Annotated in this window: 181 protein-coding genes and 1 tRNA gene; 106 read left to right on the plus strand and 76 right to left on the minus strand. The window is 37.0% G+C overall.

The window, feature by feature from the left end; translation table 11 throughout:
- Positions 1 to 17: 17 nt before the first annotated feature.
- Together KO521_RS14090 and KO521_RS14095 are read right to left on the minus strand one after the other, a co-directional pair.
- Positions 18 to 1,001, minus strand: a complete 984-nt coding sequence (locus KO521_RS14090; protein WP_215940523.1) for a hypothetical protein — start codon at positions 999 to 1,001, stop codon at positions 18 to 20.
- Between the two features lie 10 nt (positions 1,002 to 1,011).
- Positions 1,012 to 2,472, minus strand: a complete 1,461-nt coding sequence (locus tag KO521_RS14095) for an MBOAT family O-acyltransferase (protein ID WP_215940524.1) — start codon at positions 2,470 to 2,472, stop codon at positions 1,012 to 1,014.
- A 650-nt stretch (positions 2,473 to 3,122) separates the two neighbouring features.
- On the opposite strand from KO521_RS14095, the gene KO521_RS14100 reads away from it, so the two are divergent.
- The 3 genes from KO521_RS14100 to KO521_RS14110 all read left to right on the plus strand — a co-directional run bounded on the left by KO521_RS14100 (position 3,123) and on the right by KO521_RS14110 (position 7,620).
- Positions 3,123 to 3,857, plus strand: coding sequence for a WecB/TagA/CpsF family glycosyltransferase (locus KO521_RS14100; protein ID WP_215940525.1), 735 nt, complete (start codon positions 3,123 to 3,125; stop codon positions 3,855 to 3,857).
- Between the two features lie 1,749 nt (positions 3,858 to 5,606).
- Positions 5,607 to 6,836, plus strand: coding sequence for a glycosyltransferase (locus KO521_RS14105; protein ID WP_215940526.1), 1,230 nt, complete (start codon positions 5,607 to 5,609; stop codon positions 6,834 to 6,836).
- A 538-nt stretch (positions 6,837 to 7,374) separates the two neighbouring features.
- Positions 7,375 to 7,620 (plus strand): hypothetical protein, encoded by a 246-nt coding sequence (locus tag KO521_RS14110; protein ID WP_215940527.1) that lies wholly within the window; start codon positions 7,375 to 7,377, stop codon positions 7,618 to 7,620.
- Between the two features lie 121 nt (positions 7,621 to 7,741).
- Here KO521_RS14110 and KO521_RS14115 read toward each other — a convergent pair whose 3' ends face one another.
- The 3 genes from KO521_RS14115 to KO521_RS14125 form a co-directional block, all read right to left on the minus strand.
- Positions 7,742 to 11,176 (minus strand): malectin domain-containing carbohydrate-binding protein, encoded by a 3,435-nt coding sequence (locus KO521_RS14115; RefSeq protein WP_215940528.1) that lies wholly within the window; start codon positions 11,174 to 11,176, stop codon positions 7,742 to 7,744.
- A 525-nt stretch (positions 11,177 to 11,701) separates the two neighbouring features.
- Positions 11,702 to 12,367, minus strand: a complete 666-nt coding sequence (locus KO521_RS14120; RefSeq protein WP_215940529.1) for a DNA-binding response regulator — start codon at positions 12,365 to 12,367, stop codon at positions 11,702 to 11,704.
- A 12-nt stretch (positions 12,368 to 12,379) separates the two neighbouring features.
- Positions 12,380 to 14,314 (minus strand): tetratricopeptide repeat-containing sensor histidine kinase, encoded by a 1,935-nt coding sequence (locus KO521_RS14125; protein WP_215940530.1) that lies wholly within the window; start codon positions 14,312 to 14,314, stop codon positions 12,380 to 12,382.
- A gap of 350 nt (positions 14,315 to 14,664) precedes the next feature.
- Between KO521_RS14125 and KO521_RS14130 the strand changes: the two genes are divergently transcribed.
- Together KO521_RS14130 and KO521_RS14135 are read left to right on the plus strand one after the other, a co-directional pair.
- Positions 14,665 to 14,973 (plus strand): T9SS type A sorting domain-containing protein, encoded by a 309-nt coding sequence (locus KO521_RS14130; RefSeq protein WP_215940531.1) that lies wholly within the window; start codon positions 14,665 to 14,667, stop codon positions 14,971 to 14,973.
- 231 nt (positions 14,974 to 15,204) lie between these two features.
- Positions 15,205 to 15,528, plus strand: coding sequence for a T9SS type A sorting domain-containing protein (locus tag KO521_RS14135; protein WP_215940532.1), 324 nt, complete (start codon positions 15,205 to 15,207; stop codon positions 15,526 to 15,528).
- Between the two features lie 114 nt (positions 15,529 to 15,642).
- Here KO521_RS14135 and KO521_RS14140 read toward each other — a convergent pair whose 3' ends face one another.
- Complete coding sequence (locus KO521_RS14140; RefSeq protein ID WP_215940533.1) at positions 15,643 to 16,074, minus strand: FKBP-type peptidyl-prolyl cis-trans isomerase; 432 nt, start codon at positions 16,072 to 16,074, stop codon at positions 15,643 to 15,645.
- Between the two features lie 267 nt (positions 16,075 to 16,341).
- Here KO521_RS14140 and KO521_RS14145 point away from each other — a divergent pair, with 267 nt between their 5' ends.
- Entirely contained in the window at positions 16,342 to 17,319 is a 978-nt protein-coding gene (locus tag KO521_RS14145) for an acyl transferase (RefSeq protein ID WP_215940534.1), read from the plus strand.
- Here the strand turns inward: KO521_RS14145 and KO521_RS14150 are convergent.
- Both KO521_RS14150 and tyrS read right to left on the minus strand, forming a co-directional pair.
- Complete coding sequence (locus tag KO521_RS14150) at positions 17,316 to 17,846, minus strand: hypothetical protein (protein ID WP_215940535.1); 531 nt, start codon at positions 17,844 to 17,846, stop codon at positions 17,316 to 17,318. The genes KO521_RS14145 and KO521_RS14150 overlap by 4 nt on opposite strands.
- A gap of 98 nt (positions 17,847 to 17,944) precedes the next feature.
- Positions 17,945 to 19,240, minus strand: coding sequence for a tyrosine--tRNA ligase (gene tyrS / locus KO521_RS14155; RefSeq protein WP_215940536.1), 1,296 nt, complete (start codon positions 19,238 to 19,240; stop codon positions 17,945 to 17,947).
- Between the two features lie 102 nt (positions 19,241 to 19,342).
- Between tyrS and KO521_RS14160 the strand changes: the two genes are divergently transcribed.
- On the plus strand, positions 19,343 to 20,347 hold the full coding sequence (locus KO521_RS14160) for an NAD-dependent epimerase/dehydratase family protein (protein ID WP_215940537.1): 1,005 nt from the start codon (positions 19,343 to 19,345) through the stop codon (positions 20,345 to 20,347).
- Here the strand turns inward: KO521_RS14160 and KO521_RS14165 are convergent.
- Genes KO521_RS14165 through KO521_RS14175 form a run of 3 tightly spaced genes read right to left on the minus strand, consistent with a single transcriptional unit; the run spans position 20,328 to position 22,816 of the window.
- On the minus strand, positions 20,328 to 20,750 hold the full coding sequence (locus KO521_RS14165; RefSeq protein ID WP_215940538.1) for a DUF4296 domain-containing protein: 423 nt from the start codon (positions 20,748 to 20,750) through the stop codon (positions 20,328 to 20,330). The genes KO521_RS14160 and KO521_RS14165 overlap by 20 nt on opposite strands.
- 1 nt (position 20,751) lies before the next feature.
- Positions 20,752 to 22,086 carry a dihydroorotase gene (locus KO521_RS14170; protein WP_215940539.1) on the minus strand — a complete coding sequence of 445 codons (1,335 nt, stop codon included), beginning with the start codon at positions 22,084 to 22,086 and terminating at the stop codon, positions 20,752 to 20,754.
- Between the two features lies 1 nt (position 22,087).
- Entirely contained in the window at positions 22,088 to 22,816 is a 729-nt protein-coding gene (locus KO521_RS14175; protein ID WP_215940540.1) for a polyprenol monophosphomannose synthase, read from the minus strand.
- A 162-nt stretch (positions 22,817 to 22,978) separates the two neighbouring features.
- On the opposite strand from KO521_RS14175, the gene KO521_RS14180 reads away from it, so the two are divergent.
- From KO521_RS14180 to KO521_RS14190, 3 genes are read left to right on the plus strand one after another with little or no spacing between them, the layout of a single operon-like run.
- Positions 22,979 to 24,646 carry an ArnT family glycosyltransferase gene (locus KO521_RS14180; protein ID WP_215940541.1) on the plus strand — a complete coding sequence of 556 codons (1,668 nt, stop codon included), beginning with the start codon at positions 22,979 to 22,981 and terminating at the stop codon, positions 24,644 to 24,646.
- Positions 24,646 to 25,302 carry a DUF4271 domain-containing protein gene (locus KO521_RS14185; RefSeq protein WP_215940542.1) on the plus strand — a complete coding sequence of 219 codons (657 nt, stop codon included), beginning with the start codon at positions 24,646 to 24,648 and terminating at the stop codon, positions 25,300 to 25,302. Before KO521_RS14180 ends, KO521_RS14185 begins: the two co-directional genes overlap by 1 nt.
- 6 nt (positions 25,303 to 25,308) lie before the next feature.
- A complete protein-coding gene (locus KO521_RS14190; RefSeq protein WP_215940543.1) occupies positions 25,309 to 26,055 on the plus strand; it encodes a uroporphyrinogen-III synthase in 747 nt (248 codons plus the stop codon).
- 84 nt (positions 26,056 to 26,139) lie between these two features.
- Here the strand turns inward: KO521_RS14190 and pckA are convergent, their stop codons facing one another.
- Together pckA and KO521_RS14200 are read right to left on the minus strand one after the other, a co-directional pair.
- Positions 26,140 to 27,738, minus strand: coding sequence for a phosphoenolpyruvate carboxykinase (ATP) (gene pckA / locus KO521_RS14195; protein ID WP_215940544.1), 1,599 nt, complete (start codon positions 27,736 to 27,738; stop codon positions 26,140 to 26,142).
- An 86-nt stretch (positions 27,739 to 27,824) separates the two neighbouring features.
- Entirely contained in the window at positions 27,825 to 28,211 is a 387-nt protein-coding gene (locus tag KO521_RS14200) for a DUF423 domain-containing protein (protein WP_215940545.1), read from the minus strand.
- Between the two features lie 81 nt (positions 28,212 to 28,292).
- Between KO521_RS14200 and KO521_RS14205 the strand changes: the two genes are divergently transcribed.
- The 4 genes from KO521_RS14205 to KO521_RS14220 all read left to right on the plus strand — a co-directional run bounded on the left by KO521_RS14205 (position 28,293) and on the right by KO521_RS14220 (position 31,222).
- Positions 28,293 to 29,672, plus strand: a complete 1,380-nt coding sequence (locus KO521_RS14205; protein WP_215940546.1) for a saccharopine dehydrogenase family protein — start codon at positions 28,293 to 28,295, stop codon at positions 29,670 to 29,672.
- 93 nt (positions 29,673 to 29,765) lie between these two features.
- Complete coding sequence (locus KO521_RS14210) at positions 29,766 to 30,236, plus strand: Lrp/AsnC ligand binding domain-containing protein (RefSeq protein ID WP_215940547.1); 471 nt, start codon at positions 29,766 to 29,768, stop codon at positions 30,234 to 30,236.
- 40 nt (positions 30,237 to 30,276) lie between these two features.
- Positions 30,277 to 30,603, plus strand: coding sequence for a hypothetical protein (locus tag KO521_RS14215; RefSeq protein ID WP_215940548.1), 327 nt, complete (start codon positions 30,277 to 30,279; stop codon positions 30,601 to 30,603).
- Between the two features lie 103 nt (positions 30,604 to 30,706).
- Entirely contained in the window at positions 30,707 to 31,222 is a 516-nt protein-coding gene (locus KO521_RS14220; RefSeq protein ID WP_215940549.1) for a ferritin, read from the plus strand.
- 82 nt (positions 31,223 to 31,304) lie between these two features.
- On the opposite strand, the gene KO521_RS14225 is transcribed toward KO521_RS14220, so the two are convergent.
- The 3 genes from KO521_RS14225 to KO521_RS14235 all read right to left on the minus strand — a co-directional run bounded on the left by KO521_RS14225 (position 31,305) and on the right by KO521_RS14235 (position 35,568).
- On the minus strand, positions 31,305 to 32,000 hold the full coding sequence (locus tag KO521_RS14225) for a zinc metallopeptidase (protein WP_215940550.1): 696 nt from the start codon (positions 31,998 to 32,000) through the stop codon (positions 31,305 to 31,307).
- Between the two features lie 217 nt (positions 32,001 to 32,217).
- Entirely contained in the window at positions 32,218 to 32,472 is a 255-nt protein-coding gene (locus KO521_RS14230; protein WP_215940551.1) for a SemiSWEET family sugar transporter, read from the minus strand.
- A 36-nt stretch (positions 32,473 to 32,508) separates the two neighbouring features.
- Entirely contained in the window at positions 32,509 to 35,568 is a 3,060-nt protein-coding gene (locus tag KO521_RS14235) for a leucine--tRNA ligase (protein ID WP_215940719.1), read from the minus strand.
- Positions 35,569 to 35,649: 81 nt separating this feature from the next.
- On the opposite strand from KO521_RS14235, the gene KO521_RS14240 reads away from it, so the two are divergent.
- The 5 genes from KO521_RS14240 (at position 35,650) to KO521_RS14260 (ending at position 39,240) form a co-directional block, all read left to right on the plus strand.
- Entirely contained in the window at positions 35,650 to 36,528 is an 879-nt protein-coding gene (locus tag KO521_RS14240) for a cell division protein FtsX (protein WP_215940552.1), read from the plus strand.
- A gap of 88 nt (positions 36,529 to 36,616) precedes the next feature.
- Entirely contained in the window at positions 36,617 to 36,883 is a 267-nt protein-coding gene (locus KO521_RS14245; RefSeq protein ID WP_215940553.1) for a DUF3098 domain-containing protein, read from the plus strand.
- Positions 36,884 to 36,885: 2 nt separating this feature from the next.
- Positions 36,886 to 37,680: an undecaprenyl-diphosphate phosphatase gene (locus KO521_RS14250; protein ID WP_215940554.1), complete on the plus strand. Its 795-nt coding sequence runs from the start codon at positions 36,886 to 36,888 to the stop codon at positions 37,678 to 37,680.
- A 42-nt stretch (positions 37,681 to 37,722) separates the two neighbouring features.
- Positions 37,723 to 38,436 carry a tRNA pseudouridine(55) synthase TruB gene (gene truB, locus KO521_RS14255; protein WP_215940555.1) on the plus strand — a complete coding sequence of 238 codons (714 nt, stop codon included), beginning with the start codon at positions 37,723 to 37,725 and terminating at the stop codon, positions 38,434 to 38,436.
- A 117-nt stretch (positions 38,437 to 38,553) separates the two neighbouring features.
- Complete coding sequence (locus KO521_RS14260; RefSeq protein WP_354668208.1) at positions 38,554 to 39,240, plus strand: hypothetical protein; 687 nt, start codon at positions 38,554 to 38,556, stop codon at positions 39,238 to 39,240.
- On the opposite strand, the gene KO521_RS14265 is transcribed toward KO521_RS14260, so the two are convergent.
- Entirely contained in the window at positions 39,217 to 39,843 is a 627-nt protein-coding gene (locus KO521_RS14265) for a thioredoxin family protein (protein WP_215940557.1), read from the minus strand. The two genes, KO521_RS14260 and KO521_RS14265, sit on opposite strands and share 24 nt — an antisense overlap.
- Positions 39,844 to 40,027: 184 nt before the next feature.
- Positions 40,028 to 41,158, minus strand: coding sequence for an esterase-like activity of phytase family protein (locus tag KO521_RS14270; RefSeq protein WP_215940558.1), 1,131 nt, complete (start codon positions 41,156 to 41,158; stop codon positions 40,028 to 40,030).
- Between the two features lie 157 nt (positions 41,159 to 41,315).
- Between KO521_RS14270 and KO521_RS14275 the strand changes: the two genes are divergently transcribed.
- The 3 genes from KO521_RS14275 to KO521_RS14285 are packed head-to-tail and all read left to right on the plus strand — an operon-like array spanning position 41,316 to position 43,148.
- Positions 41,316 to 41,879 (plus strand): DNA-3-methyladenine glycosylase I, encoded by a 564-nt coding sequence (locus KO521_RS14275; protein ID WP_215940559.1) that lies wholly within the window; start codon positions 41,316 to 41,318, stop codon positions 41,877 to 41,879.
- A 14-nt stretch (positions 41,880 to 41,893) separates the two neighbouring features.
- Positions 41,894 to 42,481, plus strand: a complete 588-nt coding sequence (locus KO521_RS14280) for a hypothetical protein (RefSeq protein WP_215940560.1) — start codon at positions 41,894 to 41,896, stop codon at positions 42,479 to 42,481.
- Complete coding sequence (locus KO521_RS14285; protein WP_215940561.1) at positions 42,468 to 43,148, plus strand: DUF2490 domain-containing protein; 681 nt, start codon at positions 42,468 to 42,470, stop codon at positions 43,146 to 43,148. The genes KO521_RS14280 and KO521_RS14285 overlap by 14 nt, the downstream gene beginning before the upstream one ends.
- Here KO521_RS14285 and aat read toward each other — a convergent pair.
- From aat to KO521_RS14310, 5 genes are all read right to left on the minus strand, one after another.
- Entirely contained in the window at positions 43,128 to 43,799 is a 672-nt protein-coding gene (gene aat / locus KO521_RS14290; RefSeq protein WP_354668209.1) for a leucyl/phenylalanyl-tRNA--protein transferase, read from the minus strand. The two genes, KO521_RS14285 and aat, sit on opposite strands and share 21 nt — an antisense overlap.
- Before the next feature lie 90 nt (positions 43,800 to 43,889).
- Entirely contained in the window at positions 43,890 to 44,267 is a 378-nt protein-coding gene (locus tag KO521_RS14295; protein WP_215940562.1) for a DUF3127 domain-containing protein, read from the minus strand.
- 197 nt (positions 44,268 to 44,464) lie between these two features.
- Positions 44,465 to 45,133 carry a hypothetical protein gene (locus KO521_RS14300; RefSeq protein ID WP_215940563.1) on the minus strand — a complete coding sequence of 223 codons (669 nt, stop codon included), beginning with the start codon at positions 45,131 to 45,133 and terminating at the stop codon, positions 44,465 to 44,467.
- Positions 45,134 to 45,222: 89 nt separating this feature from the next.
- Positions 45,223 to 46,107, minus strand: coding sequence for a flavin reductase family protein (locus tag KO521_RS14305; protein WP_436801490.1), 885 nt, complete (start codon positions 46,105 to 46,107; stop codon positions 45,223 to 45,225).
- 39 nt (positions 46,108 to 46,146) lie between these two features.
- Positions 46,147 to 46,713, minus strand: a complete 567-nt coding sequence (locus KO521_RS14310; protein ID WP_215940564.1) for a hypothetical protein — start codon at positions 46,711 to 46,713, stop codon at positions 46,147 to 46,149.
- A gap of 226 nt (positions 46,714 to 46,939) precedes the next feature.
- Between KO521_RS14310 and KO521_RS14315 the strand changes: the two genes are divergently transcribed.
- Both KO521_RS14315 and KO521_RS14320 read left to right on the plus strand, forming a co-directional pair.
- The gene (locus tag KO521_RS14315; RefSeq protein ID WP_215940565.1) at positions 46,940 to 48,088 is read left to right on the plus strand and encodes a sensor histidine kinase; all 1,149 of its coding nucleotides are present in this window, start codon (positions 46,940 to 46,942) and stop codon (positions 48,086 to 48,088) included.
- Between the two features lie 49 nt (positions 48,089 to 48,137).
- A complete protein-coding gene (locus KO521_RS14320; protein WP_215940566.1) occupies positions 48,138 to 48,479 on the plus strand; it encodes a hypothetical protein in 342 nt (113 codons plus the stop codon).
- Between the two features lie 6 nt (positions 48,480 to 48,485).
- Here KO521_RS14320 and KO521_RS14325 read toward each other — a convergent pair whose 3' ends face one another.
- A complete protein-coding gene (locus tag KO521_RS14325; RefSeq protein ID WP_215940567.1) occupies positions 48,486 to 48,875 on the minus strand; it encodes an HIT family protein in 390 nt (129 codons plus the stop codon).
- A gap of 12 nt (positions 48,876 to 48,887) precedes the next feature.
- Positions 48,888 to 49,364: a transcription elongation factor GreA gene (gene greA / locus KO521_RS14330; protein ID WP_215940568.1), complete on the minus strand. Its 477-nt coding sequence runs from the start codon at positions 49,362 to 49,364 to the stop codon at positions 48,888 to 48,890.
- A gap of 145 nt (positions 49,365 to 49,509) precedes the next feature.
- Between greA and KO521_RS14335 the strand changes: the two genes are divergently transcribed.
- Entirely contained in the window at positions 49,510 to 49,947 is a 438-nt protein-coding gene (locus KO521_RS14335) for a hypothetical protein (RefSeq protein ID WP_215940569.1), read from the plus strand.
- Between the two features lie 3 nt (positions 49,948 to 49,950).
- Here the strand turns inward: KO521_RS14335 and KO521_RS20675 are convergent, their stop codons facing one another.
- The 3 genes from KO521_RS20675 to KO521_RS14350 all read right to left on the minus strand — a co-directional run bounded on the left by KO521_RS20675 (position 49,951) and on the right by KO521_RS14350 (position 53,992).
- Positions 49,951 to 50,610: a hydrolase gene (locus tag KO521_RS20675; protein ID WP_215940570.1), complete on the minus strand. Its 660-nt coding sequence runs from the start codon at positions 50,608 to 50,610 to the stop codon at positions 49,951 to 49,953.
- 52 nt (positions 50,611 to 50,662) lie between these two features.
- On the minus strand, positions 50,663 to 51,652 hold the full coding sequence (locus KO521_RS14345; protein WP_215940571.1) for a Gfo/Idh/MocA family protein: 990 nt from the start codon (positions 51,650 to 51,652) through the stop codon (positions 50,663 to 50,665).
- Between the two features lie 111 nt (positions 51,653 to 51,763).
- On the minus strand, positions 51,764 to 53,992 hold the full coding sequence (locus KO521_RS14350; RefSeq protein ID WP_215940572.1) for a TonB-dependent receptor: 2,229 nt from the start codon (positions 53,990 to 53,992) through the stop codon (positions 51,764 to 51,766).
- 385 nt (positions 53,993 to 54,377) lie between these two features.
- Here KO521_RS14350 and KO521_RS14355 point away from each other — a divergent pair, with 385 nt between their 5' ends.
- On the plus strand, positions 54,378 to 56,858 hold the full coding sequence (locus tag KO521_RS14355) for a hybrid sensor histidine kinase/response regulator (protein WP_215940573.1): 2,481 nt from the start codon (positions 54,378 to 54,380) through the stop codon (positions 56,856 to 56,858).
- On the opposite strand, the gene KO521_RS14360 is transcribed toward KO521_RS14355, so the two are convergent.
- The 12 genes from KO521_RS14360 to KO521_RS14415 form a co-directional block, all read right to left on the minus strand.
- Positions 56,833 to 58,215 (minus strand): sigma-54-dependent transcriptional regulator, encoded by a 1,383-nt coding sequence (locus KO521_RS14360; RefSeq protein WP_215940574.1) that lies wholly within the window; start codon positions 58,213 to 58,215, stop codon positions 56,833 to 56,835. The two genes, KO521_RS14355 and KO521_RS14360, sit on opposite strands and share 26 nt — an antisense overlap.
- Before the next feature lie 179 nt (positions 58,216 to 58,394).
- Positions 58,395 to 58,706 carry a hypothetical protein gene (locus tag KO521_RS14365; protein ID WP_215940575.1) on the minus strand — a complete coding sequence of 104 codons (312 nt, stop codon included), beginning with the start codon at positions 58,704 to 58,706 and terminating at the stop codon, positions 58,395 to 58,397.
- A 76-nt stretch (positions 58,707 to 58,782) separates the two neighbouring features.
- Positions 58,783 to 59,094, minus strand: a complete 312-nt coding sequence (locus tag KO521_RS14370; protein WP_215940576.1) for a hypothetical protein — start codon at positions 59,092 to 59,094, stop codon at positions 58,783 to 58,785.
- A gap of 65 nt (positions 59,095 to 59,159) precedes the next feature.
- Positions 59,160 to 59,471 (minus strand): hypothetical protein, encoded by a 312-nt coding sequence (locus KO521_RS14375; protein WP_215940577.1) that lies wholly within the window; start codon positions 59,469 to 59,471, stop codon positions 59,160 to 59,162.
- Between the two features lie 283 nt (positions 59,472 to 59,754).
- Entirely contained in the window at positions 59,755 to 60,303 is a 549-nt protein-coding gene (locus KO521_RS14380; RefSeq protein WP_215940578.1) for a hypothetical protein, read from the minus strand.
- A gap of 106 nt (positions 60,304 to 60,409) precedes the next feature.
- Entirely contained in the window at positions 60,410 to 60,724 is a 315-nt protein-coding gene (locus tag KO521_RS14385; RefSeq protein ID WP_215940579.1) for a PepSY-like domain-containing protein, read from the minus strand.
- 338 nt (positions 60,725 to 61,062) lie between these two features.
- The gene (locus KO521_RS14390; RefSeq protein ID WP_215940580.1) at positions 61,063 to 61,377 is read right to left on the minus strand and encodes a hypothetical protein; all 315 of its coding nucleotides are present in this window, start codon (positions 61,375 to 61,377) and stop codon (positions 61,063 to 61,065) included.
- Positions 61,378 to 61,601: 224 nt separating this feature from the next.
- Positions 61,602 to 63,137 (minus strand): DUF4301 family protein, encoded by a 1,536-nt coding sequence (locus KO521_RS14395; RefSeq protein ID WP_215940581.1) that lies wholly within the window; start codon positions 63,135 to 63,137, stop codon positions 61,602 to 61,604.
- A complete protein-coding gene (locus KO521_RS14400) occupies positions 63,118 to 63,705 on the minus strand; it encodes an AAA family ATPase (RefSeq protein WP_215940582.1) in 588 nt (195 codons plus the stop codon). Before KO521_RS14400 ends, KO521_RS14395 begins: the two co-directional genes overlap by 20 nt.
- Positions 63,660 to 64,298: a nicotinamide riboside transporter PnuC gene (gene pnuC / locus KO521_RS14405; protein WP_215940583.1), complete on the minus strand. Its 639-nt coding sequence runs from the start codon at positions 64,296 to 64,298 to the stop codon at positions 63,660 to 63,662. The genes KO521_RS14400 and pnuC overlap by 46 nt, the downstream gene beginning before the upstream one ends.
- Positions 64,282 to 64,542: a hypothetical protein gene (locus KO521_RS14410; protein WP_215940584.1), complete on the minus strand. Its 261-nt coding sequence runs from the start codon at positions 64,540 to 64,542 to the stop codon at positions 64,282 to 64,284. The genes pnuC and KO521_RS14410 overlap by 17 nt, the downstream gene beginning before the upstream one ends.
- 62 nt (positions 64,543 to 64,604) lie before the next feature.
- A complete protein-coding gene (locus KO521_RS14415; protein WP_215940585.1) occupies positions 64,605 to 65,237 on the minus strand; it encodes a 4'-phosphopantetheinyl transferase family protein in 633 nt (210 codons plus the stop codon).
- An 83-nt stretch (positions 65,238 to 65,320) separates the two neighbouring features.
- On the opposite strand from KO521_RS14415, the gene ahcY reads away from it, so the two are divergent.
- The 3 genes from ahcY to KO521_RS14430 all read left to right on the plus strand — a co-directional run bounded on the left by ahcY (position 65,321) and on the right by KO521_RS14430 (position 69,263).
- Positions 65,321 to 66,637 carry an adenosylhomocysteinase gene (gene ahcY / locus KO521_RS14420; protein WP_215940586.1) on the plus strand — a complete coding sequence of 439 codons (1,317 nt, stop codon included), beginning with the start codon at positions 65,321 to 65,323 and terminating at the stop codon, positions 66,635 to 66,637.
- A 170-nt stretch (positions 66,638 to 66,807) separates the two neighbouring features.
- On the plus strand, positions 66,808 to 68,256 hold the full coding sequence (locus tag KO521_RS14425) for an MBOAT family O-acyltransferase (protein ID WP_215940587.1): 1,449 nt from the start codon (positions 66,808 to 66,810) through the stop codon (positions 68,254 to 68,256).
- 11 nt (positions 68,257 to 68,267) lie between these two features.
- The gene (locus KO521_RS14430; protein ID WP_215940588.1) at positions 68,268 to 69,263 is read left to right on the plus strand and encodes a hypothetical protein; all 996 of its coding nucleotides are present in this window, start codon (positions 68,268 to 68,270) and stop codon (positions 69,261 to 69,263) included.
- A 332-nt stretch (positions 69,264 to 69,595) separates the two neighbouring features.
- Here the strand turns inward: KO521_RS14430 and rpmA are convergent, their stop codons facing one another.
- From rpmA to KO521_RS14445, 3 genes are all read right to left on the minus strand, one after another.
- Positions 69,596 to 69,856: a 50S ribosomal protein L27 gene (gene rpmA, locus KO521_RS14435; protein ID WP_013992723.1), complete on the minus strand. Its 261-nt coding sequence runs from the start codon at positions 69,854 to 69,856 to the stop codon at positions 69,596 to 69,598.
- Positions 69,857 to 69,934: 78 nt separating this feature from the next.
- Positions 69,935 to 70,579: a 50S ribosomal protein L21 gene (rplU, locus tag KO521_RS14440; RefSeq protein ID WP_215940589.1), complete on the minus strand. Its 645-nt coding sequence runs from the start codon at positions 70,577 to 70,579 to the stop codon at positions 69,935 to 69,937.
- A 185-nt stretch (positions 70,580 to 70,764) separates the two neighbouring features.
- The gene (locus tag KO521_RS14445) at positions 70,765 to 71,229 is read right to left on the minus strand and encodes a DUF4199 domain-containing protein (RefSeq protein WP_215940590.1); all 465 of its coding nucleotides are present in this window, start codon (positions 71,227 to 71,229) and stop codon (positions 70,765 to 70,767) included.
- 167 nt (positions 71,230 to 71,396) lie between these two features.
- On the opposite strand from KO521_RS14445, the gene KO521_RS14450 reads away from it, so the two are divergent.
- Positions 71,397 to 72,719, plus strand: coding sequence for a M16 family metallopeptidase (locus KO521_RS14450; RefSeq protein ID WP_215940591.1), 1,323 nt, complete (start codon positions 71,397 to 71,399; stop codon positions 72,717 to 72,719).
- A gap of 41 nt (positions 72,720 to 72,760) precedes the next feature.
- A complete protein-coding gene (locus KO521_RS14455) occupies positions 72,761 to 74,830 on the plus strand; it encodes a M16 family metallopeptidase (RefSeq protein WP_215940592.1) in 2,070 nt (689 codons plus the stop codon).
- Between the two features lie 89 nt (positions 74,831 to 74,919).
- Here KO521_RS14455 and KO521_RS14460 read toward each other — a convergent pair whose 3' ends face one another.
- Positions 74,920 to 75,795 (minus strand): DMT family transporter, encoded by an 876-nt coding sequence (locus KO521_RS14460; protein WP_215940593.1) that lies wholly within the window; start codon positions 75,793 to 75,795, stop codon positions 74,920 to 74,922.
- Positions 75,796 to 75,981: 186 nt separating this feature from the next.
- Here KO521_RS14460 and KO521_RS14465 point away from each other — a divergent pair, with 186 nt between their 5' ends.
- Both KO521_RS14465 and KO521_RS14470 read left to right on the plus strand, forming a co-directional pair.
- Positions 75,982 to 76,392, plus strand: coding sequence for a hypothetical protein (locus KO521_RS14465; RefSeq protein ID WP_215940594.1), 411 nt, complete (start codon positions 75,982 to 75,984; stop codon positions 76,390 to 76,392).
- Positions 76,393 to 76,505: 113 nt separating this feature from the next.
- Positions 76,506 to 76,919 (plus strand): hypothetical protein, encoded by a 414-nt coding sequence (locus KO521_RS14470; protein WP_215940595.1) that lies wholly within the window; start codon positions 76,506 to 76,508, stop codon positions 76,917 to 76,919.
- Positions 76,920 to 76,957: 38 nt separating this feature from the next.
- Here the strand turns inward: KO521_RS14470 and KO521_RS14475 are convergent, their stop codons facing one another.
- The gene (locus KO521_RS14475) at positions 76,958 to 78,211 is read right to left on the minus strand and encodes an NAD(P)/FAD-dependent oxidoreductase (protein ID WP_215940596.1); all 1,254 of its coding nucleotides are present in this window, start codon (positions 78,209 to 78,211) and stop codon (positions 76,958 to 76,960) included.
- A 207-nt stretch (positions 78,212 to 78,418) separates the two neighbouring features.
- Between KO521_RS14475 and KO521_RS14480 the strand changes: the two genes are divergently transcribed.
- The 32 genes from KO521_RS14480 (at position 78,419) to KO521_RS14635 (ending at position 109,528) form a co-directional block, all read left to right on the plus strand.
- Entirely contained in the window at positions 78,419 to 79,957 is a 1,539-nt protein-coding gene (locus tag KO521_RS14480) for an HAL/PAL/TAL family ammonia-lyase (protein WP_215940597.1), read from the plus strand.
- On the plus strand, positions 79,954 to 81,081 hold the full coding sequence (locus tag KO521_RS14485; protein ID WP_215940598.1) for a WG repeat-containing protein: 1,128 nt from the start codon (positions 79,954 to 79,956) through the stop codon (positions 81,079 to 81,081). Before KO521_RS14480 ends, KO521_RS14485 begins: the two co-directional genes overlap by 4 nt.
- A 107-nt stretch (positions 81,082 to 81,188) precedes the next feature.
- Complete coding sequence (fabG, locus tag KO521_RS14490; protein WP_215940599.1) at positions 81,189 to 81,944, plus strand: 3-oxoacyl-ACP reductase FabG; 756 nt, start codon at positions 81,189 to 81,191, stop codon at positions 81,942 to 81,944.
- Between the two features lie 15 nt (positions 81,945 to 81,959).
- Positions 81,960 to 83,177: a beta-ketoacyl-[acyl-carrier-protein] synthase family protein gene (locus KO521_RS14495; RefSeq protein WP_215940600.1), complete on the plus strand. Its 1,218-nt coding sequence runs from the start codon at positions 81,960 to 81,962 to the stop codon at positions 83,175 to 83,177.
- A 12-nt stretch (positions 83,178 to 83,189) separates the two neighbouring features.
- On the plus strand, positions 83,190 to 83,432 hold the full coding sequence (locus KO521_RS14500) for an acyl carrier protein (protein ID WP_215940722.1): 243 nt from the start codon (positions 83,190 to 83,192) through the stop codon (positions 83,430 to 83,432).
- Positions 83,433 to 83,455: 23 nt separating this feature from the next.
- Positions 83,456 to 84,343, plus strand: coding sequence for an LpxL/LpxP family acyltransferase (locus KO521_RS14505; protein WP_215940601.1), 888 nt, complete (start codon positions 83,456 to 83,458; stop codon positions 84,341 to 84,343).
- 68 nt (positions 84,344 to 84,411) lie between these two features.
- Positions 84,412 to 85,335, plus strand: a complete 924-nt coding sequence (locus KO521_RS14510) for a dialkylrecorsinol condensing enzyme DarA (RefSeq protein ID WP_215940602.1) — start codon at positions 84,412 to 84,414, stop codon at positions 85,333 to 85,335.
- 9 nt (positions 85,336 to 85,344) lie between these two features.
- Complete coding sequence (locus KO521_RS14515; protein WP_215940603.1) at positions 85,345 to 86,478, plus strand: beta-ketoacyl-ACP synthase III; 1,134 nt, start codon at positions 85,345 to 85,347, stop codon at positions 86,476 to 86,478.
- A 1-nt stretch (position 86,479) separates the two neighbouring features.
- Complete coding sequence (locus KO521_RS14520; RefSeq protein WP_215940604.1) at positions 86,480 to 86,917, plus strand: hypothetical protein; 438 nt, start codon at positions 86,480 to 86,482, stop codon at positions 86,915 to 86,917.
- A 1-nt stretch (position 86,918) separates the two neighbouring features.
- Positions 86,919 to 87,371 carry an ABC transporter permease gene (locus tag KO521_RS14525; protein ID WP_252730071.1) on the plus strand — a complete coding sequence of 151 codons (453 nt, stop codon included), beginning with the start codon at positions 86,919 to 86,921 and terminating at the stop codon, positions 87,369 to 87,371.
- 36 nt (positions 87,372 to 87,407) lie between these two features.
- Entirely contained in the window at positions 87,408 to 87,806 is a 399-nt protein-coding gene (locus KO521_RS14530; RefSeq protein WP_215940605.1) for a hypothetical protein, read from the plus strand.
- Between the two features lie 8 nt (positions 87,807 to 87,814).
- Positions 87,815 to 88,810 (plus strand): BtrH N-terminal domain-containing protein, encoded by a 996-nt coding sequence (locus KO521_RS14535; protein WP_215940606.1) that lies wholly within the window; start codon positions 87,815 to 87,817, stop codon positions 88,808 to 88,810.
- A gap of 75 nt (positions 88,811 to 88,885) precedes the next feature.
- A complete protein-coding gene (locus KO521_RS14540; RefSeq protein ID WP_215940607.1) occupies positions 88,886 to 89,629 on the plus strand; it encodes an ABC transporter ATP-binding protein in 744 nt (247 codons plus the stop codon).
- Positions 89,622 to 90,890 (plus strand): ABC transporter permease, encoded by a 1,269-nt coding sequence (locus KO521_RS14545; RefSeq protein ID WP_215940608.1) that lies wholly within the window; start codon positions 89,622 to 89,624, stop codon positions 90,888 to 90,890. Before KO521_RS14540 ends, KO521_RS14545 begins: the two co-directional genes overlap by 8 nt.
- Positions 90,880 to 91,317 (plus strand): acyl-CoA thioesterase, encoded by a 438-nt coding sequence (locus KO521_RS14550; RefSeq protein WP_215940609.1) that lies wholly within the window; start codon positions 90,880 to 90,882, stop codon positions 91,315 to 91,317. Before KO521_RS14545 ends, KO521_RS14550 begins: the two co-directional genes overlap by 11 nt.
- Complete coding sequence (locus tag KO521_RS14555) at positions 91,310 to 92,458, plus strand: beta-ketoacyl-[acyl-carrier-protein] synthase family protein (RefSeq protein ID WP_215940610.1); 1,149 nt, start codon at positions 91,310 to 91,312, stop codon at positions 92,456 to 92,458. Before KO521_RS14550 ends, KO521_RS14555 begins: the two co-directional genes overlap by 8 nt.
- Positions 92,455 to 93,063, plus strand: coding sequence for a 3-oxoacyl-ACP synthase (locus KO521_RS14560; protein WP_215940611.1), 609 nt, complete (start codon positions 92,455 to 92,457; stop codon positions 93,061 to 93,063). Before KO521_RS14555 ends, KO521_RS14560 begins: the two co-directional genes overlap by 4 nt.
- Entirely contained in the window at positions 93,060 to 93,317 is a 258-nt protein-coding gene (locus KO521_RS14565) for a phosphopantetheine-binding protein (protein WP_215940612.1), read from the plus strand. The genes KO521_RS14560 and KO521_RS14565 overlap by 4 nt, the downstream gene beginning before the upstream one ends.
- 122 nt (positions 93,318 to 93,439) lie before the next feature.
- A complete protein-coding gene (locus KO521_RS14570) occupies positions 93,440 to 94,642 on the plus strand; it encodes a beta-ketoacyl-[acyl-carrier-protein] synthase family protein (protein WP_215940613.1) in 1,203 nt (400 codons plus the stop codon).
- Positions 94,642 to 95,706: a beta-ketoacyl synthase N-terminal-like domain-containing protein gene (locus KO521_RS14575; protein WP_215940614.1), complete on the plus strand. Its 1,065-nt coding sequence runs from the start codon at positions 94,642 to 94,644 to the stop codon at positions 95,704 to 95,706. The genes KO521_RS14570 and KO521_RS14575 overlap by 1 nt, the downstream gene beginning before the upstream one ends.
- The gene (locus tag KO521_RS14580; RefSeq protein WP_215940615.1) at positions 95,700 to 96,476 is read left to right on the plus strand and encodes a polysaccharide deacetylase family protein; all 777 of its coding nucleotides are present in this window, start codon (positions 95,700 to 95,702) and stop codon (positions 96,474 to 96,476) included. The genes KO521_RS14575 and KO521_RS14580 overlap by 7 nt, the downstream gene beginning before the upstream one ends.
- Complete coding sequence (locus tag KO521_RS14585; RefSeq protein WP_215940616.1) at positions 96,469 to 97,086, plus strand: LolA family protein; 618 nt, start codon at positions 96,469 to 96,471, stop codon at positions 97,084 to 97,086. Before KO521_RS14580 ends, KO521_RS14585 begins: the two co-directional genes overlap by 8 nt.
- Positions 97,067 to 97,678, plus strand: a complete 612-nt coding sequence (locus tag KO521_RS14590; RefSeq protein ID WP_215940617.1) for a hypothetical protein — start codon at positions 97,067 to 97,069, stop codon at positions 97,676 to 97,678. The genes KO521_RS14585 and KO521_RS14590 overlap by 20 nt, the downstream gene beginning before the upstream one ends.
- Positions 97,675 to 98,262, plus strand: a complete 588-nt coding sequence (locus KO521_RS14595) for a porin family protein (RefSeq protein ID WP_215940618.1) — start codon at positions 97,675 to 97,677, stop codon at positions 98,260 to 98,262. The genes KO521_RS14590 and KO521_RS14595 overlap by 4 nt, the downstream gene beginning before the upstream one ends.
- Positions 98,263 to 98,267: 5 nt before the next feature.
- Positions 98,268 to 98,636 carry a 3-hydroxyacyl-ACP dehydratase gene (locus tag KO521_RS14600; protein WP_215940619.1) on the plus strand — a complete coding sequence of 123 codons (369 nt, stop codon included), beginning with the start codon at positions 98,268 to 98,270 and terminating at the stop codon, positions 98,634 to 98,636.
- Between the two features lie 5 nt (positions 98,637 to 98,641).
- Complete coding sequence (locus KO521_RS14605) at positions 98,642 to 99,145, plus strand: hypothetical protein (RefSeq protein ID WP_215940620.1); 504 nt, start codon at positions 98,642 to 98,644, stop codon at positions 99,143 to 99,145.
- Between the two features lie 90 nt (positions 99,146 to 99,235).
- Positions 99,236 to 100,405, plus strand: a complete 1,170-nt coding sequence (locus tag KO521_RS14610; protein WP_215940621.1) for a DUF2062 domain-containing protein — start codon at positions 99,236 to 99,238, stop codon at positions 100,403 to 100,405.
- Complete coding sequence (locus KO521_RS14615; RefSeq protein ID WP_215940622.1) at positions 100,398 to 104,084, plus strand: MMPL family transporter; 3,687 nt, start codon at positions 100,398 to 100,400, stop codon at positions 104,082 to 104,084. The genes KO521_RS14610 and KO521_RS14615 overlap by 8 nt, the downstream gene beginning before the upstream one ends.
- Complete coding sequence (locus tag KO521_RS14620) at positions 104,084 to 105,631, plus strand: phytoene desaturase family protein (RefSeq protein WP_215940623.1); 1,548 nt, start codon at positions 104,084 to 104,086, stop codon at positions 105,629 to 105,631. The genes KO521_RS14615 and KO521_RS14620 overlap by 1 nt, the downstream gene beginning before the upstream one ends.
- Positions 105,631 to 106,512 (plus strand): cupin-like domain-containing protein, encoded by an 882-nt coding sequence (locus KO521_RS14625; RefSeq protein WP_215940624.1) that lies wholly within the window; start codon positions 105,631 to 105,633, stop codon positions 106,510 to 106,512. The genes KO521_RS14620 and KO521_RS14625 overlap by 1 nt, the downstream gene beginning before the upstream one ends.
- A 50-nt stretch (positions 106,513 to 106,562) precedes the next feature.
- The gene (locus tag KO521_RS14630) at positions 106,563 to 108,239 is read left to right on the plus strand and encodes a C45 family peptidase (protein ID WP_215940625.1); all 1,677 of its coding nucleotides are present in this window, start codon (positions 106,563 to 106,565) and stop codon (positions 108,237 to 108,239) included.
- Positions 108,239 to 109,528 carry a phenylacetate--CoA ligase family protein gene (locus KO521_RS14635; RefSeq protein ID WP_215940626.1) on the plus strand — a complete coding sequence of 430 codons (1,290 nt, stop codon included), beginning with the start codon at positions 108,239 to 108,241 and terminating at the stop codon, positions 109,526 to 109,528. Before KO521_RS14630 ends, KO521_RS14635 begins: the two co-directional genes overlap by 1 nt.
- Positions 109,529 to 109,692: 164 nt before the next feature.
- On the opposite strand, the gene KO521_RS14640 is transcribed toward KO521_RS14635, so the two are convergent.
- From KO521_RS14640 to KO521_RS14650, 3 genes are all read right to left on the minus strand, one after another.
- The gene (locus KO521_RS14640; RefSeq protein WP_215940627.1) at positions 109,693 to 110,016 is read right to left on the minus strand and encodes a GIY-YIG nuclease family protein; all 324 of its coding nucleotides are present in this window, start codon (positions 110,014 to 110,016) and stop codon (positions 109,693 to 109,695) included.
- 62 nt (positions 110,017 to 110,078) lie between these two features.
- Positions 110,079 to 112,199 (minus strand): DNA helicase RecQ, encoded by a 2,121-nt coding sequence (gene recQ / locus KO521_RS14645; RefSeq protein WP_354668210.1) that lies wholly within the window; start codon positions 112,197 to 112,199, stop codon positions 110,079 to 110,081.
- Positions 112,200 to 112,284: 85 nt separating this feature from the next.
- The gene (locus KO521_RS14650; RefSeq protein ID WP_038237398.1) at positions 112,285 to 112,617 is read right to left on the minus strand and encodes a single-stranded DNA-binding protein; all 333 of its coding nucleotides are present in this window, start codon (positions 112,615 to 112,617) and stop codon (positions 112,285 to 112,287) included.
- A 262-nt stretch (positions 112,618 to 112,879) separates the two neighbouring features.
- Here KO521_RS14650 and KO521_RS14655 point away from each other — a divergent pair, with 262 nt between their 5' ends.
- From KO521_RS14655 to KO521_RS14735, 17 genes are all read left to right on the plus strand, one after another.
- The gene (locus KO521_RS14655) at positions 112,880 to 113,197 is read left to right on the plus strand and encodes a hypothetical protein (protein ID WP_215940628.1); all 318 of its coding nucleotides are present in this window, start codon (positions 112,880 to 112,882) and stop codon (positions 113,195 to 113,197) included.
- A gap of 2 nt (positions 113,198 to 113,199) precedes the next feature.
- Positions 113,200 to 113,892 (plus strand): hypothetical protein, encoded by a 693-nt coding sequence (locus tag KO521_RS14660; RefSeq protein ID WP_215940629.1) that lies wholly within the window; start codon positions 113,200 to 113,202, stop codon positions 113,890 to 113,892.
- Positions 113,893 to 114,160: 268 nt separating this feature from the next.
- Positions 114,161 to 114,622 carry a hypothetical protein gene (locus KO521_RS14665; RefSeq protein WP_194552035.1) on the plus strand — a complete coding sequence of 154 codons (462 nt, stop codon included), beginning with the start codon at positions 114,161 to 114,163 and terminating at the stop codon, positions 114,620 to 114,622.
- A gap of 239 nt (positions 114,623 to 114,861) precedes the next feature.
- Positions 114,862 to 115,569, plus strand: a complete 708-nt coding sequence (locus KO521_RS14670; RefSeq protein WP_215940630.1) for a hypothetical protein — start codon at positions 114,862 to 114,864, stop codon at positions 115,567 to 115,569.
- Between the two features lie 182 nt (positions 115,570 to 115,751).
- Positions 115,752 to 116,291: a hypothetical protein gene (locus KO521_RS14675; RefSeq protein WP_215940631.1), complete on the plus strand. Its 540-nt coding sequence runs from the start codon at positions 115,752 to 115,754 to the stop codon at positions 116,289 to 116,291.
- Between the two features lie 250 nt (positions 116,292 to 116,541).
- A complete protein-coding gene (locus KO521_RS14680; RefSeq protein WP_215940632.1) occupies positions 116,542 to 117,105 on the plus strand; it encodes a Crp/Fnr family transcriptional regulator in 564 nt (187 codons plus the stop codon).
- A 68-nt stretch (positions 117,106 to 117,173) separates the two neighbouring features.
- Complete coding sequence (locus KO521_RS14685) at positions 117,174 to 117,500, plus strand: DMT family transporter (protein ID WP_215940633.1); 327 nt, start codon at positions 117,174 to 117,176, stop codon at positions 117,498 to 117,500.
- A 217-nt stretch (positions 117,501 to 117,717) separates the two neighbouring features.
- On the plus strand, positions 117,718 to 119,178 hold the full coding sequence (locus KO521_RS14690) for a sulfatase (protein ID WP_215940634.1): 1,461 nt from the start codon (positions 117,718 to 117,720) through the stop codon (positions 119,176 to 119,178).
- Positions 119,179 to 119,386: 208 nt separating this feature from the next.
- Positions 119,387 to 119,641 (plus strand): DUF2007-related protein, encoded by a 255-nt coding sequence (locus tag KO521_RS14695; RefSeq protein WP_215940635.1) that lies wholly within the window; start codon positions 119,387 to 119,389, stop codon positions 119,639 to 119,641.
- A 120-nt stretch (positions 119,642 to 119,761) separates the two neighbouring features.
- Positions 119,762 to 120,139 (plus strand): hypothetical protein, encoded by a 378-nt coding sequence (locus KO521_RS14700; RefSeq protein ID WP_215940636.1) that lies wholly within the window; start codon positions 119,762 to 119,764, stop codon positions 120,137 to 120,139.
- 384 nt (positions 120,140 to 120,523) lie between these two features.
- Complete coding sequence (locus tag KO521_RS14705; protein WP_215940637.1) at positions 120,524 to 120,946, plus strand: DsrE family protein; 423 nt, start codon at positions 120,524 to 120,526, stop codon at positions 120,944 to 120,946.
- Between the two features lie 6 nt (positions 120,947 to 120,952).
- Positions 120,953 to 121,972, plus strand: coding sequence for a TQO small subunit DoxD (locus KO521_RS14710; protein WP_215940638.1), 1,020 nt, complete (start codon positions 120,953 to 120,955; stop codon positions 121,970 to 121,972).
- Positions 121,973 to 122,133: 161 nt separating this feature from the next.
- A complete protein-coding gene (locus tag KO521_RS14715) occupies positions 122,134 to 123,285 on the plus strand; it encodes an epoxide hydrolase family protein (RefSeq protein ID WP_215940639.1) in 1,152 nt (383 codons plus the stop codon).
- A gap of 246 nt (positions 123,286 to 123,531) precedes the next feature.
- Positions 123,532 to 124,104: a Crp/Fnr family transcriptional regulator gene (locus KO521_RS14720; RefSeq protein WP_215940640.1), complete on the plus strand. Its 573-nt coding sequence runs from the start codon at positions 123,532 to 123,534 to the stop codon at positions 124,102 to 124,104.
- Between the two features lie 91 nt (positions 124,105 to 124,195).
- Entirely contained in the window at positions 124,196 to 124,684 is a 489-nt protein-coding gene (locus tag KO521_RS14725) for a GlcG/HbpS family heme-binding protein (protein WP_215940641.1), read from the plus strand.
- Between the two features lie 29 nt (positions 124,685 to 124,713).
- The gene (locus KO521_RS14730; RefSeq protein WP_215940642.1) at positions 124,714 to 126,243 is read left to right on the plus strand and encodes a Dabb family protein; all 1,530 of its coding nucleotides are present in this window, start codon (positions 124,714 to 124,716) and stop codon (positions 126,241 to 126,243) included.
- Positions 126,244 to 126,257: 14 nt separating this feature from the next.
- Positions 126,258 to 126,977: a 3-ketoacyl-ACP reductase gene (locus KO521_RS14735; RefSeq protein WP_215940643.1), complete on the plus strand. Its 720-nt coding sequence runs from the start codon at positions 126,258 to 126,260 to the stop codon at positions 126,975 to 126,977.
- 84 nt (positions 126,978 to 127,061) lie between these two features.
- Here KO521_RS14735 and KO521_RS14740 read toward each other — a convergent pair whose 3' ends face one another.
- Both KO521_RS14740 and KO521_RS14745 read right to left on the minus strand, forming a co-directional pair.
- On the minus strand, positions 127,062 to 127,787 hold the full coding sequence (locus tag KO521_RS14740; RefSeq protein WP_215940644.1) for an energy transducer TonB: 726 nt from the start codon (positions 127,785 to 127,787) through the stop codon (positions 127,062 to 127,064).
- A 140-nt stretch (positions 127,788 to 127,927) separates the two neighbouring features.
- Complete coding sequence (locus KO521_RS14745; RefSeq protein WP_215940645.1) at positions 127,928 to 128,404, minus strand: Dps family protein; 477 nt, start codon at positions 128,402 to 128,404, stop codon at positions 127,928 to 127,930.
- A 408-nt stretch (positions 128,405 to 128,812) separates the two neighbouring features.
- Between KO521_RS14745 and KO521_RS14750 the strand changes: the two genes are divergently transcribed.
- The 6 genes from KO521_RS14750 to KO521_RS14775 all read left to right on the plus strand — a co-directional run bounded on the left by KO521_RS14750 (position 128,813) and on the right by KO521_RS14775 (position 132,700).
- The gene (locus KO521_RS14750) at positions 128,813 to 130,075 is read left to right on the plus strand and encodes an aminotransferase class V-fold PLP-dependent enzyme (protein ID WP_215940646.1); all 1,263 of its coding nucleotides are present in this window, start codon (positions 128,813 to 128,815) and stop codon (positions 130,073 to 130,075) included.
- 103 nt (positions 130,076 to 130,178) lie between these two features.
- Positions 130,179 to 130,796 (plus strand): chloramphenicol acetyltransferase, encoded by a 618-nt coding sequence (locus tag KO521_RS14755; RefSeq protein ID WP_215940647.1) that lies wholly within the window; start codon positions 130,179 to 130,181, stop codon positions 130,794 to 130,796.
- A gap of 120 nt (positions 130,797 to 130,916) precedes the next feature.
- Entirely contained in the window at positions 130,917 to 131,129 is a 213-nt protein-coding gene (locus KO521_RS14760; RefSeq protein WP_215940648.1) for a DUF2945 domain-containing protein, read from the plus strand.
- Positions 131,130 to 131,217: 88 nt separating this feature from the next.
- Positions 131,218 to 131,793 (plus strand): pentapeptide repeat-containing protein, encoded by a 576-nt coding sequence (locus KO521_RS14765; RefSeq protein WP_215940649.1) that lies wholly within the window; start codon positions 131,218 to 131,220, stop codon positions 131,791 to 131,793.
- Between the two features lie 60 nt (positions 131,794 to 131,853).
- Positions 131,854 to 132,342, plus strand: coding sequence for a DUF6265 family protein (locus tag KO521_RS14770; RefSeq protein ID WP_215940650.1), 489 nt, complete (start codon positions 131,854 to 131,856; stop codon positions 132,340 to 132,342).
- A gap of 4 nt (positions 132,343 to 132,346) precedes the next feature.
- On the plus strand, positions 132,347 to 132,700 hold the full coding sequence (locus KO521_RS14775; protein WP_215940651.1) for a hypothetical protein: 354 nt from the start codon (positions 132,347 to 132,349) through the stop codon (positions 132,698 to 132,700).
- Between the two features lie 85 nt (positions 132,701 to 132,785).
- Here the strand turns inward: KO521_RS14775 and KO521_RS14780 are convergent, their stop codons facing one another.
- Positions 132,786 to 133,253 carry a CBS domain-containing protein gene (locus KO521_RS14780; protein WP_215940652.1) on the minus strand — a complete coding sequence of 156 codons (468 nt, stop codon included), beginning with the start codon at positions 133,251 to 133,253 and terminating at the stop codon, positions 132,786 to 132,788.
- A 205-nt stretch (positions 133,254 to 133,458) separates the two neighbouring features.
- Between KO521_RS14780 and KO521_RS14785 the strand changes: the two genes are divergently transcribed.
- From KO521_RS14785 to KO521_RS14805, 5 genes are all read left to right on the plus strand, one after another.
- Positions 133,459 to 135,744 (plus strand): M28 family peptidase, encoded by a 2,286-nt coding sequence (locus KO521_RS14785; RefSeq protein ID WP_215940653.1) that lies wholly within the window; start codon positions 133,459 to 133,461, stop codon positions 135,742 to 135,744.
- Positions 135,737 to 136,540, plus strand: a complete 804-nt coding sequence (locus tag KO521_RS14790) for an NAD(P)H-binding protein (protein ID WP_215940654.1) — start codon at positions 135,737 to 135,739, stop codon at positions 136,538 to 136,540. Before KO521_RS14785 ends, KO521_RS14790 begins: the two co-directional genes overlap by 8 nt.
- Positions 136,541 to 136,658: 118 nt before the next feature.
- Entirely contained in the window at positions 136,659 to 137,030 is a 372-nt protein-coding gene (locus tag KO521_RS14795; protein ID WP_215940655.1) for a hypothetical protein, read from the plus strand.
- A 154-nt stretch (positions 137,031 to 137,184) separates the two neighbouring features.
- On the plus strand, positions 137,185 to 137,892 hold the full coding sequence (locus tag KO521_RS14800) for a hypothetical protein (protein ID WP_215940656.1): 708 nt from the start codon (positions 137,185 to 137,187) through the stop codon (positions 137,890 to 137,892).
- Positions 137,893 to 138,049: 157 nt separating this feature from the next.
- Positions 138,050 to 139,351, plus strand: coding sequence for an esterase-like activity of phytase family protein (locus KO521_RS14805; protein ID WP_215940657.1), 1,302 nt, complete (start codon positions 138,050 to 138,052; stop codon positions 139,349 to 139,351).
- 64 nt (positions 139,352 to 139,415) lie between these two features.
- On the opposite strand, the gene KO521_RS14810 is transcribed toward KO521_RS14805, so the two are convergent.
- Entirely contained in the window at positions 139,416 to 139,910 is a 495-nt protein-coding gene (locus KO521_RS14810; RefSeq protein WP_215940658.1) for a hypothetical protein, read from the minus strand.
- A 64-nt stretch (positions 139,911 to 139,974) separates the two neighbouring features.
- Here KO521_RS14810 and KO521_RS14815 point away from each other — a divergent pair, with 64 nt between their 5' ends.
- Positions 139,975 to 140,916, plus strand: coding sequence for an NAD-dependent epimerase/dehydratase family protein (locus KO521_RS14815; RefSeq protein ID WP_215940659.1), 942 nt, complete (start codon positions 139,975 to 139,977; stop codon positions 140,914 to 140,916).
- 135 nt (positions 140,917 to 141,051) lie between these two features.
- On the opposite strand, the gene KO521_RS14820 is transcribed toward KO521_RS14815, so the two are convergent.
- The 10 genes from KO521_RS14820 to KO521_RS14865 form a co-directional block, all read right to left on the minus strand.
- Positions 141,052 to 143,004: an OmpA family protein gene (locus KO521_RS14820; RefSeq protein ID WP_215940660.1), complete on the minus strand. Its 1,953-nt coding sequence runs from the start codon at positions 143,002 to 143,004 to the stop codon at positions 141,052 to 141,054.
- Positions 143,005 to 143,015: 11 nt separating this feature from the next.
- Positions 143,016 to 143,939 (minus strand): PorP/SprF family type IX secretion system membrane protein, encoded by a 924-nt coding sequence (locus tag KO521_RS14825; RefSeq protein WP_215940661.1) that lies wholly within the window; start codon positions 143,937 to 143,939, stop codon positions 143,016 to 143,018.
- A 39-nt stretch (positions 143,940 to 143,978) separates the two neighbouring features.
- Positions 143,979 to 147,008, minus strand: coding sequence for a gliding motility-associated C-terminal domain-containing protein (locus tag KO521_RS14830; RefSeq protein WP_215940662.1), 3,030 nt, complete (start codon positions 147,006 to 147,008; stop codon positions 143,979 to 143,981).
- Between the two features lie 316 nt (positions 147,009 to 147,324).
- Positions 147,325 to 147,819, minus strand: a complete 495-nt coding sequence (locus KO521_RS14835; RefSeq protein WP_215940663.1) for a CAP domain-containing protein — start codon at positions 147,817 to 147,819, stop codon at positions 147,325 to 147,327.
- A 469-nt stretch (positions 147,820 to 148,288) separates the two neighbouring features.
- Positions 148,289 to 149,659, minus strand: a complete 1,371-nt coding sequence (gene rimK, locus KO521_RS14840) for a 30S ribosomal protein S6--L-glutamate ligase (protein WP_215940664.1) — start codon at positions 149,657 to 149,659, stop codon at positions 148,289 to 148,291.
- A gap of 1 nt (position 149,660) precedes the next feature.
- Positions 149,661 to 151,190 (minus strand): bifunctional GNAT family N-acetyltransferase/carbon-nitrogen hydrolase family protein, encoded by a 1,530-nt coding sequence (locus tag KO521_RS14845; protein ID WP_215940665.1) that lies wholly within the window; start codon positions 151,188 to 151,190, stop codon positions 149,661 to 149,663.
- Positions 151,191 to 151,304: 114 nt separating this feature from the next.
- Positions 151,305 to 151,634 (minus strand): hypothetical protein, encoded by a 330-nt coding sequence (locus KO521_RS14850; RefSeq protein ID WP_215940666.1) that lies wholly within the window; start codon positions 151,632 to 151,634, stop codon positions 151,305 to 151,307.
- Entirely contained in the window at positions 151,631 to 152,605 is a 975-nt protein-coding gene (locus KO521_RS14855; RefSeq protein WP_215940725.1) for a deoxyhypusine synthase family protein, read from the minus strand. The genes KO521_RS14850 and KO521_RS14855 overlap by 4 nt, the downstream gene beginning before the upstream one ends.
- Positions 152,595 to 153,536 carry an agmatinase gene (gene speB, locus KO521_RS14860; protein WP_215940667.1) on the minus strand — a complete coding sequence of 314 codons (942 nt, stop codon included), beginning with the start codon at positions 153,534 to 153,536 and terminating at the stop codon, positions 152,595 to 152,597. Before speB ends, KO521_RS14855 begins: the two co-directional genes overlap by 11 nt.
- Before the next feature lie 15 nt (positions 153,537 to 153,551).
- Positions 153,552 to 155,009 carry an arginine decarboxylase gene (locus KO521_RS14865; protein ID WP_215940668.1) on the minus strand — a complete coding sequence of 486 codons (1,458 nt, stop codon included), beginning with the start codon at positions 155,007 to 155,009 and terminating at the stop codon, positions 153,552 to 153,554.
- Between the two features lie 453 nt (positions 155,010 to 155,462).
- Here KO521_RS14865 and KO521_RS14870 point away from each other — a divergent pair, with 453 nt between their 5' ends.
- A complete protein-coding gene (locus KO521_RS14870) occupies positions 155,463 to 156,194 on the plus strand; it encodes a hypothetical protein (protein ID WP_215940669.1) in 732 nt (243 codons plus the stop codon).
- A gap of 260 nt (positions 156,195 to 156,454) precedes the next feature.
- Here the strand turns inward: KO521_RS14870 and KO521_RS14875 are convergent.
- The 8 genes from KO521_RS14875 to KO521_RS14910 form a co-directional block, all read right to left on the minus strand.
- Positions 156,455 to 156,526 (minus strand) — tRNA-Arg (locus tag KO521_RS14875).
- 93 nt (positions 156,527 to 156,619) lie between these two features.
- Positions 156,620 to 157,894, minus strand: coding sequence for a TRAP transporter large permease (locus KO521_RS14880; protein ID WP_215940670.1), 1,275 nt, complete (start codon positions 157,892 to 157,894; stop codon positions 156,620 to 156,622).
- Positions 157,891 to 158,355, minus strand: coding sequence for a TRAP transporter small permease (locus KO521_RS14885; RefSeq protein WP_215940671.1), 465 nt, complete (start codon positions 158,353 to 158,355; stop codon positions 157,891 to 157,893). Before KO521_RS14885 ends, KO521_RS14880 begins: the two co-directional genes overlap by 4 nt.
- Positions 158,345 to 159,355: a TRAP transporter substrate-binding protein gene (locus KO521_RS14890; protein ID WP_215940672.1), complete on the minus strand. Its 1,011-nt coding sequence runs from the start codon at positions 159,353 to 159,355 to the stop codon at positions 158,345 to 158,347. The genes KO521_RS14885 and KO521_RS14890 overlap by 11 nt, the downstream gene beginning before the upstream one ends.
- Before the next feature lie 3 nt (positions 159,356 to 159,358).
- Positions 159,359 to 159,895, minus strand: a complete 537-nt coding sequence (locus tag KO521_RS14895) for a RidA family protein (protein ID WP_215940673.1) — start codon at positions 159,893 to 159,895, stop codon at positions 159,359 to 159,361.
- Between the two features lie 118 nt (positions 159,896 to 160,013).
- Positions 160,014 to 161,060, minus strand: a complete 1,047-nt coding sequence (locus KO521_RS14900) for a 6-bladed beta-propeller (RefSeq protein ID WP_252730072.1) — start codon at positions 161,058 to 161,060, stop codon at positions 160,014 to 160,016.
- Positions 161,061 to 161,086: 26 nt separating this feature from the next.
- The gene (locus KO521_RS14905; RefSeq protein ID WP_215940675.1) at positions 161,087 to 162,565 is read right to left on the minus strand and encodes a DUF1501 domain-containing protein; all 1,479 of its coding nucleotides are present in this window, start codon (positions 162,563 to 162,565) and stop codon (positions 161,087 to 161,089) included.
- A gap of 10 nt (positions 162,566 to 162,575) precedes the next feature.
- Positions 162,576 to 165,770, minus strand: a complete 3,195-nt coding sequence (locus KO521_RS14910; RefSeq protein WP_215940676.1) for a DUF1553 domain-containing protein — start codon at positions 165,768 to 165,770, stop codon at positions 162,576 to 162,578.
- Positions 165,771 to 165,925: 155 nt separating this feature from the next.
- Between KO521_RS14910 and KO521_RS14915 the strand changes: the two genes are divergently transcribed.
- Both KO521_RS14915 and KO521_RS14920 read left to right on the plus strand, forming a co-directional pair.
- Entirely contained in the window at positions 165,926 to 166,633 is a 708-nt protein-coding gene (locus KO521_RS14915; RefSeq protein ID WP_215940677.1) for a hypothetical protein, read from the plus strand.
- A gap of 18 nt (positions 166,634 to 166,651) precedes the next feature.
- Positions 166,652 to 167,110, plus strand: a complete 459-nt coding sequence (locus KO521_RS14920; RefSeq protein WP_215940678.1) for a hypothetical protein — start codon at positions 166,652 to 166,654, stop codon at positions 167,108 to 167,110.
- On the opposite strand, the gene araA is transcribed toward KO521_RS14920, so the two are convergent.
- The 5 genes from araA to KO521_RS14945 form a co-directional block, all read right to left on the minus strand.
- Positions 167,107 to 168,609, minus strand: a complete 1,503-nt coding sequence (araA, locus tag KO521_RS14925; protein WP_215940726.1) for an L-arabinose isomerase — start codon at positions 168,607 to 168,609, stop codon at positions 167,107 to 167,109. The two genes, KO521_RS14920 and araA, sit on opposite strands and share 4 nt — an antisense overlap.
- 22 nt (positions 168,610 to 168,631) lie before the next feature.
- Positions 168,632 to 170,197, minus strand: coding sequence for a solute:sodium symporter family transporter (locus KO521_RS14930; protein WP_215940679.1), 1,566 nt, complete (start codon positions 170,195 to 170,197; stop codon positions 168,632 to 168,634).
- Positions 170,198 to 170,218: 21 nt separating this feature from the next.
- Entirely contained in the window at positions 170,219 to 170,923 is a 705-nt protein-coding gene (locus KO521_RS14935) for an L-ribulose-5-phosphate 4-epimerase (RefSeq protein ID WP_215940680.1), read from the minus strand.
- A complete protein-coding gene (locus KO521_RS14940) occupies positions 170,916 to 172,610 on the minus strand; it encodes a ribulokinase (protein ID WP_215940681.1) in 1,695 nt (564 codons plus the stop codon). The genes KO521_RS14935 and KO521_RS14940 overlap by 8 nt, the downstream gene beginning before the upstream one ends.
- Before the next feature lie 99 nt (positions 172,611 to 172,709).
- Positions 172,710 to 173,390: an NUDIX hydrolase gene (locus tag KO521_RS14945; RefSeq protein WP_354668211.1), complete on the minus strand. Its 681-nt coding sequence runs from the start codon at positions 173,388 to 173,390 to the stop codon at positions 172,710 to 172,712.
- Positions 173,391 to 173,785: 395 nt separating this feature from the next.
- Here KO521_RS14945 and KO521_RS14950 point away from each other — a divergent pair, with 395 nt between their 5' ends.
- The 9 genes from KO521_RS14950 (at position 173,786) to KO521_RS14990 (ending at position 184,747) form a co-directional block, all read left to right on the plus strand.
- Entirely contained in the window at positions 173,786 to 174,793 is a 1,008-nt protein-coding gene (locus tag KO521_RS14950; RefSeq protein ID WP_215940682.1) for an NAD-dependent epimerase/dehydratase family protein, read from the plus strand.
- Positions 174,790 to 176,100, plus strand: a complete 1,311-nt coding sequence (locus tag KO521_RS14955) for an NAD(P)/FAD-dependent oxidoreductase (protein WP_215940683.1) — start codon at positions 174,790 to 174,792, stop codon at positions 176,098 to 176,100. Before KO521_RS14950 ends, KO521_RS14955 begins: the two co-directional genes overlap by 4 nt.
- 25 nt (positions 176,101 to 176,125) lie before the next feature.
- Positions 176,126 to 177,091 (plus strand): polysaccharide deacetylase family protein, encoded by a 966-nt coding sequence (locus KO521_RS14960; protein ID WP_215940684.1) that lies wholly within the window; start codon positions 176,126 to 176,128, stop codon positions 177,089 to 177,091.
- Positions 177,092 to 177,281: 190 nt separating this feature from the next.
- Positions 177,282 to 178,361, plus strand: a complete 1,080-nt coding sequence (locus KO521_RS14965) for a glycosyltransferase family 2 protein (protein WP_215940685.1) — start codon at positions 177,282 to 177,284, stop codon at positions 178,359 to 178,361.
- Positions 178,358 to 179,692: a glycosyltransferase family 39 protein gene (locus KO521_RS14970; protein WP_215940686.1), complete on the plus strand. Its 1,335-nt coding sequence runs from the start codon at positions 178,358 to 178,360 to the stop codon at positions 179,690 to 179,692. Before KO521_RS14965 ends, KO521_RS14970 begins: the two co-directional genes overlap by 4 nt.
- 132 nt (positions 179,693 to 179,824) lie before the next feature.
- The gene (locus tag KO521_RS14975) at positions 179,825 to 181,234 is read left to right on the plus strand and encodes an MBOAT family O-acyltransferase (RefSeq protein WP_215940687.1); all 1,410 of its coding nucleotides are present in this window, start codon (positions 179,825 to 179,827) and stop codon (positions 181,232 to 181,234) included.
- Positions 181,235 to 181,237: 3 nt separating this feature from the next.
- On the plus strand, positions 181,238 to 182,182 hold the full coding sequence (locus KO521_RS14980) for a hypothetical protein (RefSeq protein ID WP_215940688.1): 945 nt from the start codon (positions 181,238 to 181,240) through the stop codon (positions 182,180 to 182,182).
- Positions 182,183 to 182,351: 169 nt separating this feature from the next.
- A complete protein-coding gene (locus KO521_RS14985) occupies positions 182,352 to 183,800 on the plus strand; it encodes an MBOAT family O-acyltransferase (RefSeq protein ID WP_215940689.1) in 1,449 nt (482 codons plus the stop codon).
- Positions 183,801 to 184,117: 317 nt separating this feature from the next.
- Positions 184,118 to 184,747 carry a hypothetical protein gene (locus KO521_RS14990; RefSeq protein ID WP_215940690.1) on the plus strand — a complete coding sequence of 210 codons (630 nt, stop codon included), beginning with the start codon at positions 184,118 to 184,120 and terminating at the stop codon, positions 184,745 to 184,747.
- Between the two features lie 60 nt (positions 184,748 to 184,807).
- Here the strand turns inward: KO521_RS14990 and KO521_RS14995 are convergent.
- On the minus strand, positions 184,808 to 185,709 hold a 902-nt coding region (locus KO521_RS14995; RefSeq protein WP_215940691.1), incomplete at its 5' end, for a heparin lyase I family protein.

The following is a 185,709-nucleotide window of genomic DNA, read 5'->3' on the forward strand; positions in this document are numbered from 1 at the left end:
TTATTGAATAAAAGAAACTAATTCTTAATAGACTTTAACTTATCTATGGCTTTAGCATTATTCTTAAGTTGCTCTATAAAATCAGAAGTTCTTATATCGGACCCCTTTGAGATAAGATGATATTCAGAATCAAAAAACAAATTCTGGGGGTACATTGCCTGCAATGGACTCCCAATTATTTCAATATTATTCTTATTTAAAAATGAAATTATGAAATTAAAATAATTTGAATATTTCTCATTCTCATAAGCTTTGTCATATATTAAATTGGGGAATGTTATAAATAAACTTATGTTTTTCTCATTGCAATAGTTATTAAACTCATTAATAGCCTTAAGACCTTTAAATTCAACATCTAATGTTTTTGGCAGCTTAATAGGGCTTTTCTTTGTTTTTAAAGAATCATGAATAGTCATATTTAACATATCTCCATTCTCATTAATATTTTTAAGAAACTCTAATCGCTGTTCTTCTTTTCCAATATTTTTTCCATTTAAAAGACTACTAAATAAATCGATTACATTTATACTTGACAGCATTTTTAATTGTTCCGTATAGTCATACTTAGTATTAAAATATTCTTTATCGTAAGTCAACAAATACTTGTTTAAAGTTATACTTGGCTCCCCGTTATAAGTGAAATTATTATATTCAAGAGGTAAGATTACAATATCGCCTTCATTTAATATTGGCTTTAATCTATCTATAATATAGTCTGTCTTTAATCCTGCATGAATAGACATATTATAAGCAGGGACTCCAAAAGCATCTTCTACTTGATACGCTCTTATTCCTAAAAAATTATTACTCCCCGATGAAAATAAAATTTTGTTCCCTTTTGCTTTTTTTGCTAAAGATTCTTTAAAGTTAAAATAAGTTTCAATAGAATAGCTATCGTCTTTATTATCATAATAAAAATAATACACAGATACGAAGTATATACCAAAAATTAATGGAATACATACTAGCAAGGATAAATTAAAAATCTTAAACTTTTTCATGATTTATTAATTAAAAATCAAAATATAAAAATTCAGATTTTATAGTTAAAAAGGAAACAACAGAGTAAACAAAGAAGATACAAGCTACTACAAAATTAATGGTATTAGGCTTAAATGATTTTACCAAATCATTGGTGTTTTTCAATACTAAAATGATTATAAAAGCAAGAACCAAACTAATGACAACTTCTTTATTAGGTCCAATTTTCTGAATACCTGCTCCAAATTCAACACCATAATCAGTTAAAAAGGAGAATTTACCAGCTAAATCAGCTGGCAACACTATTTCTCCTGAAAACATTCCTTTTAAGACTTTTATTGCATCACTCCAACTTGTTGCTCTAAAAAACACCCAAGCAATATTCACAAAATTAAAAGTAATAAACCAAGCGAGTATATTATTTAATTTAAACCCAAGCTTACCCCAGGCTCTATTTACAACTAAAGCTAATCCATGCAAAACACCCCAAAAAATAAATGTCCAACCAGCACCGTGCCATAATCCTCCTAAAATAAATGTAATCATTAGGTTTTTGTAGGTATTAAACTCACCCAATCGGTTTCCCCCTAAAGGGATATACACATAATCTCTTAAAAAACGTGAAAGTGTAATATGCCAACGTCTCCAAAAATCTTGTATACTTAAAGACTTATAAGGCGAATTAAAATTCTCTGGAAGTTTTATATTAAACATCAATGCAACCCCCAATGCCATATCTGTGTATCCACTAAAATCGAAATACAGCTGGAAAGTATAAGATAAGGAAGTAGCCCAAGCCTCGAGCAGATTTAAATTTTCTGCAACATCAAACCCGGCACTTGCCCATGGAGCAAAACTGTCTGCAATTATAGTTTTCTTAAAGAGTCCCAATGCAAAAAGATAGAACCCAGCTGCAAAATTTTCATGATTGAATTTCACACCTTTTAAACTAGCGAACTGCGGCATCATTTCTTTATGATGAACTATTGGCCCTGCAATTAATTGAGGAAAAAAAGTAACAAAAAGCGAATAGTTTAAAAAATCATACTCTTTTGTTTCTCCTTTATATGAATCTACTAAATAGGCAACTTGCTGAAAAGTAAAAAAGGAAATAGCTAGTGGTAAAGCTAGATTAAGAAGAGGAATATTTGTGTTTACGACATTATTTATATTTTCTATGAAAAAATCGGCGTACTTAAAATAACCCAATAGTGTTAAATTAGAAATAACACCAAAAGTCAAGACTTGTTTTTTATTAAAACCGAAAAAGGCCCTATTTTTAGAAAACGTGGAGCCAATTCCATAATTAAACAACATAGATAGTACTATTAAGGAAAGGTATACTACATTCCACCAGGAGTAAAAGAACAGAGATGCTATCACTAAAAAAACCTTCCCGATTTTATATAACTTAAGATGGTTTAAGTAATAATAAACCAGAAGAGTTATTGGTAAAAAAAGGAATATAAATATGTAGGAATTAAATAACATTCTATTTATTTGATAAAATTAGTAAACAGTTTTATACTAAACATAGTTATTCTTTCCGCCTTTAGATATTCATTTTTTTTAATGTATACCATTTATCAAACAAAAAAAAACAAACATTCTTTTAAATCTATATTTTTCGCGAAAATAACTTAATAAATTACTTTGCATTAATGAATTCATTTTTTTTCGACAATCAATACCAAATTTCCGATTGAATGACGGGTTATTTAGATTTTTAATTGAAAATCTAAATATTACTGCTAATATAAATTTTAACCTTACAATTTGATAACCATTAGGTAATCCATACTTAAAATTTACCTAACACATGAAAAGTAATCTATAATTAACTTTGGGGAAAATAAATGGGTAAAATGAAAAACTCCAAAAAATTTTTCTAATGAGCATTCTTCCTTTTTATAGTCGGAGAGGTATTACTTGTACAAGTGCACCATTATATTTAAGTAAGTAGTTTTAATTTCTCCATAGTTTTATAGTGCGATAGAAATAAATTAATTGTTTAATGATGTTATTGTAACACACAATTCTAAAAATAAGATTCGTTTAACCTATTTTTGTGTTCTCTTATAGATCTTAAGAGAAACTTGCGCTAGTATTATCTATTTTTGCTTTGAATTCCCCTAATTCATATGCAAAAAGAAACTAATACATTGAACGTTCTGAATTACCCGGTGTACAAATTGGACCTAAACCAATTAAATGGTACGAAAAAGCTCTTAATAAATACCATTAACCAATACTCCTTCTGTATTGCAGAGAAAGACACTAAGTTTAAGGAGGCTCTTTTACAATCGGATGTATTACTCCCGGATGGAATCGGTATCGTTGCAGCTGCAAAATTTATAAATAAGGAAAAAATAACCAAAATAGCTGGTGCCGATTTACATGCTTATTTTTTAGAAAAACTAGACAAAGAAAGTGGCTCTTGCTTCTACATGGGATCTTCGGAAAGCACTTTAGTAAAAATAAAAAAACGATTACATAAAGAGTTTCCTAATATAAAAGTTGGTACCTACTCCCCTCCCTTTAAACCAGAATTTAATACTGAGGACAATACTGCCATTTTGGAAGCAGTTAATTCTTTTTCACCAGATGTATTATTTGTGGCCATGACCGCTCCCAAACAGGAAAAATGGAGCTATCAATTTAAAAATGAGTTAAATACACAATATATTTGCTCCATTGGTGCAGTTTTTGATTTTTATGCTGGCACAATCACTAGACCAAGTAAATTTTGGCAAAACTTAGGACTAGAATGGTTAGGAAGACTACTTAAAGAACCTAAAAGAATGTGGAAACGTTATATATATTATGGTTTTGTTTTTGCTGGACATTTAGTAAAACACAAGTTTAAGAAAAACTAATTCCTATTTTTAATCGTCCAGTTTTAGGTATTCAACCAAACAACTGGCTGAAATCATGCTTTGAAAGAATTCGAATAATACTAAATATCAAAAATTTTCGTCGACAAAACCCATTTTACTACCTTAACATTACAAAAAATGTTTTTTTTCCAGAACTACTACTTTAAGTTATATCGATGTTATATACAAAACATCGATACAAAATTAAGAACCTACCATATTTTAATATATTTACGAATTGGATTAATAAACTATTCTTTAGATTAGAGTTAAGAGAATATTTGTATGATAATACCATGAGAAATTTAATACTAATTATTTTACTTGTTTGCGCTAACATGGTTACTGCCCAAATTAAAATTGGTGATAACCCACAAACACTAGATGATACATCTTTACTAGAATTAGAGAGTTCATCTAAGGTTTTAGTCATAAGCAGAATGACGGAGGTAGAAATACTCGCTTTAACCCCTCTACAAGGTGCTATGGTATATAATATTGATGCCTCTTGTATATTTTATTATGATGGTATAGCCTGGAATAACTTATGCGATGGCGCTAGTACTGGAAGTATTTCTTGGAGTGAGATTACTGGGGACTTAACGACTAATACTGATTTAGTTAATGAGTTTGCAAAATACGTAGACCTATCTACTTCACAATCTATAGCAGGAGAAAAAACACTTACGGAAAAATTTACTGTAGATACAGGAGATATTACAGATCAAAGTGCCGAGTTTTTTGGAACCGTAAAAGGAGAACAAGGAACAGCACCAGAACATTTTGTCACTAAAGCACAATTAGATGCTTCTGGTGGTGGTGGAGGTACTTGGGGCTCTATTACAGGGTCACTAACAGACCAAACCGACTTAGCCACGGAGTTTCAGAATTACGTAAACTTAACAACAGCACAAACCGTANNACTAACCGTAAATACAGGTGATATTACTGCGCAAAGCGCTGAATTTTTAGGGCGTGTAAAAGGGGAAAATGGAACAGATCCAGAAGACTTTGTAACTAGAGCACAATTAGATGCTGTTACAATTGGTGGGCATACAGGGGTTGAGGGTTCTATATTTTTTGCTGGATCAAATACACAACCAGCCCAAAATAATGCAAACTTATTTTGGGATGACGATAACAACCAACTTAGAGTTGGTAGTGCCCCACCTGTAAATGGAACAACCAATTCAACCTTAAATATACAAGGTTCTGTTTCAAAACCTATTGAACAAGGTGTCACTACATTAACCGAGGAACATTACACAGTAACTTTTAACTTTCCTGACTCTTTTATAGAATTACCTGACGCTACTACTTGCTATGGTAGAATCTACGTAATCAAATTAGGACCTGCCGCTACAGGTATAGATTCTAATGGCTACCAAAATAATCAATTTGTATTTGTAAATGCTTTGACAGCAGGAAGAGTAACACAGTTACAAAGTAATGGAGTATTTTGGGAGCAAATTAATAATTAAAACTGTTTTTTACACTTACTATAAAAAATCTATTTTTCATAGAAGGTACTTGTTTGTGTATAGATTCTCCACTCTCTTAAACCATATTTTCAGCGATACGCTTTAGTGTAGATACCCCAAATTTTAAAACATAGAACATCTCAACTTTTACGTCTTAACATTGCTCAACAAAAATGTTTAGATTTGACACCGAAATTTTTGCAATAATGCAAAAACAAAAACGTTTTAACAGAAATCTACAATCCCTAAAGTTGAATTGCCAGAATAAATGAAAAAAATTGTATTAAGTGCCTATGCTTGCTCTCCGTACAAGGGCTCTGAATACTGTGTAGGTTGGTCTTGGGCTACAGGTCTTGCTAAAAAGGGCTATCAGGTTTGGTGCTTTACAAACACGGAAGACCAAGAAGATTGTGAGAAAGAAAGGTTAAAACAGAAATTAGAAAACCTTACTTTTATTCCAATTTCATTGACAACACCACTGGATAAAATTCTTTTAGATAATTCCTCTAAGGCTATATACCTACATTACTATCTATGGAAAAAGAAAACAGCCAACCAAGCTAAAAAATTACATCAAAAAGAGAAAATTGATATCGCGCATCATGTCAGCTACGGTAGTTTTCAACAAGGAAGCCCTCTTTATAAGTTAGACAAGTGTAAAATAATTTTTGGCCCTGTTGGCGGTGGACAAATGGCATTGCGAATTTTTAAGCCTTATTTTGGTTCTTCCTGGAGTACAGAAATAATACGTAAAAATGTTTCTAAATTTCTTATGCGGTTTAACACATCTTTGAATAAAACCTTAAATAAAGCAGATGTAATATTAACAGTAAACCAAGAAACAGAACAATTATGGCAAACTTCTAAATATTACAAAGAAAGAATAAGTTTTAATTTTAGTGACTCTGCATTACCTATACAATTTGAACAAAACCAATATATTCCTGCGAAGAAAAACAAAGAATTAAGAATTTTATGGGTTGGTAGATTATTACCCCGAAGAGGCTTGGAACTTTCATTAAAAGCACTCTCTTACCTTCCAAATGATTTACCTTACAAGCTCATAGTCGTAGGGGATGGAGAACAAGGAAATAAAATTAAAGATTGGATAGAGAAATACCAATTAAACAAAGCTAAAATTCAGCATTTGGGATGGATTCCTTATGAACAAATGCATGAAGAATATGAAAACGCAGATGTAATGCTATTTTGCCCCTTACGAGACACTGCAGGTCTGCAAGCCACGGAAGCCATGGGATTTAGCCTCCCCATAATTACTCTTAATATTAGCGGAATGCGAAGCATTGTACCCGAAACTTGTGGCATAAAAATAAACCCTAGCACAACCAATGGAACAGCCCAGGATATTGCCAGTGCTATAGAACGTATGTATACTGATTTTGATTTTAGAAAAATGGCAGCTAAAAACGCGTATAATGAGGCAATGAACAATACTTGGGCCAATAAAATTGCCGAGGTAACTACCCATTTTTATTAAAAAGCCAAGAATTATTTTTTCGTAAGAAACACCTTGTTTTTACCTGTATTCCTATTTTAACATAATGTTTTCTGATAGTTAGTATCAGTTCATGGCTCTATAAACGAAGTGATTTTAAACCTAATATATAGATATTATTGAGCCGACGTCTATATAAAAACAGAATACTATACTTTTTAATAGATTTACTGTTGTATTTAAAAAAACTATTCTTTTTAAAGGATACGAGAATGGCTATAGGTTAATTACATGAATAGTTGCCTTATAGTTTTAGTAGATGTTTTTACTAATTTGGTTTCATGAAAAAAATAAAAATTTAGTTAGAAACAATGAAAAGAACTGGTTGCAAAATGTCTTCAACAGATGGACTTTTTGGCAATGGTGTTTACGATGAAAACATCAAATACAAAAAATATAATGCAGAGTATTATTATCAGACCTTGTTTAATATTTACAAAAATATTCAGCCAATATTGGACGGAAAACATTGCAAAAAATTCCACTTCTAAAAAAGGTCGTTAAGACAAAAACCAGAAACATGTTAGCCAATGGTTTTCCGGACCTATGGTCTTTTGAATTCTTAAACGTACATAATTGCATGATTATGAGTAGCGTGGTTATAGAGAAATCCATTTTAAACAAAATCAACAATTTTAAAAATATAAAGAACGGTGAGGAAGATTATGATTGCTGGTTGAGAGCCCTAAAACATACGGATAGTGTTTATGTCAAAGATGTTTGTTTTTATTATGATGGAGGGCATGGAGATGGTCAAAATTGGTAAACTATACACTATGATAAATTAAGCTTACTTCTTTCAAACCAAATAACAATAAAAACCACGACATAAATTGCCGTGGTTTTTTCTAATTTATAGTATTAAGACCAATAAATGTCTACTATCGCTATTCTTTGATTACCTTAAAAGTCCATTCAGAACCGTTCTGTAATACGTTTACAATGTAAACCCCATCCGGATAGGCCGAAAGATCTAACTCAGGCTCTCTCTCGTCCGTTTGTAAAGTAAGTATAACGTGACCGGAGAAATCCGCCACTATAATCTCTTTAACACCTTCTGATATGCCGGTTATTCTGAAATTACCAACTGTAGGATTAGGATGAACATATCCCGGTTGAGTACTTTCTATAATCAACCTCTCTACGCCATCATCCGTAGCATTAGATTTGGAGGTTAAGTTACCTGACGGTGAGTTGATATCACTGTCTTCATATAAGGAAGAAACTTGCTGTTTAGTAAGTGGGTTGTTGAACAACTTTACATCATCAATACCCCCTTTAAAGTATTCATCACTCCATCCTGCCCAGCCAATCCAAGCTACGTCCTTTTCTTTTACTGTTCCAGAAAGCGACTCAGTGTGAATATTCTCACCATTGATATACCAGCGCATATCACTACCATCAAACGTACAAGTAACCATTTGCCAAACATTACTTTGGATATTTCCTTTACTCAACAACTTTCTACCGTTCTCATTTGTGGTAACTTTAAATGCAAGCTTACCGCGATCAACAAACATCATGAAACCGCCTGATGTACTAGTACCAAATATACCTTGGTAAATATCTTCTGCATTGCTAGGATTAACCCACGCAGAAACGGTAAAGCCTGATTGCAAACCTTTATTGATATTTGGTAACCGAATACGGTCATCAGACCCATCAAATAGTAAAGCACCTCCTATTTGACCATTTGTTTTGTTTTTATCAAAAGTTAAACCTTTCTCAAGTGTACCTGTGCGGCCTTGACCACTTGCATCGCTCGCGCTTATTCCTTTTAACTCATCTAATGGCCAATGACCAACTAGACCTGGTAATTCCTCTACTACGATTTCCTCTACCGGTGGCACGGGAACGGTTGGAGGAACTGGAGGTTTAACCTCTTGAGTTCCCAAAATCTCTATAGCATTAATGACCGGGTGTCTTGTGCCACCATCTGAATCTAATGAAGAAAAATCTATCTCTAATTTGCCATCGGTAACATTTACAACATGTGTCTTAACGAGCTCTGACTCTGCTCCTACCTGAGCAAAAATATCGAGATTATCTTCTACTAATTTTCCTTCAAGACGTACATCAAAAACGCGGTTGCCAACTCCACCGCTACCACCGCCAGTAGCTCCAAACCATAACTCTGCAAAATATAGATTTACCGTATACTCACCATTTTCCAATGGAATGTCATAGCTCATTACTTGAGAACGACTATATCTAAACGTCCTAAACTGTCCGGTAAGACCCGTTTGTGGTCTATCTAAAGTTCGTCCCGTATTATAATACTTATCCGCAGAGAAAGCATTTCCATTATGGGTAACCGCACTACCTCCCGAATTTATTCGTAGGGCAAAATTATTTGGTTTACTATCGTCAGGTTCGTCAACTTTTGGCTCTTCAACTTTTGGCTCTTCAACTTTTGGTTCCTCAACTTGTGGTTCTTCAACTTGTGGTTCTTCAACTTCTGGCTCTTCATTACCTCCGTCTGTATAACCTTCTGACCTAATACGGTAAGCCCAACTTTTTGTTCGATCATTATTTGGTAGAGAAGGTGGTTGTAATCTACCTGAACTGTTTGTTTTAATAGTACCTGCTGAAATCCAACCTCCACTAGTCACGTTCCACCACTCGAATAAGTAAGTTTCAGAAGCCAATAAATTTGTTAGCGAAGGGAGTGATGACGGGCTGTTCCTAGAATCTGCCGCAAAAAATCCTAAGCCAAATGATTTATCATCCGAAATCGATAATGTATGAAGATAATCCTGACTGTCACTTAGATTAGTGTCCGCCGCTGGTATCAATCTGGCATAATTATGATCAGAATCCAAAATAAAACTTTTTAAATGACCCATAGCTTGAGAATCAAATCGCTTTAAAGCGTTAACCTGAGGGTCATTATTTGCTACGATTGTTCCCCCATCGGACTGACTCCTTCCTGTTGAAACAGCTGCTCCTGCATACCACGCATCTCCCCAAGCATGTCCTGCCAAGCCACCGCTTAGTACAGATCCGTACATTTGCATTTGTGCCATGGTTGCATCATTTAGCCCTGGGTTTATTTCATTACCGGAATGTAGTCCCCAACCTGGATAAAATGGCTCTAAATTAAGTGATGGTTTTGCCGGTTGATGGTGATAAATATTACGCATCCATAAATGCATAGTTTCATCTCTTTCTGCATTACTAACATTCTGAATGTCAAGAGCGGTGGGTATATCTCTTTCCCAATTGTTTAAAGAGGTATTAAAGGACATTGCTGTTCTAGGCTGTCCATAGGGCATTCTATAAGCACCCATCTTACTGTATAACTTACTATTTGCTGCCCTAACTACTTCTTTCCATTTAGGATATACAGAAGATTGACTATCATGATGCACCCAACTAAAAATCATATTGTAGCAACCATATCGCGCCCATAAATAGCGGACATAGTTATAAAACGCATCTTTCTCCTTAGTAGAACGCGTATACCACAACTCACTCCTTCGAACAGTTTCAAATAAAGTGACAAAACCTTGATCAGACAAAAACTGCATTCTCTCATCTACGGACTGCCAATACGATGGTTGAATCTTAAGATAATCAACTTCTTGCCCAGGGCCTTTCAATTCAAATGGCCCCTCTCCGTTAGGGCCTGTTTTTTTGTGGTGCGTTTTTTCGGCCCATAATTCAGTATAGCTATCATTAGGAAAGCTAGCAATAACATTAAGACCATTAAACCCTTGTCCTTTTCTTGCTGAAATGTAATCCTTCAAGGATATTCCACTAATATTATTTGCACGATCAAAACCAAATACTGAGGTTAGCGCAGACCAAGACGTATCTGCCGTGTAAAAGAATGGAGTACCATCCGCATATTCCAGAGTACGATTGTTGGAAGCCACTCTTATAAAACCTCTGTTGTTGGGATTACTACTTACATTTGCCGTAGTAGCAGTAAAGACTCCACTTCGGCCTATAAAACTCCGGTCTGAATTTTCGACTGTTTCATTTAGAACTTTCCAGGTCCATTTTCCTGGGGAAGTAGCCACCAAACGAGCACGGAATACATTTCCGCCATCCCAGAATATTGGTATGCGATATACTTCAGTTGAAGAACCTTCCTTTTTTAATTCAACCCAAACATCTACATCCATGTATGCGTTACTATATTGTTGTTGACTATTAAACTCTATTTCAACAACTTCCATAACCCGGTAGCTGGTTTGTTGGGCAAATAGACTAGTATTTGTAAAGCCGTACAGTGTTACGAGCAAAACTATTCTAACCAATAAAGAATTGTGTTTGTAAAAGCATCTGCTTTTTACAAAATCGATAAATGAAATCATTTGTGGGGGAATTTAAATTAGTTTTAACTAAACAAATACGTTAGAAGAGTGGTGATTGGACGTCATTCATCCATAAAATATGCTTTTTAACGTTTGTAACGTTCGGATGGTATTATTTATTGTCCAATCTAGAATTATTAAAAACCAAACCCACAAAATTGATGATCCCCCAATCATCTCCTATGCGGGTTGGCTTAAGATTTGGTAACCATCGTCATGAGTTATATCCCTTTTCAACAGTTTAAACATACAGTCAATTTAACTAAAGATATTTCTCCGCTTCTAGAACCAAAATAGTACAAACCATATGATAGTCTAAACTTATATCGCTTAATGGAAAAGCGGTCAAAGAATCATCTGTTTCCATATCATAATCTAAACTACATTGCGGTGTATTATCTAATTAAATACTGGGCACCTATCAAAAGGTTTGGACAAACATACCATCATAAAATGCCAATACCTTACGGATATCTGTAAGGTATTGGCATTTATTGACTCAGAATAAATGAGAAGTATATTTTTTTAAATTCTGCCTTGCTTAATCAACTTAGCAATAAGGTGGTGCGTATTTTTAGCCCCGAAGGCATCAAATAATCTACTTACTTTTTTATCTATAGTACTTTCACTATTTGGAGAAATATTCTGATTTTTCATTTTCTCGGAAATTTCTTTTTTGGTAAAGCCCTCGGCTAGGTCTTGCAAAATCATAAGGTCGTATTTATCCAATTCAAAAATAGTGTTAGCGGTATTTAAATTGATCTGCGGAGAGACATACGTTCTGTTCTGATACACTTCTTGAATAGCAGTCATCAGTTCACTAAGTCCATTACGACCTTTGCAAACAAAACCGTTGATTTTCTGAGTAGTGAAAAGCGGGTTAATCTCTGCTGGATTATCTATCATTGAATTTACAATGATTTTTACATTAGGATCTATGCCTCTTACAGCCTCAATAAGAGATTGGCCAGAAGTCAACCTACGAGCAACAGGTCCTTCCTTAAACGACAAATCTGTAATTACTAATTCATAACCATCATCATTAGCAAATGCTGTTTTAAATCTATTATAGGCATTATCACAATACAATTCTTCTTGTATTTCTTCTATTTCAAGCCTGTCTTCAATGGTATTGACAATACCCTTGTTGGTATCTTGAAAATCTTCTGCTATCAGTATTTTTTTGAACATAGCCGGCACTATTTAATTCGGAATTTTTACTTGAGCTCTAAAACCTTCGCCCTTCTCAGAATCAAAAGTAAGACTTCCGTTAATGGCTAGAATACGCTTTTCTGTATTCCATAGTCCATTTTTATTATTTAGGCTACTTTTTGCAGCACCATTGCCGTTATCCGCATACAGTATTTTTAACCTGGTCTTGGTCTGTTCAAAATCTAAAGAAACTATCGAAGCCCCACTATGCTTTTGCATATTTATCATTAGCTCTTGCAATACTTTATATAGGGTTTTCTTAGTTAAATCCGATAAGATGTTCCAATCTACCTCCTTACTTCCAGTAACTAATAATTGGGTGTTTTTACCATAGCTGCTTAACATGCCAAAAAGCACCTCTTTAAATCTTGAGCCGGTATCAACATCATTGATTTTCCTTGAAAAATCCCTACTCTGACTATATAAACTGTCAACAACATTTAAAACTTCCGTAGTATCCGAACCATTCTGAAGCAATACCATGGCGTGGTTTAGTTTTCCTGCAAAATCATCATGCAGTTTTCTTGAAAATTCCGCCTCGGTCTCATAGGTGGCTTCTATTTTTGCCGTTCTACTCTGCTGTTTTAAACGCCTTGCCCTTTGTATAAAAAAGAATACGCCACAAACAGATAGTACCAGAACAAATGCCAAACCTGAGTATGATATTAATTTCTGATTGCGCTGTTCGGCAACTTCTAATTGATTTTCCGCATTTTTCTTTTCCAAGCGAAGGATAGATTCTTGCTTAAGCGTATCATCATATCTATATTTAGCAAATTGGGTCTTTACTTTTAGTTCTTGATCATATAAACTATCCTGCAACAAAACATAGCGGTCTTTTACTTTAATATCATTAGGTACCAGCTTCATTAGTTGACGTAATGCATCCTTTTCTGCCCGTGGTATTTTTAAAGCATTTGAAAGTTGAATTACAGAATCAAAATAGGCTTTTGCTTTTCTAGGATCCTCCTTACTATAAAACTCCCCTAAGTGGCTATAACTCGCCATTTGACCTCTTTCATCCTTCGCCTTAATCCTTATTTTTAATGGTTTCTCAAAAGCATTGGAACTAATTGATTCTCCTGATAGCCATTTTGCATAGGCCAAATTATCTTGAACTCTAGCAAGCTCTTTTGAAGTAGTCTTGATAACGGAATCTTTCTTTATTCTGCTCAAAAGTTCAATAGCTTTACCCAACTCATTATCATCAATATAACTAGCGGCTAAATTGTTTTTGTAAATCAAACGGCTTTTATCGGAATCCGTTATATCTATTGCCTTTTGGTAATAATTTACGGCATCTGAAAAATTTAAAAGTTTCCTGTGGTTAGTAGCCAAGGTATTATAACAATTGGCCCTTTTATCCGGTTGTTTCAAATACCGCAAGGCATCCGTTAGCGTTTCTTTACTGCCGAAAAAGTCATTGTTATTTTTTTGGATGACACCAATGTTCAAGAGGTTTTCACCAATTTGACTGCTATCGTTCAACTTGGTATAATATTCTTTTGAAAGTGAATAACTTTCAACTCCCTTATAAAAATCATGCTTTATTTCAGCAAAATAATAGCCTAACAAATAATAGTGTTCTGCTAAAAGCGATGCATTTTCATTTTTTGAATTGTGATTTAAAAGAAGGTTACTATAATATACCAAGCTATCATACTCCCCAGCAGTAAAATGTAGCAGGCTTTTTTGGTCCAGGACGTATTCATAAAGCGAATCATCTACATGATTTTTTAAATCTTGATACGATTTATTTATGGCCTCTTTTCGCTGCTCTATTGGTAATTTTCTGTTTTTTGAAATTTTGTATTCAAGAGTGGTACTATCAGAAACTAATCCAGGAGTTCTTGTTGATTCATTTCTAGAAGTACAGGCAACAATTAGACAACCGATAATTAAGAAAACCAACTTTTTCAAAAGCATTAGGAATTGTTAGATTAACCAAAAAGAGCCCTACTATAAAACATGGCTCAAATTAATCAAATTTATCGGCTTTGCTGTGAAGATTCCATAACTGAAATCTTCTTACTCTATTTTCAATACGACCAATTTTGAATATGAATAATATTCTATGCCGGGTTATTGTAAAAGACAAAAATCAACATGATTAAGAATAGGAAGATTGAAAAACGGAATATGAACTATCCGATTTTCATCGTTTCACAACTTAAATCTTACTTGATACACACATTTTCCTACATTTCACAACTTGCCTCAACGATCAAAATAAAGATTTCGTATATTCGTGGTATATTATTTGCTCACATAATTATATGAAGCACTTTTACTTAATTCTTACTTTTCTATGTATTTCCTTTTCCTATGGGCAAAATTCCCAAGGAAATGGAGACATTAAAGGTTTTAAACTTTACCCAAATCCCGTTACTAACGGTAAGGTATATATTAGTACTTCCGAAAATGGCCCAAAGAAAATTTTAATTTATGATGTTTTGGGAACTCAGGTATTTGAGAGTAAGATCAATGAAGACGAACTTTACCTTTCCAATATTGACGCAGGTGTCTATGTACTGCGTGTATACCAAAACAATAAAGTGGCTACCCGAAAATTAATTATCAAATAGGGCAATACTTTTCAACTTCTCCCAGTACTTGCTGGAAGGCACTTATTTTCAACTTCTTAAAAATTTATCTTCCTAGTTTTCATTCCAACACCTGTCGATGAATGGTAAAAAAACAGCGATGAACGGAAATCAATGCTCTGTTCACAAACACCTAGGCCACTTTCACAACATTTTGTAATGACCAAAGCCCTCGTTGGTTACCTTTAAGCTATTGACCCCAAATCAATAGATATGCGTGCTACCTACTTCATGCTTTTAATGGTATTTACCATTGGGCTGTCCGCCCAGGAATCATTTAAATATGAAAATCAACCCAAAGAAGAAATTCCTGGTTTTAAACTGTACCCTAATCCTGCTTTTACCGATGTAGTGAACGTTATTACGAGAGATAATCAACTAAAACAGGTCAAAGTCTATGATGTCTTTGGTAAAATTGTACTAACTCAACAAATCTCCAAAAGCAATCTTAATATCTCCAGACTAGTGCCGGGAGTATATGTTTTACAGGTAACCGAAAACAAAAAAACCAGTAACCGCAAGCTTGTCGTAAAATAACTCCATAAAAAAAAGCTCCCGTTCGAGAGCTTTTTTCAATTTAATTAAAACAAGTATTAAATATGTTACTCTTATCAATAGTTGTTGAATTACCACGTAATAAGAGACTGTAAACTATAGTATTTCAACTACTTCTAAATCAAAAATAAGATCTTTACCTGCTAAAGGGTGATTACCATCTACTACTATAGTTTCTTCTTTAACATCGGTAACCAACAAGTTGATTTCTTGTCCGCTCTGTGTTTGAGAAACAAGCCCCATTCCTACTTTAGGCTCAATATCCTGTGGTAATTGACTTTTTGGAACCTCCTGTATCAATTCTGTTTTAGGCTCTCCGTAAGCTTCTTCTTTTGGAATATTAACGGTCTTTTTCTCATTGATTTTCATATCAATAAGACCTTTTTCAAAACCAGGTATCAATTGCCCTTGCCCCATTGTAAATTCAATAGGCTCTCCTCTTTCTACAGAGCTATCAAAAACTTCTCCTGTAGCCAATTTTCCTGTGTAATGTACTTTTACTTTATCGTTCTCTTTAACTTGACTCATAATATCATTTTAAAAAACAGCAAAATGCTATTTTATAGCTATTTCGGTAAAGGTACAGGTATAAAACCGGTTACAAAATCTTTAACCCAAGGCTACTGGGTATTTGGAAAACATTAACATATTATTCTCAAATAGTTAAAAGAATTAACATTTGGCTTGTGTTCTCAAAATAGCCCTTTTCATCTGGACCAGAATTATCCACTTTTACCCATGTTGTTTATTTTATACGGTTAAGGATATCACTATTTTTGCCAAAGGAACTCTTTTATGAACGGTAGTAAAATTTTTAAAATTAATTCTCAGCATGAATTTGATGTTCAGGCCTTAAATGTGTTCAAACATCAATATCACAATAATCCTACATATCATCAATTCTGCTCCTACCTAAAAAAGTCTGACGAAAACGTAACCCAAGTTTCCGAAATACCTTTTCTACCTATCTCGTTTTTTAAGTCAAAAGATATAATTTCCGGCGAAAAAAAACCTGAAGCCATCTTTACAAGCAGTGGTACCACAGGAAGCGAGACAAGCAAACATTTTGTGAATCGGATTTCTCTTTATGAACATAGTTTCCGAAAAGCTTTTGAGATTTTCTACGGAAAAGTACAGGATTATTGCGTTCTTGCCCTATTACCATCCTACCTAGAACGGGAAGGTTCATCACTTATCTATATGGTAGATGATATGATAAAAGAAAGCAAACACGAGGATAGCGGCTTCTACCTCAATAATATAGAAAGTCTCCATCAGAAGTTACTAGAACTTGATGCCAGTGGCCAAAAGATACTACTTATTGGGGTCTCTTTCGCTCTTTTGGATATGGTTGAAAACCATCCTATTCAGCTTAAAAATACAATCATTATGGAAACTGGCGGTATGAAAGGGCGGAGAAAAGAACTAATTCGCGATGAATTACATGATATTCTAAAAACTGGATTTGGAGTACCTGTCATACACTCGGAATACGGCATGACAGAGCTTCTATCGCAAGGGTATTCTAAAGGTAACGGTATTTTTGAAACTCCACCTTGGATGAAAATATTGATTCGTGATACGGAAGACCCGTTGACATATCAAGACCACAAAAAAACGGGGGGCATAAACGTCATAGATTTAGCGAATATTGATTCTTGTGCATTTATTGCTACACAAGATTTAGGCAAAACTTATGATAACAGTACGTTTGAAGTGCTAGGCCGTTTTGACAATTCTGATGTTAGGGGCTGTAATCTTATGGTCCTTTAAAGACCTAAAATTTTAGCATCTACGAAGAAGGTTGTATTTACATCTATTTCATGATCAGTGCTGATCAACTCGTCCGTAACGGTTTCCAATCTAAGATTGAATTTATCTTTTTTGATGTAATCCTTAAGGTCAATATCAATTACATCTACATCCAAGACATCGCCTACGGTATCGTCAACTTCCTCTTTGGAAGCAATCATAATTTCATCAAGACCGTCTGCAGAAATATAAACCTTTAAAGATTCAAGGAAACTAAAGTCGCTATCGTCCGGCGTTGTAATCTTTAATTCCAACTCAGTCAGCTTAATTTCCTCGATTAAATCTTTACGCGTATCATTTACCTCAAACTCCGATTCCGAATAGGTTTCCACATCTGGGGTAAACATATCAAAAGGAAGATCAATTCCTGTTGAGGACGGTATAGTAACTTGAGTTGTATAATCTATATTGAACTTGGTAAGCTCATCCAATTTATCACAAGAAGCAAAAACAGAAATCGCAGTAATTAAAATTAGAAATTTACGCATACTAAAACGGGGTTTAAAAAGCATTATGGGTACATAACGCTTACCAAACCCCATTTAGTCTATGTTTTTTTAGAATGGTGAAAAAATTACTAAATCGACTAACTTACCACTAGTACAAAGTAATTTTTCTTACCTCGCTGTAGCAGCACAAACTTGCCGTTGATTACATCGTTTTCAGTGATAAAGTAATCAGCTTTTACCTTTTCCTTATTTACTGAAATAGAGTTTTGTTTCAATTCTCTCCTTGCTTCACTATTAGAAGCCAAAAATCCTGTTTTATCTGCCAAAGCACCGATCATATCCAATCCTGGAGTAAGTTCCGATTTAGAAATTTCGGCTTGTGGGACACCATCAAAAATATCTAAAAAGGTCTTTTCGTTCAGACCTTTTAAATCCTCTGAAGTTGATTTCCCAAAAAGAATGTTACTAGCTTTCTGAGCATTCTCCAAATCTTCCTGAGAATGCACCATAACAGTAATTTCTTCAGCCAGGCGCTTCTGTAACGCACGCATATGTGGCGCCTCTTGATGCTCTTTTATTAAGCCATCTATTTCTTGTTTTGAAAGGAAAGTAAATATCTTAATGTATTTTTCAGCATCCTCATCCGATGTGTTCAACCAGTATTGGTAAAACTTGTAAGGTGATGTACGCTCAGAATCCAACCAGATATTTCCTCCTTCGGTCTTACCGAACTTGGTTCCATCTGCTTTTGTAATTAAAGGGCAAGTTAAAGCAAAGCCTTTTCCTCCTCCTATTCTTCTAATGAGTTCCGTTCCGGTGGTTATATTCCCCCACTGGTCACTACCACCCATTTGTAGCGTACAATTATGGTTCTGGTATAAGTACAAGAAATCATACCCCTGCACCATTTGGTAGGTGAATTCAGTAAAGGACATCCCTTCTTTGGATTCTGCCGAAAGTCGCTTTTTGACCGAATCCTTGGCCATCATATAATTAACGGTGATATGCTTACCCACATCTCTTATAAAGTCCAAAAACGAAAAATCCTTCATCCAGTCATAATTATTGACCAAGATGGCAGCATTATCAGCATTTCCATCAAAATCCAAGAAACGTGACAATTGTTCTTTCAATGCTTCTTGGTTATGACGCAGTGTAGGCTCATCCAGTAAATTACGCTCTGCAGATTTACCAGAAGGATCACCGATCATACCTGTAGCACCGCCTATAAGCGCATACGGTTTATGGCCGGCCAATTGAAAGTGACGCAGCATCATAACACCTACTAAGTGGCCAATATGCAATGAGTCCGCGGTAGGGTCAATACCTACGTAGGCAGATTGCATTTCGTTCATTAGGTGTTCTTCGGTTCCCGGCATTGCGTCATGCAACATGCCTCTCCATTTTAATTCTTCTACAAAGTTTGAAGTCATGTCCGTCTATTCTGAAAATTTGCTACAAATATAAAAGTAAATCATGGCCTGACCCTTGATTATTAAAGGAATTTATTCCGTGCTATTTGCTAACTTTGGCAGATGGTCTTGGTTACAGGAGGAACGGGGTTAGTTGGCTCACATCTTTTATTCAAATTGGTGCAGAACGGTTATTCCGTAAGGGCAATTCACAGAAAAGACAGTGATCTTAAACGTGTGGCCAAGATTTTTGGCTATTATACAGATGACGCCCAACTTTTCAACAAAATAGAATGGGTAGAAGCTGATATTATTGACATACCGGCCTTAGAGATTGCTTTTGACCAGATTACCCACGTCTACCACACTGCAGCACTTATTTCTTTCGACCCACAGGATTTTGATACGCTCCAAAAAATAAACACGGAAGGAACCGCCAATATTGTAAACCTCTGTATCACTAACGGAATAAAGAAACTTTGCTACACCAGCACTATAGGAGCTATTGGCAGAAGTCTAGGTGATGCCATGGCGAATGAAGAAAATGCCTGGACACCTCGCGAAGCCAATGTATACGGATTGACCAAGCAGGCTGCAGAAATGGAAGTTTGGCGCGGTTCCCAAGAAGGTTTACCCGTAGTAATGGTGAACCCGGGTGTAATTGTAGGACCAGGATTCTGGTACAGTGGTAGTGGTGATTTATTCTCGGTAGCTAAAAAAGGATATCGGTTTTATCCGCCTGGCGGAACAGGTTTTATTACCGTTTACGACGTAGTCAAAATGATGATTTCCTTAATGGATTCGGAGATAATAAACGAACGTTATATTGCGGTATCGGAGAATCTAACCTTCCGAGAGATTCTTACGAAAATCACTACCCAGTTGGGAATTAAGCCTCCCAGCGTGCAATTAAAATTTTGGCAACTTGAAATAGGCAGATGGTTTGATTACCTAAAAAACCTATTTCTTAAAAACGGCAGGAGAATTACCAAAAACTCCATACAATCCCTTAAACATCGAGAAATTTACGATAACCAAAAGATTAAAACCGATTTAAATTTTGAATTCGAAGCACTGGATGATACCATTATCTTTTGCTGCAAAAAATTTACGGAAGAGTATCCGTAGCTTTTTTTGCCTTTGCTTCCTGTCTTTTTAGTTTCTCCTTGGCAACCCGTAGGCTATCATTAATTTTTTTCTGCTCCTCTAACGCTTTTCCCTCACGCTCAAGATTAGCCTCTACCTCCTTGTATATTTTCTCATACTCTACAGGCAGAGAGGCATAATACCTATCACTTTCTACCAACTGCAGACTGTCTATGTTATATTTGTTGAAAATATATTCCATAGGCTCTATATCATTATCCCGAAGCACTTGGATATTGGTAGTTTTTGCTGCGTTTACAATAGCCAAATCTTGAAGAATATCAACCATTTTCTCTTTTGGAATAAGATTTTCTGGTTTTTCCAAAAGTTGTTCATTGCAAGAAGCAAATCCAAAAATCACCAACACTATGACTAAAACCCTCATACTATCTGTTGAATGTTAATCGCTTTGCATTTTTCTCAGCAGAGAAGTTTCCGTTTTCATAGGCCAAATGACCATTTACAAAGGTATGGGTTACCGAAGATTTGAAAGTAGTGCCCTCAAAAGGAGACCATTTACATTTATAAGCAATATTTTCTTTAGTAACCTGATAAGGAGCATTCATATCAACAACCACTAAATCCGCATAATAACCTTCTCTAATATACCCTCGCTTTTCAATTTGAAAAAGTATGGCAGGATTGTGACACATCTTCTGAACCACCTTTTCAACAGAGATTACATTTTCATGAACCTTGTCCAGCAATGCCGTTAACGCATGCTGCACTAGCGGACCACCAGAAGGAGCTTTGGTATAAACATTGTCTTTTTCACTTAATAGATGTGGCGCATGATCTGTTGCAATTATATCTAAGCGATCATCTAATAAAGCTTTCCACAATTGATCTCTGTCTCCTGCAGTTTTTACGGCAGGATTCCATTTTATCAAAGTGCCTTTCGTATCATAATCGGTTTCGGAGAACCATAAGTGATGTACACATACCTCAGCCGTAATTTTCTTCTGCTCCAAAGGAATATCATTCCTGAACAATTCCGTTTCCTTACCTGTGGATAGATGAAAGACATGAAGACGTGCTCCCGTTTTCTTTGCCAGTGCAATAGCTTTTGAAGAAGAAAGGTAACAAGCTTCCTCACTTCTTATTTTAGGGTGATATTTTACTGGAATATCATCTCCGTATTTCTCTTTATACTCCGCAAGGTTTCTTTTGATGGTACCCTCATCCTCACAATGGGCAGAGATTACCATTTCTGTATTTCTAAAAATCTTTTCAATAACAACTTCATCATCAACCAACATATTACCAGTAGAAGACCCTAAAAACAGTTTTACTCCAGAGCAGGCGTTTCTGTCCAATCGTTTTAATTCTTCCAAATTATCATTGGTGCCACCAAACAGAAAAGAGTAATTGGCAAAACTGGATTTAGCTCCCATTTGGAACTTTTCTTCTAATTTCTCAACAGTTGTTGTCTGTGGTGTTGTATTTGGCTGTTCCATATAAGTAGTAATACCCCCAGCCACTGCAGCTCTACTTTCCGAGGCAATATCTCCTTTATGGGTAAGACCTGGCTCTCTAAAATGTACCTGATCATCAATAACTCCCGGTAAAAGATATTTTCCTTCTATATCTATTACTTTGGCCGTATCATCAGAAATATTAACGGCAATTTTCACGATTAAGTCATCTTGAAGTAGAACATCGCTTTCAAAAATTGAATTTTCGTTTACGATTTTGGCATTTTTTATCAATACTTTCCCCATACTAAAATCTAGATTTATAGAACATACTTCGCATTTTCATCATAAAAACACCAAAAATGGCCTCTTTAATGATAGATGATGTCATTTTTGATTTACCTCTTACTCTGTCCCGAAAAATAATGGAAACTTCTTCAATCTTATAATTCTTAAGATAGGCCCTAAATTTCATTTCTATCTGAAACGCATACCCAACAAAACGAACAGAATCTAAGTTAATATTTTCTAAGACATGACGTTTATAGGCCACAAAACCAGCGGTTGGATCATGCACTCTCATACCTGTAATAATCTTTACATAAAAGGACGCTCCGTAAGAGAGCAACACCCTGTAAAGAGGCCAATCTACCACATTCACTCCCTTTTTATAACGTGAGCCCACCGCTACATCCGCACCATTGGCACATGCCCTATATAACCTTATAAGGTCCTGTGGGTTATGGGAAAAATCAGCATCCATCTCAAAAATATAACCATACTTTTTTGCAATCGCCCATTTAAAACCATGAATGTACGCCGTACCTAAACCAGATTTCTCTTGCCGCACTTCCAAAAACAAACGTTCAGGAAATTCTTGTTGTAACTCCATTACTTTTGCAGAAGTACCATCAGGAGAATTATCATCAACTATTAAAACATGAAAATCCTTTGGAAGAGCAAAGACAGCTCTTATTATAGCTTCAATATTCTCTATCTCATTATAAGTGGGGATAATAACTAGACTGTCTGACACGTAGTTGCTTGAATTTTGACAAAAATAGCATTTTAAAGGTCACCGGAAAATGACAACTATCGAATTGTGAAATTTTTAAAGTTTAGCTATCTATCAGAATTCGTAATTTTGAACGTTGTAAATATAATAGGCCCAGCCACAATTTGAGATACTGACTAAATAATGAAGTCCAAACTGCCCCGAATTTTTATTATCTTACTAGGTATTGGTTTTTTGATAAACCTACTTCAATCCTATTTCACTCCTCTTATTTTTGATGAAGCATACTACTGGCATTTTGCAGAAAATATGTCTTGGGGATATTTTGACCACCCTCCTATGGTGGCTTTGCTCATTAAAATTAGCAGCTTCTTTTTTGACGGTGAATTAGGAATTCGCTTTATGAGTTGCATACTCTCTACAGCCACACTTTTTATTCTTTGGAAAACTATAGATAACCCTAAAAAGAAAGATTATGTAGTACACTTTTTTGTACTTGCTTACTCTATGACGCTGTTGAACGCTTATGGATTTTTTACACTTCCGGACACACCCCTTCTCTTCTTTACCTCTCTTTTACTCTATGTATACAAGCGGTTTATAGAGAAGCCCACTTTGTTCTGGGGGCTAATTATGGGTATTACCATGGCTGGGCTTATGTATAGCAAGTACCATGCTGCGCTGGTAATCATTTTTATCCTATTATCTAACCTGAAATTGGTTTTCAACAAATACGCATGGCTTTCCGTTTTTGTTGCTCTACTTTGTTATATACCTCATTTTATATGGCTTTCCCAAAATGAGTTTGTTACTATAAACTACCATCTATTTGACCGCCCTAACGACCCTTATGACTTTAAAAAGTATACGCTTGGTTATTTTGTGAATCTTGTAGCCTTGTTCGGTTTGACATTTCCTTGGGTATATTGGGCTCTTTTCAAAACAAAAGCCAACGATAAATTTACCAGAGCGCTTTTATTTTTAGTGTACGGTGTTTTAATTTTCTTCTTTATATCAAGTTTTAACCGAAGAATACAGACACAGTGGATTATTGTTATCTCCATTCCCCTTATCGTTATCGTTTTCAGATTTATGATGGAAAACGAAATTGTAAAAAAGTGGATTTATAGAATGGGACTGGTAAATATTGCCATTATTCTTTATCTAAGAATTGGTTTGGTGTACGAGCCTATGTCTCCTATTTATTATGAAACTCACGGAAATATAGAACTTGCAAAAGACGTAAAAGATAGGGTTGGCGATATGCCTTTAGTTTTTGAAAACTCATATAGAAGGGCACCTATGTTCGCTTTTTATTCCGGTAATAACACGTATTCCTTGAATAATGAAAGCTATAGACTTAATCAATATTCTATTGATGACTCCGAATCTAAAGTACAGCATCAAAGAATACTGTATTTATCAGGTCGTGCTTCAGATGCGGACGAGACCTTTACCAAAAGTGATGGTGGTAATATGTACGGCAGATACATAGATAATTTTGAGTCCTTTAGAAAATTAAAGACCCTAATGGAAGAACCTGTTGATTTTAAAGTGGGCCAAGAGCAAATCTTTCAATTATACAATCCTTATGATTTTCCAATTGATCTGAATAAGCTAAAATTTAATGTGGCCTATATGACCGATTTTAAAATTGTGAGAGACAAATTACCTATTAAACCAATCTTAAAGAACCCTACTATTACCAGCATTGGCGCTAAGGACACACTTACTTATACTTTTAAATTTCCTAAACCTGTAGAATTAAAAGATCCTAAATACGTTAGAATAGGTGTAATGGAAAATGGAATGAACTACGGAATTAACGGAAAAAATGCAAAAATAAAGTAATGGAGCCCATACTACGAACTGCCGGCACAGCCGATTGGATTACCATTATACTCATTGGCAGTATAGTTTTCTTGGTACTTGCCAAGAGCTTGTTCTATAGTCGGTTTTTGAATTTTATTATCCTACCGTTCAACAATAAGTACATCTTTATGTACAACAAAAAAGAAAAGTTGATGAACTGGTTTCATATGTTTTTCACCATTTTTCAGGTCATTAATTTTTCGCTGTTCGTTTTCTTGGCCAGGGAAATTTTGAGAGGAGACACTAATGATGCTTATCCGTTCATGTATCCTATAATTTTAGCTTGTATTTTAGGTTTTATTGTCGTAAAAATACTCTTACAGATGGGCAACGGCTTCATTTTTGGATCAGCTAAGACCATTAGCGAGCTTATTTTTAAAAAATTATCGTATTTAAATTATAGCGGTATCATCATGTTTCTTGCCAATGTTGTACTGTCTTACGTGGCCCAGGGCTCGGAGATTGTCGTATATATTGCCATCCTATTAATATTACTTATAAATGTAATTGGATGGGTAACAGTGTTAAGGAATCACCAAAAATTTATCACCTCCTACTTTTTCTATTTTATTTTGTACCTTTGCGCTCTCGAAATTTCCCCGTTTGTAATCATTGGCAGTTATCTTAAACAATAGGTTTATATGAAAGTAAAGACGATTTTGGTCTCTCAACCAGAACCGAAGATGGAGAACTCACCGTATTCGAAACTGATAGATAAGGAAAAAGTTAAAGTTGACTTCAGACCCTTTATACATGTGGAAGGCGTTGATGCAAAGGATGTGCGCCAACAAAAGATAGACTTAAACAACTATACCGCAATCATTCTTACCAGCAGAAATGCGGTTGACCATTTTTTTAGAATAGCTGAAGAAATGCGTTTCAAGGTGCCCGATTCAATGAAATACTTCTGCCAGTCAGAAGCAGTAGCTTACTACCTACAGAAATATGTAGTTTACCGTAAACGTAAGATTTATGTTGGTAAACGTAATTTCATAGAATTAGTTCCTTTATTCAAAAAATATAAAGGAGAGAAATTCCTATTGCCTTCCTCGGATGCATTGAAACCAGTGATACCTGAAATTTTGGACGGATTAGACATTGAATGGAAACGAGCTGTTTTTTACAAAACAGTAATCAGTGATTTATCTGACTTAAGAGATGTTTATTATGATATCTTGGTGTTCTTTAGCCCATCAGGCATTGAATCCTTATTACAGAACTTCCCTGATTTTGAGCAAAATGATACTAGAATTGCTGTATTTGGAAATTCTACTATCAATGCCGCCACAGATGCTGGTCTACGTATAGATATTAAGGCGCCTACTCCTGAAACCCCATCTATGACCATGGCACTCCAGAAATACATAAATTCAGCAAACAAGAAGTAAGATTAATATTTTAAGAATAATAAAAAACCCTTTGTTCATGATTTTGAACAAAGGGTTTTTTATTGGAATTATATTCTTTAGAAATTAGAAGGCATAACGTTGTGGACCACCACGGCGAATCTCCTCACTAGCGTAAGCTTCAAATTTTTTGAAATTCTCCCTAAAGGCATTCGTTAATTTAAAGGCAGTGGTATAATAGGCCTGATCATCGTTCCATGTAGCTCTTGGGCTCAATACTTTTGTTGGTACACCAGGACATTCCCTAGGTTGCGCCACTCCAAAAACGGAATGAATATGGTAATCATCATAATTGTATAACCCTAGGTCGCCATTAAGGACCGCATTGATCATAGCTCGTGTATACTTAAGTTTCATTCGGGTTCCCACTCCGTAAGGACCTCCGGTCCAACCAGTATTTACCAACCAAACGTTTACCCCTGCATCTTGCATTTTTTTACTTAACATTTCTGCATATTTAGCAGGATGTAACGGCATAAATGGTGCGCCAAAGCAAGCGGAAAAAGAAGGAATGGGCTCTACAACCCCCGCTTCCGTACCTGCTACCTTAGCTGTATAACCAGATATAAAGTGGTAAGCTGCTTGGCTTGGTGTTAATTTAGATATGGGAGGAAGCACCCCAAAAGCATCCGCTGTTAAAAAGAATATATTTTTTGGGTTCTTCCCTATGGAAGGTCGCTTTACATTTTCAATATGGTATATAGGGTAACTTACCCTTGTATTTTGCGTAATAGAAGTATCGGAAAAATCTACATTTCCGGCTTCGTCCATAACAACATTCTCTAAAATTGCACCTTTCTTGATGGCACCAAAGATTTCAGGCTCGTTTTCTTGAGAGAGGTTTATAACCTTGGCATAACAGCCCCCCTCAAAATTAAATACCGCATTTTCATTGTTCCAACCATGCTCATCATCGCCTATAAGTTTACGTGAAGCATCTGTAGACAATGTAGTTTTCCCTGTTCCGGAAAGACCAAAAAATATAGCCGTGTCCCCATTCTTTCCTACATTTGCAGAACAATGCATTGGCATTGTATTCTTCTCTACCGGAAGAATAAAATTTAAGGCAGAAAAAATTCCTTTTTTGATTTCACCTGTGTATCCTGTCCCTCCTATTAATGCAATTTTTCTAGTAAAGTTCAAAATAGCAAAATTATGCTGTCTTGTACCGTCTACCTCGGCATTTGCCATAAAACCAGGAGCGTTTATGACCGTCCACTCGGGATCAAAGTTCTTTAGCTCTTCCTCCGTAGGACGGATGAACATGTTATACGCAAACTGATTAGACCAAGGATATTCGTTAATAACCCTAATATCCATTCGGTAATTGTGGTCCGCACAGGCATAACAGTCACGAACAAATAATTCTTTTTCGTTTAGATATGCAATAACCTTCTTATAAAGGGCATCAAATTTAGCAGGTTCAAACGGAAGATTTATATCGCCCCACCACACCTTTTCGTCGGTAATGGCGTCTTTAACGATAAACCGGTCTTTAGGAGACCTCCCCGTAAATTCACCTGTGTTAACGGCCAAAGCGCCAGAAGATGCCTTTTTACCCATCTTCTTCTCTAGAGTAATGGTTTCTAATTCGGAAGGCGATAACTGATAATGCAGATTCTCGTGCGTGATACCGTACGATTTTAAAGAAATAGATTTTTCCATTTTTTAAAGAATTGTTAGTTGAGAGTTTATTTAAGACACCAAAATTATCAAAATAATAACTTTATACAGTTATAAATGAGAATTTATTAGCCAAAATGTTTATAAACTCGATAGCCGAATATTCCCCAGCCAATAATAAGCAGGGTTCCACCAAGTGGGGTTACCATACCTATGACCCTAAAGTCAAAAGCAAATAAACTGTTTGTTGCCAATAAATAAATAGAAAATGAAAAACAGCAAATACCAATCAATAGGAAATAGTAAACTAACTTTTTACTAGCTTCGGGCAATTGTTTCATACTACCTAACACCAATAAAAGCAAGGCATGATACATTTGGTATTTTACTCCTGTCTCAAATGTTTGGATGGCATCTGCATCTATAACCTTTTTCAGTCCGTGAGCACCAAAAGCCCCTAAAATAACAGCAGTTGCTCCTAATACTATTCCTGTAAGAAATATTGTTTTGTTCATAACTTATACTGTCTATTTTTTTATAAATATAACAATCACTACCTTAGTCACTCGTTACAACTATTAAAAGTACAAAACTAAATGCCGCGAAATATACTTGTTATTGGAGCTGGAAAATCTACCTCTTACCTTTTGGATTATTTTCTTGAGAAATCGGATAAAGAGCAATTGCATCTTACAATTGGCGACTTAAGACCTGATACCATTTCGCAAGATATCAGTAATCATAAGAATTGCACGGTAATTAAACTGGACATTCAAAATGAAGCCGATAGACAGAAAGCAATCGCGAAAAGTGATATTGTAGTTTCCATGCTTCCCGCGTTTTTACATAGTAAAGTTGCGGTAGACTGTATAGCTCTGAGCAAGCATTTAGTTACAGCCTCCTATGTAAGCGATGAATTGAGGAATTTAGACCAGGCCGTAAAGAAAAAGGGACTTGTATTTATGAATGAGGTTGGTCTAGACCCTGGTATAGACCACATGAGTGCCATGCAGATTATTGATAGAATCAGGGATAAAGGTGGTAACATACTTTTATTCGAGTCTTTTTGTGGTGGATTGGTAGCGCCCGAGAGCGATAACAATCTATGGAATTACAAATTTACCTGGAACCCAAGAAACGTGGTACTGGCCGGACAAGGTGGTGCCGCCAAATTCATTCAGGAAGGCACATATAAATACGTACCCTACCACAAACTATTCCGCCGTACGGAGTTTTTTGATATAGAAGGCTATGGTCGTTTTGAAGGGTATGCCAACCGTGATTCATTAAACTATAGAGAGGCATATGGCCTGGAAGATGTTCTTACGCTATACCGCGGCACAATGCGAAGAACCGGATTTTCAAAAGCCTGGAACATGTTCGTACAATTAGGTATGACAGATGATAGTTATACTATCGAGAATTCCAAAAATATGTCTTATCGTGAATTCACAAATCTTTTTCTACCCTATTCCCCAACAGATTCCGTTGAACTAAAACTAAGACATTACCTAAAAATTGATCAGGACGATAGAATGTGGGAGAAGGTAATGGAACTGAACCTCTTTGATTATAATAAAACCATTCCACTAGTGGATGCTACTCCCGCACAGATACTGCAGCATATTCTTGAAGATAGCTGGACCTTGGCAGATTCTGATAAGGACATGATTGTTATGTACCACAAATTTGGGTATGAATTAAATGGAAAAAAGCTTCAGATCGATGCCAATATGGTAGTTACAGGCGAAAATAGAACGTATACCGCCATGGCAAAAACCGTGGGTCTTCCGGTTGCCATAGCTACCCTGGCCATTCTCAATAAAAAGATAACCACACCTGGGGTACAGATTCCAATTAAAAAAGAGGTATACGAACCCATATTGTCCGAACTTAAATCTTACGACATAGATTTTAAAGAATATGATGTTCCTTATTTAGGGTACAACCCTAATTCTGTATCCAATGGAGATTAATAATCGTTCTTATTCTATCTTGAAAGCCATTACTAGCTGCTATACAATTAAAACTATAAAGGCTATTTTTACCATCAATTTGAAACTAAGCACATGAAACTAGGTAACGATAAGGTTAAAATTGACGGTATTGACAAGAAAATTCTTAGGTACCTGATGGAAGATGCCAGAAAGCCTATACTTGAAATAGCCAGAAATATTGGCATATCTGGTGCAGCTATACACCAGCGATTAAGAAAACTAGAGTCTTCGGGGCTATTGGCCGGTTCTAAATTTATCATCAACCCTAAAATAATGGGTTTTCATACCATGGCCTATATTGGTATCTATTTAGATAAAGCCATGAGTAATCCCGTTGCCGTAAAACAGTTAGAAAAAATCCCTGAAGTGCTGGAATGCCATTACACAACCGGGAACTGGTCTATTCTAATAAAAGTACTATGTAGAGATAACGAGCACTTAATGCACGTCTTGAATAAGGACATTCAACAAATTGAAGGCGTTTCCCGAACAGAGACCTTTATTTCCTTGGCCCAGCAAATAGACCGACAAATTCAGATATAATATTTGTATTAAATCTAAATAAGGATTATTTTTGTTATTAATGGAACGTATTTATTCATCTCAATATTACACATTCTTTCAGTCTGATAAGGAAAGATGCTTTTATATAGACCTTGGCCAGAAGCTAGTACGTTTATCATTTTGCCAATTACTGGCGCTTAGGCAAAAAGTTTGGAGCATAAATATTGAAGAACATTTTAATAATGATGCCAATCCACACGGATTTGAAATTCTTTCTCTTTGCAATAAGGAACATCTTTTTATTTTAAACACACTTGAAATTCTTGATCTTAAAGAGTTACTTACCGGAGCGTTTTTCTTACTTGATATTGCTGCCCAAACGCCTTTAATTTCCTCTAGAACTTAGTTTTTATTATTTTTAATCAGTCTAAAATCAGTTATAATTAGGTTAATGACCTAGTTACACGTACTCTTTTGTAATAACTTTACGTTAATTAAAGAAAAAGACAATGAAAGATATAGCAAGACAACAAATGAGTATTAAAATAGAAAGCATGGATATGCTTAATGCTCAAATACAAATGGAAGGCAAAGCATCTGCTTCATATTTGGCCATGGCGTCTTGGTGCGACCAACGCGGTTATATTCAAAGTGCGGATTTTATGTACAAGCAGGCTGCCGAAGAAAGAGAACACATGATGAAAATCTTTAAGTTCGTAAATGATTGTGGCGGCAATGCCCTTTCTCCTGAAATAGTGAACATAGCTCATGACTTCTCCTCCTTAGAAGAAGTTTTTGAAACTGCTTTGAGCCAAGAAATAGAAGTGACTAAATCTATTAACAATATAGTTGCGGAAGCAAAAAAGAACAAGGATTTTGGAGTTGAAAACTTTTTACAATGGTTCGTGACCGAGCAATTGGAAGAAGAAAAAACTATGCGAGATATACTTGACCTTTTTGAAATCATGGGTCGCGACGGTATCGCGCTAAAGTTTATCGACGAACGAATAGGTGCGGAAGAGTAAACAATTTTCATGCTAACTCAAGCAAAAAAGGCTGTCTAGATATACTTAGACAGCCTTTTTAAATTATATAGTTCCTGTAAAATTAATCTCTTCCCCCCAATACTTGCATACCCCAGTAAACCAGGGTTGCCAATGAACCGATCGCCGCAACCAAATAGGTTCGCGCAGCCCATTTTAAAGCATCCTCTGAACCTTTATATTCTTCTGGTGTTACTATATGTTTTGCCTTTAACCATGCCAATGCGCGATTACTAGCATCATATTCTACCGGTAGAGTTACAAAACTGAACAACGTAGCCATACCCATCATTACCAGACCGGCTACTGCCACCCAGTAACCAAAACCTACACCAGCCGCGGCACCCAGCATTAGTCCACCAAAAACAACCCACATAGACATTCCTGAAGTAACACTCACTACAGGAACTAGTTTTGAGCGTAAGGTTAACCATTGGTAGGCTTGCGCATGTTGTACCGCATGGCCACATTCGTGCGCTGCTACTGCGGCTGCAGATGCATTTCTTTGGTTATAAACACCTTCACTTAGGTTGACGGTTTTGTTCTTTGGATTATAATGATCCGTAAGCATACCGGCAGTAGAAACTACCTTTACATCACGAATACCGTGATCTGCCAACATTTTTTCGGCAATCTCTGCACCGCTCATCCCATTGCTCAAATGTACTTTGGAATAATACTTAAACTTACTCTTCAATTTATTACTTACCAACCAGCTTACTAAAGCAATGGCTCCGATTAATATATAATATCCCATCATAACTTTATTCTTTTTTAAGATTTGAATTTAAAGATAATCAAAAGTGTTTCACTTTGGCAGCCCACTTCGTCCACGCTCCCCTAGACTGAGCTTAGTGAGGCTTGAGGTACTACCTAATAACAACGTTTGATTATCCGTATTATTTGAAAAGCAAAAACCTAGCCAAGTTATAAATAGCTTGTTTATAGGGAGTACCCCTGCCAAATTGTCTTTTGACCTACCGGTACTTGAATTTTAAGACCAGCATAAAGAAAAGGAGACAGGCGGTTATAGAATTGGCCATTATAACAGGCAAACTAGTTATAAAAACTCCGTAAATGAGCCATAAAACAACACCTAAGAACAAAACGAGATAGGTAGTAAGGGAAATATCTTTTACGGATTTGTCCTTCCATGTTTTATATACCTGAGGTACATAGCCTGCTGTGGTCAAAATAGCGGCCAACATTCCAATAATCTCAATATAGTCCATTTAGTATATGTGATCGCTACCCGAATAATTCACTAATTACCCTACAATATTTATGATTTTACCGGGCACTACAATTACCTTCTTAGGCGTACGCCCCTGTAATTGCTTTTCTGTTTTTTCGTGTGCCATTACCGCTGCTTCAATTTCGTCTTTGCTTAAATCTAAAGGAAGCTCTAGTTTAAATCGCATTTTTCCATTGAAGGAAACCGGATATTCTTTACTACTTTCCACCAAGTACTTCTCCTCAAATTTTGGAAAGTCTACCGTAGAAATTGAACCTTCATGACCTAATTGCTTCCAAAGTTCTTCTGCAATATGAGGCGCATAAGGCGATACCAAAATAGCCAACGGCTCTAACACCTTTCTGCTATTACATTTCTGAGAACCCAATTCGTTTACGGCAATCATAAAAGTAGATACCGATGTATTAAAACTAAAGTTCTCTATATCTTCTTCTACTTTTTTAATAGTCTTATGCAAGGTCTTGTAGCTGTCTTTTGAAGGCTCATCTTCTGAAACTGCAAAAGCTCCTTCTGCACCTGAATGATACAAACGCCATAGTTTTTTTAAGAAACCATGAGCTCCTGTAATACCTGCTGTGTTCCAAGGCTTGGATTGCTCCAAAGGCCCTAAGAACATTTCATACAAACGCAATGAATCCGCACCATATTCCTCACAAATAGCATCTGGATTAACAACGTTGTATTTGGATTTGGACATTTTTTCGACCTCGCGATAAACTTTAAATTTAGAATCCTCATTAAATATCAATATTGAATCTTCATTCTCAGCTCTCCAATTATAAAACATTTCACTTTCTAACTCATCAGTATATTTTATCGTGCTTCCTTCCTTAATTTTTGATAATAAGTCTATATCAACATGAATAGGATTAATTACAAATGAAATGTCATCACTTAAATCTAAAGTTAGAAGTTTAGATGACAAAACAGGAATTTCTTTAGCCCGTACAAAAATTGGAAATTTCCTAAATTGTTTTTCGTATGTTTCTTCTAGGTAATCAAAAGAAATAAAAGTATTTCCAAAGTTTTCTTGTAATTTTTTAAGTTTTAGAACAGCCTCTTCCTGATCTCCTAAATCCAATATCAAATCATCTGAAGCTTCAGTTTCGCTTCCCGTAAGTATAAAATCAGTTATTTTACATGTAAAAGCACTAGTCCCCGTAATCATCCCCTGATTGATAAGCTTTTTAGCAAACTCATCTTTGGGCACCAAACCTTTATCGAACATAAACTTCTGCCAGAAACGGCTGTATAATAAATGGCCGGTTGCATGTTCGCTACCGCCAATGTACAAGTCCACATCTTGCCAATAGTCAATCGCTTCTTTTGAGAAAATTTCATCCGCATTATGTGGGTCCATATAGCGATTAAAATACTGCGAACTCCCTGCCCAACCCGGCATGGTATTCAACTCAAGAGGAAAAACAGTTTTATTATCAATTAACTCATTACTGACCACTGCCGACTTATTTACGTCCCAAGCCCAAACCTCAGCATTACCTAATGGCGGTTCTCCTGTCTCGGTGGGTAAGTATTTATCAACCTCCGGTAATTTTATGGGTAAATGCTCAGGAGCGATCATTTGAGGCATACCCTCTACATAATACACCGGGAAAGGTTCCCCCCAATAGCGTTGACGACTGAATACGGCATCACGTAATCGGTAATTAATCTTTCCTTCGCCTTGTCCTAATTTCTCCAATTCATAGATCGCTAATTTCATAGCTTTCTTATATGGTAATCCGTTTAGGAAATCAGAATTAGCAATAATCGTTTGGTCTTTATCGGAATATGCTTCCTCAGAAATATCTACGCCTTCAAATATATTAGGAATATCAATTTTAAAGTGCTTCGCAAAGTCATAATCTCTTTGATCTCCACATGGCACGGACATCACCGCTCCGGTTCCGTAACCCGCCAACACATAATCACCAATCCAAATTGGAATAGGTTTTTTTGTAAATGGATGCTCTGCATATGCACCGGTAAAAGCACCGGATATGGTTTTGACATCTGCCATACGGTCCCGTTCGGAACGTTTTGCCGTAGCTTCAATATAAGCCTCAACCTCAGCTTTTTGTTCTGGAGTAGTGATTTTAGCCACCAATTCATGTTCTGGTGCCAAAGTCATAAAACTTACACCAAAAATAGTATCGGGTCTAGTGGTAAAAACTTCTATCTTTTCATCATGGCCGTTTATATTAAAAACAGCAGATGCTCCTTGAGAACGACCGATCCAATTCGTTTGGGAATCTTTTAATGGTTGCGGCCAATCTACCGTATTCAATCCATCTAATAAACGTTGCGCATATGCAGAAATACGCATGCTCCACTGGGTCATCTTTTTACGGATAACCGGGTGACCGCCACGTTCTGATACTCCGTTTACAATTTCGTCATTAGCCAATACCGTACCTAATGCAGGGCACCAGTTCACTTCGGTATCCGCCAAATACGTTAATCTATATTGTAATAATATTTCTTGTTTTTTAACATCAGTGAAAGACTTCCAATCAGCTGCAGAAAAAGATTCTATATCATCATCACAAACCGCATTTACATTAGCAGTACCATCCGTAGAAAATTTAGCAATCAACCTTTCTACATCTTCCGCCTTATCGGTATCCTTGTTGTACCAAGAATTGAATATCTGAATAAATACCCACTGCGTCCATTTGTAATATTCGGGACTAGAAGTTCTTACTTCCCTGCTCCAATCAAAAGAAAAACCTAGTTGGTCTAACTGCCTTCTGTATGTTTTGATATTTGCGGCGGTAGTAACTGCAGGATGCTGACCTGTTTGTATGGCATACTGCTCTGCAGGCAAACCAAAAGAATCGTAGCCTTGTGGATGCAATACATTAAAACCTTTATGCCTTTTGTAGCGTGCATAAATATCACTTGCAATATAACCAAGCGGATGCCCCACATGCAATCCGGCACCCGAGGGGTAAGGAAACATATCCAAAACATAGTATTTTGGCTTATCAGATTTATTTTCGGCTTTGAACGTTTCATTTTTGGCCCAAAATTCCTGCCAATTTTTCTCTATCTCCTTGAAATCGTAGTGCATACTGATATCTTTCTTTTCAATGTTCGCCAAAAATAAGTTTATTCGATTTACTTTCCTAAATTTACGGTTGCATACACGATTATGGGCAAGTCTTTTGAACAGTATCAGAAACAAAAATTAATATCATCGTACTTTTCGGTGGTACTGAGTATTGCATTGGTCCTATTTTTACTAGGTATTTTGGGACTTTTGGTTATCAATACAAAAAAAATGGCAGATCATTTTAAAGAGCAGATTACCATTTCTGTTTTTTTAAAGGATGAGGCCAAAGAGTCTGAAATTGACCAACTCCAGAAAAATCTTTTACAACAAGAACACACCAAAAGTGCTGTTTTTGTATCAAAAGAAGATGCCGCCAAGCAACATAGTGAAGAAATAGGTGAGGATTTTCAGAATTTCTTAGGATACAATCCACTTAAAAACTCCATTGATGTTCAGCTGCGCGCAGATTTTGTAACGCCTCAAGAAATAGACTCTCTAGCTACCGGCTTGGCCAAAAAGACGTATGTAGAGGAAGTGAGTTATGACAAACCGTTGGTAGGCCTATTGAGCGAAAATGTAAAACGTATTAGCTTTTGGATTTTGATTGCTAGCGGTGTACTTACATTTATTGCCATTCTACTTATCAATAGTTCTATTCGTTTAAGTATCTACTCCAAGCGCTTTATTATTAAAACCATGCAAATGGTAGGTGCTACAAAGACATTTATACGCCGGCCTTTTATTTGGATGAATATAAAATTAGGTATGCTTGGCGCATTGACGGCTCTTGCAGCGTTAACAGGTGCGTTATATTATTTAGACCAAAATTTTCCCGAACTGGAACTCTTTAAAGATATAGAACAACTGGGCATACTTTACGGAGCCATATTTATTTTAGGCATCTTTATATCATTGATCAGTACATTTTTTGCAACCCAAAGATTTTTGAACCTTAGAACCGACGAATTGTATTATTAGGGTGTTAATTTTCATTAGAAACACACTACGAACAATAAACCTTTAATACCATAAACTTTTTTAAGCAGAACTTCGTTAAATTTGCAGCATGGGTAAAAATTTCAAAGAACAGACAGGCCACAAGGAAAAGAAAGAATTCATTTTTCAGAAAAAGAACTACACCTTCTTTTTTGTAGGTCTAGCATTTATTGCTCTTGGCTTTATACTTATGAGCGGTGGTGGCAGTGATGACCCTAATGTATTTAATGAAGACATCTACAGTTTTAGAAGAATACGATTGGCACCTACTCTAGTTTTAATTGGCCTAGGCATAGAGATATACGCCATTTTGTTGAATCCGCACAAGAAAAATTAATTTTGGAGACGCTAGACGCAATCATTCTCGGTATCATTCAAGGATTGACCGAATTTTTACCCGTATCATCAAGTGGACATTTAGAATTAGGTAAAGCTATACTAGGCGATAATTCAGTACCTGAAGAAAGTCTTTTGTTCACAGTAGTGCTACACGCGGCTACTGCTTTGAGCACCATTGTTGTTTTCAGGAAGGATATTTGGGAAATCATCAGCGGACTTTTGACATTTGAGTGGAACGAAGAAGCGCAATTCTCTGTAAAAATTATCATATCTATGTTACCTGCAGTTTTTGTAGGTCTCTTTTTTGAAGAACAACTGGAAGCCTTTTTTGGTGGTAACGTAAGGTTTGTAGGCTTTATGCTCATCATTACCGCAGTACTTTTATATTTTGCCGATAAAGCGAAAGACACTGAAAAGAAAGTAAGTTTCAAAAACGCCTTTATTGTGGGTATTTCTCAGGCCATTGCCATGCTACCCGGTATTTCTAGAAGTGGGGCAACCATTTCTACTTCTGTACTCTTGGGCGTAGACAAAACCAAAGCGGCACGCTTTTCATTTTTAATGGTAGTCCCTTTAATCTTCGGAAAAATAGGAAAAGACCTAATGAGCGGAGATCTTAATTTTGACGGTGGCAACAACGTTGCTATGGGCGCTGGTTTTATTGCCGCCTTTGTTGCGGGTCTTGCTGCCTGTACTTGGATGATCCAATTGGTAAAAAAGAGTAAACTTTCTTACTTTGCCATTTACTGCCTTATTGTAGGTGTGATAGCTATTGGCTACGGTTATATGGGCTAAACTATTTTAAGCCTTACTTCAACAGGGATTAATACTTTTTATATGGATTCTCGCACCCAAGAAGATTTTCTTGACGGACAAATACTGCTAATAGACAAACCCCGTGGTTGGTCTTCTTTTCAGGCCGTAAATAAATTGAAATGGGTTATTCGCTCAAAATTCAAGCTTAAGAAATTTAAAATTGGCCATGCGGGAACTTTGGACCCCTTAGCTACTGGTCTTTTAATTATTTGCTGCGGAAAGTTCACCAAACGAATACCTGAACTACAAGGACAGGCAAAAGAGTACACAGGCACCATAACCCTTGGTGCAACCACTCCTTCTTACGATTTAGAAACCGAGGTTGACCGAACCTACTCTACCGAACATATTACGGAAGCATTGCTTAATGAAACGCTGGTTCAGTTTATAGGTGATATTGAACAGCGTCCTCCCGTATTTTCTGCTTTAAAAAAGGACGGTAAGCGACTTTATGAATATGCCAGAGAAGGCAAAGAAGTTGAAATAAAAAAGAGAAGTGTAAACGTTTCTACTTTTGAAATTACTGAAATGGCACTCCCAAATATTAAATTCAGGATAGTTTGTAGTAAAGGTACCTATATTAGATCTTTGGCACATGATTTGGGGCAAGCATTGCAGAGTGGAGGGCATTTATCTGAGCTGAGAAGAACCAAAATAGGAGACTTCAACGTAAATAAAGCCATTGATCCTAATGTATTTGCGGAAAATCTACTAGGTAAAACGAGAGAATCGTAAAAAAATAAAGATAGTTTTTCCGTTCAACGAATAATTGAAATATTTTTTTAAAATTGTGGTTATATCACCATGAGCCTGAACCGTAAACATTTAGCGTTCCTAATTACCTTCTTTTCGATGTCCATAATTGTGTTGGCACTATACAACATTCATTTGGGCCAAGAAAAAGAGGAAGACGACTATGTGGTTGAAATGATGCTCGAGGAAGATATTGAAGAGCTTCTTGAGGAGAAGGAAGAACTAGAGCGTGAAATTGAGAAAGCAGACCCTATAAAGAGTCATATGGCCTATAACGAGACTGCTAAGCCTAGTTACGGAAATCCAGAACCCCTAAAAACGCTTGAAGAGCTGCTAGAAGAAAAAATGGCAGCCGAAAATAGCGATAATCCAAGTGATGACATGCTTTCTGATTCAGAATATGCAGAACGCGTAAAAGAACTGAAAAAGAAGCGCAAGGAAGCTAAAGAAATGTTAGGTGAAAAAGAAGCACAGAAAAAAGAGTTCACCAACAATCTGGCAAAACGCCGCACTTCTGTTTCCTATTCTTTGGTAAACCGAAGCAATTATAGATTACCTCCCCCTATTTACACTTGTATTGAAGGAGGAAAAGTTGTTGTGAACATTCAAGTAGATGCAATGGGCAATGTAGTAGATGCTGATTACAACTCTAAAAGTTCCGGTACTTCTAATGGATGCTTAATAGACAATGCTATTGCGTATGCCCTAAAAGCTAAATTTAGCTCAGGCGAAAAGTCAGTTCAAAAAGGAACCATCACCTATCTATTTCAAGGGAAGGCGCGTTAACAATTCTTTCAAGGTTGTTTGCCCTTTATCCTTATTGTACCATTGCTGAATTTCCTCTTTAATTTCCGGCAATAACTTTCCGTGCTTCTCTTTGTGGTCTGCTACTAGCTTTGCAGCAGGCTCTGGTCTTGGACCCCAATCCGCTAACACCTCTTGGTTCTCCGCATCCCAGACAATCAATTTAGGAATAGACATACCACCATTGGTCAAAAACCGGTTCATAAGGCTTATATTCTCATCCCTTAATACCACCTTTAAATCTATATTATCATTTAGCTCAGCAACTTTGTTGATTACCGGTAATGCGGGAGCAGCATCTCCACACCAACTTTCAGTTAAAACAATAAATTGCACTCTTTTATCTAGCCTGGCAATTGTAGTAGCAGCTTCTTCACTCACCTTTACCGTCTTGTCAAAACGCTTCATACGGCGATCATTAAGCATGGTATAATTAGCCAAGGCTTCTGATTGTTCCGGCCCCGTGGCTTTTCCTTCTAAGGCCAATTGATTGACCATTGCGCGATAATCTTCATATGAAATAGCTTGCGAAAGTGCTTTTCCTATTAATTCCTGCGTGTTATTTTCTGTTGTAGGTGATGCCATTTTGATTTTCTTTAAAATTTGATAACAAAGTTAACACTCAGTCCTTTCTGCGTTGGTAACTTGGGTAACATTGGTAGTACTTTTTAAAAAAAACTTACAAACCTCTCGTTTTACTACCCTTTAAAAAGAAAAAGTCCGTTATACCAAAGGATAACGGACTTTTGAAAGAATTAATATTTGCAATTTACTTTACTTCAAGCAATATAAATTGATTTAACTGTGGACCGAAAGCACTAAAGTTATTGTCCGCTACCAAAACCAACGAACGGCTTCCGTTTTCTAATTCAGGACCAAATGTAATTCCTTCTATATTATCTACTACTCCGTCTGTCAGTTGGCTACGAACACTTTCAAAATCGAACAACAATTTCTTGGTCGCTTTTTTGTATTCCGCATCCAGAAGGCTGTTCATATCACTTACATCCGTGGCATCAGAAGCATCTACGTCATAAATCTTAACATTGTTACCACCGTCTGCATATCCTGTTGAAAAAGAACGTTCCAAGACCAAAAACCTATCAACATCATATTCTAGAATTTCAACGACACCATTTACGGTAAATGATGTTTCATCAAACTTTCTGGCAATCGGGTCCAACTCATAAGCGAATTCTTTTCCGAAAGCACCTGATGAATCAATATATGCAATACGTACTGGAGAGTCTGTATCCTCTACCATAGGTTCTGGACCATCTTGAGAAAGAGGCAGCTCCATAGAAGCCCAATATCCTACACTGTCATACGCAACAGACAGTCCTTCAATGACGCCATTGTGTCTTGGGCCGCGATTCTCTTCAGCAGACACCTTGAATTTTTCCGATAATGAAATATTGGATTTGTATGACCCGTCTGCATTAGCTAAACGAATAAAAGGATCTACACCTCCATTGACATTCCCTTCACTGGACCATAACAAACTACCCCCTGGAGTAACACGAATAGCCTCAGGGTCTACTTCACCATCTGCAAAGGGCAAGTTATTTCCATTAAGTAATTCCGTAACCCCATTGATGGATACATTTTTGAATCCGTTTTCGTTCAGCTCAATATCTGCAGTATAAAAGCGAATAGGTGCTTTAGGGTCGTCACTTATCATATACCATTTTCCGTCTGCATAATCTATTGCGGAAAGCCCGCCAACTTGGGTATCTGCATACATTGTGCCGTCCGGTAATACATACTCATCCACAAATTGTAGACTTGATATGCTCGTATCCTGGTTATCTCCGTTACCTATAATATCGTCCATATGCTCACAAGACAATATGGTTGTGAGAAATATCAATCCCACGATTTCAATAGTAAAGTTTTTCATTATAGTGTGTTTTTAAAAGTCGCAAGATACCACATAGATTCAGTTAAAAAACATATTCAAGATTACCATTAGATTAACTGAGTATTATATTTGCATGGACACATAGCATATATGGATCACAATGTATATTCATACCTTTGAAGGATAATTACTGAACATGGAGAAACAAAGATGCGGTTGGTGCAAAGGAGACACACTTTATGAGGCTTACCATGATGAAGAATGGGGCTCACCAGTAAAAGAAGACAACTTACTATTTGAATTTTTGGTATTGGAAACTTTTCAGGCAGGGCTAAGCTGGATAACGGTATTAAGGAAACGGGAAAACTTTAGAAAGGCATTTGATAGTTTCGATTATAAAAAAATTGTCACTTACGAAGAAGAAAAGATTCAGGAGCTACTACAAGATGCAGGAATTATCAGAAACAAATTAAAAGTACGGGCAACAGTTTCCAATGCTTTGGCGTTTATAAAAGTGCAAGAAGAGTTTGGAAGTTTCAGTAACTATGTTTGGGGGTTTGTAAACGATACCCCCATAAAGAACAATGTAGAAAACTATGAAACGGCCCCAGCTACTACGGCACTTTCCGATGCGCTCAGTAAAGACCTTAAAAAAAGAGGGTTTAAGTTTGTAGGCAGCACTGTAGTTTATGCTTTTATGCAAGCTACAGGTATGGTAAACGACCATGAGATGTCTTGCTTTAGATATAATGAAGTTTAAGAAATTTAAATCCTATGAATTTTAAGTCGCTTTTATTTTTGATGCTATTTGTTTTTCTGAGTACAGGCACCACTTTTGCTCAAATAAAAAGTGAGCGAGAACATCGCATAAAGAAATCTCAGTTTCCTGAGAACGCACGGCTGTTCCTACATCAAAAGCTGGTTAACGCCAAGCGTATTCGTTTTTACAAGGAGATAGACGGCAACAAAGTTAGTTACGAGGCCAAGTTTAAAAAAGACCGCCTACGATATAGTATAGAATTTAATACAGAAGGTATTCTTGAAGATATTGAAATTGAAATTCAACCGGTAGATATCCCAAACGATACGTATACCAAAATCACCAAATATTTAGAAAACAATTTTAAAAAGTTCCGTGTAAAAAAAATCCAACAACAATATATTTCGGATGGTGAAGATATAGACCAAACCTTAAAAGAGGCCTTTCAAAACCTAATGTTACCCTCCATTAAATATGAACTTGTTGTAAACGGTAAAAAAGAAAAAGAGTTTGAGCAATTTGAAATTCTATTTAATGCCGATGGAAAATTTGAACTGATCAAGAAAGCATTACCACCCAATTATGATCATGTACTATATTAAAAGCTTTGTTATAGTTTTAAGCTTTTTTTTCAGCATTACCACCTTTAGCCAAGAAAACGTTACCGGATACTTTCAACCGGATATTTCTTTAAACTACAAGGTAAGTTCAAATTACTCGCACAACTTTAAAATTGCACAACGTGCGTTTATTTATGAAGACAACTTTTCATATCGCACAAGACAAGTTGACCTTTCTCATTTCTCTACTTTAAAGGTTGGCTTTCACCAGAGTTTGGGAGTAGGAATTCAATACCGTTTTAGAAATACTTTTGACGCTCCAGGTGAAAATGAGCTTAGGATAACCGAGCAATATAAATTTTCGCACACTTATGGAAATCTAACCTTGGGAAACCGCTTTAGAGCGGAACAACGCATTACACCCGAAAAAACAATACATCGGTTTCGGTACCGACTTTCGTTGAACGCACCTTTAAAAGGTGAAAAACTGGATATTGGAGAACCCTATTTCTCTATTTCGGCAGAACCCCTTCTTAGTGTAGCCGAAAGCAGAAAACCTATTTATGACCAGCGACTCACTTCTCATTTTGGTTATTTACTTAACCGGGAAACCAGGTTAGAAGTAGGTGCTGAGTATCGCGCCGAAGATTACAACAAAAACACGCACCACATATACTTTTTGCTTACCTCACTTATTTTCAGCTTGTAATATTTTAATGAATTCGCTACGCGGAATTTCTTCCGCACCTAAGCTTTCAAGATGGTCTGTGTGTATTTGGCAGTCTATGAGTTTATAATTTCTTATTTCTAGCTCTTGTGCTAGTTTAATAAATGCAAATTTAGAAGCATTGCTTACTTTACTGAACATACTTTCACCACAAAAAATTGTTCCGAGGTCAATACCATAAAGCCCGCCAACCAGTACCTTATTTTCCCAAACCTCGTAAGAGGCAGCATATCCGTTTTTATGCATTTCCAAATAGGCATTCTTCATATTATCCGTTATCCAAGTCCCATCCTGATTTTCTCTAGGAACACTGGAACAAGCTTCAATAATTTCTTTAAAGCAGGTATTTTTGGTTAATCGAAAACGGCCATCGCGCAGTACTTTACGCATACTTTTAGAGATCCTGACATTTTGAGGATATAAGACCATTCGCGGATTTGGGCTCCACCAAAATATTAATGCATCATCATTAAACCATGGAAAGATTCCGCTTTTGTAAGCTAACAACAAACGTTCTACGGATAAATCCCCACCAGCTGCCAATAATCCTTCTTCATTGGCATTTTCCACAGATGGGAACACCAAACTATCGGATAAAAAAATCAAGGAATTTTTACGTTCTTGGCCTGACACTTTTTAGTTTTAATAGGTATCAAAAATAACAAAAGCCCCATTAGATATCAATCCTATAGGGCTTTTGAATTTTAATCAAAGACTTTATGCTTAGAAAGGCAAATCGTCATGATCTTCTTCGTTAAGATTATCAGCTGGCTGAAAAGCTTCTGCTGGTGGCACTGGAGGCATTCCTGCCCCACCTTGTTCCGCTTGAACGCCTTCAATTCTCCAACCTTGGATAGAGTTGAAATACTTCACCTCACCTTGTGGGTTTGTCCATTCCCTACCTCTTAAGTTAATGCTGATTTTTACATCCTGCCCTACTTTAAAGTTGTTTAACAAGTCCGTTTTGTCCTGTACGAACTCTACCATTATATGCTGTGGATATTGCTCTTCTGTAGTTACTACAATCTCGCGCTTTCTGAACCCGTTGTTACCAAACGTTTGGGTTTCTCCTACCATTTTTACTTTTCCTTGAACTTCCATGATTATGAATTATATGTGAACTAATTAATATGTGCATAAAAGTAGTTTTAATCGTAAAATCCACCTAAAAAAACAAGCAGAAGTTATTAAAGGTTATCAGCAACATCCTATATAAAATTTTAATTCAAATAACAGATTCTACTTAAACCTTTGGCCATCTTATTTTTAAACAAAAGCTCTTTCTGCTTTACCTCCTTTTAAAGCTTGTAAAAGAGTTTAAAGCCTAAAGTGGGGTTTGGCCTAAAATTGTTTTCTTCCTTTTCATAGACCGTTCTAAACCCATGTCCAGAACGCTCTACCGTTCCTTCCCTAGCATTTACTAAGTTATCAAAAACGATATCTTTAAATCTAAAACCGACACCTCCATAAAAATTAAATCCAAAATGACGCCCTAGGTTCAAGAACAATCCAAATTTTAAGTGCATACCATACTTCTGTCGGGTAAAATCAACCTTATCATAAAGAAAATTTACTCCATCTTTTCGTTCGTACCCATCGTTCAATAAGGTAATGAACTCTTCAATATAAAAGAGTTCAACAGCAATATATTTTGGTGTTCTTGCTCCTTTCCCTAATTGGTAATAGAGTTCCGGGCGCACCTCAAAGAGTGAACCATTCTCAGCTTCTCTGTTCGAAAACAAACCAGTTCCGCCACCGGCTCCTAGATCAAGTCCCATTTTCCAGTTCCCTCCTAAATGTTGCACATATCCTAAACGTAATCTGGGCGAATGGATATCTAATAAAGAAAGCGGACTAAACGTTATATATGAATTCGTATCAAGACTATCGTTTGCATTTGCATTTTGAGAAAACGCATGTGGCGTGCAAAAAATGAAAACAAAAATTGCAAGAAGAAGAGTTCTCATAGGATTATAACCGTTTTAGTGAATGCTAATTTCCACTAGAACACTTCACACAAACCAAACCCTACTAAAATACTGGTTTTCCAGTAGTATTACTCCGCTAATAAAACCTTCCAAGCAGAAAGCACATCCTTTTGTCGTATAAATTCTTGGGCCTTTAATTCTAACGGTTTTCTTTCTCCGCCACTCAGAAGGGAACGTATTTCTACATGGTTCCCCACAAATTCCCTAACCGCATCAGCATCCGGAATTTCCTCTACATTTCCCAACAAACCCAAATCGTTTCCGGTCAAAACCGTACTTAGCCGGATATGTTCTGGTATAGTATCAATACCAACACCCAAAGTAGAAAGTGGTTTTGGGACTTCAAACATTCCCATATTTGCGCGACTGTACCAGTTACCGCCCATACGAGCCACCAGGTCTATTTTATGTTGATCAATAACTCCGTTTTCGTTCAATACATCCAGGTCTAAATGTACTTTTACTACCTCTGCGAAGATTAAATTACCAGCGCCTCCCTCACGACCTAAAGCCTCAACTTTAGTTACTTTACACTCAAACTGTACCGGTGATTCTGCCACCCTGAATGGTTTCACAATATCGGATTGCAACATAGTGAGTCCTGATTTCTCAAACTCATTCACCTCTTTTCCGTACTCGGTACTGGATAAGGACATCTGTTGTACCATATCATAATTCACAATATTGATGACAACCTCCATAGTCAACAGCACATTTTGTAAGGTATGCTTGGTTGTATTGTCCCGTACGCGTCTTGCAGGAGAAAAAATCAATATTGGCGGATTGGCACTAAACACATTAAAGAAACTAAAAGGCGATAAATTGGGATTTCCTTTTTCATCTACCGTACTTGCAAATGCGATAGGCCTAGGCCCTACAGCTCCTAAAAGATAACCGTGTAACTGTGCGGTAGTAACCGCTTCTGGAAGTATTGAAATCATTTCTTTTGCCATAGGGCAAAGGTATGGAAATTGGGTGTTTTAAAGATAGTACTACTGAGCTTTACTTTCAGACTCATAGAACTCAATGGCCCTTAGATAATTCATTGCTCCGGTCATGGTCATATCATTAACAAAACCATCTAGTTCAGGGTGATTTTCCTTAACCCAACTCACGAGCGTATCTTTTTTTGCCGACCAAACGCTAAAATCATTATCCGTATATCCTAATTCTTCAATTTTTGAGACTTTATCAGAGGTAAAAGAGATTTTAACCTGATACTTGAGCGGATTCTTTTGCAAAAACGCATTACGAAGATTCTTTTGCCCTATGGTTGCAATAACCTCAGTACCTTTTCCCTCCATTTCTATTATCTCATAAGATGATCTAAATATAGAATCCCACTTAAACATTTCATACAAACTAACGTGATTATAGGGTACAACAAAATCACCGGAGACTATGGTTAGACTGTCATTTGCAACTGTTTTTATAGTATTGAAATCACCACTATCAAATGCTTGGTAATATGTTGTGACGGTTTCTTTGTGAGTTGGGTTTTGGGTATTGCAGGCTGTTAGGGCCAATAATAGGGATAGTATGAGGAGGGTGATTTTCATGGGTTGTTTAGTTTTGCATTTCCTCTAAAATAGAAATAAATACCATTTAAAACCTTTAATTGGGTAAGAATAAAACTACACACTTAAAAGTATTTAGACATTATACGACCTTAAGCAACGCTCGTACTTTTACATCTCTCTTTTTCCTCTTATTTACATTATATTTGATGAGTTCTTGCTTTAGTGAATGACAGGCATGAACGGATTCTAAAAGCTATTTATCCGGATGAATTTTAGTCCCAAGAACAAATCTTCTAATCTTATTTTGCTCATTGCTTCTTTTGGCATTGTGAGTCTTATCTTGCTAAACACCAATAGTTTTTTTAAGAAATTCAAGGAAGAGGAACGTCTTAAAATGGAGATTTGGGCAACGGCACAATCGGAGTTTCAGCAGTCTTCGGAGGAGATGGATTTAGGAAACCTTCACCTAAAAGTTTTTCAGAACAACACATCTACACCAATGATTCTGGTAAATAAAGATGGTTCTGTAAAGACCAACAATATGTCTACTGAAAAAGTTGGCGATTCCGTTTATATTCAAAATCAGATTTTAAAATTTCAAAATGAGAACACCCCAATTTCAATTGATCAACAGGGCACTCATTTGGCTACCTTATACTACGGGAATTCTGAGGTGTTGAACAAACTTAAATATTACCCTATTGCTCTTTTGCTTATTATATTCTTATTTGCAGCGGTCATTTTCTTTTTCTTTAAAACGAACAAAGCATCTGAACAAAATAAATTATGGGCCGGTATGGCCAAAGAAACAGCGCATCAAATTGGCACACCGCTCTCTTCTTTATTGGGCTGGAACGAGCTTTTGAAAACTGAAAATATCAATCCTGAAATCACAAAAGAAATAGCCAAGGATATCTCTCGGCTAGAAACCATAACGGAGCGGTTTTCTAAAATTGGATCCTTGCCAAAATTAAACACGCATGATATAGTTAAAGAAACCAAGGATGCCTATGAATATCTTAAATTGCGCAGCTCTAAACTCATTGAATTTTCTTTCTCCTCTAACGTTAAAAACCTTGACGTTATGTTGAACAAATCTCTTTTTAACTGGACGATAGAAAACTTGGTCAAGAACGGTATTGACGCCATGAAAGGGAAGGGAAGTATTCATATTGAAATTATAAACGAGGGTAAACAGGTACACGTTCATGTTGCCGATACGGGACACGGCATACCCAAAAGTAACTTCCAAGCTATTTTTAATCCTGGAGTAACCAGTAAAAAAAGAGGCTGGGGATTAGGGCTCTCTTTGGTAAAAAGAATAGTTGAAGAGTACCATAAGGGGAAGATTAAAGTACTTTCGTCGAATAAACAGGGAACAGTTATGCAACTTACACTAAAGACCTTAAGTTAGAAGGTTGTAATTAAGCATTATTAAATTTATATTTTTTAGACGCAGTAAAATGGCAAAGGAAGAGTTAGTGGTTATTAAAGAGGCAGACCTGACAAACAATTGTCCGGAATGTTTTAATCAAGATTTGAAACTTTCATTTTACCAAAAGCACAGGCAAGGCAAACTCTTCAAGTCCATTACTAATGAAGTTACCTATAAAATAGTATGTAATAAATGTGGAACCAATATTTATCCTGTAAGCTGGACAGATGATATTGAGCGAAGTTTTAAATATTATCAAAAAATGGTCGTTCCAGACCGTAGTTCAGTTACTTTCACCTCTTTATTCTGGATACTTACCCTATTACTAGTTGCTGTAGTAGCCGCCGGGGTTTATTTCCTACTGCACTAAAAATTATTAGAGTGCTGCTACGATCTTGGCTGCAGTTTCCTTGAATTCTTCCTCAGAAAGAGACACTTTATGCTGAAAAGTCGCATTCTGCATATTTGTTAGTGGAATTAAGTGCACGTGTACATGAGGCACTTCTAAACCAATAACGGTCATACCCACTCTTTTGCAATCTATAGATGCTTCTATGGCCATACCTACTTTTCGTGAGAAAGCCATAAGACCCATGTAAGTATCTTCATCTAGATCCATAATCTTATCTACCTCTTTTTTTGGAATACACAACGTATGTCCTTTGGCATTTGGATTGATATCTAGAAAAGCAAAATAATTATCGTCTTCCGCTATTTTATAACAGGGAATTTCGCCATTTATGATTTTTGTAAAGATTGAGGCCATAAGTGATTGTTTTTAAGCTCTTGAAATCTCTAATATATCAAACTTTAAAGTACCGTTTGGTACCTTAATTTCTGCGGTTTCACCAACTTTTTTACCCAATAGACCTTTTCCTATAGGGGAATTAACGGATATTTTTCCTGTCTTTAAATCGGCTTCGCTCTCCGCAACTAAAGTGTATTTCATCTCCATTCCATTGGTCTGGTTTTTCAACTTTACGGTTGATAGAACTAAAACCTTAGAAGTATCTAATTGCGATTCATCTATTAGACGCGCATTGGAAAGCGTTTCCTCCATCTTGGAAATCTTAAGTTCCAAAAGACCTTGTGCTTCTTTAGCAGCATCATATTCGGCATTTTCAGACAAGTCACCTTTGTCTCTTGCTTCACCTATAGCCTGAGAGGCTTTTGGACGTTCAATATCTTTTAAATGATTAAGCTCCTCCCTTAATTTTTGTAATCCTTCTTTAGTATAGTAAGATACGTTACTCATGTTATACTCATTTAATAATCTTGTAAAATAAGAAAATCCTCTACACAAGCCGATATATCGATGGCTAATTTTAGAGAGGATTTAACGCAAATATACATAATTTTTGTTCAATTTTGTTTCACGCATTTTAAATCACATTCCTTCTATGAAGCATTTTCTTAGCTTTCTTCTTATGATATTCTTACTCTCGTGCAATAATGATGGCGTAATCCGCAATCCTTACCTGCAAGAAGTTGGATTTCGGTTTGATATGAATCTCAATCTGCCTCTTTATAGTAAGCTTACCAATATTGGTAGTGTGGTTTTTATTCAAAATGCAGGTGTAGGACTAAAAGGCGTATATGTAATCCAATCAGGTATTGACCAATATAGAGCGTTTGAAGCTTCCTGCCCAAACCATGTACCTAACGATTGCTCCACAACACAATTAAACGGAATTGAAGTAACTTGTGGCTGTGAAGACTACACGTACAATCTTTTTACGGGCTCTTTAACAAATGCCCCTGATGATGGAGAGCGGCGCTATGATATGCTGGAATACCGTGTTGTTAGGAGTGGTAACATTGTTTTGGTTTCCAATTAACCACTACTCGTTCCTATATTTATCCATAATACCTTTAAACAGCTCCCCTGTGGAAGGTGGGGTATAAGATATAGCGTTGGCTCCGGCTTCTATAGCAGATAAAATGGTTTCATCTGTTTTTCCTCCTGTGGCGATAATGGCGACCTCATCATTTATATCTCGTATACGTTTAATAATATCCGCTGTTTTTCCTGCGCCCGAGACATTAAAAATATCAATACCGGCCTTTATCCTTCCTTTTATATCATCTTTTTCCGAAACGATGGTAATGGTAACCGGAATATCTATTCTATCCTTCAACTGCCTTATAAGGTCATTAGGTGCCGGTTTGTTAAGCACTACCCCCAAAGCCCCTTGAAAATCTGCATGAACCGCCAATTCAACCGATCGGTTACCTGTAGTAATTCCACCTCCTACTCCACAGAAAATAGGCTTATCGGCCGCCAGTATCAATGCATGGGAAATTGTGGGCTGTGGCGTAAAGGGATAAACAGCTATGATGGCGTTGGCGTTGGTATTTCTAATAATGGCCACATCTGTACTGAACAAAAACGATTTTAGCAATTGTCCAAAAACACGAATACCAGAGCACTCGTCAATAATCTCTGGAACGGCTACGATACTCTTGCGTAGCTTGCTTCCAAAAGCAGGTACCTTTTTCATTTTTAAATAGATAAATATGGTTTTATTCTTCGGATAGATTGGATACGGAATATTAGAGATTTCCCAAAATACTATCCATTACCCAACTGGTATGCAAGGCCGTTTTTCCTGTTGATGGGTGCCCTTGCCCTTCCAATAAGTCTGCTTTCAGGTTTTCTACATGGAACTGTTGCACGTGTTTTGGATGTTCTATAAAAAGTCTTTTTTCACCCTCTTCATTCTTAAGCACCACATCGGTATCTTCAAAAACCGAAAAGCTGATTTTGCCTCCGCTACCAAAAATTTCAACACTGTCCTCTCTTTGTTGGGTACCAAAATTCCAAGTACCGGAACCGGTAATTCCATTCTTGTGTAACCAATGCCCGGTAATGGCATCCTTAGCGGTATACAGCTCCTGTTGATTTAAAGCGACACCAGAAGCATTTTCAAAATCTCCCAATAAAAAAGCAAAAAGGTCTAGACCGTGACTCGCCAAATCATCAAAATAACCTGCAGGAGCTACTTTTGCATCAGTACGCCAATTGTATTCCCCACTCAAATCTATAGCATTGGGCGGTTTTCCTAAGAACCAACGAATGTGACGTACTTCTCCAATTTTATTGGCATCCAACCATTCTTTCACCTGTAAAAAACGAGGCAACGAACGGCGATAATAAGCAACGAATAAGGGCAAACCCTTATCTTCAAAAGCATTAATAATTTCTAAGCTTTCCTCATGGTTGGGCGCCATTGGTTTTTCAATACAACAAGGTTTTCCCACTGCGGCCACTTTTAACGCATAATATTTGTGGGAATCCGGAGGGGTAGCAATATAAACGGCATCTACTTCAGTGTCATTTATAAGCGCATCTGCATCCGAGTAATACTTGGCAACACCATGTCTTTTCGCATAGTCTGCCGCTTTCGCTTCATCTCTACGCATAACTGCGACAACTTCAAAACCTTCTGTATTTTGATAGGCAGGTCCGCTTTTAACTTCGGTTACGTTACCGCATCCTAATATACCCCAGCATATTTTTGTTTTTAGCGTTGTATCTTTCATAATAGCACCACTTTGAATCCGTAGTAAAAATAACGGATTTAAAGACAGCTTATCATAAGGAAAGGAACTAATTCAACAAGTTTTTGACTCAATAAAATTCTAACATAAAGATTAAAACCTAACAGTTGCTCCTAACAAAAAATTAGTTCCTGCTTGCGGATAATAGCCAGCGCCTTCAATAGTCTGAACAGACCCTGAACTATCATCATCATAGGTATAGAAATAGCCGTTAGAAACTATATCCTCATCAAAGATATTATTCACCAAAGCAGATAATGTAATACTCTTGATGACCGATTTAAAATCAAGAACGTACTGTATATTCAAATCTGTCTGTGAATAGGCATCCAAAACTGAGTTTTCCGAATCTATATTACCCATATATTGTTCACCAACATATTTAGATAAAGTAGCTATTCTAAAGTTCTTAACCGGGGAGTAAGCAATGCTATTTCCAATAACGACATTTGGCGAATACGCAATATTGGTATTCCCCAACTCACGAAGTTCTCCATCTCTTTCAAAAAAGAAATCTAAATTCTTATTAGTACTAACAGCTATATTAGGTTGTATTTGCCATTTGTTTCCTATAAGAATATTGGCGTCCAACTCAATACCCGCACGATAACTGTCTCCAACATTTTCACGCAATGGTGCCCCAACGTCATTCAATTGACCCGTTAGAACCAACTGATCTTTATACCTCATATAATAGGCGTTGGTATTTAACTGAAAAGCATTAGAAACATAACGCCACCCCAACTCAAAGTCGTTCAGTTTTTCCGGTTTTGGGCTTCCGCTTTCATAATCATTTCTATTAGGCTCACGATTGGCAACCGCATAACTGAAATAAAAATTATTGTTTCTGTTCAAATCAAACACAACGCCGGCTTTAGGATTGAAAAAATGAAATGTATCATCTACCAGACCTGTTTCTTCTCCATTTGCCAAATAACCCACTCTTCTGTATTGCAGGTCCCCAAAGAGACTCCACTTATCATTTAAGCCATAATTTGCCTTAGTGTAAAAATTAAAATCGGTTTTATTGGAATCATCTTCATAATAGCGGTCACGAATCTGATTATCATTTGAATAACGCGCCCAAATTACTTCTCCAAAATGATCGCCTTGGTAGGAATTCCAGCCTCCGCCTAAAATGACATCCAAACGATCTTTGGTATAATTAGCAGAAAAAACTGTCCCATAAAATTTGTTGTCCAACCAGCGACGCCGGATATAATCGGTAGAAGTGATTTCTTCGCCATTTAAAATGAAATTGTCGCGACCAATAAAATTTAATTGTGAATCCCCTTCGTATAAAACATTGGTATAGTAATAATCATCAACATATTCTTCAAAAAAACCACGTCCATTTGTAAAATGCAAAGCAAGGTTAAAACTCCATAAATCCGATAGCTTTTCGTTCCAAAGAAATTGAGCATGATTTTGCCTGTAATTATCTTCCTGCTTATCATAAAAGCCTTCTAAATCGCCATTGTCATCAAGTTTCACACCGCCAATATTAAAAGAACGATTCGAATCAATGTTATCATCTTGCCCAATGAGATTAATCGGCGAAGGGTCAAATCCAAACCAAGATTGATAAGTAACCTCATGCCCTCCAAAAAGCAATGCTTTTAGTTGTGTATTATCATCTGTGTAAGCCGCTTGTAAAAAATAGGAATCCAAATCTGAAGAAGCGCGATCTACATACCCATCTGAAGTTATTCTAGACAATCGCCCTGAAATTTCAATATGGTCATTTAATAATCCTGTACTAAATTTGATATTATTACGAAGTGTTTTAAAACTACCTACCGAAGATGAAATTTGGGCATACGCTTCATCCGAAACGGCATCCGTCAATAAATTTAGACTAGCACCAAAAGCACCCGAACCATTGGTTGACGTACCTACACCACGTTGCAACTGCAAACTCTCCGTAGACGATGCAAAATCCGGCATATTTACCCAGAACGTACCATGAGATTCAGAATCGTTATAAGGTATGCCGTTTATAGTAACATTTACCCGTGTATTATCACTACCACGCACACGAATGCCTGTATAACCCACTCCTGCACCTGCATCTGATGTAGTTACAACTCCTGGCAAGAAGTTCATAAGAATTGGAATATCCTGACCCAAGTTACGCGATGCGTATTCTTCTTTCTTAAGGTTGGAAAAGGTTACCGGAGTTGCTTTATTGACTCTAATGGCGGAAACAAAAACCTCATCTAGATCTATTTTTTTCCCTTCTACAGAGTCAATTTTTTTTTCTTGTGCAAAAAGTTGGGTGGTCATTGCTGAACAGACCAAAAGCATTACAAAGTACTTCATTCGTATAAGTTAGCTACGAATAAAAGGGGCGTTATTCTTATTTTTAAATTGAATTTCGTCCGGTTGAGGACAAGCATAAATATTCCAAGAAGTGAAAAATCACTGTCCCTTGGCAGCATTACCCGCCCAGGTTCATTGGGTATAATCTCAGCTTATCTTGAGGCAGATATGACATTTATTCACATTTCTACCAAATCAAGAGTTCGCACCCCTTTGAGATTCGGCAAATATAGGTCTAGGCTTTCACATTTCATAACTAATTCTACCAAAAGACCTTTTATACAAGGCCTTTTAAAGCATATGGAACAAACAATTAACGCTTATTTGTAAACCCTATGCGCTTTATATACGTATTTTTAGAAACACTTTTTTGCAAAATGGAAATATGGTAAACGCTTCAAAAAAATCCAAAAATAAGTTCACCTTAAAAATTGTTACTAGTTACCTTATTTTGGCACTACTAGCAGCAGGTGTGGGCTATTTTGTTTACACGGAAATACAGACCTATATTTCTACGGAAACCTCTGATGTTAACGATGAAAAGTTATTGCGTACAAGTTCATTAATGACCAACCTTTATGAGGCCGAGAGTCTATCTAAAATGGCATTACAAAGTGATGAGAAAATTAATTTTGATGGGTATGCCCTTAAAATCGATTCTATTCAAGTACAAATAGACACCTTAAAACAGTTGATGTTGGGCGATGAACAGAAAAGTTTACTAGATAGTCTACAGATATTATTAAGCCAAAAAGTAAGTAACAATAACGAGCTACGAAGCCTGAAGAGCAAAAGCAACTCTGCCAATTCATTGGATAAGGCCCTTAAAGAATTTGAAAAAATAGAAGAGTCCTTCGGTAAATTTTCTGCCGAAAACCTTTTTACAAACTTCAACCAATTATCCCCAAAAGTTCAAAATTCACTTCGTGAGTATGCACTACTTATAAGCAAAAACGTTCCCGATTCGGACAACACCATTAAAAATGCTGCGTATGTAGATTCTATATTGAATGTATCTAAGGCTATGCTGAGAAAAGCAAAACTTGCAGATTCTAGATCACAGCGTTCGTTGGCTCAAAAAGAGATTGAAGTTAACAGAAACGACTTGGAATTGTCTCGTCAACTTCAAAATATCATTGCCGCATTTGAGAAAGAAATCATATCTAGCAGTTACAACACCAGTATTGTAAAACGCGACACGTTAAAAAGAACTACCAGAATAGCCGGTATGGCTGCACTACTTGGTTTTTTAATTGTTGGAATCTTCTCTTTTTTAATTACTAGGGATTATTGGAAAGTTCAGACCTACAGAATACGATTAGAAAAAGAGAAGAAATTCTCGGAGTCGCTTTTAAAAAGTAGGGAACAACTTATTTCTACGGTTAGTCATGACCTTCGCACACCGCTAAATACCATTAGTGGTTATTCTGAACTTTTAGAGAGCACCGAGTTGTCCAAAAAGCAGAACGGATACATAAAAAACGTTAAATCCGCTTCCGAATATGTAGGCAATTTAGTGAACGATTTATTGGATTTCTCCAAACTGGAAGCTGGCAAACTTAAAATTGAGAAAGTTCCTTTTATTCCTGCTCACCTCATCCAAGAAACGGCAGAAAATCTTCAGGCAATTCATGCCAACAAAGGATTAAAGTTAGTTTTGGAAATAGGCCCACAATTGCAACAAACGGTTTTGGGTGATCCTTTCAGGATTCGGCAAATACTCACTAATTTAATGGGCAATGCCTTTAAGTTTACAGAAAATGGTGAGATAAGAATTACCGCAACTGCAGAAAAAGGGAAAAATAAAGCCTTATCTGCTAAAATTGAGGTAATGGATACCGGTATTGGTATTGCAAAAGACAAACAACATCTTATTTTTAGAGAATTTACTCAAGCCGATCATAATATCGATAAAAAGTTTGGGGGTCACGGATTGGGATTGACTATTTCCAAAAAACTCGCAGAGCTACTAAAAGGAAAATTAACCCTAGAGAGTAAATTAGGTTCTGGAAGCACATTTATACTACAATTACCATTAGAGGTTACTGATGCCGTTGAAAAACCCAGCAAAGAACTCCCATACATGGCACCAAAACTCCGAATGTTAATTATTGATGATGATACGGCATTGTTACATATGTTGCAAGAATTAGCAGAGAGCATGGGCATAACGGCGCATACCTTTACCAACTTTCTTTCTATTGAAAAAGATTCTCATTTGGCTTATGATCTAGTATTAACTGATATTCAAATGCCACAAGTAACCGGATTCGAAGTTTTAAAGAAGTTACAATCCGGTAATTACAAACACTACACCAAGCAACCTATTATTGCTATGACGGGCAGAAGGGATTTAGGCCCAGAGGCTTATATTGGTGTGGGGTTCTCTCAAGTTCTACAAAAACCTTTTACCAAAGGCGAGCTTGTGGCCACCCTAAAGTTATTAGGCATAGCTACCCAAAAACAGGAAGTAGTAGAAGAAAAACAAGAGATTACAGCATTAGACCCCAAACTATATAATCTAGATATTATACATTCTTTCCTAGGGAACAATGAAGACGCCATCCAAGATGTACTGCGGACTTTTTTGAGCGATACCGAAACAAATATGAAACTTCTTGATGAAACGGTTACAGCAAACGATTACCAACAGGTTAACCAAGTTGCTCACCGTATGCTACCTATGTTTCGTCAATTAAAAGTAGAAAACTGTGTAACCATACTAGAAAAAATGGAGGTTGGAACCCCTAAGAACCTTAGTCCAGATCTGCTCTTAAATTCTTTTAAAGCCTTGAAACACCATGTAAAGGAACTCATAGTTGAACTAGAAGATCGTTTGTCTACAAGTCCAGATTATAATGGTTGATTTTATTGTAAAGTGTTTTTCTGGTTACCTGAAGTAATTTTGCCGCTTTAGATTTGTTGAAATTTGTCTTTTTCAAGGCCTTAATAATCCGGTCTTTTTCAAATTCCGATTTTGAAAAATTCTCAACCGCAACTTCCTTTTCCTGTGGCTGCAGTACTTCCCGTGGTAAGGCATCCATTTGCACCTCGTCTCCTGTGGTTAACAAAACCGCACGTTTCACCACATTTTGTAACTCTCTTAAATTGCCCGGCCAGTGGTATTGCTGAAATACCTCCCATACTTCTGATGAAAAACTATCTACGTTTTTATCCAAACTGGCATTTGCCTTGTTTAAGAAATTCTCGGCAAAAAGCATTAAATCTTCAAATCGTTCCTCCAAAGAAGGAATTTGAATAGAAAATTCGTTTAACCTATGAAAAAGGTCTTCCCTAAAAGTTCCTTTCTCTACAGCCTCAGTCAAATCTTCATTGGTAGCGGTTATTATTCGCAAATCAACATCAATTTCTTTTGTGCTACCTACACGTTTTATTTTACGTTCTTGAAGTGCTCTAAGTAGCTGAATTTGGTTCTCATAAGAGAGGTTACCCACTTCATCCAAGAACAAAGTTCCTTTGTTAGCCGCTTCAAAATTTCCAATTTTATCTTCTACGGCTCCTGTAAAACTCCCCTTTATGTGCCCAAAAAATTCACTTGTGGCCAGCTCTTTTGGAATAGCCCCACAATCTACCGCTATGAATTTGAAATCTCTTCTTTTGCTGTTATTGTGTATGGCCCTTGCTGTTACCTCTTTACCTGTTCCACTTTCGCCAGTAATTAAAACCGACATATCTGTAGGAGCAACTAACTTTATATAATCTTCAAGTTTTTTGGATGCATCACTTACTCCTTTTACGATGGAACTGGGAGTTACTTTTTCAGCAACTGACTTGGCACTTTTAGTTTTAGGAGTTTCCTCAGATTCTTTGAGTGTTGCTGATATTGCTTGAGCTGAAGTATTCTCTACTTTTAATGCATTATCCAAAATCATTATTATTTCTTCTGGAGTAAAAGGTTTTGAAATATAATCGAACGCTCCCTTTTTCATGGCGTTTACTGCTGTACCCACTTCGGCATATCCTGTCATTACCACTACTTGGGTCTTGGGACTTACCTGTTTTATCTCGGACAGTAATTGAATACCGTCATAATCGGGCAACCGTAAATCTGTCAATATCAAATCAAAATTGGTTTTCCCGAATTTTTCCTTGGCATCTGGGGCGGTGAAGCTGGTCTCTACTTCATAACCGTGTCTTGTCAAAAACTTTTGAAGCATCTGACAAAATGCGGCATCATCTTCAATGATTAAAAGGTTTGGCATAAAAGCTTTCTAGTGTTCTGTATCTATCTACGTAAAAATAGCATAAGAAAGCTCTTTCACTTCTAAATTTATCATAAAAGATGCTTTTAGAAAAGGGTCTAAACGCAAAAAAGGAACCGTTATAGCACGGTTCCTTTCTTAAAATTGGTTCGAAATTTCTTCCGACAATTTAACTTTTTTTACTGTTCAATAGCGTTTCCTTCTTCGTCAACGATTAGTGCACCTGAAGTACCATCTTCTAAAGAAACTTCCAATTTGTACTGGTTAGCTTCATTTTTATGAGCCTTGTTGATTGTAGCTCCTGGGTAGTTAGTCTCTACCATTGTAGTAACTGCTTCTGGAACTTCTTCCAATGCAACTTCAGCAAAGGCATCTTGCTCTTGTGCTACAGCCTCCGTTGCAGTTTCAACAGCTTCTGTTGCCTGCTCTTCTTGAGCGAATGCAGTTAAACTTCCTAATGCGAATACTGATGTGATAAATAATTTTTTCATAATGTTTTATTTTTTTATATGTATATAATTAATGGTAATGTACTTGGTATTTTGGGGCAATTTTTTAAGCTAATTCTTACTGCTCGATAGCGTTACCTTCTTCGTCAACAATAAGAGCACCTGAAGTACCATCTTCTAAAGAAACTTCCAATTTGTACTGGTTAGCTTCATTTTTGTGTGCTGCGTTGATAGTAGCTCCTGGGTAGTTAGTCTCTACCATTGCTGTTACTGCTTCTGGAACCTCTTCCAATGCAACTTCAGCAAAGGCATCTTGTTCCTGCGCTACAGCCTCTGTTGCAGTTTCAGCAGCTTCTTTTGCTTGCTCTTCTTGAGCGAATGCAGTTAAACTCCCTAATGCGAATACTGATGTGATAAATAATTTTTTCATAATGTTCTATTTTTATATATAATTAATGGTAACAATATTATTTGGGGGAACTGATAAACTTGTTCTTATTGCGTAATAGCGTTTCCTTCTTCGTCAACAATAAGAGCACCTGAAGTACCATCTTCTAAAGAAACTTCCAATTTGTACTGGTTAGCCTCATTTTTATGAGCCTTGTTGATTGTAGCTCCTGGGTAGTTAGTCTCTACCATTGTAGTAACTGCTTCTGGAACTTCTTCCAATGCAACTTCAGCAAAGGCGTCTTGCTCTTGTGCTACAGCCTCCGTTGCAGTTTCAACAGCTTCTGTTGCCTGCTCTTCTTGAGCGAATGCAGTTAAACTTCCTAATGCGAATACTGATGTGATAAATAATTTTTTCATGTTATAAGGTATTTTCTTTATTAGTAATTGATTTCTCTTAATGTATAGAAAATATGATACCAATATTTCAAAAAACAAACAACTCACTTTAAATCAGCTATTTACATAAATGTTGTTGTTTTTAAAGTGTGTATTATTGTGAAATTGTATTTAAGTTGAGTAATTATTCCACAGTAAACAACTTACCTATATGCCTTCATAAACTTTGGGATATGTTTAATTCGGGTAATAACTACAATGTGTCAAACATAAAATCATTTTGAAAAAAATAGCCCAAAGTCTTTTATTCCGTTCGCCTTAAATAACTACCGTCATCATTTTTAATAAATTGAATTCCGTTTAAGGGCGAGTAAATTATAAACCCAGAATGACTTCCGGAGTTTAATACAAAAACACTACTAAAATCATATCCGTCAGAGCTGAAATCCGTAAGTATTTCTTCTAAATTTTCAGTATTCAGATAATTAACTCCATAAAACGTAGGACCGTCAGAGATAACTATGTGAGATTTATTTTCATCCCTTTTTTCTATTGTAGTCGTAAACGTCCTCCCCAAGTTTTCAAATATCAACTCATTTTTCTGACTTTCAGCTAACTCTACCAAACAACTATCCTCGTCCGAAGAATTAAGGTCCCTGTTCTCTGTTGTTTTGCTGGTAACTTTCGCAATTTGTATTTCTTTTTCTTTGTTTATAAACTGAATGCCCTCCTCCGCTATTATGCTCATCGCGGATGACTCAAAATCATTAAGGTCATATTTGATAGTTTCATTATCGGAGCAACCGCACCCATATACGATGGTAAAGCACAAGATCATTGCAAGTTTCTTCATTTCTAAAAAAATTAGTTAATAAACCTATATAAATATAGAAAGGGGTTGCAGTTGCAACCCCTTTCTGACCAAACCAACTTGATACAAAACAAATAACTCAAGTTATTTACATTTCAATCCAGTTACCATTTTCGTCGGCATATAGTGTACCAGCGGTACCATCTTCTAGAGATACTTCTAACTTATACTGATTTGCCTCATTTGTGTATGCCTTATCTATAGATGCAGTAGGGTAGTTTTTAGAAACTGCAGCAGTTACTGCTTCTGGTAACTCATCAGATGATACTTCAGAAAAATCATCTTGAGTAGCTACGGCTTCAGTTGCTTCTACTTCTGCATTCTCAATTACTATAACTTCTTGTTGAGCAAAAGCAGAAAGGCTTCCTAATGCGAAAACTGCTGTGATAAATATTCTTTTCATAATCGTATGCTTTATTTTAAATGTTCTGATTTTACTAAAGAAATAATGATACCAAAGACCCGAATAAAGTTTATATACTTGATTATCAGTAATTTATGCTATTTTAAGCATATTAAAAGTGTGTAATAGTGTGTATTTAAAGGACATACTTGTGTAAAATATATACGAAACAGCCTATTGCGGTCGTCTATTATTAACCTAGGCGTTCCTCTATATATCAATCCCACTTATTAGTTAAATATTAGTGCTGCTCAAATATTATCACACAACAAAAAGTCCCATCTTCATATGAAGATGGGACTTTTCTACTAACTTTTTAACTATAAACTTAAATACTCTTATTTTTCAATCCAGTTACCTTCAGCATCAGCATATAATTCAGCTGTTTCGCCATCTTCTTTGGCAACTTCTAATTTATAACCAGCCTCTTCACTTAAATAAGCTTTAGAGATAGTTGCACCTGGATGAGCTGCTTCTAGAGCTTCAGCTATAGCAGCAGGAACTTCTTCCACAGCTACTTCAGCATATTCGTCTTGAGCTTCAACAACTTCAGTTACTTCTGTTGTTACTTCCTCTACTACTGTTTCTTCTTCTTGAGCAAAAGCTGTCATTGTACCTAAAGACAATACTGCAGCAAACATTAAATTTTTCATTTTGTGTGTGTTTGAAATTATTATTTGTTTTGTTTATCGCTAATTATAGAGAGAAAATAATGCCAACAACTTAATTTTCACATTAAAATTCTGATAATCAGTATTTTACATTTAAACTACTGAATTATAGATATGTATACAGGTGTGTAAAAACAAAAAAAAGTGTGTAAAAAATACACACTTTTTAAGTAAATAATTATTTGAGATATCAGTACCACAGCTTATCATACTTGATGCGCAGGTCGTAACAAGTCATTTACGGTCTTCACAGGATTAAAAGTTGAAGAAGGTACTTCAACAAAAATAGTGTTCCAAAAAGCCATAGCCCCATTCCACAAACCTGGCAGTTCCAATGCTTTTAGTTCTCTACCTTCTTTTGTTTTACCCGTTATAAAACCTTGTTTTGTATCAACAAAATTCATAAGGTTATACTTTTCTCCTTTATAGTTCTTAACGGCACATACTAAATCTACCGGATTAAAGTGTGTAGAATTCTTAAGAATACTGGCCTGTTGACTCTTGTCCATATCTATTTGCGCCGACTCAATAATCTGAAGCGATATATTTCCTTTTCTATCGTTTATCCAAAACGGACCGCCACCAGGTTCACCTTCATTTACCACCATACCACATATGCGTATTGGCCTATTGATTTTATCCTTAAGCACTTCTATTTGTTCCCCAATACTAAAACTAGAGAAGCTATCTGAAAAACGAACATTAAGCTCGCTTTCCAAAAAGCTTTTGATTTTATTTAACTGATCAGCTGTAAGCTCATCGGAATCTAAACTCTTAGCATAAGCAAAAGCCTTTTCCTGAACTGTTATCAAAACACCCGCCAATACCTTTTTACTATCTGCAACCTCTGTCGCAAATTTTGGCACTGTAACATTATCTATATTCTTAATGAAAATTATATCTGCATCCTGCTCATTCAAGTTCTCTATTAAAGCCCCGTGACCACCTGGTCTAAACAAAACGGAACCATCACTATTTCTAAAAGGTTCGTTCTGCATATCTACAGCAATCGTATCCGTAGATGGCTTTTGGTTAGAATAACTAACGTTAAAGGAGGTTTTAGTTGTAGCAGAAACACGGTCTTTAACGGAATCGAACTCCGCATTGAACATATCTCCATGCTGTTCACTAATTGTAAAGTGCAACTCTGCAGTGTCTCCTGTTTTGGCATAAACAGAGGCTTCTTTTAAATGCTCTTCAAAAGGCGTTGCCGTATGGTCTCCGTAATTATGAAAAGGCAACAATCCCTTTGGAAAGAAACCATAGTTTAAAGCGTCTTCTGACATCATTTCTTTTACAAAAAGATATACCTCTTCATCTTTTAAAGACGTTTTACCAGCAATACGTTGTTTCACCAAATCGTAAAAAGCAAAATTGGTCATGCCTTCAGAGAATGCTTTCAAAGCTTTGTCCCCTGTCCGCTCAAAATAGGCATCCAAAGTTTCGTTAGCAGGATTGTAAGCATCCAAGAAATTGAACAAAGCTTTAAACATACGCGATGCAGCACCAGAGGCCGGCACAAACTTCAACAAAGACAAATTGCTTTGTGAGGCATCAAACTTTTGTATCAATGCTTTTTCTTCCGATTGGGTAAACTTTGAAAGACCTTCACCAACGGTAGCGGCCTTTTCCAATTGCACAAACGGAATACCTTCTTTGAAAGTTTCTATTTGGTCATGTACCTTTTTTTCTGAAATCCCTTTTTTGGCTAGTAACGCCAAATCATTTTCTGTTAGTGTCATCTAATCTTTTCTTCAATAATTTATCTATATGCTCTACAGCAGTTTCCAAGCGTTCTTTTCTATCGCCCTTCAATATAATAAAATTACGATCATATTTCTCTAGTGTTTCTTTGAAGTACATGAACATTCGCTCACGTTCGTTAGGTTTATCCCTTAAATCATCGCCAACCCACGGCACATCTATATAGGTAAGCAAATACAAATCATAATGATTATTTAATGCATGTTTCTCCAAAATGGGGTCACAGTATCCAAGATAATATGCTTCTGAATATACTTTGGTCTCTAGTAGATCAGTATCACAAATAAGAACTTTAGAAGCTTTTTTTGCCAGTTGGTTTTCTAACTTCATCTGGTCTTCGGCAATTGGCAACAGGTCTTTTGGTTCGCACGTCTTGCGTTCGTTATTCCATTTATCCTGTAGATATTCCCTCGCATACTCGGGTACCCACACCGTATTGTAATACCGTGCCAACTGATCGGAAAGCGTGGTCTTACCCGTAGATTCAGGACCGAACAGTACTACTTTAACAACGTCTGAGGGCTTTTGTTCAAACTTTTTTTCCATGCGAGATAACCGTAAACTGCAATGATAGTAAACAAGAAATATTGCAGAGAGGTAAATATAAGGCCTTTGTACCAATAAAGAGGGACGCTAATAACGTCACCTATAATCCAATACACCCAATTTTCCAGTTTTTTCTTTGCCATTAGCCACATGCCAACGAAGAAAATAGCAGTAGTAACGGTATCTACATAAGCTGTCCAGTTATTGAACTTATCAAAAAGAAGATAAATTAAACATACAAACACCACCGTTATGACAAACAGCAGTATGGACCATTTTTTCTCACCATCCGTTGTTCGCGTAATTGGAATAAAATGGGTATCGTCTACCTTTCTTGTCCATACATACCAACCATAAATACTCATGGAAAAATAATAAGCATTTATGAGCATGTCTCCTAAAAGGCCAAAGACCAATAGAATATATACAAAAATAGCCGTGCTTATAATCCCCGTGGCAAAAACCAGAATATTCTCTTTTTTTGAGAACCACACACTAAGAAAACCAAAGATGACTCCAATTACTTCTAAAACCACCAAGTGCGTGGCCGTACCATCATACTGGGCAAATATCCAATCAAAAAAATGGCTCATAATCGCTTCGGTCAGACTTTACTATTTTCATGTACAACAAGCCTTTATCCATTAATTCAAAAGCTTCTTTAATATCACTTTTAAGAACACCCATAACCAAATCATAATCTCCAAAAACCTGAGTACTCAAAGGGTTTTCTAAAACCATTAGATCAGAAGCACGTAGTTTTTTTATAAAGTTGATGATGTGTTCCTCAAAATCATCTTGTAAAGGCGAAAAGGTAAGTTCTACCGATATGTCCATTCTATTTAATTAGTATTAAGTGATGTAAAATTGATGTTAAGCTTTGATTTGAATAATGGCTCTCAGCTTTTTAAAGCATAGACACAGGTAAAACCTTCAAACTCCATAAAACGTATTTGATATGCCGATAAATTTCCACGATATAAAATTTCGGCAGTGGTAGCCGCACTGTCAAAAGTAAAATCCTTAACGTTGATATGATGAATGAAACTCAAGCCTTGGGTGGCATAAATTTTATAAAGCGCCTCTTTACTACCCCAAACAATAGTTAGTTTTCTTATTAGTGCATCTGTATTGGCAATAGTACGGTATTCTTCAATGGGCGTAAACTTATGGGCTATCCGTAGAATTTTTTCCCTTTGCATTTCAATATCCACACCTACTTCACTTGTAGAACTAACGATAATGCCCGTAAAGTGATTGGAATGTGTTATACTTATTTTATTACCGTCTTTTAAATATGGTTTTCCAAACTCGTCATAATGCAAATCTGCATCAACATAACCGGCTTCCGCCATTAAATGTCTGATGCTCAAGAAACCCCTGCGATGCATCTCAGATTTCATACCATCCATTCGGTTTTGGCAGTGTTGGGTAAGATTTATCCCTTCTGAAAGTTCCTGTTCGGATTCAGTAACCTTCCAAATGTAAACCTTGGTGTTCTTATTTACCTTTACTATCTTATAAAGAGGCATATGGTTCTATACGTTTTTTCTTAACTTTGCAACCACAAATGGCTGTATAGCTAATATAACGAAAGTAAAAAATAAAAAAGAATATGGATACCAAAACTGTTTCTTATGTACCTTATAAGGTAAAAGATATTTCTTTGGCAGACTGGGGAAGAAAGGAAATTGAACTTGCAGAAGCCGAAATGCCAGGTCTTATGGCTCTAAGGGAAGAATACGGAAAAGAGCAGCCTTTAAAAGGTGCCCGAATTGCCGGTTGTCTTCACATGACCATTCAAACAGCGGTTCTTATTGAAACCTTGGTAGCCTTGGGCGCTGATGTTACGTGGAGCTCTTGTAATATATTCTCTACTCAAGACCATGCCGCTGCTGCTATTGCCGCCGCCGGTATACCCGTTTATGCATGGAAAGGTCTGACTGAAGAAGAATTTAACTGGTGTATTGAGCAAACTTTGTTTTTTGGTGAAGAACGCGAACCATTAAACATGATCTTGGATGATGGTGGTGATCTTACCAATATGGTTTTAGATGACTACCCGGAATTGGCCAGTGCCATTAAAGGTCTTTCTGAAGAAACTACTACCGGTGTTCACCGTTTATACGATCGTGTAAAAAAAGGCACTTTACCTATGCCTGCTATTAACGTGAACGATTCTGTTACAAAATCTAAATTCGATAATAAATATGGATGTCGCGAAAGTGCTGTTGACGCTATTAGGCGCGCTACTGACACTATGCTTGCCGGCAAAAAAGTTGTTGTTGCCGGTTACGGTGATGTTGGCAAAGGTACCGCTGCTTCTTTTAGAGGGGCAGGTTCTATAGTTACAGTTACCGAAATTGATCCCATATGTGCGCTTCAAGCCTGTATGGACGGTTTTGAAGTGAAAAAATTGGAATCTGTTGTTGGTACTGCTGATGTTGTTATCACTACCACTGGTAACAAAGACATCATTCGCCCAGAGCACTTTGAGGCCATGAAAGACAAGGTTATTGTTTGTAACATTGGGCATTTCGATAATGAAATCGATATGACTTGGTTGAACAAAAAGCACGGGGCTACAAAGGATACCATAAAACCTCAGGTAGACAAATATACTATTGATGGTAAAGATATTATTGTATTGGCAGAAGGTCGTTTAGTAAACTTAGGATGTGCTACAGGTCACCCCAGTTTTGTAATGAGTAATTCATTTACAAACCAAACCTTAGCACAGATAGAGCTTTGGAAAAACAGCGCTAATTATAAAAATGAAGTTTATATGCTTCCAAAGCATTTAGATGAGAAAGTAGCTGCTTTGCACCTATCTCGTTTAGGTGCTGAACTTACTGAACTTAAACAGGATCAAGCCGAATATATTGGTGTTACCGTAGAAGGTCCTTTTAAGCCGGAGTATTACAGGTATTAGACCTTCGACTGCGCTGAGTTCTAATTTAAATAAATGCGCTCAATCTTAATAGAAATAGATTAAAAACCCTTACAGGAATGTTAGGGTTTTTTGTTTTCAATTTTCAACTGAAAGAAAAAACTTTCATTATATTGCATAGATTATAGTATTCATTAAGCCCCCTCTTACATATGCTATTTAACTCTATTGATTTTGCTATTTTCCTACCAATTGTTTTTATCCTCTATTGGTACGTCATACACAATCACTTAAAGCTACAAAACTTGTTAATAGTTCTAGCAAGTTATGTGTTCTATGGCTGGTGGGATTGGAGATTCTTGACCCTAATAGTCTTCAGTACCATTATTGATTACACTATTGGAAAAAAACTTAAAATTACCACAGCTACTTCTAGGCGAAAATTACTATTATGGACAAGTGTTTTCGTGAATCTTGGGTTTTTAGGATTTTTTAAATATTATAATTTCTTCTTGGACAATTTTGTTTCAGCCTTTTCATTCTTTGGAAATGAAATACCTATAAACTCATTGAACATTATACTACCGGTGGGAATTAGCTTCTATACGTTCCAAACCATGAGCTACACCATAGACGTGTACAAAGGAAAATTGAAAGCCACGGAAGACTTTGTCGCGTTTTCAGCATTTGTTTCTTTTTTCCCGCAGCTGGTGGCCGGACCAATTGAAAGAGCCACCAACCTTCTTCCTCAATTCTACACGAAAAGAAACCTAAGTAAAAAGACTGTTTATGACGGTTTGGGACAGATTTTATGGGGGCTTTTTAAGAAAATTGTCATTGCCGATAATTGTGCCATATTTGTTAACGAAATTTTTGCAGACTACAACAGTTACCCTGGTAGCACATTACTTCTTGGTAGTATTCTTTTTGCTTTTCAGATATATGGAGATTTCTCCGGCTATTCGGATATTGCTATTGGAACTGCTAAGCTATTTGGTTTCAACCTGATGCAAAATTTTGCTTTTCCCTATTTCTCCAGGGATATTGCCGAATTTTGGAGACGTTGGCATATTTCCCTCTCAACTTGGTTTAGAGACTATCTTTATATTCCTTTGGGAGGAAGCAGGGGTTCTTTAGATAAGAAAATCAGAAATACATTTATCATTTTTGTTGTGAGCGGCTTTTGGCACGGCGCTAATTGGACGTTCATCATTTGGGGTGCACTGAACGCCATCTACTACTTACCATTATTATTATCTAAAAAAAATAAAGCTAATACGGATAGCGTAGCAGAAGGAAAGTGGTTCTTTTCAATAAAAGAGTTCTTTCAAATGCTGCTTACTTTTTGTTTAATAACCGTCTCATGGGTATTTTTCAGATCCGATACCGTTACCGACTCTTTAAATTACCTATCAATAATATTCTCGGAAACATTATTTTCTATGCCAACGGTTTTTCCAATAGACTTTTTGGCCATTCTAACCGTATTTATAATAGTAGAGTGGTTTTCGCGTATGAAAAAGCACCCATTTGAAATCAATGATGAGTTTTGGCACGCTAGATATTCACCATTAAGACTTATTTCCTTTTCCGCTTCCATATGGGCTATTATCCTCTGGGGAGCATTTGGAAATAAGGAATTCATATATTTCCAATTCTAAAAGATAGCCATATGAAAAAAATTACTTTTTTAATTTTTATCCTATCCTTTTTTGTTGTTGGAGAGCTCTTGATACGCTTAACCGAAGAATTTAGCATAATGGAAACGAACCGTATTCAAATGGTAGACGTGGCCCTTGACGATACGGAAGAATTAAGACTTCTGGAAAGAAACAAAATAGACTTAAGTGACTCATCTTTAAGAGTACTGGTGATTGGAGATTCCTATATGCACGGAGCCGGAATACCTAAAGACAAGAAAATTTCCAGTAGGCTAAGAGAATCCTTATTAAAGAACAACTCTAAATACAAGAACGTCTACGTTCTTGATGCTTCGGTTCCAAATTCAAACAATTTAGATAATAAAAACACCTATTTTAGATACAAAGAAGAATTTCAACCTCAAATCGTTATCTGGGGCTACCACTACAACGATATCAACGGGAATTTAGAGCAAACTAATGAAATGATTGCCGACAACACTAGCAAACAGAAAAGCCCCCAGAAAAAACCAGCTGGTAAAGAAAGTAAAATGAAAATTCGTCAAATTACAAATCTTCTTTACAATTCTGCTATGTTAAAATTTGTTATGCCAAAGATAAACAGCACTGCGCTAAGCATGGGCTACATTATACCTAAAAGCAGACTTGCAAATACTACAAAGCATTACGAGACGAACAACACCACCTGGAAAAAATCAAAAGAATACTTAGCGGAAACTCTAAACGACTCCAAAGATTCGGACATTCATTTTATTGTTTATCAATTTGCATATACTAATTTGATAGAATACCCTGAACTTTTTACAAATGCCAATGATGAAATAGAATCGTTCTTCACATCGTTCGATAATCTTACTTATATTTCTGGAACGGAGCAATTTAAAGGACAAAAGGCGGCTGATTATTTTATATATAAAGATGATGGACACCCGAATGAAAAAGCTCATTTCCTTATCAGTAAGAAGATAGAAAGTCATATATATAAATACTCTACTTCCCTGAACTAACCGTAGTAATACAGAGCGTTTAAATTACTTTAATTCGAGTTTTGCCAAATCATACAAGTAAAATTTTTTATCGTTCATAGCTACAAAAAGGGTATTTTTATAAGTACTGTTTAACAGAATTGTCACAATATCACCACCATCGTTTTCCAAAGTATTGCGGAGAGGTAACGTATAAATATAAATCTTAGTCCTCCTTTAATTACTATTGAACGGCTCGATTTAGATTGACAGAAAACAAGAACATACCCTTATTTATTCTAGTACAAATAGTAAACAAAAAAACCCTCTCCAAAAGCTTGGAAAGGGTTTTTATTCGATAAAAGAAATACTTCTTAAGCCTCGAACGGCTCTATGGAAACATAAGATTTTCCACCTGCTTTCTTTTCAAACTTTACTAGTCCGTCTACACGGGCATGCAATGTATGATCTTTACCGGCATACACATTCTCACCTGGATTGTGTCTTGTACCACGTTGTCTAACGATGATATTTCCGGCAATAGCGGCTTGGCCACCAAAAATCTTAACGCCTAAACGTTTCGATTCCGATTCCCTACCGTTTTTAGAACTACCTACACCTTTTTTGTGTGCCATGATATTAGGTTTTTAAAAGTGCTACCGTTAGAAAACTTAAGGTTGCACAATATTGATTATACTTTAAGGGGTTAGCAATTATGCCTTACCACCGTCTAATTCGTCTTGCCATTTCTTCAACTCATCCCACTTACCTTCAGCAGCTAATTTAGCTTGTGCAGGCCAAGTGTCAGTTACGTGGTTACCACGTACATCAGCAATGATTTCAGAAATCTTCGCAGCATCAGTTTTTGCCAGTTCAGCAAATGTAGATATACCTGCAGCGGTCAAAGTTTCGGCAATTTTTGGTCCGATACCTTCAACTTTTTTCAAATCATCTGCTTTTGCTGCTTTTTTAGGAGCGGCCTTTGGTGCTGCTTCTTTTTTAACAGGCTTCTCCTCTTTCTTAGGAGCAGCAGCTTTCTTACCACCTTTCGCAACGATACTCTCGATTACGATTTCGGTCAAAGCTTGACGGTGACCGTTCTTAACACGGTACCCTTTACGTCTTTTTTTCTTAAAAACGATTACTTTGTCACCTCTTAGGTGTTTAACGACTTTTGCCTCAACAGCGGCTCCGTCTATAGCCGGGGCGCCAACAGTTATGTTCGTTCCGTCAGCTAAAAGAAGTACGTTGTCAAAAGTTACCTTTTTACCTTCTTCAGTCTGTAAACGGTGAACATACACTTTTTGGTCTTTCGCAACTTTAAATTGCTGCCCTGCCATCTCTACGATTGCGTACATAATTGTGTATATATTAGTTTATTGTTTTCGCCCATTTTTTCAATAAGCGGATGCAAATATACGTCTAAATCGTTAACCCACAAGCGTTTTTTGTATAATTTACCCTCATTTTTTAGGTGTCACAAGCAAAAATTAAGCTGCAAATCTAATTTGCAGCTTTAACATCATTTTATTCCCTGTATTTGTTAGGGTTGATTCACCAGTTTTCTTTTAAGATTTCGGCTGGTTTTAAACAGTTGCATAAATGACAATGTAAGTACCAAAGATGTGGCAAACCCCATGATAGCAACAGTAAAAAAGACTATACCTTCAAAGCTTTTGTAGTCATTGAACCAAGCAGAGGACAGCTCTTGTAAAAAAGCACCGTTTATCTCCGTACTGTACAAAGCAAAAAATATAGTGAAAACCAATGTTGCTATAAAGCCAGTTACCAGCCCTGCGGTAAATCCTTTTCCATAGTCGAAACTATCTGGATTGGTAAGCTTAAAATACTTTATAGCTTCATAGATACCAAAGCCTGTTATGACACCATTAAATAAACTATAAAAAATGTTTGTGTGTAAGTTAAACAAGGACAATATCAAGAAATAGGCAATTAAGCAACCGCTAGTGGCGATTCCAAATCTAATAGGTTGTGCAAATTGTTTCATATTATAAGTTTTTGAAATTCAGATTTTTAAGTTACAAATTATTTTATTTCGATGCTACAAAAGCATGTTAATTGGAAGCGATAGAGTTAACTTTTCTTACAAAAGAGATATATTCGTGTAACAATTTTAAATGCTCAGCTACTAACTAGGCATCTAAACACTATATTATGAAAAACAAATTATTATCAGGAGGATTTCTTTTGATGGCAAGTCTTTGCATCCAGGCACAAGAAGTGACCTATGAGGAGTATGAACTAGACAATGGTCTTCATGTTATTCTACACCAAGACAATACCGCACCATTGGTTACCACATCTGTAATGTATCACGTAGGAGGTAAAGACCGTACTGAAGGAAGAACCGGTTTTGCCCACTTTTTTGAACATCTGCTCTTTGAGGGGACTAAAAATATAGAACGAGGAAAATGGTTTGAAATAGTTTCCTCCAATGGTGGAAAGAACAATGCAAACACCTCTCAAGACCGTACCTATTATTACGAAGTTTTTCCTTCCAATAATTTAAAATTAGGGCTCTGGTTAGAATCTGAGCGTATGTTGCACCCGGTCATTGACCAAAAGGGCATTGACACTCAGCAGGAAGTAGTAAAAGAAGAAAAAAGATTGCGTTACGACAATAGTCCATATGGCAAACTTATTAATGAAGTGGGGAAAAATCTTTTTAAAAAACACCCCTATAAAGACCCTAACATTGGCTATATGGCAGATTTGGATGCCGCTACTTTAGAAGACGTAATAGCCTACAACAAAAAATACTATTCCCCAAATAATGCTGTGCTTGTTGTAGCGGGTGATATTGACCTAGTAGATACTAAAAAAATGGTTATAGACTATTTCGGAGACATTCCTAAAGGAGAAGAAGTTACACGCAACTACCCCCAAGAAGACCCAATTATAAAAGAGGTGAGAGCTAAAGCTTATGACGCCAACATTCAGATTCCCGCTACTGTTATTTCATATAGAACTCCTGGTTTTAAAGAAAGGGATGCCTACGTACTAGATATGATTTCGACATACCTAAGTGATGGCCGCAGCTCTAAACTTTACAAAAAAATGGTGGATGACCAAAAACAAGCCCTGCAGGTAGGCGCTTTTAATGTTGGACAAGAAGATTATGGTATGTATTTGGTTTATGCCCTTCCTGTTGGAGAAACAGGTCTAGAGACATTGAATACCGAAATGGAAGAAGAAATTGCAAAAGTCAGGGACGGTCTTATTTCGGAAAAGGACCATCAGAAATTATTGAATAAGTTCGAGAATCAGTTCGTCAACTCCAATTCTAGTATTGAGGGTATTGCCAATTCTCTGGCAAGAAATTATTTGCTTTATGGTGATACTGAATTAATCAATAAGGAAATTGACATCTTTAGATCCATAACCCGAGAGGAAATTATGGAGGTTGCCAACAAATACCTAAGACCAGACCTGCGGGTGATTATTGAATACCTTCCTGCAGAGCAACAGGCTAACTAGTCAACAGTTATTTTATTTCCTAAAAACAAAATACACTACACATGAAAAATATATTTACTACTTTATTCTTTCTTGCTTTTGCATTAGTAGCACAGGCACAGATAGACCGTACACAAATGCCAGAACCTGGTCCGGCTCCGGAAATTAACCTAAAGGACCCTCAAACTTTTGAACTTAGAAACGGACTTAAAGTATTAGTGGTCGAAAACCATAAACTGCCGCGGGTTTCCATTCAATTGAGTATTGACAATCCACCAGTTCTAGAAGGAGCTAAGGCAGGTGTGTCAGCGTTAACCGGCAGCCTTTTGGGCAAAGGTTCTAAAAACATCAAAAAAGATGATTTTAACGAGGAGGTAGATTTTCTTGGAGCCCGTATCAATTTTGGTTCTCAGAGTGCTTTTGCAAGCTCACTATCAAAGTATTTCCCCAGAATATTGGAACTTATGGCAGACGCAGGTCTAAACCCAAACTTTACACAAGCCGAGTTCGATAAAGAAAAACAGAAAATACTTACCGGTTTAAAATCGGAAGAAAAAAGTGTCTCCGCTATTTCCGGACGAGTTGGATTGGCCTTGGCCTATAGCAAGAAGCACCCGTATGGTGAATTTATGACCGAAGAAACCGTAAATGCAGTTACCCTTACTGATGTCATTCAATTTTACGAGGATTATTTTGTTCCCGCCAATGCTTATTTAGTGATTGTTGGCGATATAAATTTTGATGATGTTAAGACTTTAGTAGAAGAACAATTCACACCATGGACAAAGGCTGTGCCACCTTCTTTCGGTTTTAGCAAACCTTCGGATGCACTGTATACACAAATCAATTTTGTAGATGTGCCCAATGCCGTTCAATCTGAAATTACGGTTGAAAATCTAGTAAGCCTTCAAAAGAAAGACCCCGACTATCTTTCTGCGCTTATAGCCAATGAAATCCTGGGCGGTGGTGGCGAAGGACGTCTGTTCCTAAATCTGCGTGAAGACAAAGCATACACTTACGGATCCTACTCCAGATTAGGTAATGATAAGTTTGGCCCTGCTCGCTTTAGAGCTACGGCTAGTGTTAGAAATGTAGTTACCGATAGTTCTGTTATAGAAATTTTAAAAGAAATCGAGCGCATTCGTACGGAACCAGTTACCAAAGAAGAGCTGGAAAATACAAAAGCAAAATATACCGGTCGGTTTGTTATGGCTTTGGAAGACCCCGCAACCATAGCAGATTACGCCCTAGATATAGAAACCGAGGGTTTACCGGAAGATTTTTATACTACATATTTAGAAAAAATAAATGCTATTACCATTGAAGATGTACAACAAGTAGCTCAAAAATACATGAAACCGGACAACCTACGTATTGTTGTAGCAGGTAAGGGCAGTGATGTTGTTGAAAATCTAGAAAACGTGACGTTTAAAGGTAAAAAATTACAGGTTAAGTACTTTGATAAATTTGCCAATGCTGTCGAAAAACAAGATTACTCCGCCAGCTTACCTGCAGATATAACCGCCAACACAGTATTGAACAATTATATTGAAGCCATTGGAGGAAAAGAAAAAGTAAAGGCCGTCACTTCTTACTCCCTCTTAGCGGAAGCCGAAATGCAAGGCATGAAATTAAACTTGGATGTAAAGAAGACAGCTAAAAGTCAGTTTATGCAGGATGTTAAAGTAGGCGGCAACTCTATGAGTAAGCAAGTTTTAAACGTAGATAAAGGCTATATGGTGATGCAAGGACAAAGGAAAGATATGGGTCCTGATGAAATAGCAAAGGTTAAGGACGAATCTGCCCCTTTTCCTGAATTGAACTACCTCAACTCTGATATTACCTTAGAAGGAATGGAAAGCGTTGATGGCAAAAAAGCATATAAACTTAAAATATCTGATGAAAAAACAGTTTTCTATGATGCGGAAAGTGGTTTAAAACTTCAAGAAGTAACATCGGCGGAAATGAACGGACAGACCATTACAAGTACCATAAATTATATGGACTACAAGGAGGTTTCCGGTATACAGTTTCCGTTTATCATAGCACAAACGGTAGGTCCTCAGAGTTTTGAATTTGTAGTTTCTGAGGTAAAAGTGAACGAAGGTGTTTCTGATACTGACTTCGAGTAGAAAATTTTCCTAGTGCAGTTGAAAAGTTGTCTAGAAATTTACAGAAACTTTTTTTTTACCTTTTTAACTGCACTTTTAAAAAATTTATGCTACTTCTTTTTCTTATTCACTAACCATACTCCAAAAAGAATTACCAAACCACCTAGCAACTGGTAACTATTTAATGCTTCCCCATCTAGAAGGGCCCAAAAAATAGCTACTAATGGAATTAGGTAAGTAACTGAAGCGGCAAAAACCGGGCTAGACAAATGTATTAGTTTATTAAAGAAAATATTGGCAATTGATGTGCCAATTATAGCCAGTGCCAATAGATACCATAAGGAGGTCTGCATATTTATGTTTCCCTGAACTTCGTTAAAAAAACCAGAATTAAAGACAAGAATTAAAGCGGGTAAAAAAGCTACAGCAAAACTAGCGGTTGTCACCGCCAACGGCCTTAAATGCGCCAAGTGTTTCTTTACGATATTAATATTCAAGGCATAACCTAAAGCGGAAAGAAGTATAAAAATTGCGTACCAATAATTCTGATCGGGATTAAAGTCCATTCCTGCTACAATCAACGCAATGGTACCAGCCAAGCCAATAAACACCCCTAAAATCTGTCTTTTGGTAATGATAGCGCCAAAAAGAAGGACTCCTACAATAGTGGTCAATAAGGGTACTACCGAATTAAAAATAGAAGTTACCCCACTATCAATCTGGGTTTGTGCCAATGCAAATAAAAATGGTGGAAAAAAGGAACTTAGCAAACCTGCCAACGTTACCCATTTCCAATCCTTAAGACTTAATTTTTGAACACTTTTGAAACCAAAGGCAAATAAAACAAGTGAGGCAAAAACAATCCGCAAACCACCTAATTGCATAGGGGTAAGACCAATTAAAGCTCTTTTTATCAAAATAAAGGATGATCCCCAAACCAATGACAATAAAATAAGATAAAGCCACTTTTTATTATAATCGTTCAAATTATTATTTTGGTTTAAGTTGGATTGGCTAAAACGAGAAGTAAAAGTGCGTATTTTTTTTAGAAATAAAACCAATTAACATCAAATTAATCCTTTAAAAACCAAAATCACCCTTCACATACTTAATTAGACTTCCATCAACTATTTTAACCGTCACGGGAGTATTATATTTGCAAAAAACAAACAATGAAAAAAATAATCATTCTAATCGCACTTGCTTTTTCAGCTATTACCATTTCGTGTAATTCAAAAAACGAGAGTACCCAGATGAAGACGGTCATGGCCGTTCATGATGAAGTAATGCCTGAAATGAGTAAGATGGGCAGACTAGTAGGGGAACTCAGTAGCAAAGAAGATAGTACGGAAATAGGTTTAAAATATAAAAAAGCCCGTAAAGATTTACAAGAAGCTCACAAATCCATGATGGATTGGATGCAAAATTTTGGTAGTCGCTTTACATCAGATGAAATTCTTAACGGCGCCGAACTATCTGATGAGAAACAAGTTTGGCTGAACGAAGAGGAAGAAAAAATTGAAGAAGTACGCGAGCAAATAAATGGAAGCATAAAAAAAGCCGAAGAATTATTAAAGAAATAATGTCAGGAACAAGCAGTATAGCGAAAAAACACAGCGTTAGCGGATAATTGAAACCATCTAAGGTGTTTACAACGTATTTTTGCAAAGCAAATTAGTTTAAAAGTTTTATTGCTATGAAAAATGTATTTTTAATTCTTGCTACAGTTATGGTTTTAGGAACCACTAGCGCCCAAGATACGATTACGGAACCAACAAAAATGGAGCAAGTAATGGAATCCCATGATGTAGTCATGGATAAAATGCCCTTGATTTCTAAACTTATAAACCAATTGCAGACTAAAGCTAATGCCTCTTATGATAAGAAAAAGTATGAGGATGCCATAGCAGACTTAAAAAACGCGAACAAATCTATGATGACTTGGATGGAAAATTTTGGTAAGCGTTTTGATGCGGATGAAATGCTGAAAGGCAAACAACTTACGCCTCAAAAGCAGGAATGGATACTTGAAGAAGAGGAAAATGTTAGCCTGTTGGATGAAGAAATAGAGCTAAGCATTGATCAAGCAAAGGCCGTTCTAGACTATTAGAATTTTATTTAAACTGGCCCACGGCCAAGTAGAATGTATTAGGAATTACCTTGCGCCTCCATTTCCATATCTGCAATATGGGCTACAGTCTTCACTAATCTGTTATGTTTTTTGACGAATGGATTTGTTTTATCCCAAACATAACCTGCCAATACCGCACAAATCTGTTCTTTTATTACCTTGTTCTCTTTACTGTGAAAGAAAATAGTCTGTAAATTTCCAGTGTACCATTCTTTTACATAAGTAGAAAACACATTTACACCTTCCAACATATAATCAGTATATTCAACTTGCCAATCTATTGATTCTCCTCTTAGCTCCCTCACGATTAATTGTGAAGCTAAATGAGCAGATTCTACGGCAAAAGTTACTCCAGAAGAGAATACGGGATCTAAGAACTCCGCACTATTACCCGTCAACACAAAGCCCTTTCCACACAACTGTTTTACGGATTTGGCAATATTCTTGATCATTCTAGGTTCAAACGTATACGCAACATCCTCAAACCTATCATTATAATAGCTGGAAAGCTGCATCATTTGCTGTAGCTTCTCCGTATTGGTTCCTTCAAACGACTCTAAATATTCAGTTTTTCCAACATAACCAATACTTGTAGAACCATTAGAAAAAGGAATAACCCACAACCAAGTATCCCTATCGATTATATCAAAAGTAATTATCGTACCCTCTTCTCCTTCCGGTCTTTTTATATCCTCAACATGGGTAAAAATAGAAGAATGTTTAGGTATTTCAGAAGGCTTCTCTAAATCTAATAATCTGGGCAAAACCCTTCCAAATCCACTCGAATCAACAATGTATTTTGCCTGAACAGCAGATTCATTACCATTAAGATCCTTAATAATGGTCATTGAAGAACCGTCATCAGAAAAATCTACAGCGGTTACCTCATGCTCAAAAGCAATATCCACTCCCCAGGATTGAAGTTCATCCGTTAATGCCTTATCAAAATCGGCTCTGGGCACTTGCCATGTCCAATCCCAACCATTTCCATGCTTTTTACTAAAATCAAAATTGCACACCACACCCTTATCATTCATAAAGCGGGCTCCGCCTTTAACTTCAAAATTCATGGCTTTAAGACAATCCAACAATCCCACTGCCTCAAAATTATCCATACAGCGGGGAATTAAACTTTCACCTATTACAAATCGAGGAAACCTACTTTTCTCAACTACCTTGATTTTCAGCCCTTGTTTATGAAGGTAAGCTGCAGCAACAGAACCTGATGGCCCTGCCCCTATTATAAGTACGTCCACATTTTCTTGTTGCATTTGCCTTATTTTAAATTGAAAGAATCCTCTGTTCTGCTAATTTAAAAAACGAATTCTAGAACCAGAACATTGTATTGTCTGCTAAATTAAGACATTGATTCACTAATTATTATAAATTTGCAATCCAAAATCGCTAATTTTAGGTTACCAAGTCTTTATTGTAGACGTCACTAAAATATTACAAATACCTCATAGACCCAATCGTAGATGCCAAAAATAAAAGGAAAGTTAGGAATTGAAGAGTTTTACAGTATCATTTTCAAAGGAGAACCCCTATCCGTAGATGACAAAGTAATCAAGACCGTAAAAGACAGTTTTGATTTTCTTAAAGAATTTTCTAAGAACAAGGTTATATATGGGGTTAACACGGGTTTTGGTCCAATGGCTCAATACAAAATCAAAGATTCCGAAACCATTCAGCTACAATATAACTTGATCAGAAGCCATGCTTCAGGCACGGGAAATGCAATACCTCCTAAATACGTAAAAGCTGCAATGCTGGCGCGCCTAAACACCTTGAGTCTAGGAAATTCAGGAGTTCACCCTTCTGTCTTAGTGGTCATGACCGCCTTGATAAATGAAGATGTTACACCTCTTATATTTGAACATGGTGGTGTAGGAGCAAGCGGAGATTTAGTTCAACTGGCACATCTGGCATTGGTGCTTATTGGTGAAGGCGAGGTTTTTTATAAAGGAGAAAGAAGAGCTACACAAGAGGTTTTCAAAGAACTGAACATTACACCCATAAAAGTAGAATTACGTGAAGGTCTTGGGCTAATAAACGGAACCTCTGTAATGACCGGTATAGGAATAGTAAATGCCATTTACACGCGTAGATTATTGGAATGGACTATTTGTTGTTCTTCGGCTATAAATGAAATTATGCATGCTTATGATGATCATTTGTCAGAAGAGCTTAACCATACCAAAAGACATAAAGGACAACGCGAAATTGCACGGGCAATGCGAAGCCACTTGGAAGACAGCACACTTACCCGTAAAAGAGAACATCATTTGTATGTAGACAATAATGGGGTTTCCGTATTTGAAGAAAAAGTGCAGGAATACTATTCCATACGTTGCGTACCACAAATATTAGGACCCGTATTGGACACTTTGCAGAATGTAGAACGTACTTTAATAGAAGAAGTAAATTCTGCTAATGACAATCCTATTGTTAACGTTGAAAAGAAGAACGTATATCATGGAGGGAATTTTCACGGAGATTATATTTCCTTGGAGATGGACAAGCTTAAACTTGTGGTAACTAAAATGACAATGCTGGCAGAAAGACAACTTAACTATCTTTTAAATTCAAAATTGAACGATATTCTACCTCCTTTCGTAAATTTAGGAACTTTGGGACTTAATTTTGGAATGCAAGGAGTACAATTTACAGCAACCTCAACTACGGCTGAAAACCAAATGTTATCCAACTCAATGTACGTTCACAGCATTCCTAACAACAATGACAATCAAGACATTGTAAGCATGGGCACCAATGCAGCCAATATAACCAAGCAAGTAATAGAGAATGCCTTTGAAGTAGTTGCTATAGAAATGATTACCGTGGTCCAAGCTATAGAATATCTAGATTTGAAAGACAAGGTTTCTTCAAAGACCAGAAAAATGTACGATGCGGTTCGTAAAATAGTTCCCCCGTTTAAAGAAGACACTATTATGTATCCTTATGTTAACGAGGTAAAAGACTATATTATTAACCATCAAAACAAAGACGTAAAATGAAAAAACTAGTATTCTTATTGGTACTTATCGCTAACACGTTCACACTTAGCGCACAAGAATTAGCCTTGGTAAGAGAGGACGGAAAATTTGGTTTTATTGATAAAACTGGAAAATTTGTAATTGAACCACAATTTGAAAAGGCAGATAGTTTTTCCAATGGGTTGGCGGCAGCATTAGAAGATGACTCTTGGGGCTTCATCAATACAAAGGGAGAATGGGCTATAAAACCTGATTATGATCGAGTAAAAATGTACAACTCCGGTTATGCTTTAGCTTTAAAAGACGATCAATGGAGGTATATTGATACCGCAGGCAAAAAGCTTGAAACCCCAAGTAGCGAAAAATATTATGATTTTGAAGATGGAGTGGCTCTTTTTCGCTCTGGAGGCAAAGTAGGCCTTTTGGGAACGGATGGGGAATTAGTTTTAGAGCCTACTTATGACGCTATAAAAAAGTTCAGAAACGGCTATGCTAAAGTAAACAACGGAGAACTGTGGGGTATGATCGATGCTAATGGCAAAGTGATTATTCCCGTTGAATACGAAGAGGTTGGCAACATTTATAAGGAAGCAGGTGTCTACGGAAAAAAAGATGGCATCCTTGGCATTATACACAATGGTTCTTTCAATCCAATTGACAATGCTACTAAAGTGCACAACTTTTACGGAGATTCAAAACTAACTTATGCATCCCGCGAGAAGAAAACAGGTTTTGTAAATAGCAAGGGAGAATGGGTTCTTGAACCTACATTTGATAAAGCCAGAGCTTTTTCTAATGGTCTGGCTCCAGTTGCACAAGGCAAAAAATGGGGATACATTAATGAAAAAGGAGAAATGGTTATAGAACCACAATTCCGCGATGCAGAAGTATTTTCTAAAAGTGGTTTGGCTCCTGTAAAAGATAAGGCTTGGGGTTTCATAAACACCTCTGGTGAAGTCATCATTCCTATGGAATACGGAATTTCAGGCAATTTTGCTTTCTTAAAAGGTTCAGAAGAGAAAGGTTTTGTAAACGGCGTGGCTAGAGTAAAATCCAAAAAAGGCTGGGGTTTTTTCAATGAAAAAGGGGAATTACTGGGTAACAAATGGTTCCAGAATGCAGAGCCATTTGTATCCGTTAAATAAAATCATTCCTTTTTTTTCCTATAAAATATACCTAGCTTTAAGTAACAACTAGAGAACCGAACAACACACTCCGTACTTATGGAGTTTTTAAACCTTACAATTCTTAAATGAAAGAGAAGAAAGCCGAAAAACAAAAATATGCTTTGGTAACCGGTGGGTCTAGAGGAATAGGCCGTGCAGTTTGTGTACAATTGGCCAAAGATTTAGACTACCCTATTCTAATTAATTATAATAGTAATAAAGCAGCAGCAGAAGAAACCTTGAAACTTGTTGTTGAAGCTGGCGGAAAAGGTGAACTAATGCCTTTTAACGTTACAGATTCCGAGGCTGTAAAAGTAGCTCTGGAGAATTGGCAAGAAGCACATGAAAATGATGTAATTGAGGTAATCGTGAATAATGCCGGTATAACCCAAGACGGTATGTTCATGTGGATGAAATATAAAGATTGGTCAAAAGTTATAGATACAAGCCTTCATGGTTTCTTTAACGTCACCAATACCCTTATCCAAAAACTACTCGTCAATAAATATGGACGGATCATTAATATGGTTTCTGTTTCCGGTCTTAAAGGTACGCCAGGCCAGACCAACTATTCTGCAGCCAAAGGGGCCGTAATAGGAGCAACAAAATCACTTGCACAAGAAATCGCCAAAAGAAACGTTACTGTAAATGCTGTTGCACCCGGTTTTATCAAAACCGATATGACCAATGATCTAGATGAAAAGGAACTGAAACGAATGATTCCCGCAAATAGATTTGGAGAACCTGAAGAAGTAGCACATGTGGTTTCTTTTTTAGCTTCAAAAAAATCGGGTTATATTACTGGTGAAGTCATCAATATCAACGGCGGTATTTATTCTTAAAATTACAGTGGGGCAATGAGAAGAGTAGTAATCACAGGCATGGGTATTTATTCTTGTATAGGCAAAAACCTAGACGAAGTAAAAGCATCCTTGTACGAAGGTAAATCAGGTATCGTTGTTGACCAAGAACGTCTTGATTTTGGCTATCGCTCTGGACTTACGGGTATGGTAGAAGAACCAAACCTAAAGAAACTCTTATCTAGAAGACAACGTGTAAGCCTGGGCGAAGAAGGCCAGTATGCCTATATGGCGACTATTGAGGCTTTAAAAAATGCTAAAATCGAAGATAGTTTCTTTGATAAAAATGAAGTTGGTGTTATTTACGGCAATGACAGTACCGCAAGGTCTGTTGTAGAATCTACTGATATCCTAAGAGAAAAAAAAGATACCACGTTGGTAGGGTCAGGAGCTATTTTCAAAGCCATGAACTCTACCATTACCATGAATCTTTCCACTATATTTAAGCTAAGAGGCGTTAATTTTACCATTAGTGCCGCTTGCGCAAGCGGATCGCATTCTATTGGTATGGGCTACCACCTTATAAAAAGCGGTCTTCAAGATTGCATAATTACAGGTGGAGCACAAGAAATAAATAAATTGGCTATGGGCAGTTTTGATGGCCTTGGGGTTTTCGCCACAACCGATGGTGACCCTGCAAAAGCATCAAGACCTTTTGACCAAGCCAGAAACGGACTAGTGCCTAGCGGTGGCGGTGCCACTTTGATCTTAGAAAGTTACGAATCTGCAGTTAAAAGAGGTGCACCTATTCTAGGTGAAGTTATAGGGTATGGGTTTTCATCCAATGGTGGACATATTTCTACGCCAAACGTAGACGGGCCTTCAAGAGCTATGAGAAATGCATTGAAAGATGCTAAGATAGATGCCTCGGCTATAGATTATGTAAACGCACATGCTACTTCCACCCCTGTTGGTGATGCAAATGAAGCAAAAGCTATTTATGAGGTCTTTGGCGAAAGCAATCCTCCGGTGAGCTCTACAAAATCTATGACGGGTCATGAATGTTGGATGGCCGGCGCTAGCGAAGTTATTTATAGCATGCTTATGATGGAAAACTCATTTGTTGCACCCAACATCAATCTAGAGAATATTGATGTAGACGCAGCGAAATTAAACTTAGTTAAGGAAACGTTAAATAAAAAAATTGACGTATTTTTGTCCAATTCATTCGGGTTTGGTGGTACGAACTCTGCTTTGATATTAAAAAAATGCTAGCGAAAGATGGTGATGACCAAAGATGATATTATACAAAAAATCGATGATTTTCTGATTGACGAATTTGAAGTTGAAGAAGAAGATATCGCTGCTGATGCCGATCTTAAAGACACACTTGGTTTAGATAGTTTGGACTTTGTTGATCTTGTCGTAGCTGTAGAAAGCAATTTTGGTGTAAAATTGGTAGGTGAAGACTTTGTAAATGTTACTACCCTACAAAATTTTTACGACCTTATTGAGCGTAAACTTCACTGATATTCCCTCGAGAAAACCCAACAATGGCAACAGAATGGGAAGGAAAATCCAAAGGCACCGTTTTAGGATATAGAATCTATATTTTCTTTATCAAAAAACTAGGATTAGCCGCTTCCTATTTACTCCTTCATTTTGTGGTTCTTTATTACTGCATTTTCTCAGTTGCTAGCACAAAGGCAATTTTCTATTATTTTCATAAAAGACAAGGATATTCTACCCTAAAAAGTCTTTTCTATGTGTATAGGAACTATTATGTTTTTGGTCAAACGATAATTGACAAGGCAGCAATATCTGCAGGCTTACGAAATAAATTTACTTATGATTTTGATGGAATAGATAAAATAGAAAACCTTCTATCTCAAAAAAAAGGGGGCATTCTTTTAAGCGCTCATATTGGTAATTTTGAGGTAGCTCAACATTTTCTACAAGATGTAAATGCTTTTTCTTCAATTAATTTGGTAACCTGGGACCGTGAGCATGAAGAAATCAAAGCGTACATGGATAGTGTTACCTCAAAAAGCAACATCAAACTTATTTTAATAAAAGAAGATATGTCGCACATTTTTGAGATACACACGGCATTGACCAATGGAGAATTAGTTTGTTTTACTGGTGACCGCTACATTGAGGGTACAAAATTTTTAGAGCAACGATTTTTAGGTGCCAACGCTAAATTTCCAATGGGGCCGTTCCTTTTAGCATCTCGTTTAAAAGTCCCCGTATTGTTCGTTTACGTAATGAAAGAATCTAAAAAACATTACCACCTATATGCTCGAACCGCAGAAGTGAAACGTGGAGATGCCCAAGGCTTACTAGAAAAATACACCGAAAATTTAGAATGGATTATTGACAAGTACCCCTTACAGTGGTTTAATTACTTTGACTTCTGGGGAGATAAAACAAATAAATAAGATGTGTGCCTACCTCTAAAGTGCCATCAAATTGTTACTTTTATTGGTTTTACCATAACCGAATGCAAATGAAAGAAGTACTTGTTGTTTATTACTCACAAACAGGGCAATTACGTACAATTATAGATTCTGTCCTATCCCCGCTAGAACAGGAATCCGTTACTATTACTTATCATCAAATCATTCCGGCCGAGCCATATACATTCCCATGGAAGAAAGAACGGTTCTTTGATGTCTTTCCAGAATCATTTCTACAGATTCCAACGGCAATCAATACACCTGATGCTTCCGTGTTGAACAAAAAATATGACCTTGTTATATTGGGCCATCAAGTATGGTACCTAACCCCCTCCATCCCTTTAAATTCATTTTTAAAATCAGAAGCGGCAAAAACACTGTTGAAAGACACGCCTGTAATCACGGTTATTGGAGTTAGGAACATGTGGGCCATGTCGCAGGAGAAGGTAAAAAAAATGCTAATTGGCCTAAATGCAAAACTTGTTGGTAATATTGCATTAGTAGATAATAACCCCAATCATGTTAGTGTCATTACCATAGTACACTGGATGCTTAAAGGCAAAAAGGACCGTATGTGGGGAATTTTTCCAAAACCGGGTGTTTCTGATAATTCCATAGCATCGGCAGATAAATTTGGATACCCTATTAATGAAGCCCTTTTGGCATCAGACTTCTCTTCCCTGCAAGAAAAACTAAATGATTTAGACGCATCAAAAATCAGTAACTTACTGGTTCAGATGGACAAACGAGGCAACATGCTATTCGCTAAATGGGCCAACCTTATCAAAAAGAAGGGCGACCAAGGAGACCCAGCCCGAAAAAAATGGCTACGATTATTCAACTATTACCTGATATTTGCCATTTGGATAATCGCGCCTATAGTTTTTATTGTATTTTTGCTGACTTATATCCCTATGTACAGAAAGATTCAAAGGGAAAACAAATATTACGCCTCTGTAGCTTATAAGGAGTAAGACTGACACATGAAAAACGCTTACATTACCAAAATATCCAAGTTTCTACCCAACTCACCTGTCGAAAATGACCAAATTGAAGAAAAATTAGGGTTTATAGACGGGCAAAAATCACGGGCGAAAAGCATAATTCTGCGCAATAACAAAATTAAAAAAAGGTACTACGCCATTGATGAAAATGGTAATGTTACCCATAATAACGCGCAGCTTACCGCAGCAGCGATAGAAGAACTTTGCGACGAAAATTTCAACAAAAAAGACATGGAGCTCCTCTCTTGCGGAACCTCTACACCAGATCAACTATTACCGTCTCATGCGGCAATGGTTCACGGAGTATTGAAAAACGGCAATATGGAGATCAATTCTGCTTCCGGAGTTTGTTGTTCCGGCATGAACGCCCTTAAATATGGTTTTATGGCCATACAGGTAGGTCAGGTCAAGAATGCGGTTTGTACGGGTTCGGAAAAAGTTTCAACTTGGACCAAAGCAGATTTCTACCAAGAAGAAATTGAGCATTTAAAGGAATTGGAGGAAAATCCAATGATTGCGTTTGATAAGGATTTTTTACGATGGATGCTTTCTGATGGATCAGGAGCCATGCTCATAGAAAATGAACCAAATGGTGACACTCCGTTAAAAATAGAGTGGATGGAAGGATTTTCATACGCTTTTGAGATGGAAACCTGTATGTACGCCGGTGGTGAAAAACTAGAAAACGGAGAACTCAAACCATGGAGCGAATTCGCACCGGAAGATTGGGCCAAAAAATCTGTGTTTGCTATTAAACAAGATGTTAAGCTCTTGGGTGAAAACATCTTGAAAAAAGGAGTTGATTGCCTAAAGACGATTTACGAAAAACATGGCATAGGACCTAATGACGTAGATTATTACCTACCACACATTTCTTCGTATTTCTTTAAACAAGGCCTATATGACGAAATGAAAGACCAAGGTGTAGAAATGCCTTGGGATAAATGGTTTTTGAATTTAGAGCATGTAGGTAATGTAGGTGCTGCCTCTATTTATCTAATGCTAGAAGAACTCGTTGATTCTGGCAAATTAAAAAAAGGAGATAGAATTTTGCTACATGTACCGGAAAGCGCCCGCTTTTCTTACACTTATGCCTATTTAACAGTGTGCTAGCATGAACACATTGAAAGTACCCATAACCGACCAAGAGTTTCTACAAAATCTCATTCCGCAGAAACCACCTTTTATAATGGTTGGTAAGTTACTTCAATACTCAACCACCAGAATTGTATCCGGTCTAATTGTTCCCGAAGACAATCTATTTGTTTTTGAAAACAGGTTTATGGCTCCTGGTCTTATTGAGAATATGGCCCAGACTGTGGCATTGCATACCGGATATAAATATTATTTAGCAAAAAAACCGGCTCCCGTCGGGTATATTGGTGCCATAAAAAACGCTACTGTAAACGCTTTGCCCTTTGTAGGTCAGGAATTGGAAACCACTGTAGAAATCCTTCATGACATTATGGGCATTACCATGGTTTCTGCCAAGGTAACGTGTGAAGGCATTATATTGGCAACTAGTGAAATGAAAACCGCATTGGCAAATTAATTTGGAAGCACGGATTAACATAGATATCAAGAATTTTCTACCACACAGGGATCCTATGCTCATGGCCAGCGTTACTCCTTATCTTGATGAAACCTCTGTTGAAACTTGTTTTGAGATAAAAGCATCCTGTATTTTCGTAAAAAACGGATACCTGTCCGAAACCGGGCTCATTGAAAATGCCGCACAAACCTGTGCCGCTATAGTTGGTCAAAGCTTTTTTGATGATGATGACAAAGACGGGAGCAAAAGTAAAGTCATAGGTTACATTAGCGCGGTAAAAAAAGTTCAGATTATGGCATTGCCAAAAGTGGGCGAAACCATCTCTACAAAAGGTGAGCTCGTATCAAGGTATGATAATGATGCGTTCAGCAGCTGCACCATTGCTTCGGAAACTTTCAGAAACGGAGAATTAATCGTAGCTTGTACATTGAACTTTTTGATCCATGAGGTTTAAGAGGGAAAAATTACGAATCCCCCAAAACAAAGACCAGTGAAAAAAGAAGAAGTACCACAAGACAAAGGCCTTTTAGATTCTGCCCAAACCAAAGAACTCACCTATGCCGTAGATGAGAACGGTGAGTATACTACAGAACTTAGCTCTGGCTGGGACCCTAAAACCATTGCCCTTAGCAATGCTATAAAGGATATTGAAGAACGTGTGGCTTTAGCTAAAAAACGCGTAGAAAACAAAGAGACCAGCCCTATTGAATATTATATGGAACTTCATAAAATGGACCTCCCGATTCTTTCAAGTTATGTTGGGCTTTGGCAGTGGCGCGTAAAACGTCATTTTAAACCAAAAAACTTTCAAAAACTAAACCAAAAGACCCTTGAAAAGTATGCCGATGTTTTTGATATCAGCATTGAAGAACTGAAACACATTCCTTAAACATCCCCATGCAAATAGAATTCACCCATAAACAATCGGCTCACTGTGAAAACGGCGTCGTAAGCAACCTAATGCGCCATAACGGTTTCGATATCAGCGAACCAATGGTCTTTGGTATCGGGTCCGGTCTATTGTTCTGTTATATTCCCTTCCTAAAAGTAAACCATGCTCCCGTGGTAACTTACAGAGCTATGCCGGGCTTCATCTTTAACAGATTTGCAAAGCGAGTAGGTATTAAGATAAAACGTGAAAAATTTAGTAATCCTGAATCCGCAAAAGCACGTTTAGACGAAAATCTCAATAAAAACAATCCTGTTGGCCTACAGGTTGGAGTTTACAATTTATTGTACTTTCCAGATGAATACCGCTTTCATTTTAATGCTCATAATCTAGTGGTTTATGGTAAAGATGGTGATAACTATCTCATTAGCGATCCCGTAATGGAACAGGTAACTACTTTAACAGAAAAACAACTTGAAAAGGTTCGTTTTGCAAAAGGAGCTTTCGCACCTAAAGGCCATATCTACTACCCTACTTCATTTCCGGAAAAGCTGGAACTGGAAAGTGCTATTATTAAGGGCATCGAACAGACCTGCCGTGAAATGACCGCTCCTTTCCCTATTGTTGGTGCCAACGGAGTAAAAACTATTGCCAAGCTAATACGCAAATGGCCCAAGAAAAAAGGAGCTAAAGTTGCCAATCACTATTTAGGCCAGATTGTACGTATGCAGGAAGAGATCGGTACGGGAGGTGGTGGTTTCAGGTATATTTATGCCGCTTTTTTACAAGAGGCTAGCCAGGTTATTGGAAATGACAAATTGAAAGAACTCTCAAAAGAAATGACTCAAATTGGTGATAATTGGCGTGATTTTGCTGTGAACGCCTCTCGTATTTACAAAAATCGAAGTGCTCAAGATGATGCTTATAATAAGGTTGCAGATGAACTTGAAGCTATTGGTAATAGTGAAGCTGCTTTTTTCAAGAAATTGAAAAAGGCAATTTAACCCTAACGACCCTTCAATTAACCTAAATAAGAAAAATCATATTTTATCTTAGAAATTTCGATTAGTTTTGATATCATGATTCAAATCAATGAGCTTTCAAAAAAGTACAAGGGTGCGGATGATTTTTCTGTCCGTAATTTGGATTTAACCATAGAACAAGGAGAGATTTTCGGGCTTTTAGGTCCTAATGGTGCTGGAAAGACTACCTTAATCTCTATGCTTAGCTCGTTATTAAAACCAACATCAGGCAATTTTACTATTGACGGACTTAATTATAAAGATCATAAAAACCAGCTGAAGCAGCTTATTGGTATTGTTCCACAAGAATATGCGCTCTACCCTTCGTTGAGTGCCTACGAAAACCTAATGTACTTTGGAAGTATGTACGGTTTAAAGGGGCAATCCCTAAAAGATGATGTGTATATGCATCTTGAGGAAATGGGGCTATTAAAATTCGCCCATAAAAAAATACATGCTTTTTCAGGAGGAATGAAAAGGCGTATAAATTTGATTTCAAGCATTCTACATAAACCAAAAGTATTATTTCTAGATGAACCTACAGTTGGTGTTGATGTACAGTCCAAGAATGTGATCATGGCACATTTAAAGGAGTTGAATTTATCAGGCACAACTATTATTTACACCTCGCATCATTTAAATGAAGCTGAACAATTTTGTACACGTGTAGGCATTATTGACCATGGTTCGCTTATTTGCCTAGGCAAGCCCAAAGACCTCATTGCTCAAGAAGAAAATACCGAGCATCTTGAAGAAGTGTTTTTAGCAAAAACCGGTAAAGCCCTTCGTGACCATGCATAAACTTTGGGCTTCTACATACAAAGAGTTTTTACTCGTTACCCGTGATATAGGCGGACTTGCAGTACTTTTTCTAATGCCGTTATTGTTGGTTATTGTCATTACCACTATCCAAGACAACTCTTTTAAAACTATAAAAGAGACCAAACTGCCTATTCTTTTAGTTGATATGGACAAAGGGAAAGTATCCAAAGATATTTTAAAAAGCTTGGCGGATTCAAAACTGTTTCAAGTAGATACGGCAGCTACGGATGAGGAAGCAAAACAACAAGTGCTTAAGGGTGATTACCAACTGGCTATTGTTATACCCAAAAATCTATCAACAGACCTTCAAATTAAAATCAACGAAAACGTAGATGGTATACTGTCCAAATTTAGTGACAATGAAGAAAGCATTCCCGAAGTAAAATCTCAGATGATGCCCAAAGAGGTAAAACTCTATTTTGACCCGGCCACACAGCAATCCTTCAAAAGTTCGGTGAGAAGTAATATTGATAAAATGATTTCCAAAATAGAAACGGAAACCATTTACACCGCTTTTCAGGAACAATTGACCGATGACCCTTCCGAGGATATTTTTGAAACTGAAAAATTTATCACTTTTACAGAAATTGTTCCAAGTAAATACAAAGAGGCCCTGATACCTAATTCCACCCAGCACAATATACCTGCGTGGACGCTATTTGCCATCTTTTTTATTATTCTACCTCTGGCCATAAATATGGTGAAAGAAAAAAACCAAGGCACATTTGTACGGCTTAGAACCAACCCCGTATCATACGCTACGGTGCTAGGAGGTAAAACAATTGTTTTTCTAGGGGTTTCTTTAGTTCAGTTTACGCTAATGCTAGCGGTGGGTATCTTTCTTTTCCCATTAATTGGCTTACCTAAATTAGATGTTTCAGGTAGATTACCTCTATTATTCGTCGTGGCCTTTTTTGCAGGTTTGGCAGCTGTAGGTCTTGGTCTGTTATTGGGCACTGTAGCCAAAACCCAAGAACAATCCGCCCCATTCGGAGCTACATTCGTAGTGATTTTAGCCGCTATCGGAGGTGTCTGGGTCCCTGTTTTTGCCATGCCAAAATTTATGCAGGTACTATCTAACCTATCACCAATGAATTGGGGTCTAAGTGCATTTTATGATGTATTTTTGCGCAACGCAACCTTTATTGAGATTATTCCGGAAATATCACTTTTATTGCTATTTTTTGTGGTTACCACACTCATAGCCATTATCTATAACGAAAGAAAAAATGCCGTCTAACACCAAAAAAGAAATCAGTTTTACTAGTGAAATCCGTGTGAGATTTGCAGAAACGGACCCATTGGGGATTGTATGGCACGGTAATTACATTCAGTATTTTGAAGACGGTCGCGAAGCTTTTGGGCGTCATCATGGTATCTCATACCTAGACCAGAAAGACCATAATTTCTCTACGCCTATTGTAAAATCGGCATGTGAGCATAAATTACCCTTAAGCTATGGTGATGTGGCCACAATCAAAACCACCTATGTAGATTCACAAGCGGCAAAGATGATTTTCAAATACGAAATCTTCAACCCTGCCGGAACTGTTGTATGTAAAGGTGAAACCGTTCAGGTTTTTGTTGAACTTGGTGGCGAATTATCATTAGTCATTCCTGAGTTTTTCGCAAGCTGGAAGAAAAAAGTGGGCCTTTTAAATGAATAGCGTTTACCTATCACATAACAATATAATTTCCGCTTACGGATTTGATAGTGCCGCTGCAGTCAGTAGCATTAAAAATGAAGTTTCCGGTCTGTCCTTGGTAGATGATTCTAAAATTCTACCAAATCCCTTTTATTCCTCTCTTATTCCTCAAGGAAGCTTGTCCGAGGCATTTGAAAAGTTAAACCCAAAAGAGGCGTATACTAGACTAGAACAAATACTTTTGGTTTCCTTGGCCGATACCATCAAGAAATCCGGAATTGAACTTTCAGATAGAGTGGGCCTAATTGTATCAACTACAAAGGGCAACATAGATGTTCTTGAAGATGATAGTCCATTTGATGAAGAAAGAGCTTATCTTAACGAATTAGGCAAAAAAATAGAAAATTTTTTTGGTTTCAAAAACGAAGCTATTGTACTCTCCAACGCATGTGTTTCTGGAGTTTTAGCATTAGCGGTTGCCAAAAGATTCATTCATCAAAAACGCTACGATCATGTATTTGTGGTTGCCGGAGATTTAGTGAGCAAATTTATATTAACGGGGTTCAACTCGTTTCAGGCTTTAAGCGAAACACCTTGCAGACCTTATTGTAAAACCCGGGCGGGAATCAATATTGGCGAAGTAGGTTGCAGCGTTCTCGTTACTGCGGATAACACTAATTTAGTAGATGAATCAGTTCGTATTATAGGTGAAGCCTCTTGCAATGATGCCAACCATATTTCTGGCCCCTCTAGAACAGGAGAAGGTCTTTACCGAAGTATAGTTTCGGCAATGAATCAAGCAGAGATAGAAGCAGATGCTATAGATTATATTTCTGCGCATGGTACCGCTACCAATTACAATGATGAAATGGAAGCCATAGCTTTCAATAGAGCTAATTTACAGCACACGCCCCTAAACAGTCTAAAGGGCTATTTTGGGCACACGCTAGGAGCTTCCGGTCTTTTGGAAACTATAATCGGCATGTATTCTTTGCATTCAAATACTTTATTCGCTTCTCTTGGTTTTCAAGAACTAGGGGTATCCAAACCTTTGCATATTATTAAAAAGACGACAGCCAAAGAAAGTAGCATCTTCCTAAAAACCGCTTCTGGTTTTGGAGGTTGTAATACCGCTGCAATTTTTCAAAAAGTCAATTCATGAGCAGTGCTGACTACAAAATAAAATCATACTGCCACATTAGAGATGGTAAGGTTTCAAAAAACGGAGAAGTCCTTTTTTCCGATTCTTCGGAAGAGTTTTCTGCTTTCATTAAAGCAACATACAAACATTTTGAAACCGACTATTCCAAGTTTTTCAAAATGGACAATCTTAGTAAATTGGCCTTTATGGGTGCAGAGGTTCTTTTACGAGATACTGATGAAAAAAATATAGCGCTTATTCTATCCAACAGAGCGTCTAGTTTAGACACTGACCGTAAACACCAAGCCGCTATTAGCAAGCAATCAGGCGCGTTTGCCAGTCCTGCCGTGTTTGTTTACACGCTTCCTAACATCTGTATGGGTGAAATTAGCATTCGCCACGAACTGTATTCTGAAAATAGTTTCTTTATATTTGCCGAGTTTAAACCCCATTTATTATCAGATTATGCCAATGATCTGTTAGAAACGGAAAAGGCCAATGAAGTACTTTGCGGTTGGGTTGATTATGATAAAGGAAAATATGATGCGTTTTTATACGTTATCGCTAAAAAAGGTTTGTTACCCCTTGATACAGGTGAACTTACCAAATTATACAGAACAAAATGAGCGAACTTAAACTAGAATTGAAGGAAAAAATCATCGAGCAATTAAACTTAGAGGATGTTTCCGTTGACGAAATCGCAGATAACGACCCGCTTTTTGGCGAAGGTCTTGGACTTGATTCTATTGATGCATTAGAACTTATCGTAATGCTAGATAAAGATTATGGTATTAAGCTAGCCGACCCAAAAGAGGGCCGTAAGATTTTTGAGTCTATTGATACTATGGCCGCATACATTGCTGCTAATCGTTCAAATTAAAAACACCATCTTTTTTGAACCTAACGGCACTCTCATTAAATATCCTTAATGTAAGTTGACTGTTGTGCTTAAGCCTAAGATTCGTATTTTTATTCTTATTTCTAAATTACCTCCAAATTAATATGTGCAAGGGCGTAGCAATTACGGGCATAGGTGCTATTTCTGCCATTGGAAACAATGCGCAAGAAAATTATGATGCACTTGTTTCTGGCAAAATAGGAATTTCTACTATTTCCAAAATAAATACCGTCCATAAAGATGATATTATGGTTGGCGAAATAGAAATGACCAATGATCAATTGAAAGAAAAATTGGGAATTGCCAAAGGGGATGCCATATCACGAACCGCGCTTTTAGCCATGTTCGCTGCAGATGAAGCCATATTGCAGGCAGGAATTACCGATATAAACGATTATGAAACCGGACTAATCTCCGGAACTACCGTTGGCGGTATGGACCAATCTGAAAAATATTATTTCGAATATTTTGAGAGTGAGGAAAATTGGGGTCATATTAATGGTCTTCATGCCGGGGATTCTACGCAAAAACTAGCGGCCCACATAGGTTTAATCGAAAGTTTCGCTTCAACCATTAGCACAGCGTGTTCCTCTGCGGCCAATGCCATTATGTTGGGGGCACGAATGATAAAATCAGGTCAATTAGACCGTGTTATCGTTGGTGGCACGGATAGCCTGTGTAAGTTCACCATTAATGGTTTCAAAACGTTAATGATTCAATCGGATACGTATAACACACCTTTTGATGACAATAGAAAAGGGCTAAATCTTGGTGAGGCAGCAGCTTACCTAGTTTTAGAATCGGATGAAATTATAAAAAAGAACAAAAGAACGATATTAGGGTATGTAAAAGGGTATGGCAATGCCAACGACGCTTTTCACCAAACCGCATCTTCGGATAATGGCGATGGCGCCGTTCTAGCAATGGAAAAAGCGTTTAAGGTTTCTGGCTTAAAGCCGTCTGATATTGATTATGTGAATGCCCATGGCACAGCCACCCCTAATAACGACCTTTCCGAAGGCCGTGCTTTATTACGGACTTTTGGTGATAAGGTACCGGAATTCAGCTCAACAAAAGCATTTACCGGCCATACCTTGGCAGTAGCCGGCGGTTTAGAAGCTGTTTATTCCGTTTTGGCCTTACAGAACAACATTATTTATCCAAACCTAAACTTTAAGACTCCGATGAAGGAGTTTAGTCTGCTTCCTCAAACCACGGTGAAAAAGAAAGAACTTCGCAACGTGCTTTCTAATTCATTTGGTTTTGGAGGAAATTGTTCTACACTAATATTTTCAAAAGAAGCCTAATGAAACCAGTATATATACATAGCGTAGGTTCCGTATCGGCACAGAAAACTTTTGAAAATGAAGAGTTTCTTAATGAAATCAGGGAGTATAATGACACCACGGTAAAAGTTATAGATCCCAACTATAAAGATTTTATTCCACCGGCGGCGGCACGCCGTATGGCGCGTGGTATAAAAATGAGTGCGGTAAGCTCTAAAAATGCCCTTACCGAAGCTGGATTGGAAAATGTAGATGCTATTATTGTGGGCACAGGATTAGGCTGCATTGGCGACTCTGAAAGATTTGTTAGCGATATTATTAAAAATGATGAGCAGTTTTTAACGCCAACACGTTTTATACAATCATCGCACAATACCGTGGCTGGACAAATTGCCCTAGGCCTAGGCTGCAAAGGCCATAATTTTACTTTTGTTCATTCGGCAATTTCATTTGAATCATCATTGATCGATGCTAAAATGATGCTGGAAAATGATGAAGCCATTACTGTTTTAGTTGGTGGTGTAGATGAACTTGTTGACCACCATGTAGAAACTCACCGTTTAATCGGCCATATCAAAAAAGAACCTTTAGCGTCTCAAGACCTTTTAAAATCCAAAACAGAAGGAATGGTTATGGGTGAAGGGTCTCATTTTTTTGTACTTTCCAATGAAAAAACACCTTCTAGCTATTCTGAATTGCTTGCTGTAAGAACGTTCAATACTATTTCCAAAGACCGTTTAAATCAGAAAATCAATAGGTTTTTAGAAAGTCAGCAGGTAAGCATAGAAGATATTGACTTAATTATACTGGGTAATAACGGTGATATTAACTTTGACGATTATTATAAGCAGCTAACTACCGGCATATTCGCAAACACGGCTCAAGCGTACTACAAACATCTATCCGGCGATTTTGATACCGCATCTGGATTCGCTTTTTGGTTGGCCAATAAAATTCTAAAAACACAGCATATACCCGATGTTGTTAAATTGAATGCTATTGAATCCTCTAGTTTAAAAACCATTTTGATTTACAACCAATACAGAGGAGAAAACCATAGCCTTACTTTAATTCGCAAATGCTAAAGCGAAAAAGGACAAATACCGTTGCTCTTCTTCTTTTGCTATTTGCTGTAGCAGTTTATTTTTTAGAATACGGCCCCTTGTGGCCTATATTCATTATCCTGTTCATTTGGTTCGCCGTTACCCTATTTGGCTCTTTTTTTATCCGATGGAATTATCACCTTACTTCTAAACATTCCAACAAAGACACAACTTATCAATGGGTCTCCATAACATTTGATGATGGGCCTAATACTGAATTTACACCCCGAATATTAGAGTTACTGGCCAAGTTTGGTGCCAAAGCAACTTTCTTCTGCGTGGGAAAGAATATTGAGCAACATCCTGAAATTCTAAAACAGCTTATATCTCAAGGGCATAGTGTGGGCAACCACACCTACTCCCACTCCAACAATTTTGGATTTTTACCGTTAGATAAAGTGTTGAACGAACTAAAACAAACCGAAAATCTGGTGCACTCTTTAACCGGTAAAAAAATGAAACTCTATCGTCCGGCTTTTGGAGTGACCAATCCACAAATTGCAAAAGCAGTTCAACAGTTGAAAGTACATTCCATAGGATGGAACGTACGTTCTTTGGACACCACCTTCAGGTCCGAAAAAACAATCCTGAAACGAATTACCAATACTGTTTCCAAAGGTGATGTGATACTATTACATGATACCAGCGAAAAAACAATAGTCGTTTTGGAACAGTTATTGTTATTTTTGCGAGAGAAAAATCTGGGTTCGGTCACGATTGACCGCCTATTAGAAATCGAAGCTTATGCATAAGATACTTTTTCTTTTATTTTTTATTTCCATTTCTGTCATTGCTCAGAAGGAAATGACCCCTACTGAAGCTGTTGCCTTAAAAACCAAGGTAAAAACCAGAGCAGAGGCTATTAGCACGGTAATGAGCGAGTTTACACAATACAAGCATTTAGACTTCTTATCAGATGATATTGTATCGCAGGGCAAGCTTGCATTTAAAGTCCCTAACCTTGTAAAATGGGAGTATACAGAACCTTTTGCTTACTCCGTTTTGTTCAAAAATGAAACCTTGTTCATTAATGATGATGGTAATAAGAGTAATATGGATGTGGGTTCCAATAAAATTTTTAAACAGTTGAACCAATTGATTACCGCCAGTATCCGTGGTGATATGTTTGACGATAACGAGTTCAATATCAAATATTTTAAAATCAATGATTCCAGTTTGGTCTACTTTCTTCCAAAAGACGAGCAGTTCTCCAAATTCATTAAAGCCTTTCATCTTACTTTCAATGCCAATGGCGATGTAATAGAAGTAAAGATGATTGAGCCTTCTGACGATTACACCCATATTAAATTTACTGATCGTGTCGTGAACAAAACCTTGTCAGATGCGGTATTTACTGAGTAGCCTTAGTTTGTTTCTATTAATAGGATGTGCTTCTTACCCTGTTCAAAACGGGTTTGAACCAAAAAGTGATTCCCCAAAGAAAACATCCAACCCTTACTTCTCAAATGCCAGAAAAGATTATGTTTACAAAGCAAAAATAGATGCATTCAACAGGTCATTTGGTGGTATTTTTATCGTTAAAAAATTAGGTGCGGAGCATCATCGTATTGCCTTTACCACAGAGATAGGAAACACTATTTTTGATTTTACTTTTAAGGGAGATGATTTTAGGGTGAATCGTATTCTAAAAGACTTAGACCGTAAAGTACTCATCAATATATTAAAGAGGGACTTTAAAGCTTTAACTCAAGAACACTCTCCGGTTAAAAAGAACTTTGTATTAAACACAGAGAACATCCTTCAGACCGATATCCTTTCTAAAAAACATTACTTTTATTACAATGATGAGCAATTGAACAAGATTGTTCGTGTAGACCGAAACAAAGAAAAAGTAGAATTTACTTTTACCAATATAGACGATCAGTTTGCCAAACAGATTGAAATAGCGCACCACAACTTTAAGCTTCACATTGCATTAAAAGCATTCAAATGAAGATAATAAAACTCCTTATAATACTGTGCTCTCTATGCAACTCCGGGTTAGCCACCGCACAAGTCCGCCCAGGTTTTAAGGTTGGTTTGAACAGTGCTAAGATTAGTAACACCACACTTGATGCTAAATCGGGAATTTACATAGGTGCATTGGTAGATATCCCAATTACGGATTATTACACCCTACAGCCCGAACTTCTATATAGCAATCAAGGCGGAAAATCAAATTCCGACATCTACGGAGATGTAAACATCAATTACGTCTCTATTGGCCTACCCAATAAATTTTATGTGAGTCCAGATAGTGGACTTCACTTTATTCTGGGTCTAGGTTTAGACATTAACTTTGAGAACAATTTTGTTAATTTGACGAACTTTAACGGCGATGATGAAATCTCACCTGTTGATGTTACCGTATTTGGCGGAATTGGCTATGAATTCAATTTTGGTTTAATTCTTGAAGCTAGATATAAGCAAGGCACCATAAGTGTTGATTTCTTTGGAGAAGATGATTTTTATGAAGAAGTAGGAAGTAACCTCAATGGCGTTTTCCAAATAGGTGCCGCATATAAATTTAAAATCTAAGTAAAATGTTGATTGAAGGGTTATACACCACAGAGAATTTTGAAAAGGAAGACCAAACCGTAAATGCTACGGTAAAACTAAATGCCGCACATAAAGTTTTTAAGGGTCATTTTCCTGGCAATCCTGTTATGCCTGGTGTGTGTATGATTCAGATTATAAAGGAACTTACGCAACAAGCTACGGGAAAGACTTTGTTTTTATCGGTTGCCAATAACGTTAAGTTTATGGCAATCATCAATCCTGAGAAGAATAATATTATTCAACTCACTTTGAATATCACAGAAGAAAATAGCGTTGTAAAAGTAAAGAATACTACTACTTTTGATGAAACTTTAGCTTTGAAACTTAGCGCCACTTTTAATGTGTTAAACTAAATCCAATGAGCTTAAAACTAGGTATTACAACAGTATTTTCATTCTTATTTCTTGCCGGTGTAATTGATCTAGGAAAAGCTAGGTCTGCTTATATAGGAGCTGCAGATAATGAGAATGCAACCCTGGCATTACATGAAGACTTAATTTCGGTTGCTAAAACAGATAATAAAACATTGGTAGCCTTTAAAGGTGCGGTAACTACAATGATGGCTAAATATACCAAAGGTATAAAGGACAAAAAAGCCTATTTTAAAGAAGGTGCGGAACTCTTGGAATTTGCGTTAGAAAAAGACCCTAACAATGTAGAAATACACTGCATAAGATTAAGCGTGCAAGAGAATGTACCCAAGATTACGGGATATACTAAGAACATTAAAGAAGACAAGCAATTTATACTGGATAATTTTGGTTCTATCTCCAACAAAAACAGCAAAAACTTCGTTAAGGGATATATTTCTAAATCCAAGGCTTTCAGTGAAGCAGAAAGGCAATTGCTACAAGGTTCGTAATACGTATCTTTGTAAAAAATTCGAACCGGTTTTCTGAACCCTTTGAAAAAATTGCTCGTGTCAACCCCTATTCCATCACTTCAAAATTTTATGCAGCAGGCTAATTGCTGTGTACTGGTACCAACATATAACAATGCGGGAACCTTAAAAAGGGTGCTTGACAGCATTTTGGAACGAACTAATTCCATTATCGTCATTAACGACGGCGCAACGGATAATACTGCGGAAATCCTAAAGGCATACCCCAATATTGAGCAAATTAATTTACCTGAAAACAAAGGCAAAGGAAATGCCCTTCAAAAAGGCTTTAAGGCAGCTATTTCTAAAGGATACGATTACGCAATAACCATTGACTCGGACGGCCAACATTTTCCTGAAGACCTTTCTGTATTTTTAGAGGCATTGCTAAAAGAAGAAACGCCTAATGTTCTTTACATTGGCTCCCGTAACATGCAGCAGGAAGATGTTCCCGGAAAAAGCAGTTTTGGCAATAAGTTCTCTAATTTTTGGTTTTGGTTTGAAACTGGCACAAAACTTCAGGATACGCAGTGCGGCTACCGTCTTTATCCTTTAAAAGAAATAAAGGATCTAAATTTTTATACACCAAAATTCGAGTTTGAAATAGAGGTAATTGTTCGTCTGGCATGGAACGGAACTTTGGTGAAAAATGTACCCGTTCGTATTCTATATGACGAAACGGAAAGGGTATCTCACTTTAGAACCGTTCCCGACTTTACCCGTATAAGTGTACTTAACACTTGGTTGGTTATTATTGCTATTCTATATATAAAGCCCCGTAACTTTATTCGGAAAATTAAAAAAAAAGGCTTTAAAAAATTCCTTTTAGAAGATTTGCTCCGCAGTGATGATCCTCCCAAAACAAAGGCACTTTCCATAGCTCTTGGTGTATTTTTGGGCATAGCTCCTTTCTGGGGTTTCCAAACCATTCTGGTTTTTGCATTGGCCGCACTTTTTGGATTGAACAAAGCTATAACCTTCGCATTTTCCAATATTAGTCTACCCCCTTTAATTCCGTTCATAATATTCTTCAGTATTGAAATTGGAGTATTGATTACTGGTGAGGATGTTTCTTTTTCCGTAGAGAACATGACCCAAAATTTTGACCTCCTGCAAAACCTTAAGACCTACCTTATTGGTAGCTTTGTTCTAGCTATATTATCCGCATTATTGTTTGGTATAATTGGCTATTTCACGATTCTCTTTTTAGGTAAGAAAAAAATGGTTGTAGATAATGGGTGATTTTTTCTATAAAGCATACCAGTTCATTGCTCAAAAAAGACTTATCTCTTTATCTGTGCTTTTGCTCATCTTGATCGGACTATCCGTAATTGTCTCAAAAATTCAGTTTGAAGATGACATAACGTCCTTAATTCCTGCAAATGAGGAAGCGCAACGTGTTCAGAAAGTATTGAAATCCATTACGTTCACGGATAAAATTATCATCAACGTACAAAAAGAGGAAGACGGCACAGTAGACGACCTTACCAAATACGCAAAAGACCTATTGGATAGTCTAGAGCAAAATCAATCTGAATATATAAAAAGTATCCAAGGACGTGTCAATTCCGATGATGTTCCCAAAACGCTGGATTTGGTTTATAATAACCTACCTCTCTTTTTAGAATTAGATGATTACCCTAGCATCTCTAAAAAGATCGGCCCGGATAGCATTGCAAAAGTCACTGAGGAGAATTACCGTACGCTTATTTCCCCTTCAGGTATCGTAGCTAAAAAAACGATTGTAAAAGACCCTTTGCACCTCTCTTTCATTGCCCTGAAACGCTTACAGGAATTAGGCGTTGGGGACGACTTTAAACTAAAAAACGGATTCCTATTGGATAAAGAAGAAAAAAACATTCTTCTCTTTCTGACCCCTGCAAATGGCTCCAACGAAACTGACAAAAACCTACCGTTTTCTAATGCCTTATATGTTCTACAAGACCAACTTAACCAGGTTTACAAAGCAAAAGTACATAGCGAATACTATGGTGCAGCACTGGTTGCCGTTGCCAATGCCAAACAAATAAGAAGTGATATTCAGTTTACGGTAAGTGTTGCCATGACCTTGCTCATCATTATTTTAATGTTGTTCTACAGAAAATTGGCTTTACCGTTTATTCTTTTTTTACCAACCCTGGTTGGGGCGTTGATGTCCATTGCTTTTCTGTGTGTTCTCAGGGACAGAATTTCAGCTATTTCCTTGGGTATCGGCTCAGTTTTATTGGGTGTAACGCTAGATTATGCCTTACATATCCTCACCCACATTAGAAACGGAAACGGGGTTGAAAGCCTTTACAAAGAAGTGGCGCCTTCCATTCTTATGAGCAGCCTTACTACGGCCTCTGCCTTTTTGTGCCTTTTGTTCTTAGAATCCCAAGCCTTACAAGATCTTGGTATTTTTGCCGCAGTAAGTGTTCTGGGAGCATCGGTTTTTGCTTTACTGTTCATTCCACAGGTATATTCGCCGAAAAGCGCCGTAAGTGCAAGACGAACAATTTTAGACCGGGTGGCTGCCTTTGACTTTCACAAATCTAAGTGGGCCATTATTGGCTTGGTTCTATTTTCCGTTATTAGCATCTTCACTTATAACAAGGTTGTTTTCAATAAGGATATTGCCAAATTGAATTATGAAACCAAAGTACTTCGCGAGGCTAGGGAACGACTGGAGATTTTGACCGATATTAGTTCAAAGTCTATCTACTTGTCAACCTATGGAAATGACATTGAAAGCGTTTTGACTCAAAACGACTCTCTTTATGACGAATTGAAAATCCTTGAAGAGGAAAACAATATACTCAGTTTCAGTTCTGTTGGCGGACTCATACGAGCAAAGAAAACACAGGAAGCAAAAATCAAAGCTTGGGAAAATTTCTGGAATCAAGAGAAAATCAATGCTACTAAAAAAACTCTAATTGAAAGTAGTGCTGAATTCGGTTTTAAACCTACTACGTTCTCTAAGTTTTATGATTTATTGAATGCGGATTTTGAACCTATGGAGGTCACCGCTTTTGAATCTATAAAATCATTCTCGCTTGATGATTATATCGTGAATGATGAGAACGGAACTACAATTACCTCCTTGGTAAAAGTAGATGATGACCATATTGATGCCTTGCGCAAACGCTTTGAAAATTCGCCCAACACCCTTCTCATTGACCGGCAACAGGTAAACGAAACGTTTTTAGGTAACCTTAAAAATGATTTCAACAGCCTTATTGGGTATTCCTTTGTGGTGGTTCTGCTTATTCTTATTCTATTTTATCGTAGTCTTTCATTGACCGTGATAACCAGCATCCCTATTTTCCTCACTTGGTTTTTGACCGTGGGTATAATGGGCCTTTTTCATATTGAATTCAACATTTTTAATATTATCATCTGCAGTTTCATTTTTGGGCTTGGAGTAGATTATAGCATTTTCATAACCAACGGATTACTTACTGAGTACCGAACGGGCGAAAAAGTTCTTCCTACCCATAAGACTTCTATATTATTATCGGTCATAACTACTATTGCGGGAGTTGGCGTATTGATTTTTGCAAAGCACCCTGTTCTATATACTATCTCTACAGTATCGTTAATTGGTATTCTATCTGCTGCATTTGTTGCTTTTACCCTTCAACCCTTATTATTTAGATTGTTTATTGGTAGTGCTGATAAGCGACCCATTTCTATACGCTATTTTATTCATTCCGTTTTATCATTTACCTATTTCGGTTCAGGAGGTTTTTTACATTCCATATACGGAGTGATTAAACTAAAACTATCACCACAGAGTAGACAAAAAGTGAATCTTGGGTTTCATAAATCGGTTTCAAAATTAATGGGATCCGTTTTGTATACGAATCCGTTTGTATCCAAAGAAATAAGAAATCCGTATAACGAGACTTTTGAAAAGCCGGTGATGATCATTGCTAACCATACCAGCTTTTTAGACATACTGGCTATTGGCATGCTCCATCCAAAGATTATATTCATGGTAAACGATTGGGTGTACAACTCGCCTGTATTTGGTAGTGCTGCAAAATTAGCAGGGGCTTACCCTGTCTCCGGAGGTATTGAAAACGGAGAAGCATTTTTAAAGGAAAAGGTTGCGCAAGGCTTCAGTATTATCGCTTTCCCAGAAGGCACACGCTCAACGAGCAATAAAATAAAACGCTTTCATAAAGGGGCTTTTTATCTGGCACAGCAGTTTGAGTTGGATATTCTACCTGTACTTATTCATGGAAATTCCGAAGTACTGCCTAAAGGTAGTTTTATCATTCGCGATGGTAGTATCACTATAGAATTGTTACCGAGAATCAAGGCTCATGACACACAATACGGCAAGAACTATAGTGAGCGTGCTAAAAAGCTTGGCGCATATTTCAGGAATGAGTTCAGAAGACTTAGAGATGAGATTGAGGACGAAAACTATTGGAACAAAGCACTTTTAGAAAATTTCAGATACAAAGGTGATGTGGTTTACAAGGCCGTTAAACAGGATATAGAAACGCATAAAAAAACCTACCAATTACTTCTAAAACGAATTGGACCAAAAACCAAAGTCGTTCATATATCTCAAGATTTTGGACAATTGGACATACTTCTTGCTCTAGATTCCATAGACAGAAAAATTACGGTGAAACTGCAAAACACCGAAGCTTCCGCTTTGCTTAAACATAATTTCCTGACCAAGAACTATAGTAAAATTACGGTGGCAAATTCTATGAAAGAAGCCATAAGCACCCCTGGTGATGTTCTTTTAATCGATATAAAACTGGACACAAAATATTTTTCAGAACCTGAATTTAATAAGTTTGAAACTATTATCTTATTCAAGAAAGCCCAGCAATTAGAATTAGCTCCATTAGAAGCACTGGGTTTCATTACTAGCGAACAAAATGATAACTTTAGGCTACTAAAAAATATCGGCGGATAATGAAAGAGCATTATGATGTAGTGGTAGTTGGTAGTGGCATGGGCGGTCTCGTTTCTGCTATTATCATGGCGCGCGAAGGTAAGAGTGTCTGCGTATTGGAAAAAAACAACCAATACGGTGGCAACTTACAGACTTTTGTTCGTGAACGGACCATTTTTGACACAGGTGTTCATTATTTAGGCGGATTGGATAAAGGTCAGAACCTCTACCGTTATTTTAAGTATCTAGATATCTTAGACGGACTCTCCCTTACACGATTAGACGAAGACGGTTTTGACCTGATTACTTTTGATGGCGATGAAAAAGAGTACCCGCATGCACAAGGCTATCAAAATTTTGAACAAAAACTAGCAGAACAATTTCCTGAGGAAAAAAAGGCCATTCATACCTATTGCGAAAAACTACAGGAAACCTGTAGCGCATTTCCACTTTACAACTTAAAATTGGGCAAACCATATCATGACGATACCGAGCTATTTACCCTTCCGGCAAAAGCCTATATTGATTCGGTTACTCAAAATGAAAAACTAAGAGCCGTGCTTGCAGGTTCTAATCTGCTATATGCGGGTGAAGCAGATAAAACCCCTTTCTATGTCCATGCACTTTCTACGAACTCGTACATTCAAAGTTCGTACAGATGTGCAGATGGCGGTAGTCAGATTACCAAGCTTCTTATAAAAAGATTAAAAGAAAGTGGAGGAGAGACATTCAAACATAGTGAAGTAACCCAATTTCATGTTGAGGACAAACAGGTAGTTTCGGTCATCACGAAAAAGGGCGAGACCATAAAAGGCGACTTGTTCATCTCCAACATAGAACCTAAAATTACACTTAAAATGGTTGGAGAGGAACATTTCCGAAAATCTTACGCCAACCGTATTAAAAATATAGAAAGTACCGTTTCCGCTTTTAGTATTCATATTGTTTTGAAGCCTGAAACTTTCAAATATCTGAACCATAATTATTATCATTTTAAAGACCATAAAACAATTTGGAACTCACATAACTACACTCAAGAATCATGGCCAGAAGCCTACATGGTTTCAATGGGCACCCGCAAAAACCAAGGAGAATGGGGAGACCAACTTACCGCCATCACGTATATGCGCTATGAAGAGCTAAAGCCCTGGTCCAGCACATTCAATACCGTTGCACAGAAAAATAGTCGCGGGGAAACCTATGAAGAATTTAAAGCGTCAAAAATAGAGGCTTTTCTAAAGGTACTTGAAGCGAAGTTTCCCAACCTACGTGAATGCATTCAATCGGTTCACACCTCTACCCCATTATCGTACAGAGACTATATTGGCTGCAATGAAGGTTCTATGTACGGCTACGCAAAAGATTACCGTAACCCATTAAAGACATTTATTTCTCCCCGCACCAAAATAAAAAACCTATTTTTCACAGGCCAAAGCATTAATATGCACGGAATTTTAGGGGTTACCATTAGCAGTGTGGTTACCTGTTCCGAGATTTTAGGTAGTGAATATTTGTTAAGCAAAATAACCAAAGGGAGCTCTAAGACCAACGAAAAAATTGATGCATAATGGGACAGTTTAAATCAACACCAGTAGAACGGGTAGAAAACATCTCAAAGGCAGATTTTATAAAAAACTACTACAAACCGCAAAAGCCTGTTCTCATTACCGGTTTGACCAAAGATTGGCCAGCGTTCGAGAAATGGAAACTAGATTACGTTCAGGAACGAGCGGGAGACCAAATTGTACCGTTATATAATAACGAACCTGCCAAAGACAAGGAAAGTGTATATGCTCCAAAAAAGGAAATGAAGTTGAGCGAGTATATTGAAATTTTAAAAACCGAACCTACGGATCTACGGATTTTCTTTTACAATATTTTAAAGGAAATGCCGGAATTGCTCAAAGACTTTGAATACCCGGATATTGGCCTTAAATTCTTTAAAAAACTACCTGCACTGTTTTTTGGAGGAGGGAAATCTAAAGTTTTTATGCATTATGATATTGACTTGCCGGACAGTATGCATTTTCATTTTGATGGTGACAAGATCGTAAATCTTTTTTCACCGGAACAAACGCAATACTTATATAAAGTTCCATTTTCCATTCATAATATTGAGGATATAGACATGGACAATCCGGATTTTGAGAAATATCCTGCTTTGCAATATGCACAAGAAATCCGTGCTGAAATGAAACATGGCGATGCCCTTTATATGCCAAGTGGGTATTGGCACAGTATCCGCTATCTTAACGGGGGTTTTTCTATGACGCTTAGGGCGCTACCCAGACACCCCGGTCGTTTTGCCAATATGCTATACAATGTTATGATTATGCGTCATATTGATAATCTCACCCGAAAATATCGGGGTCAAAAATGGTTGGACTATAAAGACCGTTGGGCCATAAAACGAACGGAAAAGAATCTAAAAACGAGACATAATAGGTAAGGCACCGTACTTTTACACATAGCTCGTTTTTTGAATAGCCGATAGACATCATGCCGCAAAAAAAAATTCCAAAAATATACGTACTTCTAGGCTTTACTTTCCTTCTGGTTTCCTGTGGCGTTAAAAAATCACTGAGAGACCTACCCAATATCAGTCAATACGAAACAGATGTGGCCCAACGGCATCAACTTACAGATTCCTCCTTTGTTCTAGGCAATAATTTTTTAACCAAAAACCAACAAGGCATTTATGAACTTTACGTTTCCGGTAACCCCTATGAATTGGGTCTAAAAACGGGTAGTCTTACAAGAGAGCTGTTTCAAGAACAAGAAAAAGTTTTCATTGAAAAAATAGACGACCTAGTTCCTTCGGAAAAAAAACAGAAAATGCTACGGAAGTTCTTAGCTTGGTTCAATCGGAAGATGTACAAACATGTAGATGAACAGTATAAGGCAGAGATTTACGGAATAGCTCATTATGCTTCAAAGAATTATGACCGTATAGCGGCACCCTACCCGCGTGTTATGTACTTTCATGGCGCTCATGATATTGGCCATGCCTTACAAGATCTAGCGCTGGTTGGCTGCTCATCTTTTGCAGCTTGGGGCGACCATACTGAAGATGGAAAACTTCTTATTGGTAGAAATTTTGATTTTTATGCTGGTGATGACTTTGCCAAGAACAAGATTATTGCTTTTGTAGCTCCTGATGAAGGCTATAAATTCATGTCCGTTACTTGGGGAGGAATGATCGGCGTAGTTTCAGGTATGAACGACCAAGGTTTGACCGTAACCATCAATGCAGGAAAGTCCAAGTTCCCTTTGGTGGCAAAAACTCCTATTTCATTGGTAACACGAGAGATTTTACAATACGCATCAACTATAGAGGAAGCCATCTCTATTGCCAAAAAACGGGAAGTATTCGTTTCCGAATCTATTTTCATTGGAAGTGCCAAGGATAAAAAAGCAGCCCTAATTGAGGTTTCCCCGCACAATTTTGGAGTGTATGAAGTAGAGAACAACAATCAGTTGGTATGTTCCAATCACTTTCAAAGTGCAGCCTACGCTAAAGACAAAAAGAATAAAAAACATATATTCGAAAGCCATTCTCAATATCGTTACGAACGTATGGAGGAGCTTTTGGAAGAAGAACCAAAGGTGACTCCGGAAAGTGCCGTAAGTATTCTACGAAACAAGAACGGACTTAATAACGAACGCATAGGTTACGGCAATGAAAAAGCCTTGAACCAAATGCTAGCCCATCATGGTATCGTGTTTCAACCGGAAGATTTAAAAGTTTGGGTGTCTAGCAATCCGTATCAATTGGGCGAATTTGTAGCTTATGACTTGAATGAGATTTTTGAGAACATTAAAAAGAACCCGGAAGCACGCCCTATTTCATCTTCCAGCGAAAATATTGAAGCTGACCCTTTTTTACAAACTTTGGCGTATCGTCACTACGAATGCTACAGAGAGTTAAAAAGTGAGATTACTACTGCTATTGCCTCCGAAGAAAAAATTGAAACTTCTTTATTATCGGAATTTGTAGCGGTAAATCCTGATTTATGGGAGGTCCATTTTCTCGTTGGAACCTACTATTACGAAAACGAATTGTATCAAAAAGCGCTTGAAGCTTTTGAAGCGGCAAAAACCAAAGAAGTAACTACCGTACCTGACATGGAGGCACTAGACAAATACATAAAAAAAACCAAAAGGAAGCTCAAATAATGATTCCAGAAATAGAAAAAGCATCCGTAGAGCAAATAAAGGCCTTTCAAGAAGAAAGGCTTTGCAAGCTTATTAGCTACGTTGCTGAAAATTCGCCATACTACCGGCGTCTTTTTAGACAGTATAAAATACTTCCTTCGGACATCAACTCGCTTGAAGACTTGGCAAGAATACCTGTAACGACCAAAGAGCAGTTACAGACTAATAATGACGATTTTCTTTGCGTTCCGAAATCGCAGATTATCGATTTTGTAACCACCTCCGGAACGTTGGGCGAACCCGTAATTCTTGGTCAGACGGATAAAGATTTAGACCGCTTGGCCCATAATGAAGCTATTTCACTTGCATGTTCTGGTGTAAACGCAGATGATATTATACAGATGACCACCACTATGGACCGCAGGTTTATGGCCGGTCTCGCTTATTTTATGGGAGTTAGAAAATTGGGAGCGGGAATCATTCGTGTGGGTGCGGGTATACCTGAATTGCAATGGGATACTATTCTAAAGTTCAACCCTACCTACCTTATTGTAGTGCCCTCCTTTTTATTAAAACTAATTCAGTATGCCGAAAATCACGGCATAAATATTAATACCTCAGGAGTAAAAGGGGCCATTTGTATTGGGGAATCCTTACGGAACCAAGATTTTTCATTGAATGTTCTTGCCGAAAAAATTAAATCCAAGTGGAACATTGAACTGTATTCCACTTACGCCTCTACTGAAATGAGTACCGCTTTTGCCGAATGTTCGGAACAGCAAGGAGGACACCATCATCCGGAGCTTATTATTGCCGAAATCTTGGATGAGGATAATCAGCCTGTTGCCGATGGTCAGGAAGGGGAACTTACGATTACAACGCTGGGCGTTGAAGCTATGCCGCTGCTTCGTTTTAAAACAGGTGATATTGTGGTTGCCCATACTTCACCTTGTGCATGTGGTAGAAACACCATGCGTTTAGGACCTGTGGTTGGACGAAAGAAACAAATGATCAAGTACAAGGGCACTACCCTCTATCCACCTGCAATGGACAATCTATTGAACGATTTTGAGGAAGTGGAAGGTTATGTATTCGAGATTTATCATAACGAGATTGGTACGGATGAGATTTTGATTAAAATCGCCTCATCTTCTGCGGACCATAAATTGATGCAGGCCATTAAAGACCATTTTAGGTCTAAATTGAGAGTGTCGCCTAATATTGAACTTTGCGATTCGGAAGAAATTCAGAAGTTACGGATGTCCAAACTGGGAAGGAAACCTATTAGCGTGATTGATAAGCGGGCGTAGCACCTGTCTTCGACTGCGCTCAGACATATGGTGCTATTCACGTAATAAATGTTTGTTTCAGATTGCGCTCAGACAAGCACAACACGCAAAACTAACGTCAATTGCAGTACACAAAGCCAAAAACATAGCTTTTACGGAATGTCACCCCGAGCGCAGTCACGGGCTTAGGAACACCCATCTGGCTTGTACTTTGAATGCGTGTAATTTCGGCATTCGGCAAGTATTTGAAGTCGCTCGAATTTACCGTTCATCAATGCTATCTTTTTAGCCCGTGACCAGCCTTTCAACTGCCTTTCGAACTTAAGAGCTTCATGTGCTTTTGGAAATTGTAAATGGTACAGCAACTTCACCGGACGTCTTGTGCTAGTGTATGCATTCTCATAGAACCCAGTTTGATGCTCAACTAGCCTACGGTCAACATCATTTGTAAAACCCGTATAATAACTTTTATCGGAGCATTCCAGTATGTAGATGTAATAGGGTCCCATGAAATTTGCTTTTTGAGCGTGAGCGTAAAATGCGCGGCTGAGCGCAGCCGAAGCCACGCATTTTACTTCCCTATCAAATACAGCCCCATTTGAATTTTCCAGTAGGGCATCTTCTCTTCAAAATGTTCAAAGAATACTTTTAGTCCCTCGGGGTTTTCAAGTTCGGAATGGGCTTTTTTAATTTTTACAATTTCATCCTTAGAAATAAACTGACTCAAATCTACATCGGCGCCTTCGGCATGGGCTTTTTGAAGGTGGTTGTAAATGCTACTTTCCTGTATTCCACGCTGCATAGCAATATCCTGAACCGAAAACCCCTCTTGCAACAGTTGAAACGACAGTTGGTGACTCGGATTTTTCTTTGGTTTCTTTTTTGGTTTGGGCGCGTTTATCTCCTTGAGAAATGCTTCGGCGTACTTTTCAAGCTTCGCTTGTCCTACCCCAGAAATTTCTAGGAATTCCGTTTCGTTTTTGGGGCGTTTTTCTTCCATATCCTTTAAACTGGCATCACTAAAAACCACGTAGGCAGGTACATTTTGTTCGGCTGCAATTTGTTGTCGCAATACCCGTAGTTTTTCGAACAACCCGGTGGCTGCTGTTTTGGACTGGCTAGTTTTCTTGGCTTTACCTTTTTCTTTCTTCTCTAAAATAGCAAGTTGTATCTGCTTCTTCTCATACAGCACCTGTTTTGCCAATGGCGTAAGCGACAGCCTACCGCCTTCCCTAAAATTAATGGAAAGCACACCTTGGTTCAACAACTGAATTATATATTGCTGTAAATCTTGCCAAGACACTTCTTTTACGGCACCGTACGTTTTTATATGCTGATACCCTTTTTCCATCACTTGGGCATTTTGCGCACCGCGAAGTACATCTACCAACATACCCATCGCTTCTTTTTCCTTTAAACGCGCTACTCCGGAGCAGATTTTTTGTGTAAGCACGGTAGCATCAAAATATTTGGGAGGCCGGTTACAGATATCACAATTGCCACAATTCTGGGTCATGTGCTCCCCAAAATAGTTGAGCAAAGCAATCCGCCGGCAACTTAAAGCTTCGGCAAATTGCTGCATGCGCTCTAACTTGGCATACTCCACATCTGCATTTTCGCTGGTATTGATGAACCTTCGCAATTGTGCTACATCGGCAAAACTATAAAAAAGCAAAGCTTGTGCAGGCAGGCTATCCCGACCTCCACGACCTATTTCTTGATAATAGCCCTCTATATTTTTCGGCAAGTTATAATGGATGACCCAACGTACGTTACTCTTATCTATTCCCATTCCAAAAGCAATGGTCGCTACAATTATGGGCACGCGGTCTGTAATAAAATCTTCTTGCACCTTGCTACGTTCATCCGCAGGAAGACCTGCGCTGTAGGCTTTCGCATTAAAACCGGAAGCCACAAGTTTATCCGCAATGGTCTGGGTACTTTTTCGGCTTAGGCAATAGATGATTCCGCTTTCATTAGGTCGCTCTGCTAGAAACTCCAAAATCTGGGTAATCCTATCCTGTGCCGGACGTACCTCCAAAGAAATATTGGGCCGATTGAAAGATGCCAGATGCCGCAACGCCTGTGGAATTCGTAACTGGTCTAAAATATCGTCCTGCGTTGTTTTATCCGCCGTAGCGGTCAATGCAATTATAGGCACCTGTGGAAAACGTTGTTTTAGACTCCCAAGTTGAGTATATGCAGGTCGAAAATCGTGACCCCAAGAAGAGATACAATGTGCCTCATCTATGGCAAAAAGGCTAATGGTTATTTCCAAAATAATATGTTGCAATAGCGCTAAACTCTCCGGTGCTACGTACAATAACTTCAGCTCACCCTTAAACAATTTGGTCTCTACCTCTTCTTTTTTTGAAGCTTCCAATGAACTATTAAAATAAGCTGCAGAAATACCATTTCCGGTCAAAGCATCTACTTGGTCTTTCATTAAAGCAATAAGCGGAGAAATTACGATAGCCGTACCTTCCATAGATAAGGCCGGAAGTTGAAAGCAAAGCGATTTTCCACCACCCGTAGGCATAATGGCCAGCACATCTTTTTTAGCAAGTACATCGCTAATAACGTTCCATTGGTTGGCCCGAAACGAATCGTAACCAAAATTTGTTTTTAAAAGAGGAAGTAGTTCTTGTTCTGTTGTAAGCGTCATGTAATACGTATAGAGATTCTTGCTCAAAAGAGCCGTTTTAGCAAACGAAGCGGACCGAAAGTAGCGTATGGCACCACTCCGTAAAGGCTTCGTTTGCAAAGAACGGCATATTCTATTTACCCAACATTAAAAGTTCGTTACAACGTACTTCTGTTATGTATCGTTTTTCACCCTCTTTGGTCTCATACGAGCGGTGGGTAAGTTTTCCCTCTACAGCTACCTGCTTTCCTTTGGTTAAATAATTTTCTACGATTTCTGCGGTCTTTCCCCAAGCTACCACATTGTGCCATTGGGTATCATCTACACGCTCTCCTTGTGCGTTTTTATAACTCTCTGTAGTAGCTATGGAAAACTTGGCAAGTTTATTACCATTGTCCATGTTTACAATTTCTGGGTCTTGACCCAAATTACCGATCAACTGTACTTTGTTTTTTAAGGCGTTCATTCTATTAGTTTTACGTTAAACAGTTTTACTATTGAACCACAATGATTCAACACTGCAAACATAGAACGAGCACCAAAATGTATTCGGTTACAAAACAATTGTTTTCGTTTGTAAACGTTTGAAAATGGATAAAAAACAATAGTAATACTTTAAAACACTGTATATATGTATGTTTTGGAGGATTTGTTTAAATTACGGCTAAAATAGAAATAAACGTACCTATGTACGTTTATACAATTGTTATCTGCAAGCTGAAAAAAATATGACAACTGAAGAATTTGTAAAAGCCTTTTACTGCGAGAAACAGGATTTTCTGAAAGAATATCTGTCGGACAATACTCAAACCGAAGCTGGAGAATTAATTAAAAAACTCAAATTGACCGCCAACCAAACCGAAATAATGGGAAAGGTTTTGGATTCTGCATTTACCGATATTTTCTACACAATATTACTTGGACTGGATGGGGCTGCTTCAATTGGTGGACATCAAGAAATTTATGAATTAAAAGATGAAAATGGTAACAAGTTCAGTGGAGAAATCGAAGGTTTTGCTTATGAATACTTTCATGAATCAAATTAAGAATGGAAGAAAGCAAAGCACATAATAAAATTGATATTTTTCAATCAGTAAAGTCAACCGCGATAAATGAACTAACTCCTGAACTGCTTGAAACTGGATTTGACTTATTAACGGAGTCAGAAATTTTAAAGGATATTCCAGTTTTTGGAATTGGTTTCAAGGGTTTTAGTCTTTATAAAAAAGTAACAGAATCTTTCTTCACAAAGAAACTTTTGAACTTCTTGTTTGAATTAAAAGAAATCCCCCAAACTAATAGGGAAGAGTTTATTTCTCAACTAGAATCCAAAAATGAGACTAAAAAAGCCGGTAGGAATATTTTAGTGTCACTAACCAGATTAGGAGATGAAGAAAAAGCAACTATAATGGGCAAGTTATTTAAAAACACCATTTTAGGCAACATGGGATTTAGTGATTTCAATCGCTTAACCCACATAATAGATGGTGCATATATTGAGGACTTAAAAGCGTTACAGGACAACTATATATTAGGAGGAATAAGTGATGATGTAAAAATAAATTTACATCAAATTGGACTTGTAAAACAATCATTATCTGATATAAAAAGGCAAAAAAAACTAAATATCAGACTAGGTGGAACTGGAGAGGATGTACAACCTAAATTTGAATACAGAGTTAATCAAATTGGTTCAATTTTGATTGAAAATGGATTTGACAAAGATAGCCCACAGAAATAAAGCCAGCAGATAACAAAACCTATAAACAATACGGACTTCGGGCTTAATCGCAGGGTTTGCGTATTTTTATAATGACCGCAAAATCTTTGGGATTTTGCTTAAAACAAGGAAAAGAAAAAACAAAACCAAAAGATTTGGCTATGTACGAGGCGGAAAGCAAACGCTAGTTTGCTCCCGTACTGTTCATAGCTAAACCGTTGTGCTTCATTATGACCCGTCCTGAAATATGTATACAAAAAACAACCGTGAATTATTAACTTCAAAAAATATGATGATAAAAAAAATAATTACTATGCTTCTTTTTTCATTTATTTTAAGTTGCGGACAAAAATCAGAACCAAAAGAAATATTATTTGTTTGTACACATGGAGCTGCAAGAAGCCCAATAGCAGCTGCGTATTTCAATAAAATGGTAAAGGAACAAAATTTAAACTATCATGCTGTTTTTAAAGGAACTGAGCCGGATAGTATATTGACTATCGAAACGATAAAAGGGCTTACAAAAGACGAGTTCAAAATACAGAATTGGAAACCAGAATTGGTATCTGAAAATAATATTAGAGAAGCCGATAGAATAATAACTTTTGATTTGGAACTCCCTTCAAAAGGAATTTCCAATAATATAGAACAATGGAATGGCACACCTTCAATTAGTAAGGATTATAATGCGGCCAGAGATGTCATAAAAGAAAAAGTAGAACAATTGGTAGCTTCACTTCCAAAAAATTAAGGAGTAAGGAGTAAAAAATAACGAAAGCACAACACAACCTATAAACAATACGGGCTTAGGGTTTAAACGCCAAGGTCTATGTATCTTTATAATGTCGCTAAATCTTATGGATTTAGCTTTGGACAAGAAAAAATAAAACTAAACAATAAGCTTTAGCTTCGTGCGCAGACGGAAACGAAAAGTTTCCTTGCCTCCGCACTACGCTTAGCCTAGACGTTAGCATTAATTATGCTCAAAAAATGAACAACGAAACAATCAGACAAAATTTAGTCAATAAAAGAGACAGCTACTTATCTACTCTTGAGTCAAATTCAAATCTAGACAAACTTCTAAAAACTATTCTCTTAAATTTAAAAGCATTCAATTTTAAAGATTACAAACGGAAATTGGAGATTGAAATTCTTAAAAATCTAAATGACTGGTGGTCCAATTCTGAAAAAGGAATAAAAAAAGAAGAAGAATTATATGCAATCCTTTTCGAGTATGATTACTTTTTTCAAAAGAATGTAGAAGCTGCGGCTTATGGTATTGGCGAATGGAGAGACTTCCAAGTTAAGTTTGAAAAGTTCGATATGGGATTCGATTATGACTTCACAACAGATTTTTATGCGTGCCCAGGTATCGGACTAAATTTTTTCGATAGTCTTGAAAGTTTAAATCATGATGACCTACCTAAAGAATATACAAACGACCATATAGACTTTGATGGACTTAAAGATGGAGATATCATAGAAATGGATGAATTCAATGATATCGAATCCATCGATGGATATGATGAAATAATCGAACTACATAAGTGCAAAGGAATGATTGCAATTCATGATGTTCTAGTAAAAATGGATAAGAATAATGGATTTGAATCACTTAACTATAAAGATAATTTCATGTTTATAATTGATGAACATGATTCTGGAGAAGTCTATCCTTTGCTTGTGAAAAAAAAATAACTAATGCTAACAAAACCTTTAAACGATACGAGTTTCGGGCTTAGCTGGATGGTTTGCGTATTTTTATGAAGTCCGAAAAATCTTTTGGATTTTGCTATGTAAGTAGCGAAAAGCAAACGTTGGTTTGCCGCAGTAATTTTAATAATTTAGGTGTTGTAAGTAATCATTGTATCTAATAAACAATGAATGAGACAGTAGAGAAATTTAGTTTATTTTTTAAAAAAGATTTTAAAAAAAAGTTTATTTGCTTTTTTACCATACCCTTCTTAGCTAGTGTTATATTTTTAGTAGATTTTTTTCTTTTACCAGAAACAAATACAAGTGATATTATAACTCATATAAGCATTATAAAAATCCCTTCAAATGTAGGGGGTACATCGGTTAGGGTTAGTAAAGTTTCAGGTTACAGATATATTACAGAAACAAACCTCAAATTTTCTACTTTAAATACAAGAATAAAATCTTCAGAAATTAAATTAAGGGTAACTCCACTTTTTAAAACGGTCAAAGCAGTTAGTAGTACCTCTAAACAGAAAATAGTTCTTGCATCTGGCTTTAGCGGCTTAAATCAAGTGTTATTTGTTTTGTGTAATGGATTTATCCTTGTTTCAATTATTTATATCCTACTAACAAAACATATAACTGAAAATGCTAGACTCAACTTACTTTTTTCAAATACTTTCATCCTAGCCGTTTGGATATATGCTCTGATTTTATATTAACCTGCCTAATCTACCTTACCTAACCATTTTTTTGAGCGTTTTGATGTTTCTTTAGATTATGTAATAGGCACAAAGCCTAAACGCAATGCCCACTTTAGGGCTATATTGAAAGGTCTGCGTATATTTATAATGTCGCCAAATCTTATTGATTAAGCTTTGGACTAGAAAAAATAGAACTAAAAATACCCATTACCTCTTCTATACGCTTAGCTAAACTTTTATTTACTATGCTAAAACAACAATGCGCTAAATGGAAATAGACCAGATTCTTAATAACATATACCCTTTACCTGAGTCTTCAAAATCAGTAATAAAAAAGTACATTTCGGAAATAAGCTATCCTAAAGGGCACATTCTACTGAGAGCTGAAAAAATTGAAACAAGCATTTATTTTATCAAAAAAGGAATTGTTCGTGCCTATGCTAATTCTGCCGATAATGAAATAACATTTTTCTTCGGAAAAGAAGGAGATACCGTTATCTCCATGAAAAGTTATGTTGCAAATGAGAAAGGATACGAAGATATTGAGCTATTAGAAAACTGTGATTTATACGAACTGAAAACCCAAAACTTACAGCAACTTTTTGAGAAAGACATAGCTATAGCAAATTGGGGACGAAAGTTTGCCGAGCAAGAACTTATTAAAACAGAAGAACGACTTATTTTCCGGGAATTCCGGACAGCTAAAGAACGCTATATAGAGCTTTTAACCAATAACGCGGACTTAATTAAACGTGTTCAATTAGGCCACATCGCCTCTTATTTGGGCATAACTCAAGTAAGTTTAAGCAGAATAAGAGCAGAAGTAAAATAGGTTCGTATTTTTTATCATTTGTAAAATTTTCCTTTGACCTCATTTCTCAACTTTGCAAAAAAAAAGTTATGAATTGGATTATTTTGGTTATTGCAGGTTTATTTGAAGTAGCATTTGCATTTTGTTTGGGCAAAGCAAAAGAAACCACCGGAAATGAGATGTATTTATGGTATTTGGGGTTTCTTATCACCTGTAGCATTAGTATGATTCTTTTAATTAAGGCAACGCAAGCATTACCTATAGGAACCGCTTATGCTGTGTGGACAGGAGTTGGTGCCGTAGGAACCGTTTTAGTGGGCATAGTCGTGTTTAAAGAACCCGCAACATTTTTAAGATTGCTTTTTATCTCTACATTAATCTGCTCAATTGTTGGGTTAAAAGTAGTATCTCACTAAAATAGAGAAAGTCACCAACACATAGCTTGTAAAAATAGTCCAAGTCCTTTGCTACCAAAAAAATTGCGCGTTTTCTAAAAGTCGCCAAAATTTAGTATCTTTTTTAAGCGCTAGTTTTCATACGCAATTCTTCTCAGTTTTTTAATTAGGTTATATTTGCTATATTAAGTGTATAAAACACTCTTATACTTGCTGTCATAAAACTAACTTTTAGAAGATGTCATTTTTTAAATTAAATATTAGATTACTTACCCTCCTTATTTTTGTTCCTCTCTTTTTATCCAGTCAGGAAAAGAATGACACAAAACCCAACGTACTATTTATTGCAGTAGACGACCTCACCACTAGTTTAGCTTCTTATGGTGATCCTTTAGCCAAGACACCAAACTTTGACCGGCTAGCCAAGATGGGAGTTCAATTTAATAAAGCATATTGCCAGATTCCACTTTGCAACCCTTCCAGAGCTTCGGTCATGACCGGTTTAAGACCAGATGCAATAAAGGTTTATGATCTTGATGCGCACTTTAGAGATGAAGTTCCCAATGTTACTACCCTCCCCCAACTTTTTAAAGACCAAGGGTATTGGGTTGGAAGAGTAGGAAAGTTATATCATTACAATGTTCCAGCAGCTATTGGCACAAATGGTCATGATGACCCTGCTTCTTGGCACGAAGTTTTTAATCCTAAAGGACGGGATAAAGACGAGGAACATCTTATTACAAATGCAGAGCCTCACCGTAAGATAAGTGCCGCCTTGAGTTGGCTGAAAGCCGAAGGTGAAGATAGCGAGCAGACAGATGGTATGGTTACTACGGAAGCCATTAAACAAATTGAAAAACATAAAGAGAATCCGTTTTTTCTTGGTGTCGGTTTTTTCAGGCCCCACACTCCTTATATCGCACCTAAAAAGTATTTTGACCTCTATCCTATAGATTCCATAAGTATCCCATACGCACCTGAAAATGACAGAGCTGACATCCCCTATGCTGCTCTTGCCCATAATTGTAAAGTAGCCCACTACGGCTTACCAGAATCTGTCTGTTTGGAGGCTAAACAGGCCTATTATGCCACAGTTTCTTTTATAGATGCCCAAGTAGGACTATTATTGGATGCATTGGAAGACAACCAGTTAATGGACAATACTATTATTGTCCTATGGAGTGATCACGGTTATCATTTAGGAGAACACCAAGGTATCTGGCAAAAGCGCTGCCTATTTGAAGAATCATCTAAAGCGCCCTTACTTATCTATGCGCCTGGTGCAGCAGGTAATGGCATCAAGTCTGATCAAGTTGTAGAATTTATTGATATCTACCCAACAGTAGCCAAGTTGTGCAATATAAACCCTCCAAATGAACAGCCCGGAAAGAATCTAATGCCCTTATTAAATGACCCCCTCCTGAATTGGGAAGGCCACGCCTATACGCAAGTTCTTAGACCAGGCAATGGAAACCCTGTTATGGGTAGAAGTGTACGTACCAACAAATGGCGCTACACAGATTGGAACGAAGGCAAAGAAGGCGAGGAATTGTATGATCAAATAAAAGACCCAAAAGAGTTTAACAATTTAGAAAGTGACCCCAATTACCAGCAAATAAAGGCTGAACTCAAAACACTTTTAGAAGAAAATGTAAGCGGACAAGTACCAACCACTCCTTTTAATCCTGATAGGCTTTAACAGTAATAGGCAACCTCTCATAAAAACTAGAACTGCTCAGCACAAGAAAAACTACGCTTGATTACTAAAAGAAATTGCTTAACCCTTTAAAGGTTTAGGAAGATACTTTATACGTATAATTCTTACTTTTTTTCCTACAAATATTGGCGATATGTATGATTTGATTAAATTAGTAGCAAATGAAAAATAGTTGGAAACTAATTTAATTATGGATTCAAACAATAACATAAAGCCAGTACCAGTCTTTTCAGGTACACACTGGGAAGCCGGAATGATTAAAAATCTTTTGGAAAACGAGCAAATTGAGTCCTATGTGAAAGACGGAATTATGGCAAGTCTAAATACATTTTCTTCGTTACCTGGCGGTGCTATTCAAGTAAAAGTTATGGTTTCAAACAATGATCTAGATAAATCCTTGAAGGTTATTAATGAATATAAAAAGAATATAAAGGAAGAAAAATAACTAAATTCTCCTGTAGGTCTTTAAACTAAATACACATAATGCTTAGCAACAGTAACCTTTGCTCACGCCATTAATTAAGCATAAAATAACTTAGAAAAAATTGTTTCTATATTTGTACTAATGAAGAAAGCTTGCAAAATAAATAAAGTATATACCATCTTGTCTGTTTTTGGACTTGTGTTGTTGCTTTTTCTTTCCCCTTGCAAGACCCGGAACTTTATTCAGGCGGAGTTAGGTGTTATTCAAACCAAGGTTTTAAATAAGAGTCAATCTACTGTTTCCCAATTAGATTGCCCGTCTTTTGAGGTTTCAGAAATTATACAAACTGTCTCAAAACCATCTTTTCACCAACCTAACATTTTAACACCAGAAGTTTATCATTTTAGGTTTGCTTTTAATTGGCTTAGGCACTACCCTATTCCTACTTCTTCAAAAGAACAATTGGTTTCTGATGTACCTCTATACATTTTGTACCAAAATCTTAAAGTGTATTCGTAATTGGCCTTCCAAAGAAAAAAACTTAAAGCCGTTTCTATTTCTACGCTACAGCAATTACGTATATCAAAAATAAAATTTTAAAGAAAAACATTTGATGTCGGCTACATGTTCGTGGCTGTAGTACGTATTGTACGTAGTTCCATTTTTATAGGCGCAAATATTCACTGTATTATATTAAAAAACAGTGATCGGGCTAAAAAATGTACTTAGGACTTTGCAACCCATATTCTTTGCACACCCTTGTTCTAGAAGCGCATTTTATTTCCTATAAGCTTGACAGTTCTCTTTGGACAAATTACAACTTTGAGGCAACTTTAAGAAGTTTGCCCTATTTGATAGACTTCTGTTTTTCAAAATTATTTCAATCTTAAAAATTCATAAGCAATGAAAAAATATATCATTTTCACAATCACAGTATTGGTATTACTATGTGGAACATTCCAGTTACAAGCTCAAGATATTAATCTAAAAAAGAACAATTATTTAGTGCTTTCCAAAAACATTCAACAACTTAAACCTGTATTACTGACCGTCAACGAACTGGCAAAAGAAGACGGCAAAAAATATGGAGATTTTTATATGATCATATGCGGCAAAACTATTAATGATATTGCAGATAATCCCAATTTTACCGAGCTTTTAGAAAAGGCAAAGGCCCAGAATGTAAAAGTTTTTGTCTGTGGAATTTCCCTTTCAAAATTTAATGTAAATACAGATACACTGCCAAGTAATCTAGAAGTAACACCCAATGGCATCTTATACGGTTTTCAGCTTACCAAGCAAGGTTTCATAACACTTACAATTTAACGAATTATGAAAACTGTACATATAAAGAACGATGCAGGGCTTTTAGCTCTAGCACTACGATTGGTAGTTGGCTGGACTTATTTTTCAGCATTTTGGAGAAGAACTGTTTTAGCGGACAAACTTGATCCTGAGATGACCGGATACATAGGAGAAAAGTTCAACGCTTTTTTACCCAATGCTTTGGGCATTAAACCTATCATTCAATATTTAGTTGAAAACCCAGATATGCTTTGGATAAATATGGTAATATTTACCATTATTGAAGGAATCGTGGGTCTATTCATAATGTTCGGTCTATTTACGCGATTAATGAGCATAGGTGTATTTGGCCTGGCCATGGGTATTCTTCTTGGTTCTGGGTGGATAGGGACAACTTGTTTGGATGAATGGCAAATTGGCGTATTAGGAATAGCTACAGGTTTTGTCTTATTCTTAACTGGAAGCGACAAATATTCAATTGATAATTACTTAATAAAACACAATTTTGCCATTACCAAAAAGAAATGGTTCAGTTGGTTTGGCTCAGGTGTTTTACCAATTAAGGAAAGTATTTTTCCTAGAGCTGTTTTATTGGGTTCCCTGCTGATTTTTGGCATGACGTTAATGACCAATCAAGTTTTTCACGGAGGACTTTGGGGAACACTCCACAACAAATCCGTAAAGCCAAAACTTGAAATTACCGAAGGAGAAATTAAAAATAACTCACTTACTTTTGACGTCTTCAGAACCGAAGGTGTAGATGTATATGGTGCTTGGATTATAGGTATGGAGCTCGTTGACGAAAAAAACAATACTATTGTAACCTACGGGCAAAACGATTTGGCTTCTTTATCTAAGAACAACATTACTAATTATTACGTTTCTAAGATAAAGCCTGGGAAGCATAGTTTAATCGTACCTCTAGGAGCTAAGGCAAATATTAAACTAGAAAGCAATGCTTTAACAAGCTTGCCAATGGGAGTGTATTCCCTAATAATTACCGACATTAGTGGTGCCAATTGGAAACATAAAATTATCAAACAATAAAAGATTACCAAGTCTAAAATCAAAAGCGGTTCAGGTGTAAACTAGAACCGTTTTTGTATTTTACAATACCATAGATTGATAATTTAAAATTCTTTGCATTTTGTTCTCAACCATTTCAATATCTGTACACCCTGCGAGATCAGGGTTTAATCATAAGGTTTATGCATAATACGGGAAAGACAACTATGATAAAGAAGTTTAACTTACATATAGCTCAATCAGAACTAGATGATTTAAAAGAACGGATTAGAAAAGTTAGGTGGCCAGATGAAATTGAAAATTCTAATTGGCAATTTGGGACAAGCTTAAGTTACCTTAAAGAACTCTCTAATTATTGGGAGCAGAATTTTGACTGGAGAAAGGTTGAGAATACCATAAACTCCATTCCAAATTTTATTACTGAAGTGGATCATCATAAAATTCATTTTTTGCATATTAAAAGTGAAAATAAAAATGCTATTCCTCTTTTAATTACACATGGTTGGCCAGGTTCTTTCTTGGAAATGCTTAAAATCATTCCCCTATTAACAAGTTCAAAAGAAGTTTCCTTTGATTTGGTCATCCCTTCTATTATTGGATTCGGTTTTTCAGAAAAAAGCATAAAAGGTGGTGTTGATTATAGTTTTGTAGCGGACTTATGGCACAAACTTATGATTAGCCTTGATTATCAAAAATATGGGCTTCAAGGCGGAGATTTGGGTGCTGGCATTAGCATAAGATTAGCTCAACAACACCCCAAGAGTATCATCGGGTTACATTTAAATTATATATCGGATTCCTATCAACCCTATTTGACCGAAGATATCGATAATGAAACCCAACAGTACAAAACGTATTTAAAAAGCTGGAACGAAAAGGAAGCTGCGTATGCCCTAATTCAAAGCACAAAACCTTTGTCCTTGGCTTATGGCCTGAACGATTCTCCTATTGGACTTTGCGCGTGGATAATTGAAAAATTCAATGCTTGGAGCGATAACAATGGGAATATTGAAAATAGTTTTACAAAAGATGAATTGCTTGCCAACGTAAGCCTCTATTGGTTTACGCAAACCATTCATTCTTCCATTCGGATATATCATGAAACAAGCTTAAAGCCATTGGTGTTTAAGGAAAACGATTTTGTGCATCTTCCCGTGGGTTTTGCAAATTTCCCAAAGGAAATACCCGTGCCCCCAAGAAAATATATTGAAAAAGGATTTAATATTGTTCGTTGGACAGAGATGCCTAAAGGTGGCCATTTTGCTGCTTTTGAAGAGCCCGAACTTTTATCGGCTGATGTAACAGCATTCTTTAAAAAAATAATTGGGAGTTAAAATATAGTGTGATTATTATAACGAACATTAGTCCAAAGCCCTCTGTTCTATCTGCATAATAATGCTGTTCAAAAGAGTTAATAATTAAGCTATTGAAGAAATTACACCATTACATGGTTCCCAGTAAGGATAGTTCAAGAAGCAGTATAGGAATGCTAAAAAATAGTTTCGTTTTATTAATTTAGTCTCAAAATATAAAGCCTACAAAACCTCACTTTATTACCTATCCAAAATAGAATATTCCTAATGATAAATCACTTGTTAATAGCGAACATAGACGAAAAAGGCCTTCTTTCCAAATCGGAACAAGAGGAGTTCTGTTCCTACTTTCAACCTAAATCTATTTCAAAAAAGGAGTTTCTTTTGGAGCAAGGCAAAGTCTGTAAATTTGAGGGGTTTGTTCTAGAAGGTTGTTTTAGAATCTTTACAATAGATACAAAAGGAAATGAAAATACGATATACATTGCTGCTAGAAACTGGTGGCTGATGGATATAGATAGTTTCATGAACCATGAACCATCGGCCTTAAATATAAAAGCTTTAGAAGATAGTAAAGTGCTTATTATTTCTGAAAAAGATAAGGCTGCACTTTATAAATCCATCCCAAAAACAGAAAAACTGTTTAGGATAATGTTTCAAAAATCTATTGTTGCCTGGCAACGTAGGCTCGTTAGAAACCACAGCCTAACCGCTAAAGAGCGATACTCCCATTTTACAAAAAGCTACCCTGATATTGCCTCTAAACTAACGGATAGGCAAACTTCTAGCTATCTAGGTATTACGCATGAATTCTTAAGTAAAATTAAAAAACAGTCTTGATTTCATTAAAATTTGAATCAAGTTGAACTTGTTCAACTCTTTTCTCGGTCTAGTTTATAATTTTTGCAACATAACATTATAAATAAGAACGATGTCCTTACGCAAGCAAATAAAAACTTTGGTATCTGCAATTACTCTAATGGCAGTATCTTTCACAGCACAAGCACAAATAACCAATGATCTTACGCATGACGAAGCGTTGAAAGCCCTTATGGCCGCGAAGAAAAATGCGGAAGCTTCAGAGGTGTTGGTAAATATTGCCGTGGTAGATGCCGGTGCCAATCTAAAGGCTTTTATTCGCATGGATGAATCCTACTTGGGAAGTATTGACGTAGCTATTAAGAAAGCCAAAACGGCAAGATATTTTAATATGGATACTGGGGAATTGGGAGAATTAACACAACCCGGAGGTATAATTTATAATATTGAACATTCTAATGATGGTTTAATAACTTTTCCCGGGGGAATTCCCATTAAAAACAAAGAGGGTAAAATTATAGGAGCCATTGGTGTTAGTGGTGGTACTATAGAACAAGACCGCGCCATTGCCATTGCAGGAGCAACATCAATTATAGAGTAACACATTAGATTTCAAAAAAAACAAAGATTATGAATAGCTTAAAAGGTTACTTTTTACTAAGTATAATATTACTATCGCAAATAGGTGTTGCGCAAGTTTCAGATGATTTAATGCTGTACAGAAAAGATTTTAAAAGCATATCCGGAAAAAATACGGTTTCTGTTACGAGCTATAATAAAGGAGGTTCTAACTATGTATTTGCTGGTGGCGCAGGTAAAATAGACGTGTATAGTTTAGACAAGGAGGGACAGTTAAATCCTATTAGCAACCACGAACTTCATAAAAAGAAAGGGCCTGCTAGAGGTATGGTCGCAGATCATATTAATGGTACGGATTTCTTATTTGTAGCCAATAAACACGGTAATGTTATTGAAACCTTTAAAATTTTGGATTCAGGTTCTCTTGAACGTACCTCCTTGGTTGAAGATACGGAAGAAACCCACCTTGGCACCGCCATTACTTTGCAGGTGGTTCATATGAAACAATCTTCTTACCTCTTTGTTGGTGGCTTAGAAAATACACCGGGCTTAAGTTGTTTTAAAATAGAGGATGATGGCAAACTAACCCATGTTCAGTCTATGAAAGATGACGAGAACATACATACAGATGGTATTATAGGGATGTTCATTCACAAAATTAAAGGAAAGACCTTTTTATACACAGGCGGTTTCCAAGACAATGGCGTTAGTAGCTTTAGAGTGTATGAGAATGGGACTTTTAAAAACATAAATAATATAAGCGATAATACTACGGACCGCTATTTAACCGGGGCCTACCCTGTAACTGGTGTAACGTTGGGCAATACTAAGTATGTTGTTGTTGGTCATCGCCATCATAAATATTACGACGCTACTACCAACTTTATAAAAAGGAAAGATTTTACTTATCATGGTGATGGTGTTAGTGTGTTTAAAGTGAATAAAAAGGGCGCTTTAGTTCCCCATTTTGTTTTAAAAGATGATGAAAACACTAAACTATCCGGACAAACACGTATTGAAGTAGTTTCCACAAATGCTACCGAAGCCGTTCTTGCGGTTGGTACTAGAGATGATGCCAGTATACAATTGGTGAAATTGAACGAAGAAGGAATCTTGAGTCCCATAAACTATTTAGAAACGGGCTTTTCTATCTATTACGGTTTACGTTCTCATAAAATTGACGGTCAAGATTTTCTTATTGCGGGTTCTAATCAGTTCGATTTTAATAAGGTCGTAACTTATAAAGTTTCGCCCAAAATCAATAGAGAAGGCCAAGTACTTAGGCATATAGTAAACTTAAAATATAAAGAAGATGCCACGAAAGAGCAGGTAAGCGAAGCGGAAAAGGCCTTTATAAACCTAAAAAACGATATTCCGGAAATTCAAAATTTAGAATGGGGAATCAATGATAGTGAGGAAGGTGCCAGTAAGGGGTTTACACATACTTTTACGTTAACTTTTAATAACGAACACGGTAGGGAAATATACTTGTTCCATAAGGCACATTTAGACTTAGTAAGCAAAATAGGACCAATTATAGCAGATGTTTTGGTAATGGATTATTGGACAACTATTAAATAACTCAAACTAATTTCATGAACAATCTTAAGAACAAAAAAGCCATCATAACCGGAGGTGGCAGAGGATTGGGAAAAGCGACCGCCATTGCTTTTGCCAAAGAGGGAATTGATATTGCCATTACGGGTAGAAATGAAGATACCTTAAAAGAAACCGTTTTAGAAATTGAAGCATTGGGTGTTAGAGCTACTTATGCGGTATTCGATGTTGGTAATTATGAGAACGTTAAAACAAGTATTAAAAATGTCATAGACACTTTAGGCGGCGTAGATATTTTGGTTAATAATGCGGGCATAGGAGGCTTTGGTTCATTTAATGACATGCCGGTTGAACAATGGTCTCAAATTATACAAACCAATCTTATGGGCATGTATCATGTGACCAAGGAAGTTTTACCGTCTTTAATTGCTAAGAATGAAGGCGATATTATTAATGTGTCTTCTACAGCAGGATTAAATGGAAATGCAACTACATCGGCATATTCAGCATCAAAATTTGCAGTTATCGGCATGTCCGAATCATTGATGAAGGAAGTACGTAAAAATAATATTAGGGTTGTTACATTGACCCCAAGCACCATAGAATCAGATATGTCAATTGAAGCAGGTATTGCAGAAAAGGGTTCTGCAGATAGCGTATTACAACCCGAAGATTTTGCGGAATTAATTGTTGCAGGTCTAAAATTACCAAGAAGGGCAATGCTCAAGAGTGCTGCCTTATGGTCTACAAATCCATAACATAACAATTGTTAGGTAGTAGTCATGTATAAAAAAACAGTCCACTGATTTTAAAATCAGTGGACTGTTTAGTTTTCAAGAAGCCTAAAGCTGCATTTTAAAGTTAATAGGTATGCTATAAGGCACTTTTACATTCATACCCCTTTGTGTACCAGGCTTCATTTTTGGAAGTGCAGCTACAATACGTGAAGCTTCACTCTCTAAATTAGCATCCGGTCCTCTTGTTTTAATACCGGTAATGTAACCTTTTTGGTCAATAACGAAATATACGAATACCTTACCCTGTATGTTTAGTTCTAATGCAGTTGCAGGATATTGAAACTCTTTCTTAACGTGCTCCTGAATTTTTTGTTGAAAACATGCTTTCTTCTCATCATTAGTTTTCATGTTTTCGCAACCTGGAAATACAGGTACGTTTTCAATAACAGCAAAAGGGACTGTTATTTCTTCTTCTTCTTCAGCAACCTCAACTTCATTAACGGCAATTTCTTTTTCTATTACCGTTTCTTGGTTGATTTCGCTACTCTCAATAATAGTTTCTTCAACTTCAGCAGCATCTTCTACAATCTCTATGATTTCAGGTGCTGATGGAGGAGGTGGAGGCGGCGGCGTATTAAAGGCTTTCGTAATAGGTACATCTTCCTGTAAATCTTCTTGCACATCCAATAATTGTACAAATTCATCTACAGTATCATATGTTTTATACTCCAATGCTCTCCATACGATTAAAAGAGCAATGGTTAGGCCTATTACAAAATACAGGCCACTATTTCGGTTCAAATCTGCTTGTGGGTTTTTTTTGACTTCCATAACTGTTGATTTAATACATTAAAAGTAAGCTACTTACAATGAGAATTAAATGACTTTTGTCATGTTCCTGAAAATTATAGAAAAAGAAGAGCAAAATTCCAATTGGGCTTTTGCTCTTCTTATCTTACTTTCTACCTTATTTAGCTCAAATAGGCAGTTAGCATCCAAATCAATTTCTCCTGACTTGAAATTAAATCGCTCATTAAAGCACCTGTTCCTTCATCTTTATTTTTAGAAGCAATTTCCAAAATATCTCTTTCCTGAATCAATAGCTCATTTAAGTTTCCTAATATAGAACGTACTGCCATATCTCCGTCAGATATATTCTTGGTAATTCTAATGGTTTTATTTTCTAGGTAGTCATCAAAAGAATGCAATGGCTTTTCCCCTAACGATAAAATGCGTTCTGCGATTTCGTCAACAATCTCATTGGTATCATTATATAGTTCTTCAAACTTCTCATGTAACATAAAAAACCTTCGTCCTTTTACATTCCAATGTAAACCCCTTAAGTTCATATAGTAAATTTGAAAATCCGCTAGAAGGAAATTAAGTTTTCCCGAGATTTCTTTTCTATAATCTTGCTCTAACCCTACTTTTAATTCTAAAGTTTCCATAATTGCTTTGTTTTAATTTATGAAGTAAAAGTACCTGTAACCACCACGGTGTAGAGCAACTTATGTTACACTGACCATTGGGATTACTTATATAGGTATCAGAAAATCTTGGAGTAACCTTAATAACTATTTCGAATAAATTTTAAAAGCCATAAATAATACTCGTTTTAAGAGCTGTTTTCTTTTTTAAGGGTATGGAAATTTTCAAATTTTGCAAAAGTACATTGGTAATACAAAAAGGACAGTATCTTATTTGTGCTTCATATTAAAAGGCTGTACTTTTTTACGATCTTAAGGCTGCATTACCAAACAAAAGTTCATTTTGAATCAGCCATTTCTTTACAAACGTCTAACAAATGATGTTTGAACATCGGCCAAAAGCATTATGATAACCCATAACCGACCTTCATGAAAAAACGCGACTTTCTAAAAAACTTATCTCTGGTGGCCCTGGCAACCCCGTTTTACGGAAGCGCCTTGGCATCCCATGCGGAGAAAGCCTCAAAAATTCCAGCACATAAATTAGCTTCCGATGAAGAGTTCTGGCTAAATGTGCGTCAGGATTATAAACTGAAACCAGACTACATCAATTTAGAAAGCGGATATTACAACATCATACCTACACCTACTCTAGAAGCTTTACACAAAAATATAGATATGGTGAACTACGAAGGTTCTTTTTATATGAGAACCGTACAGTGGGCCAATAAAAAACGGATGTCCGAGAAAGTGGCCAATATTATAGGGGCGAGAAAAGAGAACATCATAATTACGAGGAACGCCACGGAATCTTTGGATATGGTCATTAAAGGAATGGACTGGAAAGCAGGAGACGAAGCAGTCTATGCCATACAGGACTATGGGGCCATGAAACTTATGTTCCAGCAAGTTGCCGAAAGATTTGGAGTCGTAAACAAAGAAGTATCGGTACCCAATCATCCTAAGACGGATGAAGAAATAGTAGCATTATACGAAAAAGCCATTACAGATAAAACCAAGTTGTTAATGGTCTGTCATATGATTAATATAACAGGACACATACTCCCAATAAAGAAAATTTGCCAAATGGCACATAGTAAAGGGGTGAAGGTCATGGTTGACGGTGCACACTGCATTGGTCATTTTCAATTTGATATTACGGATTTAGAATGTGACTTCTACGGTTCAAGTCTCCACAAATGGTTGGCGGTACCATTGGGCACAGGACTTCTATACGTTGCAGATGAACATGTAGATACGCTCTGGCCAATTTTTGCAGAGCACAAAACAGAACCTGGCGACATCGCTAGATTAAATCATACAGGTACAATTCCCGTATATCACGACTTGACCATAGAAAATGCGGTAGACTATTATGAACTGTTAGGTGGTAAAAGAAAAGAAGCCAGATTACGCTATTTACAGGAGTACTGGACAGGTAAAGTAAGAAACGAGCCAAAGATTATCATCAACACACCTAAAGAGTCTCACAGAGCCTGTGGCATCGCAAACGTAGGAATCGAAGGAATAGAACCTACCGATCTGGCAAAAAAACTGCTAGATGAGTACGCTATCTTTACGGTGGGCATTAACTACGCCAATGTGCAAGGGTGTAGAATTACACCCAATGTATTTACCACTACCAAGGAGTTAGACACCTTTGTTAATGCGTTAAAAGAAATGGCGAGCTAATGAGTTTAATAAAACATTTTACTAAAAACGATATTTTTTAGATACAGTTCGTAACGTAATCACTAATTTTCAGCAATATAAAACCAGCTAGAAAAGATATATTTTGCGTAAAGAAATTGATATAAAAACATGGTACAGAAAAGACCATTTTGAGTTTTTTTCAAAATTTGACGAACCATTTTATGGCATAACCGCTAAAGTAGATTGTACAGAAACCTATCATACGGCAAAAGAAAAAGGTCATTCTTTCTTTTTGTCTTATTTACACAAATCTCTGGTTGCAGTAAACCGCACGGTTCAATTCAGATACCGGATTGTTGACGGTAAGTTATATGAATACGATACTGTTAATGCCTCACCCACCATAAACAGGGAAAACGGCACTTTTGGTTTTTCGCATTTAAAATATCGAGAAGATTTTGAGGAGTTTCTTGCCTTGGCCTTACCTGCTATTGAGAAAGTAAGGAATTCTAACCGACTCATGCCTGACGAATCCGGAGAGAATGTAATACATTGTTCCGCTATCCCATGGGTAGATTTTACATCTATCTCCCATGCCAGACATTATACTAGGCCGGATAGTTGCCCCAAAATTGCTTTTGGAAAAATGACTTCTGAAGGTGATAGATTGTTTATGCCGGTTTCAGTTCATGTGAATCATGCGCTAGTAGACGGTTATCATATTGGCCAGTTTATGGAAGAATTTCAGAAATTATTATAAGAATATAAATAAGGCTCGGGTTTAATTGTTTACGGATTGCATTATTCTTTCATCTTTTTAGCGCCATGAATCTGTTCTTTTTTCTCTTTCTTGAGACCATTAATTTTTAAATAAAAAAAGATGATAAGAGAAGGAACAGAAGTAAAATGGAAATGGGGCTCAGGCAGTGCCAAAGGAAAAGTTGAAAATACCTATGAAAAATCCGTGACACGGAAGATTGAGGGAAATGAAGTGACAAGAAACGGCTCAAAAGACGACAAAGCCCTATATATAAAACAAGAGGACGGAAGCAAAGTATTAAAACTTGAAAGCGAAGTAGAGCGTGCAGATTAATTTTACAATGCGAATAAACAGTTAAGGTTAGAATATAAAAATACGTTCTAGAAATTGCATCAAACTGCAAAATTCTGTTTATTCGCTTATGGATAAGCCTTTTATAACGGACCAAAAATACCTCTCACAAGATTTTACCAGTAGTAAATTAGCCAAGGGGGAATATGAAAATTGCATTTTTGAAGGCTGTAATTTTTCTGATAGCTATTTGGACAACCAGAATTTTATGGAATGTGAGTTTATAGATTGCAATCTTAGCAACGCAAATATCAGGCACACAACCTTTAAAGAAGTCACATTTTCCCACTGCAAAATGATGGGTCTTAAGTTTGAAGACTGTAATACCTTTTTAATTGATTTCAGTTTCATAAATTGTAACTTGGATTACTCTTCCTTCTATGGTCTAACACTTCCAAAACAACAGTTCGTTTCCTGTAAAATGATAGAAACCGATTTTACAGAAGCAAATCTCAAAAACGCCACTTTTGATGATTGTGATCTACAAGGTGCTATTTTCAGCCGGACTAACCTGGAAACGGCCAATTTTAAGACCGCTTTTAATTTTATTATAGACCCAGAAAAGAATACTCTTAAAAAAGCGAAGTTTACAAAAGAAGGTATTATTGGACTTCTAAAGAAATACGACCTAACTATAGGACCATAAACGAAATAATACGTTTACAAACGGATAAATCAGTATCTTACTGGGCACTAACCCAGTATTATGAAATCTCTTTTATACGTATCCCTACTCTTCTCATTAAGTATTAATGCTCAAAACACCGCTGCTTTTTCTGAGGGTTCCAGCTCTCCTGAGGGAAATTTATCTGATATTTCTTGGATGGAAGGCAACTGGTCCGGCGAAGCTTTTGGTGGAATTACAGAAGAAACTTGGGGACCTCCACAAGGGGGGTCTATGATGTTCTCTTTTAAATTGATATCTGAAGGAAAAGTGTCTTTTTATGAACTAGGTCATATTCGTGAAGTTGACGAAACCTTGGTATATGAACTCAAACATTTTCATGCCGATTTAAAAGGATGGGAAGAAAAAGACGAGGTTCAACAATTTAGATTAGTAAAAGTAGATGGAGACCGTGTTTATTTTGATGGGTTCACTTTTGAAAAAATAAGCGATGATGAAATTAATATCTATGCCGAAATGGAGAATGAGGATGGTTCCTCGGAAGAGGTAATCTTCAACTTTAAAAAATAAGAATTTGAAGAAAAAGTGTCTAGATTGCGGTACGGAAATAAAGGGTAGGGCAGACAAAAAATTCTGTTCTGACTATTGTAGGAACGCATATCATAACAATGCGAACAAAGACAGTAACAACCTTATCCGTAACACCAATAATAGACTTAGAAAGAATTATAGAATTTTAGATGGGTATACGCTAAAAGATGGCAAAACCACAACTACCAAGGCCAAACTGCAAAACAAAGGTTTTTATTTTGATTTTATAACCAGTCTATATACTACCAAAAAAGGTGCTGTCTACTTTTTTGTTTACGACCTTGGCTACTTACCCTTGGATAATGACGTTTATATGATCGTAAAACGCGAACAATAAATAAAGTCCACAAAAAAATGCTTCCCCTGTAGAAGGAAAGCATCTTAAATACTTTTTAAGTAATGCATTTGGGGTTAACGTGACATTACCAGCTATGACCTGTTAATTTTAGTGCGGCAATAACAATATCTTTCCGGCTTATCTGGCCAACTAAAATACCGTCTCTCATAACAGGAAGCCTTCTTCTGTTATGCTTATCAAAAATTCCTGCTGCATCAAAAATTGAGATATCATGGGGTATGGTCTCAACCTCTTTGGTCATAAACTTCTCTACACTTTTATCAAGTATAGGCTGATTAAAATAGCGGCTTTCGGAAATCTGCTTCATACAATCGGCCTCAGAGATAATACCTACCAAGAAACCATTGTCATCCATGACGGGGCCACCCGAGATATTATACTTCGTGAACTGCTCCATAACTTCCAGAATGGATTGCTCTGGTGTAAAAGTCACCAATTTCTTTGTCATGTAGTCAGATACCAATATGGGCGCGTCATATTCTTTCTTTACGTCTGCTTTTGCCCGTGGGCCTTGAAAACTCTTTATTCCCATATAATTTCGTTTTTAGTGCCTAGCGGCGGGTTAGGTTAATTACTAAAGATAGTAAATTATTTAATGGATAATTCATTTATTCGACGTATAACTATAGAAATTCTTACTATTTTCATGAAAAATGTATAGATATTCTTTTAATACCTTCCTCAACAAAACCGGTTTTCAATTAGAATACTACGTTTTAATTTGAGAACTTTATGCAATGAAAAGATTTCCCTCAACCATTTCCTTTCTACTCCTATTGGCCGCCATTTACTGGGGTTTTCATACTTCTATGCCAATTTATGAGGAAGATGTCTCAGCTCCCCAGACAACTTTCTCTACCGATCGTGCTCTAAAGCATGTTAAAGAAATTTCAAAAGAACCCCACGCTATAGGTTTCCCGGCACATAAAAAGGTTCAGCACTATATTGTTTCTGAATTAGAAAAGATGGGCCTGCAGACCTCATTACAAACAGGTTATTCCGTTGGAGACTGGGGAAACATGAGCAAGCCCGAAAATATCATAGCTAAAATAGAAGGCAGTGGTACGGGTAAGGCCCTTCTTCTATTATCTCATTATGATAGCCACCCCCATTCTTCATTGGGCGCGAGTGATGCCGGTAGTGGAGTGGCAACGGTTTTAGAAAGCGTAAGGGCTTTTTTGGGCAAAGAAAACAAGCCTAAAAACGACATCATCGTATTATTTACCGATGGAGAAGAATTAGGCCTTAACGGAGCCGACCTTTTTGTAAGCCAACATGAATGGGCAAAAGAAGTAGGCCTAATCCTAAATTTTGAAGCTCGTGGTAGCGGAGGACCAAGTTACACCTTTGTGGAAACCAACCGCGGAAACCAACAGCTCATAAGTGAATTTATAAAGGCCAATCCCAAGTATCCCATGGCCAACTCCCTGTACTATAGCATTTACAAAATGCTCCCCAATGATACGGACCTGACTGTTTTTAGGGAAGGAAGGGATATTCAAGGTTTTAACTTTGCATTTATTGATGACCATTTTGACTACCATACCGCTCAAGATACCTATGAACGCCTAGATAAAAAAACATTAGCGCACCAAGGCAGTTATTTAACTCCATTACTGGCGCATTTTAGTAAAGCTAATTTAAATGAACTGGTAAGCCCCAATGATTACGTATATTTTAATATGCCCGTATTTGGCGTTATCTCCTATCCGTTTGATTGGATTTGGCCAATGTTGGCGCTTGCGTCTATGTTGTTCGTTTGCATTCTAGCTTACGGATACAAAAAGAAAGCATTGACCACTAATGGGATTTTTATAGGTTTTGTGCCTTTGTTTCTATCCTTGATTATCAATGGTCTGCTCGGTTATTTTGGTTGGCCGGTATTAAAATGGCTTTACCCCGCATATAATGATATGCTACATGGTTTTACTTACAATGGTTACACCTATATCTTTGCATTCGTATGTCTTTCTATTGCTGTCTGTTTTGGTGTATATCACAAATTTAGAAAACAAGCAACTACAAATTTGGTTGTAGCTCCTTTGTTTTTATGGATAGTACTTTGTGCTATAATAGCCCAATATCTACCAGGCGCAAGTTTCTTTATTGTTCCCATATTCGCCCTTCTTGCATCTTGGTACGTTATCCTTAATCAAAAAGTGCCCCGCGTACTCCTAATGGTCTTTTTAGGTTTACCTGCTATATGGTTATATGCACCGCTCGTTAAAGGGTTTCCTGTAGGGTTAGGCCTCAAAATGTTGTTAGGCTGTACTCTTTTGGTGACGCTTACTTTTATATTATTGCTTCCTATTTTTGGAATGTACAAGCGTAAAAAGAAATGGTTCTATTATGGAATACTTGCTTTAATTGTTTCTATGATATATGCCCACATTCATTCCGGCTTTGATGCTGAAAACGGTAAACCAAGTAGTCTGGTCTACCTTCTTGATACAGATACCAACACTGCACAATGGGCTAGTTATGATCAAGTACCCATAGAATGGAACCAAGCGTTTTTAGGCAAAGAAAATGATGTTGACGGGCGATTAAATAAGAATGTAATTGGCAGCAAGTATAACACCCCTTTTACTCATTCTAAAACTGCTCCCATAAAGATCATAGACGGTCCAAAAATTGAAACTGTTAGGGATACTCTTATCGGTAGCAATAGAATAATAGAACTTTGCATTACCCCACAGCGTAACGTAAACCGTCTTGATGTTTTCACAGAAAGTATGGCAATAGAAAAGTTAAAAATAAATCGGTTGGAGCTTTCTCCGTTTTATCTAGAAGAGCGAAAAACAAACAAGTTATTTACGCACTATATAACGGATGATGCCTATACCGAACTTGAAATTACCATTCCACTGGATAGTATTGTTGAACTCACTTTTTGCGAAGCTTCCAATGATTTGCTAGAGCATCCTCTATTTGAGGTTCCAGAAAGACCAGAAACCAGCATTCCCATGCCGTTTGTACTCAATGACGCCATCATAACCACTAAAACAATCAAATTTGAATAAAGATATAGCCATTATGGGCTGCGGTTGGCTAGGCCTTCCATTAGCTAAAAAATTCATTAACGAAGGATATGAGGTAAATGGCACAACCACATCAGAAGAGAAACTTCCACTATTATCAAAAGAAGGTATTCAACCCTTTCTTATAACACTTTCAGAAACTAAAATCACAGGAGACATAAGTTCATTTTTGAGCAAAGTACATGTTTTGATTATTAACGTACCCCCAAAACTACGTGGTAACCATAAAGAAAATTACGTTCGGAAAATGGAATTGGTATTGGAGGCTATGAAACCCTCAAACATAAAACATGTGGTGTTCGTAAGCAGTACTTCCGTATATGGTGATATTGATGGAGAGGTAACAGAAGAAACTACCCCCAAGCCCTCTACTGAATCCGGCAAGCAACTTTTAGCATGCGAACAACTATTTCTAAAGCAGCCTGAAATTGAAACCACGATCATAAGATTTGGCGGATTGATAGGTATAAATAGAAATCCGGTAACAATGCTATCAAAACGAAAAAACCTTAAAAACGGAAATGCGCCCATAAACCTAATCCATCTAAACGACTGTATTGGAATTATCTATAAATCTGTTGAGGAGAACTGGGGAACAGAATTAATAAACGGGGTTTACCCGTATCATCCCAGTAAAAAAGACTACTATACTTTACAGGCTATCAAAAACAACATAGAAGCACCTGAATATACTGAGGATATCCCAAAAAAAGGCAAGCTTATCCATTCCTACACCCTTACAAACGTTAAAGGTTTTAAATTCACTACAACGTTGTAGTTATTTTTCACAACAGCTATTTACCATTTCACAACAAACTCATAGGATAGTTGTTAATTGACCGTGCATTTCATCGATTAAAAAGTAACTTTGGTATATAATTTAAAAACTATTTGTCATGGGAAATTCAGGTTTACGAAGCAAGATTCTTGAGGAAATCGAGATTCTTATTGCTTCCAGCTGTACCAAGCAAAAAGTTTCCCCAGAAATTATAAAGTTGCATGTAGCGGTATTAAAAAACCACTATAACGCGGCTAATGTGTCTATAGATTACCACAGGCGAAGGGTTGAAATGGATATCATAATGGACGACAAGGATTATGATCCTAAAAGATTAAATCTCTCTATTCCAACATTGCACACCAACTTATGGTTTAAAAATCTGTACGATTTTTTAGTGTCATGTATTGATCCAGACCCTAAAAGTGTGGCTTTTTATTCCATGCTTTTAAAATCCTATCGAAAAAACGAGATTTCACTCGTTGCTTAATTCAAAAAAACCAAACCTACATAAAAAGGCTGCCCCAGGGTGGCCTTTTTTCATTTCTACATATGCATTATGCTTTTATTCACAGCTACATACAGATAATATTGCTAATTTTGCAAACCGCTACCAAAACGATAGCATTGTAAAATAGTTACACATGAAAAAATTTAGTATCATATTACTTTTGAGCCTCTGTTTTTCAGCCACCGCACAGACCAAGAGTGATTTGCAAAAACACTATGAAGCCTTTTATCAAGAAATGAGACTTCAAGGAGATGTAAATGGCGTAATCAGCGCACTTACCCACTTAAATGTAATTGCGCCATCTAAACAGCGTAAAGATACCTTAGCTTTTGTATATGCAAACAACAATCAGCATATGCAGGCACTAAATACTATAGGTATTGAAAAGGAAGTTTCGGATTCGGATATGGCGGTTCAGGTAAAAGCAATTTCATTAAAAGCTTTAAACCAACCAAAACGTGCCCTAGAACAGTTTGAAGAACTTTTTAAAAGAACGCCAAATCCTTATTTGGCTTATGAGATTGCAGACCTAAAGATCCAAACCGGAGCAAATTCCGATGCTGTCTCTAATATTGACTATGGTATTGCAAATGCCAAAGACGATATGAAGTACGCTTTCTATGAAAGGCAACAACCTTACGAGGTTCCTTTAAAAGCTGCTTTTCTTCATCTAAAGGCCCTAACCATATATGACAATAACAAAGACAATGTAGATGCCGCTATAGCTAAAATAGATGAAGCACTTGCTTTAGACCCTAATTTTAATTTGGCAAGTTTAAGCAAGCAAGCGCTACAATCTAGAAAGAACCCTCCTGCTCCTGCAGGCGAAAAGAAACAATAAACATTCTATCTCACCTTATAATTATGCCGTGCATAGCTTTAAGTTATGTACGGCATATTCTTTTTATAACCATCTATTTATCTTCACTTAACAATGGCACTGTGTAAATATTGCAACTTTAAGGCCACATTAAATAACCTTAAATCCAGCAAACACAATGAAAAAATTAATGCTACTTTTTGTAGGCTTATGCCTCTTGAATTCCTGCGCCCATCTTGATGATTTTATAGGCGATGGACCAACACCTGTTTCCATTTCCCCAACTAAAATACTTGAGACAGATACACAATATGCACTTCCCTACTCCGTACTATCTACTATTAATAATACAGTTGAAATTAGAAATGGAGGCTTTGGTTCCGGAGCTACGGCTCATCCAACCAATGAAGATGAATTTTATGCCATTACTGATCGTGGGCCAAACACCAACTTCTTGGAAGGAAAAAAATTTCCTGTAGCAGATTATACGCCCCGTATCGGTCATTTTATCGTAACCGAGAAAGGTGAGATTACACTTTTAGAAGAAATTTTGTTGAAAACGCCTTCTGGAAAACTAATAACGGGCATACCTAATCCTGAAGGAAAGGGCGCTACCGGAGAGATTCCTTACGATGCTGCCGGAAACCCAATTGCTTTTGATGACTTCGGGTTGGATTCGGAAGGTATAGTTGCGCTTAAAGACGGTAGTTTTTGGGTTTCGGATGAGTATGGCCCTCATATCGTACACTACTCAGCTAGCGGCGTACAACTAGAACGTATATCTCCATTTGGTGTTAATGAAGATACAGGAGACCGTAAATTACCTGCTGTTTTTGCAAGCCGAAGGGCCAATAGAGGAATGGAAGGACTTGCCATTACCCCAGACGAAAAAACATTGGTAGGCATAATGCAATCTACCATGTACAATCCTGAAAAAATTCAGTCTAACATAACTCGTATCGTAACTTTTGATTTGGAAACAGGATACACAAGACAGTATGTTTATATACAGGAAAAAGCTAACCTTTCTAATTCAGAAATTACCGCTATTTCCAATACTGAGTTTTTAGTTGTTGAACGCGATGGTAAGTTCGCTGGGGAAGAAACAGCCCAAAAACATATTTATAAGATTAATTTGAATGGTGCTACGGATATTAGTGGTAACAACCTAAAAGAAGAGCTTGGGTTAATGATCGGAGATAAAACTATTGAACAATCTACAGCCGAAGAATTGGCAGAAGCAAACATTGTACCTGTTCAAAAGGAACTAGTGGTTGATTTGGTCGCCCAGTTTGGTTATGCCCATGACAAACTAGAAGGAATTTGGATTATGGACGAGAATACCCTTGGCTTTATTAACGATGATGATTTTGCCGTTTCCGATAATGATGGAGACGGAATCATTGAACAAAAGATTTTACCGGGAAGTTCAAATATAGATGCTAGCTCCTTGTATATGGTTAAAGTAGATTTTAAATAGTTCTTTATTACCCTACGCATATAAAAAGCGGCTTCCCCATTTTGGTGGGAGTCGCTTTTTATATTTAAAATTCCAAGATCAGGTCAGTATCCAATGTATTGCTAACCACTACATTGAATTGGTTTCTAAAGGCATTATAAGCTTCGATCATCTGCACAATAGATTCTTGTGGATCGGCTCTATAATATAAATCGCCCTTAACTTTTAGCATATAGGTTTTGAACACCTTTTGACGACTTTTTACCTGTGGAATGTTGAATTCTTTTGGGTATTTTGATTCTTCCAATTGATTTTGCTTGGTAATCATCTCTTCAATTACCAAACGTAAGTCTTCCTTATTGGCTACCGTATGCAGTGCATCAAAACTAGTTTCAAAAGAGGAGAATTCTATCCAATCTTCAAGAATAGCCTGAGCTTTAGGTTTAATAGGAAGTTTTTTAGGCCATGCTTCACTACTTAATTCGTGGGCACTTGCATCCTCTACGATCAATTCCTGTTTCTGTTCTTTGCAGGCTAATGTCATTAGCAGCATCAAGCTAAAGAAGAAGATTCTTTTCATAAAGCGAATGTACAAATTTTAAGAAGCGCTATCTTTATTCTCGAATTCATTTAACGAGACATTAATGGAAAAATCAATTCTGATTATAGGTGCTTGCGGTCAAATAGGCACGGAACTAACATTGGCACTACGCGAGACTTATGGAAATGACAGTGTAATTGCCAGCGATATTCGTGAAGGCAATGAAAACTTAATGGAATCCGGACCCTTCGAAATTTTAGACGCCACAGATTATGATGCTTTGGAAGAAGTGGTTGCCTATTACGAGATTTCCGAAGTCTACTTAATGGCCGCCATGTTGAGTGCCACAGCAGAAAAATTTCCTATGCGGGCTTGGAACTTGAATATGAATTCTCTTTTTAATGTGCTCAACCTTGCCAAAGAGAAAAAAATAGATAAAATATTCTGGCCTTCCAGTATTGCCGTTTTTGGACCGAATACGCCAAAAGAAAACACTCCACAAAGTACCATTATGGAGCCTAGTACCGTATACGGTATAAGTAAGCAATCTGGTGAACGCTGGTGCGATTATTACTTTCATAAGTTTGGGGTTGATGTGCGGAGTATTCGCTACCCGGGTCTAATTAGCTGGAAGACCATGCCGGGCGGAGGTACCACGGATTATGCTGTAGAGATATACCACAAAGCACTTGCTGAAAAATCATATACCTGTTTCTTAAAGGCGGATACGGAATTGCCAATGATGTTTATGGATGATGCCATAAAAGCAACTTTACAGCTTATGGATACCGATGCGGAAAACGTAAAAGTACGCTCTTCTTACAACCTTTCGGCTATGAACTTTACGCCTTCACAAATGGCGGAAAGTATCCAAAAACATATCACGGATTTTAAGATTTCTTATGAACCTGATTTTCGCCAAGCTATAGCGGATTCATGGCCTAGTAGTATTAATGATCAGGAGGCAAGACGTGACTGGGGCTGGAAGGCCGACTTTGATCTTGAAAAAACTACGAAAGAAATGTTGGAAAATTTGGCTCCCTAAGACAAAAGAACCAACATTCTATCGTAATAAAATAAAAACAATTTAACCTGTAATACAACCAGTCTACAGGCTAAAAAGCCTTTATACAAGTACGCTGCATAGTGCGTAGCGTACTTCTCCCAATCTTTGTTTTACTTATTTTTTAGCGTTACGGACTTCATTTTCCTGTTTGGAAACAATTATAAAATTAGACCGTCTGTTTTCCAAATGTTTTTGATCACTACATTTAACGCCATTGCCACATTCATTCTTTAAACGGTATTCCCCGTAACCATTTGCACTCTCAATTCTATCTGCATCTATACCTTTGGAAAGCAGATATCTTCTAGTGGATTTTGCCCTATTGTCCGACAACTCCAAATTGTAGACATCAGAACCTCTAGCATCGGTATGTGATTCTATTTTGATTTTTAGCTCAGGAAAGGTTTCCATGGCAAAAAGCACCTTTTCAAGCTCTATTTCCGCCCTTGTGGTAATGTCGGATTTATCGTATTCAAAATAGATAGGGTTTACCTTGATTTTCTCAACATTGCCTTCTTTCTCTACAAGACTATCAAAAGGAGTTAAGTACACTTTGTTTTCCTTGGAAGATGCTTCAGGATTTTGGCTTGTTTCAATTCGTATGGTTTCTTTAGAAAAACCCGCCCTTGAGAAAACCAGACTGTTTTTCTTATTACAAGGGAGTGTCATTTCATAATACCCAGATGCATCGGTCCTGTAGATAGAAACCAATTCGTTAACCACGTTTTTGAGTTCTACGTTAGCCTCTGCAATAGGCTCTCCTGTTAGCTTGTTCAAAACATATCCCGAATATTCCAAACAATCCGTTGGCTTAACTTTTTCAAAGCGATAAATATCATCATCTCCTTTTCCGCCCGCACGATTTGAAGCAAAGAAGCCGTTACCTTTTTTGTTCTCCCTAATAAATGAAAAATCATCCATATTACTATTTAAGGGTTTACCCATATTAAGCGGTAAGGAGTACTGAGTTTTTGAAGAAATAACCGACCCGAAAATATCTAGTCCCCCTAATCCATAATGGCTATCCGACGAAAAATACAATACTTCATTATTTATGAACGGAAACATTTCCCTTCCCCTAGTATTTATGGTAGAGCCTAGATTCATAGGGTCTGAAAGCACATCACCTTCATTATTTAAATCCACCACATAAATGTCACTCTCCCCAAATCCGCCTGGCATGTTAGACGTAAAATATAGCTGTCTCCCATCTGGACTCAATGCTGGGTGCCCACAAGAATAATCTTTGCTATTAAAGCTCAATGAGGTCACATCAACAAGTTCATTGTTACTTATTGTTCCGCGTAAAATCTGCATGTTGGAGAGGCCATCCTCATTAGCACTCAATTTATTTTTTTTCTTTAAATAATTTCGAGTAAAATACACAGTTTGTCCGTCCCAAGAGAACGTCAAAGTAGCATCGTGATAAGACGATTCTAAATTCTCCAAATATTTTTCCGGTATATAGCTCCCATCCTTTGGGCGCGTAATGTATAGGTCCAAATAAGGCTGTTTATTCCATGGATAAAGCTCTCCATTAGATTTTATAGTATCTCTAGCAGAAGCGAATATCAATCCATCATTAAAGAGCATAGGTCCAAAATCCGACTTCTTACTGTTAAAGGCTTGATTGATTGTAGTATACTTTTCTTTCTGGGAAAGCAAACTATCTAAATATTCCTTTTGAGACAACATCATTTTCAACCTATCCTCATCCGTATAAAAATCACGGAGCAGTTCATCCGCTCTTTCGGTTTGCATGCTTGTTTTAAGGCTCTGTACCAATTTAATAATGTTGCCTTCGCCAACGTCCTTCCCTTTAATTACATACAGTTTCTCATACCATTTTACAGCTTCTTGGTACCTATTCGTATTAAAATAGCTATCGGCTAAATGCTGAATGACATCTAGAGATGGTCTTTTTTTCTCTGCCGCTAAATCGCTATACAACTCAATTGCTTTGTCAAATTTAAAATCTTCAAAATAGGCATTTGCTTTTTCTTCTTTACTCTGAGCAGTAACCATAAGGCATGTACCCATAAATATATATAGTACTAGTTTTTTCATGATTGTAGGTTTTAGAAGAATCTTGGTGACAATGCTCTTTTCTTAGCATCAAAAAGATTGTATTTAAGGATGATTTCGTGCGAACCATCATTGTAACTCTCTAAACCGGTAATGGAATAATCATAGGAGTATCCCAAAAAGAAGCTATTGGAAATATGTAGCCCGGCCAAAGCACTAACCGCATCATTGTACCGGTAAGCCAAACCAAGGGCCAAAGTCTCCTTGATCAAGAAATTACCGGATACATCTACGGTTATTGGTGCCCCAGCTACATGTTTTGTTAAGATCGCCGGTTTAAATTTTAGGTTATCGGACAGATCCATTACATAACCTGCCATTAAATAATACTGACTTTTTCTATTGGTCACCATCTCGTTATCATCATTATAAATCTGTGAGTTCAGAAAATTATGTGTAGAAATACCAACGTACCAATTGCTACTATGAAAGTAGGCGCCCGCACCAAAAACCGGACGTATTTTATTCAGGTTTTCAGCAAAAATCGGATCTTGGCCGTCCTGATATGTTCCTTTGGACCAGTCTACTTTTAGCACATCTATTCCCGCATTGATTCCCAACGATAGTTTGGTAAAATACCCTGTTGGAATCTCGTACGAAAAAGTACCATTAACATCAAGGTCATTTGCAGCCCCAATATTATCGTTAACTACGGTAAGCCCTAATCCTACCCTTTCCCGTAATCTTCCTTGAACAGAAAGCGATTGTGTCTCGGGAGCCCCATCTATACCCACCCATTGCGATCGGTGCAGAACGGTAGCTTCTAATATACCTCTAGCTGAATACCCTGAATTCAAAACCGCGGTATTATACATGTACTGCGTATATTGGGGCGGTTGTTGGCCATAGGCCACACTCATATTAAAGGCAAGATAGCAGAGCATAACTATCTTTATAGTAGTGCAAAGTAATTTCATATTTGACAAAGGTTTGGTATGTATAGTTTTAAAAATCTGTTATCTGGCCAATTGTAACCAACCCACTAGGTTTCTTTCCAATTCAGGTATCTGAATTGAATAGTAGTACGTTCCGGATGGCAATTGGTCTCCATTGTTCAAAACGCCCTTTACGTTTGCGAGACCTTTCCAAGTATTCTGATAATCGGCTGTTTTATAAACAAGGTTTCCGTTACGGTTATATATTTCGATAGTGTTGGAGTAATCCTCAATACATTGAACGGTGAAGACATCATTGAAACCATCATTGTTAGGAGAAAATTCATTGAACACTTTCAAACAAAATTCCTCACCTAAAACCATTCCGCAACTAATAACCTCAACCCCCAAAGACATCATTTTCGTTGGGCTACAGGTTGACTCATCCGTGTATGAAACGCTTATTTCAGTATTATTCAATTCCGTCCAAGTTACTGTGGCAAAATCGTCTGTTGCTGTACCTCCATCTGTAATAGTACCCCCAAGTATATCCCAATCGTAACCTTCTTTATCAGCATTGGCAACATAGGTATAAGAACGGCCACGGCATACTTTTTCAGATTCGCCCGTAAGAGTTATAGGAGAAGAACCGTCCTGGATCACAGTGGTAGAAACCCTTAAACGTGCGCTGCTTTCACAACCGTTTTCTATGGCGGCCACATGATAAGTACCCCCATTTTCTATGGGTATGGAAGGGTCTATTGCATTTCCGCCAGAAGCAGCATCATAGAAAACTACATTAGTTTGATCGGTTTGAATATCGCCCACTAAGGGCATATCACTATCACAAAATGTTTGTTCTGCAGAAGTAGTGGTAGGCGTTGGAACATCTGTAATTTCCACACCAACACGCACTCTAGCTAATATTGATGTTGGTATATTTAATAGTCCTGCAAAATAAACTTGGCCATCTACTAAAGCTGTATCGGATCCTAATTGTAAACCTGCAGATAGGTCATCAAAGAAAACAATACCCTCTATGTCTATTTGTAAATCTGCTATGGTAGGAAAATCTGAAGCACAAAATGTTTGTTGTAAATCTTCATCATCAATCAATAAGTCCGGGAGATCTACCAAAATCTCTTCGGATACCGTACAAAGCATGCCTTCCAAAAAAGCCTCAAGCGTATTATCTATATCGGACACCAAATCTATAGCATCTACATCTACACTAAAAGACCCATCTGCTCCCACTAGACCCTCATAGAGGTTTCCGTTTACGGCTAGAGAAATAGGCTCACCGGGAATAACATCACCCGAAACTGTTCCGGTTACCTCTACGGTATCAGTATCTCTAAAAATGTCAATCAAGTTACTTAAGCTAATTAATGGAGCGGAGTCTATATTTACCGTTTTTGACCCATCTACAACATTCACTTCAACGACCTTTAAATCTCCAGAAGCATTTTCACAACCTGCCAAATCATTTTTTACAGCAACATAGTAGGTATATGGTCCACCCGTTTCGGTAAGACCTGTAATGGTCATTACCCCATTGGAATCAATTTCATAGGTAACACCATCAACCTCCAAACCATTAGTGATCCCATTGGTTTTGGTATCATCAAAATACCATAAAAAGGTTCCATCTATATCACTTGAAGGAACAAGCACTACATTATTGGAAGAGCAGATAGCATTTTCATTTCCAAGAACAGAAATATCCGCAGCCGTTGGAATAGGCTCAACATTTACTTCAACTTCTGTTCTAGGTGACTCTTGTGTACAACCAATTTCTGCAGAAGCAATGTAATACGTAGTATCTTCGGTCAAAGTTGGAGTAGTAAAAGCGTCACCAGAATTTAATGTCGCCAATATGTTACCGTCTTCCGAGGCATCGTACCATCTTAATTCGACATTTTTTGCATTTTCAACTTCTGCAGTAATCATTGTACTTGAACCGGTGCAGATATTTAAATCGTCTGCCGTAGCTGTAATTGTTGGCGTTGCCGGAGCTCTATATACATCATAAATTTTAATATTTTGATCAAGACCAACACCAACCAATGATGACAAACCAACGGTTATGCGATCTACAGGGGTAGCTGGATCAAACTCAACAATAGCAGTTTCACCAGCTTCTAGTAGACCCAGTAAATCCAAATCCAATACATTTGATAAATTATCCGTAAACACTGGAGCGTCCGTACCGTTTTGACCTACTATTTCTATTGAATTGGCAATATCCAATTGTAATAAAGAAGGGTCAATTCCTATTTCAATGTAATAGGTATCACCAGTATCTTCAGTAGTATCGAAATAAATGGTCTGTTCAATTTGAGAAGCTACACCAACAGCACCAAGACCCAACTCAGAAAAGGTATTTCGGTCTCCATCTATCGCATACTCCGGGTTCGTTACGCCCGCGTTACCCAATTCCAATAAATCCAGCGAAATACCACTACCATTAAAAGAAGTGTAGCTAGGTGCTCCACATGATAAATCTTCATTGACGTAAAAAACACCGTAGACCTCTAAATCCCTTTCAGCTCCTAAACCTAATAATGACCCGACACTATTGGTCAAACGAACTCTATCATACCCACCAGATGGTGTTAATGCCAAAAAATAATCCCCATTTTTATCTATGGTAACACGCGCCTCGTCAGACCCAAAAGCATCCGCAGCACTAGAACTAGTATGTAAAACAATATTAGAATTATCCAATACCGTCACAGAAAATTCTTGATTACCGATTAGTACTGTACCAACAACATTAGAAAGTAAATCACCTAAACTACCTCCTATTAAGCTTGAAAGCAGATCGTCTTCAGATTCTACTTTCAAATAGCTAGTTGTATTAGCTGGTAATGTGGATGGGTAAAGGAGTTCTAAGTACCCGTCATAAGCACCAATACCCAAAGCTACACCCGAGTTTGCCCGTATAGTTGCACTGGTGGTTAAGTTAGAATCAATAGCGTTATTAGATAGGTCAACCGCACTTTCATTAAAAACAGCATCAGCATAAACTTTATCTTGTGCTTGTGTAAAAGCGTAGAAAAACAGCAATACACATATCATTTTTTGCTTTAGAGTAGTTTTACGTATCATAGGCAAATTATTGTAGGTTAAGTCCTATAAAAAACAGGGCTCGCTTTCAATTTATTGTCTATGCTAGTATATACCTTCGGTAAAAGGTCATTTTTTTCGATGAACAGTAGACCTCAATCCAAAATATGGCTGTGAACTACATTTTATCGATTAAAATATAATAGTAGCACACAGCCTTATCCTACAATCGAATTCCTGCTATTTATTATATTTGGAAGCTGTAGTATACAGAGGCATAAAAAAAATATGACCTCCTATTTCTTCCGAAATAGGAGGTCATATTTTTACAACTAAAAACTACTTCAATACAACTATCTTATTGAAAAAATAACTGAGTAAAGTAAAGGATACCGCTCTTATCTGCAGTAACACTAACAGCAGTATATTGAAAATCACCTTCCATGACTTTCTTATGGGTTGGGCTATTTTTCCACGCTTCTAAAATATCCTCAGCATTTGTAAAATCCTTACCCAGGTTTTCAGAAACGAAATCCGCATTTGCTTCAATAGATAAATCTGAAGCTCTTTTGTCAAAATTATCATGGCTTATTGTTCCCTCGGAAATCATATACTCGTTGTGTGCAATCGCATAACCGTAAGCGACACTGTTGAACTCTACTGCATTAAGACCAACTGAAACTCTATACTCGTTAACAACATCTATAACACCTTGTTCAATCTTAGAAATTTCCACTTCTTCAGTTGTTGCAACAACCTTATACAATTCTTCTTCTTCCGTAGTTGAAGATGTAGAACATGACGTCATTAAAGTTGCAAGGGCAGTTAGAAGTAAAACATTGAATCGTAACATAGCTTAATAGAATTTCTTTTTGTAATCCGTTTCTGTTACCAATGAACGGCACATTGTAGGATACTTTAGGAAATTCACGTAAGCGGTACATTTTACTCGTTGAAGTGTAAAAAATTAAAAATCAAACACTTACTAAAAAAAAGAGGCCTTTTTATAACGGATAAACCGTTCACTATACCGAAGTTTTGACACTTTATCGGGGAAAGAAATTAGTTGGACGGTAGGTCTATTTTGACAATATCGGTTAAACCCCAATTATTGAGGACGAAAAACACTTTTTACCAAAAATGAGGAAGTATGAAGTTGTAGGAAGGAAATCTAGTTGATGTGATGAAACTATTAGTTAAGTATATTATTAAGTACTAGAGAAAACAAAACACTATATACCACAAAGAATGCGATTGCCATCTACATCACTGTAGCGACAATCGCATTATACTTAAAATTATCTCCTATTCCTTATATATGGTTACATACTAAACCTCAACTTTTTTTCTATAGCCATAATCATTTCATTGGCAATATCTTTACCTGTAGCATTTTCAATTCCCTCAAGACCTGGTGAAGAGTTTACTTCTAACAATAACGGCCCTTTGTTTGAGCGAATAATATCTACACCAGCTACGGCAAGGTTCAATACCTTAGCAGCTTTCTGTGCCAGTTTGCGCTCTTCCGAGGTGATTTTAATTATAGAGGCCTTACCACCTTGGTGAATGTTGGCTCTAAACTCACCTTTCTCGGCTTGGCGTTGCATTGACGCCACTACTTTACCGTTCACTACAAAACAACGAATATCTTGCCCATTGGCTTCCTTAATGAACTCTTGTACCAAAATGTTGGTGTTCACACTTTTGAAAGCATTTATTACACTCTCGGCCGCTTTGTTCGTCTCAGCAAGCACAACACCTTTTCCCTGAGTACTTTCTAATAATTTTATAATCAACGGAGCACCATTAACCATTTTAATAAGGTCTTTGGTATCCATAGGAGATTTTGCAAAACCTGTTATAGGAATATGAATATCATTCTTAGAAAACAATTGTGATGCAAAAAGCTTATCTCTAGATTGGGTAATGGCCTCCGCACTGTTTTGGCAATACACTCCCAAATTATCAAATTGTCTAATCAACGCACAACCATAAAAAGTTACCGAGGGTTTTATCCTTGGAACAACCGCATCAAAAGCATTTAAAATATTACCTCCTCTATATCGTATTTCTGGGGAACGGGCATCTAACTTCATGTAGGCATGCTCTACATTAAGAAAAACAATCTCATGCCCGCGTGCTTCCGCCGCTTCTACAATCCGTTTATTGCTATATAAGTTAGGGTTACTGGCCAATAATGCTATTTTAAGACCTGACTTTTCTTTAAAATAAGGCGCGTACATCTTATTAATGGCAGCATCATCAAAATCTTGTATTTGATAATTTACCGCCGAGTTTACCATATACCGCTCATTAATAGCTTCTCTCCCCAAAAGCATACGGAATTCCATTGTGTCCCGATTTGCCAGGGTAAGCTCTACATCAAAAGTATCTTCTCCCATAGTAACAGGCGTGCGTACTACCAAACGCTCTTCAGATATACCGGAAGAACTTTTCACCATTCTACGGTCTACCAATCTGGCTTGGCAGGGTATGGCAATACTTCGGTTTTCTTGCAAAGGGCTTACCTCGAATTTTACCCATTCTTGGGTGCCCTTCATGATAATTTTAATATTAGTGGCTTGTATGGATGATGTTTTAGCCCCTGAGTCCACCCTCGCTTTTATAGCGGGAATACCCAAGTTCTCAAATACACACCATTCCTCACTACCTATAATTTTTAAATCTGTCAAACTATACTTTTTTTCTAAGTTCAAAAATATCTTTTCTTCTATCTTTTAAGTTACGCACCGCCCCAAATTGATTGAGTTCGCGTAACAAATCGATATCTACATCGGCAATCAATATCATTTCTGTATTGGGTGTGGCCTCTGCTTTTATTCCGTTTGTAGGGAACGAAAAATCGCAAGGAGTAAATACCATGGATTGAGCAAACTGAATGTCCATATTCTGAACATTTGGCAAGTTGCCTACACTACCTGCAATAGCCACGTAGCATTCATTTTCTATTGCTCTTGCCTGCGCGCAATGTCGTACTCTTGAGTACCCGTTTTGCGTATCGGTCAAAAAAGGAACAAATAATATGTCCATTCCTTCATCTGCCAATAAACGGCTTAACTCTGGAAATTCCGAATCGTAACAGATTAAAATTCCGATTTTACCACAATCCGTATCAAAAGCCTTTAATTGATTACCGCCTTGCATACCCCAAACTTTAGCTTCGTCCGGTGTAACATGCAGCTTTTCGTAACGCTCCATACTACCATCTCTTCTACACAAATAACCAACGTTGTACAGACGTCCATCAATCATTTCGGGCATACTCCCCGTAATGATATTGATATTGTACGAAATAGAAAATTCCGAAAATTTCTGTACAATAGCATCCGTATGTTTAGCTAACTCACGAATAGCATCTGGCGTAGACAAATGATTATCCTTTGCCATTAAAGGCGCATTAAAAAACTCTGGAAACAAAGCAAAATCCGACCGATATCCGGATACGGCATCAATAAAATATTCTGCCTGTTGTAACAGCTCTTCCAAGTCTCTGTAAGGCCGCATTTGCCACTGAATAAGACCTAAACGAATAACGGTTTTCTTCGCCGATGCTTTTTTTGAGGGTTTCTGATAATAGATATTATCCCATTCCATTAAAATAGCAAAGTCACTTGAGGCTTTATCACCTTCCAAATATCCTTTCATAACCTTCGCAGGGTGAAAATCATTGCTAATCTGAAAGTTCAATACAGGATCGGCAATTTCTTTTCTACGCACTTTGGCTATATACTCTTTGGGAGTAAGCTCATCCATATATTTATGGAAATTTGGCATTCTACCACCAAATGCGATACTCTTAAGATTCAGTTTTTCACACAATTCCTTTCGGTAATCGTACAAACGCCTTCCTAACCTAAGACCACGGAACTGGGGCTTTATAAAAACCTCAACACCATAAAGCACATCTCCTTCATCATTATGCGTGGAAAAAGAATAGTTACCTGTGATCTGCTCATAGGTATGCTCATCATCAAAACTATCATAGTCTACGATAATGGACAGGGCCACACCGGCCAACTGTCCATTAATCTTAATAACCACTTGGCCTTCCGGAAATTTATCGATTAGCGATTTAATATGCTCTTCTTTCCAGTATGATCCGGGCATATTGGTATATGCGGATATCATGGCGCTTTTAAGCTCTTGATAATCATCAAGGTCCAAAAACTTTAACTCTATATTTTCTATTTCTTCTATTTTCATTGAATGGACATTAAACAATTAGTATCTCTATCAACAAAACCTTGGAATAGAACAAGGGGTTTCTTAGCCTGAATACCAAGCATAGAAAGGTTCATTACAAACCTGATAACAATATTATTCATCGTCATCTTGAGCCATATCTTCTGGGTCTGGCTCGCCCACTGCTTCTGGATCATCATCTTCAAAATCTTCATAATCATCCTCATCATAATTTTCCATGGTATATTCCAGCTTCGCACTGATCTTTACCAAATATTTGGTGTCTTCGGTCAATACTTCAACAGCTTCTATACGCTCGCCATTGGCATTTTTGAATGAAATTATATTTCGGTCGTCATAACCATCTGGATAAGCCGCTACCAAAAGTTTTAATACTTCTGGCGTCAACTTCTTAAAGTCTACTATTACGCGCTTTAAATTTGATGTGTCTCGTTTACTGCTCATAAGTCTAGAAGATATGCAAATATTAATGGTGCAACAATGGTTGCATCGCTTTCAATTATAAATTTAGGGGTATCAATATCCAATTTGCCCCAAGTAATCTTTTCATTGGGTACCGCACCTGAGTACGACCCATAACTAGTAGTTGAATCACTAATCTGGCAGAAATAGCTCCAAAATGGCGTATCTGTTCTTTCCATATCTTGATACAGCATAGGCACTACACAAATAGGAAAATCTCCTGCTATACCACCTCCAATTTGGAAAAAACCGATTCCGTTTTTAGAATTATCAGTATACCAATCTGCTAAAAAGGTCATATACTCAATACCAGATTTAATGGTGCTAGCTTTCAATTCGCCTTTTAACACGTATGAAGCAAAAATATTACCCATAGTACTGTCTTCCCAACCCGGGCAAACAATTGGCAGATTTTTTTCCGCGGCAGCGTACATCCAAGAATCTTTTAAATCAATTTCATAATGCTCTTCAAGAACACCGGAAAGTAACATTTTGTACATATACTCATGCGGTAAGTAACGCTCACCTTTTGCCTCGGCATCTTTCCAGATTTTAACTATATGCTCTTGTAACCTTCTAAAAGCTTCCTCTTCGGGAATACAAGTATCCGTTACACGGTTAAGTCCTTTTTCAAGCAAAGCCCACTCATCCTTAGGAGTTAAATCACGGTAGTTAGGTACACGTTTGTAATGTGAATGTGCTACCAAATTCATGATATCTTCCTCAAGGTTGGCACCAGTACATGATATAATCTGTACCTTGTCTTGGCGAATCATTTCGGCAAAAATCTTACCTAATTCAGCCGTACTCATAGCACCTGCCAATGAAACAAGCATTTTAGAACCTTTGTTCAATTGTGCTTCGTATCCTTTTGCGGCATCTACTAAAGCGGCGGCATTAAAGTGTAAATAGTATTTTTCAATAAATTCGGAAATCGCTCCCTTAGTCTTCATCATCTTCAAATTTTAATCCGTTAGTATTTACCTTACTATCCACATCATAGGTATTGTCATACTCGTCATCTGCTGCCTCACCCATAAATTTATAGCTCAACATTTTATAATACAATTTAGCCGCAAGAAAATCCGATGATTTCTCTGATGGATTTGGGCACAGCTCAACAATATCAAAACCTACTACGTTCTTCTCTTCAAAGACCTGTTTTAAAAACTCTAAGGTCTCATACCAAAACAAACCACCTGGTTCTGGAGTTCCAGTAGAAGGCATAATGGACGGGTCAAAAGCATCAAGGTCAAACGTAATCAAAACGTTATCCGTCATGGCTTCCATAACTTTATCCATCCAATACTCATCTTGCGCCATATCATGGGCAAAGAATGTTTTTTCTTCGTCCATGAACGATTTCTCTATAGCATCCATAGAACGAATACCCACTTGAATCAAGTTTGTAGTCTGGCTTGCTTCATGAACCGCACAGGCATGATTGTATTTGCTGCCTTCATACGACTCCCGTAAATCTGCATGCGCATCGATTTGTAATACCGTTAGATTATCAAAACACTCATTAAAAGCACGAATAGTACCAATTGAAATAGAATGCTCACCCCCAAATAAGGTTACGAACTTGTTTCGTTTTATGTACTTTTTTGTTCGCTTGTGAACGGCATCTACCACTGCTTCGGGCGAACTATTTTCGGTAATCGCTTCAGCCAAATGAATGCCTTGCTCATAAACCTCGGTATTGGTCTCTATATCATAAAGCTCCATATTCTCAGAAGCTTCCAAAAATGCTTGAGGGCCTTTATCGGCTCCTTTTCCCCAAGTACTTGTTCCATCGTAGGGCACAGGTATCAATATAACCTTTGCCGTTTCTAACTGTGCGAATTTATCGGGAATACCCGCGTAATTCTTTGTTGTGCTCATCTTAATTTGTGAAGTTTATACGTTTGATGTAATCTTATTATTAATACTAGTATCGCTGGTTTTTTTTACAGATTTCTCGGTCTCGTACCCCAGAATACTAAGCAAATCTTCCGCTTTTTGTTGCGGACTGAAAAGTTCATAGGTAAGATTGCCATCAGCATCTTTATCTATGAGTACATGCTTAGGCTGTGGTATTAAACAATGCTGTAGACCACCATAACCGCCAATGGTTTCTTGGTAGGCACCTGTGTTGAAAAAACCTATGTATAATGGTTTATCCCGCTTATATTTAGGCAGGTATATGGCGTTCATGTTCTGCTCACTGTTATAGTAGTCATCGCTATCACAAGTCAACCCGCCTAAAAGAACACGCTCATATTCATCGTTCCAACGGTTAATTGGTAACATGATAAAACGTTTGTTAATAGCCCAAGTATCCGGCAAAGTGGTAATGAAAGATGAATCTATCATATTCCATTTTTCACGGTCGTTCTGTTGCTTCTGATAAAGAATTTCGTAAATAGCTCCGCCACTCTCCCCTACGGTAAAGCTTCCAAATTCAGTAAAAATATGAGGCACGGGTACATCTGCCTCTTGGCAGGTAATATTGATCTGATTTAGAATCTCATCAATCATATATTGGTAATCGTACTCAAAAGCCAAGGAGTTTTTGATTGGGAAACCTCCACCAATATTCAAACTATCTAAAGACGGGCAGATTTTTTTCAATCTAGTGTACACCTTTAAACATTTCACCAACTCGTTCCAGTAATACGCATTATCGCGAATACCGGTGTTAATGAAAAAGTGAAGCATTTTAAGCTCTACCTTGTCATTATCTTTAATCTGGTTTTCGTAAAAAGGTACAATATTCTTGTATCCAATGCCCAAACGAGAGGTATAAAACTCAAATTTTGGCTCTTCTTCCGAAGCTATTCGGATACCGATTTTAAACGTATCTTCTATTGCATCTGACAATAAATCGATTTCTTCATAATTATCGATAATCGGTATACAATTTTTGTGGCCGTTGTTAATGAGTCTAGCAATATTCTCAATATACTGCTCACGCTTAAAACCATTACAGATTACATAAGCGCTATCTTTTAGCTTGCCATCCTTTTTTAGTTGCTCAACTATATTAATATCAAACGCAGAAGACGTTTCTATATGAATGTCATTCTTAAGTGTTTCGTGCAAAATATGCTGAAAATGAGAACTTTTGGTACAATAGCAGTAGTGATACTTGCCTTTGTAATCGTTCTTCTCTATAGCATTAGCGAACCAATTCTTAGCCCTGGCAATATTCTCTGATATCTTAGGCAAATAGGTAAATTTTAACGGACTACCATATTTTTCTACCAACACCTTAAGTGGAATATCGTGAAATTTTAAATGCTCGTTCTCAAGCGTAAACTCTTCTTGAGGGAAAAAGTAAGTCTGATCGATTAGATCAATATATTTATTATTCATTGTGAATTCTTGTGAATGAAAATCGGTATATTTTTTTAACTACTGGGTACAGTAAAAGTTATGAAATTGTTACCGATGGTATCATATAAGAATTTGCTCCTGAGTAGTAGGAATAAAAAAGTAATTGTGCTGGCTTTGCACAATTGTAGAAGAAAAATCGGAAGTTAGCTTTAAAATTCGGCCGCCCATCTTATGGGTTGCTATGAGATTTGACTTCCTAATCTCCCATAGCCCGAACATAGAAACACATTGCATGTTGTTCAGCTAAAAGCTTAAAAATGCCTTCAGTTTTACTTCGCCAAAGACAGGACAAATGAAAACAAAAAAAATGTAAAAACAAGCGTTTTCGAATAAATTACGACAAAAGACCAAAAAAAGATTTTTCAAATAAAAAAACAACTCAAAATATATTGTAATTATCTTATTTTTAATACTTTAAATTAAAATTTTAAAATGAAAAATAATTGTAAAATCTGGGTTCAAAACACCATTTTAGGTCTAAGTTTATTCATATTCCAAGTGACGTTTGCTCAATTACCCTCAGGAACCTTCTTTTTTGAAGAACAGGTTAATCAGAAAATCATCACCCATGAACTTCATATTCTAGATAATTATCTCACCTATACTATGTATGAAAAAAATCCTGCTAAGTTTATTGTGTCTCGTGGCGGCTTTGCAAAAGTTGAAGAAAATCTTCTAGTTGTTCTCTTGGAATTCAATTCCAATTACCAAAATGATGAACTGAGAATGCTTAACATCCCCTTTCAACAGGAAGGACAGAACCTTGTTCTAGATATAAAATCAAAACATATCTTCAAACCGAAGCCTTCCTTAACTCAATATTTAGACGGACAATGGTTGTTTGCTACCCGTGGGCCGGATGAAGGACAGGAGCGAAGAGGAGAGGAAAACCCCAGAAAGACATTAAAAATTTTAACCAACGGCCGTTTTCAATGGATCGCCTACCAAACAGAAACTATGAAATTTTCCGGTACAGGTGGTGGTTCGTTTACGTCTAAAGACGGTAAATACAAAGAGCGTATAGAATTTTTCTCCAAAGATGATTCACGGGTTGGAGCCGAGCTAACTTTTGATTATGAGCTAAAAGAAAACGATTGGCACCATACAGGGAATAATAGCAAAGGGAAACCCATGTATGAGATTTGGACCAAGAGAAAAGACTGAAATTATTAAGGCCAAAATTGCTTAATAAAATGAGTTATCAACAATTTAACTGATAAAAACTTTATAATTGATTAAAAAATACACAATGTAAGCCTTTATGCGTCGTTATAATCGGACAATCATAATAATGATGGTATGAACCCCCTTACGAAAGAACAGATAGAAGAACTTAAAGAAAAGCTAGAAGAAAACAAAAAGAGGATTAACGAATTGGTTAAAAAATTCGACGTATATAAAATCTAGCGGTATCCTTTAAAAAGTGACCCCGGCAAGAATCGAACTTGCATCTAAAGTTTAGGAAACTTCTATTCTATCCATTGAACTACGGGGCCAATAAATCATGACGCAAAAATAAAGTTTTTTTATAAGTGCTGAAAAAACCGACCTACTAATTTTACGTAGGTTTATATCCTTCGGTAACGTAACTAATCAGTAAACAAATTGGGAAGCGCCAAAGAGAACCAAGGAAATAAGGTTACCAGAATGAGCACCAAAAAGCTCACCAACAAAAATGGCAAACCGGCTTTACTTACTTCGCCAATAGATATTTTGCCAATACTGGATGCCACAAAAAGACAGACTCCTACCGGTGGGGTGGTCAGACCAATAATTAAATTTAAAACCGCTATCACCGCAAAATGAATTGGATCTACCTCTACCGCCAAGGCCACTTTTAATAGAATAGGAAACAAAATTAACAGTGCAGCAATGGTTTCCATAAACGTACCCACTATAATCAATAATAGGTTAATCAATAAAAGCACAACATATTTGTTATCGGTAAAGCCTAAAATCTCACTGGATATGCTCTGGGGAATCTGCTCAGTAATCAATATATATCCAAAAAGATTTGCAAAACCCACCAACACCATTAATGAAGCAGAAGTTTTCATACTGTCTAAAAAAACTACCTGAATATTCTTAAAATTCAATCGTCTATAAACGAACTTCCCTATGATCAAGGCATAGACTACGGCGATGATGGAGGCCTCCGTAGGCGTGAATATTCCTCCGATAATACCGTACAGTATAATAAAGGTCATTAATAACGACCAAAACGTATCTATAAAGCCGCGCCCTACTTGTTTTAGTGTACTTCTTTTATGTTTGGGATAGTTCTTTTTTACAGATATTACATAGGCGGTAATCAGCAAACCCGCGGCCAATAGTAAACCTGGCACGGCTCCCGCTAAGAACAACTTCCCTACTGAAAGCCCGCTTAAGGTTGCGGCAATAATCATAGGTACACTTGGAGGAATAATAGGGCCTATAGTTGAAGACGCAGCGGTAACGGCACAAGAAAAATCAGTATCATACCCTTCTTTCTTCATTGCCGGAATCATAATAGACCCCATACTTGCCGTATCGGAAATACCGGTTCCGGAAATTCCCGCAAAGAGCATAGATGCACCAATATTCACCAAAGAAAGACCTCCTCTAATATGGCCTAACAAATGGTTGCAAAAAGCGATTATCTTTTCGGTCAATCCTCCTTGGTTCATCAGATTCCCCGCCATAATAAAACCGGGAACACTCAATAGCACAAACACATCTATACCCGAATACATTTTCATAGGCACGACAATCAAAGGAATGCCCTTTACCAAAATATAGCTCAGACAAGACAGACCAAGGGCAAAAGCTATTGGAAAACGCAAGACCAAACAGACTACAAATACCAATACGAGAATCCAAATCATACTTTTGAATTTTTATAATTTCTTTGGATTTTTTTCCAGAGGTAATAGCTAATGGAAGCCGATAGAATGAACATACTAAAGAATGCCACTCCCATATTGAACCCCATACTAGGTGATTTCTCGGGAATTCCCAACAACACAAATTTTAAGGAATAAAAAGCCATAACAATAAAAAGAAACAATACGACCATAGGGATAATTTTGGCCAATATGAGCTGCACTTTCTCCGGAAAACGGCTATAGAACATATCTAAATGAACATAATAGTTGTTTTTCATAGCTAGACCGGCACCGAAAGAGGTGGCGTAAATAAAGAAAATACGTGATGCTTCCTCTGTCCAAGAAGGAGTTTCTACCGGAGTGAACCTACAAAATATCTGTAAAAGCACGGTAGCAATCAGTCCCCACGTGCTTAATAAAACTCCAACTTTTAGAATACGACCAATGGTTTTATGAAGCATCTTTTTCCTTTTTAAGTTGATCGTATATTTTTTTCATTTCAGGGGAAAGGCTATTGTAAATTGCTTCCTCACACTTGGCCTGAAAAGCATCTTTATCCACTTCTATGAACTCCATGCCCTTTTCCCGCAGCTCATCTTGAACCATTTTTTCGTTTTCTAAAAAAAGACGGTGTTCATAGGCCTGCATATCTTTGGCCGCTTCCAAAAAAAATTCCTGCAAATCTGGTGGAAGCCGCTGAAACTGTTTTTCGCCTATTACAGGGTACACCCAACTCATGACATGCCCCGTTAAATTTAAATATTTCTGTACTTCTGAAAAACCGGCATTGTTTATCATCGCAAACGGATTTTCTTGCGCCTCTATCGTTCCTTGTTGCAATGAAGTGAACACTTCCGAAAAAGCCATTGGTGTGGGTTTTGCCCCAAGTGCTTTCCATAGCGTAACAAAAGAAGGCACATTTGGCACTCGCACAATGAGTCCGTTTAAATCATCTGGATGTCTTATGGGTCTATTTGAGGTGAGGTGCCGCGGACCGCGCTCAAAATGACCAAGGGATCGCAAACCCGACTTGTTAATCATCTCTTCTTCCATCAACTTACCAATAGGTCCTTGTATGTAGCGGTTCATATCTGTAGAATCTTGCATCAAAAAGGGAAGTTCGCAGAAAGTGGCTACTTCAAACCAATTGGTAAGCGTAGAGCCTGTGGTGGTCATATCAATTACATCGGCCTGAATTAGGCGTATGGCTTCAATCTCTTTCGCCAATTGTTCGGATGGGTATACTTCAACTTTTATTCGTCCTTTAGAGCGTTCCTCCAAAATTTCGCCAAAATAATAGAAAGCTTTATACCAAGTATGTTCTTCGTTCACCAAAAGGGCTGTGCGCAATATAAACTCAGGTTCTGCTTTTTCCGGTTTACAACTATTAAAACCAAAGAGAATAAGAACGCAGGATACAGTTTTAATAAAACTAGAATTGAATAACAATCGTATGTTCATGATTTAGTCTTCTACCTCAACAACCATTTCAATTTCTACAGCAATATTACCGGGCAAAGACCCCATACCTATTGCAGCTCTAGCATGTTTGCCGCGTTCACCAAAAACCTGGACCATTAAGTCTGAACATCCGTTGATAACTTTAGGTTGGTCCTTAAAATCAGAAACGGCATTTACCATACCGCGGACCTTTACAATACGCTTTACCTTTTTCAGGTCTCCTAATTCTGCCTTTAAAACTGATATTTGATTGATGGCCGTAATTCTAGCTGCTTCATACCCTTCTTCAATAGTAAGGTCAGCACCAAGTTTACCGGTTATGTTCTCACCATTTGCTTTGGTAGGACCTTTTCCCGCTAAAAAAATCAAGTTTCCCGTACGTACCGCATTTACATAATTGGCCATTGGGGCGGAAGGCTGAGAAAGCTCAATTCCCAATTCTGTAAGTTTGGCTTCGGGATTATATTCGGTTTCCTCTTGAGTGAATCCGTTAAACGAAGTAAAAACGGAAATACATACAACTAAAAACAGTCCTTTCATATAGTTTGAATTCTATCTTGAAGCTAAATATAAGGATTTCTTATATTCCCTAACACTCTAAAAAACAGAAAACAACCATTTTACAAATTCTTGTTAATTTCATATATGAAACTAGTTTCTAAACTCTATGTAACTTATAAGGGTAGACTCCACCGGCATTCCATTGACACACATAAAGATTTTTATCATTGTCTATGCAGACATCATGACAATGCTTAAAAATGGGTTTTTCTTGGAACATTAACTTTAATTTTCCGTTCTTGTAAACCGGCTCAGTACCACCCGGATTAGAGATTACTTTATTATCCTTATCCAGAATGGTTACAAAGCCCTTGTTCGCATGCATATTGAAATTACCGTCCTCCATTCCAAAGCAAACTCCGGAGTACACATTTTCACCATCTATTACCGGTCTGCTTACAAAGAGCCCGGGCATATAATAATCCTCAATATAATCACCCTCCAAAGAAAATCTTTTAAAAGAATTTTTTATCCGCGCGGTACATAATAAAGTTGGATTGGAAGGATCTCTATAATCTACGACAACCCCATGTGCTTGTTTGAATTTTTCCGGAGAAAGAAAACCATCGCCCCCAAACTTGCGAATGAAATTACGTTTTGGGTCATATTGAAGAATGTATTGAGAACCATACCCATCTGCCACATAAATATTTCCGTTTGGACCAATGGCGGTTTCCGTTGGCTTAAAAGGCGCATGCACATCATAAGCTCCAATTTTAGTAGGTGATGCAATTTCTAAAAGAACCCTACCATCTAAATTGGTCTTTATAACCCTTCCAAGAGAAGGATCCGTGATATATAAGAATTCAGCTCCGCCTTCCTCATGAATGGTAAGGCCATGTGCGCCCGGTAAATTGAGTGTCCAGCTATGTAAAAGCCCACCAGATTTGTCATAGATTAACACATTGTTCTTAGCATGATCGGTAAGCATAATAAGCCTACCTTTTTTATCCATCACCATTTCATGGCAATTGTTAACCGGATATTTTTTAGGATCTAAATCTCCCCAACCCACTTCAACTCTATATTTAAAATCACCGTGACCAATGATTTCTTCACTGAGATTTACTTTTGAATTATTAATGTAGAACGGCACAGTGGACATTGTTAAAAGCCCTCCTGTACCCATGGTTGTTTTTTTCATGAATTCTCTTCTTGTTGACATGCTAACTAGGCTAAAATATCTTTTACTACATGACCATGAACATCGGTCAAACGGTATCTTCTCCCTTGGTGTTTAAAGGTAAGCTTTTCATGATCTATACCCAATAAATGCATTAGGGTAGCTTGAAAATCATGTACATGTACCCCGTTGCGTGAAACATTATAACTAAAATCATCGGTTTCGCCGTAGACCATCCCCGCCTTCACTCCTGCACCCGCCATCCACATGGTAAAACAACCCGGGTGATGGTCCCTTCCATAACTTTCCGCAGTTAGTCTACCTTGCGAGAAACTGGTACGGCCAAACTCCCCTCCCCAAACTACTAACGTATCCTCTAGAAGTCCGCGTTGTTTTAAATCCGTAATTAAACCAGCTGTTGCTTGATCCGTACTCAATGCCTGTCTTTTTATACCATTGGGAAGACCACCATGTTGATCCCACCCCATATGATACAACTGAATGAATTTTACATCCTTCTCAGCAAGTCGTCTTGCCTGAATACAATTTGCAGCATACGTGCCCGGAATTTTAGCATCCTCACCATATAATTCATAAACATGGTCCGGCTCATTGGAAGTGTCTACAACATCCGGAACCGAATTCTGCATACGGTACGCCATTTCATATTGATTTATTTTAGATTGAATTTCCGGATCTTTCCAGATATCATACTGTTGGTTATTCAATTCGGAAATATAGTCCAATGCACGCCTACGGTCATGATCATGAACCCCATGCGGATTGTTCAAATACAACACCGGATCTTTCCCAGAACGAAACTGAACTCCTTGGTGATGAGAAGGCAAAAATCCATTGCCCCATGCCGCCGAGCTTAAGGGTTGGGCGCCTCCTCCTTTGGAAAGCATAACCACAAAATTGGGTAAATCCTTATTGTCACTCCCCAAACCATAACTTAACCACGACCCAATTGAAGGCCTCCCGCTTAACTGGGACCCCGTTTGCATAAACATAACTGCCGGCTCATGGTTAATGGCTTCGGTATACATTGATTTTATTATACATAGGTCATCTACAACACCAGCAGTATGGGGAAAAAGTTCACTCACCCAGGCTCCGGATTGACCATGTTGCTTAAAATCGAAAATGGACTGCACCAAGGGAAAAGTGCTTTGTGAAGTTACCATTCCAGAATTACGTTGTGTTCCCCTAACCGAATCAGGTATTTCCTGACCATGCCATTTGGCCAAGGAAGGTTTATAATCGAACGTTTCTATTTGTGACGGACCACCACTTTGAAATAAATAAATAATGCGCTTTGCCTTGGCAGGAAAATGGGTTCCGCCCAATGCCCCTCCATGGGCGTTTACCAGCGAAGGCCTTTCGGAAACCAACAAATCGTTGGCAAAGGATTCCGTCGGTCCTAAAAGACTGGATAGAGCAATAGACCCAAACCCCAAGGATGCCTTCTTTAAAAACCCCCTACGGGTATCTTCAAACTTTTTTTGTTCATGAATATCTCTCATAATCTTCTTCTTATCGTATGGTGAATCCTTCGGTAGTATTCATAATTCCGTTAATAACCGTTGCCAATGCCGCTACTTTAACAGGATCGGAGGTGTTTTTAATTTTGGTTTCGCCCATATTCAAATAGGCGACCGCATCTTCTTTATTGTTCAAAAAGCGCTCTAACTCTTCGTCAAGAAATTTCTTTAAAATCGATAATTCTTCTTTTGAGGTCTTTCTTCCTGTACTCAGCTGAAATGCCTTCTTTAACTGTAGTTCTTTATTTTCTTCATCCTCATCAATCAAACTTTCGGCAAGGACATATGAAGCTTCTATATATTGGGGATCGTTCAAAAGCACTAATGCTTGTAATGGCGTACTGGTCTCCCTTCTTTTAACCGTACAAACACTGCGGTCTCCGCCATCAAAAATCTGCATAGACGGTGGTGCCGAAGTTCTCTTCCAAATCGTATAAAGACTTCTTCGGTACAAACCCTCCCCTGGCTGCTGTTTGTATTTGTAACGCCAAGGTTTGTTACTAATTTCGTCCCAAAGCCCTTCTGGCTGATATGGGTAAACACTTGTTCCTCCAATTTTTGAAACTAAAAGCCCACTGATAGCCAATGCATTGTCCCTTACCATTTCCGCAGTCATACGCATACTAGGTCCTCGGGCCAATAGAATATTGTCCGTATCGATCTCCGACAATTCCGGGGTAAGTTCCGAGCTTTGTTGATAGGAGGAAGACATAACGATTAACTTTTGTATTTTCTTGATATCCCAACCCGAATCCATAAACTCTACGGCAAGCCAATCCAATAGTTCAGGATGCGAGGGCAAACTACCCTGGTTGCCAAAATCATCAGAAGTGGCCACCAACCCTTGTCCAAAATGCATTTGCCATAAGCGGTTCACAAAAACTCTGGCTGTTAACGGATTGTTCTTATCGAACAACCATTTGGTCAACCCTAATCTATTTCTTGGCAAATCTTCACTAAAAGGCATTACCGCTTCGGGCACGTCTGGTTGCACTTCTTCCGTAGGAGCATCGTACATCCCACGATCAAGAATATAAGTAGGTCTGGGCTTTGGCAAATCTCCCAAAACCATAATCTCTTTTATAGGTTCCAGTTCATTAAGCTGTTTTTCTCTTTGTTCCTTCAGCTTAATCCTTGTCCTTTCCGTTTCCTTGTCAATACTCAGATAATAGAAATCCGTAATTAATTCCTTTTCACCACTTTTTACTCTATCCATTACCATTTTTGGAGCTATGCTGTAGAGCACTTCCAAACCCGATAGTTGTCGGTTATAAATCCTGAGATTATCCACACCGCCGTCTTTGAAAGATTTAAACTTGCCACTTACCCCTACAGTGAAACCGTTAAATGCGTAGTTATGCGCATTTTTCTTGAACAGTATAGATTTATACAGGTTGTCTATTTCAATTTCTACCGGTACCTCTTTTCCGTTTACGTAAATATGGACCCCATCCGCTTTGCCCAACCCATCATAGGACACGGTTACGGAGCTCCATTCTTTCTCAGGTATAGATTCCTCCGTTTTAACTTGAATGGCATTGGATGGCCAAGAACGCGCAATTATAAACTTAAGCCTGTTATCCTCCAGATGCATGGAATACCCTTTTAATCCTTGCCTAACTTCTTCGGAATGCGTAAAAATTGCGGCCTCTTCATAGTTTCTGTCCGGCTTAACGGCTATGGAAACGGTGAAAGGATCGGATTGATCAAACCATCCTACTTTTCCGGGCATCCTCATAGTGGTATAATCACCAAGAAACACAGCTTTTCCGTTTATCCCATTCTCAATTACAGGCTCTTTAATGGTTACCGATCGTCCATCACCCCCACTATTTTCAGTACTGAACGATTTATTATCCTCTGATGAAAACGAATCAAAATTTAAACTGGCCTGCAATCCTTTTTTCAAGCTTTTTTGCAACACTGTCTCCAGAACCAATGGTTTTTTAGACCAAGTACGTACCTCCTCAGGTGTTTCCTTTTCAACAGATATCAATTGTTTTTGTGTTAGATTGATATCCCTATCAATAAACTCCAACACCTCTTTTTGCTCGTCATTGGTCAATAAAAGTGAAGGTCCAGGTACTTGACCCGGCCCATACACCGGTGTCCCAATCTCATTTGTACTATTGAAAAATGCAAAAAGCTCATAATGGTCTTTTTGGCTGGTCGGATCATACTTATGATCATGGCATCTAGCACATTCTACACTTAACCCTAAAAATGCTTTTCCAACAGACAGGGTACGGTCCGCCACATACTCTACCCGGTACTCCTCAAAAACAATTCCCGCTTCAGAGTTCTTTTTATGTAGCCGATTAAAGGCCGTTGCTAAAATACTTTCCTGCGATGGGTTTTCTATAAGGTCTCCCGCCAACTGCCATATTACAAATTGGTCGTACGACATATTTTCATTAAACGCCTTTATGACCCAATCCCGATACGGACTAAAATCGCGATGTTTATCATCCAAATACCCATCACTATCCGCGTAACGAGCAACGTCCATCCACTCGGCAGCCATACGCTCTCCATAGGCAGGTGAAGCCAAAAGGCGATCTACCACTTTTTCATAAGCATCCGGTGATGTGTCATTTACAAAATCCTGAATTTGCAACAAGGTTGGTGGCAATCCTATTAAGTTGAAACTGAGGCGGCGAATAAGATGTTCCTTTGAAGCTCTTTGTGAAGGACTTAAGCCTTTACCTTCCAATTTGGCCAAAACAAATTGGTCAACAGTATTATTTGGCCATTCCTTATTCACTATGTTCGGAACGCCTTCTTTTTGGGGTTTTATAAAAGACCAGTGCGGCTTGTACTCCGCTCCTTGCTCAATCCACTTTGTGATGGTGGCTATTTCATTTTTGTTAAGTGTAATATTAAACTCTGGTGGCGGCATTGTGATGTCCGGATCAGTAGATAAAATACGCGTAACAACTTCGCTCTTTTCAGGTTTATTAGGAACAATAGGATGCTTTCCCGATCCTTCTAAAGCCTCATATGCACTTTCTGCAATATCTAGACGAAGACCTGCTTTTTGATTTGCCATATCCGGTCCGTGACAAGCAAAACACTTATCGGACAAAATAGGTTTAACATGGTAATTGAAATCTATTTTCTCTGGCAATTCAGCCATTGCCTCTTCAATTTCGTCAGGTGCATTCCATCCACAACTGTGTAATAACATGATGCAGAGTACAGAAAAAAATCTCGATAAGAATCGCATTGGTTTTGGAATTTTCTTCAATATACGACCGCATTTTAACTGTTAATGAGTTAAAAAACAGTTTCATTAACTGTTAATAATTTTAATTATCTTTAAAAAATTCCTTCTTTGAGGCTATGAATACCAAGGATTACCATACGTATGTCAATAAAATAATTTCCAGTAAATCTTTTGGCAATTCAACCACCTATGCCAATTTGCTCAGGTACCTCGTTCAATGCACTATAGAGGAAGACGTGCCAAAAGAAACCACAATTGCCACAGAAATATTTGGTAAAAAGGAATTTGACCCTTCTCAGAGTACACTCATTAGGGTTTACATTTATAATCTTAGAAAAAAACTGAGAACATACTACCAAAAGGAAGGGACAGAAGACCAGATTATTCTGCGCATCCCAAAGGGGAGTTATAAAGTAGAGTTTGACAGTAAAAAGAAAGAGCCCAAACCAGCAAAAAAAATCATAACCAAAAAACAGCTTCTATTTTTAGTCTCCTCAATTCTCTTTTTATCAATTATCGGAAATTGGTTTCTCTGGACAGTTAATAGGCAGCCAAACCCCTTTTCCGAATCTATCCTATGGACCGAAATTTTCAATTCAAAAAAACCAATGATATTGGTATTGGGGGACCTCTTTATTTATCGTGAAATTAATACCACTCTCCATAAAGAAAAGGTTATCCGTAATCCATTTATCAATTCAGAAACTCAACTCTACGACTCTCTTCCTTCCTCGTTGAAAAATGAGTATGAACCTATGGAGTATAGTTTTCTAATTAGAAATAGTACCGAATGGGTAAAGGACGTAAGTAAAGTTTTGACTTAAAAAGATAAAGACTTTAACGTGCGTACAATTTTACGTTTTAGCCCTAAAGAACTTCCTGAAAACGACTTTATGGTTGTTGGAATGGCGAAGACCTTAGGTATTTTCAAAGATTACATCTACAAGACCAGCATAAACTACAATGAGGATACAGATAATTTTAATTTCAAGAACACCTCAACCTTTTTTAAACCCAGTGGAGATGCCGAAACCTACCATAAGGATTACGCTTTAATTATAAAGGCGCCGGGACCAAACAACAATTCCATATATGTTTTTGCGGGTTTGTGGGATACCGGTGCATCACAGAGCCTGAAGAACTTTACCAACCCTATATTGGTCCAGCAATTGGAAAACCGAATGAAAGCCGACTTAGGAAAAATACCTGCTTATTTTGAGGTCTTTATGGAAGTAAACGGTATTGACAGAATGGAACTGAGTTCAAAGATTCTTCACGTGAAAGAATTGGAATTGGATTAAATACCTTTTAAACCATAAGCCGCATCGTTCCAACGAAGTTCTTGCTTAAAGCGGTACAGGTCAGTTTTTTCATCAATCAGCAGAAATTCTAAATCCATTATTTGTGCAAAATCCTCCAATGATTCTGCAGATATATTCTGACTATAACACGTATGATGTGCTCCGCCACCATAAATCCAAGCTGCAGCAGCTGTTTGAAGATCGGGTTTTGCCTTCCATAAAACTCTTGCCACGGGAAGGTTAGGCATATTTTCTTCTATTTCTATTGCTTCAACTTTATTGACCAGCATCCTAAATCTATTACCCATATCCACAACCGATGCATTCAAAGCATTTCCTGAGCCAGCATTAAAGACCAAACGTACCGGGTCTTCTTTTCCGCCGATTCCCAATGGATGAATTTTACACGAAACATCTCCTTTGGCAATAGACGGACAAATTTCCAACATATGAGAACCAAGAACAGCTGTATTTGCCGGGTCAAAGTGATAGGTATAATCTTCCATAAAACTGTTCCCACCATCCAGACCTGCCCCCATAACTTTCATGGTACGCACAAGTGCTGCCGTCTTCCAGTCGCCTTCACCACCAAAACCATAACCACTGGCCATAAGCCTTTGAGTGGCAATACCGGGTAACTGCTTCATACCATGTAAATCCTCAAAAGTATCGGTAAAAGCGGTATAACCACCTTCCTCAAGAAAAGTTCGCATGCCCAACTCTATCCGCGCAGCATCCCTTAAAGAATTCCGCATACTTCCATCAGATTTAATTTTAGCTGCCATAGTATATGAATCCTCGTATTCTTGAATCAACATGTTTACATGAGCAGGGGATACTCCATCAATATATTTAACCAAATCGCCTACGCCATATCCATTAACCTCGTAGCCGAACTTCATTTGAGCAGAAACTTTGTTTCCCTCTGTAACCGCTACTTGACGCATATTATCCCCAAAACGGGCTACTTTCATTTTTTTAGAATCAGCAACTGCAGAGACCACACGACACCAGTCAGCTACCTGCTGAATAACAGTTTCATTGTGCCAATGACCTACAACCACCTTTCGATTCAACCGCATTCTGGAAGCCAAAAAACCAAATTCCCTACCACCATGTGCGGATTGATTCAGGTTCATGAAATCCATATCAATCGCATTCCAAGGAATGTCCCGATTGTATTGGGTATGCAGATGCAAAAATGGTTTCTGAAGAGCCTGTAGGCCTGCAATCCACATTTTGGCAGGAGAGAAGGTATGCATCCATAATATAAGACCAACACAAGCATCAGTATTATTCGCCTCTTTACATAAAGTACTTATTTCTCCTGAAGTTTTTACTACAGGTTTAAAAATTACTTTAACAGGAATAGTTTTATTCGCATCGTAATGTTTAGCGATTTCCTCTGAATGTTCCGCTACTTGAGTTAAAGTCTCTGGCCCATAAAGGTGTTGGCTTCCCGTTACAAACCAAACTTCATTATTACTTAAATCGATCATCATTTTTACAATAAATTAGTCCTTATGAAAAATACACGTACATACCTATAACAATAGAACATATTACAAAACCTACGGGTTTTGCAAACTTCCATGGCGTAATATCTACCTGCTCAGTATATACTTCAACATATTCCGTCTCTCTTGGAAAGAATTTACCAATAATTAACATCAGCAGTATTACTAGAACAAACAAGATACCCATGACATGTAAGAAGCTAACATTTGGCTTAATGATATATAGTGTGACTAAATACGTGACTACGGCAAAAACGATTCCAATATTTGCGGCAATACCAGGGATTTTTTTAGTTAAGTAACCTACTAAGATTATTGCTAAAATAGGCACGCTATAAGACCCATTTAATTCCTGTAGATAATTAAATATACCTCCTTCCACCCCAAACAATAGCGGCGCTATTATCATGGAAATGATTGCAAGGAAAACACCAAATATCTTACCAGCCTTTACTACCTGCTTTTCCGTGGCTTTTTTATTAATGTATTCCTTATAAAAGTCAAGTCCAAAAAGGGTAACCGAACTATTTAAAGCACTATTAAAAGAACTTAATATGGCTCCAAAAAGCACTGCTGCAAAAAAACCGATAAAGGCCGCAGGCAATACCTTTTTGACCACCATAGGGTAAGCCTGGTCCGGATTGGTCAATTCACCGTTAAATATTTGAAATGCAATAATTCCCGGCAATACTACAATTATAGGACCCAATATCTTTACAAAAGCCGCGAGACTTAATCCTATCTGACCTTCACGTAGATTCTTGGCACCAAGTGCTCGCTGAATGATAGCCTGATTCGTTCCCCAGTAGTAAAAGTTAACGATAACCATACCAGTAAAAAGCGTCCAAAAAGGCACTGAAGAATCAGGTCCTCCTAAAATTTTAAATTTCTCTGGAAAGTTAGTAGTCAAAACATCCATACCATTTAGGAGGTTTCCATCCCCAACGTATAACAACCCAAATATAGGTATGAGCGAACCTCCAATAATCAAACCTATTGCATTAATCGAATCGGACACTGCAACTGCCTTTAGTCCTCCAAAAATTGCGTAGATACTTCCTATTATACCAATACCCCAAACGGTGACCCATAGTGCAGCTTCTTCGTTCATACCCATCGCCTCTGGCAAATCGAACATAGTATTGATTGCCAAAGCACCTGAATAAAGAACTGTAGGCAACATTGAAATTGCATATCCTCCTAAAAATAAAAGAGACACTAAAGTCTTTGTAGATTTTCCGTAGCGTTTTTCAAGAAATTGAGGAATAGTAGCAATACCTCCTTTCAAATATCTAGGCAACAATACCAATGCAGTAAAAACCATGGCTATTGCAGCCAATACTTCGTAAGCCATAATGAGTATGCCCTCGCTATAAGCGATACCGTTCATACCTACAATTTGTTCCGTAGAAAGATTTGTTAAAAGCAATGACCCAGCAATGACGGGGCCCGTAAGACTTCGTCCACCTAAAAAATAACCATCCGAAGAGGTTTCATCCGTTTTTCTAGTTGATAAATATGCTATGATTGCTACTAGTAATGTAAACCCGATGAACGTTGCTATTCCCATAAAATATATTTCAAATAAAACTTAGCACCCTTGTCCGTAATAAGCATCTTTACCATGCTTACGTTCAAAATGCTTCTTTTTCAAAGCCTCTTTTAACGTAACTGCGTTAGGATTTATCTGCAAGGTTAGATGTGCCATTTTAGCTATTTCTTCACATACAGCACTATTATATACTGCTTTGGCAGCGGTTGCACCCCAAGTAAAAGGAGCATGGCTACCGACCAGTATCATACCTATTTCGTTATAATCCAACCCTTTGTCTTTCAAACAATCAATTATCTGATACCCGGTCATATGCTCATAATCTCCCTCTATATATTCATCTTTCATAGGGGGAGCACATGGAATATCAGCAATCAAATGATCGGCATGAGTCGTTCCGAAGATAGGAATATCCTTAATAGCTTGTGCCCAAGCCGTACCATAAGTTGAGTGCGTATGAACTACTCCGCCTATTTTATCCCATTCTTTATAAAGAACGGCATGTGTTTTTGTGTCAGATGAGGGTCTCATCTTACCTTCTACAATCTTTGCATCAAAATCACAAATCACAATATCCTCAACCTTTAATGTATTATAAGGTACGCCACTGGGCTTTATTGCAAAAACCCCGTTATCTCTATCTACGGCACTTGCGTTACCAAATGTAAACAATACCAGACCTAGTTCCGGAAGCTGCATGTTTGCCTCAAAGGCCTCTTCTTTTAATGATGTATACTTACCCATTATTTCTGGTTTCGTTCATGATATGTTTCTCCATCGTATCGCCTAGCCTACTGTAGTTTTTATATACCTTTTCATAGGCTATTGCATCGATTTTGTTCGGTTGATAAATAGTCTCAAAAGGGCTACCCATCTTCTCCATAGCTTCGGGAACATTGGTGTAGACCTCCGCAGCTACAGCACCAAAAACTGCCGCACCTAATGCACAGGCCAGTTCTGACGCCACTACTTTAATAGGCATATTAAGTACATTGGCCATCATTTGCATTATAAACGGGGATTTCTTGGCCACTCCCCCCAAAGCTATAACCCCTTTAATTGGTATACCTTCGGATAGGAACCTATCTACTATCTTTTTTGCCCCGAAACAGGAAGCTTCCACTAAAGCTCTAAATATTTTAGGCGATGTACTCCCTAAATTTATACCTGCAATTACTCCTTTCAAATTCTGATTGGCATCTGGTGTTCTTCTTCCATTCATCCAATCTAGCGCCAACTCTCCCGAAGCACCAATAGGCTCTTTGCTAGCGGCATTGCTAAGTTCGGGAATCAGGTTTTTAAGTGCCTCTGCAATTAATTTTTCCTTGGTATTTTCATCAATTAAAGAAGACTTAGATATCAGTTCTTGAATTGGCCATGCCAAAACCCTGCTGTACCAAGCATAAATATCCCCAAAAGCAGACTGACCGGCTTCCAACCCTAACATATGAGGAATGACGGAACCATCTACTTGTCCGCATATACCTTTTACCAATTTTTCTTCCCCTTCCATAGGAGCTACTAGAACATCACAAGTAGAAGTCCCCATTATTTTTGTTAGATAGTATGGCTCAATCTTAGCCCCTACGGCGCCCATATGGGCATCAAAAGCCCCCACGGAAACAATAGTTTCCGCAGAAAGACCCAATCGCTCAGCCCATTCCGGACTTAAAGTACCCGCTGAGACATCTGAAGTATAGGTCTTATCAAAAAGACGTTCTCTTAGTCCGTCCAAAAGCGGATCTAATGCTACAAAAAAATCATTGGAAGGCAAACCACCAAAACTTTCGTGCCATAGCGCCTTATGTCCTGCAGCACATCGGCTACGTTTCATTTCACGAACATCGTTGCCCCCAGTTAATAAAAACGGAATCCAATCACAATGTTCGACCCAAGAATAGGCAGCTCTATACACCTTGTTATCTACTCTAGAAACATGAAGTATTTTACTCCAAAACCACTCTGAAGAATAAATTCCGCCTTCATATTGTGAATAATCGATATCCCATGTAGCACATAATTCATTAATTTCATTGGCTTCCCGGATGCCGGTATGGTCTTTCCAAAGCACGAACATTGCGTTCGGGTTCTCTTTGAAAGCATCCAAAAGTGCCAATGGAGTTCCATTAGCATCTACCGCAACGGGTGTACTTCCCGTAGTATCTACGCCTATGCTAACAATTTGTGCCACAACATCAGGACCTACTTCAGCAACAACGGACTTGACTGTAGATTCTATACCTTCTATATAGTCTAAAGGATGTTGGCGAAAACGATTTTCGGAAGGATCACAGTATTTGCCTTCTTTCCAACGCACATAATTATGTACCGCCGTGGAAAGCTCTTGACCTGTTTTTGTGTTGACCAAAACAGCTCGGACGGAATCCGAACCAAAATCCAAGCCCAGACTATAGGCGGTTTGTGACCTCATATGTAAAAACTTTAAATTTAAGGTAGCGTTTTAACAGAACCCTCTTGTAAAAGAAACTAATATAGAACTTTTTACAAGTGTTTCAAAAACACTTAATGCTTAAATTGTAAAGTTTTTTGTTTTATTGTATTTTTTCTCATTAAAACGGTATAAAAAGGCGCCCTTTTTAGATTCAGACATGTCTTTTTCATCCAATTTGATTAAAAAATCCATCGTAGCAAGTTTCTTTCTAAAATTACGCTTATCCATTTCCTCCTGAAAAATACCTTCATATAGCTTTTGTAGTTGGGGCAAGGTAAACTTATCAGGAAGAAGGTTAAAGACTATGGGGAAAGTACGTACTCTTCTCTGAAGCCTTCTTATGGCAGACTCTACCATTTCTTTGTGATCAAAAATCAAATCCGGTAGCTCATCTATAGGAAACCATTTGGCACGAAATTCCTCAATAAGTTCCTTATTGTACTTGTCTTTAAGTATCAATGCGCTATAAGTTGTAGACACTACACGTTCATATGGATCACGTTTGGCCTTGCCAAAAGTACGGACCTGCTCCATATAAACATCTTCTAGACCTGATAGATCTTTCAAAACCCTATTCGCCGCATCATCTAAATCCTCGTGATTTCCAACAAACCCGCCCATAAGAGACCACCTATCTTTTTCCGGCTCAAAACCTCTATGTACAAGCAAAACTTCTAACCTATTATCATTGAATCCAAAAATGATACAATCTACAGCAAGAGTAATTTGTTGTATATCCTTATATGTTCTATCCATCATAAATCTAGCTATCGTTAAAGGTTACGTCAAAAATACGTAAAGATTCCGGGTATAAGTGTATCCATAACATTTTCCGATATTTCTATTGACAATATCAACAATTGCCTTCTTTCATCGTCCTGAAACGACAAAAAATAGCACAAAATAGCACAAAACCATTTTATAAAATAGGAACATGATAACAATTTCACTGAATCGGTTTCGAAAACCTTAAAATGAACGGTTTTTCATTGATTTTTTACCAAAAGCGAACTGTAAACTCTGTCCATCTCCAAATTTTCGACATGAGTCCGTTTTTTCTCTATGAAACACCCTCTACCTATTTTAAGGAACTGTTTTTATGCGGTATATTGTGACCCCATACCAAAGCATACATTTTAATCAAACCTAACCATATGATTACTGAAAGTAAAAAAATTCTAATTACCGGAGTTGCAGGCTTTTTAGGCTCCAATTTTTTAGTTAAAACTTTAAATGAGGGACACCGAATTGTTGGAATAGACAATTTATCAATGGGATCCCTTGACAATATTCAAGAGAGCCTTGACCACCAAAATTTTAAATTTATAAATGGTGATGTTTTAGATGAATCACTAATTGAACGACTAGATGATGACTTTGATGTTATCGTTCATTTAGCGGCCTTTAAAATACCAAGATACGGCAATGCAGTTGACACCTTAAAAATCAACTCCAAAGGAAGCGAAAACATGCTTGAACTTGCCAAAAAACTGAAATGCAAATTTGTCTTAGCATCAACTTCCGATGTATATGGCATGAGCCCGGATATTCCTTTTAAGGAGGACGGAAACTGTCTTATAGGTGATTCAAAAGTACCGCGTTGGGCGTATGCCGTTTCAAAATTGTTTGATGAACATTTAGCGTTAGCTTATATGGAAGATTTTGATTTTCCTGTGGTAATACTTAGGTTCTTTGGTTCTTACGGACCAAATCAAAATTTGTCTTGGTGGGGAGGCCCACAATCCGTGTTCATAGATTGTATATTGAACAACAAAGAAATTCCTATTCATGGCGATGGACAGCAAACTAGAACCTTTACTTTTGTTAACGATACTGTAGAGGGTATTTACGCTGCCACAACAAAACCTGAAGCAAACGGAGAAATCTTTAATATTGGAGCGAATGAAGAAATTACAATTCTTGAGCTTGCTACTTTACTTAAAGAAATCTCTGACGAACCTACAACTTCACAAGTAAAACTGATTCCTTATAACGAAATTTCTGCTGGAAGAAAATATCAAGACGTCATGAGACGCGTACCGGACAACACCAAAGCTGAACGTATTTTGGGTATAAAAGCACAAACTTCTCTTAAAGAAGGCCTGCGAATTACGTTTAATTGGCAGAAAAAGGTTACTTCAGAAAAATTAGAGGTATCATGAAAATAGGCATCGTGGGAGGCGGTTTCATGGGATTAACATTATCCCATGAAATTGCAAAAACCAATGCCAGCGTAAAAGTTTTTGAAAGTGCTGCCCATATGGGCGGTTTATCAACACATAAAGATTACGGTCCTTTTGTTTGGGATAGATTTTATCACGTAATCTTACCTACCGATAATTATTTAATAGGCCTAATCGAAGATTTAGACCTTGGTGATGAGTTGTGCTGGAGAAGATCTTATACGGGGTATTATGTTCAGAAAAAATTCTACTCAATTAGCAGCTCAAAAGAGTTTCTACTTTTTCCGGCTCTAAATTTGTGGGACAAAGGGATGCTGGCTTTTACTATTTTCTATGGTTCCAAAATAAAAGATTGGAAAAAATTAGAGAAAATCACTGTAAAAGATTGGTTAATTAAAATGGGAGGAAGAGCCACTTATGAAAAATTTTGGTCTCCGTTACTTTTAGCCAAATTAGGTGAAAATCACGAGAAGGTTTCTGCCGTATTCATATGGACATATATAAAGCGACTTTTTCAAGCCAGAAGTTCAGCTGCTCAGAAGGAGCATATGGGCTACTTAAAAGGTGGGTATAAGACCTTTTTTGACACATTACAAAGTAACTTGAGCAAGAAAGGTTCAGAGATAGCTCTTAATAGTGCCGTGCAAAGTGTTAAAGCTAATCCTGAGGGCGGTATTACTATAATATGTAATGACAAAGAAGAATATTTTGACAAGGTTATTTTCACCTCGCCTTTAAATGTACTTAATAAGGTCGCAAACCAAAGTCTATTTGAATCCTCTAAACCCACTGCTCCAGTAGAATATCTTGGAGTTATTTGTTTAGTAATGATAACCAAAAAGTCTTTAACACCTTATTACGTGCTTAACATCGCCGATAAAGAAATTCCGTTTACCGGTGTAATAGGAATGAGTTCCCTAGTTGATTTAGACCAGACAGCTAATGAGCATTTAACTTATTTTCCAAAATATGTTAGTGCAAATGACGCTTATTGGCAAAAATCCGATGAAGAACTGACTTCATTATTTTTAGAAGGCGTATCAAAGCTTTATCCTGATTTTGACGAAAACGATATTGTTTCTACCCATTTACACAAGGCGCTTAAAGTTCAGCCACTTCAAGTTTTGAATTATTCAGAAACAATTCCTGATGTGCAAACCAAGCATAAGGATTTTTACATCCTGAACACGTCTCAATTTGTAAACGACACGCTAAACAACAATTCTGTCGTAAACCATGTGCAAAAATTCATGACCAAGTTTAAGACAGAATCTAATTTACACTAATACATACAATACCTAACCGAATCGTATGAGCAAGCCAAACTTAAGCCTTTCACTAGATATGGACAACCAGTGGTCTTACATGAAGATACACGGTGAAGAAGGATGGGAAGATTACCCTTCTTATCTAGATATTTTTGTGCCACACGTCCTTCAAGTATTAAAAGAACTGGACCTAAAAATTACATTTTTCATTGTTGGGCAAGATGCCACATTTGAAAAAAACCACCAGTATCTAAGACAAATTGCAGACGCCGGTCACGATATTGCAAATCATTCCTTTAAACATGAAACATGGCTTCATCTCTATTCTAAGGATGAGATGAAAGCCGAAATTGATTCTGCGCACGATATCATTCATGAAGTCACAGGAAAAGCCCCAAGCGGGTTTAGAGGACCTGGTTTCAGTTGGAGCGGGACTTTACTGGAAGTATTAGCCGAAAAAGGATATAAATACGATGCATCTACCTTACCAACGGTAATAGGCCCACTAGCTAGACTATACTACTTTAGTACTTCTAACCTCACAAAAGAGGAAAAAGAAGATAGAAAAGAAATCTTTGGTAAATTTTCCGATGGATTCAAAAAACTGAAACCCTATTTCTGGAAAACCAATAAAAATCAAAAGTTGCTAGAATTGCCCGTAACAACAATGCCGGTGTTTAGGATACCTTTTCACCTTAGTTATCTTATCTATATTAGCAATATCTCACCTCTTTTAATGATGCTATATCTAAATATTGCCATATTTTTATGCAAGGTAACTAAGACAGAGCCTAGCTTTTTATTACATCCTTTAGATTTAATTGGAGGAGATCAAATAACCAGTTTAGCTTTTTTCCCAGGAATGAATGTTTCTAGTGAAAGAAAAGTATTTCTATTTAAAAAAGTGATGAGAAAATTGGGCAAACACTTTACTTTAACGGATATGAACGGTCATGTAGATGATATTTACGACAAAAAGGGCTTAAAAACAGTGCAAGTGCCAAGCTAATAATTAGAAAAATAACATTTCTCCCCCTTTTATAATGAATAGTAGAGATTTAACGTATGGATGCGTCTCTTTGACGGTATCTGTAGGTATCCACTCCTTATTTTTATAATTTTGAAATAATTTACTCGTAGACAGTACAAAGAGTTTAAATACTTTAAATCAATAGCTTATACCAAAACAAAATACCAATATGCCAACCTTATCTGACAAGATTGATACAAAAAAGCCCCTTGTTACTATTATTTTGCCCGCATACAATGAGGAAGCGATACTTGAAAAAAATGTATCCCTCCTTTATGATTATTTAAGCACATTAGACAATTTATACAACTGGGAGGTCTTAATCATAAATGACGGCAGTACGGATAGCACTAAAACAATTGCGGATTCTTTGGCTGATACAAAAAACAATCTGCGTTCATATCACCATATCGTAAACAGAAATTTAGGCACAGCTTTAAGGACAGGTTTTAAGCATAGTAAGGGCAAATATGTTATTGTTTTAGATATTGACATGAGCTACTCACCAGACCATATAGAAAAGCTTTTATCAAAACTAGTGAGTGCCCAAGCTGATATGGTTATTGCTTCTCCCTACATGAAAGGTGGAAAGAACACGGCTGTACCTCGCTTAAGATTATTATTGAGTAAAACCGTAAATTATATGATGCGTAAATCATCGCGATTGAATATTTACACATTTACGGGTATGGTGAGAGCATATAAAGGCAATTTCATACGATCTCTAAACACCAAATCAAGTACTTTTGATATCAATTCTGAAATCATACTAAAAGCGTACATTTTAAGAGCTAGGGTTATTGAAATACCCGCTCATCTAGACTGGTCAGAGCAAATAAAATTGGGAAAAATACGTACATCAAGTTTACGTATCGTCAAAGGCATATTTAATGGATTAGCTAACAGCTTTATGTTTAGGCCTTACATGTTCTTTTGGATTTTAGGCTTAGTTATTTTTATACTATCAATATATATTATTATTTGGATTTTTATCAATACTTATAGCGCATATCCAATGACCGCTGAACTAGCACAAGGTTTTGAAGACCGTTTTTCCCTGGCCGTATCCGAAGTATTTAGGCAACGACCTTACTCGTTTATCGTTGGTGGTACTACAATGATTATTTCTCTTCAATTATTAGGACTAGGTTTTATATCATTGCAGAAGAAACGTTATTTTGATGAACTATTTCATTTAAATTCCGCTATTTTAAAAGCAACAAAAAAGAAGGGAAAGTCTACAAAATGAAAAAACTTAACGCTATAAAAAAAAGTTCATTCTTAGCTATAATCCCACTATTTATATTACTATGTATTGTAATTATATCTAGACCTTCCACTCATTCAACAAATGTTATAGGAGATGAAAGCCAATTTTACAAACATGCATATAACATTACACAAGGATATTATGTAGACACCGTAAATCCCAATATTCTTGATGGCCCAGGATACCCCATATACCTATCTATTCCAATCGCTTTAGATATTCCATTTGTATTAATTAGAGCATCAAATATCATTTTACTCTCTTTCGCTGCCTTTTATCTTCTTTTAATATTGCGGAGATATATTCCTAAGAAACCTGCAATAACGCTAGCATATTTATTTGGTTTATATCCCCCATTGTTAAGGTGGGCAAACTTAATGTATGCAGAATCGCTTATGCTTCTATTACTTATTGCGTTCTCCTATCACTTCATTAAATGGTATAACAAAGAAGGTAACCATAAAACACATTTGTTATTGGCTATGTTCCTCTTAGGCTATTTAGCTCTAACAAAAATTATTTTTGCCTATGTAATCATTGTGTTCCTTATAATAACTTTATTAATTAGGATTTTTCCTAAGGCTTATAAGGCATTCAATTCAAAAGGCCTCACACTTATCATGGTGGGAGCTTTAGCCGTATTTAGCCCATACGTTATTCATAATTACAAATTAACCGGTAAATTCTTTTATTTAGGAACTCATGGAGGAATTACTTTATATTCCAGATCTACCCCTTTTGAAGGTGAATTCGGAAACTGGCTCTCCGAACGTTATGTTTTGAAAGGCGATGTTCCAACAGGTAGAGATAGGGTTATGGCAAACATGGACCAACTTAAAAAAAATCATTATAAGCTTTTTAAAAGTATCGACTCCCTATCTTGGATCAAAAAAGATAGCGTATTAAGTGGCAAGGCCATCGATAACATGAAAAAGCATCCCGGTAAATACATGAAAAATACTATTGCTAATATTTCTCGTATTTTTTTTCATTTTCCGTTTTCTTATAGAATGCAAAATCTTGACACCCTCGGTTATTTATTACCCAACATATTTATTTTTGTACTTGCATTGTTCGGCATATACCCTGCTTTGGTTAGATTCAAAACTATTCCTCCAGAACTGAAAATCCTAATGCTATTCAGCCTGATATATTTAGGAGGACAAATTTTACTGGACGGACGGGGACGATATTTAATACCTCTTGTACCTATCTGGATATTATTTTATTCTTTTGTATATTTTAGAATACTGAACATTAAAATAAATAGTCTAGAAAAAATAAAATCTCCCAAATCTTATAATTTATAACAATCTTATTTAGTGATTATATTTTATTCAGTAAAATAACATCCTTCATTTTATAAAATAAAAGTTAATATTGCGCTTTATTTATTCTAAAAAACATAATTCATCCTTCACCATAAAGTCTGACATAGAAAAATGTTATTTAACTCCATAGATTTCGCTATTTTTCTCCCAATAGTATTTGCTATCTACTGGGGTGTTTTCAATAATAATCTGAAGCTCCAAAACATAGTTCTACTAATTGCCAGTTATGTTTTTTACGGCTGGTGGGACTGGAGGTTTCTATCTTTAATAATATTCAGTTCACTGGTCGATTTCTATGTTGCCAAGAATTTAGAAAAAAATAGTAACCCTAAAACAAGAAGACGTTTGCTGTATTTAAGCATCTTTGTCAATCTTGGCTTCTTGGGCTTTTTTAAATATTATAACTTCTTTGCGGAAAGCTTTATAAATGCTTTTAGTTTTTTCGGGCAAGATATTTCCTTTCAAAGCGTACGCATAATTTTACCTGTAGGAATTAGTTTTTACACCTTTCAAACCCTAAGTTATAGTATTGATGTTTACAAAAGAAAATTAAAACCGTCACAAGATATTATTGTTTTCTTTACATTTGTCAGCTTTTTTCCGCAATTAGTGGCTGGTCCTATTGAGAGAGCCACTAATCTATTGCCTCAATTTACCTCAAAAAGAAAGTTCACACATGCAGCCTTATCCCATGGTTTCAAACTTATGATTTGGGGATTCTTCCTTAAGGTCGTAGTGGCAGATAGAGCTTCAATTTATGTAAACGCAGTATATAATAATATTGAAAGTCATGAGGGTCTTAGTTTTTTAGCTGCAACATTTTTATTTGCATTTCAAATTTACGGTGATTTTGCGGGCTACTCACTAATTGCCATTGGTACTGCAAAACTATTTGGCTTTGACTTAATGACCAATTTCAACAGGCCGTATTTCTCTTCTTCGGTAAGTGAGTTCTGGACACGCTGGCACATATCACTTTCAACTTGGTTCAGAGATTATTTATATATTCCATTAGGTGGAAATAGAGCAACAAAGCCTAGATGGCTTTTTAATTTATTTATCACTTTTCTAGTAAGTGGCTTATGGCATGGTGCCAATTGGACTTTTGTTGTATGGGGAGCATTAAATGGGGTATATCTAATTTTTGAAGTTTTACTTTTTAAGCAGAGGAAGAAAAATGTCTTAAATATTATAACTACGTTTATTTTAATATATTTTGCTTGGATTTTTTTTAGGGCAAATTCTATTCAAGATGCCTTTTATATTATCAAAACCATCACTACAAATTTAGGAGATTTATATATAGGCAGAGGACCTGACAAAACAGCTCCTATTTATGCAGCATTGGCCATTTTATCACTTCTAGTTGTAGAAATAAAAAAAGAATATTTTGATTCATTATTTTCTATTTCTAAACATAAAAATGAATATGTGCGAATGGCTGCATATGCAACCCTCATATTTGTTATCCTATATTTAGGGGTCTTCGATGATGGACAATTTATATACTTTCAATTTTAGAAAATGCAAAATAAAACTGTTTACACAGCGTTGAAGGCCTTTAAATTTTTGGTAATCTTTGTAATTGCAGATTTCTTATTCGGCACCGTTGCCAAACAACTTTACTTTGGACAAGAAACTGGTAAACAAGCCAGAATAACTTATTCATTAAAACAAGTTGACACCGATATTCTAATACTTGGTAGCTCTCATGCCAATAAACATTTTGTTCCAAATGTATTTGAACAGAACCTCAACAAAACATGTTACAACGCAGGTGTTCAAGGTCAAGGGGTTCTTTTTCAAGATGCCCTGGTAAAAATGATACTACAAGAGAGAAAACCGGAACTTATTATACTAAATATAGATGATATTTGGCTTTATGAGAATAATAGTAATTACGATAGACTTTCAGACCTTCATCCATACTATTGGGATTACAGAGATGTTTTAAAGCCAATATTAGGTTTAAAATCAAAAATTCCGGATTTCAAATTAATATTTAAATCATATCAATACAATTCAACATTAGTGCATGCTATAAAGTACTTAGTCTCACCGCAAAAAGATTTTGAGGGATATATACCTCTTAAGGGAGTAATTAAACCTCAAATACAAAAGGGTTTAGAAAAACGGAATGAATCAACTGAAACACCTACACTGGATCCTAACTTTATTTCTGCTTATAAATCCTTTATAGCTACTTGCAAAATAAATAACGTTAATCTACTATTTGTGGTATCCCCTTGGTATGAACAAAATGACCTTTCAAACAACAAGTCAATGCACTTGCTTAAAAAAATTGCAAAATCAGAGAATGTTCCTATTTTAAATTTATATAACGATAAAAGGTTCTTAAATCAGGATAAATTATTTAATGACACATCTCACCTAAATGACACAGGGGCCCATTTATTCTCTGAAATAGTAGCTAAATATGCTAAATCTAATACTTTTGATACCAAGTGAGAACCCAAATTACAGATAAGCTAAGCAAGCTTAAAAATTATTAATTTATATACTGCCTCAAAATACTAATTACGAAAAATAGTCGAATGCATTATAAAATATGTGTTAATATTGCCATTTTATTTAAAATTAAAAATAACCTTTCCCCAATTAAGACTAATTTAAGACAATGCTATTCAATTCTATAGATTTTGCAGTATTCCTTCCAATAGTTTTTTTACTCTATTGGTTTGTCACTAATGATAATTTAAAATTGCAAAATCTTTTGATTGTGTTGGCCAGCTATCTGTTTTATGGCTGGTGGGACTGGCGATTTCTATCATTAATTTTGTTTAGCACAGTGGTAGATTATACAATTGGAAAAAGTCTTTACAGAGAGAACAATTTACATAGACGAAAATTATTGTTATGGACTAGCATTTGTGTAAATCTCGGTTTTCTCGGTTTCTTTAAGTACTATAACTTCTTTCTTGATAATTTCATCTCTGCCTTTTCATTTTTCGGTTATAAAATAAATGGAAATACTTTAAATATAATCCTGCCTGTTGGGATTAGTTTCTACACGTTTCAAACGCTGAGCTATACCATAGATATATATAGAAATAAATTAAAACCTTCTGATAATTTCATAGCCTTCAGTGCCTTTGTAAGCTTTTTTCCCCAACTTGTAGCCGGACCTATAGAGCGTGCTACTCACCTATTGCCCCAATTTAATCGAAAACGAACATTTGACTACGCCATAGCGGTAGACGGCTTACGACAAATCCTATGGGGGTTTTTCAAAAAAATCGTGATTGCTGACAATTGTGCAGAATATGCAAATCAAATCTTTAATAATTCTGCAGAGCTTTCTGGAAGTACATTAGTCGTTGGAGCTATTTTCTTTACATTTCAGATATACGGTGATTTCTCAGGATATTCAGATATTGCAATAGGCACCTCTCGTTTATTCGGTTTTGATTTAATGCAAAACTTTAACTTTCCTTATTTCTCTAGAGACATGGCGGAGTTTTGGAGGCGTTGGCACATATCACTCTCAACATGGTTTAGAGATTACTTGTACATCCCTCTGGGCGGAAGTCGTGGGGGCACGTTAATGAAAATACAGAATACTTTTATAATTTTTATAGTAAGTGGATTTTGGCACGGTGCAAATTGGACCTTTATTGCGTGGGGAGCCTTAAATGCATTATACTTTTTACCTTTATTACTATCCAAAAACAATAGAAGAAACTTAGACACTGTTGCAGAAGGACGGTTCTTACCAAACATTAAGGAGTTATGTCAAATCCTCACAACTTTTTTACTAACCGTTTTTGCATGGATTTTTTTTCGAGCTGAAAATATCAGCCATGCATATCATTATATAAAAGAAATTTTATCTCTCTCATTTTTTGAAATACCAAAATTTGATCATATGAGTAGAGCATTTTTGGTATGCCTAATGATTTTATTCTTTATTTCTATAGAGTGGCTTGGCAGAACTAATCAATATGCCCTAGAAAAAATTGGCTTTAAATGGAATAAAAATTTACGAATTTTATTTTATTTTGGAATAATACTGCTAATTTTCTTATTCTCTGGCAGTGAGCAAGAATTCATTTACTTTCAATTTTAATTATGAAACACTTTCTAAGAAAAACAGGCAGCATAGCTATCATCTTTATTTTAGGCCTTTTGTGTTTTATATTGGTTGTCCATTTAGTAGTTAGAGTTACAGCTTCATTTGAACTCCCCAAAAACACGGAATTTTTGATTATAGGTCATTCTCATCCTACATTTGCATATAATGATAAACTCATTGAGAATACCGTAAACCTATCTAGTTCTGCCGAAAGCTATTTCTACAACTATCAAAAATTAAAAGAAGTTTTACCAAAAAATAATATTAAGGCTGTTTTCATAGAGTACACCAATAACCAAATAATCCAAAAAATGGATGACTGGATTTGGGGGTATGAAAAACTGAATCAATTTTTGCCATGGCACAGTTCTTTTATGAATAATGAAGACTTAAAGTTCTTGCTTAAAAAAAATAATAGCGATTTTATAAGAGTTATTTCAACCTCTACGCTTAAAAACTTTAAAAGGATACTAACTTTTGATTATTCAATAGGAAAAAAGTTTGGCGGTTATAAAAAAATGGAAAGAACTAGTACTGCAGAAGAGTTAAGGAAAGAGGCTTTACATAATCCTGAAATAAAAGATAGTATAGGGATATCAGATAATAATATTGAGTATTTACAAAAAATGGTTGACTACTGCTCACAAAGAAATGTAAATGTCTATTTTATTAGAAGCCCTCAACATCAATACTACGTTAGAAGTAATGAGCGCCAATTAATGGCTATTAAGATTGATAAGTTCAAGAATATCGATTTGTTGGACTTTGACCGCTTTCCGTTAAAAGCAAAATACTTTGCCGATGCTGGACATTTAAATGCCTCAGGAGCAACAATATTTTCCAATTGGTTTAATGGTTTACTTCAAAAAGGCCTTTTAACGCAAAAGAGCAAAGAAGATTTTGTAAAAAAAGAATTAGAAACAGTTAAGAAAATTAAGTAATATCCTTATAAAAATATCGCAATTAATTAGGTCTATATGTGATAGATTTTATTAATGGAATTAATCTGGCCTTACAAGAGAATAAGAATCCTTTCCGTAGTCGTAATCCCCTGGCTGTCTAGTAATCGTACGCAATGTACCCAGGGATGTATTTAGCTCACTAACACCTGTTGCGGCAGATGCTTCCACGTAATTTTTTTCTTGCCATCGCCACTTATATATTCCTATTTTCCAATATCCCCCGTATGGGCGTTCCCTATAAACCGTTCTTTCATTCTCATCATAAACCTTAACTCCGTTGATCCAGACTTGGTAGCGTCCAGAATTTTCATCTCCCCAAACCATGTGAATAACTACTTTAATAGTTTGTCCGGCCCTTGGAACAATCCCGGTTGAAGCATATTTACTACTACCTGTAGTAATTGCATTATTCTGTACATATAATTCTCCTTTTGAACCTCCAGTACCACCGTAATTCGCTGGTCCTATTTGAAGATTAGTCATTGGGAAGTTTGGATAACTAAAACTACCATGCGTCTGCCAAAATATCCATGGTTGTTGGTCCACTTTATAATCACTCTCAAACTTATAATCAAAACCCCACCATTGTTCGGTTCCAGAAGAATAATTTACATCAGAAGGATGTTCTCTTATTTCCGCTCTATAATTATAATCCCCACAATCAGATGGGGCTGTAGGTGTAGTTGGATTCACTTTAAAACGCAAGCGATTACCTGATTTTGTAACCATTCGCGAATTACAATGGCTGCTGATAAAAAGTTCATGATTACTAAAAAAACGATCATTTGGAACACTTATATTTCCCCAGCACCATACTTTTGAACCCTTCTTACTAGCATCACCGCTTCCTGTACTACAGGGTAAATTCCCAGCTGTAGTGACATTAATACTTATAGATGAGGTGTTAGTAAGACCTTCCACATCCGTAACCGTCAGCTCAA

It is taken from the genome of Zobellia uliginosa (genome assembly GCF_018860745.1).
Taxonomy (GTDB): Bacteria; Bacteroidota; Bacteroidia; order Flavobacteriales; family Flavobacteriaceae; genus Zobellia; species Zobellia uliginosa_B.

Bases quoted from the DNA above. Each gene is read 5' to 3' on its own strand.
- KO521_RS14750 (WP_215940646.1), top strand. From the start codon at position 128,813: ATGAAAAAACGCGACTTTCTAAAAAACTTATCTCTGGTGGCCCTGGCA.
- KO521_RS14125 (WP_215940530.1), bottom strand. From the start codon at position 14,314: ATGCTTTTGAAAAAGTTGGTTTTCTTAATTATCGGTTGTCTAATTGTT.
- KO521_RS14780 (WP_215940652.1), bottom strand. From the start codon at position 133,253: ATGGGAATAAAGAGTTTTCAAGGCCCACGGGCAAAAGCAGACGTAAAG.
- KO521_RS14465 (WP_215940594.1), top strand. From the start codon at position 75,982: ATGAAAAAAATAATCATTCTAATCGCACTTGCTTTTTCAGCTATTACC.
- KO521_RS14410 (WP_215940584.1), bottom strand. From the start codon at position 64,542: ATGGACATATCGGTAGAACTTACCTTTTCGCCTTTACAAGATGATTTT.
- KO521_RS14725 (WP_215940641.1), top strand. From the start codon at position 124,196: ATGTCCTTACGCAAGCAAATAAAAACTTTGGTATCTGCAATTACTCTA.
- KO521_RS14260 (WP_354668208.1), top strand. From the start codon at position 38,554: ATGTCCATAATTGTGTTGGCACTATACAACATTCATTTGGGCCAAGAA.
- KO521_RS14395 (WP_215940581.1), bottom strand. From the start codon at position 63,137: ATGACACTAACAGAAAATGATTTGGCGTTACTAGCCAAAAAAGGGATT.
- KO521_RS14230 (WP_215940551.1), bottom strand. From the start codon at position 32,472: ATGGACTATATTGAGATTATTGGAATGTTGGCCGCTATTTTGACCACA.
- speB (WP_215940667.1), bottom strand. From the start codon at position 153,536: ATGAGCACAACAAAGAATTACGCGGGTATTCCCGATAAATTCGCACAG.
- KO521_RS14385 (WP_215940579.1), bottom strand. From the start codon at position 60,724: ATGAAAAGAATATTTATCACAGCAGTTTTCGCATTAGGAAGCCTTTCT.
- KO521_RS14600 (WP_215940619.1), top strand. From the start codon at position 98,268: ATGTTGATTGAAGGGTTATACACCACAGAGAATTTTGAAAAGGAAGAC.
- KO521_RS14930 (WP_215940679.1), bottom strand. From the start codon at position 170,197: ATGGGAATAGCAACGTTCATCGGGTTTACATTACTAGTAGCAATCATA.
- KO521_RS20675 (WP_215940570.1), bottom strand. From the start codon at position 50,610: ATGAAAAAGGTACCTGCTTTTGGAAGCAAGCTACGCAAGAGTATCGTA.
- KO521_RS14165 (WP_215940538.1), bottom strand. From the start codon at position 20,750: ATGAGGGTTTTAGTCATAGTGTTGGTGATTTTTGGATTTGCTTCTTGC.
- KO521_RS14150 (WP_215940535.1), bottom strand. From the start codon at position 17,846: ATGCGTAAATTTCTAATTTTAATTACTGCGATTTCTGTTTTTGCTTCT.
- KO521_RS14565 (WP_215940612.1), top strand. From the start codon at position 93,060: ATGAGCGAACTTAAACTAGAATTGAAGGAAAAAATCATCGAGCAATTA.
- pckA (WP_215940544.1), bottom strand. From the start codon at position 27,738: ATGGAAAAATCTATTTCTTTAAAATCGTACGGTATCACGCACGAGAAT.
- KO521_RS14285 (WP_215940561.1), top strand. From the start codon at position 42,468: ATGTACTATATTAAAAGCTTTGTTATAGTTTTAAGCTTTTTTTTCAGC.
- KO521_RS14480 (WP_215940597.1), top strand. From the start codon at position 78,419: ATGCCAAAAATAAAAGGAAAGTTAGGAATTGAAGAGTTTTACAGTATC.
- KO521_RS14205 (WP_215940546.1), top strand. From the start codon at position 28,293: ATGCCGCGAAATATACTTGTTATTGGAGCTGGAAAATCTACCTCTTAC.
- KO521_RS14700 (WP_215940636.1), top strand. From the start codon at position 119,762: ATGAAGAAAGCTTGCAAAATAAATAAAGTATATACCATCTTGTCTGTT.
- KO521_RS14430 (WP_215940588.1), top strand. From the start codon at position 68,268: ATGAAAAAAATTACTTTTTTAATTTTTATCCTATCCTTTTTTGTTGTT.
- KO521_RS14965 (WP_215940685.1), top strand. From the start codon at position 177,282: ATGCCAACCTTATCTGACAAGATTGATACAAAAAAGCCCCTTGTTACT.
- KO521_RS14280 (WP_215940560.1), top strand. From the start codon at position 41,894: ATGAATTTTAAGTCGCTTTTATTTTTGATGCTATTTGTTTTTCTGAGT.
- KO521_RS14670 (WP_215940630.1), top strand. From the start codon at position 114,862: ATGAACAACGAAACAATCAGACAAAATTTAGTCAATAAAAGAGACAGC.
- KO521_RS14110 (WP_215940527.1), top strand. From the start codon at position 7,375: ATGTTAGCCAATGGTTTTCCGGACCTATGGTCTTTTGAATTCTTAAAC.
- KO521_RS14970 (WP_215940686.1), top strand. From the start codon at position 178,358: ATGAAAAAACTTAACGCTATAAAAAAAAGTTCATTCTTAGCTATAATC.
- KO521_RS14325 (WP_215940567.1), bottom strand. From the start codon at position 48,875: ATGGCCTCAATCTTTACAAAAATCATAAATGGCGAAATTCCCTGTTAT.
- KO521_RS14885 (WP_215940671.1), bottom strand. From the start codon at position 158,355: ATGCTTCATAAAACCATTGGTCGTATTCTAAAAGTTGGAGTTTTATTA.
- KO521_RS14160 (WP_215940537.1), top strand. From the start codon at position 19,343: ATGGTCTTGGTTACAGGAGGAACGGGGTTAGTTGGCTCACATCTTTTA.
- KO521_RS14240 (WP_215940552.1), top strand. From the start codon at position 35,650: ATGGGCAAGTCTTTTGAACAGTATCAGAAACAAAAATTAATATCATCG.
- KO521_RS14210 (WP_215940547.1), top strand. From the start codon at position 29,766: ATGAAACTAGGTAACGATAAGGTTAAAATTGACGGTATTGACAAGAAA.
- KO521_RS14665 (WP_194552035.1), top strand. From the start codon at position 114,161: ATGATGATAAAAAAAATAATTACTATGCTTCTTTTTTCATTTATTTTA.
- KO521_RS14865 (WP_215940668.1), bottom strand. From the start codon at position 155,009: ATGAATAATAAATATATTGATCTAATCGATCAGACTTACTTTTTCCCT.
- KO521_RS14625 (WP_215940624.1), top strand. From the start codon at position 105,631: ATGGGACAGTTTAAATCAACACCAGTAGAACGGGTAGAAAACATCTCA.
- KO521_RS14515 (WP_215940603.1), top strand. From the start codon at position 85,345: ATGAAAAACGCTTACATTACCAAAATATCCAAGTTTCTACCCAACTCA.
- KO521_RS14945 (WP_354668211.1), bottom strand. From the start codon at position 173,390: ATGATGGATAGAACATATAAGGATATACAACAAATTACTCTTGCTGTA.
- KO521_RS14380 (WP_215940578.1), bottom strand. From the start codon at position 60,303: ATGAAGAAACTTGCAATGATCTTGTGCTTTACCATCGTATATGGGTGC.
- KO521_RS14315 (WP_215940565.1), top strand. From the start codon at position 46,940: ATGAATTTTAGTCCCAAGAACAAATCTTCTAATCTTATTTTGCTCATT.
- KO521_RS14820 (WP_215940660.1), bottom strand. From the start codon at position 143,004: ATGAAAAAACTAGTACTATATATATTTATGGGTACATGCCTTATGGTT.
- ahcY (WP_215940586.1), top strand. From the start codon at position 65,321: ATGGATACCAAAACTGTTTCTTATGTACCTTATAAGGTAAAAGATATT.
- KO521_RS14355 (WP_215940573.1), top strand. From the start codon at position 54,378: ATGGTAAACGCTTCAAAAAAATCCAAAAATAAGTTCACCTTAAAAATT.
- KO521_RS14905 (WP_215940675.1), bottom strand. From the start codon at position 162,565: ATGAGAGATATTCATGAACAAAAAAAGTTTGAAGATACCCGTAGGGGG.
- KO521_RS14910 (WP_215940676.1), bottom strand. From the start codon at position 165,770: ATGTTATTACACAGTTGTGGATGGAATGCACCTGACGAAATTGAAGAG.
- KO521_RS14615 (WP_215940622.1), top strand. From the start codon at position 100,398: ATGGGTGATTTTTTCTATAAAGCATACCAGTTCATTGCTCAAAAAAGA.
- KO521_RS14630 (WP_215940625.1), top strand. From the start codon at position 106,563: ATGCCGCAAAAAAAAATTCCAAAAATATACGTACTTCTAGGCTTTACT.
- KO521_RS14575 (WP_215940614.1), top strand. From the start codon at position 94,642: ATGAAACCAGTATATATACATAGCGTAGGTTCCGTATCGGCACAGAAA.
- KO521_RS14360 (WP_215940574.1), bottom strand. From the start codon at position 58,215: ATGCCAAACCTTTTAATCATTGAAGATGATGCCGCATTTTGTCAGATG.
- KO521_RS14545 (WP_215940608.1), top strand. From the start codon at position 89,622: ATGCATAAACTTTGGGCTTCTACATACAAAGAGTTTTTACTCGTTACC.
- KO521_RS14815 (WP_215940659.1), top strand. From the start codon at position 139,975: ATGGAAAAATCAATTCTGATTATAGGTGCTTGCGGTCAAATAGGCACG.
- KO521_RS14300 (WP_215940563.1), bottom strand. From the start codon at position 45,133: ATGAGAACTCTTCTTCTTGCAATTTTTGTTTTCATTTTTTGCACGCCA.
- KO521_RS14475 (WP_215940596.1), bottom strand. From the start codon at position 78,211: ATGCAACAAGAAAATGTGGACGTACTTATAATAGGGGCAGGGCCATCA.
- KO521_RS14845 (WP_215940665.1), bottom strand. From the start codon at position 151,190: ATGAAAATAGAAGAAATAGAAAATATAGAGTTAAAGTTTTTGGACCTT.
- KO521_RS14985 (WP_215940689.1), top strand. From the start codon at position 182,352: ATGCTATTCAATTCTATAGATTTTGCAGTATTCCTTCCAATAGTTTTT.
- KO521_RS14245 (WP_215940553.1), top strand. From the start codon at position 36,617: ATGGGTAAAAATTTCAAAGAACAGACAGGCCACAAGGAAAAGAAAGAA.
- KO521_RS14350 (WP_215940572.1), bottom strand. From the start codon at position 53,992: ATGAAGTACTTTGTAATGCTTTTGGTCTGTTCAGCAATGACCACCCAA.
- KO521_RS14135 (WP_215940532.1), top strand. From the start codon at position 15,205: ATGCGTGCTACCTACTTCATGCTTTTAATGGTATTTACCATTGGGCTG.
- KO521_RS14900 (WP_252730072.1), bottom strand. From the start codon at position 161,060: ATGAAAAAAACAACCATGGGTACAGGAGGGCTTTTAACAATGTCCACT.
- KO521_RS14550 (WP_215940609.1), top strand. From the start codon at position 90,880: ATGCCGTCTAACACCAAAAAAGAAATCAGTTTTACTAGTGAAATCCGT.
- KO521_RS14765 (WP_215940649.1), top strand. From the start codon at position 131,218: ATGGATAAGCCTTTTATAACGGACCAAAAATACCTCTCACAAGATTTT.
- KO521_RS14345 (WP_215940571.1), bottom strand. From the start codon at position 51,652: ATGAAAGATACAACGCTAAAAACAAAAATATGCTGGGGTATATTAGGA.
- KO521_RS14915 (WP_215940677.1), top strand. From the start codon at position 165,926: ATGAATACCAAGGATTACCATACGTATGTCAATAAAATAATTTCCAGT.
- KO521_RS14580 (WP_215940615.1), top strand. From the start codon at position 95,700: ATGCTAAAGCGAAAAAGGACAAATACCGTTGCTCTTCTTCTTTTGCTA.
- KO521_RS14990 (WP_215940690.1), top strand. From the start codon at position 184,118: ATGGATGACTGGATTTGGGGGTATGAAAAACTGAATCAATTTTTGCCA.
- KO521_RS14235 (WP_215940719.1), bottom strand. From the start codon at position 35,568: ATGCACTACGATTTCAAGGAGATAGAGAAAAATTGGCAGGAATTTTGG.
- KO521_RS14425 (WP_215940587.1), top strand. From the start codon at position 66,808: ATGCTATTTAACTCTATTGATTTTGCTATTTTCCTACCAATTGTTTTT.
- KO521_RS14770 (WP_215940650.1), top strand. From the start codon at position 131,854: ATGAAATCTCTTTTATACGTATCCCTACTCTTCTCATTAAGTATTAAT.
- KO521_RS14975 (WP_215940687.1), top strand. From the start codon at position 179,825: ATGTTATTTAACTCCATAGATTTCGCTATTTTTCTCCCAATAGTATTT.
- KO521_RS14140 (WP_215940533.1), bottom strand. From the start codon at position 16,074: ATGAGTCAAGTTAAAGAGAACGATAAAGTAAAAGTACATTACACAGGA.
- KO521_RS14585 (WP_215940616.1), top strand. From the start codon at position 96,469: ATGCATAAGATACTTTTTCTTTTATTTTTTATTTCCATTTCTGTCATT.
- KO521_RS14650 (WP_038237398.1), bottom strand. From the start codon at position 112,617: ATGAACGCCTTAAAAAACAAAGTACAGTTGATCGGTAATTTGGGTCAA.
- KO521_RS14265 (WP_215940557.1), bottom strand. From the start codon at position 39,843: ATGGCATCACCTACAACAGAAAATAACACGCAGGAATTAATAGGAAAA.
- KO521_RS14705 (WP_215940637.1), top strand. From the start codon at position 120,524: ATGAAAAAATATATCATTTTCACAATCACAGTATTGGTATTACTATGT.
- KO521_RS14510 (WP_215940602.1), top strand. From the start codon at position 84,412: ATGAAAGAAGTACTTGTTGTTTATTACTCACAAACAGGGCAATTACGT.
- KO521_RS14800 (WP_215940656.1), top strand. From the start codon at position 137,185: ATGAAAAAATTTAGTATCATATTACTTTTGAGCCTCTGTTTTTCAGCC.
- KO521_RS14950 (WP_215940682.1), top strand. From the start codon at position 173,786: ATGATTACTGAAAGTAAAAAAATTCTAATTACCGGAGTTGCAGGCTTT.
- tyrS (WP_215940536.1), bottom strand. From the start codon at position 19,240: ATGACTTCAAACTTTGTAGAAGAATTAAAATGGAGAGGCATGTTGCAT.
- KO521_RS14520 (WP_215940604.1), top strand. From the start codon at position 86,480: ATGAACACATTGAAAGTACCCATAACCGACCAAGAGTTTCTACAAAAT.
- KO521_RS14870 (WP_215940669.1), top strand. From the start codon at position 155,463: ATGAAAAATAATTGTAAAATCTGGGTTCAAAACACCATTTTAGGTCTA.
- KO521_RS14555 (WP_215940610.1), top strand. From the start codon at position 91,310: ATGAATAGCGTTTACCTATCACATAACAATATAATTTCCGCTTACGGA.
- KO521_RS14685 (WP_215940633.1), top strand. From the start codon at position 117,174: ATGAATTGGATTATTTTGGTTATTGCAGGTTTATTTGAAGTAGCATTT.
- KO521_RS14215 (WP_215940548.1), top strand. From the start codon at position 30,277: ATGGAACGTATTTATTCATCTCAATATTACACATTCTTTCAGTCTGAT.
- rplU (WP_215940589.1), bottom strand. From the start codon at position 70,579: ATGTACGCAATCGTAGAGATGGCAGGGCAGCAATTTAAAGTTGCGAAA.
- KO521_RS14375 (WP_215940577.1), bottom strand. From the start codon at position 59,471: ATGAAAAAATTATTTATCACATCAGTATTCGCATTAGGAAGTTTAACT.
- KO521_RS14295 (WP_215940562.1), bottom strand. From the start codon at position 44,267: ATGGAAGTTCAAGGAAAAGTAAAAATGGTAGGAGAAACCCAAACGTTT.
- KO521_RS14225 (WP_215940550.1), bottom strand. From the start codon at position 32,000: ATGATGGGATATTATATATTAATCGGAGCCATTGCTTTAGTAAGCTGG.
- KO521_RS14835 (WP_215940663.1), bottom strand. From the start codon at position 147,819: ATGTTACGATTCAATGTTTTACTTCTAACTGCCCTTGCAACTTTAATG.
- KO521_RS14180 (WP_215940541.1), top strand. From the start codon at position 22,979: ATGAAGTCCAAACTGCCCCGAATTTTTATTATCTTACTAGGTATTGGT.
- KO521_RS14660 (WP_215940629.1), top strand. From the start codon at position 113,200: ATGGAAGAAAGCAAAGCACATAATAAAATTGATATTTTTCAATCAGTA.
- KO521_RS14805 (WP_215940657.1), top strand. From the start codon at position 138,050: ATGAAAAAATTAATGCTACTTTTTGTAGGCTTATGCCTCTTGAATTCC.
- KO521_RS14610 (WP_215940621.1), top strand. From the start codon at position 99,236: ATGCAGCAGGCTAATTGCTGTGTACTGGTACCAACATATAACAATGCG.
- greA (WP_215940568.1), bottom strand. From the start codon at position 49,364: ATGAGTAACGTATCTTACTATACTAAAGAAGGATTACAAAAATTAAGG.
- KO521_RS14940 (WP_215940681.1), bottom strand. From the start codon at position 172,610: ATGAGGTCACAAACCGCCTATAGTCTGGGCTTGGATTTTGGTTCGGAT.
- KO521_RS14390 (WP_215940580.1), bottom strand. From the start codon at position 61,377: ATGAAAAATTTAATGTTTGCTGCAGTATTGTCTTTAGGTACAATGACA.
- KO521_RS14710 (WP_215940638.1), top strand. From the start codon at position 120,953: ATGAAAACTGTACATATAAAGAACGATGCAGGGCTTTTAGCTCTAGCA.
- KO521_RS14450 (WP_215940591.1), top strand. From the start codon at position 71,397: ATGAAAAACAAATTATTATCAGGAGGATTTCTTTTGATGGCAAGTCTT.
- KO521_RS14100 (WP_215940525.1), top strand. From the start codon at position 3,123: ATGCAAAAAGAAACTAATACATTGAACGTTCTGAATTACCCGGTGTAC.
- KO521_RS14320 (WP_215940566.1), top strand. From the start codon at position 48,138: ATGGCAAAGGAAGAGTTAGTGGTTATTAAAGAGGCAGACCTGACAAAC.
- KO521_RS14090 (WP_215940523.1), bottom strand. From the start codon at position 1,001: ATGAAAAAGTTTAAGATTTTTAATTTATCCTTGCTAGTATGTATTCCA.
- KO521_RS14830 (WP_215940662.1), bottom strand. From the start codon at position 147,008: ATGATACGTAAAACTACTCTAAAGCAAAAAATGATATGTGTATTGCTG.
- KO521_RS14415 (WP_215940585.1), bottom strand. From the start codon at position 65,237: ATGCCTCTTTATAAGATAGTAAAGGTAAATAAGAACACCAAGGTTTAC.
- KO521_RS14880 (WP_215940670.1), bottom strand. From the start codon at position 157,894: ATGATTTGGATTCTCGTATTGGTATTTGTAGTCTGTTTGGTCTTGCGT.
- KO521_RS14335 (WP_215940569.1), top strand. From the start codon at position 49,510: ATGAAGCATTTTCTTAGCTTTCTTCTTATGATATTCTTACTCTCGTGC.
- rpmA (WP_013992723.1), bottom strand. From the start codon at position 69,856: ATGGCACACAAAAAAGGTGTAGGTAGTTCTAAAAACGGTAGGGAATCG.
- KO521_RS14980 (WP_215940688.1), top strand. From the start codon at position 181,238: ATGCAAAATAAAACTGTTTACACAGCGTTGAAGGCCTTTAAATTTTTG.
- KO521_RS14540 (WP_215940607.1), top strand. From the start codon at position 88,886: ATGATTCAAATCAATGAGCTTTCAAAAAAGTACAAGGGTGCGGATGAT.
- KO521_RS14595 (WP_215940618.1), top strand. From the start codon at position 97,675: ATGAAGATAATAAAACTCCTTATAATACTGTGCTCTCTATGCAACTCC.
- KO521_RS14445 (WP_215940590.1), bottom strand. From the start codon at position 71,229: ATGAAACAATTTGCACAACCTATTAGATTTGGAATCGCCACTAGCGGT.
- KO521_RS14120 (WP_215940529.1), bottom strand. From the start codon at position 12,367: ATGTTCAAAAAAATACTGATAGCAGAAGATTTTCAAGATACCAACAAG.
- KO521_RS14810 (WP_215940658.1), bottom strand. From the start codon at position 139,910: ATGAAAAGAATCTTCTTCTTTAGCTTGATGCTGCTAATGACATTAGCC.
- KO521_RS14850 (WP_215940666.1), bottom strand. From the start codon at position 151,634: ATGAGCAGTAAACGAGACACATCAAATTTAAAGCGCGTAATAGTAGAC.
- KO521_RS14635 (WP_215940626.1), top strand. From the start codon at position 108,239: ATGATTCCAGAAATAGAAAAAGCATCCGTAGAGCAAATAAAGGCCTTT.
- KO521_RS14740 (WP_215940644.1), bottom strand. From the start codon at position 127,787: ATGGAAGTCAAAAAAAACCCACAAGCAGATTTGAACCGAAATAGTGGC.
- KO521_RS14310 (WP_215940564.1), bottom strand. From the start codon at position 46,713: ATGAAAATCACCCTCCTCATACTATCCCTATTATTGGCCCTAACAGCC.
- KO521_RS14690 (WP_215940634.1), top strand. From the start codon at position 117,718: ATGTCATTTTTTAAATTAAATATTAGATTACTTACCCTCCTTATTTTT.
- KO521_RS14675 (WP_215940631.1), top strand. From the start codon at position 115,752: ATGAATGAGACAGTAGAGAAATTTAGTTTATTTTTTAAAAAAGATTTT.
- KO521_RS14485 (WP_215940598.1), top strand. From the start codon at position 79,954: ATGAAAAAACTAGTATTCTTATTGGTACTTATCGCTAACACGTTCACA.
- KO521_RS14960 (WP_215940684.1), top strand. From the start codon at position 176,126: ATGAGCAAGCCAAACTTAAGCCTTTCACTAGATATGGACAACCAGTGG.
- pnuC (WP_215940583.1), bottom strand. From the start codon at position 64,298: ATGAGCCATTTTTTTGATTGGATATTTGCCCAGTATGATGGTACGGCC.
- KO521_RS14890 (WP_215940672.1), bottom strand. From the start codon at position 159,355: ATGAACATACGATTGTTATTCAATTCTAGTTTTATTAAAACTGTATCC.
- KO521_RS14470 (WP_215940595.1), top strand. From the start codon at position 76,506: ATGAAAAATGTATTTTTAATTCTTGCTACAGTTATGGTTTTAGGAACC.
- KO521_RS14275 (WP_215940559.1), top strand. From the start codon at position 41,316: ATGGAGAAACAAAGATGCGGTTGGTGCAAAGGAGACACACTTTATGAG.
- KO521_RS14760 (WP_215940648.1), top strand. From the start codon at position 130,917: ATGATAAGAGAAGGAACAGAAGTAAAATGGAAATGGGGCTCAGGCAGT.
- truB (WP_215940555.1), top strand. From the start codon at position 37,723: ATGGATTCTCGCACCCAAGAAGATTTTCTTGACGGACAAATACTGCTA.
- KO521_RS14095 (WP_215940524.1), bottom strand. From the start codon at position 2,472: ATGTTATTTAATTCCTACATATTTATATTCCTTTTTTTACCAATAACT.
- KO521_RS14935 (WP_215940680.1), bottom strand. From the start codon at position 170,923: ATGGGTAAGTATACATCATTAAAAGAAGAGGCCTTTGAGGCAAACATG.
- KO521_RS14795 (WP_215940655.1), top strand. From the start codon at position 136,659: ATGGGAAATTCAGGTTTACGAAGCAAGATTCTTGAGGAAATCGAGATT.
- KO521_RS14715 (WP_215940639.1), top strand. From the start codon at position 122,134: ATGCATAATACGGGAAAGACAACTATGATAAAGAAGTTTAACTTACAT.
- KO521_RS14305 (WP_436801490.1), bottom strand. From the start codon at position 46,107: ATGGCAAAAGAAATGATTTCAATACTTCCAGAAGCGGTTACTACCGCA.
- KO521_RS14270 (WP_215940558.1), bottom strand. From the start codon at position 41,158: ATGAAAAACTTTACTATTGAAATCGTGGGATTGATATTTCTCACAACC.
- KO521_RS14220 (WP_215940549.1), top strand. From the start codon at position 30,707: ATGAAAGATATAGCAAGACAACAAATGAGTATTAAAATAGAAAGCATG.
- KO521_RS14855 (WP_215940725.1), bottom strand. From the start codon at position 152,605: ATGAAGACTAAGGGAGCGATTTCCGAATTTATTGAAAAATACTATTTA.
- KO521_RS14505 (WP_215940601.1), top strand. From the start codon at position 83,456: ATGGCAACAGAATGGGAAGGAAAATCCAAAGGCACCGTTTTAGGATAT.
- KO521_RS14130 (WP_215940531.1), top strand. From the start codon at position 14,665: ATGAAGCACTTTTACTTAATTCTTACTTTTCTATGTATTTCCTTTTCC.
- KO521_RS14170 (WP_215940539.1), bottom strand. From the start codon at position 22,086: ATGGGGAAAGTATTGATAAAAAATGCCAAAATCGTAAACGAAAATTCA.
- KO521_RS14605 (WP_215940620.1), top strand. From the start codon at position 98,642: ATGAGCTTAAAACTAGGTATTACAACAGTATTTTCATTCTTATTTCTT.
- KO521_RS14720 (WP_215940640.1), top strand. From the start codon at position 123,532: ATGATAAATCACTTGTTAATAGCGAACATAGACGAAAAAGGCCTTCTT.
- araA (WP_215940726.1), bottom strand. From the start codon at position 168,609: ATGATCGATTTAAGTAATAATGAAGTTTGGTTTGTAACGGGAAGCCAA.
- KO521_RS14730 (WP_215940642.1), top strand. From the start codon at position 124,714: ATGAATAGCTTAAAAGGTTACTTTTTACTAAGTATAATATTACTATCG.
- KO521_RS14655 (WP_215940628.1), top strand. From the start codon at position 112,880: ATGACAACTGAAGAATTTGTAAAAGCCTTTTACTGCGAGAAACAGGAT.
- KO521_RS14115 (WP_215940528.1), bottom strand. From the start codon at position 11,176: ATGATTTCATTTATCGATTTTGTAAAAAGCAGATGCTTTTACAAACAC.
- KO521_RS14745 (WP_215940645.1), bottom strand. From the start codon at position 128,404: ATGGAAACTTTAGAATTAAAAGTAGGGTTAGAGCAAGATTATAGAAAA.
- KO521_RS14400 (WP_215940582.1), bottom strand. From the start codon at position 63,705: ATGGAAAAAAAGTTTGAACAAAAGCCCTCAGACGTTGTTAAAGTAGTA.
- KO521_RS14785 (WP_215940653.1), top strand. From the start codon at position 133,459: ATGAAAAGATTTCCCTCAACCATTTCCTTTCTACTCCTATTGGCCGCC.
- KO521_RS14680 (WP_215940632.1), top strand. From the start codon at position 116,542: ATGGAAATAGACCAGATTCTTAATAACATATACCCTTTACCTGAGTCT.
- KO521_RS14570 (WP_215940613.1), top strand. From the start codon at position 93,440: ATGTGCAAGGGCGTAGCAATTACGGGCATAGGTGCTATTTCTGCCATT.
- KO521_RS14695 (WP_215940635.1), top strand. From the start codon at position 119,387: ATGGATTCAAACAATAACATAAAGCCAGTACCAGTCTTTTCAGGTACA.
- KO521_RS14640 (WP_215940627.1), bottom strand. From the start codon at position 110,016: ATGGGACCCTATTACATCTACATACTGGAATGCTCCGATAAAAGTTAT.
- fabG (WP_215940599.1), top strand. From the start codon at position 81,189: ATGAAAGAGAAGAAAGCCGAAAAACAAAAATATGCTTTGGTAACCGGT.
- KO521_RS14620 (WP_215940623.1), top strand. From the start codon at position 104,084: ATGAAAGAGCATTATGATGTAGTGGTAGTTGGTAGTGGCATGGGCGGT.
- KO521_RS14895 (WP_215940673.1), bottom strand. From the start codon at position 159,895: ATGAAAGGACTGTTTTTAGTTGTATGTATTTCCGTTTTTACTTCGTTT.
- KO521_RS14370 (WP_215940576.1), bottom strand. From the start codon at position 59,094: ATGAAAAAATTATTTATCACATCAGTATTCGCATTAGGGAGTTTAACT.
- KO521_RS14735 (WP_215940643.1), top strand. From the start codon at position 126,258: ATGAACAATCTTAAGAACAAAAAAGCCATCATAACCGGAGGTGGCAGA.
- KO521_RS14145 (WP_215940534.1), top strand. From the start codon at position 16,342: ATGAACGGTAGTAAAATTTTTAAAATTAATTCTCAGCATGAATTTGAT.
- KO521_RS14955 (WP_215940683.1), top strand. From the start codon at position 174,790: ATGAAAATAGGCATCGTGGGAGGCGGTTTCATGGGATTAACATTATCC.
- KO521_RS14590 (WP_215940617.1), top strand. From the start codon at position 97,067: ATGCGGTATTTACTGAGTAGCCTTAGTTTGTTTCTATTAATAGGATGT.
- KO521_RS14200 (WP_215940545.1), bottom strand. From the start codon at position 28,211: ATGAACAAAACAATATTTCTTACAGGAATAGTATTAGGAGCAACTGCT.
- KO521_RS14365 (WP_215940575.1), bottom strand. From the start codon at position 58,706: ATGAAAAAATTATTTATCACATCAGTATTCGCATTAGGAAGTTTAACT.
- KO521_RS14105 (WP_215940526.1), top strand. From the start codon at position 5,607: ATGAAAAAAATTGTATTAAGTGCCTATGCTTGCTCTCCGTACAAGGGC.
- KO521_RS14185 (WP_215940542.1), top strand. From the start codon at position 24,646: ATGGAGCCCATACTACGAACTGCCGGCACAGCCGATTGGATTACCATT.
- KO521_RS14535 (WP_215940606.1), top strand. From the start codon at position 87,815: ATGCAAATAGAATTCACCCATAAACAATCGGCTCACTGTGAAAACGGC.
- KO521_RS14455 (WP_215940592.1), top strand. From the start codon at position 72,761: ATGAAAAATATATTTACTACTTTATTCTTTCTTGCTTTTGCATTAGTA.
- KO521_RS14500 (WP_215940722.1), top strand. From the start codon at position 83,190: ATGACCAAAGATGATATTATACAAAAAATCGATGATTTTCTGATTGAC.
- KO521_RS14560 (WP_215940611.1), top strand. From the start codon at position 92,455: ATGAGCAGTGCTGACTACAAAATAAAATCATACTGCCACATTAGAGAT.
- KO521_RS14825 (WP_215940661.1), bottom strand. From the start codon at position 143,939: ATGAAATTACTTTGCACTACTATAAAGATAGTTATGCTCTGCTATCTT.
- KO521_RS14495 (WP_215940600.1), top strand. From the start codon at position 81,960: ATGAGAAGAGTAGTAATCACAGGCATGGGTATTTATTCTTGTATAGGC.
- KO521_RS14190 (WP_215940543.1), top strand. From the start codon at position 25,309: ATGAAAGTAAAGACGATTTTGGTCTCTCAACCAGAACCGAAGATGGAG.